Consider the following 230,686-nt stretch of genomic DNA (forward strand, 5'->3'; position numbering starts at 1 on the left):
AAAAAACTCATTTGCAAATGAAAGTTATATCTTTCTTATTCAGGACGTTTAAAATAGTCCTCGAATCGGGTGTGTATTCGAGTACTGACTTAATATAGGGTTTATCATCTACATTCAAGGAGTAATACACCCACTGTCCGCGCTTATCTTCTTTTACAAGGCCCTGGGATTTTAACTTCCGTAAATGCTGACTCACACCAGGCTGAGAAATCTCCAGGATATCAACAAGCTCGCATACGCAAAACTCCCGGTCCTTCAGCAAAGCCAAAATGGTGAGACGTGTACCATCGCTTAACAGTTTCAACTTTTCGACCATTTCGTGGATCTGCTCCAATTCAACACCTCCTTGCCCATTAAATATAAGTGAATACTTATATAATATTCGGATATCCGTTAAAAATCAACTGAGACAGCAGCTGAAGCTTCCATAAATTCAACCAATAAAAGGGAGACAGGATATGAAATTTTATAGCAGAAATTGGTATTATATAGGCGGTATCTTATTTGTGATCATGTCCTTCGTCATGGGCTTTTTTGGAGACGGCGTCAGCCAAATTGAAAAAATCCTGATTTTCAGTTTTATGTCATTGCTGGTTCACATTCGAAGAGTATAGACTGCCTGGCGGCTTTCCTGCTTTTTTTAATGTCATCATGAACGGTGAGAAGGAAGCGCTCGACAGATATCCGCAAAATAAGCCAGCTTGCCATGGTAGTAAACGTCGTGTTAGTTTATCCGTTCTACATGGCTGCGATTATATTTTCAGATGCTATCTGGTTAGGATTAGCAACCATGTACTTTGGATTCTCCCAAATACTCATGCATTGCGGCGAGTATTTTTCTGCATGGTCCGATAGGGGTGTATTATACTTGGTACGTTACAAAACCCATGATCTTGCGGGTACCTGGGATTATATTGCTGGCATTATTGCAATGATTGCAGCAGCGGTCATAATCGTAGCACTTCCGATCAAGCTTTTTTCAAGCAGACAGGCAAAGTATCCATTCTCGCAAGAAGAGATGGAACGATTTGGCATGTCAGAAAAAGCAAAGCGGCTTAGCGAGCCTATGAGGGTTCAAAAAAAGTAATACATTCTGTTTCTGTTTCATCATTATGTATAGATCGGAACAAGGAGGGCATCTCGCAAGATGTAAGATCCTTTGAGATACCCTCTTGCTTGTATTTCACCTTCGGGCATGGACAATAAGGGCGGGAACGGTTATTGCCCCTGTCTTGGCTGATCAGCCTCGAAATGAATCGGCGCAATGCCTGTTGCTTGCCATACTGTTCCTCTACGCTCGTACTCGAATAACTTTTCGATGGCATTCGCAATCTGTGGCCCTACTTCACGCTCAACCAAATACAAGGCCACGTCAAGTCCGGAAGTAACACCTCCGGCAGTCACCAAGCGAGGAGTATCTTCCACGATTCTTGCATCAACCGGAATTGCCCCGAGAGCTCCTAGTGCACCCATGCCTATTTGATTGGTGACAGCATATCTGTCTTTCAACAAACCACCCATAGCCAGCACCAATGAACCTCCACACACGGTAACCACTGTGACTTCCTTATTATTTAAAGCTTGTTTCATCATACTTGTTAAAGCAGTATCCTTAGCCTGCTTCAATATATTAGGAATAGAATCTTCTGATTTTCCGGCTGGCTTACCCGAAGCTCCAGGAACCACAATAATTCCAGAACGAGCGGGGTCAATTACGCCTTGCGCTTCAAGGGAGGGCCCATTCAGACCGCTCGGAACCGAACGCTTGCCTTCTGCGGATACCAATTCTACTGTGACTTTCCCTCCGGAGTACATTCCAGCGGCAGCGAATACTTCATATGGCGCTAACGCGTCCAGCAGATCGAACCCATCGAACAGTACGATTTGAACATGTACACTTTTGTCCTTGGCATCTTGATCCTTTTTTGTATTCGCACTTGCTACGGGGGCAAACAGACTTAACATAAGCGTTAACGACATGAGTAAGCTAATCATTTTTTTCATCCTATACCAATTCCTCTCGTTTTGTTTGAAAGATGATGTTTGGGATAACTAACCCCAGTGCGATAGAGCCGTAAATGTCGATGGTGTAGTCACCCGACGCGCTAGGTACGACAATGATACCCGCAATCTTCCTAGTCTCTATTAGACAGAAAATCTTTCAGCATGCGATATTCCTTCTCATCTATTTCGCCTTTGGCCATTCGCTCCTTCAGAATCATAGCAAAGTCATGTTTTTGATGATCATCTTTTTGTCGATGACGAATCGCGTATACACGAACCGCTAGGAAAGAAAACAGCGTGAGACAAAATAAAGCGCCGAACGGGAAAAATGAGAAAGCTTCATTTTCCAAACCCATATGGAAACCTCCTTCATTGAGTATTCTGTGAGAAGACGATTTTCCGAAATTCAAAGAATCCGTGCTCCCAAATAAAAAGATAACAAACAAATATCTCAAACGAAGATGTAGAAAGGTCTCAAAATTATAAACAAATCATCACAATACAAAAGCTCGTATAAGCACTGGGACAGAGCGATTCGTAATATTGGGAAATTATAAGGAGCAGCCTTTGTTCTTTAACTTCCTCGCCAACCATCATACCCCTATAAAAATGCATGAAATTAATCGATGACTTTAACCAAGTCAAAGGGGGGATACATAATGAGCTATACCATATTGCAAACTCCAACATGAATGAAGTCAACAAGGTTTGGAGAATGATCGTGTAAGATGAAAAAAACAATACAGAATGATTCTAGCTTTGTTACGCAAATACGATCCCGTACAATATCAAGCCTACGTCTAAGATCAAAACACTCGATTTGATGCAAAGGAACCAATGCAAAATTACAAACTGATGATGATCCGAAATGATATTAAAGGTGAGCTTGAATGGTGAAATAAACCTGCACTAGCCACAACATAATTAAAAAAAGCCGCAATCTGGTCATACCCCTGTCAAGTAGACAGGTGAAAAAGACTAAGCAGCCAGCGCGTGTCGGTACTCAATCGGCGCGCGCTGTTTAAGTTTTGCCTGAAAACGCTGGTAGTTGTAAAAGTAGATATAATCTTCAACGGCTTGATGTAACTCTTCTTCTGATTTACACTGAAGGAGGTACAACTTTTCTGTTTTGAGATGCGAAAAAAAGGATTCGATGCATGCATTATCTAGGCAGGTTGCTTTGCGAGAGTGGCTGCCTTTAATGCTGAATTCTTCTAACCGTGTGTTGTACGCCTGAGACGTGTATTGGAAGCCCTGATCCGAATGGAGCACGGCTTCTGAGACGTCTTTTTTTCTTATCCACTGCTCGACGGTATCGAGTACAAGTTCCAAATCGTTACGTCTAGAAATCTGCCAAGCTACAATCTCATTATTAAACAAATCTTGAATCACGGACAAATAATAAAAGTGTGTTCCGTCAGAGATATAGGTAATATCCGTCACCATTTTTTGTCCCGGGGCAGTAGCATGAAATTGCCGTTTGAGTCGGTTAGGGTACACCACGGATGGTGTATAACTAGATAATTTTCGTTTCTTTCGAATCACAGACTGAATCGACAGCTCTTTCATCAAACGCCATACCTTTTTGTGATTCACACGGTAACCAGCTTCCCACAAAGCCGTTACCATTCGAGGATAACCGAAATATGGATGAGCCAAGTGAGTAGCCATCATGTGTTCTTTGATCTCTTGATCCAGGCCTTCTTTTTGGCTACTACGATAAAGGCGCATTGACCGCCACTTGTAGTAACTGGCTCTAGGCACTCCCACAACAGCTAACAACCTTGTAACGCCGTGTTGGTCCCTCAATTCTTCGATGATTTCATAGTTTTGCTGTCGACTAAGGCTGTCTCCTTTAACAGATTGGGATACCGCTTTTTTAAATAATCTACCTGCGCTTTTAGATAATCTCGTTCTTCTTCGATACTTGAGAACGTCGTGCGAGGGCGTCCTTTCATGGGACTACCAGAGCCTTTACGCGTATCGAATACCTCTCCATCTCGATATTTTCTCACCCACGTTTTAAGTTGTGTACAACTTCGTATTCCCAGCTTGTCTGCTACAGCTTGATAGCTCATAGATCCCTCGAGGTAGCATTGAACTGCTCTTAATTTGAACTCCTCCGTATACGATTGAAAAACTTGTCCCTTTTTAGCCATAAAAATACCCCCTCCAAGTTCGCTCGATTCTCATGATAACATGAGGCTTTTTTCGAGTGTCTACTTTGAGGGGATAATACCAAATCGCGGCTTTTTTATTATCTCGTCTTATCCAATCAAAATATGATCTTCCGCGTAGCCAATTTTGGATGAACGCTTTTTCTGAGCCAATGCGTAAGCCAGTGTCAAGGGACCCAGCCGTCCGGCAAACATCGTTATGGTTACAATGAATTTCCCCACGGGAGATAATTCGCTTGTCAATCCCATCGACAATCCAGTAGTGCTGAAAGCGGATGTCGCTTCAAACAGCACTTCCAAAAAATGTTCTTCCAGCATTCCTTCTGAAATGGTCAGCAATAGGGAAACTCCCAGCACAACCACCAGAGAACTCATGACAACGGCCAGTGCGCGCATAACGGTTTCGCCTGCTATTTTGCGCTTGAAGGCATGGATTTGACCACCCCCGCGAAAGGTTTGGATCGTAGCTAATATGAGTACAACAAGTGTATTGATCTTAATACCGCCGCCTGTCCCTCCGGAAGCAGCACCAATGAACATCAGAATAATAATGAAGAACTGAGAAGCTGCCAGCATACTGCCGATATCAATCGTATTAAACCCCGAGCTTCGTGGCGTTATGCCTTGAAAAAAAGCAGCCAGTACTTGTTCGCTCCCACTCAATTGGCCAAAGGTTGACGGATTCCAGCTCTCCATAAAGTATATAAATAGAAAACCGAGCAGGGACAGCGTTCCTGTCCCGACCAGAACAACCTTGGAGTGAAGCGAAAGTTTTTTCCATGAACGTTTTTGGAATACATCCACAATGACGATATAGCCGAGACCTCCAATGATAAATAACAGGACAATCGTAATATTGACGATCGGATCGCCAACGAAGGGTGTCAGGCTGTCAGACCACAGGGCGAAACCGGCATTGTTGAATGCGGAAACGGAATGGAAAAGGGCGTAATAGGCCGCCTGCCCCCATCCAAAATCCGATTGCCAACGAAGTGTTAGAACAATCGTTGCCAGTGCTTCAAATGCGAAAGCGATAAGTACCATGTACATTGACAATTTAACCAAACCTTGTGCCGAAGTTGAATAGGTGGTTTGCTGGATGATGAGCCGTTGTTTCAAGCCAATCCTTTTCCCCAAAACAATGGCGACCATGACACCAAAGGTCATAAAGCCAAGTCCGCCAATTTGGATCAACATCATAATGATGACTTGTCCAAAAGTTGAAAACACGCTGCCGGTATCCAAGACAACGAGTCCGTTTACGCATATTGCTGACGTGGCCGTAAATAATGCATCCAGCAGACCAACTGAACTTCCGGTGGAGGAAGAGTGGGGAAGCGCCAGCAATGCGGCTCCGATTAATATCAATGTGAAAAAAACAAGCATGATGAGTTGAGGAGGGCTCATCTTTTTCTTAAGCTTGTTGATGAACAACTCCATTTTGCCAGGAGCGGAATGTTGTGTATTTCGATCGTTTGAATTTATAGAGGGTCTTCTCACAAATTCCACTCCCATTTCTTATTAATCTTCGTCCTTGGCATACATTTCTCTGTTTTGGAATAAAGACGAGTCTATTACTTTTCCGTGACTTATTTTTAGATATTGGACTTCTTGATCTGTTTTTATTTTTAGCAAACCGGTGTCAAAATCGGTATTCAACTCTTTGAAAAATAGTCCGCTGGCTACAGGGTTGCCCCCGGATTCCTTATTACCGATTATATAATGAGGACCCTCTTTGAAAACGGCGACTCGAATCCCTCGTTCATGGGTGTCAGTAATTTGTTCATCCATCCTCTGAACTGCCACGATGTGCAGATCCGTTTCGCCAATCTGGTTTAGGAGTTCGTTGACAAACGACCCGCGCGTAATTTCTTGCCATCGTGTTTGTCCAGACTGCCCGATGATGAGTTGGGTAATATGAAGGTTCTTGGCAGTTTCTGCTATGATTTCGGAAGCCTTGCGATCTTTGTTTGGTTTGACGATAAAGGTCGCCCCATATTCGTCGCATTTCATTTGCCACTCAGCCATATACCTTTCTTGTGTCTGATCAAGCTCATTCTCACGTAAGGGTATAACGCTCAACACAAACAGGGGACACTGAAGCAGATTGGCTAATTCACCGCCTCGGCGGATGAGGCGTTCGCCGTTCGGACCATAATACACGCATACCAGTATTTTTTCGTTGTTCAACAGATAAATCATTCCTTTCTTATTCTTCAGTAGACGGTAATTACCACATTAGCTTAAATTAAAAAGGCCTGGTTGCAGAGATATATCTGCTTCCAGACCTTGGCTGTACGAATTTTGGACAAGTCAAAGTAGAAGAGTGTTCTCTCCCAAGACGCTGACGAGGTTAGCTGTCGGATTCGGGATTGAGAGTTCCCGTTCCTTCTTCATCAGAAAGAATTCACCCCTAAAGCTTAAGCAGCTTTTGTTGGTTCCCCCGTTCCTCATAGAGGATTAAGCGTAATGCGTATAAAATTTATTGTAATAAATATTATGCTAAAATAAGCTAAAAGTAAACAGTCTGCCATGGGCAATGAATGTCATTCATGGGTTGAGGTAGAATTCAATCTCTGTTTTGTATATACTCGTTTCAAGTTATTATTTGATTACACGAAGGTTACTTACATATCCGTACCGTCTTTTTCCTTCACGGGGTTAGCTAATCCAAACTTCTTAACCAATGGTTTGATGGTTAACCCCTGCACGAGAAGTGAGAAAAGGACAACACTAAACGTGAGCACGAGTATATCGTCGCGGCCGGCGAAGGTTGAAGGCAAACTTAAGGCGAGTGCGATGGATAAGCTGCCCTTTAACCCTCCCCAATTCAAAACCATCTTCCATGATGAAGGGAAGGGTCTCAGGAAGTACAGGCTCGCGTAGACGGCCACAGTCCTACCGATGAGAACGATCAGAATGGCGGCACCGATTAACGCCCATTTGTCTGCGAAGTTAATATGTTTGATTTCGAGACCGATCATCAGGAATATCAATGAATTTGCAATCAACGTGATGACGTCCCAGAACGAATTAATGTTCATCTTGGTCGTCTCCGACATCCCGATGCGCGCTCCGTAACTGCCGAAAATCAAGCCGCCCACGACGACGGCAATCACACCGGATACATGGAAATGCTCGGCGATAAAGAAACTTCCGAAGAAGAGGAGCATTGAGAACGCAATCTCCAACGGATAATCGTCATAGAAGCGAATGAGCTGTGAGAATAGATACCCAAGCAAGCCTCCAACTGCGATACCGCCGACACTGAACTTGAGAAAGAGCAATAGGCCGCTGCCTGCTCCCGCCCAGCCCATTTCCATATATGTAAGTAAATAAACGGAGGAGATCTGAAACAACACAACGGCAATTCCGTCATTAAACAACGATTCCCCTTCAATAATCGTCACGATTTTCTTCGGTACGCCTAAAGACTTGAAGATGGAGATGACACTGATCGGATCTGTGGCGCTCATTAAAGCCGCAAAGGTAAATGCAACGACTAAAGGTAATCCCATAAGCCCGTACATGGCAAGAGCAATAAGAAGGAAAGAGAGCAAGGTGCCGCCAAAAGCAAGGGCAAGCACCGGCTTGCCTTGTTCACGAAGATGCGAGAATGGAAGCTTTAGCGTAGCATCCCCGAGAAGGATTGGCAGGAACAGGGAAATAATGATCGCTTGAAACACATTCGATTGGGTGATGAAAGATTCGGCTTCATCCAGCACCGGCACGTGGATCAATCCAAGCAGCAGACCTACGATAACAAGAGCAATAGAGTAGGGCTGATTCATTTTTTTGGCTAACGCGATAACCCCCATCGAAACCGCTAGTAGAATTAACAATTGAACGAATATCTCATTAAAATGATGCATAGAGCCCCCCTCCTTAAAGAAGATAATCTCCAGTTATTGTAACTTAATGACCTCCAAACAACAAATATATTGACAAATGGGAAAAAGAGGGCGTATTTTATGAATATAAAATAAAATTAATCACAGAATCATTTCTATGCTGATTAAGGATGTGAAATACGATATGCCAAAAAAATTCTCTGACGAAGAACGCAAGTGGATTCGAGAAAAACTGCTGATGGAGGCACGTCAGCATTTCGAAAGGTCTGGTCTCCGTAAAACGAGTGTTGAAGAATTAACGAAGGCGGTCGGCATTGCCCAAGGCTCGTTTTACATGTTCTTCGGATCGAAAGAGGAATTGTATTATGAACTGATTCTGGAAGAGGAGGATCGAATCCGCAGTGCGGTTCTAGACTTATTTCCTCCAGAACAGGTCAGCAGCCAGGATAGCATCAAACGGTTTCTCTTGTATTCATTAAGGATGATGGATGAGAGCCCGCTGCTTCGGCAGATGATGGATCGGGGGGAGATGGAGCTGTTGTTCAGGAAATTACCGAAGGAACTGCTGGATCGTAACTTTACCGAGGATCAGGATGCGCTCCTGCCAGTGATTGCAGCTTGGCAGAAAGCCGGCATTTTGAATGGTACGGCACCCGAATCCATCGTGGGCATGATCAGATCCTTGGCATTTCTTACGCTGCACAGAAAAGAGATTGGAGAAGCACCATTTACAGCTACGATCGAATTGTTGGTAGAGTTATTATCTGCCGGTATGCTCGCAGTGTCCAAAGGGGCACAAGGAGGTGAGGGATTGTGATCGAAGTAAGCGGGCTTCATTTCACTTATCCCAATCGTAAAGAGCCGACCCTGCAGGGACTTGATTTTGTCATACGGTCTGGAGAAATCTTTGGATTTCTCGGCCCGTCTGGTGCAGGTAAAAGCACAACGCAGAAGCTGCTGATCGGTGTTCTGAAGGGATATCGTGGGAGCATAAAGGTAATGGGAAACGAAATTAAGGAAATCGGTCCGGAATATTACGAGCGAATCGGTGTAGCCTTTGAATTTCCTAACTTCTACAACAAATTTTCGGTTCTCGAAAATTTAAAACTTTTTCGATCTCTTTACAAGGGGAATACGGAGGATCCATTGAGATTGCTTGAACAAGTTGATTTGTCAGATGCAGCCAATATGATGGTTTCACACCTTTCCAAAGGGATGAAGATGAGGCTGAATTTCTGCAGGGCGTTAATGCATGATCCGGATATCCTCTTTCTGGATGAGCCTACCTCCGGATTGGACCCCGTGAATGCGAAACGAATAAAGGAATTGATCCTCGCGAAAAAAGCGGCAGGAAAGACGGTTCTCATAACAACGCACAATATGCAAGCAGCAGAAGAGTTGTGCGATCGGGTTGCATTTATCGTCGACGGCGAGATCAAGTTGGTTGATTCGCCAAGGGAATTGAAACTCCGGAATGGAAGAAGGCTGGTGCGAGTTGAATACCGGAAGGACAGTGAGTTAGAAGAGGCTACATTTCCTCTAGATGATATGGGTCGGAATGACCGATTTCTGAGGCTTATACAGGAGTTCCCACCTGAGACTATTCATTCGCAAGAAGCATCCCTTGAACAAATTTTTATTGAGGTGACAGGGAGGCAGCTTTCATGAGAGGGCTAACCCTTTTTCTTTTTGATCTACGTTTCCAGTGGCGCCATGGCTTTTATTACGTTTATATATTCGTCTGTATCTGTTACTGGATTCTGCTTCGATTCGTTCCTGAGACATATCAGGAGATAACCGCCATCGTGCTAACCTTCAGCGATCCGGCTGCCCTGGGACTTATCATGGCAGGTGGTATGGTCCTGCTGGAGAGAGATCAAGGCGTTCACGACCCGCTGTTTGTAGCGCCGGTACACTTACGGGATTATTTACTGGCAAAAGCATTCTCGCTGTCGCTGTTATCTCTTGCGGCAGGATGGGTCATTCATATGGCAACCGGTACCATTCCCGATTCACCGTTTGCTTTTTCTACAGGTATTGTCTTAACCTCAACCTTCATGACCTTGTTGTCGATTGGGATTGCGGCACGCCAGCGGACCATTAACGGCTTTATTCTGATGGCACAAGTCTACGCGATACCACTCGTGCTTCCCTTGTTTGGTTTCCTTCAATTGTGGCATACTGACCTGTTTATGTTCCTTCCGACTGAAGGAACACTCCGCTTACTTGTTTCCCCTGGTGACGGCTTATCTGCTGGCAGTGTTCTATTCTCCGTATGTCTTTTATCGCTCTGGAACATTGCTGCTTACTTCTGGGCATACCGTTCCTATACTCGACATGTGCTGATGCGGATAGGCGAGGGAGGGGCCGTACATGGAGAAATATAAATTCCTCATTATGAAGGATCTTCGGCATGCTTGGAAGGATCCTGTTCTGATGGCAGCGTTGATCGGACCGTTAGCGATCCTGTTTCTATCGAGATTCGGCTTTCCTGTTGCCGTTGATTGGCTTGAGGAAAACTATTCCTTTCACTTGGAGCTGTACCGTGGTTTTGCTGCATCGTTATTGGTTGTTACGATCCCAATGCTGACGGGAATGCTTACAGGATTGCTTATGCTCGACGAGCGGGACGAGAATATGATTGCTTATTATGCGGTTACACCTTTAACGAGTAAAGGCTATTTGTTTTATAGATTGGCTCTTCCTTTTCTGTTGTGCACCGTCCTATCTTTTGTGTATTTGTTTTTTTCCAATTTGTCAGAAGTCCGTTCATACAATGTATTTGTGTTGCTGTTGCTGGCGTTGGAAGCACCCATGTTTTCGCTGTTTCTTGCCGCCTTCTCAACAAACAAGGTGGAAGGGTTGGCCTTGTCTAAATTAGGGGGGCTGTTCATAGCTGGCCCAGTGGTGGCCCATTTCGTGCCTGGAGCCTGGCAGGTGGTAGGCGCCTGGCTTCCAACGTATTGGCCTGCTAAGATTCCCTACCTGTTCATGCACAATGAACCTTTTCTGGCATCTGTATTTTTTGCCGGTGGTTTGCTCTTACACGTCGTGTTCTTGTACCTGATGGTAACTGTATTCATAAACAGGCGATCTTAACTGGTGCTCCGGCGTTTAATGCAGCCTGCTTGAATGATAGAATTCAAGCACTTGAAGGGAATGGAAGGTGCGTTGTTGAACGGGCCGAGTACTGCATACCCGGAAGTAAGTTTTATCGGAAATGATGAGACAAGAACATGGACCGATTGCTGGTCAGATAAGTGTGATAGAACCGGTCCATGTTTATATGGCATTAGGCACGAGCATCTGCTAGAATAATTGTTTATTTAATATTAATCCATACCTAAAAGGTCTTTAACGACTATGTTAGATTCGTTAACCAGGCAGCAAGTGCTTCGCCAATTTCATGAGGCGAATCTTCCTGAGGATAATGAAGTCCACGGACGGTGATCTCCGTTTGCATTGACCAGGTACGGCAGAACTCAACATGAGATACCGGCATAGTGCCTGGATCACAGTTGATGAAGAGTTTCGGGACCGAGCTCTGTACCAACCACTCTCCGTACGTGGTTACAATCTCCGTCACATCAGCGGGATCTCCATCAAACGGAAGTTGTCGCGGCCAGGTTAACGTCGGGCGGCGGCCTTCACCAGGCAGCGAGAATGGCCGACGATATTCATTCATCTCTTCCTCGGTCAACTTACGAAGAATGCCGATTGGGAGGTTAGTCTCGATGAAAGAATTGTGTTCCAACACCATCTGTTCACCTTCCTCCGATCGTAAGGCCTGAAAAATTTTCCGTCCCCGTTCCGGAAGATCGCTCCAACTACGAGGTTGTATGATTCCCTCCATGTAGGCGATTCCTTTAACGGCCTCCGGATGGCGGTAAGCCCAATCAAATCCCAGGGCCGACCCCCAATCGTGCACCACAAAAGTAACCCGTTCGTGAACACCAATCTGATCCAACAGGGCATCGAGATAGCGACGATTCTCTACAAAGGTGTAAGAGTCGGTACCACTATGGGGAATTTTCTCGGAATCCCCCATACCTATGAGATCAGGAGCAATGCAACGACCAAAATCTTGGGCATAAGGAAGAATTTCACGCCAGAGATAAGAGGAGGTAGGGTTGCCGTGCAGGAAGACAATCGGATCTCCACTTCCTTCGTCAACGTAAGCCATTTCTAGACCCAGTACGCGTTGACGCTTTTTTTCGTAGGGAAAAGACGGTGTAATCATTCAGAATCTCACCTTTCTATTGTTAAATTTAATATATATAAATGCTTTCATATATGAAAGCAAGCACATACTTTCATTTATGTTATAAGAAAAGCTCCTTCGGAGCTGTTCTTAGTGAAATAATAGCTAAGGGCTAAGTGCCTTAGTAAATACACTTACACTTTCTTCAATAAATTCCTCAAGCGTATCTTCCGAGACCGCTTCTTTAGCATGTAGTCTACTGATGAAAGCCCCGTAATTCATCCACATGAACGATAAAGCTTGAATTTCAGGATTTGTGGAGACCACTTTGCCTTCTGATGACATTGTAGTTAGATAATCAGCGAGCAAATTTTTTAAGTGCTTCGGATTGCGCGAAGCCTCTTGTAGAACAGAATCGGGTAGAGTACTACTCCCTTTTAGCGCGATTGATATTAGCTTTCTGTTTCGGTTCATGATGTTATGATACGTTCGACTCACTGTAAGCAGATCCTCATGCAGATTTCCTGTAAGACCCTCGTTAAAAAGCCTGGTCATCTCATTGCCATAGTGGAACCGGCTGAAGGCGGCCTCAAGCAGTTTTTCTTTCGTCCCAAAATGCCGAAATAAAGTGACCTCGTTCACTCCAGCAGCTAGCGCGATTTCTTTGGTTGTTGTGCTGTCATAGCCTTTTTCTGCCATGAGGTCCATGGTTGCCAGCAATATCTTTTCGCTTGTAGTCGGATTAGCACTCATGAGACACCCCCCCCCTTAATGCAAGTGCTTGCTTACATTTTTTATTGTAGGTTATGTGTAAACAATTGTCAATACAGAATTTTTCAGGATTTTCATCGAATCATCATGAGAGGCAACTTCTATTAAGAGGACAGTGAATCGGAAGAGATGGCTAGGTTACATCAGTTTGTTGAAATGGAGGATAAAAGGAGCAATTCATAAGAAAGCATAACGTTTGTTACATGCTAGGATAGACGCAGTTCTCATGAAAGGAGAAATCAAGATGGCAACAAACAATATTCGTGAACCAGAGAATGATAATGCCCTTACTTCACACAAACCGTCTAAACCCGATCCTGCAATGGAACGCTTGAATGTCTTCGTAGGGAAATGGAATACAGAGGGTGTGATTAAAGCCAGTCCGTCCGGGGCAGCTGATGTGTTGAAAGCAGTAGATACCTACGAATGGCTGCCCGGGGGTTATTTTCTCATTCATCATGTCGATGGCTATATGGGAAAAGATAAGGTCAAGGCTATTGAGATCATTGGCTATGATGCTTCCAGTCAGAACTACACGACACACTCATATGACAACCAAGGTAATTTCAATGCATACCAAGCGAACCTACTCGACCGTGATTGGAAAATTTGGGGGGAGTCGGAGCGATTCACAGGAATGTTTAGCGAAGATAGCAACACCTTAACAGGTAGTTGGGAGCTATCAAGCGACGGTACGAATTGGGTGCCATGGATGGACATCAAGTTGACTAAAGTGATCTAGTAAAGAAATTCTCTACTATCCATGAAGTGCATTTGAATGAAAGCAGCCTCTATCGCAACGTTATATCTGTTAAAACCACTGATCAAAATGATTCAGTGGTTTTTTAGTTATGAAAGAGGAGGGAGGGAACCAACAGAAAGACGACAAGAACATATAGGGTTAACCGTTATTGTTATGCGTTATCACTAATCAGAATTATTACGATTTTCAGAAAAGCTCTTGACAAAGACAGGTTGTCGGGATAAAGTTGTACCAGTTAATCGTAATATTTACGAATAATAAACATTTCATTTTCAGGAGGGCCAAACAAACCTATGTACCTAAAGATCAAGCAGTGCGAAAAGAGTACCTTGCATTACGGTTATTGTCGATTCCACAATTGAAGGGTTACTTCTTAAATAAAACACTTTAGAATTATCTACTTGATAGGAAAAGGAAGGAAATCATGCATACATCACGCAAGCATTACACACTTACTCTGTTACTATCGCTTTCAATAGTGCTTCTACTATCAGCTTGTTCATCCGGCACAGAAGCAGGAAATGCGCAACAAACCGCCAAAGCTTCCAACGCGGAATTAGTCTTTGCCAGCACCAAGGATATCCGGGATATCAATCCCCATCTATACGCTGGAGAGATGCCGGCTCAGAATATGGTGTTTGAATCCCTTGTGATCAATACGCCGGAAGGCATCAAGCCTGCACTCGCGGAGAAGTGGGATATCTCAGAAGATGGCACAACGTATACCTTCTATTTACATAAAGGTGTTCAGTTTTCGGACGGAGAGCCGTTTAATGCCGAAGCCGTGAAGCTGAATATCGATGCAGTTCTGGAAAATGTCGAGAAGAACTCATGGCTGAATCTGGTTGCCGAGATCAAGGAGACGAAAGTGATCGATGACGCCACGTTCCAGATTGTACTGAAACACCCGTATTACCCGACATTGGAGGAATTGGGGTTAACTCGTCCGTTTCGCTTCATCTCACCAAAAAGCTTTATTGACGGTACAACTGCGAATGGAGTCAGCAGCTATGCCGGAACAGGGCCATACATTTTAACAGAGCACAAGCAGGACCAGTACGCGACATTTACGGTCAATGAAAATTACTGGGGAGACAAACCGCAGATCCAAACGATTAAGTGGAAAGTCATGCCTGACCATCAAACGATTCTGCTTGCCCTGGAAAAGGGAGAAGTAGACCTGTTATTCGGTTCGGACGGTGACATGGTGGACAATGAATCGTTCAAAGTGTTGACGGATCAAGGGAAGTACAGCACGGTCATCAGTCATCCGGTTGGCTCACGTGCGATCGTTCTTAATACCAACCGCTCAGCAACTCAGGAGCCTCAAGTGCGTGAAGCGCTGATGTATGCCATTAATAAACAGATCATCGCGGAAGGCATATTGAACGGGACGGAACAAGTGGCAGATACGCTGCTCTCCACTTCGGTTCCGTACGCAGATGTGGGCCTTGAAGGTGTGCAGTATGACATGAACAAAGCAAGCGATCTGCTTACGGCGGCTGGCTGGGCTGCGGGCTCGGATGGCTATCGGTACAAGGATGGGAACAAGCTTGAACTGACGATCTATTACAACTCGGATAATGCACAGGAGCGAACCATTAGTGAATCCATGCAAAACGATCTGAAGCAGGTCGGCGTAGCGTTGAACATTATTGGAGAAGAAAAGCAGGCCTATCTGGATCGTCAGAAAACGGGTGAATTTGATCTGATGTATTCCCTCTCCTGGGGATTGCCATATGATCCGCAAACGTATGTCTCTTCCTGGAGGGTGCCATCCCACGCCGATTATCAAGCCCAATTGGGGCTGGAGAAAAAAGAGTGGCTGGATCACACGATTACGGACCTGATGGTCGAGCAGAATGAGGAACAGCGCCAAAACATGTACAAAGAGGTTCTAACGTATATTCATGATGAAAATGTATATATTCCACTGACCTATTCGGTTACCAAAGCCGTTCATATCAAGGCGCTTCAGGGTGTGGGCTTTAACGTTTCCCAATACGAAATTCCGTTTGAGAAGATGTACTTCGAAGAGTAATCAGGAATTTTGAAAATTCATTAGGAAAGTCAGGAAGCCTCGCTCACCATCTTCCATTCGCGGAGTTGTGCAGCGGGGTTTCCTTGTGAATCCATGAAATATAAAGGAGGATCACCTTGGGCAGGTACGTCATAAAACGAATATTAGCCATTATTCCGGTGCTGATCGGTATTTCATTTTTAGCATTTATTCTGATCCATTTGCGAACCAGTGATCCGGCTGAAGTGGCGCTGCGGGTGAATCAAGTTACGCCGACACCGGAAATGGTGGATGCCATGAGGGAAACACTAGGTTTGGATAAACCGTTTCTGACCCGTTACGTGGACTGGATTAGCAGCAGCATTCAGGGGGATTTCGGCATTAGTTATGTCAACCAACAATCGGTTGGAGAGCAGATTGCACGAGCCCTTCCAGCCACATTAAAGCTATCGGCTGTTGCCCTCGTTATCATTCTGACGATAAGTATTCTGATTGGTGTGTTATGTGCGATATATGAGAACAGTATCCTGGATCGATTCATGCGTGCATGGGTCTTTATTGGCACAGCCATGCCGAGTTTCTGGATTGGCATTCTGCTGATGTGGTTATTTGCCGTCAAGCTGAATTGGTTCCCCACGAGTGGCATGGAGCAGGCGAGTTCAGTTATCCTGCCGGCAGTAACGCTGTCCCTGGTATTCATCTCTACCTATGTCAGGCTGATTCGCAACAATATGGTGCAAAACAAAACCGAAAACTACGTGTTATACGCTCGTGTCAGAGGATTGAAGGAACGGACAATTATCTGGAAAGTGTTCCGTAATTCTCTTCAATTATCGATTACGGCGCTGGGCATGTCGATCCCGAAGTTAATCGCGGGTACGGTCATTGTGGAAAATATTTATGCATGGCCAGGCATTGGGCGTTTGTGCGTCACCGCGATTTTTAATTCGGATTTTCCGATTATTCAAGCCTATATTCTGATTATGGGTGTGATGTTTGTCGTCTGTAATCTACTCGTGGATCTTCTGAATTCAGCTCTGGATCCCCGGATAAGAAGGGAGGGGTAACATGATGTTCTGGAAGCGCCTGGTGTCCGATAAAATGGCAGTGTTATGCATGATTACAATCGCACTTGTGGTTGTCGCTGGTGTTGGTGCACCCTGGTTTGCACCGCATGATCCCACGAGTCTAAACATTATGAACAAATATGCAGGCATCAGTCTGGAGTATCCATTGGGTACAGATCAACTCGGCCGCTGTAATCTGTCACGTCTTCTTTATGGCATTCGTACAACGATCCTGTTTGCTGTAATTACAACCGCGATTACAATTACGATCGGAACCCTGCTGGGCATCATATCGGGTTATTTTCGCGGCAAGGTGGATGAAGTCATTATGCGAATCTGTGATATGATGCTCTCCTTTCCGGCAGAAGTCATGATTCTGGCAATTGTCGGCATTCTCGGTCCAGGCCTGCTAAATGTCGTCGTCGCCAATATTATCGCCAAATGGGCCTGGTATACCCGGATGATTCGTACAACAGTTATTCAATACACGGACAAGAACTATATTCGTTTTGCCAAAGTCTCGGGATGCGGGACGGGTCATATTATGAGAAAACATGTGCTGCCTGGCGTTTCGGGCGAAGTCGCTGTCTTTGCGACGCTGGATACGGGCTGGGTCATCCTCAATATATCGGCGTTGTCCTTCCTTGGTCTGGGTGTTCAGGCACCTACGCCGGAGTGGGGCATGATGCTGAATGATGCAAAAAATGTAATGATTACACATCCAACGCAAATGCTTGCGCCTGGATTGGCGATTTTGCTGGTCGTGGCTGCTTTCAACTTTTTGGGAGACAGCCTGCACGCGGCGATGAATCCGAAAAGTTATATGCATAAGAAAGGAGGCCGGTTGAATGTCTTTGTTAGAAGTAAAAAATCTGTCCATCACTGATTCCAGAATCGGTCTGCCCATTGTGCAAAATCTAAGCTTTGCGTTGCAGTCCAACACCTGCCTTGGCATTGTGGGCGAGAGTGGGAGCGGCAAGTCCTTATCCACTAAAGCCATTCTGGGATTGGCCTCTCCCTGGCTTGAAATTAGTGGAACAGCCCTTTATCAGGGGAAGGATCTATTACAGCAAACCGGGGAAGAGCTTCGAAAGATCCGCGGTCAGCGTATTTGCATGATTTTACAGGATGCAATGACGGCGTTTAACCCGCTTGAACCGATTGGGAAACAAATGATGGAGACCTTTCGAGAGAACCTTCGGATCCCTAAAAAAGAAGCCAGACAACTGGCGGCGGATGCCTTGCATCGTGTTCATATTCTTCAACCTGAGCAGGTGCTGCAAAAGTATCCGCATCAACTATCAGGGGGCATGCTGCAAAGAGTAATGATCTCCATTGCCATGATGCTGGAGCCTGACATTATCATCGCCGATGAGCCGACAACCGCACTGGATTCGATTAACCAGCGTGCGATTGTTGAGCAATTCAAGCAACTTCGCGAAACGATGGGTATGTCCATCATTTTCATATCGCATGATTTGGGTGTCGTGCAGTATTTGGCGGATGATCTTATCGTTATGCGGGATGGGGAATGCGTCGAGCAAGGAAAGGCGAATGACGTATTTTCCAATCCTCAGCATGAATTTACACAATTTCTGATCCAGACCCGAATCAAGTTGTCTGATCCTTTTCAGACTTCCATGGAAGCAGGTGTGCAGTAATGCTGGTCGAAGTGAATCATCTGTCCAAAAGCTATCCCAAATCGGGTGGCTTCTTTCGGAAAGAGAGAACAGAAATTCTGAAAGATATTCATTTTGAGATCCGTGAAGGTGAATGCCTGGGTCTGATTGGTGAGAGTGGAAGTGGGAAAAGCACGTTAAGCCGCCTCATTCTTGGATTGGAGAAACCAACACAAGGTGAAGTCCGGATTGAGGGGATGCTTGTTTCCCAATGGATGAAGAAGAATAAAGGGAAAATAAGCGTTGTTTTTCAGGATTATACGTCTTCAGTCAATGGCAAATTCATCGTGCGGGATATCATAGCTGAACCCTTGGTTGCACTGGGTAATATTGCGGATCTGGATGACCGGGTCAATGACTTGCTTGCGAAGGTGGGGCTTCCTCATGCGGTGATGCACAAGTATGCTCATGAACTGAGTGGCGGGCAATTACAGCGGGTGTGTATCGCCCGCGCAATCTCAACCCGCCCGAAATTTCTGGTTTTGGACGAAGCACTTAGTTCTTTGGATGTCTCCGTCCAGGCGCAAATCCTGGAGTTGCTGCGCACTTTGCAGCATGAAATGAACATGACCTATCTATTTGTAGCGCATGATCTTCAGGCTGTGGCGAATCTCTGTGACCGGGTACTCTTCCTGTACCGCGGAACAATTGTGGAGGAGCTAGAACGGAATCATCTCTCGGATGCAACGAATGAATATGCGAAAGCATTGCTTGCATCGGTTATGCCCTTTCGAGCAAACGGTACCTGATTTGTATAATGGCCAGTCACTTCTGTGATTAACTGCCAAATGAAGAAGGAGGGGGACGATATTTTGGATTCTTCAGAAGCGGCCAATGGAAAATTAAACCCCATGTCCTTTTCGTTTATCCGGTTTTATATGCTGGCCTTTTTATTTTTTGCAGCCAATTCGGCCTTGACGATTATTCTTCCCTTGCGGAGTGAAGCAGCCGGCTTGAATCAGGCTGAGATCGGGCTAATAATGGGGGCATACATGTTTACGTGTATGCTTCTAAGGCCTTTTGCGGCCCAACTACTTGGTAAGTATGGACCGCTGCGTGTGATGAAGTGGCTGCTGGTTCTGCATGCGGCTACTCTGCTGCTGTTTGTTGTTTTTGATGTGAAATCGTATCTGTGGCTGCGGGCACTGCAAGGTGCGGCTACCGCATTTTTTTCTATGACGATGCAGGTTGGCATTGTCGAGAAACTGGAGGATAAAGACCGGGGGCAGGGGTTATCCATGTATACCCTTTTTACAATGGTTCCTTCTCTGGTTATCCCTATACTCGCCATACAAATTTGGGAGCACGCAAGCGAAATCTGGTTTACCGTACTGATGATCGGTTTAGCGGTGTTCCCAATCCTGATCGGATACAACGTGGACATGCCACGAAGCACGGTGCAGAATAAATCGTATTCACTCAGAGATATAGCAGGGTCATTCAGAGGAATGTTGAACAGCACACCACTGCTGATTAGTAGTTTGGTTATGCTGTTTGCTTCATGTGTATATGGAGCAACCGCAACTTTCCTACCACTGTATATGGTATCGGCAAGGGTGGCGAGTCCAGGAATATTTTTGACGATTCAGGGGTTTATGGTTATTTTGTGCAGATTCAGCTTGCGCAAAAAAATCCCTTCTGACGGAAGCTGGAATACTTGGCTGATAGCGGGCTTACTTATTTCTGCCTCACTGGGAACCCAATTGCTCGCTCTGTTAGAGATGATTGGGCCGCTTGTGTACCTTTCTGCAGTGTTCAGTGGTTTTGCCGTAGCACTGCTGTACCCGATGTTAACCACATATTTGTCATTTGTATTACCTGCTGATTCCAGATATGTTCTTATGGGCATTTTCATGTCAGCCTATGATCTGGGTTTCTCCCTGGGCGGACTCCTAATGGGTATAATTGTACAAACAAGTTCGTACTCTACCATGTTTACAATCTGCACGTTTCTTACTATCACAGCCATGATTATGGTCATGGTTTTCAGGAAACAGATGGAAGCAGGCAATGAGATCAGATCTGCAATGAATGCTAAATCGTAAAGCCGCGAAAGTGCGGCTTGTTTTTTTTGGAAATTTCTGTTGACTATCTCATAGTGACATGCTATATTACACTTGTCCTTAATCGTAATGATTACGATTAATAAACAAACCAACTGATCACATATTGTAACCAAGGGAGCCCGGTATGAAGCATAAGATCGATTTTGTGAAATGCAACCCTACACAGAATATGACGGTACTGATTAAGAGCAAGCTTCCGCCCGATGACTATAAAGTCATTGCTGCTAAAATCATGTCCTACGACAATGTTTATGCTGAACAGGTTGGATTTATTGAACCGTTCCGGAAGGAGAATGCGGATGCGCGGCTACATATGGCTGGAGGTGAATTCTGCGGTAATGCCTGCATGGCTCTAGCTGCTTATTTAGCAAATGAACAGGGGTTAAATCAAAATGAAACAACCGAACTCCACTTACAAGTATCCGGTGTTGAGCGATTGGTGACTTGTCGGATAACAAAAAACAGTGGGGATTATCAGTGTCAAGTGGATATGCCGCTTCCGTTAACAATTGAACAAACTGTGCTAAAGGACGGGAGTGACTCTTACGACATGTTCGTTGTCAGATACAGCGACTTTGTCCATTTCGTAATTGAGGTCGAGGACATTGATACTGAAATGAAGAGGAAAATGTTAAATCTGGTTAAACTTATCGGTCCCTTGCTCGATACAAAGATGCTGGGCATTCTGTTATACAACATACGCACCAGTGAATTGGCTCCGCTGATCTATGTGTCGGATCTGGATAGCGCAGTATGGGAAAGAGGCTGCGGCTCCGGAACGGCTTCCATAGGGGCTTACTTAGCCTGGAAGAATCAAAAAAGTATGGAGGCTGCCATCCAGCAGCCGGGTGGAACGATTCAAGTAAGAGCCTTCTACGATCAAGAGCGGTTGACTCAACTGGAAATCGAAGGAAACGTCGGCATTGTAGCACAAGGCATAGCATTCATCGAACAGGATGCAGACCATGTGGAGGGAGTGAGGAATCGTGAAATTAGCATGGTTTGAGCAGTCCGTGGCCGATTATCTCTCAAGTTTTAAGTATTTCGCGGACCAGTTTGATTATTCGGCTGGGCATTGTACGGAATTGGAGCGGCTCATTGACGATTATTCTGCGTTTATCATTGATGAGTCCAACCTCAGTAACTGGGAATTGCTGAAGGAACAAGGAATGGGTGGAATAAACGATCTTGTGGACGAGGTGAGAAAGCACTCTGCGAGATGCGTAGCCATTCTGGAGAAATATCGTGCGATGAAATTATTACAGGGAGATGCTGAGATCACCGATTATTTCAGAAATATTGAAGAATGCATCGAGAAGGAGTTCGGCAGCTTCCAGGTAACTTCCGCATCGAGTGTATTGCTGGTTGGCTCTGGCTCGTTCCCGATGACGGCATTGTTAATCGCTCAGCGTACGGGAGCTCAAGTGGTCGGTATTGACATTGACAACGAGGCCATTGAACTCGGATTGAAGGTTACTGAGAAATTGGGCCCCGGATTGAAGATTACTTTAAAAAATACACCGGTGGATCTCCTCGATGATATGAATGCGATTACCCATGTTATCTTCAGTTCTACGATTTCTAATAAATACGAAATACTGGATCAGCTGCACCCATTGACGAATGAACACGTCGTAGTAGCCATGAGATACGGAGACCAATTAAAGTCATTATTCAATTATCCCATGCAAGATACGGATGTAAGCAAATGGAGACTAGTTGGTAACGTATTGCGCAGGAACGATATCTTTGACATTGCGTTGTACAAGAAAAGCTAGGTTCGCCACAAGGTAATCAATGTGAGGTGTTTTTATGGAAAATATGAAGCGAGTCTTATTATTGGGGACGGGACCTGCTGCCTTGCAACTGGCGGTTACTCTTAAAAGGGAATTTCGCTGCCGGCTCGGAATTGCCGGAAGGGAATCGGTCCGTTCCGCTGATTTCTTCGAATCACTTGCAGTAAATGATCAGAAGGTTTGCGTGAGTATTCAAAACAAAAAGCATCATGCTATGGAAGGCGAAGCTTGTATTGACGATGTATTTCGAGGCTTCGAAACCATTGAAGGGGCATGGGATAGTCTCTTTCTTGCAGTGACCACGGATGCTTATATAGATGTGATCCGGCAAATTCATCCTGACGTTCTGTGCAAGGTCAAAAGCTTAGTGCTGATTTCACCGACTCTCGGCTCCAATCAGCTGGTCTCCGGCTACATCCGGCGCTTGAATCCGGATGCGGAAATCATAAGTTTCTCTACGTATATCGGGGACACGAGGTGGATGGATAACAGGGTATCCAACCATGTCATCACAACGGCGGTTAAGAAAAAAGTCTTTATCGGATCTACGAGGGGGCGTTCTCCTCTTATCGATGCGTTATGCCGTCTGCACAAGGGCCTCGATATAGATTTAGAAGTCATGCGGACGCCTCTGGAAGCAGAGGCGAGGAACATCTCGCTCTACGTTCACCCTGCTTTGTTCATGAATGATTTTTCACTAAGCGCCATTTTTGACGAATCGAATGACATTCCCAAATATGTCTACAAGCTCTTCCCGGAAGGGCCCATTACACAGAATCTGATCCGTAATATGAGATCGCAATGGAGCGAGATGATGAGTATTTTAGACAAGTTAGGGATACCAAGCATCAATTTGCTGAAATTCATGACCGATGATAACTATCCCGTACGGAACGAAAGCTTGTCGCGTGAGGATATCGAAGGTTTTAACCATTTACAGGCCGTTCATCAAGAGTATTTGTTGTTCATACGTTACGCTTCCTTGTTAATCGATCCCTTCTCGCAGCCAGATCAAGACGGGAAATACTTCGATTTCTCGGCGGTTCCGATTCGGAAGATATTTGTCAATAAGGAAGGAAGCCTGGATATCCCGAGGATGCCCAAGGAGGATTATTACCGGGTAAAGATCATCCAAGGCATTGCCAGAAATCTCAAGGTGAATTGCCCCACTATCGATCGCTTCATTGATACGTATGAGAACAAAATTACAAGTGTGTCGCTAGCTAATCAAGGCCGAGTATTGTCAGACGCCTTCCAGATCCAAAGTTTCGAGGAGGATCTGAAATGGATAGGCGAGGAGATGTCTAACGTATAGCCTTTTGCGTTTACATATAACAACCAGATAAATAGGAGGAAGACTGTGAGAAGAACAACTTTATGGCTATGGATGCTTATGGTTATGACCGCGCTTTTGGCTGCGTGTGGAGCTGAGAATCAGGGAAGCAAGGACACAACCAAGCTCCAAGACGAAATCATTTATGCAACAGCGAAAGATATTCATGATATGAATCCACATTTATACACAGGATCGATGCCGGCTCAAGGAATGGTTTACGAATCACTGGTAGAGAACACAAAAGAAGGAATAAAGCCGCTTCTGGCGGAATCCTGGGACCTATCCGAGGATGGGAAGACGTACACCTTCCATTTAAGGAAAGATGTAAAGTTTCATGACGGGGAACCCTTTAATGCGGAAGCCGTCAGAATGAACATCGAAGCTGTGCAGCACAACGCGGATAAACATGCCTGGATCAAACTGTCGACCAAGATCAAGAGCATCAAGGTAGTGGATGAATATACCTTTCAATTGAATTTAAGCGAACCCTACTATCCTGCACTTGTTGAATTGTCTATGACGCGGCCTTATGTGTTCCTCTCTCCCAATGACTTCATTCAGGGAGAAACCAAGGATGGGGTGCAAGGACATAACGGAACCGGCCCCTACAAGTTTACAGAACATAAAATCGATGAGTATGCCACATTTACTGCCAATGAGGAGTATTGGGGAGGTCAGCCAAAAATCAAAAAAATAACGGCAAAGGTGCTTCCCGCCGGGGAAACGACCTTCCTGGCTATGCAAAAAGGAGAGGTGAACTTCGTATTCACCGATGATCGGGGCGCAGACAGCATCGACGTCCAGGCCATGAATCACCTGGTTGACGCCGGAACCTTTCAATTGGTTCGAAGCGAAGCCATGAATACAAAAATGATCGTGGCTAACAGCAGCAAAGCGGACAGTCCGGTAAGTGAAAAGGCAGTGCGCGAGGCCATTTGGCATGCGATAGATCGCGAAACGATCAGCAAGGATATCTTCGAAGGCACCGAATCGGTGGCGAATCGACTCTTCTCATCCAACGTCAACTATGCCGATGTTCAGCTGAAGGAGCGTGGTTATGACCTCCAAGCTGCAGAGCGAATTCTGGAGCAAGCCGGTTGGACAAAGGACGGTGAGGGCGATGCCAGAATGAAGGACGGGAAACGCTTGACCATCAAATTATACTATGACAGTAACTCAGCTTCGCAAAAAACGCAGGCGGAATATATTCAGAATACGGTGGGCGGGATTGGAATCAAGCTGGATCTCATCGGCGAGGAGTCGAGTTCCATTGCGAATCGACGCTCTACAGGGGATTACGAATTATTATTCAATCAGACCTGGGGATTGGCCTATGACCCTCAGAGCACGATTTTTGCATTCACTTCGGAAGCGTCATATCTGCATACAACCAAGGGAATCGCAGAAGCGGATCACCTCTATGACCTGATTCAGCAGGTTATGGTTTCTACCGACGAGGAAGTCAGAAAGTCGTTGTATGCTGAAATCCTGCAAATTGTTCACGATGAAGCGGTATTCATTCCGATTTCCAACGGGAGTGTCACGGTGCTGGCGCCCAAGAGCCTGCAAGGTATTGCATTCAAGCAAACTCAGTTCGAACTGCCCTTTGAGCAAATGTATTTTGAATAGTTCGGTCTGACCGCTGAATCCTAATTCGACAAGGAGTCCTTATGGGAAGTTATGTTGTAAAAAGATTACTGATCTCTGTTCCGATCCTGTTCATCATTTCGTTTCTGACCTTTCTGCTGATTAACCTGTCGCCCATGGATCCTGCAGAAGTCGTACTCCGGGCGCAAGAAGTTCCCGAGATAACGGAAGAACTGTTGGCACAGACACGCGAAGAGTTGGGAATGAATCAGCCGTTCCTGAAACAGTATGCCGACTGGATGCTGGCCTGCCTTCGGTTAGACTTCGGGGAGTCTTATGTAACGGGACAGTCTGTGTGGTCCTTGATCAGCCCGGCCTTTGTCAATACATTCAAGCTGACGATGGTTTCATCCGTCATCATTATCTTCATGTCTATTCTTCTGGGGGTTGTATGCGCATTAAATGAAGGGAAAATACTGGATCGTTCCGTAAGAGGCGTCTCTTTTATTCTAACGTCGATGCCTTCGTACTGGCTTGCCTCGATATTGATCTGGTATCTATCGGTCCGCTTGGACTTGCTGCCCACCAGCGGTATGGACTCCTATCAGAGCTATATTCTCCCCGTCACCGTGATATCGGTAAGTTATGTGGGCATTTATTTTCGAAACGTCCGAAGTTCAATGCTTACCCAATTGGATGAAGGCTATGTGGTATATGGGAGAGCTTGCGGCTTGTCAGAGAGAAAGATTACCCAACATATTCTGAGGAATTCCCTGCAGGTGGCCGTGTCCATATTCTGCATGGCGATCCCTATTATTTTGGGGAGTACTGTCGTGATTGAGAACGTATTTGCCTGGCCGGGCCTTGGACGACTGAGCGTAAAATCCATCCTGAGCAGGGATTTTCCGGTGATACAGGCGTATGTTCTTATTTTAGCGGTAACCTTCGTGCTGTTTAACACGTTGTCGGACGTAATCAACGCTGCGCTGAATCCGAAATTAAGAAAGGAATTGTGATGAGCACACTCAAAAATTTGACTAGAGACAAACTGGCCAGCCTGTCACTAGTCGTTATCGCCACAATCGTTGTTGTCGGCCTGTTTGCTCCCTTCTTTGCGCCGCACGATCCTAACCAAGTCGATATGAAACTTCGCTTCGCTCATTCATCCTGGTCGTATTGGCTTGGCAATGATCATTTGGGAAGATGCATTTTATCCAGACTGATCTATGGGATACGTCCCAGCGTTCTATGGGTTCTGGCCACCATGTTGGCATCGGTAGGTGTTGGCGCCATCGTTGGTTTCATAGCAGGTTATTTCAGAGGAAAAACGGATGCGTTCCTGATGAGAGTATGCGATGTGATGCTCTCATTTCCAGGGTATGTGATGACATTGGCCGTAGTCGGCATTCTGGGCGCCGGACTTGAGAACATCCTGATTGCTTTCGTAGCCATGAAATGGGCATGGTTTGCTCGCGTCATCCGTACATCGGTTCTCCAGTACACGGAAAAGGATTACGTTAAGTTCTCAAAAGCAATCGGCATCAGCAATCGAAGAATTATCCTCAGACACATCGTTCCCGTGACCTTCTCCGATATTGCCGTCATTGCCAGCGGTTCGATGTGTTCCATGATTTTACAAATCTCCGGGTTGTCATTCCTGGGGCTGGGTATCAAGGCTCCCAACGCCGAATGGGGAATGATGCTTAATGAAGCAAGAGAGGTTATGTTCTCTCGGCCCGAGCTGATGTTAGCGCCCGGCCTGGCTATTGTGATTGCTGTATCAGCATTTAATTTTCTGGCGGATGGACTTCAAGTCGCGCTTGATCCCAAACGCATGAAGTCCGGCAAGCAGCCGCAAATGACAGAGGTGGAGAAACCGGCTTATGAATATGCTAGAGGTTAATCATCTGAAGGTATGGGATGCCAGCGAGGGAAGAGAAATTATTCGTAACATTTCGTTTCAATTGAAGCAGGGAACCTGTCTTGCAATTGTAGGCGAAAGCGGGAGCGGGAAATCATTGACGTGCAGATCGATCATACGATTACATAGGCCTTGGATTCGTCAATCCGGGAAGATCCTGTACAAGGGTGAGCATCTGGAACATCTTTCAGATAAAGCAATGCGAAAAATAAGGGGCAAACACATCGGCATGATCATGCAGCACGGTATGGGAGCGTTTGATCCGTCCTCCGTGGTAGGCGTTCATGTCCAGGAGACACTGAGAACGCATTATGACTGGAGCAAGAGTATCGCTGAGGCCAATATGAAGAAGGCGATGGAAAGCGTCATGCTGGAGCAGCCTATGGAGATTTTGAACAAATACCCACACCAGTTATCAGGCGGCATGCTCCAACGATTGATGATTGCACTCACACTTGTACTGGAACCCGATATCATCATTGCCGATGAACCGACCACGGCGCTGGATACGATTTCGCAATTCGAGGTCGTTGAGCAGTTCATCCGTCTTCGGGAAAGAATGGGGGCTTCCATGATCTTTGTGTCGCATGATTTGGGGGTCGTAAAGAAGATTGCAGATGAGGTTGCGGTCATGAAAAACGGTATCATCGTGGAGACAGGGAGCGTTGAAGAGGTGTTTACCGCACCTCGGCATCCCTACACGCAATACCTGGTCTCTACCCGGCTTGAGCTCAGCCATCATTTCAATGTGCTCATGAACGGAGGGATGTAATGTGTTAACCGTGGTGAACGTCGAGAAATCCTACCGGACAGGCGGCATGTTTACTAGAAACAAACAACAGGTTCTGCATGGTGTAAGCTTTGAATGCGGCAATGGCGAAAGCCTTGGCATCATCGGTGAAAGCGGCAGCGGAAAATCAACGCTCGGACGCTTAGTTTTGGGTATTGAACAACCTGACCGCGGCAGTGTTCTGTATGAAGGAAAGCCTGTAAGACACCGGCATGTGCGATCCGGCAACATGAGTGCCGTGTTCCAGGATTATTCGTCGTCCATTAATCCATTCTTTACCGTGGAGGAAGCAATCCTGGAGGCACTGGCAATGCAAAAACCACTTCAGTCTGACAAGAGGAGCAAAATCGATCTGCTGCTGAAGCAGGTTGGATTGGACCCTTCATATAAAATGAAATACGCCCATGAGTTATCCGGAGGAGAGGCACAGCGAGTCTGCATTGCCAGAGCCGTTGCCACAGAACCAAAATGCATTGTGCTGGACGAGGCGATCAGTTCCCTGGACGTATCGGTGCAGATTCAAGTGCTTCGGTTGCTAAAGGAGCTTAAAGAAATATATCACATGAGTTACATTTTTATCACGCACGACATTCAAGCTGCCGCTTATCTGTGCGACCGAATCCTTATATTCAAAAGCGGCAAAGTTGTGGAAACGGTTCGTGTTGAGCAATTAAAAGAGGTCGAGTCCGACTACGCCAAAAAATTAATGAAGCATTTGATTACGTTCTGACGTTTATTCGCAAGCAGGAGGAGAGTCATTGTGAGTGGAGCCATGTCTTGGCCATTTTTACGTCTATATATGCTGGCACTTCTATATTTCAGCGCCAACGCCTTGCTCAATGTTATAATTCCGCTCCAGGGGGCCGCTTGGGGAGCGAGTAGTACAACCATCGGCCTTGTCATGGGAGCGTACATGCTTACAACCATGTTCTTTCGGCCCTGGGCCGGGCAATTGATCCAAAAGCATGGACCAGTCAAGGTGCTGCGACTGATTCTTTTGGTTAATGGCGCTGCCCTGATTTTATATACGTTTACAGGAATAGGCGGATATGTCCTGGCTCGAATCCTGCAAGGCGTTGCAACCGCATTTTTCTCGATGGCGCTCCAGATCGGAATCATCGATGCGCTGCCCGAGAAGGAACGATCCCAAGGAATATCATTCTATTCGTTATTCTCCTATATACCCGGGATCATCGGGCCGGTGTTCGCTTTAAGTCTCTGGCAGGCCAACGGCATGGATGCCTTTACCGTCATCCTGATCAGCATCGCCGTCTGTACCGGAGTATTCGGTTACACGGTCAAGATGGAGAAGGAGCCGAATACTGGCGAGAAATCGTCCGATAGTTTTGGAGTGATGGCCTCATTCGGGCAAATTGTAAAGAATCCGCATCTGTTCAAATGCAGCGTGCTGATGCTGTCCGCATCGATCATATTCGGAGCGGTAACGACGTTCATGCCATTATATGGTGCACAGCTGAATAGCGGCAGCGCCGGCATTTATTTGATGCTTCAGGCCGCGGTTGTTGTTGCCTCGCGGGTTCTCCTGAGAAAGCGAATCCCTTCCGATGGCAGATGGCATTCGTCATTTATTATGGGTACTATGCTGCTTATCACCTTGGCTTCGGCATGCATCAGTTTGTCTTCAGCGAAGGGGGCCATTCTACTGTATGCCGGGGCCATTCTTATGGGCGCTGCGCAAGCACTGCTGTATCCCACATTAACAACGTATTTGTCCTTTGTACTGCCTTCTGCGAATCGCAACGTGTTAATCGGGTTGTTTATTGCCACGGCTGACCTTGGTGTATCGATGGGGGGAGCCCTGATGGGGCCCATTTCAGATTATTATTCGTACTCCACGATGTATTTCATTTGCGCTATTTTAGGCATAGTGATGATTGTGTTTTCGTACGAGAGAAGAAAGAGTTCCGATGAATCAGTGATCCGTGTGGATTCTAATGATGGTCCGAGTACCAAGGGCTGATAAACGTTCAATTTATTTAAAAGCCATGAAGAGATTGCAAGAAGCTGACAGTTTAGAACTGTCAGCTTCTTGTGATTGTTCGCAAGGATTTGGTAAACAGCGGAGAAGTAAAGTAAAGAGTTGAAGGTTGTTGCAACAAGAGGGGTGTTTGATAATGAAAGCGTAGCCAATTCCCATTTATTTGCCCTTCATCCCGGTAGTCAAATAACCCTAAAACTTTCTGGACAATCACCCGCCGTTCCAGATTGACGGCAATTTCGGAGGAACCGCCGCTAGGGGAACGATTCGGTTTCAAGCAGAAACAGGGGCAGTATATCAAATCTCTTTAATATAAAAGTTAAGCAAAGAAGTGCTGGCGCACCGCTTGCAAGACCGCGTGCTTCTTTTTTTTGTTTTAATTACGGTACTCTTTTGCTTGACAATACGAGAAACTGATGGATAGCCCAGAATTCCTTGAAGGCTGAGCAAGTCCTTTCACAATTAACCAACACTCAGAGATCTGGTTGTGACAGAGTTATTTGTGTAAACGCCGCAAATGGAGCTTGGGCAAGTTTTTACTAAAATCATCATTTGAATTATTTTTCGACAAATACTTTAACACTAAGATGTAATCATGAGTGAAGGAAAACAAACATTCATGTAGCTTATGAAGGAAATCCTACAAGAAAGAGCGGGTGCATCTATGATTAGGTTTATATGGTTGGATCTTGGTTATACCCTGGTCAAGACCTACCGGGAAGAAGTGTATTTTAAAACCCTGCAGGTCTTTGACGTCTCCAAAACGCTTGATGAAATCACAATTGCGTATCATTTAGCAGACAAGCTGTTCATGAGAGAATTCCGGGGCGTTCTGGGTAAGGACAGTCGATCGTTCATGCCTTGGTACGTGGGCGTGCTCAACTATTATCTTCAATTGAGTTTGCCTATTGAAGAGATAATTCAGGTGCAACAGCGGATATTAAAAGATTCAGTAACGGGTTGGCGTGCATTTGATTTTAGCAAGCCTACATTGAGGTATCTAAGAGAGTTAGGATACAAGGTGGGCTTAATTTCGAATTGGGACAACACGGCAAGGGAGGTACTCCGACGCAACCAGCTAGATGAAGAGATGGCTGAAATCGTAATTTCTTCCGAGGTGAAACTGGAAAAGCCAGATCCAGCTATATTTACTTATGCTTTACAGAAAGCCGGAGTAACTGCGCAGCAGTCCCTTTACGTGGGAGACAACTACTATGATGATGTACTGGGTTCGCGCCAAGTTGGCATGGAATCTCTGCTAATCAATCCTTACGGCAAACAAGGAATTGAGGAGCTTGATTATGAACGGGTTATTTCCAGTTTGGAGGAGCTGCCCGCCTATTTGGGTCACCCGCCTAAGCTCAATTTGTCAGCGTGCTCCGTCGTTGGAGGAACTTGTCATGTCGAGAATTGAAGACAAGATTGCTGAGCAGTTTGAAAATTTGAGCCTTGGGAAAAAGAAAGTCGCTCACTACATCCAGAGTAATCTGCGTGAAGCTGCATTACAATCGGCACAACGAATTGCCGAGAAGTCGGATGTTAGCGAAGCTACCGTTCATCGGCTGGCTCAAGCACTTTCTTATTCAAGCTTCTCCGAGATGCAACAAGATTTACGGCGCATTGTAATTCAGGACCAGCGGGCGGTCCACAATTTTATTCAATCCACGAACCGGCAGGAACATTCGTGGCTGGAAAAGCACTTTACGCAAGAAGCTGAAAATATTCGCCAAACGATGATGCAGGTGGATCGGGCACAAATTCATGAGGCTGCGTCCTTGTTGTTGCAGGCAGATCGCGTTTGGGTTGCAGGCTGGAGAATGGGGTTGTCCGTCACATCTTTTTTCAGTTTTGTCATGAAATACATGCTGGGTAACTGCGAGTTAATTCCTCAAGGGGGAGTTGCGGAGTATGTTTCGTATATTAAACCGGGGGACGTAGTGTTTGCTTGCGGCTACCCGAGGTATTGTTCCAGAACGCTGAAATTATCCAGGCTCGCCAAGGAGCAACAGGCTAAACTGATCGTTCTCACAGATTCGGGTCTGTCCCCTTTTGCCAAGCTTGCTGATTTGGTATTGCTGGCAGAATGCAAATCCAACGGTTTTCTTGATTCATATACAGCCCCCTTAGCTGTAGTCAATGCTATCATCAATGAAATTTCTTATTTGGAGAAAGAACGGGTTCAAGGCAATCTTGAACGGATGGAATTGATGCTTAATGAGTTCCAAGACAGCTTTGAGTGGGTGCACAAACTCAAATGACCTCTAAAGAAGAGTAGAAAGGAAGCATCATGGAGCTTACAGTAATCGGCTATTGGGGAGCCTATCCCGCCAAAAATGAAGCAACCTCTGGCTATCTGCTTAGGCATGCGGACAGTGCGGTATTACTCGATTGCGGGAGTGGCGTCTTGTCACGGTTGCAAAATGAAATCAATTTGGAACAACTGGATGCGGTATTTATTACCCACACACATGCTGACCATTTTGCAGATGTTTATGCACTGGAGTTTTCCGCATTGGTGTTAACTCAGCTTGGTAAACGCACTCGCCCGTTAGATGTGTATATTTATGGGGAGAATCTAGCCAGTTTGAATTTTGCTTATCCTGATTATGTCCATGTGCATCCGATTGAACCGGCAAGAACGGTGAATGTTGGAGAACTGATGTTTTCATTTTCAGAGACTGTTCATGAAGTTCCCTGTTGTGCCATCAAAGCGACAACCCGGGAAGGAGCAAATCTAATCTATTCAGGAGATACAGGATATTGCAGCAGTTTTATTGAATTTGCGGAAAACGCTGACCTGCTTGTTCTGGAGTGCAGCCTCTATGATGTGCAGAAGGGAGTGCTGGATGGTCATCTTACTGCAGGGGAAGCAGGGGAGATTGCTCGCTTAGCCAACGCCGGATATTTGATCCTGACGCATTTTCCGCATTATGGCGACCAGCGGCAACTTGCCATGGAGGCAGCACGTAACTATAGCGGTCCTATCGAATTAGCTTATTCGGGATTGAAATGGAGCTTCTAGTATTCTATTAGAATAAAAATTCATATGCAGGGAGAGGAGTTTTACCATGATGAACTTGAAGAAGACATTAGTGGCGGGTTTGTCTACACTTACTTTATTTGCGGTAATCATTTCGGGATGCGGTGGAAATGCCCAACCAGCGGCAACGGGCAATAAGCCCGAAACCTCTACAGAAACAGCGGCAGAATCGGATCAGGATAAGATTATAGAAGGGGGTACAGTAAGAGTAGCTATCGCTACCGAACCGGATAATCTGGACCCCTATCTTTCTGCAGCAACGGATACGAACTCTATGATGGATAACGTATTTGACGGCTTATTTGAAGCGGGTGAGAAGGGTGATCTCATTCCGGCAATCGCGGAGTCGTATGAAGTATCTGAGGATGGGCTTATCTATACTTTTAATATAAAAAAGAATGTGGTGTTCCACGACGGCTCTCCTCTTACGTCGGATGATGTTTCTTATTCTTATGCGAAATTGGCTGGATTGGATGGACAAGAGCCCCTTTCCTCCAAGTTCTCCGGCATTAAGAGCATCGAGAACCCGGATGACTACACCGTTGTAGTCAAGCTTAAAGAACGTGATGCTGCTTTTATGGCAGCTAATATCGTGGGTATTGTGCCCAAAAATTATGAGCAACAAAGCCAGAAGCCTATAGGAGCGGGTCCTTTCAAATTCGTGGAATATCAGCCCGGACAGCAACTGGTACTGGAAAAAAATGCAGATTTCTACGACAACGAGCGGATGCCCAAGCTGGATCGCATTGAATTTAAAATAATGCCTGACGCCAATTCATCGATCCTGGCATTGCAATCAGGAGATATTGATATGGTGCCAGGCGTTAGCGAACAAGGGGCTATGCAGTTAGGGGATGGCTATTCCATCGTATCTGGTCCGCAGAACATGGTTCAATTGATGGCTTTAAACAATTCGGTCAAGCCGCTGGACGATGTAAGAGTACGCCAGGCAATCAATTTTGCGATTGACAAGAATGTCATCATTCAAACGGTAGCAGACGGAAACGGTACTCCATTAGGTTCGAATATGAGTCCTGCGATGAAAATGTACTATCAGGAAGGGTTAGAAAGTCGCTATGAACCGAATATCGAGCAAGCAAAATCATTGTTAAAAGAGGCAGGCTATGAGAATGGTTTTGATTTGACGATTACCGTGCCTTCCAACTATCAATTCCATGTGGATACCGCTCAGGTCATTAGCGAACAGCTCAAGCAGGTTGGCATTCGAGCGGCACTCAAGCAAATTGAATGGAGCAGTTGGCTGGAGGATGTCTATAATAACGCCAAGTATGAGGCCACCATTATAGGTTTGACCGGAAAACTGGATCCAAACGAGGTACTGGGGCGTTATGAATCAAGCTATGCAAAAAACTTCTATAAATTCAGTAATAGCGAATTTGACGATTTGGTGGGTCAAGCTCGAACCGAGCTGGATGAGAAGGCGCGAGCTGACCTTTACAAGCAAGCGCAAGAGCTGTTGACCGATCAAGCTGTAGCGGTATTTATTATGGATCCCGGCCGGAATGTAGCGATGAAGAAAAGCCTCAAAGGCTTTAAAATGTATCCCGTGCAAAAGTATGACTTCGCTCCAATGTACTTTACGGAAGAATAATTTAGGGGACATGCATCTTGAGATTTTATATTCGAAAGCTGATTATGCTGGCTGCTACTGTGTTACTGGTTTCGGTTATCACCTTTCTTGTGTTTCAGGTGTTGCCCGGTGATCCTGCTCAGATTATTTTGGGAGTGGACGCAGATCCGCATCAGTTGGCGGCGCTACGGGATACGATGGGTCTTGATCGACCTGTGGGAGAACGGTATGTAGCTTGGATTAAAAATGCGGCTGTGGGCGATTTGGGCGAATCACTACGCTACCATCGTCCGGTAACGGAGATTTTGGCAGAGCGGGTGCCTGTAACGGTTTCACTTGCGCTATTCTCCTTGGCGCTGAAGCTGCTGATTGGTATTCCCTTGGGAATTCTTATCGCCAGATACGACGGTAAATGGCCGGCCGTATGGCTGTCCGCTTTCACTCAGCTAGGAGTAGCAATGCCATCCTTTTGGCTTGCATTTATTCTCATCCTGGTCTTCTCGGTTACGTTCCGTCTATTTCCAACGTATGGATATGTTCCTTGGGGAGAGAATCCGATTGCCGCTATACGTTCTTTATTTCTGCCGTCGCTGGCTCTATCCATTCCCGGTATTGCTGTTGTGATGAGATATTTACGCAATACTTTATTGGACCAGACTCGCATGGATTATGTACGAACAGCCAGGAGTAAGGGGGTGCGAGAGAGGGCCATTATGTACCGACATATTTTGCGCAATGCCCTAATCCCGGTGGTGACGATAGTGGGTCTCATCATTACCGATACCCTCGGGGGCAGTATTGTGGTAGAGAATGTATTTGCCCTTCCGGGCCTCGGGAACCTGCTGATTACTTCCATTGGCACTCGCGATTTGCCATTGGTGCAAACCCTTGTTTTGTACATTGCTATATTGGTAGCGGGGATCAATTTTATCATTGATTTGCTGTATAAAGTGATTGATCCCCGTATTCGAATAAAAAGGTGAGGAACGATGAACGTAAAATCATGGCTCCACAGCAAGCCGCTTGTCTTCGGCGGGGTGCTGGTTATTATGCTAATGCTGTTCATGCTGACAGGATTATTCTATACCCCTTACGAGCCCAATGAAATGAATACCTCGATGAGGCTGGCTCCGCCACAGACCAGCCATATCTGGGGAACTGACAATTTTGGCCGGGATATCTTCAGCCGAATTATGGAGGGAGCACAGACTGCATTTTTGATTGGTTTCTCCTCTGTTTTTATTGGTTTGTCCTGCGGTCTGCTGTTAGGGGCAATTGCTGGATATTTCGGAGGATGGCTAGATGAGTTGATTATGCGGTTCATAGATGCTATGCAGGCCTTTCCGGGCATCCTGCTTGCTATTATGCTGGTTTCGGTGTTTGGCCCGGGTTTGAACAATACGATATTGGCTTTAGGACTGATGAGTATTCCTTCTTTTTCTCGGATAGCCCGGAGTGGATTTATTCAATACAAGGAGTTTGACTTTGTTAAGGCTTCTGTAGCCAAGGGAGCAGGACCATGGCGTATTATTGTTCGGCATATCTTGCCCAATATGGTATCCCCTTTGATTGTTGCGGCGTCGTTAGGGTTCTCTGGTTCAGTGTTGGCGGAAGCCGGACTTAGTTATCTGGGACTTGGCGTACAGCCGCCGGACCCAAGTTGGGGACGGATGTTGAGTGAAGCCCAACCGTTCATTATGAATGCGCCGTGGTATGTCATCATAACCGGTGTGATCATGACGGCCATGGTATTAGGATTCAATCTGCTCGGTGATGGTATTCGGGATATTTACAATAAGAAGAGTTAGGGGGGAAAGCATGTGAAATCGGAACTTTTGGAAGTACGGGATCTGAAGGTGGCGTTTACCAGTAGGAAAGCTTCCCTTCCGGCGCTTCAGAACATATCCTTTGCATTGAGGGAGGGTGAAGTGCTCGGTATCGTTGGCGAATCAGGCTGTGGTAAGAGCCTGACTTCACTTTCGGTAATGGGATTATTACCCAAGGGGGCTGAGGTTACCGGCGGGGAAATTGTACTAGCGGGGAAAAATTTGTGTGAATTCAGTGCAGAAGAATGGTGCAAGGTTCGGGGCAAGCAAGCTGCCATGATTTTTCAAGATCCCATGACGGCCTTAAATCCCCTGGTTCCAATCGGCTGGCAGATTGCGGAAACGGCTATGGTCCATATGCCGGTTTCCCGCAAGGAAGCCCATAGGCTTGCTCTCGATATGATGGAGCGGGTGGGGCTCCCTCGTGCGGAGCAGTTATTCCGTGAATACCCACATCAATTATCGGGTGGTATGCGTCAGCGGGTGATGATTGCAATGGCGCTGATTTGCAAACCACAATTGTTGATTGCTGATGAGCCAACAACTGCACTGGATGTAACCATTCAAGCACAGATCTTAAGTTTGCTGCAGGTTATGAAGGAGGAGACCGGAGCAGCCATGCTTTTTATTTCACATGACCTGGGTGTCATTCGTGAGATTAGCGACAGGGTTATGGTCATGTATGCCGGTTATGTTGTAGAAGAGGCCCCGGTGAAGGAGTTGCTGAATGATCCGAAGCATCCTTACACGGTGGGACTGATGAAATCCATCCCCGATATTGAGCGTAAAGACAAACCGCTGTATACTATTCCAGGCCGTGTGCCTTCCCTTGCAGAACGTGGAGAAGGATGTCCGTTTACAAGCCGATGTCCTCATGCGGAGAGTCTCTGCTTAACTCATGTGCCTCCGCTCACAGAACAAACGGCTAATCATTTCGTTCGTTGTCACCTGTATACGAATCCGGGGAGGGATTGGGAGGGGGACGAATGAATACGGCGTTGATTGAGATTGAGGGATTGGTCAAATATTATGCCGTTCCAAGGCAAGGTCTATGGGAAAGCCAGCAGTATGTGAAAGCGGTGGATAACGTGTCGTTTACAATCCGTGAAGGCGAAACCTTTGGGCTGGTTGGGGAGAGCGGCTGCGGCAAATCTACAACGGGTCAATTGCTGGTGCGGCTGCTGCAGCAGACCGGGGGCAGCATACGTTACCGGGGTAGAGACGTTACGGGACTGGACCGCCGAGAAATGAGGATATTGCGGCAGGAAATACAAATCGTATTTCAGGACCCCTATGCCTCCCTAAACCCCAAAAAGCAGATTGGCTGGATCCTGGAGGAGCCGCTAATTATACATCGTATTGGCGATAAGCAGGAAAGACGGAAGATTGTCGCCTCTGTGCTGGAGCAAGTGGGGCTGGATAACAGTTTTCTGAAGAGGTATCCACATGAATTAAGTGGAGGTCAAAGGCAACGCGTCGGAATTGCTGCGGCGCTTGTCTTGAACCCTAAATTTATCGTTATTGATGAAGCGGTGTCAGCCCTGGACGTTTCCATTCAATCTCAAATACTTAATCTGCTTAAAGAATTACAACATCGGCATGGCTTGACGTATCTGTTCATTTCCCACGATTTGAATGTAATTCAGTATATGAGCGATCGAATCGGGGTGATGTATCTGGGGCGATTGGCAGAAATCATTGATGTTGCTCAAGCAGGAAGAGAACCGGTTCACCCCTATACACAGGCCTTATTTTCATCCATCCCCCAAGTGAAGGCAACACAGAGGGAGAGGATTTTACTCCAGGGGGATTTACCAAGTCCACTTACTCCCCCAACGGGATGCACATTTCATCCTCGCTGTCCCTATGCCATGGACAGATGCCATCAGGAGATGCCGGAGCTGAAGCCCTATTCGACGGGAAATATGGTAAGTTGTCATCTATATGAAGGGGAGGAAATCAAATGAATCTGGGAATCATCTCGGATCTCCATGTCGATTTGAACAAGCAGCCTCAAGATCTTCCTGTTCAGGAAGCACTGCTTGAGGTTGTGAAAGAGCGGGAATTGACTCATCTAATCGTTGCTGGAGATATATCTAATGATTCGCACCTCAGTTTGAGCGTGCTTCATGAACTGCGTGAGAGAAGTGGTATCCCGGTATTGTTTGTCCCTGGAAACCACGATTACTGGAGCAAAGAGAATGGGATTACCGATACTTGGGAAATTTATAAAGCCTATCAATCCTTCCCGGGCTGCTTAAGTGAGCAGCCATATATTCTGAACGATGAGTGGGTCGTAATCGGCAATACGGGATGGTATGATTACACATTGGGAGAGCCCACGTATGGGTCTGCCGATTTCGAGAAAATGAAATTTGCGGATCGCACATGGCAAGACAGCATCTATGTTCATTGGGGAAGAAGCAACTCCGACATGCATCGTTATTTCTACGAGGCAATGGAACGGGAGCTTGCCGAGTATCAAGGCAAACAGATCATCCTGGTAACCCATATGCTGGGGCACCCGTTCTTCAAAGTGCCGATGCCGCATCCAAGGTGGGAATACTTCAATGCCTTCCTGGGAAGTGCAGAATATGCGGATTTGTACGTCAAATATAATGTTCATTACGCCGTGATGGGACATGTGCATTATCGAAAAAAGCATGTCCACCAAAATACGGAGATGGTTTGTGCTTGCTTGGGGTATCGCCAAGAATGGACACAAGAAGTCGCATTAGATGAAATACGCAGCTGCCTGCAAGTCATCTCTCTTTAAAATCTATCATAAACTATCGTCCATATAAAAAAGAAGCGTCGCGACTGGATTAACCGGATGTGGCGCTTTATTTTAACTAAGATGGGGTATTTCCAGCATCATCTTAATAGGACCGAAAGAAAGGTACCTTAACTCGAAATTCGATGAGCTTGTTTGAGGTCGATGAGACTAATAATCTTTTCAGCAACCTGATGTTCGGATAAGGGAGTTTGTTCAGCAGCGGCTAATCAATTTTTGAAGGTGTTCCCTTTTGTAGACTACATGGTTTATTACAACGGTGCTTTAGCTACTTGCAAATCTAAGCAAAATGAGCGGCACATTAGTATCCCTATGGAGATTAGCCAACAGATTCATAAATTCATCGAGTTACGAGTACCTCATTCGATAATCTCATACGAGGTTCATGATTCATGGTATACGTGTAGACCAGTTCCCGATTCACAATGTGCTCAATTAGGTATCCGCTCGAATGACCCGAAACCCCAGGTTGTTGATAAAGATTATATAAGTTTGCTTTCCCCGACCAAAATATTGGTTCTAGGTTGCAGCACATGGGGGGATATATGCGAGCAATTCGGTGACCATGTGAACGTAATCGCAACCGATGGAGGAGTATTGGTCCAAATCATGCATAAATCAGCCTCAAAGGAAAAAGCCGTGCAATGTGTGTTAAGCGATATCGGAGTAAGATCAGAAAATGTAATGGTATTCGGGGATGACTTTAACGATTTAGGCCTGTTTCATATGTCGGGATTTCCAGTTGCAATGGAAAATGCGATAATCGAACTGAAGAATTGTGCAGCCCACGTAACCGATTCAAATGATCATGATGGTGTTGCTGTTGCAATTGAGAGATTTGTAGTGTAATGCAGACCATCCATGACACTATACCGCAATAACTAGTAGAAAACAGGCAGCCCGATACTATCGGCTGCCTGTTTCCTCGTTTTTTTTCGGAAAAAATGAACTGCGCTTTTCTCTACTTCTCTACACGCCAATCTACCTTTTTCAAGATCAATATGATGGACAACAGCGAGAAAAACAAGAGTATAAGCGTGTTCCAGGCGACAGAGCCGGACCAGCCCGATATCAGTACCTCCCGCATGGCTTCAGCGGCGTAAGTGGTTGGAAAGATATAAGAGAACCATTGCAGGATCCCAGGCAATTGATTCATATCCACCATGACTGGCGTCAAAAACGAGATGAACATCATCAAAGCTTGGACGAGCATATTTGTCAGTTGATGGCTAGGAGACCAGAAGCCGATCAGTACACCCGCGCCAACCACGCTAAAAACGGTGAGCAGCAATACAGGGACAAGTCCCCAACTGTAGTGGAATTGAATGCCGTAAGCAAGCTGACCAATCAGGGCCAGGATAATAAAAGACGGTACGCTCATGATCAAGCCGCGTAGCAAATTGGCGAAGATGAAGTTTACCTTGGCAATCGGCAGGGACGAATAGTACGTGAAGTGGCCTTGATGCTTCTGCCAAGATATCTCCTGGGCCATGGAATTAAGTCCCATAACGATTAAGCCGAAGAGCATATTCCCTGTAATAATACGTGTCATGACGGCTGGCGTTGGGTCAACCGTGAAAAATTTGAGAAACAACAGCGTTGTTAACGGAAACATGCATGCCATGATGAATATCCAAACCCACGCCTCGCGGATAATCGTGAATTGAATACGGGCCAGGATCAGCCATTCCGTAATTCTGCGTTGGATGATACTCTGCTCCTGGTGCCCTTGGAGAAAGACCGCTTCTTGCAGCTGCAAGTCATGGCTTTGCATGGATGGTTTTGCCTTTTCCATGTTTAGACCACCTCCGCTGTGACAGGTTTATCCTGTTCGTCATCGATATGAAAATAAACATCTTCAAGATTCGGAGGGACCAGCGAATATTCTTCAATCGGCAAATGCTGGTTGGTCAGGCAGTCAATCGCGTAGCTGGCGTATTGCTTCTCAATCAGTGCCCGGATTCGGTTTTCTCCTATCTTGGTCCACTGTCCCAGCGCGCTTAAGCTTTCGCAAACATAATCGCTTTCGCCTAAGGAAGTCGTAATTTCCAGTTTCATCCGCTGATCGACCCTTTGTTTTAAGACAGTGACATGATCGATGGCCAATAGCTTGCCGTGATTTATAACTGCTACTCTGTCCACGACCTGTTCGGCCTCCAGCACGTTATGTGTCACCAAGATTACGGTTACTCCTTGGCGATTGCGTTCCTGAATCAGGTCCCATACGAGCCTTCTCTTTTTAGGATCCAGTTCATTGGTCGGTTCATCCAGGATCATGACGGGGGAAAAGCCGATCAAACATGTACCAATCCCGATTAAACGCTTCTGTCCGCCGGAAACGTTTTTGAGCAGCTTATGACGGAGGTCCTGCATTCCAAAGCGTTCCAACAATTCCTCTGATTGCTCTATGGAGGACTGCTTTGTCAATCCCCGCAATCTTCCTGTAAAATACAAGGCTTCCCAGGTTTTTAAACTGGTTAGGGCGTGAGGCTCTTGTGAGTAGTAGGCCACCTCTTGGGCAACTCGCTTGGTTTGTGTCTGTACGCTGGTTCCTTTGTAGCGTACCGTACCTGAGGTGGGAGCAAGATGACCTACCATTTGCTTGATTAGCGTGGATTTGCCTGCTCCATTCGGACCAAGCAAACCGAGAATTTCCCCTTGCTGAACGTCGAAACTTATGTTTTGATTGGCGACAACCTTTCCTTTTTTGTATGTTTTATCCACATGCTCTAATTGATAAATCAGCTTCATCATTTTTCCCCTTTCAGTTCGAACTATGTTTTTGCTGCTGCGTGTCTAAATCAAGAGAGAGTATGTATTCTTTGACTGGTAAATGAGGATGCCTGAGTATACTTAACGGTATATCAACCGGCGCAATATAAAGATAACTTATTGCTATGACTAGAAGTGAGGGACGGCAGAACGGTTTTCGTCTCCGTCTCAGGACAGAGGCAGCATGCTGAAAATGTCTCTGGGGAGTATAGACGGATTAACGAAAAAAAAGATATTCGTCCAAATCTGAAGTATGAGATAGATAGGCAGGTACATTCAATTATTACAGCAGGCCAGTATTGTGCCTAGGGGAACTAATATTGTGTGAGTTCTAGTTCGTAAAACTTTGATCCTAGCATAGCAGATACGCAGTCGATTTTTGCGAATTTTTTTGTAACTTACTTGCAACGGACTTCCAATAGAATGTGAGCAATCAAACAAACTTCTATTTTCGGGAGGAAATAACAGCAAAAAAAACTTATCGGCGAATATCTTAAAATGCTGCTGCGTGAGCATGGACTCAGCCCGGACGCCACTTTGTTGCTGGATGACTCCGAGTTGCGATAGATTCCAATTCAACTCACAAGCGGCTCATGCATAAACCACCGTATGCTGTTTGGACTTGACGGCTTCCCCATTCCCCATTTACACTGACGATGTTTTAAGGGCATATATTTTGTAACGATGGGAGTGAAACGAATGGAGCCGTTGATAAGTATTGTGATGCCTACGTATAATCGGGCGCACATCATTTCCGGCGCGATCGAGTCCATCTTGAGCCAGTCTTACGGCAACTGGGAGCTGATCGTCGTTGATGACCGAAGCACGGATCATACGAAAGAGGCAATCCGCGAGTGGGCGAGTAGGGATGCGCGAATTCGCTATGTGTGCAACGAACGGGAAAAAGGGCCGGGCGGCGCGCGAAACACGGGGATGCTGGCGGCGCGAGGCGAATATTTGGCGTTTCTTGATTCCGATGACGAATGGTATCCTTGCCATTTGACCGACAGCATGAGCACACTTGCGCTGACAAAAGCAGCTATCAGCTTTGCGCTGTGGGTGGAACAGCACGGCGATATGACTTCCTACAATTTCGACAACAAGGTGGAGCGACATTTGCTGCATTCGATGCGAACAACGTTCGAAACATGGAATGACGGAGAAACGATCATATTCGAAAAAGGATTGTTCGAGGCGTTTTTGTCTCATACACGCAATTTTTTTCAACTGAATACGATGGTATTCCGGCGGGAGCTGTTGGATGAAGTCGGCTTGATCAATGAGCATTTTTATCTGGGTGAAGATACAACCTATCTGCTCCGCTTTTTCGACAAATACAGAATTGCACTGCAAACCAAGCCTCATGCCGTCTACCGGGAATCTCCCGATAGCCTCTACTTATTCTGCGACCGCTGGCAGCTTGATCCAGATACGATTCATCTCAACAAGGAAATATATATAAGAATCGAGGAGCTTAGCTTCAAATCTATCCAGGTCCGCGAGCACATACGGGAATTAGTCTCTCAGTCCGATTCCGTCAGCAAAAAAGCGAAACAACTCTATTATATCGACATCGGCATCGCAAGCAAATATTATACACTCAGCTATTTAAACCGTCACGATCGCAAAAAAGCGCTCCATTATTGCCGCCAATCCATCCGCTGTAAAGTTACGATTTTTAATATGTTTTTGTATGTTAAGCTGCTGTTTTCAAGCAAGAACGGAAGTGTTTTTTTGCGCAGAGCTCTCAATCTCTGGTAGTACTGATCAAAAAAGTAAATAAAATTTCCCCCTGTATTGTAAGTTTATCTCCCTATCGCAGGCAAAAGTTTAGCACTACTATAAGGGTAGGTTACAAGAAATTCCCTAATTTATGAGAATTATATTTTTTTACTGTAACACTTTAATTCATTACCGCTACACCTTAATACACACCAATTTCCCTCTTTGCAGCAATGAACTGCCTAGAATGATGAGCTGCTGCTATGTACAAGCCACGTTTTTAGTTTCTACTGCCAGGATTTTCGATCTACTGGAACTCGCACGATAGCCTACACCTGCCTGATCAGCATGAGCTCGTTCAACAGCATGAGCTTACTGCCAGCAAGTTTCCACACAAAAAAGTATGAGCTTGCCAGTCAACAAGCCCCCTCACAATCACATGAAATTGCCTATTCACCTTGATCCCACGTATAAGCATGAACTTGCTTGTTTTGTACAAACAGCTACAGTGGCAAGAGTTTGCCGCACAGATTCTTTTAGAACGTCTTGTTGCACCAGCCTGGTCTTTTCGTTAAGTCAGAGAAACAACGCAGGTTTGTTTCTGGGTGTTCCTTAAAAAGAATATTTGGAAAATAACGTTCGTTTTTAAGAAGTTAGCTAAGTCTTATTTTTCCAAACACCACCCCACAAGGAGAGTGTATTCATGTTTAGAGAGATGCATAAGTCCAAAATTCACCATGCTGTCGTGACGGAGGCCAATTTGAATTATGTAGGAAGCATAACCATCGATCAGGATATTTTGGATGCATCCAACATCCTGGAGAACGAAAAAGTGCAGGTTGTCAATATAAATAACGGAGCCAGGCTGGAGACCTATGTCATAACCGGCCCAAGAGGCTCGGGTATGGTGTGCTTGAACGGTGCCGCTGCGAGACTGGTGCAGCCGGGCGACCGCGTCATTATTATTTCTTACGCGATGATGGAGGAATCGGTAGCCCGAACGTATCGTCCGCATGTTGTCATTTTGGACGAGCTTAATCGCATCGTAACGGAGGATTATCAAGAACTGCATTCCACAACGTTGTGATCAAACACAGAACGGGGGGCTGGCGACGATGAGAACCATCCGTAATTTATCCGGCGTATTGCTGGAGCGCAAGGAAAACGATACTGGAATTTTATTTTGCGAAAGCGGTCAGGAACGCCACTTGTCGTACGGCCAATTACTAACATTGGCCGGAAGAGCGCTCCATCTGCTGCGCGAGCAGGGCCTTGAGCCAGGCGACTTTGCCGTCTTGCAGACGGAAGATAATGAACGGTTTATCCTCCTGTTCTGGGCTTGTGTGCTCGGCGGCATTGTCCCCGTACCTGTGACCGCGGCGCGTACGGACGAAGGACGCAAAAAGCTGATCGAGGTATGCAAGCAGTTGGAAGCGCTTAGATTTCTATGCGATGAGGAGCTTTGGCCGGGAATTCAAGGCTACGCTTTGAAGCACGGAGAAGCGGAGGCGCTGGCCGGGCTCGAGTCTGGCAGCGTGCCGATTGCGGAGGTGCTTGCGGCGGCTGTGGATACTAACAGGCCCGAGGCGGAGCCTTATGACGCAGCCGAGACGGACACCGCATTCATCCAGTTTACATCGGGCTCTACCGGAGACCCGAAGGGGGTCGTGCTGACGCACGGCAATCTTCTGTCGAACATGCGAGCCATTATCCATGGAGCACAGTCGACGGAGCAGGATTCTTCCCTAAGCTGGCTGCCGCTGACGCATGATATGGGGCTCATCGGCTTTCATCTTTCTCCGCTATTTTGCGGCATGAATCAGCTGCACTTGCCGACCTCGACGTTTGTGCTTCATCCGATGAAATGGCTGGAGCTTACGCATAAGCATCGGGTGACATGCCTCTCTTCGCCGAATTTCGGTTATGTGCATTTTCTGCAGCATTGGAAGCCGGAAGGAGCGGCCGCATGGGATTTGTCTTGCGTCAGGCTGATATTTAACGGGGCCGAACCGATATCGGCTGCCCATTGCCGCGATTTTCTGGAGGCGATGAAGCCGTACGGGTTAAAGGGGAATTGCATTTTTCCGGTATACGGGCTTGCGGAAGCGAGTTTGGCCGTGACGTTCCCTGGGACGAAAGACTACCTGAATACCGCTCTGCTTGAGCGACAATCACTCGCTGTCGGACAGCCTGTACGAATGGCTGCACACGGGGACCATACTGCGATCGAGATCGTCGAACTTGGTTTCCCCGTACAAGAGTGCGAGGTGCGCATTTGCGACGAAGCGGGAAAACCAACGGCTGCAGGCAGTATAGGCTTGCTTCATATTAGAGGCCGCAACGTTACAAGTGGCTACTATAAGCGACCTGATGTAAACAAGCAAACGATTACTCCGGAAGGCTGGCTGAATACGGGAGATTTGGGTTTCTTGCTGGAAGGACGTTTTTATGTGACCGGTCGCATGAAGGACGTCATATTCGTCAATGGGCAAAATGTGTATCCGCATGACCTGGAGGCATTGATCAGCAGCCTGAAAGGGGCCGAAATCGGGAAAACGGCGATTGCCGCCGTTCAGGATGACATGACCAAACGGGATGCGATGGCTGTTTTTATTCAACATCGTGGCAAGATCAGCGGATTTGTACCGCTGATGACCGAGGTGAAAAAACGGCTGAACGGATCGGCCGGTCTGGACGTTGCTTTTGTTGTCCCTGTTCGGCGCATTCCGAAAACGACCTCCGGCAAAATTCAACGCTACGTATTGGCGGAAGCGCTGCGCGCAGGAGAGTTTGCAGAAGCGCTTGCCGAGTTGAAAGAGCTGGAAGCGGCGACCACGCTCGAGCTCTATGATGTTGAAGGCGGCGATGTCATACGTGGGGATGCCAGCTTGGAGCCGGCCACGGAAACGGAAGAGCGGATCGTGTCCGTCTGGCGTGAGGTGTTGAAAAAGGATGCCATAGGCCGAAATGACAGCTTTCTCGAGCAAGGTGGCAACTCGCTCAAGGCGGCTGATGCAGCCGCCAGGCTGCAAGAGGCGTTTGGCGCCCGACTTACGCTTACCGAGCTGTTTTTGCATGATACGGTGAGCTCGCTGGCCGTTTTACTGGAGCAAAGGACACAGGAGAGCATGGGTACTGCCACAGACGCTCCTCCACCGGTGGTTAAAGCAGAAGAGCGGACGGTTTATCCTGCGACCTCGGCGCAAAAGCGGCTGTTCATTTTGGAGCAGCTGAATCCGGGGCTGCTCAATTACCATCTGCCGTTTGCGGTTCAGGTGAAGGGCTCGCTCGATATCGAACGATTCCGCGCAGCATGGCGGACACTAATAGAGCGTCATCCGGCGCTGAGGACGTCCTTTTATATGGAAGAAGGCCATGTGATGCAGCGCATCGAGCAGGCGATCGAGTTGCCGCTTGCGGTCGTTGACGGAAGCAGCTGGTCGGCGCATGACCTGGCGCTGCGTCAGCGCAGCTTCCTGCAGCCGTTTCCTCTGGAGAAAGGGCCGCTGCTGCGCATGGAGCTTGTGCGCCTGGAGCACGAGTCAAGCGTACTGCTGCTGGATATGCATCATATCATGACGGACGGAACGTCGATGGGCATTTTGATGTCCGATCTTACGAGGTTTTACGAAGGGAACCTACCTGAGCCGTTGTCCATACATAGTGGGGATATCGCGCTGTGGGAGGAAGCGGACCGAAATGGCCGCTGGCTTGTGGGCCAGAAGGTTTATTGGCGCGAAATCTTTCGGGATGGTGTGCCGTCTCCGGCGCTTCCGTCCCCCCGTTCAAGACCGCAGACGCCGAGCTATCGCGGGGCAATGGAGCGCTTTGAGCTGGAGCCGGAGCTTGCCGGATCGCTGCGGGCGTTGGCAAGACGCGAGGGCGTAACGTTATACACCGTCCTGCTATCCATTTATTATGCTCTGCTTGCGAAATATACGGGCGAATCCGACATCGTTATCGGCACGGCAGCCGCGAGACGGATGCGGCCGGAGCTGCAAGGCGTAGTCGGGATGTTCGTTAACATGGTTCCGATCCGCCTGCGCGGGCAAAGCGGCTTGCGCTTCGATCAATGGCTGAAGCAGGTCCACGGGGAGGCGCTGACCGCCATAGGCAACGGGGATGTGCCTTATGAAGAAATAGCCGAGCTGGCGAATGTTGAGCGGGCATATGGGCGGAATCCGCTGTTCGATTCGGTGTTTACGCTGCAAAATATGGAGCTGCCCGAATGGAAGAGCAAAGATGTTGTTTATACGCCCCAAGCGATGGACAGCGGCTCGGCCAAGTTCGACCTGACTTGGGAGTGCGTGGATAACGGCGTTAGTATCACATTTACGCTGGAGTATGCGCTGGATTTGTACGATGAGCGGGCCGCTGCGCAATGGGCCCGGCATTATGTAGCGTTGGCCCGGGCCGTCGCCGAGCAGCCGCATGCAGCGCTTGGCGAGCTTGATCCCGTCAATGCGCAGGAACGGGATCGTCTGCTCCGGCTTGGCCGTTCATTCGCCGAGCAGCCGCAGGAGCTGTCGCTGCACAGGCTGTTTGAGCGGCAAGCGGCGGAAACTCCGCAGCAGATTGCCGTTGAAATGGGCGGGCGGACGTATACCTACAGCGAGCTGAACGAACGTGCCAACCGGTTCGCGCGCGTGCTTGCGCGGTGCGGCGTTGCGCCGGGGGCGAAGGTGGCGTTATTGTTGCGTCGCTCGCCCGATATGATTGCGGCGATATTGGCTGTGCTGAAATCGGGAGCCGTTTATGTCCCGATTGACCCGCAATATCCCGAAGAGCGGATTTTGTTTATGCTCCGGGATACGGAAGCGCAGGTCATCGTGGCTGCAGCCGCGACGATGGAGATGGGTGCCCGGCTTGCCGGTGACAGCATCGATGTCGTCGACATGGAAGAACTGGATACGAAATGGGCTGGCGGGTCCGGGCATGATCTGGACATCGATGGCGCTGGGGATGATCTCGCATATATCATGTATACCTCCGGCTCGACGGGCAAGCCGAAAGGGATTCTGACCACGCATCGCAATGTGTCCCGGATTGCCTACCATACCGATTATATAAGCATTTCGGAAAACGATGCGCTGTTGCAGCTTTCCAACTACGCCTTTGACGGTTCATCCTTCGATTTGTACGGTGCGCTGTTGAACGGCGCGAAGCTGACGCTGGTTGGCGAGGAAGAGGTTGCCGACGTTATGCGGCTGACGGAGCTGATCAAGGACAGCGGCATTACCGTGTTCTTTGTGACAACAGCGCTGTTCAATACGCTGGTCGATCATGGGCTGGAGTCGCTGCGCGGCCTGCGTCATATTTTATTTGGCGGAGAGCGGGCTTCCGTGCCGCATATCCGCAAAGCGCTGCGCCCGCTTGGACCGGGTGTGCTGCTGCATGTCTATGGCCCTACGGAAACAACGGTGTTTGCTACCTGTTATCCGATTACTGAAACATGGGATGGACAAGGGACGGCCACCGTGCCGATCGGTGCGCCAATCGCACGTTCAGAAACGCTGGTGCTGAATGAGCAGGGCCGATTGCAGCCGGATTGGGTGCCAGGCGAGCTGTGGATTGCGGGCGACGGTGTCGCATCCGGTTATGTGAATTTGCCGGAGCAGACCGCTTCAAAATTTCGGCCGCATCCATTCCGGGAAGGTGAAACCGTGTACGGCACCGGGGATCTGGTTCGCCGCTTGCCTGACGGAAATTTGGAGTTTCTGGACCGAATCGACAGCCAGGTCAAGCTGAGGGGTTACCGGATTGAATTGAGTGAGATCGAAAGCAGGCTGCTGGATTGTGCGGGCGTCAAGGAAGTGTTTGTGGCGCTGATCGAGAATGACGGCGCGCCTTATTTATGCGCTTATATCGTTGCGGAGCAAACAGAAGAGCAGGCAAGCGTTCGGAGCCAACTGACTGGAAAGCTGCCGGCATTTATGATTCCCGCCGCGTTTGTGCCGTTGGATAAGCTTCCGCTGAACGCGAACGGCAAGGTGGACATAAAACGTCTTCCTGTGCCGGAGCGCACGGCCCCCTATGAAGCGCCCGCCACGGACACGGAGGTCCTTGTTGCCGGATTGTGGCAAGAAGTGCTTCATGCAGGAAAGGTTGGCGCGGTTGACCACTTCTTTGAGCATGGTGGTCATTCCTTGAAAGCGGCCGCATTGACCTCGGCCATCTACAAGCATTGCCGGGTGCGCATGCCGCTTCAGGAAATTTTCAAGCTGCCGACGGTCAGAGAGCAGGCGGCCTGGATCGACGGGGCAGCCAAGGAAGCGTACGAACCTGTTACGGCCGCGCCACAAGCCGCATCCTATCCGCTGAGTCCGCCGCAGCGGCGCATGTTTTTGGCGGAAAACATAGCTGATATCGGACTATCCTACCATATTCCGCTTGCGCTTAAATTGACGGGTACGGTTAATGAAACCGGATTTGGACAAGCGCTTCGGAAGTTGATCGAACGGCATGAGCCGCTGCGGACCTCCTATCACTGGATCGACGGTGCTGCGGCCCAGATCGTGCACGATTCGGCCGACTTTGTTCTGCAAACGGCGGAGCTCGCAGAGACGCCGCTGCCGGAATGCTTGAGACCGTTTTTCCGGTCGCTCAATCTTGGCTCCGTGCCGCAGCTCGCTGCATGTTATTGCCGGCCCGAATCGGAAGGAGCTGAGGCTTATCTGCTGCTCAACATCCATCACATCGCGGCGGACGGCATATCCGTTAAGCTGCTGCTGGAGGAGCTGGCCGATTTGGTCGACGGGGCAGAACTTGCGCCTCTGGCTCTGCATTACAAGGATTATGCTGTTTGGCAAGAGCGACAGTCCGGCTCAGAGCGGGTGAGGGCAAGTCAGGCGTTTTGGACGGAGCAGCTTGCTGAATCTTCGGCGCCGCTCGATATGCCACTGGATCGGGCGCGCGGCGACCGTCAGACATTTGCAGGCGATACGTATACCTTCAATATTCCGTCGGCACTCGTCGCACGGATGAAAGAAACAGCAGCAAGCGCCGGAGCTAGCTTGAACAGCCTGCTTTTTGCGGCTTACGCGCTGCTGCTCAAGGGAACAACGCATCAGTCGGAATTTGCAATCGGTGCTTTGGCGGCAGGCCGGTCGCATCCGGACACGGCCCGGATGATCGGCATGTTCAACCAGTTTCTGCCGATTCGGATGCAGGTGGCGGACGAGCTGCCGATCTTGGCGTTTGTGGATGAGACCCATCGGCGTCTGCTTGCCGCATACGAGCATGGCGATGTCAGCTTCGAGCACATGATGGAAGCGACCCCGTATCCGCATGACCCTTCGCGCAATCCGCTGTTCGATACGATGCTGATTCTTCACAACCAGTTTGATGACGAGAAACTGGCGGTGCGCGGCAACGGCTGGAGCATGGAGCCTCTGCCTGTCAGCCACGGAACCTCCAAGCTGGACTTCAAGCTCGATCTGTACAGCGATGGCGAAGGCGATCTGCGGGCGGTGCTGGAGTATAATACGGGATTGTTCGATAAAGGTACGATGGAGCGCTTGGCGGCGCGGCTGCTTTACATTTTAGAGCAAACGGCTGCCAGCCCCGACCTGATCTGTGGCGACGTTGAAATGACGACACCTGCCGAAGAAGCTGCCATTGCGGCATGGAATAATACGGGATCTCCGTACCCGATGGAGAAGACGATTCACGAATGGTTCGCCGAGTCCGCGCGGCGGTGGCCGGACCTCCCGGCGGTGCGATCGGCAGAAGGCTCGCTGACGTATGGGGAGCTTAATGAACGCGCTGAACGCATGGCTGCCGTGCTAAGAAGCAAGGGGGTTGCGGTCGAGACGATTGTGCCGATTGCCGCCCAGCGCTCGCTGTCCATGATGATTGCGATCATGGCGGTGCTCAAGGCGGGAGGGGCCTACTTGCCACTCGACCCGGAGCATCCGCCCGAGCGGATCCGCGGCATTCTGGAGGACAGCGGGGCCAGTCTGCTTCTGGCGGGGACCAAGTGGATTCATACGCTCCCGGCCTTTCAGGGGGAAACGCTAGATCTGGACGCGCTTGCGACTACCGCCGCATCGGAGCTGCCGCTTGGCGAAGAAGAAACGGTTTTGCCGCCTCAAGCAGGCCCCGAGCATTTGGCGTATGTCATTTATACATCAGGCTCCACCGGCCAACCCAAAGGCGTTATGGTGGAGCACCGCGCTGCGATCAACCGGCTGCACTGGATGCAGACGGCTTATCCGTTGAATGAGCGAGACGTTATTTTGCAGAAAACGCCGATCACGTTTGACGTTTCCGTATGGGAGCTGTTCTGGTGGAGCTTTGCCGGTGCATCGCTTTATTTGCTGGAGCCCGGTGGGGAGAAGGAGCCAGCGGTCATGCTGCGCACGATTGAGGAGCAGGCGGTTACGGTTATGCATTTTGTGCCGTCTATGCTGGGCGTCTTCCTGCCCTACGCGGCGGACAGCGGCAGAGGCGGCGAGCTAAGATCCCTGCGGTACGTATTTGCGAGCGGCGAAGCGCTCAAGCCCGCGCATGTCGCAGGTTTTTACCGCCTGATGGAGCGTGGCGGCAGCCAAGGACGGCTCATCAATCTGTACGGCCCGACGGAAGCGACCGTCGATGTCAGCTATTACGATTGCCCGGACGCTGGGGCGGGTGCGATTCCGATCGGCAAGCCCATCCAGAACATCCGGCTCCACATTGTGGACGAGCGGATGAGACCGCAGCCAATCGGTGTGTTCGGCGAGCTGTGTATCGCAGGTGCCAGTCTTGCGCGCGGATATCGCAACAGGCCGGATTTGACAGAGCAAAGCTTTGTTCCGAATCCGTTTGCCGCAGGAGAGAAGCTGTACCGTACCGGGGACCTTGCAAGGTGGCTGCCGGACGGCAATATTGAATATTTGGGACGCTTTGACCATCAGGTCAAGCTGCGTGGTCTCCGCATCGAATGCGGCGAGATTGAGCACGCGCTGCTCCGCCAGGCAGAAGTTCGCGATGCCGTGGTGACGGCGGTGATGGACCATGCGGGAGAGCCGGCGCTATGCGCATATCTCGTGACAGTGGACGGGGAGAAGCCGGAGGAAGTGAGTCTTCGGGATGCACTTAAGGAACTGCTGCCGGAGTATATGATTCCTACATATTTTGTAGCTATGGAAGCGTTACCTCTGAATCCGAGCGGCAAAACAGATCGCAGCCGCCTGCCGGAGCCCCGGTTCGCTGAACCGGTGGCTCACGGCGAAGCGCCTGCTACGCCAACGGAGCAGCGGCTGTCCGAGCTGTGGCAGGAGGTGCTCGGTCTGGCTGCAAGCGGGCCGGACGACCCGTCGGTGATCGGGAGAGAAGCCCATTTCTTTCAATTAGGCGGCCATTCCTTGCGCGCCGCACGGCTTGCGGGCTTGATCGAGCAGCGTTATGGAGCTGCATATGCATTGAAGGATGTGTTCGAGACTCCGCTGCTGCGGGAAATGGCGGCCCGCATCGACACCGCAGTCTCCAAGCCGGCCGTGGTTATTGCCCAGGCGGAAAGTCGGCCTTACTACCCGTTGTCACTCGCGCAGAACAGGTTGTTTGTGCTGCAGCAGTTTTATCCGGGCAGCACGGCCTACAATCTGCCGCTCGCGCTGAACCTGACGGGAAAACTTGATCAGAACAGGCTTCGCGAGGCGATTCAGGGCTTGATTGACCGCCATGAACCGCTGCGCACCAGCTTTGACTGGGCAGACGGCAAGCCTGTACAGCGTGTCCATGAGTGGGTTTCGTTTGAACTCGCCGTGTTTGCCTTGATGGATGCAGCGGACTTGAATACATTTACGCGTGCGGTCGTCCGCCCGTTCGATTTGCGGAAGGCTCCGTTAATTCGGGCGTTTCTTGCGACAGACGGCGAAAGTCGGCATACGCTGCTGCTGGACATTCACCACATCGTCGCCGACGGCTTGTCCATGAATGTGATGGCGCGCGATTTCGAGCAGTTGTATCGCGGCGGCTCCTTGCAGCCGCTGCCCATTCACTATAAGGATGCCGCCGTTTGGCAGCAGGAGTGGATGGCTTCAGTGGCAAGAGAGGAGCAAGAGCAATATTGGGCACTCCGGCTAGCGGGTACACTTCCTGTGCTGCAGCTGCCAACCGATTATCCGCGTCCGCCCGAACAAACCTTCGAAGGCGCCAAGCTTGAGCTGCGAATACCGGCGGGGCTTGTCGAGGGCATCGGAGCGGCGGCTGAGCAATGGGGCGTTACGCCATTCCATATCTGGCTCGCTGCTTACCATACGTTATTCCATCTGATGACAGGGCAAGACGATCTGATTGTCGGCACGCCGATCGCCGGCCGCTTCCATCCCGCTACCGAGTCTCTGGTCGGCATGTTTGTCAATACACTGCCGATTCGAAGCCAGCCATCTGGCGAGCTGTCGTTCAGAGCGTTAGCCGAGCAGCTCAAAGAAACAGTGCTTGCGGCACTGGATAACAGCTTGCTCCCGTTTGAGCACATGGTGACGATGCTGGATGTGCCGCGCGATCTGAGCCGCAATCCGCTGTTTGACACGATGTTTGTCATGCAGTATAGGGAGGCCGGACAGGTGGCGGTGGACGGCTTGCAATTTGAGGCGCAAGTGCCGGACCATCGCGTTTCGAAGCTGGACTTGACGTTTGAGATTGCGGATCAGGGCCCAAAAGGCGCAGCCTTGATGATCGAATATGCAACGTCGCTGTTTAAAGAAGACAGCATATGCAGAATGGCGGAATGGTATTTCCGTATTGTCGGTCTTGCACTGTTCGAGCCGGAGCAGCCGCTCGGAGGGATCGGATTGCAGGGCGCCGCTGAGGCAGAGAAGCAGAGCAAAGAGTTCAATCGTACGACAGCGCCGTATGCAGGCGGCGATACGGTGGAGGTTTACCTCGAAAGACAAGCGGTGGAAACGCCGCAGGCCGTTGCGGTTGCGGCGGAGGACGGAGTTTTGACGTATGCGGAATTGAACCGGAAGTCAAACCGGCTGGCGCAGGCACTCAGACGGCAAGGTGTCAAGCGCGAGGATCGCGTGGCCGTCGTAATGGATCGCAGCCTGGAGATGATGATTGCAATCTTTGGCGTGCTAAAGGCGGGCGGAGCTTATGTGCCTGTTGCGCCGGGCTTGCCGCCGGAACGAATACGCTACATGCTGGACAATTCCGGAGCCGAGCTTGTCCTGACGCTGGGCAAAGCCTCGGAAGAGCTGGAGACGTTCGCGTCATTGATGGACGTTCATGAGGCGCTGGCGCAGGAACGGGACGACTCCCCTGTGGAGAAGCTGCATGATTCACGTTCGCTTGCCTATGTGCTGTATACCTCGGGATCGACCGGACAGCCGAAAGGCGTCATGATCGAGCATCATTCCGTTGTTAACCGGATCGGCTGGATGCAGAAGCAATATGGACTGGACGCAAGCGGAGTCATTATGCAGAAAACGCCGATTACCTTCGACGTATCGGTCTGGGAGCTGTTCTGGTGGAGCTTTGCGGGAGCCAAGCTGGTCCTGCTGCCTCCAGGCGGCGAAAAAGACCCCGCGCTTATGATGGATACGATAGGGCGGCATGGCGTAACAACGATGCATTTTGTGCCGTCCATGCTGCACCTGTTCCTGGAGCATCCGAGCTTGCTGCGCGGCGAGGCCAGGCTGGAGAGCCTGCGTCATGTGTTCGCCAGCGGCGAAGCGCTGACTGCGGATCAGGTGCGGCGGTTCCGCGAGCGGATCGGAGTTCCATTCGATGCCAGACTTGTGAACCTGTACGGCCCGACCGAGGCGACGGTGGACGTTTCCTTTTACGATTGCTCTGATGGCGATATTCCGATCAACGATATTTCGATCAATGTACCGATTGGCAAGCCGATCGACAATATTTCGCTCTATATCATGAGCGGAGCGATGAAGCTCCAGCCTGTCGGCATTGCGGGGGAACTATGCATATCCGGCGTGGGCCTGGCGCGAGGTTATATCGGCCGGCCCGATTTGACGGAAGAAAAGTTCGTCGATAATCCATTTGCGGCGGGCAGTCTGATGTATCGAACAGGAGATCTTGCCAGATGGCTGCCTGACGGAAGAATCGAATATTTGGGCCGAATCGACCATCAGGTGAAAATAAGGGGCCAGCGTATCGAATGCGGGGAAATCGAGCATGTGCTGCGCGGTCATCCAGCGGTTTCGGAAGCGGTGGTCATGAAGCGGGATGCCGCGAGCGGAAGCGAGTATTTATGCGCGTACATCGTTTGCACCGAACCTGTGGACCTTGAGGAGTTGCGGGATTTTGCAGCATTGCGCCTGCCGGATTATATGGTTCCGCTGGCCGTGATGGAACTGCCCGTTATGCCCCTGTCTCCAAACGGCAAAATCGACCGAAAGGCGCTGCCGGAGCCGGAGCTTAAGACGGGTAGCGGCACTCCGTTTGTTGAAGCGACAAGCGATAACGAATTGGCAATTGCCGCCGTATGGCGCGAAATTCTGCAAAGGGACGACTTCGGCATCCATCATCGCTTCTTCGATGCCGGGGGAGACTCGCTGCTGCTGGTACGGGCGCATCAACGGCTGGAGACGTTATATCCCGGCGCTCTCGGCGTAACGGATCTGTTCACCTATCCAACAATCTCATCGCTTGCGGCGTATTTGGAGTCGAGAAATCGGGAGCTCGCGAGCTGGAGCTGGACCGGTCTGCTGGTGGCAGACGACTGCGTCAGCAGCGGCTATGCCGCGGAGCGTATCGGCAGCGTTCAGTTCCAACTGGACCAGGTGGTTGCGAAAGGACTTGCGGAACTTGCAGCATCCCGCTCGGTGACGGTTGAAGCCGCGGCGTATGCCGCATATCTGTACTTCTGGCGAGGAGAGTCCGGCAGCAGTCGGCTTGTGCTTCCAGCCATGACGGATAACGGTCTGATTGCTCCGAAGGAAATCGACTTTGCAGAGGTGCGCGATTTCGATACGCTGCTGCGGCATGCCGCCAAGCGGGCGAGCGCAGGAGAATGTTACTCCGTGCGACAAATCAGAAAGCACCCGCAAGCCGAAGCCGGATTTGTCTTGTTCCCGTTATTTGCAGGAGCAGCGCAGCACGGGTTCAAGGAACGGGAGACGTTATTGGAACGATTCGATGTTGTGCTGTATATGGATGGCGCTGCATCGCCAAGCGGGGCGGAAGGGCCAGAGCTTGGCGGGGTGTGGACTTACAACGCCCGACGCCTCGGCAAGGAGTCGGTGCTGGATTGGGCTTCCGCTTATCTGGAGCTGCTGTCGAGCGTGGTCGAGCAATATCGCACCACAGCAGACAGTGCCGTCTCGAGGGCGTAGCATGGGTCAAACCTTTGGACAAGCTGGACTGCGCCCGAGACTTGAGCATACATCTGACAGAAGAAAGAAAGGAGCTTTCCTGTGAAAAAAGTGTTGTCCGTGATAGGGAATATCGCGCTTTATATTGGGGTCTTTTATGCGCTGCTCTATCTGCTTCGCTCGACTTACCATTACGAAGCGACGCTGACTTTTGCTGAGTTTCTGGATCGCAACCCGGCTATGTTTATGGTCGTTCTGTTCACGCTGATTACGCTTGTGTACATGCTGATCTTTCGCATCAAAGGATGGATCTGGCCTCATGCGGAAAAAAATCTGTTCCGCGCGTCGGGCTTCAAGCGGCTGAGCGCCTCGCGCGTCTTGCTCATGATCGGCCTGGGTCTTGCGGGAAGTTTGTTCAGCATCGGCCTGATCGTCATTGATGATATTGCACGGCAATTTCCGTCCATTCCCGCGCTGGTTGACGATCTGATCAGGGGGGATTCAATCTGGTACGTCATTCTTGGCGCCGGTTTGATTGGGCCGGCATTTGAAGAAATATTGTTCAGGGGCCTCATTTTCAGGGAGCTTCGCCGGGTTATGCCGGTATATGTGGCCTTGGTGCTGCAAGCCGCAGCTTACGCCTACTTCCAGCCGAGCGCGGCCCTTTCAATCATCAGCATCGGTTCGGGCCTGATTTACGGGGTGCTGTATTTGCGCACCGGGTCGCTGTGGGCACCGATCCTGGTACAGAATACGGCCATGGGCACCATCTTTCTATTTAAATACATCGGGTTCTACGAATGGTTTGACAAACTCGGCGATGTTTCGCTGTATATCATTACAGCGCTCTGTCTGGCGGCGTTGATTGGAGGTTCCGTCTATGTCTGGCGGTCCTCCGGCAACGGCGGCATCGGCACACGTGCCGGTCAAGCACTGACGGCTGACGTGCCGCCGACAGCACAAAAGGGGGGCTAACCGCATGAAGGCGTGGGGAATGATGCTGGCCCGCGTGGCCGTTGTTATCGGGCTGTATTTTGCATGGTTTTTTACCGTGACGACATTATTTTTCGATTATCTTTACCCCAGAAGCACGTGGTTTGAACAGAACACGGTAACCGTCATTATTTTGAACGATATGGTGGGTTTGCCACTCATGCTGCTGGCCTGGAGGTTTATATTCAAGGAAAACCTGTTTAAGGCGGCTAAGTTTCGCGTGATGAGCGGCAAATCGGTGGCCATCGCTTTATGGATCGGGCTTGGAGCCGGCCTGTTTACAGTCGCATTCTCCCGACTTCCTGCCATTGCAACGGACAAGTATCAGTTCCGCGAATTGTTTGATTACCTGAACCGCGCGGAATGGTATGTATTTCTGGTTTTCCTGATTCTCGGAAATATTTACAAGGAGACGTTGTTCAGAGGCATTCTGATGAATGAGTTCAGACGCGTGCTCCCGGTCTGGATCGCCATTGTGATTCAGGGCGTGTTATACGGGGCGCTGTTCTTTTTCGGAGACATTCCGCTGTCGCTGTATGGTTTTCTAGGCGCGGTTATTTTTGCGCTCTTGTATGTCTGGTTTAAATCCATCTGGGCGCCGATCGCAGCGCAAGTTGCCTGTCAGGGCAGTCAGTACCTGCTGTGGCATTACGGGCCGGAGACGACGGATGTTACTATGATGTCCGCTTGGATGGCTGTGGCGGCCGTCATGATTGCTGTTGGCATATTTCTTGCGGTCAAGCATCGCTCTTCGATCTCCGCGCCGTTGTCTTCTGAGGCGGTGACACCTCTGTGAAGGGATTACGAATAGCGGGAAATACCGTATTATATTTGGTCATTTATGCGGCGATTGTGATGCTTGTGAATCAATTGCTTTACAACGGGATTAGCAATTCCGTGCTGAAAGAATGGATCAAAGGCAATTCCGGCATTGTACTGATTGTATCCAATATCATTGTACTTGCCGTCTATCTTCCGCTGCTGCGCTGGCAAAAAATTTCACTGAAGGATCTGGGGTTTGTTCCTCCGCGCAGGGGATCGCTGCTGCTGTCCGCAGGGACGGGCATCTGGCTCGGCTTGTTTATTGCCGCGTTTGCCCGTCTTCCGTGGATAAAAGCGACGTTTCCGGCCATTTCGGATCTGGTCGCTTTTGTTGCCGGCGGCAGCCTGATTATTTTTATGCTCGGCAGCTTGCTGCTGGGATCTTTGCTGGAGGAATGGCTGTTCAGAGGCATGCTGTTTCATACACTCAATCAATCTCTTTCGATTCTGTGGACGGTTCTGCTCCAGGCCGTATTGTTCGGTGCGGTATTTATGAATGTGACGGTTGGCGCATTTGCGGCGCTGGGCGCGATGCTTTACGGTGCCGTTCGCGCGGGCTCGCATTCGCTTTGGGGGTCGCTTGCGGCCCATGTGTGCAGCACAGCCACCTTGTATATCGTGCTGCAATGGGCGGGCGATTGGCAGTCCGGTACGCTTGGATTATTAGCCCTGATCAGCGGATTTGGCATTGCGGCGCATGTGTTGCTGCTGCTGCGCGGGAGCGGTGGAAGGGCAGAAAAAGAACAGGCCGTCAGTGTTTCCATTACTAGCTAGGGGGGAATAGTGTCATGTTTCAACTGGATTTGCTGGATACCAAAAAGGACACATCCGGGCGGAAGGGGCGGAGCGGGGGCTCCGTCTCCAATGTTTCCCTCAAGGATATTGCAATTGTCGGGATATCCGCCAAGCTGCCGCGCGCGGAATCGCACGATGCCTTCTGGGAGCTTCTGCAGAACGGCAAGGATCTGGTAGGCGGGTTTCCGGAGTCCCGCAAGGAGGAATTGAAGCCGTATTTGCGCCGCATGGAGACGCAAACTGGCCCCGTTTCCTTTTTTGACGGGGCGTATATCGAAGATATTTCAGGTTTTGACTATTCTTTTTTCGGACTTTCGCCCAAGGAAGCCTCGCTGATGAGCCCGGCGCAGCGCCTGTTCCTGCAGACGGCCTGGGGCGCGGTTGAGAATGCGGGGTACGGCGGAGATGCGCTGCACGGTTCGCGCACAGGCGTCTTTATCGGCTATAACGGGGACATGCTGCATGATTACAAGCGAATCATCGAAGCGCTGGACCCGGAGGCCTTGTCCATGGCGGCGCCCGGCAATCTGAGCTCCATGATACCGAGCCGGATTTCGTATTTGCTTAATTTGCGCGGACCGGCGATCAGTGTGGATACCGCCTGCTCCTCCTCGCTGGTAGCGGTCCATCTGGCATGCCAATCGATCCGCAGCGGCGAATGCGAGGCAGCGATTGCGGGCAGTGTCAAAATTAACGTGCTCCCGCTGGATACCGGCATACGCCTTGGCATCGAGTCAAGCGACAGCCGGGCCAGAACGTTCGACGACTCGGCGGACGGAACGGGTATCGGCGACGGCGTGATTGCGCTGCTGCTGAAGCCGCTCTCCCGCGCGCAGGAGGATGGCGACCACATTTATGCCGTCATCAAAGGCAGCGCGATGAATCAGGACGGCAGTTCGGTCGGCATTACTGCTCCGAACGCTCTCGCGCAGGAGGACGTCATTGCGCGTGCCTGGCAGGATGCGGACATTGATCCCGAAACGGTGACATACATGGAGGCGCACGGCACGGGCACCCCGCTTGGCGACCCGATCGAAATCGACGGGCTGACGCGCGCCTTCCGGCGATATACCGACAAACGCCAATTTTGCGCGATCAGCTCGCTGAAAACCAATATCGGCCATCTCGACCATGCCGCCGGTATTGCAGGGCTGCTCAAGGCGATCCTGTCGCTTGTCCACAAGCAGCTTCCGCCAACGCTTCATTACCGCTCGCCGAACCGCAACATTCCGTTTGTGGATTCGCCCGTTTATGTCAATGACGAATTGACGCCATGGGAGACGGACGGCGAAGCAAGAAGATGCGGAGTAAGCGCGTTTGGCATGAGCGGGACCAACTGCCATGTTGTGCTGGAGGAGGCCCCAGCCGGAATACCTTCGGGCCGCTCGGACAGAGCGGAGCTCTTCTGCTTGTCCGCGCACAGTTTGACGGCACTGGAGCGGCTCGTGCTGCTCATGCGGGACTGGGCTGCGCAGCATCGCAGCGATGAGAGCGGCAGCCTGGCCGATCTTTGCTACACCTTGGCCGTCGGCCGGGGAGCCCATCGGTATCGGCTGGCGATTGTGGCAAGCCATTGGGAAGAGCTTGCCGAGACCTTGCATGCCGCAGCCAAAAGCGGCTTGGCCGGCCTTGCGCTGCCGAACGTTCGTTTTGGGACGGTCAATACGGCAGCAGCCGGGAATATGCGGCAGCAACCCGTTCCAGACGAACGGGAAATAGAAGCGCTGGAGATGGGCCAACGTTACGTGGGCGGATACGAGATCGACTGGAAGGCGTTCTACCTAGGACAGCGCCGCCATCGGCTGCCGCTTCCGACGTATCCTTTCGATTCTCCCCGTTGTTGGGTGCAGGAGGCGCGCGCCGGAGCGACGCTTCACAAACCATTTGCGCACTGGAGCGGATATTCGATCGGTGGAGATATTCCCGAGGAGCTTGGGCAAGAAATGAACGAGACGTTTGACAGATGGCAAGCCACGCTTCGGCGGAGCGGCGGGATGAAGAGTCAGCGCCGCCGCGGCGTTGCGTTAACCGGGGAGCGTTCCGGTCTGGAATGGGAGCAGCATGTCGCAGATGTCTGGGGTGCGCTGCTCGGTTATGACGAGCTGCCTACGAATGCCGATTTTTATGAACTTGGCGGAGATTCCATTATTGCGCTCAAAATTGTAAATCAGCTCAGCGAGCTTGCGGGTATTCACATTCAGGTGGCGGATTTGTTAGGGCATGCGGATCTGCCTTCGTTAACGGTCCTGATCGAGCAGCGGCTCAGGGAGAACGGCGTTACGACAGCGCAAAGAACGAACAATCGAAACAACGTTGAGCAAACGAAAGCCGCTCAAAACAGCAGACACGAGGCGAACGGCGAGCATGGCGGACAAGCAGTGTCCATTAGCTTTGGCCTGGCAGGAGCAGACGGGCATGGCAGGCTGTTGACCGGCCAAGCCTCCTACTCTTTGTCCGGACATAGATTGGAGCCGATTCCAAAGGCGGCACCGCAAGAGCATTATCCGGTGTCATCCCCGCAGAAACGCATGTATTTGCAGCAGCAGGCGTTGCCCGAAGATCGCAGCTACAATTTGCCGGAACTATTGCACTTGGACGGGGACATTGATGCAGATCGACTGGAGGCCGCCTTGCAAGCTATCGTGGAGCGTCACGAGACGCTTCGCACCAGCTTCCACGTCATCGACGGCGAAATCAGGCAGCGTGTTCATGCCGCCATACCTTTTCACCTGGTCCGCAAGGAGGCCGATGAAGCGGAAGCAGACGGCCTGCTGCAAAGCATGTTCTTGCCATTCAGGCTCGATAAGGCTCCACTGCTTCGTGCAGCCTTGCTGACGCTGGGACCGGAGCGCCATGTGCTTTTTATTGATATGCATCATATTGCATCCGACGGCATGTCGGCGGGTATTCTTTTGTCCGACCTGATGACTCTATATCAGGGCGGTTCGTTGCCGCCACTGCCGCTGCAATACAAGGATTATGCGGTATGGCGGGAGAGCAGACCGCTCTCCGGAAGCGCCGAACGGTATTGGCGCGAGCAATGCCGGGGAGACTGGCCGACGCTTGCGCTTCCGACCGTTGCCCCGCGACCGCCTGTCAAAGGCAATCGTGGCGAAACGTTTGACGTTTACGTCGAGGCCGAATTGATGGCGGCTGTGCGCAGCCTCGCGGCCGAATCGGGCACGACTCCGTTCATGGTGCTGCTATCTGCGTATTACACTTTCCTCGCCCACTATACGGGGGCCGAGGACATTGTCGTCGGCACGCCGATTGCGGGACGGACAAGGCGCGAACTGGAAGCGGTCGCGGGCATGTTCACAGGCACGCTGCCGCTGCGCGCCTATCCGCGCGCGGACAAGCCGTTCAGTGCCTTTTTGTCTGAAGTGAAAGAGATGGCAACCGGGGCTTACGCCCACGCTGATTATCCCTTCGAGGAAATTGCGCAATGGATGGACAGAAGGGACGCTAGCCGGAGTCCACTGTTTGACACGATGTTTATCATGCAAAATCTGGGTATTCCAAATTCTTCATCAGCGGGATTGTCGTATCGCCACCAGCGCTTTGAGCATGGCACGGCCAAATATGATTTGATGATTCAGGCTGTGGAGCATGGAGCGGAATTGCGGCTTGTCGTGGAATATAATACTGATTTGTTTCACCGCGCGACAGCCGAGCGGTTCATGCGGCATTATGTGCAGCTGCTGCGCAGCGTGACGCTCCGTCCGGGCGCCGCGCTCGGCGAAGCGGAGATGCTGACGGAGTCGGAGCGTCTGCATATGCTGGCAATGGGGAGACGCGAAGCTGACTTTCCGCCGCCGCGCTGTCTGCATGATTGCTTCAAGGAGCAGGCGTTGGCCGTTCCTGATTTGCCAGCCGTATCTTGCGGCGGTGAATCCATGACTTATCAGGAGCTGGATCGCCGTACCGATGCGCTGGCGCAAACCTTGCGCGCCAAAGGTGTAGGACGCGGCAGCGTAGTCGGCGTCATGGCGGAGCGCTCCATCCCCATGCTGACCGCTATGCTCGCGGTTATGAAAGTCGGAGGCGCATATATGCCTGTGGATCCGCATTATCCCGGAGAACGCATCCGCTATATGCTGGAGGACAGCGGTGCGGAGCTGGTCTTCGCGGACAGCGCGCATTCCGTAGCCGCGAGCAGTGTGCCAGCCTCCTTGCAGGTGCTGGACATGGCGGATGAGGCGCTGTTCTCCGGCGGAGACGAAGCTGCCACCGCATGGCCGCGAGACGCCGCCGATCTGATGTATGTCATTTATACTTCCGGTTCTACGGGTCAGCCGAAGGGCGTCATGGTGCCGCACCGTAGCTTTTACAATTTCGGACATTCGCTCAGGAGGTTTTTCGACGGACAATACGGTGAGAGTGACAGATGTCTCAGCCTGACCAATATTTCGTTTGACGTCAGCGTGGCGGAGCTGTTTATGCCGCTGATGTTCGGGGCTTGCACGGTGCTCTACCCGGAGCCGACACTGCTTGACCCGCGGCGAATTGCCGAGGTGATTGTGGGTGAGCGCATTACATTCGCTTATTTGCCTCCGTCTTTGCTGAAGGAGGTTGCGCGGCTGCTGGAGCAATCGGCTGCCGCGATTACGCTGGACAAAATGCTCGTTGGGGTTGAGCCGATTCAAGACGAAACGCTGGAGCTGTATACGAAGCTGAATCCAAAGATTCGGATTATGAACGGCTACGGACCGACGGAGGCGACGGTTTGCTCTAATATGTACGCGTACAAGCCGGGCGCTTATCGCGGCGGCTATGTACCGATTGGCGGCCCGATGCACAATGTGGAAATTTATATATTCGGTTATGGCGGCCAGCTTGCTCCGATTAATGCAGCCGGGGAGCTGTATATTGCCGGCAGCGGTCTTTCCGACGGTTATGTGAACAAGCCGGACATGACAGCAGAGCGCTTTTTGCCCCATCCGTACCGTGAGAGCCGCTACATGTATCGCACCGGCGATATCGCGAAGTGGCTGCCGGACGGCAACGTGATGTATGTGGACCGGGCCGACCAACAGGTGAAAATCAGAGGTGTGCGGATTGAAATGAATGAGGTTCGTTCGCAATTGATTTCCTTTCCCGAGGTGGAGGATGCGGTTGTGATCGTCCGCGAGCAGGCAAGCGGCAACAAGGAGCTGTGCGCGTATGTGGTCGCTTCGGACAAACTCCCTTCGCGGGAATGGCGAAGACGGCTGAAAGACAAGCTGCCGGAGGCGATGATTCCGGCCTATATCGCGGCAATTGATGCAATACCGCTGACGCCGAATGGGAAAGTGGACCGGCGCGCCTTGCCGGAGCCGGAATTCGGGCCTTGGGAACGGAGAGAGGCAGAGCTGCCGCGAGACGGGATGGAAGAGCGCGTTGCCGCCATTTGGAAGGAAGTGCTGGGCGATACGGCTGGGCCAATCGGTATTCACGACGACTTTTTCGAGCTTGGCGGCCACTCCTTGAGGGCTGCGGTACTGGCGGGCAAGCTGGAGCAGGCGACGGGAGCCCATGTTCCACTCAGCCTGATATTCGAACTTACCTCCATTGCGGAAATGGCCACCTGGCTGAAGGAGCGGGTCGATGCCGCTGCGGTGGTCGAGCCGATCCCGAAGGCGGAGCGGCGGGAGTGGTATCCGATGTCGCGCGCTCAGCGCCGCCAATATATGATGCAGATGCTGGGCGGTGACGCCACCATGTATCATGTGCCGTTCGCGCTCCGCTTGCAGGGCAGGCTGGATGCGGCGCGGCTGGAAGACGCGTTTACGGCGCTGATCGGTCGCCACGAAAGTTTGCGGACAACCTTTCATATGACAAAGGACGAGTTCAGGCAAATGGTTCATCCGCCGTATGACTTTAAGCTGGAGACGCTTGACCCCGCAGCGATCACCAGGGACGAGTTCCTTCGGGGAGCGCCGTCAGACTTTGCTGAGGTGACGCGTCTGATAGAAGTCTTCCAGCGCCCGTTTCATCTGGACAAGCTGCCGCTGCTGCGGGCAGGGCTGCTCCGGTTGAACGAGGAAGAGCATCTGCTGCTGCTGGATATTCATCACATGATTACGGATGGTGTATCCTCCGGTTTGCTGGTGAATGAGCTGTCGCGGCTGTATGCCGGACAAGCGCTGCCAGAGCAGCGCGTACAATACAGCGATTATGCGGTGTGGCAGGAGGCCGGATTTGCCGATACCGCTTATGCGGAGCATGAGAGGTACTGGATGGAAATCTTCGAAGGCAAGCTTCCTGTGCTGGAGCTGCCAACGGATCGACCGCGGCCGTCTCTGCCGAGCTATAAAGGCCGCCGCCATTCGTTCCGGCTGGACGCAGTGACAACCGCGGCGGCGCGAAAGCTCGCGCGGGAAGAAAAGACGACGCTGTATACGGTGCTGCTGGGTGCTTTTGCCGCGATGCTGGCCAAATACAGCGGTCAGACCGAAGTGATTGTGGGCACCCCCTCCGCCGGCAGGGAGCATGCCGATACGCATGGCATGATCGGCATGTTCGTCAACACGCTGGCGCTGCGGACAAGGCCGGAAAGACTCAAGACGGTAAGAGCTTATATAGCAGAGCTGCATAACCATGTCGTTGAGGCGCTTTCGCGCCAAATGTATCCTTTCGAGGAGCTGGTCGAAGGGTTGAAGATTGATGCGGACAGAAGCCGCAATCCTTTGTTTGACGCCATGTTTGTCTTGCAAAATATGAACCGGCCAGTGATGGAAGCAGGCGGGCTCGTCTTTGACGAAATACCGTTCGAGTCGGGGACAAGCAAGTTTGACCTGACGCTGGAAGCGGTGGAGCGGGAAGCGGAAATCGAGCTGCAGCTGGAATATGCAACGGATTTATTTCATGAGGAAACGGCGCGACGCATGGCGGAAAGCTATGCCGTACTCGTGCAGGAGATGTGCAGATCGCAGGGTCGCACGGTTGGCGAGCTTGAGCTGATGAGTGAGAGCGAGCGGAAGCAATTGTTGGCTATATTGGGTGGAGGAAGCATACCGGTACAGGCCGCAAGTAAAGAGGGGGGCAATGGCAGGATGGAAACTCGAGCAGACAAGGACATGACAGAGCGGCAAGTAGGCCCAGGTGCGGTTTCCGCGCAAGCAACGGCGGAATGGACGGGGTTCGTGCAGGAAGTGGAGTGCCAGGCGGCGCGCACGCCGGATGCGGCGGCGATTCAATTCGGCGCGGAGATGGTGACGTACGCCGAACTGAACGAACGCGCGAATCGGCTTGCCCATTCCTTGCGGGCGAAGGGTGTGGGGCCTGAAAGCATGGTCGCTCTAATGGCGTCCCGCAGCCCGCTGCTGCTTGTCGGTATTCTGGGTGTTCTGAAAGCCGGAGGCGCCTATGTCGCCATTGATCCCGCATACCCGAAAGAAAGGATTGACTGGATGCTTGAGGATTGCGGCGAAGCGCTTCTGCTGACGGAAAAAACATATGCGGGATTCGCAACGAGAGCCGCTGCCGAGATGTATCTGGACGATCCGGAGCTGTATGCGGCGGACAGAGGCAATCCGGAATGTATCCATAAGCCGGACCATTTGGCGTATGTGCTGTATACGTCGGGCTCGACCGGGCGCCCCAAAGGTGTGATGATCGAGCATCGCGGGCTGGCTCATTTCATCAGCGGCTTCCGAGAGCGGATTCCGTTTGAGAAGAGCCAGCGCATCCTGGCGATGGCATCGGTCTCCTTTGATATTTTTGTCGTTGAAAATCTGCTGCCGCTTACGCTGGGTATGCGGATTGTATTGGCAAACGAAGAGGAACGGAGCGACGCCGCTTTACTGCAAGGCCTGATCGACAAGCACGGCGTCGATGTGCTGCAAATTACGCCTTCGCGCTTCAAGTGGTGGATGGATCAGCGAGGCGAAACGGACGGCTTGCACAAGCTGCGCATATTGATGATCGGGGCGGAGCCGCTGAGGCTTGATGTGCTCGGCAGGCTGCGCGCAGCTACCGGAGCCAGATTGTTTAATTTGTACGGTCCGACGGAGACGACGGTGTGGACCTCCATCCGTGAAGTGACTGAAGGCGAGGACATATCGATCGGGACACCGATTGAAGGTTCTCTCATGATGGTGCTTGACGAAGGAATGAAGCTGCGGCCGACCGGTGTGACGGGCGAAATTTGCATTGGCGGACCGGGCGTCGGGCGTGGGTATCTCAGCCATCCCGAATGGGATGTCGCTTTTGTGCCGAATCCGTATGTGCCGGGCGAACGCATGTATCGCACGGGTGATCTTGGAGGCAGACTTGAAAATGGGGAGTTTGTCTATGGGGGGCGCCGCGATTTCCAGGTGAAAATCAGGGGTCACCGGATTGAAATCGGTGAAATCGAGCAGCAACTGCTTCGCCATGAGCAGGTGAAGGAAACGGTTGTCACCGCTTTTCAGGAAGAGGATGGGGAATATGCGCTTTGTGCGTATGTTGTCCTGCAGAACGCCGTAGCAACGGATACGGAGCAAGGCGGCGAGGCGCCATCCGGTAGGTTGCCCGCGCAGCTGCGTGAATATCTCCGTGATAAGCTGCCCTCCTATATGCTTCCGCCCTTCATGGTCGTTCTGGATGACATTCCGCTTACGCCAACGGGCAAAATCGACAGAAGGGCGCTCCCGAAGCCGGAACCGTCCGATGCGAACACACGAGAGCTCGTTCCGCTTTCAACGGATACCGAGCGCAAGCTGGCGGAGATTTGGAAGGATCTGCTTGGTACGGATGTCATCAGCGCCAAGGACAGCTTTTTTGAGCTTGGCGGTCATTCCCTGAAGGCCGCAGGCATGGTCAGCCGCATTGCGGAACGCTTTAGCATTCAAATGCCGCTGCGCGAGATTTTTATGAATCCTACGCTTGAAGGTTTAGCGGCCCATCTGGATACTAGTGAAACCGCGGCTACCGCGCGCATTCCGAAGCAGCCGGAGCTCGAGCACTATCCGATGTCAAGAGCGCAGCGCCGCCAATTTATGATGGGGCTGATCTCGGGCGAGGCAATGATGTACCATGTGCCGTTCGCCGTGCATATGCAGGGCAAGCTCGATGTGGAGCGGCTGGAGGAAGCTTTCCTTGCGATGATAAGCCGCCATGAATCGCTCAGAACGACATTTCATCACGAGGAGGACGAGTTCCGTCAACGTATACATGCAGAGCCGGTATTTACGCTGGAGCGGGGCGCCAGGCTGAGAATGGCTGCGGTCAAGCTGCTAGGGGAAGGCGGAGAGGAAGGATTGTTCGGCGGCATCAGCACACTGATGGAGCGCTTTATCCGTCCGTTTGATCTCGGCAGTCTTCCGCTGTTCCGGGCAGGATTAATCCCGCTTGGCGAGGAACGCCATCTGCTGCTGCTGGACTTTCATCATATTATTACTGACGGCGTCTCCGTCAGCGTCCTGCTGCAGGAACTGACCACGTTGTACGGCGGCGGCGAGCTTCCGGAGCTGGATATCCAGTACCGGGATTACACGGTATGGCAAGAAGAACAGATCGGCAGCGAAGCCTATATGGGGCATGAGCGCTACTGGCTGGAGGCGTTCGATGGGGAGCTGCCGACGCTTGAGCTCAAGTCGGCCTTGCCAAGGCCGCAACTGCAAAGCTTCGAGGGCGGTCTGATCAACTTCAGACTGGATGAAGAGCTGACACTTCAGATCAAGGCATTTGCACGTGAGCGGGGCACGACGTTGTATACCGTGCTGCTCGGAGCTTATGCGATGCTGCTTAGCAAATGGAGCGGTGAGGAGGATATCATTATCGGCACGCCGGTAGCGGGCCGCAATCATGCGGGACTGGAAGGGTTGATCGGGATGTTTGTCAATACGGTCGCGATTCGCAGCTTTCCGGAATCGTACCGGACCGTGGGCGACTATTTGTCTGAGCTGCACGAGGATGTGCTGCGGGCGCTGGAGCACCAGAATTATCCGTTCGAGGATTTGGTGCAAAAGCTGGGAATCGATCAGGATCGCAGCCGCAATCCACTGTTTGATACGATGTTTATTCTGCAAAATATCGATCGCGTCGCTTACCGTTCGGGCGGCATTGAATTCGACCCTAAGGAGTTCGATCCGGGCGTAAGTAAATTTGATCTAACGCTTGAGGCGCTGGAGCAGGACGGCAGGATCGATTTTGCGCTGGAATATGCGACAAGTCTTTTCCGGGAGGAGACCGTCCGGGCGCTGTCGCATGATTATGCGGTGATCCTACGCGCGTTGGTAGAAGACGGAGCACAGAATAGAATCAATGCCGTGCTTGCAGCAAGCAAGCTTGTATGAACCAACATTCTAAGCCTAAGGAGGCGGCGAACGATGAAGCTGTCCATGAAAAGGAAACCGTTTAACGAGTTTTGGATGAACTGCATGCTGAACCAGGCGTTCTCTATTGCGGTGTCGGTGGAGCCCAGCTATAGGGATGCGGCGTATTTGAATATTTACCGTTACTATCCTTGGGAGGCCGCAACGGACAAGGATTTCCGCTACCCCACCATTGACACACTGTATTATATGGACGATCCGGTCAGATTTCCGCTATCGCAGGTGTTTCGCTATATCGAGCCTGGTCATTTCCGCAGCAAGGAAACGGTGCTGGAAGAAATCAGGGCGATGCTTGCGGGCGGACGCAACTTGAGCGTAAACGTGGATCTGTATGACTGGCTGCCGGGCAGCATGGCCTGGAAAACATTCCATTGGTATCATTATTCGCTGTTTAACGGATACGACAAGGAGCGCGGCATCTTCTACGTCATTGACGATACGCTTGCGGGCTACGAGGAGCACGAGGTGCCGGAGGAAAGGCTGCTCAAGGCGTACGGCAACTCGGAATACAACGTGAATCCGAACTATTTGGGGCCTGCCTTCTACGTATACAACCTGCATGAAAAGGTTCAGCCCTACGAGTTGAGGCTGGCTGAAGTGGTGGAAAATGCGGAGCGGCTGGCGAGAGAGCTTGGCAAGTTCTCCATAGAGGGCATGTGGAATGTAGATTCCGAACCGGAGAAGAAGCAAGCTCATTTGACCTATGGCCTTGTCGGCGTCAACATCATTTGCAACCGGCATATCGCCAACGTGTCGCTGCTCCGCTCCATGCGGGAGAAGAACCTCATCGGCGAAGCTCTGTTTGAGTCGCTGTCCGGTCAGCTTGGCGCAGTGAGGGACGGATGGGATCTGGTGAAGGACCGTTTTGTGACAGGAGACTTTGAACGGGGCAGAGAGCTGGCGCTCGCGGATGAATTGTTCGTGAAGGAAAAAGCGTTCTGGACAGCGCTTGTCGCCGGGGCGTAGAGCCCGATTGCGTCAATATGTTACCCGGGAGGCGGGCGTTATTGCGATATCATTAATTTGTTTGCCATATGCTGGTGGCTCCGCACAAGTGTACAAGCGCTGGACGAACCAGCTGCATCCTGACGTGCGTCTGGTACCGGCCGAACTGGCGGGCAGAGGAAGCCGCATGGGCGAGCCGTTCTATGCGGACACGGCGGAGGCCGTGCAGGATTTGCTGCCGCTGGTGCAGAAGACGGCGCTTGGCTCCGATTCATATGCTCTATTCGGCCACAGCATGGGTTGCCTGCTCGGATATGAGCTGCTGCATGCGCTGCGGGAGGAAGGATTTCCGCTGCCTGTGGCAGTCTTCCTCTCCGGCAGAGGGGCGCCGCATTGTGAGCAGGTGGAGACTCGCCGGATTCATATGCTTCCGGAAGAAGAGTTTCTTGATGAATTGAAACGACTCGGCGGCATGCCGGACGAGCTGTTCCGGCATCGGGAGCTGCTGGATCTGTTTATGCCGATCTTAAGAGCCGACTTCAGGCTTGTCGGTGAATACGAGCATCGAATGCGGGCGCAGCTGCCGCTCCGGCTCACCATCTTGAGCGGCAAGGATGACGGCTGCGTCAAAGGCCCGCTCGGTGAATGGGGGCGTTATGCGACGGGAGGGTGCGAGCTGATGCTGTTTGATGGCGGACATTTTTTCCTGCATGAGCAGGAACAAGATGTTGTAGCGGTGATAAACAAAATTCTGACCGAGGCGCTTGCCCCGATCTGACATTGAGGAGCGTGATGAAGATGCTGAACAAACATGCGATATGGTTTCCAGGTCAGGGATCGCAGCGCGTCGGAATGGGAAGAGCGCTGAGCGAGCGGTATGCGGTTGTCAAGGCAACGATACAGGAAGCGAATGAGGCGCTGGGCATGCGTCTTGATCGCCTGATGTATGAGGGACCGTTGACGGAGCTGACGCGGACGGACAATGCCCAGCCCGCCATTCTCGCGCTTGGCGTGGCGATGTACCGCGTCTACAGCCGGGAATGGGGATACCTGCCTGCGATGGCTGCCGGCCACAGCCTGGGCGAGATTACCGCTTTAACCTGTGCGGGAGCCATAACGTTCCCGGATGCGCTCCGGCTCGTGCGCAGCCGCGGCGAGTTGATGCAAAGGGCCGCCGCGGCAGATGTCGGCGCGATGGCCGCCGTGAATGGGCCGAGTTCCGATGTTGTAGCCAATGTATGTCTGGAAACCAGCGTACGCTGCACGGATGGAAGCCGTATGGTTGTGGTATCGAATATGAATTCAGAATCACAAACGGTGATTTCGGGACACAAAGAGGCCGTCCATGAAGCCTCCGAAAGACTCTTGACCCATGGAGCCGAAGTCATTCCGTTGCAGGTAAGCGCGCCTTTCCATAGCCCGTTAATGGCGCCGGCGGCGGCACAATTTGCCGAAGTGCTGAGCTGCGTCTCGTTTGGAAAAATGGCTTTTCCCGTCGTTTCCTCCTTGACGGGTCTGCCTTACGGGAATACAGCGGAGATTGGGGGTATGCTGGCAAGGGGATTGACAGACCCCGTCAATTGGCCGTCCGTCCTTGCATTTCAGAAGAGCATTGGCATTGCCGCTGCCGTGGAGCTGGGTCCGGGCCATGTATTGAAACGGCTGGCTCCAACAGACGGACAACGCGTATTCGCTTTTGACGACAAAGAGGATGAAGCATACCTGGCTGAAGCAAGTTTGCAAGCGGACGCTTATTCCCTTGAATTGCTTAATCGTTGTCTGGCTATCGCCACTTGCGTCCGCAACCGCAACTGGAACGCAGCCGAATATGAACAAGGCGTCGCTTCTCCTTACCGCGGTGTGCAGCAGTTGGTCGATCGGCTGCGGGAGACAGGAGAGCAAGTGGCGGAGGCACATGTACGACAAGCACTGGTGATGCTGGAATCGGTGTTTCGTACCAAAGGTGCGTCCGCCGAAGAACAGCGGAGGCGGCTTGCAAGGCTGCAAGGTGAGTTCGGCCTGCGCAGCTTGCCAGGGATTTCTCCTGCCGACCGCCCCTACGCGGGCAGTTTATTATAGGAAGGAGTGGGGTCATGGGTGCCCGGCTGGTTAATGATGAGTTGAAACAGAATGGAGCTCGGCGTGGCTCGGAGCTGCCGTCTCCTGTAGAGATTTTGCAGGCATTGATCCGCTTCAATACAACCAATCCGCCGGGCGAGGAAGCCGCATGTATCATGTATATCCGGCAACTGCTTGAGGATGCGGGTATTGAGACGCAGATAGAGGCGCTTGATCCAGCCCGGCCCAATCTGCTGGCGAGGATGAAAGGGAGCGGGGAAGCACCGCCGCTGCTGCTGTACGGGCATGTCGATGTCGTTGGCGTCGATAAGCAGGTCTGGAGCTGCGAGCCCTTCGGTGGCGAGATCGAGGGCGGCTTCATCTGGGGGCGTGGCGCTCTTGATATGAAAGGCGGCGTGGCGATGCTCGTATCGGCTTTCCTCCGCGCGCATGTCCACAAGCTGCCGCTGCGCGGTGATCTCATTCTGGCGATTGTCAGCGATGAGGAAGCAGGGGGCGACTACGGGGCTTCTTTTCTGGTAGAGCGGCATGCCGATTATTTTGCTGGCGTTAAGTATGCGCTTGGCGAATTTGGCGGCTTCACGTTCCATGCGCTGGGGAAAACCTTTTATCCGATTATGGTGGCGGAGAAGCAGCTATGTTGGCTCAAAGCGACAATCCGTGGAGAAGGAGGCCACGGCTCCATGGACAAGTCGGGAGCCGATTGTATGGCGCAACTGGGAAATATGCTTCAGTCGCTCAGCAGGAATAAGCTGCCGATACGTGTGACACCGGCGGCCCGGTTGATGATTGAAGGAATGGCCGCTTCGCTGCCGTTACTGCCAGCGCTGCTGTTGAGAGGAATGCTGCGTCCCCGCTTAAGTGGTCTCATCTTGAAAGTGTTGGGGGAAAAGGGCGGGATGTTCGCCCCGCTTCTGCGTAATACGGTCAGCGCAACCGTCGTTCGAGGCGGGGAGAAAATTAACGTTCATCCAAGCGAAATTACGGTTGAGCTGGACGGCCGAACGCTGCCGGGCGTCACTCCGCAGCAATTCATGGACGAGCTTCGCCGATTCACGATTCCTGATTGCATCGGGCTGGAAGTGCTCCGCCATGATCCATGCGCAGCAGCTCCCGACATGGGGATGTTCGGTTTACTGTCCGATGTGCTGATTGAAGCGGATAAGGAGGCCGTTCCGGTGCCAATGCTGCTGCCCGGAGGAACGGATGGAAGATGGTTTGGTAGACTCGGCATCCAAACCTACGGCTTCCTGCCAATGCCGCTGCCCAAGGACATGCCGTTTACCAAACTGATTCATGCAGCGGACGAACGTATCCCCATAGAAGCGATTCGGTTCGGTACGGATGCGATTTACCGGGTTCTGGAGCGGTACGGCGTGCAGCCGTGATGCCCTCGAAAACGTATTGAATATTAGCACATTACGTTTTTATTAGCGCTTGAAATGCAAATGAGCATTTCAAGCGCTTTTTGCATATTTCAAGTGTGACGTCGGGGAACAATGCAGCCCGCCTCCAAGTCGGCCCTGTACTTTGAGAAGATTAACGGAATTTCAAGATGTAAAAAAGCGGGGACCCATTCGATGCGGAGTGCTCCCTCGGGTATGTTATACCGAGCAACGTTATTGACAAACCAACTACTGCGTGATACTTTATAGAGGTAGTAAGTATGAATTAATACCTGCCATACTAAGTAGCGCTGATTGATTGTTCTGGTTAACCTGACGGTAATGCTCAATCGCCTGCTTGAGGGCCGTTGTTTTTGAAATTATAAACCGCAATAAGTCCTGCGATTTTCAAAAAACGGGAGTTCGTACCATCAAAAATCGACGAGTCAAAGGAGAGAAATTAATGAATTTCTGGGAAAAAATCACCGGCAGCGACATGACAAAAGAAATGAAAGATTTTGAATCGCGAGTCAAAAAGCTGCCAGACGATTATCAAGCGGCATGGGAACAAATTAATGCCAATCTTTGGCTGCACTCCGATTTCACTGGTCGCAACCTCATGCCCATTCTTGATGGTGTGCTTGGCCTGCTTGAAGAAACGGCGACGGACGGGCAGCGTGTCCAGGAGGTTTTAGGTGACGATATTCCAGGCTTCTGTTCAGCACTGGCTGGCGGAGAAGGGGCAAAGTCTTTTCGCGACAAGTGGCGCGAGCAACTGAACCATAATATCGCTAAAAAACTAGGCAAATAGGAGGGATAACATGGGAATAAAAGATATGATTGAAGGCAAAAAAGAGTGGCGAGCGCATGTAGCGCGTGTCAAAGCGCTCCCGCGAGAGTATCAGATTGTTTATAAAGAGATCCAAAAATATTTCTTTAAGGTCGGTCCTGTTGAGCTAAGCGAGGGAACGGGTTTGCTCTCGGGGATACTCGATCTTTTTGAAGAGGGCGCGTCCCTGGGGAAAGGCGTGCTCGAAGTGACGGGCACTGACGTAGCGGCTTTCTGCGACGATCTGATTAAAGATTCAAAAACGTACGCAGATATCTATCAAGAAGCTACCAAGGCCACAAAAAAGGCTACGGATTAAAGAAAACTACAAGGGGACACAAGAAGTCTTCAAAACGAGGTTAGACGGAAGCAGCGGGTGTGGAAGAGAATCGAGCTGAAACTGTTCATTGAACGAGAAAGTAATACCGTCTGTAATAATATATGACATCCTGCTTAAGAACGCCGAGCTCTGATCGACGTTCTTTTTCTATTGTACATAATCCGGTCACGGGCATATGGCTCCGGTCCACTACTCCAGAAGATTGTTAAAATTGTCCACGTAAGGGTACACATAAGGCGTTTCCGGAGCATCAACCGTTTGAATAAGTTCCCCATCCACCTTCACGACATCAAGATCATTGTAGCTGGTTTTTCCGATGGTTCCCGTTACTCGAACCCAAGTGTCTTTCTGCAAAGTCGCAGCGGCAGCACCCTCAACGATGATCCCGTAGGGGGTGGCGTCCGCAGAACAGCATTGAACAGCCAGTCTGGAGAGGATGAACTGATTGGCGGCCATATCGGGTTCTCGATAGACAAACCCTGTAAGCTCAACCTTTTTTCCTGTCAGAACATCGGCGTAGAGACTGAACGTTGTCAGATATTCCATAAAACCGGTATCACTTACGGTGACAGAAGAAAGTTCGTTGATTTTCTTGCCAAACTCCGCAAATTCCTCTAAATGCTCATGCTCCGGAAACGCTTCACGCTCCATCGGAATGTCTTGTTCAGAATCGGATGAATCCATTTCTTCCGGTGCAACTGACGGAACGTCTTTTGGCAATTCCGCATCCAGTCGAACCGGGGTTAAATTCATTCCTTTTATCGAAGCAACATTGCTGGCCATGATGGTGTTGGGCAGGAGAAAGCCCAGCAGTAACGGAAAGATGAACAATGAATAAATCCCGACATTCGATTTAATTGATTTGGGCGGGCCGCATTGGCAGTCACACATGGCGCTGCGTTTTCGGGCAGTTTGCATGGCCAGGTATGCCTGAGTGCCACTGAGAAGAAATAGCCCGACTGCAGCTAACTGGATATAGATTTTCATTCTGGGTGCAATATAATACATTAACGTCCCCGTCTTGACGAGATAGACAATAAAACATAAAAAGCAGAGCAGGATGATCGCCCGTATCCAGTAATGGACGGCTTCATTTCGCTGGTGTTCCACTTGATGCACTCCTCCTTTAGAACATGATTTGTCCAAGCGCAATCGAGAGAATAAAGACCGTAACGCTAGTAAGAACGATCAGGAATAAGACAAAGCGCTTGTTGAAGACAGACAGCATCATCAAGGTGCTCTTGAAATCGACCATAGGCCCGAATACCAGGAAACTGATGATAGAGGATGCGGAGAATGTCTGCAGAAAAGAAGAAGCAACAAAAGCATCCGAAGTAGAGCAAATCGACAATATAAAGGCAAATGCCATCATGAACAGATGGGAGCCGAGCTCACCCTGTCCAAGTTGAACGAGAAGTTCTCTAGGGATGAATGACTGAATGGCTGCCGTTATGATGGAACCGATAATCAGATATTTTCCCATGTCAAAAAATTCGTGAGCGGCATGATCCATCATGGAAAAAAATTTGTTCCGAGACGATCCGTGTGAAGAATCATTTGCATGGGAGTGGCTGGCGGTTTGCAGATTCTTCAATGGATTGCCTGAGACAAATTTATAGACGATAAGCCCGATGATCAGACCAACCACCAGAGCTAAGCCCATTCGGGAATAAACAATCTCTGGCTGTAAACGAAAGGCTTGATATGTTGAGGCATAAACGATAGGGTTAACGATCGGTCCAACCAGTATAAAAATAACCCCGATATAAAGAGGCATCCCCATCATCATAAGTCTCCGCACAATTGGGATCATGCCGCACTCACAGACCGGAAAGATAATGCCCAGCGTACAGGCAAATATGAAACCGAGGACCGGATTTTTGGGGCAGAACCGAGCGATCCACCGTTCTGATAGAAACAGCTGCATGAATGATGAGACAAATACACCGATCAGGATATAGGGCAATGCCTCCAATACAATGCTGATGAGCATCGTTTTGAATGTTTGGATTTTGTCCATATCGGGTACAGGCATATTTAAGTTTGAGATGACGTCCGGAAAAAGGGCCACATAGATTATGGCAAGGATGATTACGAGAAATGCCAGATTGAGTCCGGACTTTGATAACCACGTGCGCAAAACAGTACCTCCTATATGTAGACAGCTGCAGGGCAGCTGAGACGGGCAAATAATAAACCGGAGTTCATGCATGCTTCTCCTAATCCGTAATAATTACTATTAAACCATGAATGGCGATCCATTGACAATATCTTTGAGAACACTTGTGAAGATTGTCAGAATGGACTAAAGGCTCTTTGTATGAATTAAGCGCAAGATGAACCGCGTACCCTGTTTCTTGGTGTGCGGTTTTTCTTTATGCTCCGAATTAATGATGAGTAATACCATAAACCGGGAAGTTGACAGATATGAAATTATATCTTAATATGCGTCTAAGGCGTTATTCGTAATAATTACGATTAATGATCACAAAGAGTCAAATGGCTCGGAAAGAAGAGGACATCACCATGCAAAAAGGGATACATCCAACCTTCCAGAAAGTCATATTTCTGGATGCGAGCGTCGGTTATTCATTTCTTAGCGCCTCCACGAAAACTTCCTCAGAAACTATGGAATGGGAAGACGGTCATACCTATCCTGTGATTCGGGTAGATTCGAGTTCTGCGTCACACCCTTTCTTCACAGGCAAACAGAAAAATACTGAAATTGGTGGACGCGTCGATAAGTTCAAGAAACGATTCAGTTATAAAAAGCAGTCGTAAAGCGCTTCCCGATATAACAGTTTGAAGCGTATTTTGCACGCTGTCTTTTTATATTGAGAACGTTTCTTGGGGCATTGGACGAACAAGGGAAGCTTTGATCCAAGTATGGGACTCAAGGGAAGGCACTGTTGTGATAAAGACTGCACTTGCTGATGGGAGGTTACTTCGTGGACAGCTTTACTCTGAAAAGAATCCGTACCCTTCTGGAAGGTTATATCGGTCTGAAGGTTCCCGCCGAATTAAGGGGAGAAGTACGTTTAACATACCAAATCAGGGAAACAACGATCACATTGTCAGAGGAAAGGCCGGATTGGACGCAGCGTGCCTGGAACGCGACGGAATTTGTTCAATTTCGGCTTGAGGATCATGAATGGCGTGTGTATGGCAAACCCGACGGTGACGAATGGGCTTCATTATCCACAATCGCACCCAGCAGAAATTTTGAAGAGGTGCTGGAACAGGTTGAGATGGATACCCATGAAGTCATTTGGGTCACATAACCCTGTAAATTTCGATATATGCAGTGAAGGAGCAGCAGTTGACCATGAGCAAAAGCAATGCAAGCCAGCGTATTCCTCGTGCCAAAGGAATCGATATGGCAGCCGTGTATTCACCTAAAGAGTGCGGAAGAAAGGCCAGGCATCTCATATTGCCTGAATTCAATCAGAGAATTGTGGATGAATTTATAGCCATTTTGGGAATGAGGGAGGAATTTGAGGAGCATCACGTGCCGATCCCTAACCGGGTTGTCATGTACGGTCCCCCCGGAACCGGAAAAACCTTAACGGCCTTTTATATGGCCAACATACTGGAGCTTCCTCTTGTCCTGGTTCGTATGGATGCCATCATTCATAGTCACCTGGGCGAAACGGGCAGCAACATTCGCAAAATTTTCGATTATGCCAACACATTTCCCTGTGTTCTTTTTCTTGATGAGTTTGATGCCATTGCCAGAACGAGGGACAGCAACGATGAAGTGAAGGAGATGGCTCGTGCCGTAAATACTTTGCTGCAATGTCTGGATGACTTCGGGGACAAGAGCATCATTATGGCTGCTACCAATTTGGAAAAGGATTTGGATCCGGCCATATGGCGCAGGTTCGACACAAAGATGACGTATTCGTTGCCGGACTATAACAGAAGGCAGCATTATATGGAACTCCTGCTCGGAGATTTTCAGTGCGATGAGGCAGCATGGACTGAAGCCTGTGACCAGCTTGAAGGGTGCAGCTTTGCCGATATTGAGCAAATTGTGTTGAAAGCGAAACGAAAAGCTATTATAGAACGTCAACCGCTGCAGGGAAAACATATACAAGATGCTTGCGACGAATATAAGCCTGATGTGGCGACAACTTAACTGGCATGACCCTAATAGAGAACAGAAACAAATCGAAAAAGTGATTGGAAATAAGAAATAGCGGGTTCTTAAATCGTAATCTTTAGACTGAGAAAAACGGTTTTTCTGTCACAAGGAAGGAAGAGAAGGAGATATGATATTGTCTTCCATGCGCGACGTCTTTTTTGGATACGGGGACCAGGCTGTGATTGAACACTTGTCGCTGGATATCCATAGCGGAGAATTTATCGGCATATCCGGTCCCAATGGTGCCGCAAAATCAACCCTGCTGAAATTGATGCTTGGTTTGGCAAAGCCTTGGAGCGGGTCCGTGGTATTCAAGCGAGTGCTGGAGGACGGATCCAAGATATCGGTTGGATATGTGCCGCAGCAAGTAGCCTCATTCAACGCAGGATTTCCCAGTAAAGTGATTGAGCTTGTGCGATCGGGCCGCTACGCGCGCCTCGGTTTGTTCAAACGCTTCACATCCAGAGATCATGAGGTCATTGAGCGCAGTCTGAAGGAAGTGGGAATGTGGGAATATCGCAGCCGAAAGATCGGCGAATTGTCGGGAGGTCAGAAGCAGCGGATATGCATCGCGAGAGCCCTGGCCCATGAGCCGCAGGTATTGATCCTTGATGAGCCTACAACAGGGATGGATGTTACGAGTCGTTCGGATCTGTACCGATTATTAAACAATTATGTCAAACAGAAAGGTTATACGGTCATTATGGTTACCCATTCGCTCGAAGAAATCGGTCCATATCTGGACCGTGTTGTCCAATTGGAGCGAGAGGAGAATGAGGGATGGCGATGCTCAGTTACGAATTCATGCAGCGAGCTTTTTGGGCCGGAGGTTTGATCGGCATTATCGGTCCTGTTCTGGGTGTGTTTTTAATGCTGAGGCGACAGGTGCTTATGGCGGACACACTCTCTCATGTTTCCTTGGCAGGGGTGGCGTTAGGTTCTTTCTTGAAACTGAATCCCGCGCTCAGCGGTTTTGCTATCGCTATCATGGGGGCGCTTGTGATAGAACAGCTTCGTAGAGTTTATCGCACCTACAGCGAGGTTCCGGTCGCCATTATTATGACTTCCGGTCTTGCTCTGGCAGTTGTTCTCATGAGCTTGAATCAAAATCTGAGCAAGAGTTTCAGCTCTTATTTGTTTGGATCGATTGTCGCTGTTAGCGATATGCAACTTCGTCTGATTGCCGTGGTAGCGGCAGTGGGGGTATTGTTTTTTGTCGGTCTGCGCCGGCCGCTCTACACCTTTGCTTTTGATGAGGAAACCGCTGCGGTATCCGGTACGCGAGTCTCGCTCCTTTCCTTTTTGTTTGCGGTGTTTACGGGGATGACGGTTGCGGCTGCAATGCCGGTTGTCGGTGTGCTGCTGGTTTCAGCGTTGATTGTGCTGCCTGCCTCGATCGCGCTCCGGATTGCGCCGGGCTTTATTGCAGCCATGGGGATTGCCGTCGCTGTTGGCTTGAGCGGTGTTTTTTCGGGGCTTACCGCTTCTTACTATCTGAATACGCCCCCAGGAGGAACGATTGCCCTCATTCTATTAGGCTTCTTAATGATTGCTGTAATCTTTCAGAAATTAATGCAAATACAGAACCGAAGACGGATACAAAAAATAAATAGAAATAGGAGTTATAAAAATTATGAAGAGATTTAAACGCATGTTAACCCTACTATCCCTATCTGCTGTATTGGCTATTGCAGGATGCGGTTCGGGAAATTCGACGGTGGCTAATGAGGGAAGCGCATCTCCCGAAGGCAACCAAGCGGCGGACACTTCCGCCACGGAAACGGCAAAACTTCAAGTTAAAACCAGTTTTTATCCCATGTATGAGTTCACTAGACAGGTAGCGGGCGATCTAGCGGAAGTGGAGAACCTGATTCCTCCGGGTGTGGAAGCGCATGATTGGGAACCGACACCACAGGACATGGCAGGGATTACTGAGGCCGATGTGCTGGTGTATAACGGTGCCGGCATGGAAGGCTGGGTCGATCAGGTTCTGGAAAGCGTTCAGGGCACGGAGTTAACGGTAATTGAGGCAAGCAAGGGAATCGAGATCATGGAAGGATCGGGCCATTCTCATGAGCATGAAGAGGATGCTGATCACAGCCATGACGAGCATGCTCATGAACATGAAGAGGAGGCTGATCACAGCCATGACGAACATGCCCATGAACATGAAGAAGACGGGCATCAGCATGACCATGGTGGACTTGATCCGCATGTGTGGCTCTCCCCTGCCATGGCTGTCCAGCAGGTTCGCAGCATTGAAGCGGGTTTGGCTGAAGCGGCTCCGGAACATAAAGAGGCATTCAAGGCAAACGCGGATGCTTATGTAAGCAAACTGGAGGCATTGGACCAGGAGTTTAGAGATGGGCTGAAGGCCGCCAAACGAAAAGATTTCATCACACAGCATGCAGCGTTCGGGTATTTGGCCAGAGAGTATGGATTGACTCAGGTGCCGATTGCAGGTTTATCCCCGGATCAGGAGCCGTCGGCAGCACAAATGGCCGAGGTTATTGAATTTGCCAAGGAGCACGATGTGAAAACCATATTCTTCGAAACCCTGGTGTCATCAAACGTTGCGGAAACTATTGCTTCCGAAATCGGAGCTTCCACGTCGGTCCTTAATCCAATCGAAGGGCTAACCGATGAGGATACCGCTGCCAACCTTGATTACATTGCCATCATGCGTCAGAATCTTGAAGCTTTGCAAAAGGCTTTGAATGAATAGTTAACAACAGAAGGGAGGTGTGTTGGCAAATGGCCAAAAAATCAAAAGTAGTGAAAGAAATGAAAAGACAACAGACGGTAGCTAAATATGCGCAGAAACGCAAGGAATTAAAAGAAAAGGGCGACTATGATGCCCTCCAAAAACTGCCCCGGGACTCTTCCGCGACTCGACTCCATAATCGCTGTGCGATTAGCGGCAGACCAAGAGGTTATATCAGTAAATTTGGTGTATCGCGGATCGTGTTTCGGGAGTTGGCCCATAAGGGGCAAATTCCGGGCATAACGAAGTCCAGCTGGTAATCGTTCCCTGTGAACCGCTATGGACAGAAGAGAGATGACTCCTTATAGATTAAGGGGTCATTTCTTATCATGTGCGAGATTACCGCCTAGCAGAGCAGGTGAAGATACGATTGTTGACAAGTGATAAAACCGGAAGTAATATTAATCGTAATGATTACGAATAAGAAGTATAGGTTTGAAAGTTTACCGATCAGCGGCTGTTATTGAACGACTTCATGTTTCCAGCAGGGCAGGTGTTTAGTGTGGAGGATAGCAGACAGCTTGATAAATTGATCGATTATCTGGTCGATCAGAGAGTTCGGATAACCACGCAGCGGAGATTTATGCTGGATCTGGTGGTAAGCCTGAACCGCCCATTCTCTGCGATGGAGTTATATCAAGCGATGGAGCAGACCTTTCAAGGTTTGAGTTACGGCACGGTGTATCGGAATCTTGAGCTGTATAAAAACCTGCGCATCATCGAAACGTTTGCGCTGGACAATGAACTTCGTTATCGCTTGATTGATCATGTGCAGCCTCAGCTTCATTTCATTTGTATGGATTGCAAGCAAACGATTCCCATGAGTTTTGATCCTGAGCAAATGCTGCTGCCCGAGCCGCAGCGTTTCCAATCATTGAATTACAAAATCGATGTGTTTGGCTACTGCATGGATTGCCGAGCTTCATCGGAAGAAGGCTTAGAGCAGCCTTAATCAAAAAAGAAGCGGTTTCGCTCTATGGTCTGCTTGATCAAAGATTGACAACCTAAAGCATAAAGGAGTTGTGGAGAATGAGTCATCTGATATTCGAAGATAAGAAAATACCGGTAACGGTATTGAGTGGATATCTGGGGGCAGGAAAAACGACGGTTTTGAATCATGTGCTGAACAATCGAGACGGACTCAGGGTGGCCGTTATCGTGAATGACTTGAGCGAGGTTAACATTGACGCTGGTCTGATCAGGGAAGGCGGTGGACTAAGCAGGACGGAAGAAAAGTTGGTTGAGATGTCCAATGGCTGTATATGCTGCACACTCCGTGATGATCTGCTGTTGGAAGTTGAGAGATTGGCCAGAGAGGGCAGATTCGATTACATACTTATTGAATCCACCGGGATCGGGGAGCCTGTACCGGTTGCTCAAACGTTTACGTACGTTGATGAAGAACAGCAAATCGATCTGTCGAAACTGACTCGTCTGGATTGCATGGTTACCGTAGTGGATGCGTATCATTTCTGGCAGGATTACAACACAAAGGATACATTGCAGGATCGCAATCAGGAAGCGGGAGAAGGTGATACAAGAGGTGTCGTTCATCTGTTGACTGACCAGGTGGAGTTCTGCGACGTGTTGATCATCAACAAGTGCGATATGGTCAGTGAGGAAGAGCTGGCTAACTTGGAAGCTGTTCTTAAAGGATTGCAGCCGCGAGCGAAGATGATTCGCACCACGCACGGCAGAATCGATCCCAAGGAAATTTTGAACACCCGTTTATTTGATTTTGAAGCAGCAAGCCAATCCGCCGGATGGATTCAAGAGCTCCAGAACGAACACCATACGCCTGAAACCGAGGAATATGGAATCTCATCCTTTGTGTATTCACGGAAGGTACCGTTTCATCCGGAACGTCTGCTGCAGTGGATGGGAAAATGGCCCAAGGAAGTGGTTCGCTCCAAGGGGATTTTATGGTTAGCCACGCGAAACCATATGGCAATGACCTTCAGTCAGGCGGGGGTATCACGCCAATTGTCACCGGCAGGCCTATGGGTTGCCGCGTTGTCGGAAGAAGAGAGATTCGCGTATTTTGGCAGCGAATTCGTGAAAACTCCGGACTGGGATGACATCTGGGGAGATCGCGTGAACAAACTGGTGTTTATCGGGGTCAACTCTGACAAGGAAGCCATCACTCGGTCACTGGATCAGGCGCTGCTAACAGACGCAGAGATGGAAAGCGATTGGTCTTTGTTAACAGATCCACTGCCAGCATTGTAGCGCGTGAATAAGCGAATGCATCTTAATCTGCATGTCCTGAAGGTTAGTCGTTTTTTGATAAAGAGAGAAGAATCATAACCATGATCCGGCAACGGATAACATGATAAAAAGGAGAGTACATCCATGTATTTAACATTCAAGCAACGCAAGAGATTCCCTCGGTTTGTGGCATTAAGCTCAGCTATCATCCTATGTGCATTCATATTGTCAGCTTGTGGGGGGCATGAATCTACAAGCACAGAAGCCGCTCCTCCAAGCAGTGAAACATCTCAAACGGGACAATCGGATTCAAACCTTACACCCATTGAAGAGGATTACATAACGTTTCAGGATTCAACGGGACGAACCATAACTCTTAAGGAACAACCTAAGCGTGTAGTGGTGTTATCGCCTGAATTCCTCGATCTTCTCTATGCCGTGGGGGGGAAGGCGGCAGGGCGAATGGAAGCCTCGGGAGTTTCCATCCCTGAAGAGGCGGAGAGCGTATCATCCGTTGGTACGGTTAGCCAGATTAACCTGGAGCAGGTTGTCGCTCTAAGCCCCGATTTGGTGATCGGACAGCCTCGTTTCCACAAGGAACTTGTCCAGTCTCTTGAGAGCAGCGGAATTCCTGTAGCCTTGATGAGCCTATCCGATTACGAGGACATGAAATCCAAAGCCGAGTGGATGTCCAGGATTGCTGGCACGGTAGAGCAACTGCCGGCGAAGCTGCAGGCATTGGATGACCGCGTAAATGACATTTTGGCTAAGCTGCCCGGTGAATCGCCTACTTTTATCAACCTGAATGTAACTCCTGGCGGGATTTCGATTCAGAAGGATGGCACATCGGGGCTTGAGATCGCTAAAATGCTGGGGCTTACCAATGCAGCCGGGGAGCTGGAAGCCTCACCTAACAGTCCGACGACCTCGCCCTACAGCATGGAGACACTTGTGAAGCAAAACCCGGATTATGTTTTTATGATTATCCACGGGCAAAAGGCGGTTGGAGACAAGAAGATTCAAGAGGAATTGGAAAGCAATCCGGCATGGTCTTCTCTGGGGGCTGTCAAGAATCAAAAGGTGATTGTAGTGCCGTCAAATCTGTTTCTTACGAATCCCGGACTGCATTATGATGAAGCATTAGTGTATTTAGCGAAGCTAATTTATCCGGAGATCTTCGGTGATGTTCAATAAAACAACCCGCCCTGTGTGGATCATATTGATCTTTCTGACAGCTGCGATCGCAGCGTGTCTGTTTAGCATTGCCACAGGAGCGGTGATGATCTCTCTGCGAGATATCGTAGACGTTATTCTGCATCATGATCTTCCAGGCATGAACCGGGACATTATCTGGAACATTCGGCTCCCGAGAACGCTTGTTGCCATGCTGGTAGGCGCCAATCTTGCAGTTTCCGGCGCGCTGCTGCAGGGGGTCATGCGGAATCCGCTCGCAGACCCACATCTTATAGGGGTTTCCAGTGGAGCCGGTTTATTTGGCATTTTCCTGCTGGTCGTTGTTCCACAATATGATCATTTCCTGACACCTGCCGCTTTTATCGGAGCAACCCTGGCTGCCTTCATCATCTACCTGTTGTCCTGGAAAGACGGGGTTAGTCCGCTGAGGATTGTTCTTGCTGGAGTCGCAGTTTCGGCATTTTTGGGATCAGGTATATCCGCGATGCTGACCTTTTACAGTGACCGAGTGCACGGCGCTTTAATCTTCATGGTTGGCGGGCTGGCTGCCAAGAGTTGGCCTGACCTGTCAACGATACTGCCTTATTCGATCATCGGTCTTCTTCTCGCAGTTGCCGGTTCCAAGCAGATGAACATTATGATGCTGGGAGATTCCAACGCACGAAATTTGGGTACTCGAGTGGAGCTTTCTCGGCTCCTGATAACGGCTACGGCTACGCTGCTGGCGGCAAGTGCCGTAAGTATTGCAGGATTACTGGGGTTTGTGGGCCTTATTATTCCCCATATCGCCAGATTGCTTATCGGGGGAGATTATCGAATTCTGATACCGGCATCTGCCCTGTTGGGAGCAGCCGTGCTGACGATTTGCGATACGCTCGCCAGAATCATGTTCTCACCGATTGAGCTTCCGGTAGGAATCATAATGGGTGTATTAGGCGCTCCCTTTTTTCTGTATCTCCTAAGGAGGAAACAAGTTTGAACAGTATCGAGACGGAACAGCTTTCACTCAGGTATCATGACAAGTTCATTATTGAGCAGCTGAATATTTCCTTTGTTGCAGGAGCCGTTCACAGCATTATAGGCCCGAATGGCTGCGGAAAAAGCACGCTCTTGAAATCGCTGGCCCGACAACTGAAACCGGCTGCAGGTCAAGTTCTGCTGGACAGCAAAGCGCTATCCAACTTGAAAAGTCGGGATGTGGCAAGGAAATTATCCTACATGGCACAATCCCAGGATCCGGTGGAGGTAACGGTAAAAGAATTGGTCGGGTATGGCAGGACGCCTCATCAGCCTTATTGGCATCATACCAGCGAGAGAGACCGTGAAATTACGGAGTGGGCTATCAACGCCGCGGGACTCGCTTCATATCAGGATCGGATGCTCCATACGCTATCAGGCGGTGAACGACAGAGAGCCTGGATAGCCATGGCACTGGCCCAACAGCCCGGGGTGCTGCTGCTGGATGAGCCGACAACCTATTTGGATATCGCCCATCAGTTGGAAATATTGGAGATGATTAGAGATCTTAATCAAACATTAAAAATGACCATCATTATGGTCATGCATGACATCAACCACGCTGCGTCGTATTCCGACTTTATTCTGGCCATGAAGTCCGGGACGATCGAAGGATTCGGTTCCCCCACGGAGGTATTGACACCGGAACTGCTTAGCCGAGTATTCGGTGTGGTGGCTTCCGTGGAATCCGACACGGTATATAACAAGCCATTTTGCCGGATTACCGGATTAATAGAGAAATAAAGGAGCTGAAGGTCTTGGATGCATTAAATACGCTGTATCCCTTTACTGCTATCGTTGGTCAATCCCAGTTAAAGCTTGCGCTAATCCTGAACGTCATAAATCCAAAGCTTGGCGGTGTATTGATCCGCGGAGAGAAGGGGACAGCCAAATCAACAGCCGTTCGTTCATTGTCCGGACTTGTTCCCGAACTGAACGTAGTCAATCTTCCGGTAAGTGCAACTGAAGATCGGGTAGTTGGCGCACTGGACATCGAACATGCAATCAAAACAGGCGAGAAGAAATTTGAGCCGGGATTGCTAGCGGCGGCACACGGTCACATTCTATATGTTGATGAAATCAATTTGCTGGATGACCACATTGTGGATGTGCTGCTGGATGCAGCAGCCATGGGGGTTAACACGGTGGAGAGGGAAGGCATATCTCATTCCCATCCTGCCCGGTTCCTTCTGGTGGGGACGATGAATCCCGAAGAGGGCGACCTGCGCCCTCAGCTTTTAGACCGTTTTGCATTATCGGTGGAGGTAGGCGGAGAGCGGGATGTGCGGGAGCGTGCGGCTGTCATTCGCAGACGGCTGGAATACGAACAGGACCCAGCGACCTTTGTTAAGCAGTATCAGTCGGAACAGGAGAACATGCTGCGGCAAATTCTGCAAGCTCGCAAACGGCTTGACGGTATACGAATCACGGATGACATGCTGGAACTGGCGGCAAGAATCGGCATAGGCCTTGAGGTCGACGGACACCGCTCTGACATAACTCTGATCAAAACAGCAGTAACTTTGGCGGCATGGCATGAGCATGAGGCCGTTTGCCTGGAACATATAAAACATGCGGCTCGCTTTGTATTGCCTCATCGCATGAGGCGCCAACCGTTTGAAGAAACGGGCGGCATGGAGGAGCGCTTGCAGGCCGTGCTGGAACCTGCGCTGACGGTATGACGTGATGAACATACACCAGCATGAGCTTTTGAACATATCGTATCCCTTTAGTGCAATATGGAGACAGGAGAGGGCCAAGCGAGCGCTTCTGCTGTATCTTGTTAATCCCGCCATCGGCGGAGTCCTTGTCAGCGGTCCTTCCGGATCAGGCAAGAGTCTATTATTGCATGCGGCTTCGTCTCTGGCTCGGGGACGCCGGAAGTTATCCGTACCGGCCAATCTTACTACGGATCGGCTGTTGGGTTCATTGGACATCCAATCGACCCTGGAAACCGGGAAAATAGTCCATGCGCCAGGGTTGCTTGAAGAAGCTGACGGACAATTGCTGCTTGTGGACCATATGAACCTAATGCCTCAGACCATGATGAAGGAGATCGTCAGTGTCCTGTCAACGGGCAGAATTCACGTACAGAGGGAGGGGTTATCCGCCGAACGAAACAGCAGGTTTATGCTGCTTGCCGCTATGGACCCGGAAGAAGGGATTCCTTCGCCTCCACTGCTGGACCACTTTGGATTTTATGTGGCGATGGATCATATCGGCGAACTCGAAACCAGAGGTGAGATTATTCGAAGAGCGCTTCAGTTTGAAGGAGATCGGCCAGCGTTTAGGGACCGTTATTTGTCTGCTGAGGATGCGCTACACCTTCGATTGGAAGCTGCCGCAAGATCGCTTTCCGGGGTGGCGGTGAGTGAAGAGATGATTCAGCTATCAGCCTCCATCGCACACCAATCGGGAAGCGGCAGTTCTCGGGCTGAGCTTTGTTTGATCGAAGGCGCGAAGGCAGTCGCTGCATGGGAGGGACGGGAGGAAGTGACTTCCGATGATGTTCGGGAAGCCGCGGAATATGCGCTGCCCCACAGAATGAGAAGTGCGGCGGAGAACCAAGGCACTTCCCGGAGCACCGCTGAGGAACACGAGGGGGAGAAGCACTCCGTTTCTTCGAAGGAAGAGGAGGTCATCAGATCACAAGCACCTGTACGGCCGCATGATGGTCATGAACTAAATCGGCAGCATGATTTGAGTGGGGACTCATCATTTGATTCGGATCTGAAGACAGGCAGCGACAAGGCTGACGGGCAAAGCGATGGCCGGGACGAACAAGTGCTGCCGCCGGACGAAACGTTCTCTATCAAGCCTTTAGATCTGGACATGAAGCAGCGGAAGTTCCATCACGAAGGGCCCGGCAAGCGCAATCAAACCCGTGCGCTTCAACAGCAGGGACGATCGATCGGTTTCATGAATCCAAGAAACAGGCATAAAACGGATGTCGCTTTTGATGCAACCATTCGAGCGGCAGCCCCTTTTCAGCGCTTCAGGCCCAAAAGAAAGGGATTGGCGTTTGTCATTGAACCCGACGATTTACGCCAGAAGAAAAAGGAAAGCCGGGTAGGTGCCACGCTGCTGTTTGTGGTGGACGCCAGCGGCTCCATGGCAGCTCGAAAGCGCATGAAAGCTGTAAAAGGCGCAATTCTGTCTCTTCTGCAGGATGCATACGTGAAGCGAGATCAGATCGGCATGATTGCTTTCAGAAAGGGACAGGCGGAGCTTATTCTGCCAGTTACACGCAGTGTGGATGCCGCCTCGAAACATCTCAAGGGAATCCCCACAGGCGGGAAAACCCCGTTGGCAGCTGGCCTTGTCAAAGGCTATGAGACCATTCTTTCCGAAAAACGAAAAAACAAGGGAACATGGCCTGTGATGATTGTGGTGTCGGACGGCAGAGCCAACGAAAGTTTCACTGGACTATCCGCCAATCCTGATATTTGGAACGAATGTCTGGCAATCGCAAGGCGGATAGGTGCTGAAGGAATTCCAAGTCTGGTACTTGATACGGAACAGGGGTATGTCAGATTGGGACGCGCACAACAGCTGGCGGAAGCGCTTGGAGCGGAATATAGAATGCTGGACCACACGGATGATCAGAGATTGCTGAGTACCCTTCGCTCTACTTTGAGCTGAGCCAGCCGGTTTGTAAATAAGTTGAGAGGGGGAGATTCGATGAATATCGTTGTTTTAACAACATCGCACACAGCGATGAAAGATCTGTCACAAGTCTATAAGAATTTGGGACCTGCTCTGCGCAGCCGTTTATCGTTATCCGTATTTAATATTGAAGGAACTCTATCGGAAGAGGCGTGGAAATCGCTTGAAGTCAGCGTGGCAAGGGCAGGGTTTATCATACATGATCCTCATGGGACACCGGCTCCGACAATTGCCCGTATCCATGAATGGTGTGCTGAGGTGGAGGCCGAGCAAGTGATACTGGGCGGAAGTGCCGAAGGGATTCAAGATCTGTTTCGATTGGGTGCTTTGAGATACGAAGATACTGTGGGTGTTCGAGTGCAGGGAGGCTCTCCTGTTTCCCAGGGGGAACCGGGTATATCCAACGATTTGCGGCATTATCGTACGCTGCTTGAATATTGGAGGAATGCAGGAGATCGCAATCTGCACCACATGCTGGGCTATATTGTAACGCACTATGGAAAAGAAGCCAGCTGGCCGTCGGTCGAGCCGCCATTCGTCCTGGAATCATTGAGTATTTATGACCCGTATAAGAAACAGACATATGAATCGCTGGAAACCTATCAGACAATGACCAATATCCAGCAAGAACTGCCAACGGTAGCCGTTTTGTTTATGGGACACAGTTATCCGCTCCATACGGGGGACATAATCGGCGAAATCATTCAGGAGATTCGGAAATTCGCCCATGTGCTGCCCATCGCCATGACTTCTTTGGTTCACGTGGATTCGAAAAAGTTGAGAAATTTCCTGATGTTTGGCGGAACCCGTGGAGGGAAAGTAAACCTGATTGTCAATTTTATCCCGTTTCGGTTAGGAGCCGGTCCGACCGGCGGCAGAAGCGAAGAGATTTTAGCCCTGCTGAGGGAAGTGGAGGCGCCGATGTTTCATCCGTTTTTCCTGACCAGAAGAGAAAAAGAGGAATGGGAAAACTCGCGGCAGGGATTGTCCCCTTCGGAATTTCTTGTACAAATGATGCTGCCCGAGCTTGATGGCAGTATTGAAATGCTCCCGGTCGCTGCATTATCCGCTCGGGACTATGATGAAGAGATGCAGCTTCACATCAAGGAGCTGCAGTTAATCGAAGATCGTGCGCAGCGGCTTGTGAGCCGGGTCCAGCGGTATTTGGAACTTCAAACCAAGCCGCTGGCCAAGAAGAGGATTGCCATCGTTGGGTACAATTATCCTCCAGGAGAGGGGCATCTGTTCCAGGCATCCTTCCTGGATACCTTCGAGTCGATCTCCCGAATCTTGAATGCGATGAAACAACATGGCTACCTTACGGAAACGTATTCCGGAACGGAGCTGCGAGAGCGATTTATCCACGAAGGAATTGTGAATTCCGGCATATGGACAGACGAACGCGGGTCTGCATCTTTACTGAGGTACGACAGCGATCACTACGTTCAGAACAATGAGGTGTTTGCCAAACGACGAGAGGATTATGTTCATCAGTGGGGAGAAGCCCCAGGCGATGTCATGACGACTGAGTCCGGCGCATTCCAAATTCCGGGGCTGATGAGCGGCAATCTGTTTATCGGAGTGCAGCCCAGTCGCGGGATTCATGAGAATCCTGAAGCGGTCTATCATGATAAAGGCCTGCTTCCGCATCATCAGTATTTGGCTTTTTATCAATATATTCGGGACGAGTTCAAGGCCGATGCCATCCTGCATGTAGGAACTCACGGAACCCTTGAGTTTCTGGAGGGCAAAGAGAGCGGAATGTCCGGCGACTGTCTGCCGGATGCCCTGATTCAGGATCTTCCGCATGTGTATGCCTACTATGTCGGCAATCCATCCGAAGCTATGATTGCCAAGCGAAGAACGCATGCAACCCTGATTGGATATCAATCACCGCCCTTCACGGCAAGTGGACTATACGGCGAATATGCGAAGCTTGAAGCACTGCTGCATCATTACCGGGCTGAGGAACAGCTGAATCCGGCACGCGTGGCCGAAGCGTGGAAATTGCTGCAGGAGCAAGCAGCCTCCTTGTTTCTTGAAGCCGAGGGACCGGAAGAGATTGAGAAGGAGCTGTACCGCATCGGAAGATCCTTTATCCCTGACGGTTTGCATATTTTGGGGGAAGGCTATGATCATGAACAGGCTGCCAGGCATATGAACATGATTCTCTGTCATGATCGCGGTTCGCACGCCTCACTCCAGAGACTGTATGCCGCCTCGTTGTCTTGGGATTATGACGACCTGCTGGAGAGCCAGAACATTGATAGGCTCCAGCATCTGGACAAGTGTGTAGAGGACGCTGTCCTGTTATATACCCGCAGCGGTGAAATTCCCGAGCCTCCGCATCTGCCGGAGGAACTGCAGAGCAACTGGGAGGAAACGTGGAATCATGGATTGACGGCATACCGTTCAACCCAAGCCGATGCGGAGCTTAGCCATCTTCTCAAGGCATTGGATGGAAAATATATTCCTGTTTCTTTGGCAGGCGACTGTATTCGTAATCCGGAGGTGCTGCCCTCAGGCAATAATTTGGTACAGTTCGATCCCAGAGCTATTCCCAGCCGTACTGCCGTGATAAGCGGCTTACAAATCGCGGAGAATACGCTGAAGCTGTATCACGATGCACATCAGAAATACCCGGAAACTACCGCACTCGTAATGTGGGGACTGGAGACTTCCCGAACCCAAGGAGAAACGCTGGGACAGATTCTGGCTTATCTCGGTGTCAGAGTGAAGGAACGGGAACGCTCCATGCACAGGGAATTTGAAATTATTCCGGCGCAAGAACTTGCCAGACCCCGCTTGAATGTGGTTGTGCATATCTGTGGATTCTTCCGGGATATGTTTCCGGATCTGCTGGTGGAACTCCATCAACTATTTAAAGCTGTTTCGGAGCTGGATGAACCGGCAGAACAGAATATATTCAAACAGCGTTCCGAGCAGCTGTATGAACAATTACGCAAGGCCGGAGCCGAGCATGACGAGGCTTGGGATTTGGCATGCGCGCGCATTTTTGGCCCTGCGGAAGGAGAATACGGGACGTCTGTAGCCAAACTGGTGGAGACCAAACAGTGGGAAGATGAAAGCCATCTGGGAGAAGCCTTTATCCACAGTCTGAAACATGTATACAGCTCGAATTACCGAGGCAGGGAAATGTACGAGCTGTACAAGGCCAATCTGGCCGCAGTAGATATCGTTTCGCAAATCCGGAGCAACCATGAGCATGAAATTATCGATCTGGACCATTATTACGAATTTTTTGGCGGTTTGGCCAAATCGGTTGAGATCTCCAAAGGGGAGCCGGTCGACATATTCATTTCTGATACGACGCGAGAACATGTGCTGACCGAAGAACTCCAATATGCAGTCCAGCGAGGTGTTCGGACGCGTATGCTTAATCCCAAGTGGATCGAGGGGATGCTGAAGCATGATTATCATGGGGCACAGAAGGTGGCTGACCGAATGGAGAATCTGCTGGGTCTCGCCGCGACAACTAACCAGGTGGATTCTTGGATCTTTTCTGCAGTCCATCAGGAATATGTAGCAGATGAGCATCGCAGCAAGCAAATGAAGGACAATAACCGCTGGGCTTATCACGGCATGCTGGAGACCTTGCTTGAGAGCCATCAGCGGAATTATTGGAACGCTTCCGAGGAGGAGTTGGAGATGCTTCGGAATCGTTATCTGGAGATTGAGGGAGATTTGGAAGGCTAGCGATTCCCATAGGCTTCTTAAAAGAACAGCGTAAAAAAGCTCTTTCGCCGAGGGTCATTGCTAATGCTATGGCATATGCGATTGAGCAGCCGGATTATGTGGATGTAAGTGATTACAATAAGGAAGAAAACCAGCAATCTTCTGATCTGAAGGTTGCTGGTTTTTTTGTGTATCCTTCAACTGGCATATTTTAGAATACGGCAATGGGGAAACTACCCGAATCAAGCCTCAAACAAAAGGATAACCTATCCTTACATCTATGTTAATTAAAGGAGGTACAAGTCAAACGTGAAAGATAATTCACTCGCCCCCCACGAATCGCTCGATCTCCATGAGGTGCTGAATTTCAAGACGCTCTGTGCGGCAAAGTCCAAGCTGATGCAGGGAATCGTTTTTGACCAGGAATTAAAGATGCTTATGCAAAAAGACGTTGAACAATCTACGGTGGCTATCCATGAGCTGAAAGCGATTTATCAAAGAGCGCCATTCCAGGCTCCGGTTCCCGAAAGCAAGCCTACTCCCATTCTAAATTAAAGGTGATGACCTGATGAACAGCGATTATTTAGATCCGATCAATTCGCTTAACATGCCTGAAATGGCCGACATGACATTCGCCATGGATTTTCTGCTTCGAGCCAAGGAAGGGGTACGAAACACCGCCGTTGCCCTGACCGAAACCGTATCGTCCGATGCCAGAGAACTGCTCAAAAAGCAGTTAAAACAGGGCATTGCCCTTCACCAGGAAATTACCGAGCTTATGATCCGCAAAAAATGGTTTCATCCATATGAACTGAACGAACAATATCAGCTGGACCAGCTTTCCGCCAAAAATACAGCCATGATTGCCGGAATGAACCTGTTTCCGGGAGATACGTCGCGCAAAGGGATGTTTGACAGGACGCCGGATGAGCATAAGGGGGAAAGCCAAGCATGATGAAAGCAGTGACGTACCAAGGAGTTAAGAATGTCGTTGTCAAAGACGTTCCCGATCCGAAAATCCAAAAGCCGGACGACATGATTGTCAAGCTGACCAGCACCGCCATTTGCGGCTCCGATTTGCATCTGATTCACGGCATGATTCCCAACCTTCAGGAGGATTACGTCATAGGGCATGAGCCGATGGGGATCGTAGAAGAAGTGGGGCCCGAAGTCACCAAGCTGAAAAAGGGCGACCGCGTTATTATCCCGTTCAATATTGCTTGTGGCGAATGCTTTTACTGTAAAAATCATCTGGAGAGCCAGTGCGACAATTCCAATGATAACGGAGATATGGGAGCGTATTTCGGTTACTCGGGAACGACCGGTGGGTTTCCTGGCGGGCAGGCCGAATACTTGCGGGTTCCGTTTGCCAATTTCACGCATTTTAAAATTCCGGAAAGCAATGAGCAGCCGGATGAAAGCCTTGCTTTGATCGCCGATGCGATGACAACCGCTTTTTGGAGCGTTGATAATGCGGGCGTGAAACAGGGCGATACGGTGATCGTGCTTGGCTGCGGTCCGGTCGGACTGCTTGCTCAAAAGTTCTGCTGGTTTAAAGGCGCGAAGCGGGTTATCGCGGTCGACTATGTGGATTACCGGCTGCAGCATGCCAAAAAGAACAATAACGTTGAAACCGTTAATTTCGAGCATCATGAAAATGTCGGCAGCTACCTGAAGGAAATCACCAAGGGCGGAGCGGACGTAGTCATCGATGCGGTGGGCATGGACGGAAAGATGAGCGACCTCGAGTACCTGGCGAGTGGTCTGAAGCTGCAAGGAGGGACCATGAGCGCTCTGATTATTGCTTCCCAAGCGGTTCGCAAGGGTGGGACCATTCAAATTACCGGCGTATACGGCGGACGCTACAACGGATTTCCGCTGGGAGATATCATGCAGCGCAATATAGCCATTCGCTCCGGACAAGCACCGGTCATTCATTATATGCCTTACATGTATGAACTGGTGACGACAGGGAAGGTCAACGTGGCCGATATCATTACGCATGTGATTCCGCTTAGCGAGGCCAAGCGCGGCTACGAATTGTTTGATACGAAGACGGATAACTGCATCAAAGTTATTTTAAAGCCGTGAAGAGCTGACTAAACGAGGGAGTGAACTTCTAGATGAATCCAACGTATGCAATGCATGAAGTCTTGGAGGTGCATGAGATTGCTGCCTTCAAGACGGTCTGCATGACGAAGTCCAAGACGATGCAGGCGCTGGTCACGGACCCCGAACTGAAGCTTATTCTTCAGCAGGATGCCGCCATGTCATCCGATCAGCTGTCCGAGCTCGCTGCGATCCTGACCAAAGGAAAGGAGGCATTGCAATGAATCCTGTACTGGAGTACATGACGGGCATGAACAAAATGACGGATGATGTAATCGCCATGGACTTTTTGGCCACGGCCAAGAGCGGCGTCCGGAATTTGGCGATGGCCGTAACGGAATGCGTCACACCGGAAATCAAGGGTGTTCTGGAACGCCAATTGGAACAGGCAATCGATACGCATGAGAAGATCACCCATTATGCGATTGCCAAGGGATTGTATCATCCCTTCAACGTGCAGGAACAGTTCCGCGTCGATATACAGCAGATCGAAACGGCGCAGAGCATACCCTTACCATCACCAGCACCCTCACCAGCACAATAGTATCGAGCACACTTATAAATAACCGCACCTGATTTAGCAGAGAGCCGGCTGTAGCCATACAGCCGGTTTTGTTATGGCGATAGGCCACGAGCCTGGTTTATCATAAATAATATTATTGCAAATGCAACAATATTGAAGTAGAATGAATTCTAGCTATTTTATTGAATTTGCAACAAAAATATAGAACAAGGAGTTAATTATGAAGGAGATTCTTCGTGAGATTGGAATCATAGCCAGGGCATTAGACTCCATAAGTAATATAGAATTTAAAGAGTATGATCTTACCAAAGGGCAGTATTTGTATCTTGTGCGCATATGTGAAAACCCAGGAATCATTCAAGAAAAGTTAGCAGAGATGATAAAGGTTGATAGAACAACGGCTGCCCGTGCTATTCAGAAGCTTGAAATTAAAGGATTTGTTGAAAAAAAAGACGATACCCTTAACAAAAAAATTAAGAACCTCTATCCAACAGACAAAGGGGAACGAGTCTACCCTTTTTTAAAAAGAGAAAATGATTATTCCAATCGTGTTGCATTGGAGGGGCTTTCCGCACAGGAAGTAGAAACCATTTTTAATCTTCTTCAAAGAATAAGAAAAAATGTAGAAAGAGACTGGGAATTTGTAAAAAAGGGAAACGAACGAAGTTATTGATTCCATAAAAAGGAGCTACATGATCAAATGACAATAATTATAAAAAAGTGCACGCTTGAGGATTCGCGTCAACTTCAAGAAATTGGTTATGAAACGTTTAATGAAACATTTAAGGATCAGAACTCACCAGGAAATATAAATGCCTATCTGGAAAGAGCTTTTAACCTAGAACAAATAGAAAAAGAATTATCCAATAAGTTTTCGCAATTCTTTTTTGTATATTTTAATAATGAAGTTGCAGGATATTTAAAGGTCAACACCAATGATGAGCAGTCCGAAGAAATGGGAGATGAATCACTTGAAATTGAAAGGATTTATATAAAGAGTAAATTTCAAAAACATGGGCTTGGCAAATATTTGCTGAATCAAGCTAAGGATATTGCAGTAGAAAGTAATAAAAAGAAACTTTGGCTAGGCGTATGGGAAAAAAATAAAAATGCGATTGCTTTTTACGAGAAAATGGGTTTTGTTCAAACAGGAACTCATACTTTTCACATGGGTGATGAAAGACAAATCGATTTTATAATGAGCAAAATAATGATATAGCCTTTGTTTTGATAGCTGATATCGGGGACCTGGTTCGGATATGACATATAAAGATGAACTGTATGCTGCTGCTCCACTAGTTTAATGTCTGGCGAAGCCAGGCGCGAGCAAAGAGTGGATAAATTACTCCCTTGACAATAAAAGGTTATTGTTCAATAATTAACACATCCAATTACTGGTAATATATCTTTCAATTTTTTCTGACCGATACATCAACTTCACTTGGTTCATGACACTCCGCTAACACGATCCATTGTGACGAAACTCTTCTATTATGCCAGTCTATATAGATTCCTCCATATTTAGACATGACTCCATACCCCTCCATGCTTTTGCCAACAGGTGTGCTTGCTCGGTGTTGATCTCTCATAAATGCGTACTATGAATATCAGCATTCATCAGCAGTTTACATAGCTGATTCTATATAGCAGAGCAGAGCTGCTCACGCTTGATTTCTCCTACTCACGAAGATTGCGAACCCGCTTATTACGCTTCACACAATTGCGATGAGGTATTGTTTTCATGACTTTTTACGAGTATATAAGCTCTAAGGAGTTTATATAAATCGGCTTAAAAAGGAGCGGATGCCCACAAATAAACGGTTGTGCACAGCTTTGGCAGGATTATATTCAAGAGAGGAGGCACTCTCACACGCTTCGCGGCAAAGATAGTGTCGAAAAACGAAAGGCACATCATGACCAAACCAAATCATGGGAGGTAATGTGATGATGTTTCAAACCCGATTGGATTCCCGTTTCATCCTGCGATTCATGCTGATTGGCGGCGGATTGCTGCTCGTATTCGCTTGTATGTTCGCGTTCTCGAAGACCGTGTCAGCCCACGGATATATTAATGATCCGGCCAGCCGCGCGATTCAGTGTAAAAATGGATTGAATACCAACTGCGGCTCGATCGTCTATGAGCCGCAGAGCCTGGAGGGGCCGAAAGGTTTTCCTGCTGCCGGACCGCCTGATGGCAAAATCGCCAGCGCTGGCCTTGCCGGCTTCGCTCCGCTTGACCAGCAATCAGCTACGCGCTGGAACAAGGTAAACATGACGAGCGGCACGAAGAACTTTACTTGGATTTTTACCGCTCGCCATGCCACGACAAGCTACCGTTATTTCATCACCAAGCCGGATTGGAATCCCAATGCTCCGTTGACCCGCGCCCAGTTTGATCTGACTCCGTTCTGCACGATTAACGGGAATGGCCAGCAGCCGCCAGCCACGTTAACCCATACCTGCAACGTACCGCAAAGAGATGGTTACCATGTCATCCTCGGCGTGTGGGATATCGCGGATACCCAAAATGCCTGGTATATCGTCATCGATGCCCAATTCGGTGCTGGCGACAGCATTGCACCAACGGTGCCAACCAATTTGGCCGTCAGCAACGTTGGCACAACGACGGCCACGCTGACTTGGGGGGCCTCGACGGACAACAATGGCGTCACGGGTTATGAGGTGTACAACGGCGCTAATGTCATTGCCACTCTGCCTGGCAATCAGACAACCGCCAATCTTACCAACCTATTGGCAGGCACGAATTATAACCTCACTGTGAAGGCGTTTGATGCTTCCGGCAATCGGTCGCCTTCCAGCAATGGGGTCCAGTTTACGACCACGCAGCTCCCGGTTGACGTGACACCGCCGACCAATCCGACCGGCCTGCATGTGATGGGCACCCCGACGTCAACGTCAGTCACGTTGATGTGGAATGCATCCACTGATGCTTCGGGCATTGCTGGTTACCGAATTTACAACGGCAGCACAGTAATAGCTACCGTCACAGGAACAGCAACCGAGAAGGTCGTTACCGGTTTGTCGCCGAACACGCAATATACGTTCACGGTCCGCGCTTACGACCCGTCGAACAACGAATCTGGCAACAGCAATGCCGTAACAGTTACAACGCCTAACGGTCCGAGTGCAACGCCATGGGCAGCAAATACAGCTTATGCAGCCAATACACTCGTATCCTATGACGGCAAGGTGTACAAATGCCTCCAGGCCCATACCTCCTTGCCGGGATGGGAGCCGAGCAACGTGCCCGCGCTCTGGCAGCTGCAACCTTAAACTCAGGTCTTAGAAGAGCAGGAAGCCCGTCGCTTGCAAAGAGCGGCGGGCTTTTTTTCATGGCGATTTGGCTATCTATTCTGAACGAAGTTAAGAATATAGTTTGGATACCTCGGAGAACGATCATCCCTTTTTCCAAATGGCACCCACAGAAACTGCACATTCAGGTGCATTTTCGGGTAACCAGACCAAAGGACGTCTTTGAAGGCTAATGGTTTTTGGGTTCATCCATGGATGATGTTGCCATGAGGAAAGGATTCACCCCGCATTGCAGACCCAGTGAGACAGATCTATTCAGTTTCTGATGCAAAACGGCTCCATTTACGATATTCTGAATGTAACTCCAGAATTTTGATGGACAAATCCGAAGATATGGCCCAGAGAGGCCTTTTGAAAAGAGGGAATATGGTATACGAGAACAATGAAATCCCATTTCTGCTGGCATCTAAATTAAATCGACCCCAATCCCTCTACCAATCTGTCCCGCGTCCACGGCTATTGGCGCAATTGCATGAAGGATTAAAGCACAAGGCTGCTTTCGTGACGGCTCCGGCCGGTTACGGTAAAACCACACTGCTCAGTGATTGGACCAGGCATTTAGAGGTACCAGTCGGATGGTTATCGCTTGATAGCAAGGATAATGATCTCATCCGTTTCTGGAACTACGTTACGAAGGCGATCGAGCAGGCGAGGGGGGTGACCGATTCCCTTCATACCACATCGGCAGCGCTAAGTCCGGGTCAATACGAACCATTTATCGTCGCTTTGTTAAATGAATTGAACGAGTTGAATGAGACACTTGTCCTGATACTGGATGATTGGCATGTCATTCATAATGCGGATATCTTGGAGTCCGTCTCTTATTTTCTGGAATACTTACCTTCCTCCGTTCATCTATGCTTTGCAAGCCGAAGTATCCATGGATTCCTGAAATCGAGATGGATCAGCCGGAACTGGATCCATGAAATCACAACTCAACAGTTATGCTTCGATTTGCAGGAGACGCTGAAATTGTTCCAAGACGTTGAGAAGAAAGAGCTGCAGAGGGAGCAGATCGAAGGCATACTATACCAAACCGAAGGCTGGGTAACGGGCATTAAGCTGATCTCGTTGTCTTTGCGTGCCGATGAGTGGGCCGGTTCTTCCAAACATATACAATCCAGCCATGAACGCGTCGAGTCGTTTTTATTGGAGGAAGTGTTTGAGTCGCTGGGTGAGCCGCTGCGGCAATTTCTGCTGAACGTCTCCATTTTGCAGCGGATGAATGGGCCATTATGTCAAGCTGTTGCCGGAGAGGATGGTGCAGTGAAACTGGCGGAATTGGCCAAACTCAACTTATTCCTCATACCGCTAGATGAGGAGAAGAATTGGTTCCGGCTTCACCATCTGTTCGGCGAGTTTCTCCTGAAGCACCAGCAGCGCCTTGACCCCGCAAAGACAGCTGCGCTATTCCGGGCAGCTGCCGCATGGTGCGAATCGCAGGAAATGCACGAAGAAGCGGTAGATTACTATTTAGCCGGAGCGTGTTATACAGACGTTATCCGATTATTGGAACAGATGAGAAGCTTGATGATTCGCAGAGAATTCTCTACCATGAGGGACTGGTTGTCGGCCATCCCCGAGGAGCTGCTTATGCGGCATCCGTACCTTTATTTTTCGTATATTTTTTCATTGTTGTGGGCTCAAGAACTTGAACTGGCGGAGCGGTATCTGCAGCTGGCTGAGCAGCATTATGATGCTTCCTCGGCAAGCTGGACTAAGGAAGAGAATCATCGTTATTTGGGATATCTGTATTATGTAAGAAACTTTAAAGCGACCCAATATGATATGGACATGATTAAAGGACTGGAGTACATCCGACTTTCTCTTCAATATAGTCCTACGGGAACGGATCTGATCTTTGCATCCCCTCATATGCCACTGGCTCCGTCCATTTACAGGTCATATAATGGTAAACGTGGTCAGCATTTGCCTCGAGGCCTCTCCGATACTTTCTTTTTGAGTATGATCGAATTCATGAAGCCGATGGGTCTGCAGGATTCGGTTGTGGTCTGTTACGGAGAGTTGCTTTACGAACGCAATGAACTGAAGCAGGCGGAGGATTACTTTAGGTTGGGATTGCAAGGCCGAAGCCAGGCGCATTATCAACCAGAGAAGGTATACGTTCCGGCAAGTCTGTTCCTTTCCCGTATCAGCCAATCCAGGCAGGATATCTCCCAGGCTGAAAAATGGTTGGAAGAAGCTTATCGGAGAGCGCTCGAGGACGAGGCCAAGGCTGCTCTTATCCTGCTCGATTTGGAGATGGCACGTATGCGGCTGAATGCAGGGGATCTGTCAGCTGCTGATGAATGGAAGAATCGCTACAGACTAGCGGCAGATGATCCGGTATCCGTATATCAGTTATTCGTCTATATCTTCCTCGTTAGCGTGTTGATGGAGAGTGGAAACGCAAGGGAAGCCTGGGCTTTATCTGAGAGGTTGCTGCCCATCGCGGTAAAAGGCCATCGCCCGATGGATGCCTTGGACATACAAGTACTCCAGGCAATGATGCTGCGACTTGAGGGTAAATCGCAGCAAGCACTGCTTAAATTGGAAGAAGCATTGAAATTCGCGGAACCCGATGATTATATCCGTGTGTTCGTCGATAAAGGCAGTCGGGTTGCAGAGCTGCTTACGGATTATGTTCAGCATCGCCAGAGAGGGAGCATTAGAGATAAAAATGCACCTTCACTATCGTATGTGCGAAGGATTCTCTCTGGTTTCGGAGGAACTGCCGAATCGCCGGAACAAGGCAAAGTCACATTGGAGAACCTTCTGACACCACGAGAATATGCGGTTTTTCGTTACATGGAAGAAGGGATGGACAATCAGGCGATTGTTGCCGCGCTCGGCTTCGGCATGGGGACCTTGAAAGCGCACATCAATCGCATTTACAGCAAGCTGCAGGCGAAGAACCGAGTAGAGGCCATTAAACGAGGCAAAGAAATTCAAGGCTAGCCTAGAGGATTTAGCAGAAGACCCGCCAACCGGCGGGTTATTTCATTGGTTCGACTATAACCAAGACTATAACCGGGGTTAGATTCGCATGACCGGGAAATCGAATATACTACGGATCGTGGCTATCGAAAATAATGAAAGGAAGAAAAGATGAAATGAGACGCATCTTCTGTATTTTAATGGTTTTTGTGCTATGGTTAGGAACTTTCCCGTTTCAGGCATTTGGCTACTTGCAGGTCGGCATGTCAGGAGACGGGTCTGCGGGTAATCCATACATCATCACCACATTAGATCAATTGAACGCCGTGCGTAATGACCTAGACGCTCATTACAGATTAGGGGCAGATATCGATGCTTCGGATACGGCAAGCTGGAACAATGGGGAAGGATTTATACCTATCGGCACCGTTGGAATTATCCATAGCGAGTTTAACGGCTCACTCGACGGAGCGGGATATGTGATTCGCAATCTAACCATACATCGTCCACATGCTGATGTTGCCGGTCTGTTCGGGGTTATGGGTTCCAGCGGGGTGTTGCAGGATGTCGCTCTCGAAGGAGGTTCAATCACAGGAAAACTCGATGTAGGCGGGCTGACGGGGCGCAACTATGGCAGGGTGGACCGGTCCTTTGTTACAGGAACGGTTAGCAGCAATGAGGGCATCGTCGGAGGGGTGGCAGGCTACAATGGCATTGACGGTGAAATCACCTTTTCTTACAGCACCGGTGATGTAAGTGGCGTCACTTATGTTGGCGGTTTGGTAGGACGCAATGACGGGAAGGTGAGTAATTCCTACGCTACCGGTACCATCTCCGGTACGTCTATCATCGGGGGATTAGTAGGAGACAATGAAGGTGGAGAGATCATCCGCTCATACGCCGCTGGGGCCGTTAGCGGCAGCGCAGAACATGTGGGCGGACTAGTCGGGTTTAATATTTCCGCATCCATTCGCAACTCCTATGCCACTGGCGCCGTCAGTGGGCGGAGTGGCATAGGAGGATTGGTGGGCAGCACGAGCCACGGCTTGATAAGTCATTCTTATGCCACGGGTTATGTCAACGGGAGCAACCATATTGTCGGTGGATTGGTTGGGGACAATAGCGGAGAAATAAGCAGCAGCTTCTGGGATACCGAAACGGTCGGTTTAAACAGCGCCTGCGGAAACGATACATATAATAAATGCGCAGCTACCCCTCTCACTACAGAACAGGCGCTTATCCAAACCAGCTATCCGGACTGGGATTTCACGAATGATTGGTTTATGGTCGAAGACTCCACACGGCCGTTTCTGCGGACGGAATGGTCGACCGTCATCCAGAATTCCCATCAGCTGCAATTGATGGAACTGGATTTGTCAGCACAGTATACCTTGTCGAAGAATATTGATTTCGAAGCGACATTCGAGGACGACTCTCGCTCTGATATGTGGGCGACGGGTGCAGGTCATGGGTATGGTTTTGAACCGATTGGCAGCAGGAGCACCTCTTTCACGGGCACACTCGACGGCCAAGGTCATGCTATTACGGGTCTTTATATCCATCGAAACGGTTTATCGAATGTTGGGTTGTTCGGCCATATTTCCGGTGGTGAGGTTCGGGATCTGGATTTGAAGAGCGGATTCATCTCCGGAGACAGTTATACAGGCATGCTGGCAGGAGAGACCGATTCTGGCAGTCAAATCACGCAGGTTCATGCAACAGGGAGTGTTACCGGAACCAGCATGACTGGGGGATTGGTTGGAAATCACTATGGCAAGCTTACAGGTTCCAGTTCAAGTGCAACAATTAATGGTCAATTCAATGTTGGCGGATTGGTAGGACATCTGGATACGGGGGGAGAGATTAACCGGTCATTCGCCGCAAGTCATGTTACCGGTATGGATTTTGTTGGCGGACTGGTGGGGCGCAATGAGCGTGGTCAGGTACATAATGCGTACGCTACAGGTTCCGTTAGTGGTCGCGCCGAAGTCGGCGGACTGGTGGGACGGAATGTCGGTAAGATCGGTACGACTTACGCTGCTGGTCAGGTTAAAGGCAGTAACGAAGTCGGTGGTCTGGTGGGACGGAAATTCGACACGATTACCGCCAGCCTCTATAATCTGGAAACGTCAGGTCAGTCCGATACAGGCAAAGGGGAACCGCAAAAGACGTCGAACATGAAGCAGTACTCCGCCTATGGTAGCGAATGGGATTTCGGGGCAACTTGGTTGCTGCAAGAAGGGAAGATGTACCCCGTCCTGCAAGGGATCACAAGCAATCTCGAATGGGATGCTGCCCCACCAACGATCGTCAGCGCGAAGATCGAAAGTGATCATCCGAACCGGGTCATCGTAACCTTCGATGAAGATGTCCGACTAACGGATGCTGCGGGGATCGCGATTACGGCTAACGGCAACTCCACAACCATCACTGGTGTTGATGGAATGGGCACGAAGGAGCTTGTCTTTAGCGTGGATCAAGTGTTCGAAGAAAACGAGCGCGTGCAACTCTCCTACGATATGGCAGCCGGAAATATAACCGACGCTGCTAACCATGCGTTGCTTGGTGTTACGGATGTCGAGATCGTCTGGATGGTTCCGGCTGATCATACGCCGCCATCTATCGTCATTACGATGACCACTGCGGATGGAAGGGAGTATGTCGATGGTTCATGGAGCGACCAAGCAGTGAGCGTAAGCGCCGAAGCATCGGATGAGCGCGGCGTGACTTCGTTTACCTATTCTCTGGATGACGAAGTGACATGGAGTCCTTATGTATCGGATATCGTCTTACAAGATGACGGCGTTCATCGGATAACTTTCAAAGCCGTTGATACAGCAGATAATGAAGCGGTCGAACAACGGACGGTCAACATAAGCACGACAGGAATCACGCTAACGCCAACACTTGTAAAAACAGATGGAAGCGAATATGTAAGCGGCGAATGGAGCACGGCAAATGTCATCGTGAGCGTATATGCCGAATCGGGAGTCAGCGGAATTAATGGTCTTACCTATTCACTGAATGGAGGCGCCTTACAACCGTATGACAATAAAGGAAATCTTGAAATATCGAACGAAGGTGAGCATACCATCCTGTTTCAGGTATCCAACGCTGCGGGGGATACGCTCTCCCTGACGATCCTGGTGAAGATCGATCGAACACCACCGACAATCACCATCCATCCAAATGGCAGTGAAATACAGACGGCAGCGGTAACACCGACCGTCACGGTGACTGACACAGGAAGCAGGCCAGATGCATCCTCATTGGAATATGTCTGGACGACCGATATGTCTGCGCCAACCGCTGGCTGGATGTCGTTTGTGGACGGGGCCGTGCTTGGTAAGAACGGGGTGGAGGGTGATTGGTACTTGCATGTCAGAGCCCGTGATCAAGCGGGCAATGCAAGTAATCTGACTTCCAGCCGGTATCGTTTGATCACCAAGAGGATTGATGAAGCAAACGAAACCAATCCAACGCACGAAACCAATGTACCATCGCTCCCGAGCAACAGCTTTCTGGTAGGCGCGGAGGGCAGAACGATTGTTTTTGATGGTGGGCAAGTCCGAATCCCTGCCAAAGCTCTGAAACGACCGTTTTATGTATCCATACATCAACTAACCCTTCAGGCTGTCCCTCCTCTAAGAGAGGGTGAACGATGGGTAAGTAAAGTTATTGAGTTGAAGAAAGATGTATCAGGGAAATTTGATGAAGACGTAACGATCAGTTTGAAATTTGACGTGGACTCCAGTCGTAAAGACAGCGATGAACTCCGACTCTATCAGTTCAACGAAGATCTGAAAGAGTGGGTAGAACTAGATAACGTCGTCGTTGATTGGCTGGCAGGAACGGTAAGCGGTACGACCGACCATTTTAGCACATTTGCAGTCGTCGAGAGAAAGATCGTCCAGGAGCCTGGAATCGGGGCTGCGTTTACAGATATCCAAGGTCACTGGGCGGAGAAGAACATCGAGAAACTTGCAGGAACAGGCATTGTGAACGGTTATATCGACGGCAGCTTCAAGCCTGATCGTACGATTAGCCGTGCTGAATTCACTGCGATGCTGGTGCGAGCGCTGGGTCTCACAAGTGATGGAAGCAACACATTTGATGATATGGCGGATCATTGGGCGAAGCAAGCCGTTTCTGCTGCGTATTCAAACGGGATTATTCAGGGATACGATCAGCGTACCTTCGCTCCCGATGACTTCATTACCCGCGAGCAAATGGCCGTGATGGTGGTTAATGCTTTGCGTATTAATCAAACGATTACGAATAGAAGCTTTGCCGATCAGGACAAGATTTCCACATGGGCACATGATGCGGTCATGATGGCGACAGCGTATGGAATCATAACCGGCTACCCTAACAACATGTTGAAACCGAAATCCCAGGCTACCCGGGCAGAGGCGATTACTGTGATCTTGAGAGCCACTGAGGAGCAGGAATGATCGGGCAAGCGACAACAGAAATAAAGACGCAGATGACATAAATGGTCTCATTAAAAGTCGCTATTCAAGCGGCTTTTTTTGTTTTACTGGGTACAAATTCTGTCTTCGACCGGACAAGAACTTGTGTGGCTCAACGAATAATGAACTTTCTTATAGAGCATATGTATCCTGCCAAGATCGATTAGACATATGGTCAACCAGTCATCCAAGCATGCCCTGAACCAAGCAGCGTGCACACAGGGAGGAGTGCGCACACTGCATCCGAGTTGTATAACTTAAACCAGCATGAAACGTTGTGAATAAAAGAAATTCACGTATAACGAAACATAACTACCTCTTTTTTCGTATATCCTTTCAGTTTCATATTTTAACAGAGAACACGATAGAGAAGTCTATAGACTATCGTAGAGGTCACGTCTATGCCGGTGTTGAAAAAACGAAAGTGGATGTTATGGGTATCAACTTTAGTTCTTATCGTTGCAGTTTCAATAACCATTTTCATGCAAATCATCATTCATTCCAATGTACCCGAACTGGCAGAAGGAAGCATTGAGCAGCGATATGCACAGCAAGGAAGCCATTCTGTAAAGTTGGAAGAAGTGAAGAGTTCGAGCGGGGAGGCTTTATTTAGAGTATACTACCCCGCATTTCAAGGAGACGAAACCTATCCTATTATTTCATGGGGAAATGGAACAGATGCTACGCCAGATCGTTATGATGAGCTCTTCACTCATCTAGCAAGCTGGGGATTCATTGTAATCGATTCCTATAGCAAGACAACAGGAACAGGCAAAGAAATTGTGGGGGCAATTGATTATTTGAAACATGAAAACGAACGAGCAAACAGCTTGTTTTATCAAAAAGTACAAATAGAACATATTGGTGCGGCTGGACATTCTCAAGGGTCTACGGGGGTCATTAATGCTCATACCAACTATAAAAGCGGATCGTTGATTAAGACGGTTGTATCCATCGCTCTCCCGGATTTGAAGCATTGTGATCCGGAAGATGTGTACGATACATCGCGTATTACCGTTCCTTTCTTCATTATGGGCGGTACACGAGATTTTCTAATCTCGCCGGTATCAACGAATCAATTAGCCTTGCACAGTACGAACGCAAGCACGCCAGTGATGATGGGGATGGCCAAAGGTGCAGCTCATACAGCGATTGAAGGCAATGGTGGCAATCATAGGGGGTACTTGACGGCTTGGATGAGATATCAGCTGCTTGATGATCAGGAAGCCATGAAGGCATTTCATGGGGATTCTTCCGAGATGATGCTTAATACCAATTGGGAGGACGTGATACAAGCAAATATGGGTGAGTCAGACTGGTAACCATTCAAGAAACAAACTCTCGAAATGACCGTGAACCCAGTGGATATCTAATAGATCAGGGATGAATATCACGAATGATAGGTTTCCTTTATAAATTGAATAAAGTGTGCAGTAGCTGGGCTGAAAATCTTATTCTTGTTCCAAGCGATGACATGGGTAGTAATTCGTTCAGGTTCAAAAGGAACAAAACAAGTGCTGCTGCTTTCCCGGATTGTATAGGCTCCACCCACACATATTGCATATCCAAGTTTCCTTTCCACCAACAGCATAGCATTCGTCAATAAATTATGTGATGCAATAATACAAAGGTTATCCTCCTCAACACCAAGCCAGCTTGTAATTTCATTCTGTACAATGGTACGTCGGGGTACAATCAAGGGTAAGGAAAGGATATCTTGGATACTAACAGACTTTTTTTCGGCTAGAGGATCATCACGTCTCATCAGAATCCCCCACTTTTCCTGATGAGGCAATCGAATATAGTCATATTTAGCGGTTTCAATCGGTTCCAATAGAATTCCGATATCTACATTTCCTCGGTCAAGTTTCTCCCGAATGTCATCTCCATCTGCACTATACAATTCATATTGCACCCTAGGGTGCTGATTCGAAAATTTCTCTAACCATTCTGGCAAAGTTCTTGATACCGTGGACTCTACACAACCAACAGAAACCACTCCACCAATCAAATCTTTTTGTTCTGCCAGATCTCTTTCTGTCTTATCTAAGAGAGAAACCATTTCTTTGACTCTTTGTTGAAACAAAAGACCGCTATTGGTTAGTGTGATCTGTCTTTTGCCGCGTATAAATAAACGAGTCCCCAATTCTTCTTCAAGGTCCATCAGCTGCCTGCTTAGGGTAGGCTGTGTAACATGAAGGATTTCTGCTGCTTTTGTTATGTTTCCAACTTTAGCCACCGTCAAAAAATACTTAAACACACGAATATCCATTTTTCATATCATCCTTTCATATTTCATCTGATGGAGGGTTTCCTGATGATTATACGATACATAATAGGCATGATAAAACATTCATCATAGGCATTTGAAATTTTTCGCGCAGAAAATTACTATGGGTATATAACATACACAAAATTGTGGACTTGAAAAAAACGGTTAAGAAAGGAAATGATTATGAAGAAAAGGAATCTGGGCAAAAACGGTTTGGAGACCTCGGAAGTTGGATTTGGATGTATGGGATTAAACCATCATCGGGGACCGGCAAAAGACCGTCGCGAGATGATTTCCGTTATACACTCAGCTATTGATTCGGGCATTACGATGTTGGATACAGCGGAAGTTTATGGTCCTTACACAAATGAGGAGCTTGTTGGGGAGGCGCTCGCAGGGCAACGGAGTAAGGTACAGATTGCAACGAAAGGAGGCTTTAAGATCACTGGCTTAACCAATGAGCTGGACAGCCGGCCAGAATCCATTGTCCATTCGGTGGAAGGGTCCTTAAAAAGATTACAAACGGATTATATCGATTTGTACTACATTCATCGCGTAGATCCAAAGGTTCCCATTGAAGAAGTGGCGTTGACCATGCAGCAGTTGAAAAAAGACGGGAAGATCCTCCATTGGGGGTTGTCGGAGGCGGGCGCTGAAACGATTCGTCGGGCGCATTGCGTTGAACCGCTGACGGCAGTGGAGAGTGAATACTCGATTTGGTGGCGGGAAACAGAAAGGGACATATTCCCCGTACTCGAAGAATTGGGAATCGGTTTGGTAGCCTATAGTCCTCTTGGTCGTGGATTTCTTACCGGAAAAATAGATAAGAACGCTTCTTTCACCGAGAACGACAACCGGGGGGAGCTCCCGCGGTTTACTAAAGAAGCGATGGAAGCAAATCAGGTGATTGTTGATTATTTGAATAAAGTGGCTGAGATGAAAAATGTAACCACAGCGCAAGTAGCACTCGCATGGATTCTTGCCCAAAAGCCATATATCGTACCTATTCCAGGGACAACCAACGTTAATAGAATCTCCGAAAATATTGCAGCAAGCGATATCGTCTTCACTGAACAGGAGGTGAGGGTAATCAATGATGAGATTGGCAAGATCCAAATTGTTGGCGACCGTTATCCAGAAGCCGAGAAGAGAAGGACAGGTAAGTAAATGAGGTTGTGCCTTCTTGCATCCTGAGATTTTCCTGAAAAATACTGATGCACAAGCTGTGAATCCAGGGTATGGATGTGTTCATCATTGGGATAACGGGCAAGATCAGCGGACTGCTGGCGCAGAAGCTGCCGTTTACGAGATCAGCTGCCTCTGTTCAACTAACTTAAAAGTTACCTTGTAAAAATTCGTGTTCATAAACCGCTTGAATTCTTTCCAAAACGTTTGATGCCTGGTCTTTGAATTTTAATTCCGCAACCTGGCCTTTCAGCAAATACACGCCAGTTTTATTGTGGTGTTCCCCTAAAGCTCCTTCATACAGCTTGTTCGCGCCGTGAGTAGGAGGGGAGAAAAATAGCTTCATTAATATTTCAATCAAAAAGGGCAATCCGGATTGTTTTCCTTTTCTTAGCGTATTATTGCTACCTGGGTCAACGCTGCGAATCTTGATGTCATCCTTGGCAAGCTGCGCCGCGATGCCCTGAGTCCAGAGTGAAAGAGCCAGCTTTGATGTCGCGTAAGGACCAAGCAGCTTGCGGAAGGTTTTGGGACGTTCCATGATATCGATAGTGAACTCTTTAGTAAATTTTAGCGCTGAAGATGAGGTGTTGATCACCGTTTTTAAGCGACCCGCTTTTAGGAGTTCCTTCAACTCCATCAGAATAATATACGGAACGACCGTCAACAGCTCATAATGCTTCTCGCGTCCTTGTTTCGAATAACTCAGCTCGGGAAAGGACCCTCCGGCGTTATTGAACAAAATATCAATTCGCTGCTCCTTGCGATTAATCTCTTCCAAAGTACCTCTCAAGCTGGCATAATCGGCAAGATCATCTGTTTTATAAAGTCGAAGTGATCCACTCTTTATTGCATGTTGGATGCTCACATCCTCCGCCGGAAAGTCGGAACGGTTCAAAGCAATCACCTGCCAGTCCTCTGACAGCAACTTTCGTGTTAATTCCAACCCGATCCCGGCGCTTGCACCTGTAATTAATGCGATATGTTCACGTGGATTCTTGTTCATTGTGCATCTCCTCCTGATCTCCAGGGTATTTGCCCTGATAGCTCACACTCTACAAGTTGAAGTCGACTCCAAGTCAAGGCGCGAAACCAAGTTTTTTTCTAAAGAATTAGAAACTTGACTTGGAGCCAGCACCAGGATGTATAATGCACAGAAACACAAGCCTCAGGAGGGAACAGGATGAAGGAAGAGCGATTCTACACAATAAAGCAAACCGCCGAGTTAACCGGAATTACGGAGGATACGATCCGTTATTACGAAAAGATTGCGCTGCTGCCTCGTGCAGAGCGGAAGGACAACGGGCATCGCATCTACCGGGAGGAGGATATCCATACGATCCGGCTGATACCATGCCTGAAAAAAACGGGGATGCCGCTAGAGCAAATGCGCCCTTTTCTGGCAATCTCCGCCGATACCGATCCCGCGGAATATCCCGAGCTGGTGGAACTTTTAAGGAGCCATCGGGATAATATGGTCAGCCAGATCAACTCGCTGCAGCAGGTCGTCGATTTTATCGACATGAAGTTGGAGGAGGGCAGGTATCGACGGGACTGCTCAGGTGAAACTCAAGATGACTTATTAGAGCAAAAGGTGAGGCAAGTGAGACCAAAGCCCATCTCACCTGTTGAGATGATTTATTTCTCCGAGTCGGCCAAAACGGGCAAATTACCTTCCTCAGCAAAATAAGTCGTAATAAGCGGCTTCTGCAGTTTCCTCTTACGCATATCCATCCTATGGCTGCTGCAGCCATCGATGTACTTCAGGAAACAGCACGCTCCACGTGGATTCGTGATGTGTTCCGCCAGGAATTATATCGAATCGAATCTGCTTCTCGGGAACCCCTGATGCTATCAAGGTCTGGTGTACCAATGCGACGTGCTCGCAGGCAAGCCGATTGAAGTCGGGATTGTCGGTTTCCAGTTCTCCAATGCTTAGATAGACGCGAAGCACAGGGGAGAGGTCCGACTCTTGAATCAATTGGATGATCCCGCCACTGTCGTGCCACATAACAAAGGAAATCCCGCCCACACGGCCAAACTGATCCGGATAGCGAATAGCCGTATACAACGAGACGTAAGCACCAAACGAACTTCCAGCAATGGTCGTAAATTCCGCTTCAGGAAGCGTCCTGTAGTGGCTGTCGATATAGGGTTTAAGTGTCTCCGCCAGGAAATCCGCATACGCCGCACCCTTGCCCCCGAAGTTGTACTCCGCATTGATCGTAAAGTTATATTCATGGTTGCGGTCGTCACCCCCATGATCGATAGCGACCACGATCACCTCCAGTGCCGGGTCCTCCAGTGCTTTTTTACGAAAAAAAATAATATCATTGTGTACAGGGACAAAAACATGCTCCTTTTGAGAGCTGATACTAGTAGTTAAACATGACGAAATTAGGTTTCAATGGCTTGTCTAGGCCAATATTTATTTATGATATAATTATGAGAAATGGTTTGCGCGTTTCAAAGAGAACGTTAGACCGGGAGCGTGACAAAATGCTGAAGGGAAACAAGAAAACAGTGATTAGACCGGACCGTTCGCAATCTTGCCCACCCTATTAAAGCCACAAATTCATTCGAGTTTCAGGATTATAGCCCATGCGATACGATCTTAATAGTGCAAGGGAATTCGCTATTCGCGTATGTGTTGCTGCTGGAGCAAGCATGGCGGTGGCGATTTCTCTTGCTGAAGCAACTATCGATGCAGAATGTTCAGGTCGGACTTCGGTTGGATTTGCTCATCTTCCCGACTATCTGGAAGGATTTTTATGCGGACGCATTTCTGGTACAGAAGAGCCGGCGCTTTTCTATCCAACACCTACTATCATTCAGGCCGACGCCAAGGGTGGTATCGCCCAACTTGCTTTTGATAACGCTTTCGAGGAACTGCAAACACGGGCAAGCACTTATGGAGTAACCGTACTCTCGTTAAAGAACAGCTATACTGCTGGAGAGCTGGGCTATTATGTCAGGCGGCTTGCCCATAAAGGATTGGTAGCTATAGCTACCAGCAATGGACCTGCTTTAATGACCGCGGGACAAAGTAAGGAGGCTGTTTATGGCACCAATCCTCTCGCATTTGCCGCGCCTGTCGATAACAGGGCTCCCTTGGTTTTGGATCAGGCATCTAGCGCTACAGCGTTTGTAAATATACGGAAAGCGGCAGAACGGGGAGAGATGATTCCCGAAGGCTGGGCCATCGATGGAAGGGGGCAAAGAACTAATGATTCACGTGAAGCTCTCAAGGGCGCGTTGCTTGCTTTTGGGGGGTCACGAGGTGCCAATATAGCGCTCATGGTTGAAATGCTCGCCGCAGGTATGACGGGCGCCAATTGGTCACTTGATGCTCCATCCTTTGATGAAGGGAGAACCTCGCCTGGTGTTGGCCTATTTATAGTGGCGCTGGACCCCCAACTACTCTCTCCCGGTTTTTCCACACGATTAGCGTCTCAAGTCGAACGATTGTCCTCCAAAGGAATTTATATTCCAGGAGGAAGCTATATTAAGGATGAAATAGACGTTCCGTCTTCTCTTGTTGCGACCCTGGAGGGGTATTGTTTCAAGTGAACAAGTCCACCCCTCATCGCTTTAGTGAAACGAAAGACAAAGCGGCAGCTCGAATCAGATTAAGGTTATATTATTTTATGCAGGAGGTCATCACTTCTTGAAATTTGAACTAGGACGTTGCTTACTGAATGAACGATTGATGGAATCCGGAAAGTCAGCGGAATGGCTGGCAAAAGACTTGCTTTTTAAACCGGAACGAATTTATGACTTTCTTGAAAACAAAAGAGTGATGCCGCTCAAAACTGCCATATCGATTGCCGATTCCATCGGTTGTGATGTTCGTGCCTTGTATGAATTAATTCCGCACGATAATGAAGTAAAGCGAAATTAATGAAATAAGCGGTTGATTGCATTAAGACTAGTTCCAGTGAAAGTCGCTAAATTAGCGGCTTTTTTGTTTTATCGGAACAAGTTCTTGTCTCGAGCTGAGGACGAGAATGAGACAAGAACCTATCCAAACGGAAGTTTTGAATGGGGCATTGTGGAAACCAAGGTTAACTAACCAATGTTCGTAACGGAGAAGAATATAATCATTGCATTTGGTAAAACATAACTTGGTAAACCGACATCGTATGAGGAGGAGAATTGAAGATGGGCATTTTGAGTGACAATCCCAAAAATGAACCACTGCATTATGGAGAGATTTTTAGTGTATGGCAATGCTCCATGGCAGCCAAAGGATTCGTTTCCTGTTATCAAGCATACTTGAATCATGCAGGTGACAAGGATCTTAAGAAAGTGCTGGATGATCTGCTGGATCAAGCCAAACTTGAGATTAAAGAATGTGATACCCTATTAACCGAAAATGGCATTGCCCCTGCACCAATGCTGCCGGAGCGGCCTCCTGTGAAGCTGGAAGATATTCCGGCTGGCGCTAGATTCACGGATCCTGAAATTGCAGCCAAAATAGCAGCCGATACTTCGTTAGGGTTAGTTGCAGCTAGCCAGGTCATGGGGCAGTCTATCAGAGAAGATGTCGGTGCATTATTTGCCAAATATCATCTAACCAAGACGGCTTTAGGAGTCAGAATTCTTCAGATGAACAAAGAGAAAGGGTGGCTAGTGCCTCCACCTCTTCAAATCAAAAGACCCGATTCTGACGAAGCCTAAGTAACCGTATGTTTTGCTAAACGATTAGACTGTATTATCCGAGACAAAGATGGAGAGACTGCCTCTCCGTTCTTTGTCTTTTTGCTATGCTCTTTTGTTTAAAATCATCCGAGCAGGTTATATACATTTTGAATTGATCAACTACCCATAATGGAGGGATTCATATGTTTCGACACCAGAAAGAGTTACAATTCGAGGTAAAAGTAGATCGCCCGGATCCCGTATTTGCACGCCAAGTCCAAGAGGTACTAGGTGGACAATTCGGGGAAATGACCGTTATGATGCAGTATCTATTTCAAGGATTTAATTGTCGGGGCGAAGAAAAATACAAAGATATGCTCATGGATATTGGTACTGAAGAGATCGGCCATGTTGAAATGCTCTGCGCATTGATTAGCCAGCTGCTGGATGGGGCAACACCTGCTGAGCAACAAAAAGCAGCTGAAGATCCGGTTACAGCAGCCATAATGGGTGGCATCAATCCCCAACACTTACTTGTAAGCGGTTTGGGAGGGTTACCTACTAACTCTAACGGAGTACCCTGGAACGGTTCATACATCGTGGCGAGTGGTAACCTTCTGGCAGACATGCGATCCAATCTGCATGCCGAAAGTCAGGGTCGACTTCAAGTGGCAAGACTCTATCATATGACTACCGACGAAGGTGTTCGTGCGACTCTCCGTAAAATGTTGGCACGTGACCGTTACCACCAATATCAATGGATGGCCGCGATCCAAGAACTGGAGGAAAAAAACGGAGTCGTTGTACCGGCTTCATTCCCACCGGAGGCAGAACAGGAATCCCAGCCAGAAGCTTATGAATTCTGGAATCTCTCGGAGGGAACTGAATCAGGTGAGGGTTTGTGGGCCAAAGGGAGTGCACCCGATGGTACCGGAAACTTCGTGTATATTTCCAATCCTGTTCCAAAAGGACAAATATACGAGCCCCTCATCCCGGCCACAGAACTACACCATGACCTGAATGGTGAAACTACTGAAAAATAATAGATTTAATAGATTGCGCAATAAAAGCACCACAAAAAGAGAAAAACCTTAGAGATATGTACATTGCAGCATTCTCTAAGGTTTTTTTGCTAACAAAATAACTACATTTTACATGAGGTGTGTCTAAGTGCCAGTGATTTGTGAAATTTCCGTATATGACTTCGTATATAAAGGATGGGAGATCACTCCAATGTAGTGTTTTGTTTTATCTATACAAGTTTAGTCGTGAATCAAGGACAAAGACTTGTACAATTTATGCATAATGAAAACCCTTATACTAGTGTACTAATGGTAATCAATTTCTTTAGTGCATTGTTTAGAACTCATCAAAAGAATACGGACATTACCGTGATCCGACAGGGAAACGGGCATCTTATTCTACACATAGGACACTTGGGTTTACAGTAATTAGGCGCCTTTGCCACCTTTGGTTATAACCCAGAATATAAGAGCAAAAGCGCTGACGGAAGCGCCAAGCACGCAAACTCCATGCCAACCATACTGTCCATAAATATGGGTCGAAGCAATGGAACCAGCAGCACTTCCGATGGAATAAAAAATCATATACCCGGCAACCATGCGACTGCGCGCCTGCGGGCGCAATGCAAAAATCATACTCTGATTCGTAACATGCACGGCCTGCACCGCCAAGTCCAGCAGAACAATACCAATGACTAAGGCAAACAGGGATTGCTCCGTGTAGCTGATTGGCAGCCAAGATAGTAATAACAGAAACAATGCAATTCCTGTCGTTCTCTGTCCATAACCACGATCGGCTAGCTTACCAGCCTTTGCTGCAGCCAATGCACCCACGACACCCACGAGACCAAACGCCCCGATGGCAGAGTGCGAAAGGGATAGTGGCGGCGAGCTAAGAGGCAGTACTAATGGCGTCCACAAAATGCTGAAAGCGGTAAAAATCAACATAGCCAAAACAGCGCGGATACGTAATAGCCGTTCTTGCAGGAACAGCATCAGTACCGACTTAAGCAGTTGAGAATAGGGAACAGTCTTTACCTTACGCTCACCATCTGGCATCACCTTATATAATGCGTAAACCATGAGCAGCATCAACGCGGCAGAAACCAGATAAACCGAACGCCATCCTGCTAGATCCTTCAAAATTCCTGAAATGGTTCGCGCGAGAAGGATCCCAATCACAACTCCGCTGGTTACCATACCAACGACACGCCCTCGTTCAGCAGGTGCAGCTGTGGTCGCCGCGAACGCTACAATCGTCTGCGTTACAACGGCAAGCAATCCGACCAATGCCAAACCCGCAAAGAGCATCGTTCCGGAGGAAGCAGTACCAACGATAACCAGAGCCATTATGGAGATTGCCATCTGAGCGATAATCAATCGGCGCTGGTTCAGCAAATCGCCCAGAGGCACTAGCAGCAGCAATCCCAATGCATAGAAGACCTGAGTGACGGTAATAAGAATTCCGATGATGGAATAGTCCATGTTGAACTCGTTAGACAGCTCATCGAGCAGCGGCTGTGCGAAGTAGATATTGGCAACTGACATTCCGCAAGCAACCGCAAACAACAATGTCACGTATCGAGTTAGAGGCGTACGATCAACGGACCCAGATTCAGTCGAGGTTACCGTCACCTGCGGGACATGGACCGCTTTTTCTTCTGTCATATCTTCCATTTTGGTTCATTCAACCCTTTCGATTATTATGTACTGTTCGGTATGTTAAACGGTCAAATAAATATACATCACAATTACAATTCAAGTCAACACGTATATTTTGAACGATAAGAGTATACGTAATGAATTGATATTCAACCGGATTATATAAGGGAATCTGTATTTGACAACCACAGCCGTTCATCATAAAATTAATTATACTGATTGGTAATGAAATGAAGTTGTATTCATACAAATGTGATCATAGCGTATCCACAAAAATCAAACGTAACGAGGGGTAAACCATTATGGGACGAGTCCGCGAATTTGATGAAGAGAAAGTATTAGATTCCGCGATGCAGTTATTTTGGGAAAAGGGATATGAGGCTACCTCATTAAGCGATTTGACTTCCAGAATGGGCATTCAGCGGCCTAGTATATACTCAGCCTTTGGAGACAAGAAAGAACTGTTCGAGACCGCTCTGCGCAAATACACGATGTCGCATGCTTCCGAGGCGCGAAGCAAACTTCAAAACCAGCCATCCGTCAGGGAGGCGTTTCGAGCTTTTTTTGAGAACCTGGTTGATGAGGAATATTCCGTAAGCCGCAGCCGCGGATGCTTTTGCATCAATACGATGGTCGAGCTTGCGCCACATGATGAGAAATTTGAAATTCTGACAAGGGAACATCAGATGTACCTGGCGGTCATATTTCAAGAAACCATTGAGCGAGGCATCCAATCTGGGGAGCTTGCAAGTCGCACAGACGCGAAAGCTTTATCGCAAGCTCTCATCGTTTCGTTAATTGGGCTGACCGTTATGTTAAAATCCCGTCCGGAGCGCTCATTTATAAATAATACGATTGAAGTGACTCTTACATTGCTTAAATAAGCGGGATACACTGTGATGGAACGTTTGAAGGTACTATCTCACCAAAGTGAATCTATCAATCGAATAGAGGTCCTTCAAGAAATCAAGAACATGGTCCCATTGAAAGTCGCTAATTTAGCGGCTTTTTGTTTTGTAGGTATAGGTTCTTGTCCCGAGTCGAGGATAAGACCGAAGATAACCGAACCGAAGCGAAGCGGAATCAATGCTCGTAACATCGCCAACTCATTTTGTTGCCCATTTTTTAGTTTGTGTTAATCTGTCTAATAGTGAACTCCATATAGAGAGAGGGATGTTACTTGAAAAGAAACGTATTATATATTGAAGATAATGAGAAAATAGGCAGCTGGGTAAAAGAAGAATTGGAACAGCGAGGATTCTCAGTTCAGTGGCTGCTTTCTGGTGAAGGAGCCGAAAAAGAAGTAAATCAGCATGAAGTCGTTATTTTGGATATCATGTTACCTGGTTTAGACGGATTTACAGTGGGAAAACGATTAAAAAAGGCAGCTCCTGCTGTTCCTATTTTGCTGTTATCTGCTCGAACATCGATAAATGATAAGGTAGATGGTTTACAATTTGCTGATGACTATGTAACGAAACCATTCCATACGGATGAATTAGTAGCAAGATTAGAAGTGTTAATTCGTCGAAGTGGTGGAACACATTCCGAACGCATTTTATTAGGAAATCAGATTGAAGTAGATCCAGAAGTCCAAATGGTATATGACAAGCGCACAGGAGAAGAAATTATACTGACAGGGAAACAACATCAAATTTTAATGTACTTCATACGCCACCCTAATCAAGTTTTACCAAAAGAACAAATTTATGAAGCCATTTGGGAAGAAACTTATATAACCGGTGATAAAACATTAATGGTGCATATCCATCGACTGCGTCAGAAGTTGGAACGTCATCCAGATTCCCCAGAGATTATTGAAACGTTGAAAGGAATAGGTTATCGGGTGAAGCTATGAAACAAAGAAGATCATTATTTCATCGTTTTTTAAAAGGACATTTTCTATTTATCTTTTTTCCTCCCCTTGTGCTTATTTTCTTCTCTGCGTTCGTTGGGTCTTCTATCAATGGAGAAGTTCTGAGTACGTTAAATCTATTTTACGTTGTACTACTATTGTTTGGTTTTATTATTGTCGCATTTGTTGTATTATCTTGGATTTTCTTCTTGAGACTTCGTAAACGTCTTAGCGGTTTACAGGAAATTATGTCATTTTCAGCTAATCATCATTCATTTCCTAAACCAATTTCTGTTCAAAGTGATCGTATGGATGAAATAGACCAGTTGGGAAGTTCTTTTAATTGGATGATTCAGCAACTTGAAGACAGTCGCAAGCGGGAATATGAAGAGGAATTGTTAAGACATCGACTCATTGCGAATTTGTCTCACGACTTGCGAACGCCACTTACCATTTTGCGAGGACACATTACCAGATTAAATAAAGAATCCATGAGTTTAGAAGGACAAAATTCATTAACAGAGATGAACCATACGATTACAAGAGTCGGAGATCTAATGGATGATTTGCTTTCCTATACATTGCTTACATCAGGGAAACATCCTTTTGGGCCAACTTCAACAGATATTGGACGTTTAGTAAGAGCATCTGTTGCTGCGTGGTATCCTGTATTTGAAGAGAAAGAAATGCAGATCGATGTTGACTTACCGGCAGAGGAGACTTTTTATTGGGAAGCAGATCCTAAGTGGATGACACGGGTTTTGGATAATTTATTTCAGAATATTCTTCGCCATGCAGCAGAGGGGAAATATGTAAACATTGTGGTGGATGTAGAAAAAGAACGGATCATTGTTGCAGACCGAGGTCCAGGTATGGATAACTCTTCCTATGAGCGTGGAGCAGGGATTGGCTTGTCGACTTCAAATTATATGCTGCAAAAAATGAAGCTGAAAGCTGATTTTACATCCAATGAAAAGGGCACAAAAGTAGCTATTGGTAGAGCTTAAACTAAAGTTAAACCAGAAGTAAACAGCATGATAACCGAGATGTAACTTTGAATCTTTATAATGAGTACCATAACAGAAAGGAAGTGTTATGGTTGCTTACCATTCATAACTTAGTCAAACATCGCGGAAGTCAAGAAATCTTATCAGGTATCAGTTTTAAAGCTAGACCCGGTAGAGTAACTGGTTTTTTAGGTCCGAATGGGGCAGGTAAAAGTTCTACACTTCGCATCCTGCTTGGATTAGATCGTGCCACCTCAGGAAGTGCACTAATTAATGGAAAGCCATTCGCAGAATTACATAATCCTCTAGAAACCGTAGGTGCCGCACTTGATGGATTTGGAGCTCATCGTATGCGGACAGGACGGGCACATTTGCGTTGGATTGCTCGTGCCGCAGGATTGCCTCGCTCACGTGTCGAGGAAGTTCTGGAAATCGTAGGTCTTACGAATGCAGCTGGAAAAAGAGTTGGGAAGTACTCCCTTGGTATGGGGAGAAGGCTTGGCATGGCAGCTGCACTACTTGGTGATCCCAAAATATTGATTTTAGATGAACCCGTAAACGGGCTCGACCCGGAAGGAATTCGGTGGATTCGGACATTCTTACGTGAACGTGCTGAGTCTGGAAACACGGTGTTACTATCCAGTCATCTAATGGGGGAGCTTGCAGAGACGGTTGATGATGTGGTGATTATTAAGCATGGAACAATCGTTGCAGATGGAACATTGGAAGAAGTAATAGGTAACCATTCCACGCTGGAGCAAGCCTTTTTTGCCCTGACATCTGAAAATGCAGGTGATGTTGTATGAGAGCATTCAACGCGGAACTATCTAAATTGTTCTCCCTGCCGGGTATTTGGCTTGCCTTTCTTATTGGAGCAATTGCCCCAGCGGTCATTGCTGCCTTGGACAGTACAGCACAAAAAGAGGAGATTATAGCTGGAGTTAGCACACGGCTATCGGAAGTTGGCTATATTGGATTAGCTCTTGGTGTACAAGGTGTCATCATTCTTGGTGTGCTTTCTGTCAGCAGTGAGTATCTGACTGAGAGCAGTGAATCTGGCGGAGGACAACAGATTACAACCAGTTTAACGGTTGTTTCATCAAGGCTTCATTTTTTGTTGGCAAAAGCAGGCGCTGTGACAGCAGGCAGCATACTGCTTAGTGTTGTTGCTATGATGACCACTTTGTCAGCCACGCATCTTGTTCTTGGTGAATACACCCCTGCATTTGAAGGGTCCAAACTGCTCGGTGCAATTTGTTACTGGACATTTACTGCTCTTCTGGCATTTGGGATTACTGTTCTTACGAAGAATGGAACTATTCCGCTTGCTGTGCTCATCATAAATACATCCGTTGTATCATTCAGTTTCCTGCTTTCTAAGGTTACAAAGTTAGCATTATACTTACCAGATAGGGCTGGCATTGATATGTTTATGCTTATGAGCGACAGCTTTCTCACCCCGTTCACAGGTGGTTTAGTCATGTTTGCCTGGGTGGTCGTTATTTTTATTGCTGCAGCTATTGTTTTCCATAGGAGGGATATTGCATCATGAGTGTCTCATCGAGTAGAAAGATAACACCAATCCTTGGAGCTGAACTGGATAAATTAGTTACATTACCATTGATATGGCTCACTCTTATGGGTACATTCATTGTTAATTTAGTTTTAGCCGCAGCTTTTACTTCGGTTGGTCTGCAAGGTGCAGCAGGGACACAAAGTATACTGAATATAGGGCTTGCTTCTATGGGATATCTTCATGCAGGGTTCATTATTCTTGGGATCTTAGCTGCTTGTTCGGAGTATACTGGTGGACAGATTCGAACCACTTTAACTACGATACCTTGGCGTGGGTTTCAATTATCCACGAAGTATTTGGCATTGGCAATTATCACCATTCCTGTGGCGTTTATTATTGCTGCATCAGGTGTACTATATGCTTTTATTATGTTGAGAGACACGGCAGCAGTGATTAGAGTAGATACAATGATCGTAACACTAGTAGGTGCAACAGGCTATCTAACATTAACCACACTTCTCAGTGCAGCTATAGGTGCTTTATTAAGACGAACGACTCCTGCTTTAGTAGTACTGCTTGGTTATTATTACGTTGTCAGTCCATTGTCGAGAGATTTTCTACCTAGTATTAAAAATTATTTTCCGGATACGGCAGGATATTATATGTATATGCCGCCTTCCTCTGATGAATTAAATGTCCTTACACCCATGCAAGGGACAGGTATTTCAATGTTATGGACCCTGATCTTTGTTACAGCAGCTATTGTATTTTACCGTAAACGAGATGCCTAACTTTAGGGTTCCTTATTTTAACAACATAATGAAGTACTCAACCGCGTTATTATGTATGCATTTGAGGGGAAGGGAGCGGTTAAACTTTTGGCTGAAACACAGACAGACAATGTTAGCTCATGTAAACTCTTAGAGCGATTTGGAATGAAAATAGAAAGGAAAGTCCAGAGATTTGGCTCCAAACAAGAGATATTTTCTATTGAAAAATATTTCCCATAATATCTCGCCTTTCTTTCTATTTCAGAAGCCACTCTTCGGCTGCTTCTTTACTTTCATACAATCTAAAATGATTGCCTTTGTTCGTTTCCATAGCCATTTCTTTAAATCTGCCTTTTTGAATGGTCTCCTGAGGAATAATAGCAGCAGCTTTAATACCATAGTTTGTAAATTTCTGAATCATATTGCCGGCTAATTTGGTCCTGAGTTTGAAGAAGTCTTCTGATAAGGCTGCATAGTATATCATAATCGCATTTGTATCATGTTCCCAGCACAAAGAAATTAGATCAAGGGCATCATTCTCTGTACTTAATGGTTCAATAGAAGAAATCAGTTCAATATATTTTTTACTCTCTATTTCTCTAATGTGATAGTTCATTTTCTCCTCTTTCTCCACAACTTCATTCCCAAACAACTTCTGGCGGGTTTCACGGACCCAATGAAGTTCATTATTATAGGTTGATATAATGTTCTTTGAAATCATCTGCCATATTAAACTTTCCCTGGTGCTTCTGTTGGGTGTATGAAGAGCCCGTCTGTATTTCTCATTCTGCATAATCAATTGCAGTCTGATTTCATTTTCATATTTTGAGAGCACCTCATTTAATTCTTGGTTACTTAACATATCGGACCATGCAAGCTGCACCAAAAATGCTTTTTTTATCTCGGGAGCTTCTGGTGATGACACAAGCCATTTTTTTAGCTCTTTAAGTCCTTCTTCTGTGATGGAATATATTTTTTTTGAAGGAGAGTTATCCTGATGGACCACTTCACTGGTGACAAGATCTTCATTTTCCATATTCATTAGAGCTTTGTAAATTTGATTATTATTACCGGACCAATACATGAAGGAGGAATCCTCAAAAATCTTTTTTAATTCATATCCTGTTGAGGACTTCCAACTCAATATGCCTAATATGGCTAATTGGATTGACATCATTACACCTCATTATTAGTAACATAGGTTAACAGTAACATATGTTACTGTAGTTATCAATCTAATTATCTTTAATTGTCATGCTGATAGCTAATATGCTGGCCACTGGGTAGAAGCCAAGATTAAATAAACAGCACTACAAGGCATTGTCAGGGGTTATCCAGTTGGTACATTCAAACAGTAAGTTGTGCTGAATTCACGATCATGCTGACGAATGAGCTGAAGCTTAAAGGTGAAATGTACGGAGCTAAGCCATAGCGATGCAGGGAGGATCTCCATATGGGCGAAGAAAGTGGGGACTGGATGCTGGTACCATTGTTTAGTGGAATATTTTATCCATTTATGGTTGATGAATTTCATGCTAAAGTAAAGCTCCTAATGTGTACGATAGCAGGACAGTATAACTGACATATTAAAATTGGCGACTTCATTTCGGAGTTATTAGAACAAGAGTGTTAATAACTAAATTTTCAGAAGAGGAAGAACACTTTGCCCAAGCACATAAAGATCTACGCACTAATACTTATGATTATCATATTAATAAATGCTGCGATGTACAGACATTTAGAAAACCAATCATCTGAAAAATACAATGACCTCTATTCATTGTATCAGCAGAAGAACGATTCGGCATTTGTCTATTTAGTCAAACACGCTTCTGAAACGGTGCCGCTTGCTGACACTTTAATGGCAATCAGCGAGTCGAAGGAAAATGAAGATCCTGCTAAGATACGGCAATTGATCGATAAGGCGAAGATACAAGCGGAAGAAATCGATGATCAACTATCAACATTCATTGAATTTAGCGATACCTACCTTAATAATGCTGTTCCTAAGCATTTTGTTAATAACACAGCAATGACAACGGATGAGCAGCTGGACATGTTTATTCTAGCGCGTGAGGCGAGAATACGGGGGTCGTTATATGACATAAGCTATGCATATTGGAAGTCTAATCCTAAAACGATAGACATCAAGACTCGAGAAACCTTGCGCTCGCTGGCGTTGGAGCTCTATGAGTTAAATAAGACGATTACGTCGTTTAAGGATAACGACGCGGCTCACATGTTTTATCTAACGGAGAAATATAAAGCTTTGATGCTAGGGAACTTGAAACCACACCTTGAAAGATTGAAAAAGATCCAGGATCATTTTCAGGACATTAATAAGTCAAAAAAAGAAATAGACACGTAATATGAAGCGTATGGTGCTGGTACATTCAGATAAATTATCATTATCTTCATCAAAGATAGAGTTTGCATTTGAAGAGGTTAACATGGATTCAAGCAATTCTTGTTTATAACTTAAGATGCTATCAATTTTTTCTTCTAATGTATTCATATTAATGAGTTTATGGACTTGTACCATGTTTTCTTGACCTCTATGCGGTGTACACGGTCGGTGGCTTGATTCTCATCTGCGGGGTTCCACCAACGATCAAAATGTATAACATGGTTAGCTACTGTTAGGTTTCAAACCTGTTCCTCCAGCTTTCAAGGGAAGAATAAAAATCGGTGTTTGTTTGCTTTGAAAATCATCCACCATCTTGGCCCGTTCCTTCTGTAAAGTACTACCGTTCAAGAACAGAACATGGACATCAAATCTTTCAGTTAAATGTTGTTGTAATAACTCTCCCATTTTTACATACTGAGTAAAAAGAAGTACACTTTCATCTGCCTCAAGAAGTGCAGTATTGCTTTTGCTCTATTTCCTCAGGTAGATCACCTTCCAATAATCAAATAATTCACATTCACTTAACTGTCCAGGCTTTTGCATACGTTCTGTATAAAAAAGGTTGCCGTAATATGTTCACAAAACGAAGCTATAGAACATGTACAACTGTATTTTAACTCTTGATTGTTCACCTCGTTTTCCACTACTTAGGGCCCATTTTCAGCTTTGAATGGAAGAGGGATGGCACAGCTTATGCTGAATAATTCTTCGGGAGGGGGTATATCAGGGATCAGCAAAATTGCAGAAATGGTCATGCCGCTCTATAAGCTAAAGGGCAGGATAGCTCCATACAAGCATAGAATACCTAATATTGGATTTGATGTTAGGGGGGCGGAAAATGGAACTCATATTTATTCGGCACGGTCATGGAGAACATCTCAACGATTATCCCAATCGGTTGAATACTCTGCATCCAAGTCTTACAGAGTACGGCAAATTTCAAGTAACGCAGCTGCGAAACGAAATTAAAATGGATCCTGATGATTTAGTTCTGGTAAGTCCAACTAAACGTACAATTGAGACGGCAACTATTATAAAAAGTGGTATGGATTTCATTATTTCTCCACTTGTTGGTCCGAGAATGTATCCTCAGAACCCCGAACTCCCTTTATTAGCATGTGATCTTATCCTTTCTAAAACTGAAATTACAAATCTGTATGCAGATGCTGGAATTCTTGATTTTAATTTGGATTGCTGGAAAGAAGGGATTAATAGGATCGAACAAGAAATTTTTGAAGGATATGCTAAGCAGTTATTCGATTGGATCGGGGAAAGATATAAAAAAATATTCATTATTTCACATGATGGTACGATAACGAATTATCGAATATTGCTTGGAGAAACAGGGTTGACCCGAAAAGATTTTCTCGGTGAGACGGGGGTATATCGAATGAAGTTGTACTAGAAGGGACACGTGTTGAAACTCAAGGAGCTGGATATTTATTTCGGTGTTAATCGTTTGGAAGGAGCTAGTGATTATTGGTAGAATTAATATGAAGATGATCTGGTAATAAATTTGTACACATAAGGAGATAAACTATGGAAAAAAACAAATTACTGAGAATGGACAATGTTGGCATCGTTGTAGAATCCCTTGATGACGCAGTCTCTTTCTTTGAGGAGATCGGTTTAAAGCTCGAAGGGCGAGCTACTGTCGAAGGGGAATGGGCTGGTCGCGTAACCGGGCTGGGTTCACAGTGTGTAGAGATTGCTATGATGGTTACCCCAGATGGCCACAGCCGACTTGAACTTTCGCGATTCCTTACCCCACCTACTATATCAGATCACCGAACGGCTCCCGTAAATGCCCTCGGTTATCTGCGCGTCATGTTCACCGTGGAAGACATTGACGAAATGTTACCCAGACTCACTAAGCATGGTGCTCAGCTCGTTGGCGAAGTGGTTCAGTACGAGGACTCGTATCGGCTCTGCTACATTCGTGGACATGAAGGACTTTTAATCGGTTTGGCGGAACAACTCGGTAATAAATAAGACATTTTAACTGTCGAGGGACAAGAACAATGGATCCATAGAAAGTCGCTAATTTGAACTGCACCCCATTTGTTAGACATATCTAACAGTTGGAGGTGCAGTTTTTTATGACTAAATTTACGAAGGATAGCAAATTGGCATTAATTCAAGGGTATGACTCTGATCTTCTATCTCAAACAGAATACGCAAATCAAATGCGTGTAACCAAGTCTCAATTCCAATATTGGTTGAAGCTTTATGAGATACATGGTGAGACTGCCTTTACTAACGGCTATACAAATTATCCGGCAAGCTTTAAACTGGACGTACTCAATCATATGGCTCAATCAGACGCTTCTCTCATGGATACCGCTGCTTTGTTTAAGCTTCCGGACTTCTCCATGTTGTATTCCTGGCAGAGAAAGATGGAGACAGGCGGTTTAGAAGCCCTTGAGCCAAAAAAGAAGGGGCGTCCATCCATGAAAAAAAACCCCAATTCGTCTACCAAACGATCCGTAGTTGAAGGGTCTGTCGAAGCACTTGAAGAACGTATCAAACAGCTTGAAATGGAAAATGAGTATCTAAAAAAGTTGAATGCCTTAGTTCGAAACAAGGAAAAATCACCAAACAAGACAAAGCACAAGCCGTCTGGCAACTAAGGCATAAATATCCGGTGAAGGCACTCGTACAGGTGGCTGGTGTCCCGCGAAGCACCTATTACAACCTTATAAAGTGTATGAACCAACCAGATCCGAATACCGAGTTGAGAGCTGAAATTCAATCCATTTACGTGGAACATGACGGACGGTACGGATATCGCCGTATTCGTGATGAACTGACAGTCCGTGGGTGGAAAGTTAACCACAAAAAGGTTCAGAGACTCATGAAGAAAATGGGTCTTACATGCCTGGTTCGCGTGAAAAAGTATAAGTCATATAAAGGGAGCGTCGGCAAGATTGCACCGAATCATCTGGACCGCCAGTTCACGGCTGGGGCGCCAAATGAGAAATGGGTGACGGACATTACGGAATTTAAGTTATTTGGAGAAAAGCTGTATCTATCGCCCATTTTGGACTTATTCAACGGGGAAATTATCACCTATACCCTGGATTCACGACCAACCTATTCTCTGGTATCTCAGATGCTGGATGCAGGACTGAAACGTCTGCCGGAAGAACACCATCTTCTCCTTCATTCTGATCAAGGATGGCATTACCAAATGAAGTCGTATCGGCATGCACTTAAGTCGAGAGGCATTCTCCAAAGCATGTCACGAAAAGGGAATTGTTACGACAATGCCGTCATAGAGAATTTCTTCGGCATTCTCAAGTCGGAGTTTCTGTACTACAAAGAGTTTGAATGTGTGGAACATTTTAAGGAAGAACTAAAAAAATATATGGAATACTACAATACCAAACGGTTAAAGGCAAAATTAAAAATGAGTCCGGTACAGTACCGAACTCATTTTGAGAAAGCTGCCTAATGAAATAACCGTGTCTAACTTTTGGGGGTCACTTCAATTTAGCGGCTTTTTTTGTTATATCGGTACAAGTTCTTGTCCCGAATCGAGGGCAAGAACTTGTTCCAATTACCGAGTAGATAAATATTTAACTACTTTTCACTGTTCTAATTCATTATGCTAACGGGCAGTGTAGTTCCAATAACATTTACCTTAAACTGGGTATATGTTAGGCTGGATGCATGGTTGGTGGCTGGGACTTTTTTGGAGTCAAAAGGTAAATTCACTATATTCGAGTGGAAGGATAGTGATCTATTTATGAAATCATTCCAAACAGAGCTTCATGTGTCTTACGAAACTCGACTTGCCCGTTATGCCAACGTATCTACTGCCTTAGCGTTGCTCAGTGATGAACGGCTTCGAGAGCGAGTGGAAGATGCTACGGTTCTTGCTACTGGCATCGGTGGTACAACGGCGTTATTGCAACTTGAAGACACGTCCATCTTCGTGAAAATAGTACCGCTTACGGAACTAGAAAGACGCACTCAGAATGTTATGTCCACTGGAAACCTATTCGAACTCCCCCCGTTTTGCCACTATGGCATAGGTTCGCCAGGTAGTGGCGTTTGGCGTGAGGTCGCCGCCCATACCATGACCACCAACTGGGTGCTGGCGAAACAGTGTGAGAGCTTTCCGTTAATGTATCACTGGCGGGTGTTACACAGTCCGAAACGACGTATGCCAATTTCTGAGGAACTGAGCGATGTTTCCCGTATGGTTGAGTTTTGGGGTTCCCAGGCAGTGCGGGATCGTATCGAGGCAATTGAGCAATCCGTGGATAGTGTTGTACTGTTCTGCGAGTACGTTCCCCATAATCTGCATGACTGGCTTACCGAACAGGTTGCTATTGGAGAGGCTGCATCCACCTCAGCGTTTGCCATGGTGGATTCCAACCTGCGGTCTGCTGTCTCGTTTATGAATGCGAATGGGTTACTACATTTCGATGTTCACTTTAGGAACGTTTTAACTGATGGACACCGTGTTTATATTTCGGACTTCGGACTTGCAACATCTTCACGCTTTGAGTTGTCCGATTGCGAATTTGAGTTTCTCGAATTGAACAAAGCCCATGATGGGTGTTATGTGGTGACAGAGTTCGTTAACTGGCTTGTAACGGTCTTAGGCAGTACAATGAATCGGACAGAACGTATAGACCTCATACGCCGATATGCTGAGGGTGACGAGTCGCCAGAGATGATGGAATCGGCAGCGGGGATTATTAAGGGGTACGCTCCAATAGCCATAGTGATGAATGATTTTTACACGAATCTCGTTGTGGAGAGCAGAGCTACTCCATTTCCAGTCGAGGAGATTCAACGAATCTGTGCAACAACTGGGTTCGAGCCGTAAGCTCATAGAGCTGTAATTGTGTAGATTACGCTCACGGGAAACGATAGTTCAACCAAGACGGCAGCCGGCCAGAAGGGGAGTTTTATTGAAATTGACTTCAAATTTTTACTAAAGAGGGAATGATCTATTTGGCAAAAACAATGTTCAACTTACAAGGCAGAAAAACGCAACGAACAGAGTTTTCCTGCGCCTATTAGTTGATTGGAGAAATATGAAAGGAGTTGAATGAGAAAGATGACAGCATCGTTTTCACATAAGCCCGAGGGATACGAATGTCCATTTTGTCGTGTGTGGGGTATCGAGCAACCGAATCAGGGAACAAAACAATGGGATATCATCTATCAGAATGAAAAGGCAACCGCATTTATAGCGAGCAAATGGTGGCCAAACAACAAAGGACATGTTCTTATTGTTCCTAATCAACATTTCGAGAACATCTTTGAGCTCCCGGCGGATTACGCTGTTGAAATTCACCGCGCGGCTCAGCTTACAGCGTTTGCCATGAAAAGTACATATGGATGTGATGGGATTTCTACGAGGCAACACAATGAGCCTGCTGGCAATCAAGACGTGTGGCATTATCATCTCCACGTTTACCCTAGATATGTGAATGATCAACTTTATCTGACTAAGGGTTCTCAGTCGGATCCAGATGAACGCGCTTTCTATGCTAATAAGTTACGTTCTTGGATAAAGGAAAACATATAAGGTCTAGTCATTCTTTTCTTTTTTCTATTTCTTTTTTTTGAAGAAATCGAACAAATCGAATTTGATCACATAATCAAAGAGAGAGGTAATTACAACAACTCCAAGTGGAATTATTGCGTATGCCCAAGGCGGATTATTTGGAGCTTCACCAGGGGGGGCATCAATTAAAATCTCAAAAAGGACAATACAATAAATTACGGCCAATACAATACCTGTTACATTCCTATTTTTTTTCGGCATAGCTATTTCTAACCTCCCTTAAGATAACAGAACCTGAAAAATAAATCCTCTCATGAAAATTCAAAACTCACTATATTGTTTTGAATAAAAACCATAGATGTACGAACAAAGATCGCTATATAAATTAAGGACTTGGTCTACTTTAACATATTATAATACAGATCATTCATTTGATTTTGTAGCAGCAAGACGAATCTTTCTCCACCTTAAACAATCCACTTGAAGCGGCTCTAGAATTTTATCGAGGGACAAAAAAATATTCCATTGGAAGTCGCTAAATTGACGGCTTTTTCGAATTATCAGGCTAGCCAGAATCTTCTGGTTGGCCTTTTTTGTGGTCGTTTTATATTTCGCATTCCTTAACATCGTTTGACATGGGAAGAGGCTTTTCTGAAGCTCGCCGCACTGAAACTTCAAGCGAGCACATGGTGGGGTTTGAACGAAGCAGCTTGACTTCTTACCGGCGCATTTTGCAGGATCAGGAGATAAAATCCGGGATTTAATGTGATCCAAGTATGCGCAATCGTCGTCCATGAGACGATTGTATAAAGAGAGGTTATTGGATTGATGTGGGGAAATGCGAGGTGGATACACATATATCAACTGTGAAACTGCTCTACGAACATAGGATTAAGTGAATCTTGTGGCGAATTCTCCGGGAGCATCCCGCCACAATTGAACAATGGGTAGAATAGTAAAGAAATTTGCAGCTTAGCTTGCCATTTTTACGAAATTGCGCTAATTCCTTAAGAAGTGAAAGTTCAATTCATAAATTCATAAATATATATTGACGTGTATATACATATTGATATATATTAAGTTCATGAGAACAACAACTATGCAGTTAACGTTACTTACTCTTGCCGAACCCAATCGATTCAACATCGTTGAGTTGCTAAGAAATGGGCCCAAATCGGTAGGCGAAATCGTCCAAGCACTAGGCATCAGCCAGCCGCACGTATCCCGTCATTTGCGCATCTTGAGCGAGGCTGGAATGGTACGCTCACGGAGCAAAGCACAATTGCGAATATACAGCCTCGAAGCTGGACCGTTCCAGGAGCTGGATGAATGGTTTGATTCCTTCAGCATTCTATGGGAAGAGCGTCTCGATAATTTTGAGGAGTATATGCTGGATTACAAGAAGAAGGAGGACCAATGACAGGTATCAACAGTTTCATCGCGAGCTACATGCTGAATTACCGCGAAGTCTGGAACCAAAGGCTGGATTCCCTTGAAAACTACCTGAAAAGGATGACTGCAAATGAAAAGAAAAACTACCATTCGTAAAAACCGCGAGCGTAGAGAACTCACAGTCGAACGTAACGTTGCGATGCCTGTCCATCTGGCATGGGAAGGCTGGACGGAGCCCAAACATATTACAAAATGGTGGGGGCCAAAGGGCTGGACGACAATCGTTTACGAAATGGATGTGCGGCCAGGTGGCGTGTGGCGGTATAGTCTTCAGGCGGAAGACAATAGCGGCGAGGCGGCCTATTGCAGAGCCACCTATGACGTAGTAGAGGCACCGGGCAAACTGGTGTACATAGACACTTTTGCCGACAGCGATTGGAATATGGTTCTGGATAGCGAAATGTACACGACCGTGTTGTTCGAGGAGAAAAGCGGGGGAACACGGATAAGCATCGTAACACGATTCGCTACCAACGAACAATTGGACAACGCGGAAGCGATGGGCATGATTGAAGGATTCACCGATGCTTATGATCGACTGGAAGAATACTTAGAAACGTTAATAGGAGGCAACGACACAATGGAAACCGTTATTTCAAAAGATGGGACACACATCGCTTATACCAAACAAGGGACTGGTCCTGCAATAATCCTTATATCATCGGCTGCGGCTGACCATCAGGATGCTTCACCTTTAGCCGAGCACTTGTCTGTCAGCTTCACCGTATACAATTACGATCGTCGGGGACGAGGCCGCAGTACGGATACCTCACCCTACGAAACCGCACGTGAAGTGGAAGATATCGAGGCTTTAATTGCACTCGCCGGAGGACAGGCTTATTTGTTCGGAAGCTCATCCGGAGCCGTGTTGGCGCTTGAGGCCGCGAACTTGTTAGGAGATTCGGTTGCGAAGCTCTTCTTGTATGAACCGCCATTCATTATTAACGACAGCCGTAAACCTGTACCTAGTGACTACGTCGAACATTTGAATGCGCTAATCAAAGCCGAGAAAAGGTCTGAAGCAGTCGAATATTTCGCATCCGAGGCTCTAGGCATCCCCGGAGAATACATCGGCTATATGAAAGCCGATCCTTCTTGGAACAAGATGGAGTCCCTGGCACACACGCTTGCTTATGATGGCATCATTATGGGAACGACGCAATCCGGGAACCCGCTGCCAGCCGGCAGATGGAACGTTACGGTTCCTACTTTGATTATGACGGGGGAAAACAGCGAACCGCTTTTCCATGACGCGGCACGCGCGCTTGTCGAGCTTCTACCAAAGGCTGCAGCTCATTCGCTCGCCGGTCAAGATCATTCCGCGGTTATCATGGCTCCTGATGTAGTAGCAAAAGCTGTAGCTGATTCCGAACAATAAGGAGGATGGGAGCATGACGAATCTTCAGACGCTTGATCGATTAGTCGGTTCTTGGCAAATCAGCGGCGGAGCAGAAGGAACAGTAACCTACGAGTGGATGGAAGGCGGACACTTTTTGATACAACGCGTCCATCTTTCCCAGAATGGACAAGAAGTGAAAGGGATCGAGATGATTGGGCATTTAAAACCCTTCGGCGAAAGCAAGAGTCCGGATATTCGGTCCCGATATTACGATACGTTAGGCAATACCTTCGATTATGTTTATGAGTTGGAAGGGGATTCACTCGTCATTTGGGCTGGAGACAAAGGATCACTTAACTATTATAAAGGGACATTCCGCTCTGACGGAAACGCCCATTCGGGAGCATGGCATTATTCCGGCGAGGGAGGCTATGAATCGACGATGACGAGGGTCTCGCCAGCAGGAGGGATAGGCATTGGCTAAGCAGTTGGTCATGGTAAAATCTTTAACGATGACGGGCTCCAGGTTCGCCCTTGCGTCGATCATCGCTGGAGGATTGTTCGTTCTTCTCCTAAGCAGCCTTCATTTGCTGGAGCCCGAATTTGACCCGACATGGCGTTTTATCAGCGAATATGCTCTTGGCGACTTTGGTTGGATGATGCACCTGGCTTTTGGGCTGCTGGCTCTTGCTCAAATCAGTGTAGCAATTACGATTTTCCCGCATATTCGCACGGTTACGGGATACATAGGACTTGTTATTCTTGGGATCAGTGCAATAGGCATTATAATCGCAGGCATCTTCGTGACCGATCCTATCACGGTTAGTCCTGATGATGCTACATTTAGCGGCAGCATGCACTCAATCGGAGCGATGCTGGACTACACGCCGGTAGCCGCATTATTGATTAGTCTTTCGTTAAGCCGACTTGATGTTTGGCGTCCTATGAAGAGAGTGCTGCTCACTAGCGCGATTATTGCAATCGTTGCGATGCTCCTATTTGTGCTTCAAATTCCGCAAGACGGGCAATTTGGACCGGGGGTTTTGGCCGGTATGTTCGGACGATTCTTAATCTTGGCGGACATTGCGTGGCTGACTATTGTAGGGATTCATGCAACCAAGCTCGGAGCTTCTAAAATAATGTAATCGAGGTAAATAGCGTTTCTATGCGTATACAAGTTCACCTCACCGCTTTCGTAGTGAATGTAAAGCAGATGGTCAAATTAACGAACAAAAGCAGCCCGCCCCCAGTTGAGGATGGACTGCTTTTTTTTGCAGCAATACCGTAGATTTTTCAATTCGGAACACTTGTTTAACAAAAAACGAGACTTTTGCGGGGCTCTCCTTTGGGAGTCTTTTTTTTTGACTGCAAGCTACGAGTTAGATTTTGTCCCATCCCCCAGAGATTTGTTTTCATAAGGTTAACTCTATGTAAATGAGTGTTTCAAATTTTTTACAGGTAGATAATCATTCGATAACAATAGGCTTGTATGATGAATTTGGGTTTGCAAAAGGAGAGGCTAGACACTCGGTGAATCCGAATTATAAAAAGTGGGGGTATTTGATAGTGAAAAACAGATGGATGTTAACTGCAGTATTTGCATTAGGCGTAGGCCTTCTTGCAGGATGCGGTTCTAACGGAAACACGGCAAACAACGGAGCAGCAGCGGATAATACGACGCCTGCACCTCAGACGAATACGGCGCAAGAATCAACACCTTCTGCAACAGAGATCAAGGAGCTTAAGGTCAGCTTCGTTCCATCCAAGGACCCAGACCAAATCATTACGGCAACAGATCCATTGAAGGATCTTCTCAAAGAGCAATTGGCTACGGAAGGCTACAATGTGGAAAAGGTTACGATCGATGTAGGTACGACTTATGAGGCGGTTGGTGAGGCTTTGACGGCAGGGACGACGGACATCGGGTTCATCCCGGGCGGAACGTATGCCCTGTATGATGACGGTGCAGATGTGATTCTGACTGCTACTCGTGCGGGTCTGTCCAACGATTCCGACAATCCGAAGGATTGGAACGACAATAAACCGACGGCACCTACAGACGAGCAAGCAACCTACTACCGTTCGATTGCCATTGCTGGCCCAACGGATAAAGGTAAAGAGCTGGCAGCTAAGGTAAATGCAGGCGAATCCTTGACTTGGGAAGACCTGGACAGTGCAAACTGGGCAGTAATGTCCACCTCTTCTTCCGCGGGTTACATTTACCCAACACTGTGGCTTCAAAATAACTACAACAAGAGCATCACCGATCTGAAACATGTGGTGACTTCGGACTCTTACGGAAGCTCGTTCGCCCGTCTGGCGGCTGGTCAAGTGGATATCATTGTAGCTTTTGCTGATGCAAGAAGAGATTATGAAGAAAAATGGACAACCGAGTTCAGCCGTTCCGCTTCGATCTGGGATGAGACGAATGTGATCGGAGTTACGCAAGGAATCTATAACGATACAATCAGCGTAAGCAAAAACTCTTCGCTGATGGATGATCAATTCAAGTCTGCATTGCAAAAGGCCTTTATCGCCATTGCTCAAACAGACAAAGGAAAAGAAGTTATCGCCGTGTACAGTCATGAAGGCTACCAAGAAGCAAAATCCTCGGATTACGACAACGAGCGCAAGGCTCAAGAGCTGATCAAGAGTCAAAAGCAGTAATCCACGATCAAGGCGAGGAAGTTAGACGGAAGCTTTGGAATGAAATGAGTGCATCATGGCAACGTGATGCCCTCATTTTTTCACGTTTTTACGCAGACTAAAGGATCGGAGCTTATATGCCATGATTGAATTCAAACAGGTGGAGAAAAAATACGCAAACGGAACTACAGCCTTGAAAAATATTAATCTGTCCATCGAGCAGGGCGAATTCGTCGCCATCATCGGTCTCTCCGGTGCGGGGAAGTCTACACTGATCCGTTGCATTAATCGAATGCATGAGATTACCGGAGGCCAGCTCAATGTGGATGGCATAGATGTAGGGAAGCTGAAGGGCAGCCAGGTTCGCCGGTTCCGCCGGAGAATCGGCATGATTTTTCAATCCTTTAATCTGGTGACAAGAACTTCTGTGATCAAGAATGTATTGGTCTCCTTTGTCCCAGATCTGCCGTTGTGGCGCAAGCTGACTGGAATCTTCACTAAGGATCATAAGATCAAGGCGCTGGAGGCATTAGATAAAGTAGGCATCCTTGATAAGGCATATATGCGTGTGGATCAGTTGTCCGGCGGTCAGCAGCAGCGGGTAGCACTGGCGCGGACGCTTGCTCAGAATCCGGATATTATTCTGGCGGATGAGCCGATTGCCTCGCTTGATCCGGTGACATCCCGGATGGTCATGGATGATTTCAAACGTATTAATCAGGAGATGAACATCTCGGTGATTATGAATATTCACCATGTCGAGGTAGCACTGGAATATGCCGACCGCATTATTGGCATTCGCCAGGGCGAGGTTGTTTTTGACGGGGAGGCTTCCGGGGTCACAACGGCAGTACTTGGCGAAATTTACGGCGGCCGTTTCGAGGAGGAAATGTCAGTCCAAGCGGAGGCCGAGATTGCTTATGTATGACAAACTATTTCCACCTAAAAAGGTTGCTCTTCCGAACGGCAAGATCGTTCTGGAGAAACGCTCCCGCACACCACTGATTCTATTGCTCCTCCTTGTGGCAGTTGCTCTGTCCGTGGAATTTACGAATTTTAATCTAAGCGTGTTGTTTGTGCGAATAGGCAAGCTGTTCGGGATGATTGGCGAAATGTTTCCGCCGGATTGGGCGTACTTTCCTAAATTGTGGGGGGCGCTTGTAGACACCCTGCAGATGTCGCTTATCGGCTCCATGATCGGCGCGCTGCTTGCGCTGCCTATAGCGATTTTGGCCTCCTCCAATGTCGTTCCAAACCGGTTGGTAACAGCCTTTTTTAAGATTATTCTGAGTCTGCTGCGTACCTTGCCAACCCTGGTCACCGCCTTGATTGCTACCTTTATCTTTGGCTTGGGGCCAACCGCGGGCGTGGTAGCCATTCTGCTGTTTACGCTGTCTTATGTAGGCAAGCTGCTGTATGAGCAGATCGAAAATGTGGATATGGGTCCATTTGAAGCGATGGAATCCATCGGTATGACAAGAATTCAGGCATTTCGCTATGCCATGTTTCCACAGGTGCTGCCAAGCTATTTGTCCAATTCGCTGTTCTGCTTTGAGGGGAATGTACGTTATGCGGCGATCCTGGGATACGTGGGTGCAGGCGGAGTTGGTCTGTTGATTAAAGAAGATTTGGGCTGGCGTGATTATCAGAATGTAGGGATGATCATTTTGGCACTGGTCATCACGGTCTATCTGATCGAGACGACTAGTGAGCATTTCCGTAAAAAGCTGATTTGATGAAAGAGAGGAGGTTAGTTTAGTGACGACGATTGAGAAGCAACTTCAGGCCCAACCTCGTAATATGCGGTATGTGCTGACGCTTACGGTGATTATTATTGCACTGTTTGCTTGGTCGCTTGCTGCTGTTAATTTGAAGGATATCAATCAGAGCGGTCTCAAAATCGCTCAGAATATAATAACGGGAATTTTGAATCCTGACTTGAACTTGCTCTTGAGCGTTTCAAAACAGAGCGTACTGTATTTGCTGCTTGAGACGGTAGCCATTGCATTTTTGGGGACCATTGTAGGGGCGATCTTATCCGTTCCGCTTGCTTTTCTGGCTGCTTCGAATATCGTACCCAAGCCGGTGGCTTGGCTTACCCGCCTGCTGCTGATCTTCATCCGGACGATTCCTGCCCTCGTGTATGGCTTGATGTTCATCCGCGTCTCCGGTCCTGGACCGTTCTCAGGTGTGATGACGATAGGGATTACGTCGGTCGGAATGCTGTCCAAGCTGTATGTGGATGCTATTGAGGAGCTCGATACCAAGGTGCTTGAGTCCATGACCTCGATTGGCTGCACGACCTTTGAAAAAGTACGCTACGGCATCTTGCCGCAATTGATGTCGTTGTTCCTCTCGGTAATGATTTACCGGTTCGATATGAATATGCGCGAAGCATCTATCCTGGGCTTGGTTGGAGCAGGAGGGATCGGTGCCCCGCTGATCTTTGCCATGAACGGGTATAAGTGGAATCAGGTCGGGGCGATTCTGATCGGATTGGTTATACTGATTCTGATCATCGAGTGGATATCCAACAAGCTTCGGACTAAGCTGGTAAAAGGATAAGCGGGAGACAGGCTGCTGGTGCTGCCTAGTTGCCCTAAAAGCAACTAATTCGGCGTTTCCGATGAGGAAATTCGCCGCCAACTTTAACTGAAAAAGGGCGACGTCAGAGTTAATGTGTCTCTGGCGCCGCCTTTTTCATTGTGGATTTAGGGGAAGAGACTGCCTAACAATCTCAGTAAACAACCTCCCAATTATGATTGCAAGTCGCCTGGATCACGCCCACCCGGGAAATGTAATCTGCAAGAATCTCTGTCATATCGGTCGGAATTTCACGAACCACAGGCGCGTCCTTCAGCATGTCGAAGTTACCGCCACCGCCAGCCCGGTAGCTGTTCATGACAACTTCGAAGCTTTCATCCGGATCCACAGGCGTTCCGTGGCGTTCCAATCTGACCACCCGCTGCCCGGCGGGCCTTGAGATATCGAGCGTATAGTCGATACCTTCCCACATATCATAATTGAAATGCTGCGGCTTTGGCTCCAGATAAGACGGCGCAATGCACAGTCCATCACCGGTCTCATTCACCTCAAAGTACTCAGCAGTCTGCTCCAGCATGGCTCGGATGTCGCTTCCCCTCATGCGGATAACCTTTAACGTATTAGGATAAATGTAGTTGGACACCACATCCCGCATGGTAATGATTTCTCCGAAGCCTCTGGCTTCATTGGTAAAGATGGCAGCCAGAGAGAGCTCAGCCCCGGTCACCTCCATCTGAATCCGATTTATCATTTCCGTAAAGGCATGATCTGCCTGGCGAGCTGTGAACGGATCGGGAATCGAGAGATCTCCCTCGGTGCGGCCTATGGGTTGATCGAGCCAATGCTGCGTTTGCCGTTCATCCTCAGCAAATAGAGCCAGAAAATCCTCATCCGCCTGATCCGCTTCATCTACAAGAAGCAATGAGGAAGATTTGCCCGATAGCCGCCATCCCTTCTCTGGAAGCGCCTGAAATTCAAGCTCTACCTTTGCAATCGCTTGTCCGGCACTGCCAGGCTGCGTAATGACTACCCCGTTAATCTCCCCGTTTAACAGGCGGTGCTGGTGGCCGGTGAGCAGTATGTCGACACCCTGGATCGTTTCACATATAGCATAGCCTTGATTTTCACCGGTTAAGGGTTCGGTCGCTTCACCAGTCATGGGATCGCGTTCGAAGCCCCCGTGATAGCTCAAAATCACCGCATCCGGCTGTTCCGTCGAACGAATCTTGTCTACCCAGTACTTGGCAGCATCCAGCGCATCCATAAAGGACAAACCTTCGATGTGATTCGGCTCCTCCCAATTCGGAATAAAGTGGGTGGTAAGTCCGAGCAGGGCGATGCGAATGCCTTGCGGAAGCTCAAAGATCCGATATGGCTTGCCGAATGCAGGCTTTCCGTCGGTCTTGTTTACAATGTTAGCAGATAACCAGGGACAATCGGAATCACGGATCGCCTGTCGAAGCAGCTCCTGTCCGTAATTGAACTCGTGATTCCCAAGCACAGCTGCATCATATCCAAGTGCATGAAGCGCTCGGGCTGCAGGATGCAGACCGTGGCGGTTTAACTTGGCATAGTGATACATCAGCGGCGTTCCTTGAAGCAAGTCTCCGTTGTCAATCAGGAGCAGATTGGTGCTTCGGCTTCTCTCTTTCTGAATCAGACGTGACAGCTTGGCAAGGCCAAGCGGCTTGTCGCCAGGGCCACGGTAATCGGTCGGATACAGGTGACCGTGAATATCGCTCGTATGCAGAATCGTCAGATTTATAGAATTCATAGATGTCATCAATGGCTGCCTCCCATGCTGATCAGATAAATGTGGAACTTAAATGGAATACAGCTATTATAAACAACTACTTACGTGTCATGGTAAACGCAGTGTTATTTTTGAATAACACAGATAAAAAGAAAACGGTATCGGAAGCCTAATGCTACTTAGCGTTCACCTTTGTGAGCGGATGATTACTCGATGATGGGATTAGTGCAATCAGAGAAATCCGGGAACAACAGCGATCGTAAGAACAACACTTCACACACGTTGGTTGCCCCTAGCGTACACTCATGAGTTCAACTGATATAGGTATATAAATTTCTTTTGATTTTACGTAACCTGGCTTTTAAGCTAATAATCACATGTCAAAATAAGGGTGTAAAACTACTCTAAATCTCATGGGAGGGAAATTATGAGCAGAAAGCTGGTTGGACTTGGAAAGAAGATCGGGACGAAGTGGTTGGGGATCGGACTTGCTGTATCCTTGGCATTTACGATTCAACTGGAACTGGGCGCGATTCTCGCACCCGTGCATGCCGAGGGTCCGAACGATCCCGCACCCTTTATTGCTGCCAAAGTGGTAAATGAGAATGCCGGCAAGAAAATTCTTTTTGACAACGCTCATGCCCAGACCGCAGGTGCCGCAGACTGGGTTATTGACGGCGGATTTTCCGATTTTGGACAAGCACTGGCTGCTGACGGATTTGATGTCGCCGAGCTGCGCAAGTCAACACCGATTTCTTACAGCGATCTACGCGGCTATTCCGTATTTGTTATTGCTGAGCCGAACATTCCCTTCAAGCAGAGCGAGCAGGCTGCGATGGAGCAATATGTACAAAATGGAGGAAGTATTTTCTTCATTGGCGACCACTATAATGCTGACCGTAACAAGAACCGCTGGGATGGCTCCGAGGCGATCAACGGGTATCGCAGAGGGGCTTGGGAGGATCCGGCTAAGGGCATGAGTTCGGAAGAGAGAAACTCAGAGGCGATGCAAGACGTCGTCAGCTCGGATTGGCTCGCAGACCATTTCGGAGTTCGCTTCCGGTATAACGCATTGGGTGATATCACAGCTAATCATATTGTAGAACCGGATCAGGCCTTTGGAATCACCGAGGGAGTTGACGGAATTGCGATGCATGCCGGTTCTACACTAGCGATTACCGATCCGGCCAAGGCCAAGGGCATTGTGTATCTTCCGCAGACGAATGAGTCATGGGGAAATGCGGTCGATCAGGGCGTATATAACGGCGGCGGCATGGAGGAGGGACCTTATGTTGCCGTAGCCAAGGTTGGGTTGGGTAAAGCGGCCTTTATCGGTGATTCCTCTCCGGTAGAAGATGCCACACCAAAGTATTTGCGCGAAGAAACAGGAGCTAAAAAGACAACCTATGATGGCTTTAAGGAGCAGGATGATGCCGTTTTGTTAGTCAATATGATCAATTGGCTGGCTGATCAGGAGAGTTATACAAGTCTGGCACAAGTCGGTGACCTTCAATTGGATGAGGTAACAGAGCTGCATTCCTTCGAAGCGCCACAGGCTTCAACGGAGCCTCAGTCTGAACCTTGGTCTACGCCGGCCGCGGGTTATAAATGGTGGGACAGATCGACCTTCAAGCCGGGTTCTTACGGCGGTGCTACAGTGAGCGCATCGCCAGTCTATAGCTTTGTTCACCAATCCGTTTTACCGAATGCAGCAGAGTTTCAAATCCGTGTTCTTATCGAGAACCTGCCTGCCAATTCAACGGTGACCGGATTTAGCGCAGGGATCTATTTGACGGGTGGAACCCAGGTAGCTATGACGCAAAGAGCGGACGGAACCTGGCCAACCGCGTATGGATATGGGGACACCTTCAGCTTGACCGCCGATAGTCAAGGGCGAGCTTATAAGGATCTGACGATACGCGTCAAGCCAGGCACTTCCGGGGGAGCCAATCTTCGATTGCGCCAGAACGGCAATAATCTGTTGACCCAATCCGTGACTTTAGGTAACGTGCCTGCCGAGCCATTGCCGGATGCAGGCAGCTCGATTCCGGAATTGATTACGATAGCGGAAGGAAGAAGCAAGCCAGAAGGAAGTCTGATCACGGTTCAAGGTACTGTAACGACTGAACCAGGGATCTATGGAGGACAAACCTTCTATTTGCAGGATGCTACCGGCGGAGTCTATGTGTATCAGAGCAGCACGGGGTTTCATCAAGGCGATGTGGTAAAGCTTACAGCCTCAACCACCCTTTATAACACAGAGCTGGAATTAGCGAGCCCGGTCTTAATCGAAAAGGTGGGTACGGAGGAACTGCCGGAGGCGGTTAAGGTCGACTCTGTAAATGCTGCCAATCAAGGCCAACTGATTGCACTTCAGCAGGTGAAAATCACGAATATCATTACGGCATCCCCATCGGGCTCCTTCGAATTTGATGCGATCAGCGCGAGTGGGGTCAGCAACCACGTCCGCGTGGATGTTAGAACTGGGCTGAGCTTGGGCGATTTTCCTTATGAAGAAGGACAAATTGTCAATCTTCAAGGTGTATCCTCGATCTTTAAAGACGTATATCAATTGAAGGTTCGGGGAATAAGCGATATTTCACTTTCTCAGGCGAACGTTCCTCCGGAAACCTCTGCCGCTCTATCGGAGCAGCCGAACTCGAACGGTTGGATTAACCGGAATGTGACCCTTACTTTGACGGCTACAGGTCCGGAGCCGGCATCGACCATCTATTGGTTGAATGACGGAGCTGAGTCCGAATACTCGGGTCCTGTGGTTGTCGACAGAGAGGGAATCAACATCATTCAATACTACTCTTCTGCCGGTGATGTGACTGAAGAGGTGAAGACGATGGAAATCAAATTGGATAAGACAGCCCCTGCCGTGACGTTGACTCAATCGGGGAGCCGAATCGGAGACGTATGGGAGCAGGATAACCTGAAGTTTGAGCTTCACAGCACGGACGAGATCTCCGGCGTCATTACCCAGAAGGTCCTACTGGACGGACAACTGATTGAAGAGGGTCAGACGATCAGCGCCAAGGAGCTGGGAGCAGGAGAGCATGTCATTGAATACCGCGTAGAGGACGCCGCAGGCAACGTGGCCTCAGACCGGGCTGTATTCCAGGTGAAGCAGCCGAATGCCGCCGCAGCGCCGGGCATACCTGTACTGTCAGACAATAATGGTTATAATACAGGCCTTCGAGACGGAAATTATAAGGTGACGATGAATTTGTGGTGGGGAAATAACGGCTCGGAGTTCAAACTGTATGAAGACGGCGTCCTGATTCAAACCATCCCATTGAAAGAGGCTTCTCCCTCGATGCAGACGGCTTCTGTCGATATTAAGGGAAAGGCCAATGGCGTATATACGTATGTCGGCGAATTGGTCAATGCATGGGGCGTATCGCAGTCGGAGCCGCTTCGTGTAACGGTGACGGATGCTTCGCCGGGCAAGCCCGTATTGTCGCACGATAATTGGGACGGAGATGGCAGCTATCTGATTAGCGCCAACCTGTGGTGGGGGACGAATGCTGCCGAATACCGTCTCTATGAGAACGGTGTACTGATCGACACCCAGGATTTGACCAACACTTCGCCTGGTATGCAGGCGGCTGTCACGGAAATCCATGATCGGGCGCCAGGTACTTACGAATATTATGCCGAATGGATCAATGCTGCAGGCGTAACGCAAAGCGACCGTATTCAGGTCCGCGTCGGAGCATCGGGTTTCAAGCCGCAGCAGGCCGCTTAATTCATTTTATAGGATGACTCGTGAAAGGCCGATCGGACCGGGGGAGCTCGGAGCCGATTGGCCTTTCTTGTCCTGTGAGGGAATAGAACATAATCTCATAGAAAGTCGCTAATTTAGCGGCTTTTTGTTTTATTCGTACAAGTTCTTGTCCGATTGCCGAATAGGACAAAAACACGATCCGATTACCGCTTAGATAAGTATCTAACTGAATTATACAGCTATTTCATTAAGCGAAAGGCAGGATAGTTTAATCGCTTCTCGAATATTTTATCAGTTGGATAATTGAATGAACTGTGTGAATATATTTTTGTCCGAATGATACGCAAATCTTATATGCGAGGGTGATTTGTTTGAAGCAAGGACTCATTGTGTTTATGAACGGAACTTCAAGTTCAGGAAAGACTAGTATTTCTATGGAACTGAAAAATCAGAAAGAGATTCCTTTTCATCATTTATCCATAGACGATTTTTTTGGTAATTACGATGATTTTATTGATACTAAATTTCCAGATATTGAACCTACAAGAGAAGTGGATGATGTCGGACAAATACTTTTTGATCCCATAATGTCAGTGTACTATGCAACAATTAAATTGTTTTCAGAAATGGGTTTGAATGTCATCGTCGATACCGTAATCGACAATGACAAGCGGTTTAATGACTATCTTGATGTACTTTTTGATCATCCTACATTATTCGTAGGTGTCCTATGCTCGAAAGAAGAACTCACAAGAAGAGAGCAAATACGAGGAGATCGACAGATTGGACTAGCAAGTTCCCAGTTCGACAAAGTATATTGTTTTAATGAATATGACCTTGAGGTAAATACGGAAGAGCTGAATCCAACAGAATGTGCCGAAAAGATATTAAGTTTTATTAAGTCCGATAAGGATTACTCGGCATTTAAGAAATTAAGTAAAAGATATTAGGGTTTCATAGAAGGCGAATTCATCAGATAACAACGTATTCAAGCATCGAGGATATCGCCATCCCTCGGTCTGCCCGTGGGATTTGCTTCTTGGAGTGAGAATTGTTTATGTCACCAGGTATCCATCTTATTAAATTGAGGTAACTGAAGGACATCAGGAAGAAGGCTCTTTCGCGAGAGAATAGTTCAATCACGACTCAATTACCCAAGGAGAACTCATGGACCACAAATTAAACCACTGTTTCTGGATGAACACACCATAGAAGGTGCCGCGCGATTTGGTTTGAGCTTGAAGGAGCTGTCCTTCATTGGAGGATTTCAAAATTTCATCTATTCCTACACTTGCGAAGGATCCAAATACATTCCCCGTTTCACACCTAGCACTCTGCGTACTCAGAAAGGACTTGAAGCCGAATTAGAGTGGATCCGTTATCTCGCAGAGAATGGAATGTCAGTCTCAGAACCGATACCTTCGGATCAAGGAATAGACGTCGAATGTGTCTCTGGGAAGATAGTCGATTTCTACGCGACCTCCTTCAAACACGCTCCCGGCCGTAAAATCGGATACCCGGAATGTCTAAATAATCCCATGCTCTATGAGCAATGCGGATGCATGACCGGACATCTACATGATCTGGCCAAACGTTATGAACCTTTGGCCAGAAGACACTCGTGGGAGCGCAACGATTACCTTTTACACGCTCGGGAGTATTTACCACCCGAGCATGCACCAATCCTTCGTGTCCTTGATGAACTTAAAGAGCGTTTGGCTAGTCAGCCTGTTACTCCAGATAATTTCGGTCTGATTCACGGGGATATCAATGCAGGGAATTTTATGGTCGACGAAACAGGTGAAATCACACTCTTCGATTTTGACGAATGCCAATACAGTTGGTATGCCGAGGACATTGCCATTCAACTTTATTATTTGCTTTATGTATTCGGGGAAGATTCGAAGTCTGAACGGAAAATGCAGTACGAACTCTTCATCGAACATTTTGCACTAGGCTATACTAAAAATGGCCGACGGCTGCCAGAAGGCTGGAAGGAACAGTTGTCACTCTTCCTTAAACTTCGCGAAATAATTGTATTCGTTGGTATATACCGGAGCTGGGATTTACGTCAGCCGGACAATTGGACTCGCGATTTTCTGAAAGATAGTCGGATGAGGATCATCAATGGATTTTCGTTGATCGACGAATTCCTATAGTGTTCAAATGATGAATAGCGCTGAACTACAGGAAACGATAACACCATGAACAAAAGGCTGCCGAGATCATCGGCAGCCTTTTCAGCTAACAGGATAATCCAACTGGTCACCGAATAATTAACTCTGGTTTTAGAACTTAAAATAAAGAATAAGGGTGAATTATGTGCCAAATGATTACGTTTGGGGGATTTTCGTTGTTGATGTTTCAACTTGCTTTCCAAATTTCTTTCCAATAGGTATTTACACCACCCGTGATTTAGCACTTAAGGACGTCAAATCTTTGCCAAGAGATCACAATTATCAATTACTTCGAATGCCGCTAAATAATAACTTCGCATATTACCATAATAAGAGTAGTAAGTTGGTTGGGATGGATGCGATCCATCATGAACATTTTAATTTCAAAGATGAAATCAAAACTGATTAGTTGCTACACGAGCAAAAGACAGTTAAATGTTAGTATCGAGGGGCAAAAACATAATCCCATAGAAAGTCGCCTTACATAATGAGTTAATTACCAATCATCGTTAAGTTAACAGACACGATAGGTTAATAAGAATAAGTAAGCTATGAAGGACAAGATTCAAATTAAGTTGGTATGCAATAAGAAAAAGTTTTAACAACTATCGGAGGACGATTGACAAAGGACGAATCAATTATTGATGGTCTCAACAGAGAGGTTATGGAAGAAGCAGGATTAGTTTTGTCAGAGGAAAAATCACTCTTTGCAAGTTGGTATTGGAAGGAGCTCGATGCATATAGGCTTTATTATTTAGTTAAGGTAAAAGAATTTGTAGAAATTCCTAATGGTTTTGAGACAACGGGATATGTAATTACGAATTTTAAAACTGCTATCGACATGATAAAAAAACAGAAGGAAGAGAGGAAAGAATAGAGGTCATCAGAAGAGCAGGAATATTGTCGGGGCAACTTATAGAAAAGGAACAGTAAAAAAACAAAGTACTATTTTCTCTCTTGGTACGTACAGCTTCAGCCAACCTAATTAATATTCGTCACTAACTCTGTTCCAACATCACACACTTCGAATAAAAAGAACGTCTTCTGTTCATAACTCGTGGAGATGACCGACATGAGTAGCTACCGCAGTGGCAAACTACCAGCTTTAAATATATCCCGATAAGAAACCAAACTTTATTTGATACAATGTGTTTTATATATGTGTAGATACTTAAAAAAGTCTTAGTAGGAGGAGAAGCAATGCAGGAAAAAATCAATACAAAGATTTTGATTGGAATCTTAATTTGTCTTATACTTATTGCTCTTAAGCCATTCCCCCAAAATAATGAACCTGTTTTTCCACCGTCCGTTAGCGAGTCAGTTGTACAGCTAGCTGAGAACAGAATAGCCATAGTTGAAACAGAAACTAATTCTGGACTGAGTGGAGATATCATTGTTTTAGAGTTCAATGAGGATAGGAAGACCTTTGAACCTATTGGAAGGTATAATTATCTTGATTTTTTTAGAAATCCTGAAAAATACAATTTCTAGATTAAAAAATTAAATTTTTAAAAACTCATTGATGATTTAGATCCAACGGTTTTTTTATTTTTGGTTTTATTTTGCTAAACGAAGATGGATAAAAATTCATAAGGTGAAAAGAACGCAAGTTACAGCAAAGGGTACAAGTTCTTGTCCTAACTCAACGACAAGAACTAATACAATCCCGTTGGATCAAGAAGCCCACGTCAGGGCTCAGAATCAAATCATCGAGTTAGCGAACCTTTTAATTGAGAATTATTATCACTTGTTGTATATTAAAAACAATACATATAATGGAGTAGGGAGGATATATCATGCAAATATATTGGACTAAAATAAATAAGATTATTGAAGAAACACCGGAGGTTAAAACGTACCTCCTCGATTGTCCGAAAGACTTTACATGGGAAGAAGGTTCCCACACCCACTTCGCACTGGAAGGGTTTAATGCCGGAGATAAACCAAACCGCAGCCTGATTCGCCACATGTCAATCTCTACTTTACCGCACGAAAAATCAATCGGTATCACAACACGAATCAGAGAGCAGTGTTCTGAGTTTAAAACGATTTTAAGAAATCTTAAAGTCGGCGATGAAGTTGCCATATTTAAAACTCATTCGAATGTACCGCTTAAAAGAGAAGACAAAAATGTTTACCTGCTGTCATCAGGTGTCGGACTGGCAACTTTCAGACCGCTTGTTCTTGATTATTTCGAACGCGCTGACCATGTCAATCAAATTCATTCCCTGAACATAGATTCATCAAAAGATTTCTTATTTACTAATATTTTCGAATCCGTTCCTGACAAGAAGTTCACATCACAGTTCGTCGATAATCGTACAGACTACTATGAAGAAGTGAAAAATCTTGCTACAGACAAGGATGGACTGTTCTATGTTGTCGGCAGCGACGAATTCCTCCTTCAGAACATTGAAGTACTGCGTGAGCAGGGCATTAAGCCGGAACAGATTATGCTCGACAAGCGTGAACAACAACTACCTGAGTTTTTATCATTTTGATATGTCAATTTAAGTTATTGTTTCGATCAGATGACTATGAATATAGCAGTAGAGTGGATTTATTGATATATAACCGTTTGATATAAAACTGTTGAGGGATATGGCTTTGGGGTGTATACATACGCCATAGTCCCATTAAAAGTCGCTATTATAGCGGCTTTTTTGTTTTATTGGAACAAGTTCTTGTCCCGATAGGCGTAAAAGACAAGAACATGATGCGTTTATTGATTAGATAAGTATCTAACTAAGCTTCCATGCAAACTCGCATTCAATTCCAGCGGTGCTCCCAGGTGAAAGCACGGGGGAGAGAAGAGACTTATGTAGAAAGCTAACCCCTCTAATCTGGATCTGTTATCAGATGAGAAAGAAAACAATTAGTGATTAGATTCGGATGACAAGTACTTGATAACATTCCCGACTTATTACATTCCCTTTATGATTTCATCGAAGGACGTCACACAAAGCAAGGTTCGTCACCGCTTAGATCTCCAAGTGTCGCGAAACCCTGACGTTTTAATGTCAAGAACTCGGTTCCATTACAGACGGCATAAACAAGCACCGAATTCATCCAAATCCGCATACATATGGTAAAATAAAGGGGCGATCTGGATGCCGCTAGAGAAAGAGTAACGATTATGCTAAAGAAGAACGATAGAACAAAGCTGCCGCAAGGGCGGCGTCTTTTGTTAATCCTTGAAGTAACGGGCAGATTAGCTTAATACCACAACGAGTAACAGGGTGAGAAAGTGATAAAAACGGCGTGTTGGAATTTAAGAACTGAGACAAAAGACACCCGGATGACTATATAAAGGACTACCTGTGTGAGACACATGTCGATGTCCGGAGAGAGGTGATTCGACTTCCGGAAATAGCAATCGATAAGAAGCCACATCACCTGTCTCATGATAGATTAAAAGTAAATTATCATTTCATAATGATGAAGGAGGAACTTAATTAATGTCAGAAAAGGGTGCTTCCCTTGCCCCACACAATCCGCCCAACCCGGATCCTACGCTTACTCGCTTGAGTGTATTCGTAGGTAAATGGAATACGGAAGGACTGATTAAGGCGAGCCCGTCGGGGCCGGCTGCAGTGGAAATCGGCACAACGGGTCTGCACGTACCAGCAAAAGCTGTGAAATGGAGGAAAGTTAATGATTCGAAGTTCTCTCTTCATATTAATAGCGTTCATCGTATTTCTAGCGGGTTGCAGTCATGAACAGGATAAGAATGTTTTAACAAATCAAGACGCATCAGAATCCATTCAAAAGGACGAACCGGAGAACAACAATTCAAACAATCACAACTCGCCGGATTCCGATCTCAATGAACCCCATTCCGAAATTCAGAACCCACCGGACTCAAACCACAACGAAACTCAGACTTCCTTGACAGACGAAGAAATATTATTGAAGCCTCCAGGGCGATTTGCCGGTTCCAACTATGATGAACAGAAAGTTCAGGCAGCGTTGGATCAATTGCCAAGCAACTTGACTACGGATCAATATAAGGATGAATTGCTTCTCCTACTTGCTGAAGATTATCGTCCGTACGTCACGACTTTTATGAACTTTGATACCGAAATCAGCGTGAACAATGAACGACCCGAAGGCAAGATTACATTGCCCGTAAACAGGAATCTGCATATCTCCATCCTGCTTGACGCCAGTGGCAGTATGAAAGCACAGATCAACGGAAAATCAAAGATGGATTCGGCAAAAGAAGCGATTCAGACTTTCGCAGATAAACTGCCCAACAATGCAGAAGTTTCACTACGGGTATATGGACATAAAGGGACAGGAGATCAGAAAGATAAGCGAGTATCCTGCGACAGTACAGAAGAGATTTTTCATGGCCAGGGCGATCAGACGAATCAAATAAAAACAGCACTCCAAAAAGTTGAGCCGGCAGGCTGGACCCCCATCGCGAATGCTCTTCAATCTGTCAAAAAGGATATCAATCCGGAGACCACCGATTCTGTTGTTTACGTCGTAAGTGATGGCATTGAAACCTGCGGCGGAAAACCTGCTCAAGTTGCAAAAGAACTACATCAGTCCAAAGTGAAGACGATCGTGAATATTGTTGGTTTTGATGTGGATAACGAAGGACAAAAACTGCTTCGACAGATTGCTGCCTCTGGTGGCGGCGAATTTATGTCCGTGAATAATGACGAGGCTTTAAAAAATGTACTGAATAAAGCTTATGAACAATTACGAGGCGAGTGGACGAGGTGGAAAGAGAAAGGGGAAGGGGATGCCAATAAACAGAAAGAACAAAAACAAGGGGAAATCAATCGTGCACGAGAAACCATGCAAGGTCTAGCGAACAAAGAGAATTCACATCTGCTGGCAGCCCTTAATTATTTGAAATCGAAAGACAACCAGGAGTTCCCCAATACCGAACTTTTGAAAAAGGTCAATGAACGCAAGAGTTTCGCGTGGGGTTATGCCCGGGATACGGGGAAGCGCTTATATAACGCCGTTTCCGAGAACGGGATACGGGTTTATGGTGATATCAAAGAAGAGGGAAACAAGAATATTGATGATTTGACCAATAAGACAAATCGTTAATGGAGATCATGTGTCTGATCGCTTAATATAGAACCCGCAGCAATACGCTGCGGGTGTCAGAACGTATTGAAATGAGCTGATTGCGTTGTTTATTGACCCGCTGGTGTGTAATTCTCGTCTAGAAAAGATTGAACAGCTTGGAACGCCTGAACTCTATTTTTCTCGAGCAGTACCATGTGAGTTCCTTCTCCGATTTCCACCCAACGGCGATATGAGGCTCCGGTTAAGGAAGTAAAGAAATTTTGAGCCAAATCTAACGGTACATCAATATCCCACTCCGCATGAATGAGGAGGACAGGTACGGTGATATCTTTAGGTTCGTAGTAGGCTTTGCCAACCGTCCAATATTCACGTATGTCTAGAATTGGCCCGTTGGTAGCACGGATATGCTCAGGATGTACAGTCTTGCTATTAGGATCCGAGGCCAGAGTTGCTTCAACCCATTTCTCAAACCAACCGTCAGGGAGCAAGCTGTCACGTTTCCCTTCAGGAGCAGCACTTAACCAGCGTTCTTTAGTAGTACCTGCTGGCACAAGGCGGTAAGAGCCAAGCAAGCCGCCAGTATCAATAGGGATGGGTTTGTTGCTCAGCCATTGAGGGGCAATAAGAGTTAACTTGTTCACTTTGTTGTTATTAAGGCTTGTATATGCTCCAGCCACTGTGCCGCCCCAAGACATCCCAAGTACATTGACCTTCGATAGATTGCGGTGCTTCAGGACGAAGTCTACAGCCGAGCCAAAGTCACGGACTCCGGTTTCTGTACGGACAAGCGGGGGATTCTGATCGGCAGGTTGATCCATTTCTGGCGGTCTTGTGGATCCACCATAGCCACGAACATCTACACCATAGACGTCATAGCCGTGACTAGCGAGGTAATCAAGGAAGGTAAAACCGTCTAGCTCCACATCGTATAAGCTACCAATTGGATAAGTAGCACCATGGACCATGACGATCGTCTTCTCATTAGAGAAGACAGTCATAGATGTTGGACGTTTATTAAGGACCGATAGCTCAATCCCCGGCGTATCGCTGGCAATGTTAAATTTCTCAGATACGATGGAGATAGATTTGTTGAATGTATGGTTGGACATCATATTTTACCCTCTCTTTGATGTATTAGATAAAGTGCCAGTTGAAGCTATCTTCGCTTCTAGTGACGTATCCGGCTGAGCTCTCTGGGAAATGCGTACTGAAATAAATAATTGGACGATCGGCGATGTATTCCAAAGCCCAGCGGCGCGAGATTCGAGCCTGCTCACCAAATTCACAGTACATAGAATTCCAATCTGGCCTCATGACTTGGAAGGGATGATGCATGATATCGGCCCCGAACAAAGCTTCTTCATCACCTGATGAAAGACGAATGGACATTTGTCCAATACTGTGACCTGGAGTCGGAATGAATGTAAATATATCTAGAAATTTTCCGCCTTCTGGACCGATTGTTTCCGTCATGCCTGCCTCAATGACAGGAAGTACACTCTCTTCGTAAACGTTGAAGTTCGCTTCATTTTCTTTGTTATGGCTCGCTTCGCTGGAGTAATACTCTTGTTCTTTAATGGGAAATACGTACTTTGCATTCGGGAATGTCGGTACCCATTTTCCGTCAACCAGCTTTGTATTCCAACCGACGTGATCCACATGCAAATGAGTTAGTAACACGTAATCGACTTCTTCTGGAGTAACACCTGCCTCTTGAAGTCGCTCGAGATAAGGTAGATGCAGATTAGCAAGATCCGGATTCAGTGGCAGGTTTTTATCATTGCCTGTCGCTGTATCAATAAGAATCGTATGCTGGGGTGTCTTCACGACCCAGGTGCCAATACTGACGATAAGTTGAGAGTTTTCATCAATCAAACCCTCTGAGAAGGACTCTTTGTTCGCTTCCAAAAAAGAGGAATCCCATGTACCTGGGAAATAAATTTCAGGTGGAACGCCACTGATTACCATTTCCGTGACTCGGGTAACCGTAGTTTCGCCTACGGTGTAAATCTTAGGAAGCTTAGTCATATGGTTCATCGCCTTCCTTTAAAATTTCGCTGAAAATGAAATGTTATATGGAAAAGAATGATGTGTAAATGTCCCGGGATCATATTTTCACATCTGCCTTGTTAAAATCTTAGTCCAATAATGCTGGTAAATCAACGTTTTTGCACCGAAATTGAACCTTTGTAAGAAAGCTTGCTATTACTCAATATTTTGATTATTATCAAATGTAAATTTCGCTGACAGCGAAAAAATGAATGTGTAGGAGAAATGAAAGATGAATTCTATAGGCGAGGTCATTAGAAATACCCGAAAAAAACAGAAATTAACACTTAAAGAAGTGGCAAAGGCGGGATCCATTTCATTATCTTTTCTCAGCGAAATTGAACGGGACAAAGCGAATCCTTCGATCAGTGTTCTAAAAAGGATTGCCAATGCGTTGAATGTTAATTTTACTGATCTATTTGGAGAGAAAGAGCAAAGCATCGTTGTGAGAAAAAACGAACGTAAACCATTGCTACATTCTGAAGGCTCACGTATTACGTGGTATTCCCTTAGCGAGGGAAGTAGAAATAAGATGGGACCCATATGGGGGGTTCTTGAAGAGGGTGCGACTTCTGGTGATGTGGGTGTAGGACACAGCGAAGGAGAGGAATTTCTGTATGTCCAGTCGGGGTGCTTGGAGTTTATGCTAGGGAATGATAGATATACGCTAGAAGAGGGAGATAGTATTTATTTTGATGCCAGGACGCCGCATAGCTATAAGAATGTATGGAGAGGAGAGACCCTGGTCATTGCCGTATCGACGCCTCCAACTTTTTAAGTTCAAATGAAAAAAATCATATGGGGAATAAATTATTCTTCATATAAAGTGAGTGAGGAGATTGAACCTGTTGTCGCTAAAGGTTTAAGTGTGGTACAGGCGTTTCGGAAAACGAAACGAGTCCTATGGAAAAGCTGTAGAAAACATGGAACGAGTGGATTCGAACAATTCGGGGAAATGTTGGGTAGGCTTCAAGGTGGCTACACCTATTACATGGTGAATCGGTTGCAACCCGAACGAGCAAAAGGGACACAGTAGGCGCAAAGTCAAAACAGATGTCCTGGATGCCTGGCACTTAGCTGACATGTACTACCGTGGCGACGTAAAGCTGCAGCGAACATGGAATATTTTAAATATTATAACCCAAAATTAGGTTTCCATTTTTTGATATTTTATGGTATATATTTGGAGTGTTAAATTTCGAAACTAAATCTAATTGAATAATATATCTCTTCGCTATACTTGACATGAAGACTTTGAGGCGTGTTGATAACCAATTTTATATTCGTTCCCATGTAAAATCGCAGTCTATCTAACCATTTCAAATAGCGAGAGAGTCAAGAACCCTACCAGGTAATAATCGAAATGTGACTTCATCTATTCAACAAAAGGCTGCTACGGGTGGTTCTGCTGATTTAAGTATGCATGCTACTGCAGCACAGAATGTTGATGTTCGTCAACAGGATGCCTACTGAAGAGAAGGGAAGTTGTTAACATAGAAAATTACTCTGTCATGAAAGAGATACAAAATTCTCTTTCTATCAAACGAATCGTGATTTGGTTTCTTCTTATGTTAGGGCCTTTTTTTTATTTTATAGTGCAGCGTAATAGTGTTTCTTTCCGAGATCGTCTGGATGTCTTCACTTTCATGCTTGAGGGTATATTGCCTCTTATTTTTGTGCTTTTGGCTACATTGGTTTATGTAGGTTCCTTTTCTCAGGAAATAAAAAATCGATTTTTAGTATATACCCGTATGAGAATTCCACTTCGAAAGATGTTATTGATAAAATTTATAGCTAACAGCCTAACCACATTTGGTGTTTTTTTTGTGTTCACGTTCGGGTATTTTTTATTTTCTTTCTATATTGTTCAGCCGTTAGGGTTAATTCACTTTGAACCTGAAGCCTACAAACTTACTGAAACTACAGTCATTCAGGATTCCTATACGCGACATACCTTCACACAACTCCTACAATATGGTTCGCTAACATACGGTTTTCTATATTCTTGTTGGGTGGGTTTTAATGCTGCTGTTTATGCTATGATTGGATTTTTTTTGGTAATCATTATACGTAACCAGTTTTGGGCCTTATCCATCCCTTTTCTTATGTATATTTTGGGTAGTTTCGTGATGGGATTAGACAATAGTTTAATGCGTTTTAGGTTTCCTGATGCAATATTTCCGTATAGCTACATGCAATTGCCGATTTGGACAGCTTTTATACCCTTGTTATTTCTTCTCATCATATGTACCATCCTTGCTTTCTTTGTAAATAAGAATTTGGAACGGATTGATACCTTGTTATGAGTTATATTAAAAAGATCTTTGATGAATTTACCACATGGAAGTGGAGTATTTTCATTATCATTATTCTCCTCTATGGCTGGAGTATTCGTGTGACTTTTGCTGCAAATAATCTTGAACAGCTTCCGTTGAATCAATGGGACATAATTTTCACATTTTTGAGCAGTCCTTTCTTGAACATCTATTTTTATTTACCTTTTTGGTTGTTTTTTTCAAGTCAACTTATCATTAAAGAATGGGATTACACTCTACTTATTCGACTTAAGAGTTTTCCAAAATGGATATTCCATACAATAAGCCGGTTAAGCCCAATGCTGTTCATATTCCAGACTTTTTCCGTAATGGTTAGTTTCTTAGTTGCTATGGGTACTCCAGTTGAAAATGAGTGGAGTGTCTGGGGAATGACATATTCACCTTTAAATAATGTTGTTTTTGTTTTACAGGGAACTGGTTTGTCTCCTTGGATCATTTTACTCTTACAAACTGCACTGCTCAGTCTTTTTTTAGTTACGCTACATGTTGTTACAGCATCTATTTATGCACGTTTCCCGAGGATGAATGTAATTGCCGGTACTAGTTTGTTTCTTTTTATAGGAGCGATCATCTCATATAAAATTTTCCCTGCTGTATTCGTTTTGGGAAATGTAACAAATTACAGCATTCTTTCTTCTGCATATTCTACATTTGATTCTTTTCTTCCATCATTTATTCTATTAATCTTGATCATTACAATCTCTCTTTCCCTTATCGTCCTTTGGAGTAAGGGCTTTTTACAGAGTTTAGCCATCTTTTTATCTGACCATTATCGTTTTATTATATATAGCTCTATATGTTTAATAGGAATTTTTACGCAATTCACACATTCAGGATTAAAGGTTCTATATGTCTGGGAGAACTTATATTTCAATTTTTACGGTGTATCTAAAGATGGGTTTTCGCTTTATATTTACCTTTACTTCTGCATTGTGTTTTTAGGATTTGTGTACTTATTTCAACTTCACTTGAGTAATCTATTAAACGGACATATCTATTACCTGATGATTCGATATAAGTCTTTTTACCGTTGGTTCTTCCAGTTAATGAAAAGGACTATTTTGAGTGTGATTAGCCTACTACTTTTTTTAGCTTTTGCCACTATTCTAGTTGGTCTCATACAAGGACGAACACTAGCGTTTGATACTACTGAGAGTATGACAGAGCTCTTTCCTTATATTTTTTATCATTTTTTTATGAATGGATTCTTACAGATGCTTAACTACATACTTATCGTATTTATTGTAAGTTGGGTTTGGCAGGAAGCAATGTACAGTTTGATTGCACTCGGTGTTCTGGCGGTGGCGGGCTTACCAATACTAAATACAAATCAATGGCTACCATCTGGGTTAAATAGTATGGGTTATGTTACGGATGACGGTACTGGCGTATTTAGTACATCTATCGTGCTGTTGATCTATCTTTTAATAGAGATTGGTATAATTGCTTACTTGTTTAGAAAACGAAAAATTTCATTTTAGTAAAGGAGTCTCTTATGACGCTAATTCATATTAAAAACGTGAGTAAATCCTTTAAAGGCATTCAACTTTTTGAGAATACAACCGTCCAGTTTGAAAAAGGGAAAATTTACGGAATTATCGGTCATAATGGATCTGGCAAATCCGTTTTGTTCAAAATGATTTGTGGGTTCATACGTCCCGATGCAGGAGAAATTATAATTAATCCCGCCTATCGGGATAAACAATCCATGTTCCCCAAAAACTTTGGCATTGTGATTGATCGTCCTGGATACATTAGTGGAATAACAGGTTTTGATAATTTAAAGAGACTGGCTAGAATTCAGCAATTGATCAGTGATCAGGAGATCAGGCAGGCAATGACTCTTGTAGGTCTCGACCCTGAGACTAAACAAAAGGTGAAAAACTACTCACTAGGGATGAAGCAGAAGCTTGCGCTGGCTCAGGCGATTATGGAAAATCAAGACGTTTTGATCTTGGATGAACCATTTAATGCCTTAGACATCGATAGTGTCCATTCGATACGGCAATTGCTTTTAAGATTCAAGGAGGAGGGTAGAACTATAATTTTAACGAGCCATAACCAGGAAGATATCAATATTTTGTGTGATCACGTTTTTCAGATTCGTCAACATGCAGTGGAAGAAGTAAAAGCATAACGTGGTTATAGAGGGGAGGGTTCTATTGGGAGCGGAATTAAATCATCCGTGATATTTGAACACAAGGAAAAATCCTTTTACAATCATTGTCAGTACGTTATAATACAATCACCAGGTGGATTACCCCACAAAAAAGTGAAATATTGTTATTAATTAGTGAAGTCTAAGTAATAACTGATATTGATTAACGGAACATAGTGTTGGGTGATGGACACTATCTAAATTTAGGTTGGATTATCTCTTTTTCACAGTCATGTAGTCTTGCTCGGCTCGTGAGCCGCTTATTACATAATAGATATCGGAGGTATGGTTATTATGGTCCAGAAGAAAATTCTCACAGCCCTGAGCGCAGCTTTAATCGTCTCTATGCTGGCTACTGGCGTGGTAGTCGCTACCCAAGGTAAAACAACGTTAGAGGTAGCGAAGACAGCAGGGGATAAAAAGGTTGAAGTTATTAAAGCATAACCTACTATGAGTTAGAATAGAAAAATAATAGTAGGGTGACAAAAACATTGTAACATTTGAAGTCGCTGATTAAGCGGCTTTTTATATTTATGTTATCAAGTTCTTGTCAAAAGACCATGACAAGAACTTGTACCGAATGCCATAATTACCGATTAGCTATTTTATCATGCAATTACATGAAGATAACGGGCAAGTTTTTGAATATTTTGTATGACTTTTCTATTGTTCAAGTGTTTCTATTGTTAGAACCACAATTAATACAAGGGAGGATTTATTTTGTTAAAGAAAATCATAAGGCTAGCTTTGACAGCAATACTTGTGGGGCTTATTTTTAGTGGATTTGGTATGGAATTTACAGCGCCTGAAGTAGAATTATCTGATCTTCAAATTCGAGAAAAAATGGATGAAATTAGTTCTCGTTATGAGGTCGGAGAGGAGTTAAGTGAGGAGGATGCGAATTTTGTGAAGGAGCATGGGGTTTCACTATCTGAGAATAGGTGTTCAGATTAAGGTTCATGTAACGTTGAAGATTCCACTAAAAATTAAAAAGATTGTTGTACAAGTTCTTTCGAGGGATTGTTCTTTGGAAAGTCGCTATAAACACAATGACAAGAACATGGTTAGATTCCCGATATGATTTCATCGACGGCGGTAACGCCCTTTCCTTAAGCTAACGGGCAGGATAGCTTTAAGAACATGTAAATTAATTTTGATCCAAAGTTCTTGACTCTGACGTTAGGTCATAGTGCATAATTCTCCCTATAAACGACTAGGAGTGAGAATTATGAACATAACAACATTGCGTTCAGACCACATTTATCAAAAAGTTGCCCAAGCTTCGCCCGAGGAAAAACTTGAATTATTCAGAAACGAAATGATGGCTCCCTTTATGAAACAATGGCAAGTTCAACAGATCCCTTTTAGAGCTGAAGAGGCAAATGGTTTTGACGTTGTCACGTTTAATAGTATGATGCATCGATCCCCTGATCAGATTACCCCGCAGATTTCACCTGAGGTAGAGTTGATTTCGTCAGATTCTTTTTGGTTAGAGTGTGAGCATGCTGTGAAGGAAAGCCTACATCTATTTATAGAGCATGAAATAAATCTCCCCGTTTCTGAATATTTGTTTACCATTCAACTAGGGAATCCGGAAAACCGTGCCTTAACGATAAACGAAGGATATAGCGGCTTTGGGGGCATTCCCGGGTTTATCTGGGGTACACTCTTGCCAAATGAGTACACGATTCCTCGAATGAAGGTTGCGCTGGCGCACGAGTGCAACCATAATGTGCGATATCAATTTATTCAGTGGGATCATACCGTTAATTTGGGCGAGCTTATCGTAAGTGAAGGATTAGCTGAAAACTTTGCTACGTCCATGTTTGGAGGAGAATGGCTCGGTCCTTGGGTAACGAAAACAAACGCAGAAACACTTAACTGGCACATTAAGCCCGTGCTCCGAGAGCAGTTGCAATTAACGGGGTTTGATCAATTGGCCCCGTATCTTTACGGTGACGAGCTCGCAGAACTTCAGAACTTTAAACCGGTCAATATGCCGTACAGCGCCGGCTACGCTTGCGGATATTATTTAATCCAGTATTACTTAAGGAAAACAGGAAGAACGATCTATGAGGCAACTATAACGCCTGCTGCTCAAATACTAGACGAAGTAAAAGGATTTTGGGATGAAGAAACCATTATTAGCGGTTAAAGATATTGTTCAGATAACAGGCATCACAGCTCGCACCTTGCATTATTACGATAGAATCGATTTATTTAAACCGACACATCTGACGGAAAAAGGGTATCGCCTATACGATCGAAGCAGTTTGGAAAAACTTCAAACCATTTTATTCTTAAAGGAAATGGATTTTTCCTTGAAAGAAATTGCGGACATTTTAAAGCTGACCAGGCAAGAACAGAAACAAATATTAAAGAAGCAAAGTCAAAACTTATTATCGAAAAAACAAAGACTAGAAACCATCATGGTAGCTCTAGATGAATACGTTTCGGGGAATGACATTAGTCATTTGCAAATCTTCAACAGTTCTACCGTTTTGCCATTGAAAGAACAGTATGCCAATGAGGCAAGATTCATTTATGGAGAAACAAAGGCGTACAATGTGTATAATGAAACGTTGGAAAATTTATCAGTAGATGAAAAAGAGAAACGTTTTTCCGATATGGAAGAAATATATAAAAAAATTGCGTCTTGTGTCGATCAAGATCCTTCCACAGATGAAGTGCAGCGATTAATCGAAGAGTGGAAAGAAAATCTAATGCATTTCATGACATGCGATGCAGAGTTATTGGCTTGCATTGCCCATACCTACAAATTCGATGCACGATTCAAAAGCTACTTTAATCAATATGGCAATGAGGATTTAGCAGATTTTCTTTACAGCGCAATTATGCATAATATCAATCGGTAAACATATCAATGAATGGGAAATGCTCAAGGTAGCTTGGCCCATGACGATCGTCCATGTGGCCTACAAATGCATGACTCCGATAGTTATTGTAAGCTCGTAGATCAGTGGGGGCTTGCTACACTGAAAGAAATGAGCCCTCTTGTTATGAAAATTAATCATTAAACTACTGGGAAACTAACTATAGCTCAATAAAAACAAGAAGGCAGCCGATCTATATGATTGGCTGCTTTTACTCAACTGAAGTGCAGAGTGGTGGTTCTGTACAGGCGAAGCTCAACAGCCGAGCTTTACTGGTACAAGCATTTCCAGCTTATGAATATGCTTCATAGGGGGATCTTTTTATGAAGATCGGATACTTTTCTATGCACTAACTATAGGAATTCGCCTACTGGAAGATCTAGATCGATCGTTGTATGGCGCAGCATCGGATCATAGTTTCGGGCTTTTGTTGAAAACAGACGAATCAATACGACAACCTGTAAGGAATCGCTGGATAAGGCGCCTTCATCGCAACTACCGATAAGCTTTACTTCCGGAGCGACCTGCCAAGCACCAGCACGTTCATAAAAATAGGCCAAAGACGGTTTGCACGTAAATATTCCAATACCCGTATTGCCATGCTCTTCGATCCATCGAGTAGCTGCAGCGACTGTACGCAAACCAAATCCTTGGCCATGATATTCGGGGTCAGTCGCCACACAGCTAAGTCCAGCTATGTAGAATAGCTGCCCGCCATGCTTAATAGTTTTGTGCACCACACCTACATAACTAACCAACCTTCCATCTACATAGTAAAGAAATGAACGTGCATTCAGTGATTCATCGTGAGTTGTATTTAAAAATGAAGCCATTGATTTTATTAAGTGATCTTTGACTTTAGGCCATATATGATCTAAATTTTTTTGTTAATGGATATTACAGTAGAGCATAACATCAGAAAAGAGTCGCTTAAATTGCGGTTTTTTTGTTTACTTTCTGAAATTGCACTGAACTGATAGAGATTCCCTTTAGGCTAACGGGCAGGTTTGTGAATAAAAAGAAGGATTGAGACCGTGACTGACGAATTCCCATTGATGATTACAATTACCAAAGTGGGTGGGTGAGTATATTGGATGATTCTGTTTTAGATTTTTATAATGACCTAACAGAAGATTACCATCTTATTTTCGTTGATTGGCATCATGCCATTTCTTGGCAAGGAGAGGTTCTAAGCAAATTCATTCATTCAAAACTAGCGAGTCTTAGCAAAGATGGTGCCTCGCTTTTAGACTGTTCCTGTGGTATCGGTACACAAGCAATAGGGTTGGCTAATCACGGATTTAAAGTAACGGGTACTGATTTAAGCCCAGCTTCTATTGAAAGAGCAACAAAAGAGGCAGAATCTTTCGGGGTTAAAATAAACTTTGGGGTAGCTGATTTTCGTTCATTAGAGAAAGATGTTTCCGGAGTTTATGATGTTGTTCTTTCCGCAGATAATGCAGTCCCACACCTTCTGACAGATAAAGATTTATATCTGGCTGTGAGCAACATGTATTCAAAAGTCAAAAATAATGGCATTCTCCTCATAACCATAAGGGATTATAATGAGCTGGTAAAAGAAAAGCCTAGAGTTACTGAGCCACGCGTTTTCGAGAAGGGCAAACGAATTGTTTTTCAGGTTTGGGATTGGTCAGATGACGCGAAAACCTATCAGACAAACCATTTTTTAATACAAGAAATTAATGGGCAATGGATAACAAAGCATCACAAAACGAGATACAGAGCTATATTAAGAGAAGATTTTAATCATATTTTGAGTACGGCTGGGTTTGTGGATATCGAATGGTCTATGCCATCAGAATCAGGTTATTACCAGCCCATTGTAACTGCTCGAAAAAAGGTGTAGTTTAAGCGGGAAACGATAGTTAAATAAAGAAAAGAAGGTTTGCCGTAAAGGACAAGAACATGAGCCGATTACCGATTAGATAAGTATCTAACTATGTTTCCATGCAATCTCATTCAGCTAACGGGCAGGATAGTTTAAGATCCATTCAATGTTCAATTAAATTCCATTAAATAACATAATAATGTTATAATTATAGGGTCTTGGATATCTAATTAAAATTTTTTATCTAGGGGGGTAAATAATGAATAAAGATCATGAAACTCCTGAAAGAACAAGAGAAAGACTAAGGCAAGAAGAATTGGAAAATAATCCATTTGGTCATATGAATAACGGAATGGGAAGGGCTCAGTATAGTTTAGTCGATTTAGTAGGTAGTTTAGGTTGGAAAGGCACTTTAGTATTAATCATTGTTATTATTGTTGGTCTTATAGTTGCCCAATATTTTTAAGTAAGGGAATTATTATTAATGGTTTTAATTTTTTGAGAAAGCCTGTCTAAGAATAATCAGACTTCTCTTTCTTTATGGAATCGAGTCATCATCTTATGTTTGTACTTCTTTTGTGGAGTAAACCAATAAGTTTTAACCGTAGTAACTGAATACTTAGGAGACTAGAAGCTGGCTTATTCGCCAGCTTTTTTGGTTTGCAATTGGCAGGTAAATGAACCCTTAACAAAAGAACAATTCTTTATACAAAATAATTTAAGGGGAGAACACATGGTTTGGAACAGATCGAGATATCGTGGTTGAAATACCGTCTATCCCAGCAGGCAACTGAACACCGCAAAAAGCAATGTAAGCTTCCGGAATAACTGCTAAATCACAATTCCCTCTTGGATGGGATCACATCAATTTTCTAGGCGAATACACATTCAACTTCAAGCAGAATACGTCTTTCGAACTCATTGCAACCGCTGAAACAACAGGAAGTTGAATGACCAGTGGTCCGGGCGGTATAGCCCGAATACAAGTGATTACATAACCTGGGCGATGACTTTATTTGGATATAAAACCAGCCTAGAATCATGGACACCTTGATGACCCTACCATTATTCGCTTAAATACCCGCCGCTTTAATGCAGTTCGCGAAAGCAGCAAACGATTTGCTGCTGAACTGGTCTTTACGCGTAACGAGCCTTGTCGTCATAAACCGATATTGTTCGGGAACCGGATGCACGGCTAATCGCTCGTCAGCTTCAGTAATGACCGATTCGGACAAAAGCGCGTAACCGATGCCTGCTCGCACACAGTTCAGCATCGTATCCAGCGCACTCACCTCGATCATATTAATGGAGGTTATCCCCATGCCTTGAAGCCAATCCACGCTGGCAGATCGGAAAGGGCAACCTTTTGGGAAAACAATCCATGTTGCATTGGTAACATCAGGAGGTGAATTACTTTCATCAGCATTAGTAAGTAGGATAACCTCATCTCGAATTTCGTAGGAGACCTTTAATGGAGCGAGATCGAATTCACCGGAGAAAAAAGCCCCATCCAATTCGCGGTTCAGCACCTTCTCATAATTAAGCGGCGATGTTCCGGTAACAAGCGATAACGCGACTTCGGGGTATTTGGTTTGAAAGTCGGATAACGCGCGAATAAAGGGAGGGGTGGACGCAACGGTTTCCACGACGCCGATCGCGAGCGGACCGCTCGGATGCTCAGACTCCTGAATGGCTGTAACCGCTTCCTCGTACTTGAACAAAATGTCGGCCGCGTACTGGCTGAAGACGAGCCCTTTTTCTGTCGGCAAGACGCCTTTCGGCGTTCTATGAAAAAGCTGGACGCCCAGCTCCGTCTCCATTTTGCGAACTCGCATCGTCAGATTCGATTGCACATAATCCAGTTTTTTCGCCGCACGGGTAATACTGCCTTCTTGAATAATGGCCATGATTATTTTCAGATCGGATAACTCCATTGGCTCCAACCTCCACCTGACGTAATGAGATCAATATTATTGATGTCCTCATCTTTACTGATCATTTTACTATATGCGGTATTCGGAATACAATCAAATCAAGCAATAAAAGCGGTGTGGCGGGATACAAAATACGAGCCCTCAGTATAAAACAAAAAACAAGATGGAGGTGTTGCCAATATCCGATGGCTGAACGAATGGGGGTTCCGATTACGTTGCCGCATGTATCCCCACAGCCTTATACTCGCTTAGCATTTCAGGGCTGCCAGTATGCAAAGGAAAATGGCAAAGCGATTGGATCAAGTGGCATCCAAGGAAGCCCGCGAAACAGGAAAGTACAAAGAAGCGCATCCACAAGCACTGGAACATGCCAATAGCGAAAATATTATCTCGGTTCCGCACTTTCGTTATTGGTGACACAACAGTAGATAGTAATGACGAAATCGAGAAACAGAAATCAGATCGTTTCCCGGAAGGGCTGTCCTGCCCGAATCGAAGGCTGTAACTGAAATATGAAGTTGGATTAGGATATCGAAAAAAATACAAAAAACGTAACCTGAAGGGATGATAACAATGACAACATTTACTCAAGTACAAACTCAACCGGATCCATACGCTCCTTTTCTTATTTCACAGGCAATCAAAGTCAACGGATTAGTTTTCGTATCAGGCCAAGCCGCAATCGGCGATGATGGCAATCTCGTAGGGGTCGGTGATTTCGACAAGCAGGCGGACCAGGCTTTCCGGAATTTGGATCGCGCACTTAAGGCAGCCGAATCGGGACTCGACCGCGTCGTTAAAGTAACCATCTATTTAACAGCAATGTCAAACTTCGAAAAGCTTGTTGAGCTTCGTCGCAAATGGTGGTCCCAACCTTATCCGGCAGACACGCTCGTCGAGGTATCCTCGCTCTACTCGCCTGATGCGATGATCGAAATCGACGCGATTGCTCTTGCTAACTGATCAAACGTCATCGGGGAACCCGCTACTCATCGATTTACCCGCCCATGTAAAACAAAGCCGTCCGTTAGAGCAGAATATGCTCTTGTGGACGGCTTTGTTTACTGATCACCGAGTTAGTTCCATCGTAGCGGGTGGTGCCAGTTCGCTGGTACTACCCCTTCCTGGATATTTTCTGCTCTATTAGCACAGAACTTATTACATAACCTTAATTCATGTAATCCGTAATTTTTTTAAGCTCAAAAATAGCTGCCTCTGATAACAAGATAAGCCTATCGTTATTAACAACAAAAAAACTTACACTTACAGGTATGCTAAGTTTTGTAGAAGGGTCACTTATATCTATTGCCTTTACTTCATCATTTATATTTAAGTCTGGGATATCTATTTTATAATGTCTATAAAAAGAGTCAGAGTTATAGCATGTCGCTGTAATCTGATATAATGGATTTTTTAGTTCATATTGATATTTCTTATACTTTTTAAGTCCTTTTGATGAAAAAAAGTCTTTTTTGATTATAATTTCATCTCCAATAAATTTTTGCCCTGTTGGATATTCAGAAGCATCATTATATGAATTTGCAAATCCTAAAAGCTTCTCAACTTTCCAAGTTCCATAGAAATATTTTTCAGTTTCACTATCCAAATTTATACGTTCTAAATTAAGACAATCGGATGTGTTTTTTGGAATAATAGACTCATCCATTTCAGGTTTATACTCACTAGAAGTATTTGGATTTGATGTCATTTCAACATTTCCACTAGCCGATGCTACCATCATCATTATCATAATACAAGCCAATATTGTTTGTTTCATATCTCACACTCTTTTTTTATTTTTTTCTTGTGTCACAATCCTCGTAAGAACCAAGAACTTCATAATTATTTTCTTCAGTATAGAACAACCAAGGTTTATAATCCGCGCAAAAGGTCATCTAAGCCCTTGATATCAGAATCAGCATTGGCTGAAAAGGATGGGGGATATCTTTAATGATTTGGATCAATACAAATCAAATCAAAGACCATATCGCTGCTTCTGCAGAAGCAATTTGCGTGATGAAAGACAACACGATTATACATGAATGGTATTCTGGTTTCCATCATTTCCATAAAAGTGCTAGGAAGGTTGATGAATATTCTCAATTTAATGAGAGAAGGCGCTGCTGGACAATTACCTCCGAAAGCGGTCAGCAGGAGTCAGGTGGTCGCCAAAATTTTCGATTGAAAAAATCAAGAAACTACTTAAATTATGAATGAAAGAAAGGAATAGAAGATGATACGACAAATTAAAGAGCAATTCACTGAAGAGATCCTTACTGAAGCAATAAAGCGATATGACATTAATAATGACACCGTTCGTTTATTGGGCGGTTATGAAAGCTTTGTTTATGAATACCAGAAAAACAATGCATTTTTCATATTAAAAATCTCACACACAATTAGAAGATCAAGAAATAATATACGGGGTGAAATTGAATTTTTAAATTTTTTGTCGAATGAAGGACTGGCAGTTTCTAATGCTGTTCCATCGACCAGAGGTAATATGGTTGAAGAAATTGCTGCAGAAAATGGTTCGTTCCTAGCCATTTCATACGAAATGTCTCTTGGAAAAGAAGTGTCGGATGAAGATTGGAATGAATCGCTTTACGAAAAATGGGGCGAATTTCTGGGGAAAATCCATCATGCCACAAAGGGTTATGAATGGAGTAATCCAGCGTTTAAACGACAAGCCTGGGACCAAGAAGTTCAATTAAAGGCGGAGAAATACCTGCGACCTGATGATGTAATGATTTCAATTCTAAAAGAAAGATTAACAAAACTTACTTCTCTGCCAAAGTCCAAAGATACATACGGTTTGACTCATACTGATTTTCATCAAAGTAATTTTTATCTGCATAACGGAGACATTTATTTGTTCGATTTTGATGATTGCGGTTATACGTATTTCGTAAACGATATTGGGATTACATTGTATTATGCACTTTCTTATCCGTTTAAGGAATTTGATAATAAAACGGAATATTATAAATTGTTTTTCCGCCATTTTATGAAAGGATATCTGAAGGAAAATACAATCCAAGAAGAAGAAATAGTATATTTACAAGATTCTATTAAACTTCGTCATGCATTGCTGTATCTTTATTTTCATCAAACAAACGATGTGTCAAATTTGGATGAAGAATCAATGAACTGGTTAAAAGAGCTTCAACGAGTAGCCGCTTCTGATGACCCTATGCTGACGATTGATTTTGTTCAAGAATTTAAAAGCATTTATAATAGTATTCATTAACCTGGAAGCAGCGTATTTTACTAGGGACTATAGGAAATGATGGTGCATACTCGCACAGCAGGGCTGCACAGGTATTTAAAAAATCCCTTCCTGTGTCGGTATCCATGAGACGCATGGGGGATCATGAGTATTATTGTCGAGGACAAGATTATGGTCCCATTGAAAGTCGCTAAAGCGGCTTTTTTATTTTATCGGTACAAGTTCTTGTCCCGAGCCAATGACAACAACTTGTACCGATTGCCGAAATGGACAAGAACATAGTTTGATTGCCGATTAGGCATGTATCTAATTGGTAAATGATATGAAAAAAAAAGTACAGATGATTCTCTAGAAATGGTGCGCTGAATTTACAAGATTAAATAATTATACCCGGGTGATATTGATACTTTTATTTTACCCTGGTATAATTATTGGAAAAGAGCTTTAAAGAAGGAGGTATAAAATGCAGACTGAACTAACTCAAATAAGCTGTACTGCCTTTGTAGGGGGAAAGAGCATTACCAAAGGGACATTGCAGCACGTTGTTGCTTTTGTAAAGGATAGCCTGGATGATAAGGAATTCGCCCAATTGCTTATTTTTAACGATTTGACTGGAAAACCAATCGATATTGATTTTCGTGGAAAAACAGCTGAGGTACTTCAACGGTTGAGTAACCACGCTGACCATGCATCAGCTGAGGAAAGCAAACAACCAACAAGACGGGTTGGTCGCCCCAAGCTGGGGGTGGTATCTGGCGAGGTTACTTTGCTTCCTCGACATTGGGATTGGCTTAAATCTCAACCTGGAGGAGCCTCTGTAACTTTGCGAAAACTGGTCGATGAAGCTCGTCGTACCGGGAAAAATGAGAGTAAGGCTCGCGCGGCACAAGAAGCAAGTTATCATTTTATGACGGCAATGGCGGGCGATTTCCCTCAGCATGAAGAGGCCTTGAGAGCACTATATGCCGGGAATCAGGATCGTTTTTACCAATTGATTGACGATTGGGCACCCGATATCAGAGACCATATCAAAACATTAGCGGAGAATGCATTCATAAAAGAAGAGACCTAGGAACTACGAAAAAATATTGAAAGGAATGTTATGAACGTGACTGAATTGATTCGTTACATTGAACCGACTCAAAACAATGGCATAAAGTTTGTACGCCGAAACATGGAGGGTAGTGTATTCATGTTAAATCTGCTGCGTTTTCGGGATATCGCAGACTACACATCTCACCCTGAACTACCGCCTAACGAACCGATCAGTGGGGCGGAAGCTTTCGATCGATACATTAAACACGCACTCCCGTTTTTACATGAAAGTGAGGGGGAGATCGTTTTTATGGGCAATGACATCGGACTGCGGCCATTGAAGATTCTCGCCTGCTCCCCATAACAGAGCTTCCTAAATTCATTTAAATGAAGGAGAAAACAACAATGAATATTCTGAAAGTAAACGGTATTGATCTCGCCTATGACAGCTATGGCAACGAAACTGACGAAACCATTCTTCTGATTGCCGGGCTTGGAACCCAAATGATTCGTTGGACAGTTCCATTTTGTGAGATGTTGGCGGCTCGAGAATTTAGAGTTATTCGCTTTGACAATCGTGATACTGGTCTATCCACACATTTTAGTCATCACCCTACGTTAGATTTCGAAGCACTCGCAAAAACACTTATGTTCGGACAACGCCCAGATATTCCATATTCACTTAATGATATGTCTGACGATGCAATCGGACTGCTCGACGCGCTTGGGATAAAAAAGGCACATGTCGTTGGACGCTCGATGGGCGGCATGATTGCCCAGCTTGCAGCCGGCAGATACCCGGAGCGGGTCCTGTCCCTTACTTCCATCATGTCGACAACAGGAAATCCCGACCTTCCACCAACATCCCCGGAAGTCATGGCGTTGATGACTCGGCCTGCACCGAATCCGATGGAGGACGAGGCAGGGTATTTGGCTCATAGCCTAGCTTTTGCCAAGCGCATTGCCGGCACCGGCTATCCGTTCGAAGAGAACGAGTATTGTTCGCTCATTCGAGAGGAAGTTCAGCGAGCCTATGACCCGGGCAGTGTTGGGCGACAAATCGCAGCAATTGCCGTTTCTGGTGACCGTCGTCCGCATCTGGCAAAAGTAACCGTTCCAGCATTAATTATTCATGGTATGGACGACCCGATGTTTGTCCCCGCATGTGGCAAAGATACGGCGCAAGCCATCTCTGGTGCAGAGTTCATGTTGCTTGAAGGCATGGGACATGATCTGCCGCCACAACTGTTTGAAACCATTGCTGATGGAATCGAAAGGACAGCCCGGCGCAATGGATAAAAGGTTTGAAAAGGGGAATGGACGGTGTCTGATATAGGGTGTTCTAATGTGATATGGATACAATTAATATGCTTAAACTTTTAGATCTAGCCGAGAAATGTATCGATAGGTTCTTTATTTGTAATAAAGCCTAATAAGATGAAGGGAAAAATAACAAGAAAACGTCAATGGGTACAAGTTCTTGTCCTTTAACGGAACAAGCTCTTGTCCTCAGATACTACCAGACTGGACAAATTACTGATGGGATAGATCAAGTTCCAAATTTGCTCGATATACAAAAAAACAAAAGGGCATAATTTCATGAAAATAGGGAACTTTGTGTCATTTTGGTAGGGAACTTTATGTCAATGTATGTACAATAATGTCGGACGACTAGAACATATATACATTAGAAGTCGCATATTCTGCGGCTTTTTTATTTTATCGGTACAAGTTCGTGTCCCGAGCCAAGGACAAGAACTTGTACCGATTGCCGGAATGGACAAGAACATAGTCCGGTTACTGATTAGATCAGTGTCTAAATGAAGCATACAGCTATTTCATTAAGCTAACGGGCAGGTTAGCACAGCCATAGTAGCTTAAAATATAGATGACCATTAAATTTAAAGTAAAAAATCCGAAATTAATGGATTATCGATAAGTATCTAACTTGATTTGTCTTTAAATTTCCAGCCAAGTAAACACCTGTTAGACTTAAAAACCACTTAAACCAAAAGTTTAGTACTAACAAAGGAACTAGCATTGCTACACACTATCATTGGATGACAAATATATGTAACACTCTTTTCAACAATAGGGCTCCTTACAAAACATTGACAGGAAATAGAAAAGTGTTTAGAATAAAAATTGATTGATCGATCAAAATAAAAAACGAACAATCAATAAAATAAAGGTGGATGAATAAATGGAGAACAAACAATCTTTGATAGCTGATGCACGGAGAGAACAAATCATTAAAGCTGCTATAGAGGCTTTGGCGGAAATTGGATATCACAACACAAGCCTTTCTAAAATAGCGAATAAAGCAAACATAAGTACAGGTCTTATATCTTATCATTTCTCTGGTAAGGAAGATTTGATGAAAAATACTTTGATGTATCTGGTTGAACAAGAGCGAGCCTTCATTAAGGGAAAAGTAGAACAGAAACAAACGTATATGGAGAAATTAATGGTTTTTATAGAAGCAAGCTTAGCTTATCTGGGTACAAACCGTGGATATAACACTGCTTTACTTGAAATTGTTTTTAATGCTCGAACGCCAGACAACGTCCCTTATTATCTGGCAGAAATTGATGATGAAGATCAATTAAATGTTTTGATGAAAGAGATTCTTTACAAAGGACAAGAATCTAAAGAATTTGGTGATTTTGATCCTCAAGTGATTGCAATTGTCATTCGGGGTGCTATATCAGCGTCAATGTCATTGCCTCAAAATGAATTAAGTCTTGAAGACTACAGTGAAAAGATAATAAAGAGCGTTTTAAAAATGATTAAAGAATAAATCGAAAGTAAGTTATAAAACGACGTTGCGAACCCAATGTCAGGAGTGTGTAGAAACTTCGCCATCTGCTTATTCCTACTCCCATATTTGTGGACACTAGTGAATTTAACACTAAGGAAGGAATGGTTAATAAGATGTTAAAATTTACAACACTGATATATTCTCTGTTGATTATGGTAGTGCTAGCTGGTTGTGCCAGTAACGATAGTACCTCATTAAAAAATGAAGAATTAAATGAGCAAACAGATACAGAAGAGAAAGTGAACGAAACAACACTTGATTATGATGGAGATGGAGGGTACTTATGGAAGGTTGTTAACGGAGAGACAACCATGTATTTGCTAGGAAGCATACATTTAGGTCATGAAAATTTTTTTCCGCTTGCAACTGAAATTGAAGAAGCGTTTGAGAATTCTGATGTCATACTTCCAGAAATAAATATGTTTGAAGCTGAAGTTGATAAAGAGAAAATTAATAAAATGGCTTTATTTGATGATAATACAACGCTTGATGACGTTTTATCAGAAGAGTTTTATGCAAAGCTTTCAGACATATTTGAAGCACACGGAATGCCTGTGGAGACTTTTAACCACTATCAGCCATGGTTTGTAGAGGGTTTATTAGCAGATCTTGTTACGAAGCAAAGTGTTTTAACACCAGAGTATGGAGTTGATTTATATTTCCTTAAACGTGCACTAGAAGACGATAAAGAAATTGTTGATCTAGAAACGATAGAAACGCAATATGAAGTTCTAAGTGGCTTTAGTATGGATACACAACTGCAAGTTTTAGAAAGTTATATAGAGACATATGAGGAGCAAGCTGATTGGTTAAACCAATTAGGATATAACTGGGTGCACGGCAATAACAATAGCAATAGAGATGCATTTGTTAAACAGCTGTCGGATAGGTTGGAGAGTGTTGATAAAGAGTATAAACAAGAGTTTAATGACACTCGTAATATTAATATGGCAAACAAACTTGATGAAATTCTACAGAATGACAGTGGACAGACTTATTTTGTTATGGTCGGTTCTGCACATGTTGTGATTGATCCGAGTGTCCCAAGTGAACTCGAGGAAAAAGGATACAAAATCGAACGCATATATTAAGGCACGTGAATGAAAATTATTAACTGATCAATACAAGTAGTCGAAGGCTATTGCACAACGTACTGCGGGAGTCCACGGGCGGTCCCTCGTGCTGGCTAGCCGGTATGTATTTACGGATCTGCTTCGGCTAGGCGCTGCCTATCTGCGCTGGAACATCCGAACCTTTAAAAAGGGAGAATTAATCGTGAACAATAAGAAATGGTATTTTTTGGGAATATCGCTGATCGTCTTGAGCTTCGCCGGAACGGCTTGTCAGCCGCTTGATTTTGTTGACAAGTTGCCCCCGCACGAGCAGAAATGGACGTTTACGCAGGACGAGTTGAATGCGCTCGTCATCGACAGCGAATATGACGTGAACATGGAGTTCATCGCCAGCCCCGACGACACCAACTACGTGGAAATCACCGGCAATATGCAGCAAAATACGATCGATCAGTTGAAAGCGACAGAAATCACAGGGAATGCGCTGGAACTCCAGCTGCAGAAGGATGTGAAATTAGTCGCCCCCAACTACAAGTCCATCAAGACGCGGATTATTGTAGCGCTGGCGGATGATACCCGGCTGCAGCAGATCAGCTATAAATCGGGCTCGGGCAATACCAGTTTTACCGGCCTGAAGGCGGAAAATATCGACTTGTCTGTTTCTGCTGGCAAGCTGCACGCGGAAGCTATCACCGCCGGACGGTTGAGTTTAACTTCAAAATCCGGGGATATTACGGCGGAGCGGATCCAGGGGGATGCGGAAATCCAGCTGCACTCCGGCGATATCAAGGTGGATGGGCTGAAGGGTGCCCTGAAGGTGCAGTCGACTTCCGGCAGCATTACCGCCGTGGATGTCGACGGCTCGGCCGATACCTCGCTGCATTCGGGCAATATTAAGTTTGACCGGTTTACTGGAAATGGCGTGTTTAAATCGACCTCCGGCAACATTACTTTGACGGGGCAGCGTTCGGACAGCCTGGATATCTCCGTCCGTACTGGTGACGTGACTTTGTCGCCCGATCCGGAGTTCAAAGGGTTCTTCGACCTGAAGACCACATCCGGACACATCACGGCGCCCGAATCCCCGCAAGAGACGACGGACGTTATCAAGGTACGGGCAGCTTCGGGCGATATTCGGATCCGGTGATGGGGACCGTCAGTGAAAGCTCATGGTGAAAGAGGTGAGGCAGGCTTACGTCTCTGTTGAAAAATAGCGGTAATTTGTTCATTTAATAAACAAAAGGGAGGTGAGGAAGTGTTCACAGAGAGGAGTCGACGTAAAGCTGCGCGACGGGTCAAGGCCGGGAACGGACGTCCACTAAAGGACTTCCGCTGGTGGCAGCCGCTCTCCCGTGCCCTGTTCTACCTTCCGTTGACAAACGATGATGACCGACAAGTGGTCTTCGCCGTTGACGTCTCGTATTGGCAACAGTTTCTGGCGGATGATGGTAAGGGCAAGGCCCATCTATACCTCGATGGCAAACATCACGCCGAGTCCAAACTCCCTGCGGCCTTCCCCGTGGCTGGAGGAACAATCGAAGTAGCGTCTACAGTTTTCGGCCTCAAACGTTGCCACTACGTCACCGACGAGGGTGCCGTGCACCAGCTCATCCCGGACGAGAGTTCCGCCGAAGGGCGGCGCGCTCGTCTTGATCGCGAGCACCCGTCGTTGAGCCGATGGATCGGATTCATTTCGCTGATCATGCTCATCGTTCCTATGATTCTCGCCATTCCTCAGATCATCGATTCGCTCACTCATGTACCTCTGATAGCTCAGCACCTCGGGACCTTCAACTCGCCCATTGCTCTGCCGTTGTGGCTCAACATCGCGCTCGGTCTCTGCGCCGCAGCAGGCAGTGTGGAGCGCGCAACACGACTGCAATGGAACGCGTTGCTAGACGGTAGCTTTTAGTAGGTAGCTGCCCATGCGATTCAATTTATCTATATACCGTGGCATGCTTCAAGTCTCAACCGGATCGAATTTTACATTAAATATTTTGTAGAAGAGCCTAGAGCTGATTTATATCGTAATGGCAAGCATATTGTTTATTCTAAGCTTCCAGCTACTTTCCTAATCGAATTTTTAAAATAACTTAAACGAAATAAAAGGGCTATCTAATGGATCATTCATGCGCAGCATTGTAACTTGAAGTTGCTAATTAAAGCAGCTCCAGAAGAAACATGTGATTATGATGAAATTGATCCTATTAATCAGCATCGATACCTTTCTAGTCGTTTCCAAAATGATTTGTTGCGTGTCTGTTCCGCTGCTTTCCAAAAAGTAGAAGATGGATTACTCAAATGTATATTGCTTGATTATAGACATTGTATTTCTCAGCTGAAAGAGCTCAAAAAAGCGGATAAGTTTGCTGATCTCCCCATCATATGTCCCTATGCATATGCTTAAGTTTACTGGAGAAAGTCTCTGCTAAAGGAAGAATATTTCAACAGTGATAATCTGTGCAGAACGATGGAGCATAGCTATTTTTATAGATCACCATTAATTATAAGGGATCTTTTGAAGTACTTTGCAGACCAAATTGTCAGACATCAAATGAGTGTATCGGGAGGTACTAAGCAAGGAAGCACTCCAATCTATGTTTTCATTTACACCTCAGAAAATTGCAATGTTAGTCATGAGTAAACCAGATGATGAGAATATACAACTCCAAAAATCGGTTGATCTATATGTTAAAAGATTGAATTTTTAAAACCCGTTGATGATTAATTCCAACGTTTTTTTATTTTTATTAAAACGATGATGGAAGAAATCTAAGAAGGGAAAAGGGCAAATTACGCAAAGGGTACAAGTTCTTGTCCTTTAACGTAACGGTACACGTTCTTGTCCTTCGACAGATTTGTCGGGGGACAAGGACATTTTCCTATTAAGTGTCGCTATTCTAGCGGCTACTTTTTATCGGTAGAAGTTCTTGTCCCGATTTGAGGACAAGAACTTCTACCGATTGCCGAAAAGGACAAGAACATGCCCGATTACCGATTACATAAATATCTGATTAAAAAATAGAGCTATTTCATTAAGCTAGGGGCAGATAGTTGAATCAAACAAGAGTAAAATTTCCCAACCGGTTTACTTTTGTTTGGGGAAAGGCCGCAACTGTCCGCAATGCGAATAATCGAGCCTGAGCCTGTATTTAGTGATATGAAGAACAACCGAAGAGGTTCATTCTTCGAAGCTTCTTAAAGTAAGTTTGGGGTTCGGGTGGCTTTCTCTTGCCCACAATCTAATTAAGAAAGACGCTGTCGACGCCAAAAACCAAGGAGCTAAGCGAGAATAAATCGCTTGGCTCTTTTGAATACCATGCTATTTTATTGCTGAGAGTATCCGAAACTTTGCTTTTGGGACACTCCTTTTTTAAACAGAGAGGTCAGGAAAGGGGGGGAATTCTACATAATTTCCTTAGGAAAGGCTTCAAGCGCAATAAGAAAATTAGAGCACAAAAATTCAAAGCTAGACAGGTATGCATATTCTATCTTACTAGATAAAAAAGAATCATCTTAGATTGAGGCAGAAAGAAATATAGAACATAACCTCAAGATAAAAACTAACGATTCTCCGATCTTTCTTACTTAAGTAATTGTTAATTATCAAATATATGAAGCGAGACAAAAAGGTTACGATGAATGAATCCGATGAATCGGGCCAACCGGGGCGGACCATTCGTGCCGCTTTAATTCAGGAGGGACGGGATGTCCTTTAAGCACAACTGGTATCATTCGAGCACCCAATTTGAGTTCATAAGGATTGACTAACTTAATCCAGGCAGAAGACTTGAACCTCTTCTTATCCGTTGCGACATGTTCGATATGACTCACCTTGTAAGTAATTCCTCCGCCGTAATCTCAATGTCTGTTCTAGAATCCAGCCAATTTCTAACATCTTCAAGTGTGTTTTACAACGGTGAAAACACCGCTTATCATCTCAAATAGAAAACAATGTCTGAAATATGAGAGAGCCGCTAACCGCGTAATAGGGTTATCGGCTCTGTGTCTGTACGGCTAGCTCTTTGACATGCGTTGTCAGCAGCCTCTCGATTATGTCACTTGTTGCTGGTCTTCTTGATCAAGTCTACGCCATCGTATGCCAGACTTTCCACACTTGCCGCCTTCTGCAGGATGTAATGATTAAAAAAGTTCTTCGTGTAGTCTGTAACAAGATTTCGCATCTCCATAGCATCCCGTTCGCCTCTGATTTCCTCATTAACACTGGTAAACACGATGTCGCAGTAATCTAAATGCGCAGCACGATCAACAGAGAAATAATAGGTTTCCATGCTATTGTTAGCGCCAATTATCGCATTCATGTTATAGTTAGGTTCACAAAACAGTAGCAAGAAGGGTTTCTTAAGGTCGCTGTCGAGAAGGCCGAACGCACCGCTATCGAGGCCAATCCCACAGGCGAACCGGTCGTCGTCCCGGCAAACAATCGCCGTCGTAAGCCCTCCATAAGAATGTCCGACGATGCCCATGCCGATGTCAAGCAACAATCTGCCCTTAAAGATGGAATTCAGCTCTCCAGAGTCCAGTTTGTAAAGATAATCGGCTAAATACCTTACATCTTCTGCCTGTAATTCACTATACTCTGTTAACTTGGCAAGTATCGGCAGTGTAAGCACGTTATGGCACATCTCTATGGCAGTTTCATCGTCAGGCCGCATCTCCATCTCACCAGCCAACGCCAGCATCTCCGGATCTTCAGAAAACGCTGTAATGACATCCGAAAAATCCTTTGATACATTAAACAGGCGCCCATCTTTACGCTTATACATCGTGCTATTCTGATGGCCGATACTAACCACGACATATCCCATGCTTGCCAAGTCTGTACAGATCACTGTACCCCATTCTGGAGAACCGCCCCCGCCGCAAACATAGAATAACACCGGATAGCGCTTTTTCTTCCCGGAGAGAGCAAGGTCGTCGTAACACTGGGTCTTGATATCTATAGAGAAGACATCCTTCAACGCTGTGACAAGTGGCTGCTCATTAAGCATCTCGTAGACTTCAGGAAACATGTACATTGATGTAGTCTTACCTTCGCTACTGTCGGACGGATAGTACACAAACGCCGTCAGTTCTCTTTTTGAGTGATCTGATGCCGTGTACTCAAAATCCATCTGGGTTCGACCGACAGTATAGCTGCCAATTGGTTCTGGAAATGCGTCATACGTTTTCATTTTCTTGTTCCCCCTTAATTAATATAAGTGGTGAATGTGAAATACATACATTGCGCTATAAGCGCTTTTCAAAACTGTGAAACGATTACATCCTGTCTTCAGTGAATCATATCTACTCCTTGGCTTTCTTGAGATCGCTAACAATTTCAGCATATTTATGATCTTCTAGCAGCCCATGACTCATAAAGTCAGTAAAGTACTTGCTAATCTTATTTTGCAGCGTAGAGTCCTTAATATTGAACTCCCTATAAAACATGACTAAATTAAACTGCATTGACTCAAACATAAAAGAAATCAGGTCGTCGTCAAGATCAGGTCGGAGATATCCATCAACTCTCATTCGGCGTAAAATGTCCTTGATCAAGGGGAATGACTCGCCCTTTAGCACATTCAGATATACTTTAAGTAAAACATTCTCAGGAATGTATAAAAATGTTTCAGTGAGTTTGATTTCCAGCTCATTCAATGGCTCAGTCACAGTGTCATTAACGTTACCAAATAAGCCAGTAAGGAAAAACCGGTAAAGGGAATCTTCATTACTGTTATTAAAATACGCAGCTCTTTTCTGGGTCACATTACGTATTAAGAGACAATAAAGGTCATCTTTGTCTTCAAAATACCGATAAAATGTTCCGGGGTGCATGGACAAACTATCCAAAACCATCTTCATAGTTATATCCTCGTAAAGATGATCAACAAAAAGATGCATAGCGCTATTAGATATTTCCTCGCGCCTTGCTTCATCTAAACGAAAGAAAGTATTTTTTGGCATAGATTACTCCTTAATGTGAAGTGTGAATTGATTCACACTATACCGATAATCTATTCACATGTCAAGTAGTATTAAAATACTAATATCATTATAAAAGATTAACATCATTGCATAGAACATTATCGGGTACTTGAAAAAAACTCGACATGTGGTCGAATGCGAGGCAAACAGTCGGCGATGGACGATATTATCTTGATCTGTAAATAAAGAAAAGACGACAATGTGGAAGGGGAGTCGTCTTTTTGAACTAACCGTAATCTAACTTTCCATTCTTTATACTAAGGTAGCAGTTGCAAGATAACTCATATTAAACAAGGAGGAACTAAGAATGAGTTTCAAAAAATCTACAGTCGGTTTGTTGGTATTAGCTTTAATGTCAGTGACATCGATAACAGCTTTTGCAGCCAATGAGGTAACCAAGAAATTATATCCTGCTGCTCGTCCGCCGGGTATAACCAGTGACATCGAAGGAGCTCAGCAGGATAGAAGTGTGGATGAGAATGGACCCACTTCAGTTGAAGCTGTTCCACCATTGCCACCCATTGAAGATGGACCCGTTTCAGTCCAAGCCGTTCCACCATTGCCGCCCATCCAATAATTAACTGTAACTGCACATAATCTTGTAACTGTACAGCCAATAGTCGTACAATTCATTTGTGCGGCTATTGCATTGTTTGGTTTGTTGAGGAGGAAACTTCATGAAATTGCTGCTTGTAGAAGATGAAACTGCACTTCGAAATATCATAGCAAAGGGCTTGAGAAGATGTAATTACTCTGTGGATTTAGCTGCTGATGGTGAGGAAGCTTTGGAATTTTATGAGGTTTATGACTATGACTTGATTGTGCTTGACCTGAACCTTCCTAAAATCGATGGTATCGAAGTGTTAAGACGAGTTCGGTCGAACAATAATGAAATTAAGATCCTGATTTTGTCTGCTCGCACTGAAATAGAAGATATAATTAAGGGGCTTGACGATGGAGCCAACGATTACTTGGTGAAACCATTTGATTTTAATGAGCTGGAGGCAAGAATTCGCTCTCTGCTAAGGCGTTCTTTTATTCAAAATGATGTTGTATTGACACTTGGAGATATGAAGGTCAATACAGCGCAAAAATTTGCGGCTATTTATGACATCAAATTCGATTTAACCAAAAAAGAGTATTCTATATTAGAATATCTTATGTTCAATAAAAATAAAGTCATTAGCCCAGAGCAATTGATAGAGCATGTCTGGGATAGCGAAGTGGATTCATTTTCAAACTCATTGAAATACCACATCTATTCATTGAAGAAAAAAATACGTGCTGTCTCAGCTAACGACGAATTCATTAAAAATATCCGTGGTCAAGGATATATAATTTCCGAAAGCAAGGTTGATGGAAATGTTAAATAAGTTATCTTTGCAAATCAAACTAACGCTGCTCACAGGTTGTATTATTATTTTGGTCACCACTTGTTTAACAGGGATTTCAATCGGTAATTTTGGGTACAGTTTTTCTATTGCGCCTATTCCTGCATTAAGTGTAACCCCAGTCGGTGGCAAAGATATCAATGGAAGTCTAAATGAAAAAGCACCATCCCATGATGGCCGCATGGCAGCATTAGAAAAGGCAAAACAAGATTTCGCTGCTCGTAGTATAATTTGGATGATGCTCATAATGATTATAGGTATCGGAATGGTTTATTTTATTTTAGGCAAGGCTCTTAAACCAATGACCACTTTAAATACGATGATTAAGGGAATTAATGAGCATAATCTTTCGACCAAAATTATTATTAGCTCAAAAGACGAGGTAGGAAGCCTTGCCGAATCCTTTAACATTATGCTGGATAGATTAAATCGCTCATTCGAAAATCAAAAGCAATTCGCAGCCAATGCAGCCCATGAGCTTAAGACACCACTAACTACGATAAAGGCTGGAATTCAAGTTTTAAAAATGGATGAAGCGCCATCAGTAAACGATTATAAAGAAAATATCGATATTACAGAACAAAGTACAGAAAGACTTATAAAAGTAGTAGATGATTTATTAAATCTTAACTCAACCAAGAATGAACATTTTGCAGATGAAATAGCTCTACAAGAAGTAATAGAGGATATTTTAAATGAATTGAGCATATTTATTGATGAAAGAAACATAGCAGTGTCTTTTGAAAATTGTGAACATACATTCATTGGAAATAAAAGTCTCATACATAGAGCCCTGTACAACTTAATTGAAAATGCAGTCAAATACAACGGGTCGGGTGGAAGGATACAAATAAATTCAGAAATGATTGAGACGGTGATACTAATCCATATATCCGATACGGGTATGGGCATTGCAGATGATGAATTGCCGAATATATTCGAACCCTTTTATCGTGTAGATAAGTCTCGCTCTCGTGAGATTGCCGGCTCGGGGCTTGGGTTAGCCATTGTCAAATCCATAGTTGAGAAACATAAGGGTCAGGTAAGCGTCCGTAGTGAGCAAGGTGTAGGTACAACTTTTAGTTTACAGTTTTCTAGTAATGATTCGGATTTGGGATAAAACAATCTCTAAATGCGGTCGCTCATTGTTGAGCGAACTTCGTTAGAGGTTTTTCTTTGATGTTGTACAAATATGGAGCAGCCATCATCTACGGGTATTTTGAACTACGTGCTGAAAAGCGTGGGCCTCTTTGGCTTTCGGCGTTATGGTCGTCCAGATCCCGATCGGAATGTATTCCGTCGGGCCCATCGGGGGATTGTATTCAGTTCTTTCGCTCTGGATTTCGTCCGTTATCATTAACCAAAACAAGGAAAAAATTGCGGTAAGCATGAAGGAAACATTAGTTGTGAAACAAAATCTTCTGTGATACGATAAAATATATTGTTTTGCGCGAAACAATAAATATAAACAAAAGGTGGAGTGGAGCATGCAAAAAATCAATCCCGGCACGCTAACGGATGTCGTTACCGGTCTCGCAAATCGTCGTCACATCCCCGGCGAAACTGGCTTTTATCTCCGGCCAGGTGGCCTTGAATGCCGAGGGAGAGCTGATTGGGCCTAATGATTACGGGCAAGTATTTATGAATCTGAAGCTGACCATCGAAGCTGCGGGCGGCAGCGCTGAGCATGTCACCCAAATGAGGATTCATGTGGTGAACCACGGGCCGGAATTGGCAAATATCGTTTTTCAAGCGGGAGCCGAGGTATTCGGTTCCGAATGGCCTTTGACCGCAAGTACGTTTCTGGGGGTTCAGGCAATTGCTTTCCCGGAGTGGCTCATTGAAGTCGACGCGATTGTCGCACTTCCGCAGCAAAACTAAAGACGAGGAGGGGGACGAACATGAATTACGAAGTCATTATTGTCGGAGGCGGACCGGTCGGGATGCTGCTTGCAGCCGAGCTCGCGCTCGCCGAAGTCAACGTATGTGTCCTTGAACGTTTGAAAGAGACGACGCCGTATTCCCGGGCGTTGACGCTTCATCCCCGAAGTCTAGAGATTCTGGATATGCGGGGCTTGAAGCCGAAACTGCTGGAGACGGGGAAGCCGATCTCCACCGGACATTTCGCGGCGCTGGATACTCGCCTGAATTTCTCCAAGTTGGATTCCTCATCCAATTATACGCTCTTCATTCCCCAACATGATACTGAGAAGGTGCTGGAGGATTGGGCGCGAGAACTGGGAGTGGGCATTCATCGAGAAACCGAGGTTAAATCTATTAGTCAGGATGAACATGGTGTAGAAGTGACAGCGGTGGGACCGGAAGGAAAGCTCGTACTGACAGCGGACTATTTGGTCGGTGCCGACGGGGCCGGAAGCATCGTACGGAAGCACGCTGGCATTCCGTTTGTCGGTACAAGCGAGACGATTACGGCCATACTTGGAGATGTGGTTCTGACCGAGCTATCCGAGCCGAGCATTTTTTCGCAGTTCAACGAACAGGGCCAGATCATGGTTGTACCCTTGAAGAACGGCTTGCATCGGATAGTGGCAATCGATCCCGAGCGGGTCCATGTCCCCAAGTCGGAACCGGTTACGCTGGAGGAACTGCGTTCGGCCATGGTGCATATGTTGGGAAGCGATCTGGGGATTTCCGACCCTTACTGGCTGTCCCGCTACGGGAATGCGACGCGTCAGGCGGAGCGTTATCGGGAAGGGCGAATCTTCCTCGCAGGCGATGCGGCGCATATTCATTTTCCCGCTGGCGGACAAGGGCTGAACGTCGGCTTGCAGGAAGCGATGAATTTGGGCTGGAAGCTGGCTGCCGAGCTGAAAGGGCGCGCTCCCGAATGGCTGCTCAACAGTTACCAATCGGAACGGTTTCCGATCAATACGGCGCTGCTGCGTAATACCGAAGTGCAAACCTTCCTGATGGGCTCTGCGTTCACTTCGGACATGCTCAATATGCGCTGCATGCTCTCCGATCTGCTTCTTGTCCCGGAGGCTAATTATAAATTGGCGAGCCAAATTTCCGCCTTCAACATTCAGTATGCATCCGCCGAAGACGATCTGCCGCACGAGCTCAACGGACGCCGGCTACCGGAGCTGAAGCTGTCTTCGGCGGATGGAGCGCTTCGGAATACCAATGCCTATGAGCTGTTTCGCACCGGCTCTTACGTGCTGCTTCATTTCGCCGAAGACGATCGGATAAGAGATGTGGTCGAAGCAGCGGGGGCAAAGTGTATTCGCCTCGTATGCGCTTCGCTAGAATTGGAAGCGCCGGACTGGAGCGATGTCCATACAGTCCTTGTTCGCCCGGATGGATACGTCGCTTGGGCGGTCTCACGATCGGAATCGAACCCGATGAACGTCATCGCGACAGGAATCAGCCGCTGGTGCATTCATCCATCTATCCGATAAAATGGTTTTGCGAAAAACAATTATTGTATAATAGGAGGGATACGATAAAGGAGGCATAATAGCTTATGCAGAACAAAGAACTCTCGAAGCAGTGGGTATACACCCTGTTCCTTCAATTGCTCACTCAGCATGACAGGAGAGATAACCAATTTGCCATACGGTTCGACGAAGAATTAAATAGTGTCGAGGCGGAACTGGGCATGAAGCTTAATTTGAACCTGTCAGAGATTCATCTGATCGCCAATATAGGAAGCGGAGACTCGCTTAACGTCACCGCGCTCTCGGAAAAAACAGGGTTGACAAAGGGCTCCATCACAAGAGTGAGCAAAAAATTGCTGAAGCTGGATTTGATTCGGCGGCAGCAGTTTTCCGATAACAAAAAGGAAGTGTATTTCACCTTAACGGAAAATGGAGAACGGCTCTGTCGCATTCATGACCGGCTTCATCAGGAGATCGAGATGCGCTTCAAAAAGTTTCTTGAGAAGTATACGCCGGAGCAACTGGCCTTCGCACGGGAATTTCTGCAAGACTTGCTGAATTGGGACTACTGATTGCATGGCATGAGCGGGACTCCGGCTATCTTGCAATGAGAGGAGTGTGAACGTCATGAGCGTCGCTAAGACGATTCGTGATAGAAGAAGCATCCGTACATTTAATCGGACGCCAGTGTCGAGGGAATTGGTCTTTCAATTGTTGAATGACGCGGTATGGGCGCCGAATCACGGCCTTCGCGAGCCTTGGCGGTTCGTCTATGTTGAGAATGAGAGCGGCAAGGAGCGTAGGCCGATCTGATCATGTCGGCTTCCGGCAGCCACAAGTGTCTGTGGACAAGAACATAGTTCCATTGAAAGTCGCTATTTTAGCGGCTTTTTTGTTTTATCGGTACAAGTTCTTGTCCCGAGCCAATGACAAGAACTTGTACCGATTGCCGTAATATCTAACGGATTGAAACTCGGAGACAATTTGTTGACAATTTGTTCAATAAATGATGATATCTCTGGACTATATTAAATATATGAAACTAAAAATTGATTTTCGTATTGTTTTGGAGAAGAAAAATGGAAGTACACGGAGGTACAAAAAATGAAGAAAAAAATATTCCAATCGTTTTGGTTTCAGTAGTAACGCTTTTAACAGGGCTCGCTCTAGGAGGATACTCATCAGATCAATCGATTTCTTCGTCAAATGAAAAGATGTTCATTCCCAGACTCTAGAACGTGTAGAGTGACGAAGCTGGAAAACAAGGCAAGTGACAAAGGCAGAGGATTCCAAGAAAAAAAACAATCAAAGCCATACGTTAATTCAAAGTGATAATAGAACACTTTGTTGTAAATTCAGTGAAAGTTGGAGGTATAGAAAATCAATGAACGTACCTTTTAAAGGAATAAAAATGATATTTGTATTGCTCATTTTGTTAGTAACCATTACAGGATGCTCCGCAAAAATGCCTGTATCGTCAAATGAAGATCATTCTTCAACGAATCTACCTCAAAATACATCCCCCACAATCGAGACAAGGAATGAAACACCCGAAGTGACAAACATACCATCAAACCCACCGGTTGAGTATGATCCTGCCTGGCCGGACCGTACGGTGAAGTCTTCTAACGGGCATCTTGTGAATAGTTGTGTTCCTGATGAGCTGCGCGATAAAGCAACTACATTGACAACCAGCGATGGGGTGTATCTGTCGGCACTTGTGCTTGGTAGCGGAGATAAAGGAGTCCTGCTTGCACACGAGCAAGGCTATAACATTTGCTCTTTTCTTGACATGGGAAATGAATTGGCTGAGAGTGGATATCTGGTTGTTATTCCTGAATATCGTAATCACGGTGCCTCACAGGATATTCAAGAGGATATTCAACATATAGATCGTGATGCAGATGCAGCCTTAAGCGAACTCAAACGATTGGGTGCAAAGAAAGTATTTTTGGCAGGAGCATCATGTGGCGGTAGTACAGCAATCATTTCAGGCGTTCGTCAAGAGCTGCCTATTGAGGGGCTAATTATTCTTTCTTCTCCTGCACAATGCGGGCCCCATGATGCAATTCCAAGTGTCAAAAAGATTAAAGCGCCATCCTTGTTTGTTTTTTCACCAGGTGATTATGGAGGCTCAATTGAAAAAGAAGTGCGCAAATTATATCAAGCATCCGGAGCAACTGATAAAGAGCTAATTGTGGATGAGAGTGGTTATCATGGAACAGATATGTATCATAAGGGAGAGCACGGTGATGCATTAAAGTCCAAGCTCATTGACTTTGTTAAAAAGAAATTTAATTAAAGTAAACTCAATATGAGGGTGTTTAATCTGAGGAGTCCGTGTTGGTCGGGCATTTTCTCTTGTATCCTAATTGATTTTTGCATTTTTGATATTCATAGAAAATGTAATCGAAAAAGAAACGAAGCAAGTATTTCAATAGTTCATCAAGTTTTGCTAATATTTCAGTACGTTACACTGGGGAATAATTCTTATGGGAATGTTATTTATTATTTTTGATTTTTTAAATGAGACTAATTATCAAAATTATCATTTAAGTAAGTATGCCGCTGTGAGTGTAGAATGGTATGACTCCAAAAAGTTAGACACAATATTGTTAGGAGCTGCTTTGTCTTATTTTATCTGTTTCAGCGCCTCTGACCGAGCTAAGTCGGTCAGAGGCGCACTACTACAACCAGACTAAAATCATAGATTCCTCTCTAACAATGTTCCCAGTTGTTCAGCAAGTTTATCATGTGTAACTGGTTTATCATTAGTAAACCACCACTCAATAATCCCTACTTGGGCAGAAGCCACGAATCTGACGAGGATTTCTTCCTCAATTCCTTCATTTTTGCCTTTGGTTATATCTACGTCTTTTCTAAATTCTTCGATCAGAAAGTCAAGGAATCGTTTACGGAAAAAGGGTGCCCCTCTACTGGCTAACATCATCGAAAAAAATGAATAGTTTTTTTCGAAATACTCTGTCCAAATCATGGTTCCTTCTACATAATCCATTTCGGCTGCTTCTTTACAGAATTCTCTAAGTTCGTCAATATGCGATTCGATGAGTTTATCCAACAAGTCATATTTATCTAAATAATGTAGATAAATCGTTCCCCGACTTAAATTTGCTGTGTCGGAAATTTCCTGTATCGTAATATCATCGAAATTTTTTTTAGACATCAATTCAATTACAGCTTTTTTAAGCGCTTCTTGTGTTTTAAGTATTCTACGGTCCACTTTAGGCATGGAGAGTCACCAAACTTTCTGAAGATAATATACAATTCGCAGGTAGTTGTTCACTAATTAACAAATCGCGTTAATCTAACAATTGCATGGTTGTTGTATCAGTTTATAATTATAGACACAAGCCCATTAATTTAACAAGTTTCATTATCGTCACTCCGTTCATCTTTGGGCGGATAAAGGAGATGGGATACATTTTAGGGAGCTGGGAACCTAACCGACTTATCGTTGGCGTTTCGGAAGAAGAACTGATCGGAGTCAATACACATCTTGCTTTCTATACAGACAGGATGGCCGAAGGCTTTGTCTGCCATCCAGGTTGCAAAGGAACTGTTTGCAAAAGAAGAATAACATTCATCAGACCGAAAGGATGTATACGTACATGTCGAATATTCAGAATAAAATTGTTATTATTACAGGCGCATCTAGCGGGATAGGGGAAGCGACAGCAAAAGAGCTGGCTTCTAAAGGGGCAAAGCTTGTGCTGGCAGCTCGTCGCGAAGATCGTCTAAAAAGCCTGCAAGAAGAAGTTCAAAAAAACGGCGGTCAAGCGGTCTACAAAGTCACGGACGTGACTTCCCATGAACAAATGGAAGAATTGGCTGCATATGCGCTTAAAGAATTTGGACAAATTGATGTTTTGGTCAATAATGCCGGAATTATGCCGCAAGCCTTTCTGTTCAAGAAAAAAATTGAAGAATGGGATCAGATGATCGACGTTAATATTAGAGGTGTTCTGTACGCTATCGGCGCAGTTCTTCCTTCGATGAGAGAACGCAAATCCGGCCATATCATCAATCTTTCTTCCGTTGCTGGACATAATATTTATCCGGGCGGAACGGTGTACTGCGGTACAAAACATGCGGTAAGAGCCATTTCGGAAGGGCTGCGTCAAGAGGAAGCCATGAGCGGTACGAATATCCGGGTAACCAATATTTCTCCAGGAGCGGTCAGCAGCGAACTGTTGGAAACAACTTCGGATACAGAAATGAAAGCTGGCTTGGATGATTTTTATCAAGTCGCTATCGATGCTCCTAATATTGCGCGTACAATCGCGTTTGCCATCGAACAACCGGCAGATGTAGCAATTAACGAAATGATTGTCCGTCCAACTGCACAAGTGGGATAATATAATTTGGTCATCTGCCCCGGCTATTTATAACTGGGGCAGTATCTATTTATGGAGGTTTTTTATGATGCGTTCTTTTAGAGCAGGTGGGTGTCGAGGGGAAAGAGGTGGCAGCTTTTTGGACGGACAGCGGAAATCCAGGAAACTATGCTACTGATTTTGAGGTGTCGGGGGACAAGAACGTAGTCCCATTGAGAGTCGCTATTTTAGCGGCTTTTTTGTTTTATCGGTACAAGTTTTTGTCCTGAGCCAAAGACAAGAACTTGTACCGATTGCCGATTAGACAAGTATCTAACTATATTTCCATGTTCATTGCAATATTATATTTAGATTTTGTATTACTCGAACGCACTTTTCTTGATACAAACCCAAAAGCTAGTTCCTTGGGAGACCAGGAAAAGGAAAAAAATAATTACAAGTCGAAATATAATCGAATACTACATAAAAAGGACTGACATTCATATGAAATTGATTCGAAGGGGTAATTATGAACTACCCAAAACACTGATTATGCTCAGTGAATTGGAAGAAGAAATTAGAGAAGAAAGAGGTGAAGAATTTGCGGACTTAGTGGGGCTAAGCTTTTCCTATTCTCCCGAAGAAAATGATTTCTTTACATATGCAAATGCGCCTATTGATATGGTGTTATTGACGTTCACAAGAGTAGACAGCTACTGCGGATTTATTACAGAATTTAGCACGATAGAAGATCTTGAATACGCCCCAATTGCAATTTTCGAACGACTGGGATTTTGTGATTCCGATTACAGTGCTAAAATTATTGCCAATAACATACGAGATTTTCTAAGATTGCTGATCACGGTTAAAAACATATTCAGCCTCGATCAGGAAGACGATGAAAAGCATGAAGACCAGACCCCTGAGGAAGAGTACTTCTATAGAAAAATCATGGAGAAATTCGATTTAGAGCCATTCGAAAGTGTTCAACAATATAAGCAAGAAATAATGGAAAGTCGAGCACGAGAAGTTGCGATTATGACTAATAATGGATTCGGCGTTATGCCAATTAGTGATGAAGGTTCCCACAAAATCTTTGAACTTAATGAGGAATGGGACAATCCAATAGATGAAATTAAACGTTTTTTTGAAGATGCAAGTTTGGAAAGCAAACTTGCATGTATTCGTAATCTTCAGGAACATTTCTCACTTGAGCATGGAGTTGACCTACTAGACTTTTTGATTGATGAAATGACAAAACTGGGATTTGCCAATGAAGTTAAGAAGTTAAGTTCATTGACTTTGTAGTGTACCGCAAACTGCTTTGGGGTACGTTGCGAGGGACAAAAACATGGTTTTACGCATGCTAACGCACCGAGACATCAACTCAGATCCGGACATGATATATTAAGGTGAAAGGAAACGTACTGATAATAAAATCACTATATAAAGAACCTCAAACTGTTTGGGACAATGTAAAGGATTTCTTTTCGGCTGATTATTATCCCTAATGGGGTACCATTGCCTAATAATATGCCTCATCTAGGTGAAAAGAATAGTGGAGGTACCTGGTTACCGATCCCTAGGAGAGGAATACCTTTTATGCCATTACGTTAAAAGGAGAAAATGTATGAATATTACTAAGTGTATTGAAGATATTTTATTAGATAGGTTCACCCAGTTTGGGTTTAATTATGAGAAATCAGATACTGGTTGGACTTATATAAGGGAGTTTGGCGGAGTAAAGGAGTTCATCGAAATTGAAAAAAGCAATTGGTATGAAAATGCCATAAGTTGTGAGTATCGAAAGGGTACTTCTACTAGAAATACTATTGCCTTTTTGAGAGATCGTATAGAACAGGTGCATGTTTTTTCAGATGAATCTACTTTAAAAGAAGAATTGAAATTGATAGTAGATATAACAGAAAAGTATGCTTTAAAATGGTTTGAACAAATAAAAGTTAAGAAAAAAGACCTGCCCGATAACTTTCTTAAAGAGGAGTGGGCTCCATTACTTCAGTCATTTATCAGAAAAAATAGTATTAAATTTGATAATATTGAATCCATTTTGATCTTAGACAAGATGCTAAAAAAAGAAGTTTCAAAAGAGGAGATATACTCAATAAGCTATTGTTTCGGGGAGATTATAAAACAAAATTTTGGTGCGGAATGGGATTATAGTCCAGAAGATGGACCATTTATTAATAACATTGCAGGCTCAGAGAAGATAGCTCTCAAACCATTTGTTCTTGTTACTAAAATAGTAATGAATCCCGATGTCCTTAGTTTAGAGTATTTCTTTATAAATATTAAAAGCGCGGTTGATGGTATCAAGAATTAATCCATGTGCACGCAAATATAGGAAGAATAAAACACGTGGTAGGATTCTGAAGATGGAGTATGTGTCTGATATTCTTATGGGAATGAATTAGGGACGTCAAAGCAATCCCTACATCATCCCATGTCGGGGACAAGAACATAGTCGCATTGTAAGTCACTAAAATAGCGGCTTTTTTGTTTTATTGGTACAAGTTATTGTCCCGAGCCATGAGATTGGAACTGTCGGGGGACAAGAACATGGTATTCGGGAATCAAAGTATGATTACATAATATATAAATTAAACTAGATAGCGCTTGCTTCAGATGATTGTTGACTTTCAGTAAGAATATCATGACAAAAATATATATGCTAAGGAGCTACGAAAAGATATCTAATACTGCATCGGTACAGTGTTTGTTGTAAACTGGAAAAAAAGAAGGAACTTTATGTGTCGAGGGACAAGAACTTGTACCGATTGCCGTAATGGACAAGAACATAGTCCGATTACCGATTAGATGAATATCTAAGTAAACCCAATGCTCCTTCATTAAGTTAACGGACAGGATTACGTACTAACCCTATTCTCCGTCGATACGAGAAAAACATCGAGAAACCAATTGTTCTCCATGTACAATGAACACCGTGGAGGTGCACATCTATGGTCAATAAGCAAAGAATTCAATCCGTACTTAATTATAATGAAACGCATGTACAGGAAGACATTCAGTGTGCTTGTAGCGTTTGACCCCGGCTTCTCTAAGTCACATTTTTTGCGCGTGTTTGAAGCGTACACCGGCTTCACCGACATGTCATATGTACGCGGTTGAAAACAAGATCTTGATGCAGAACGATTAAGGAATATCAATGATAAAATAACGGGGATCGCATATAACTACGTCTTCGAATCCCCTGATGAATTCGGAAGAGCTTTCAAAACCCTGTATAGAATAACACCAGAAAACTATCGGAGAGGAAACGGCTTCTTTTGTCTACCTACATTCCACGCTATAATTGAAATTAATTATCCTGAGCAATTTTTGTGAAACGGAGTAGAAAACAAAATGGTAGACATTCATCATAACTTTCATTTGTTTTTCGACGATTTTGGGCTGCAGCAGCAAAGCTCAAATGGTTCAGAACCAATGATTTTGCGAACGCCAATCGGAGACGGAACCTTTCGTCGACTCGTCCCTCGCCCCGATCTCAATATTGTGTTTTCCGATTTGACGTTTCATGGCGATTTCCTGATGCCGCTAAATGCAAGAACTCCAATGGTTGAGCTTCACTATTGTTTGCAAGGAAAGAATGTCATCCATGTCGAACAAAAACAATACGAATTTGTTCCCGGGATGTGCGCGCTTCAGCTAATCGACGAAGGGAAAGCGCAGTTAGAATTTATCGGGAATCAACATTATCAAGTGTTGTCAGTCGGGATCCCCATTTCGACCTTTAATCATTATATGGAGGATATCTCGGGTGCCAAACATCTTAACTTCTCCGGCCTTCTCGGTCGAAAGCCATTTCGCCTATTTCAGGAGTCCATCGATCCGGTAGCTGCCGTGATCATTAGACGGTTGACTCAGTACGTACAAACAAGCAGAATCAAAAATTTGGAGCTGGAGTGTAATGTGCTGGAGCTCCTGTTGTCGGCCTTTCAATCGTTTCTTTTCGAGCCGAAGCCTCCGAAATTATCCAGCATTGAAAGTCAAAAAATACAGCGGGCGCGCGATATCATGTTGGAACGCATGGCGAACCCCCCATCATTGGTCGAACTGTCCCGCATGATTGGCCTTAACGACTATAAACTAAAAATTGGTTTTAAAGAAGTCTACGGATCGACCGTATTTGGTTATTTGAAGGAAAAGCGTCTGGAGAAAGCCTTTCTCCTTTTACAGCAAGGAGACTTGAATGTGTATGAAACGTCGCTAATGGTAGGCTATTCCAACCCCAGTTACTTTTCGGAAGCGTTTCGGGATAAGTACGGTGTGAATCCCGGAAACTTGCGTAGACGTTCATTTTGATTAGCGGCAGTTATAAACTTGAAAATATTTCTTTGAAAGACTGTTCTTCGGAGTAGTCTTTTTTTGTTTGAATCGATTACTCCCTGTGGCCGCGAAAATACTCCGTCTAGTGGTAGATAAGGAATCGATTCGGTTGTATTCTAAAAAATGTGAAGGTCATGGGAGTGTAGCACTGGCTCCTATTGCTGGAATTCGCAAATATTTGTCGAAAAAATGAGCCGAATCAGAGAAAAACGCTGCGATTTGCTTCTGTTATTGGTGCTGTAGGTGACTTAGCTGGGATTCTGATCCAAGTGTAGTGATCTGATAGGGGAAGGAAGAGATATGACAAATTTAAAAAGGGCTGACAAGACTGCTGGAAATCGCCGGAGAAAGCGCGGACTGATATTCGTCTCCTGCCTGTTATCTTCGCTCGGCGCAGTTTGTATGCTGGTGCCTTACGCTTCCATGTATTTCATTTTGAAAGAGTTGCTGGAACACTCAGCGTCACCATTGTTGGCTGGAGGAGCAGAGATGATCCGTTGGGGCGTAATCGCATTACTCAGCTTCGCAGCCGGCTTGATCATGATGTACGCATATGATTCGCTGGAACGGATGAATGCTTCTGCCGTCCAGTATGTGCGGGGGATGCCGGCCGTCAAGGTGTTCGGGCAAACTGTGCAATCGTTTCGCCAGTTTCACCAGGACATGATCCGGAAAGCACCGATGATGCGCGAGGAAGTGATCGGCCTGATAAAGATGTGGAAAGTGGATTTCTTACGAGGCTGTGCAAGTGAACGATAAAGAATACATTGAGAGGTAAATGCGCATGAATCAAATTTATACATTATTGGTTGGCATCCATATTTTTGCCGCTATCTTAGGTGCGGGTCCTTTACTCTTATCGAACGTGATCCTAAAAAGTGCTAAGGATTTAAGTGAATTAAAATATGCACATCAAGGCGTTGAGAAACTGAATAAAGCTGCCACTATTGGTTGGATCACTTTATTGCCTACTGGATTATTGATGGGATGGATCAACCCATCACTGTTTCGAATGTTGTGGTTCGACACCTCAATAGCTTTGTTCGTAGTTTTCAGCCTTTACTCGGAAGTGGTTATTGGATCTAAAATGAAAACTTTGCATGAACTGATCAAATCCTGTGAAAGTGAAGAGATTCCGCAACAATATAAAACCTTGTCTAGTAAACTAATTCCTTATGATTGGTTTGGTAAACTACTCGTCGTTGCCATTATCCTATTGATGGTGTTTAAACCTTAAAACTGTAACAAAATATATACTCGTTCCATTTGTATGAAAAAAACAATAAGAGAGGTTTTTTAAGATGAAACGAAGCATACGCAGCAAACTGATAGAATCTATTTTATTAATGAGTGGAACAAAACAACGTTATTCAGATAAAGTGAAGTTTGCGAAATTTCTCGAACAAAAGCGAACCGTGAATGCAAAACCATATTTTTTGCCTAAAGGAATCCAACAAAAACTGAATATTGGCTTGGATCAATCGTATGGAAAGGACTGCTATGTATTACATGGGTACAAACAAGTCGATGATAAATATATTATTTATTTGCTAGGTGGAGGTCATATAAATCGGCCTGTAGGTGGTAATTGGAAATTCATACGTAAAGTAGCGGACCTGAGCAATGCTACAGTGGTCGTGCCTATCTATCCAAAAGCCCCTCTTCATCAGTATCATGAATCATATGATCAAGTACTCCCCATTTATGAAAAGCTGTTAATGAAAACCTCTCCGCAAAATATTATTTTGATGGGAGATTCGGCAGGCGGTGGATTTGCGTTAGGATTAGCTCAACTGTTAAAGGAAAAAGATCTACCACAACCAAGTCGAATAATATTAATTTCTCCATGGTTGGATATCACATTGTCGAATCCAGATATTCAACACTTCGAGAAAAATGATGCCACCTTAGGTTCATATGGGCTCACCATCATCGGAAGGCTATATGCTGGCGACACAGACCCGAATCACTATCTTTTAAGCCCAATAAACGGTGATATACATGGCTTAGGGGAAATTTCCTTATTTATCGGAACTCACGATCTGATGGTAGCTGATGCGCGAAAGTTTAGAGACCGAGCTAAAAAGGAGGGTGTCATGATCAATTACTACGAATATCCAAAAATGAACCATGTCTTTCCTGCGATGCCGATTCCAGAAGCCAAAAAAGCAATTAGACAAATCATTGATTTGATCTCTTGAAATAAAAAACTGAAACTGCACCCGTTCCATCGAAACACGGGGAACTACTGACGAAGTGGCTCCCTCCTCCGGAGAAGTGGCTCATTTATTTCGGAGACCTGGCTCTCAACTTACCGAAACAGTGGCTCTAACGCAACGGGATATTCGGGAAAAGGGACTGGGCGTCCCCACGTTCAGACTGCAAAAACTGCTGCTTGCCGATATGCTCTGTTATATGCATCGCATTCCGGTAGGACAACAGGTGTGGCCGGGTCGGGTAAGAGCTCGCTCATCAACCATGTATTCATGCAGAAGTATCCCGACGACGATCGCGATCGACCAGTCCGCGGTCGGTGTATCCAACCGATCCATTTCTGCTACCTACACGGGGATTATGGATGATGTGCGTAAAACTTTCGCAACAGCCAACCTGGTCAATCCTGGGCTGTTCAGCTTCAACTCCAAAGGGGCTTGCGAGCATTGCCAAGGGCTCAGCGTTGTCTACACGGATCTCGCTTACCTGGATGAAGTTAAGTTACCTTGCGATGTATGCGGCGGCAGACGATTCAAGGAGGAAGTGCTCCGGTATAAGTTGAACGGACGCTCCGTCGCCGATGTGCTGTCCATGACTGTAAGTGAAGCGATCGATTACTTCGGCATGGGCAGCGGAGACATTGTGCGTAAACTGCAGGCGATGAGCGACGTCGGGCTGGACTGGACTATCTGTCGCTCGGCCAGCCGCTGAGTAAGCTGTCCGGCGGTGAATGCCAGCGGATCAAGCTGGCCATCGAGCTGCACAAGCAGGACGGCATCTATGTGATGGATGAACCTACGTGTCGGGGGACAAGAACATAGTCCCATTAGAAGTCGCTATTTTAGCGGCTTTTTTGTTTTATCGGTACAAGTTCATGTCCCGGTTCGAGGACACGAACTTGTACCGATTACCGAAAAGGACAAGAACTTGAGCCGATTACCGATTAGATAAGTATCCCAAAGTGGACTTACGGAGGATATGAATTGGCTTGAAAAAGTAAGAGAAACTTGTTCTTTATTTCCAATCTTCCAGTTAACTTTGTCTGAACCAGCAACATTCGGAACAGCGGTTACATTCCTTAGCGTTGAATCGAAAGAAATATATAATCTACACAAGATCTTGTTAGATGCGGTTTCCCCACCGCCCGAACTTATTGATAGGTATATAGAGTTGGATCACTTCATTCCACATTTGGGTCAAACAAAATGGGGCATGAATGAAGCAGAAATTATAGAAATGAAATTGGCTGCGAGAGAAGCATTATCTCCTTTTCCAAGCTTTGATGTATCATTCGTGCGGGTATTTGATATCAAAAAAAACGCACCTTTTGAAGATATCAAACTTGCCAAGTTGTTCTAATTTGATCATTTAACTAACGGGTACGATAGCTCATTAAAACAAGAAGGCAGCAGATCAACGTGATCGGCTGCTTTTGTTCAACTAACGGGCAGCTTAGCGTAACAGCGTGAATGTGTAAGAAAATCAAGAGTGTTGAGAATCCTTACTAAATACATGGACGTCTTAGAATTGGTTATACAATGATGGTTTGTTTGCTTAGAAGCAGCGTCATAAGCTGTAACATATTGTATCGCTGGATATCACATCGTTGTTGAGCGTACATTGCAACATTGGGGAAGTTAATGGCGTTATTTATTATAGAATAAAAATCGATAAAAATGAGAGGGAAAAGGAATGAGATGGCTTGGAGGTTTCATCATTTTAATTGTACTATTGTTAATTATTCTGGTGTCTTGTAAATCTTCATCCAACCAGAATGTGGTTGAATATCGTCAAGAAGTAAGCCAATCAGAAATACCTGCTTTCAGTATATCAGCCAATGAAGTTGTACGTGTGACAACGCACATGTTGAATTCAGATGATATTGCCGGAGAAACACATGAGGAAAATAATATTAATAAATTATTGAATATTTTAAACCACAATCATGCAATGGATCCCGATGATTCTCCACCGGCGGACTTTTACAGAGAAGTACGCATAAAAAAAACAGATGGATCCTATATAGTACTAAATTTCGGAGGAGGGGGGTCCTTTTTTAAAGAAGAAGATTCAGGATTTTTTTATGTTCTTTCACCAAAAGAAAATTATAGATCATTAAATTCATTAATTGATTATATTGAAGGTGAAGACTAAATTAACATCATTTTTCGTAAATAGCTGTTGAAGAGATGTGTCGAGGGACAAGAACATAGTCCCATAGAAAGTCACTAATTTAGCGGCTTTTTTTGTTTTATCGGTACAAGTTCTTGTACCGAGTCAAGGACAAGAACTTGTACCGATTGCCGTAAAGGACAATAACATGAGCCGATTACCGACTAGATAAGTATCTAACTATGTTCCATGCAAATTCAATACGCTAACGGGCAGGATAATTCAGTATGAAGACGGAAGAGAAGAGGTCATGGCATCATCTCCCGCAGAATGCGCTCTGGTTTGGTCAGAGCCTCGTCCTTTTATTGGGGGGGCGGCTCTTTAAGTGTCATCTTTCATTTTATGTAGGATGGCCCAAAGCTTGGTCAGCATTTAATATCGCAAAAGAAATCTATAAAAAATAAAAGAAGGTAGGGATTAAATATGGCAAAAGAAGAATTAAGTAACAGCACAATCTTCCCGTTAGGAGAACAAGTTGAAACAAACTTTGTCGGAAATGCATACTTACACATGGTGTTTACCGATCCGACGCCACTTAATACATCAATCGGGAATGTAACCTTTGCCCCGGGTGCTCGTAATAATTGGCACTCTCATAAAGTAGGACAGGTTTTACTAGTTACAGGTGGAGAGGGTTGGTATCAAAAAGAAGGAGAACCTGCCCGATTACTTAAGACGGGGGATGTAGTTAATATCCCGCCGCATGTAAAACATTGGCATGGTGCAACAAAAGATAGTTGGTTTGTGCACTTAGCAATGACACCTGGAGAAACTGAATGGTTGGAACCTGTAGACGATGAATGGTTCAATAACTTATAAAATATAAAGGAATAAAACATCGGGTCATTTGATTCGATGTTTTATTCAGCCTGCACCTAGGTCTGCGAGAATCTAAAAGGTTGATGTGGCAAGTCCAATCTTTTCTTTTGGAGATGATTTAACGAGCAATCGCTTGAGCACTTGGGATAATTGTTCCATATCCAAGTTATAGAAACAGCGGATAACAAGAGCAAGAATCCATTCGATGCTAGAGTTCTTCGATAAGAACCTGAAGAATTTAGTATCTACTACAGAAAGTCTAAAACAATAATTTTCAGCAAATTAAAAATACGAGGAAAGTTTAATGCGAATGCTCTCCAATTAGAAGGCGTTTTATGCTTACCTGAGAATACTTCAAACAACAAAACACTTGTTCCTATTTATTGAGAAGTAACATCAATAACAATGGATAAGCTAAGACTATTAAATAATACAGGATTTATTTACTCCTTCCCCTTCAAGCCGCAAAAGCGTTACTGTTGAAGAAGAATAGTTCGTTCATACCCGTACGCTTAGTGTCCGAGCTGTTAGGATCCCCTGTAGAATACATGGCGAATCCTAAAACTGTAATCATATTTGAGCAAAAATAGTATCATTACGTACTACCTGATCCCTCCGGCATAATTTGCTGGAGGGATTGTTTTAGACTTTATTCTGCTAAGAGCATGAAGGGGTCTAATTAACACTAGTATAAAGTTAGGGGCAAGAATTTTAGAACCGTGGGAGAAGTCATCCTATGAAAAAAACAATACTCGCACTAACACTCTCTTTAGTGTGTACGTTACTAATCGGTAATCCAGCGATAAGCTTTGCTAATAATTTTTCGAATACGATTGACAATGGAAAAATTGTAAATGGACGAATGCTCATTCCATTACGTGCTGTTTCAGAGAGATTCAATTCAGAAGTAACTTGGAGCCAGGCAAAAAAAAGCATTACGATGATTCGTGGCAAACGAGAGCTATTACTGCGTGTAAATTCTCGCATTGGTTTATTAAATAACGCTGCTTTCCACCTTGATGTGCCAGCAAAAATTGATAATGGAACAACTTATGTACCCGCACGTGTATTTGTTGAAGCCTTTGGCGGAACCGCGCTGTGGTCCGAACAAGAACGAAAAACAACCATTACAATCGGTCTGCAACAGGTCTTTATCCATACAGAGCCGCAGAAGCATTGGAGAATGAGTCAAGAGAGAATAAACGTACTTAATGAGAAGATAAATAAAGCCACCGATCTCTCAAGCTATTCGCAAATCCGAACACATTTCAGACCTTATTTCACGGACTCATTTATAAACAAGATCATTCACAGTCATGGCATTAAAAATAACGCTTTACTATCAAAAAAGGCCGAAATTGAATACAACAGCACCACCGCGGCGAGAATGCACCAATCTGCTTACTTTGAAAGCGGTCCTATCAATCTTGAGCTCGTTGATCGTTATGTATTCTATAAATTTGTTGATAACCAATGGAAGGTAGACGATGTGAATGTAGGCAGACAAATTATTGAGCCATAATACGGACGAGAGCAGGAAGTTGGTTGGCCAGATGAATTTAGATGTCAATGGATGATACCTTCACAGGAGGTTTTGTAACAGCCGATCCACGTGGATCGGCTGTTTTTGTTCAGCTAACGGGTATGAACATTCGGACCTTCAATTAGCAATCGGCATTTCTCCGATATTGATTTGGCGTGTTCCCGGTAAACTTCTTAAACATGCGATGAAAGGAATTCATATTGAGATACCCCGATTGAATAGCAACGTCTTGTACCTTTAAATTGCTATTCTTGAGCAATGCTTTGGCTTTATTGACCCGTACCTCATTAACATAATCAATAAAGCTTCTTCCCGTTTTCTCTTTAAAATAAGTGGAGAGGTACCCTCCGGAAATATATAATTTTTCTGCCACAAGATCTAACGTAATATCCTCAGCGTAATGCGTTTCTAAATAATCATATACAAACTCAATAATATGATCCCGTTTATCCTTGTGATGATCAATGCATTCGATTGCATGTGCCAAAAAGCGCTCGAAAAATGCCTTTAACTCAGCGGGGTTATGGCAATCTCTTAGTTGTTCAAGGGGGTCGCCCAAAGGCTCGGTATTTATTCGAAGCGAATATAGGACACGCAGTACTTTGTTAATGATTTCTTCTGACAGCGTATAAAATTGATTGGCCGATAAGTCTCTTTTTTCCATGTGCATGAGTATTCGGTAGACCCAATCCGTGACGTTTTTTAGATTCCCAGCACGTACGTTATTTTCAAGCTCCATGTCTTGCGACGATAGCTTAGGATAGCTATCTTTATTAGGCTTAGATCGCAGTATAATTTGGGTTTCGTCATTAAAGCTTCTGTGCTTGTTTAATTCCAACACTTGACCGTACGCGGCATTGAGGTCAAGGGTGTCCTGATAAATGGTGCTAACAGAGATCGTGAAAAAGCTATGTTCCCGGTCATGATCAAAGACCTGCTTCATGCTCTCCAGAATTTCCTCCGTTTCATTAAGCCTGTTCGGTTCTGCTGTAACAATGGACAGTACTTGGTTCTCTTCGATTTGAAAAGTCAGTGAATCCTCATAAGCTTGAGAAACTTTGTAATCAATAAATTCTTTAATAAAGTACGTCCATCTTTCCTTCAACTCGGTTTTGTCCAGCATGGTTTTCTTAATGGTGAACTCAAATAGAATGAGAAGATAAGGCTTCTTGGAGAGAACCATATGCTTCAGTTCATGGATATGACTATGAATATTTTTTAGTTTGCTCGTGTAAGCGTAGTACTTGAGCAGTACATTTTTTTTGTTCAAATCCTCATGGATGTCGCGATTTAATTGCATCATTTGTGTTACCCCGCTGCTGATGATGTCAAATTCTTTGATTTTGCTGCGGTATGGGGCATTTTTGTTCAGATGTTGAATGGAGTCAGCGATGTTTTTTATAGGGCTGTTGAGTCGGATACTGAACAGGATGGAAGCAATAATGCTGATAACTACGGATAGGACAAGCAAAGTAACTAAGGTCATATTCATACGTTTATGAACAGAAATATTGCTGTCGGGAATGACGTTGATGTAGGTATAACCTGTAATTTCTCCAGTTTTATGAAAGTAGTAGTTACCTCCATGCTTCGTAAAATTGCTGCTGTTATCCAGGATCGGAATGCTATCCGCACTGCCTTGTCCGGAAGAAAATATCAATTGACCCGAAGGATCAAGAATATGGAAGTGATCATTGATCGAATTATGGAAGTTGTTAAACAACTGATCCGCATTAATCATTGCAATCATATAAAAATTGTTTTGAAAAGAGTTTTTCACCAGGAAGGGAAATGATCTGCCGACTAATCGCGGTGTATTCCTTATATCTTGCTCAAGAAAATAGACTGCGGGCAGCAACTTGCTCGAAAACTTCTCTTCTAATAGATTTTCCCAGTAATCAACCGGGTAATTGTCGCTAGAATAAAACTTGGAAAAGTAAATGTCCGCATTAGAGCTTGTATCTTTATCCAGGACAAAAGAATCCTTCTTGAAATAAAGAATGAGATTGTCCATATATAATAGGTGGTTATTTAGCAGCGCACCAATGTCCCTATAAGTTTGATAGGTGATCCAATAGTTTCTTTTATCCTGGCTTTTTTCAAGAAACTGAACATGATCCGACGAGTGAAAATGAAACATTAAATTTTTGATCATTTCAAAATGCTTCTCATATCTCTCCGTTGTGTTGTTCAGATTGGTTGTGTTGTACTTAATAACTTCATTACGGACATTGCTTTTGGAAAAGGCGATGGAGAAAAAGTTAAAGGAAGCTAAGGTAACAATAATGATAAGAAAGCTCACAAACAAACTTATCAGTAAGGAACTGCTTTTGTTTTTTAACCTTCTTAGTATTTTCCTCAACCCACCCATTCCCTTCTCCTAATCAGCCGATTGATAAATTCCGTTATATCTAGACTAATGAATGTTGTAATGCTTTGTAAAGATTTAACTTTTCACCGTAGATGTCACTTTTCTAGGTTTATCATCTATTTACGAAAAACAGCAGCAGAAAGACAAAAAATAAAAAAGAGACAGTATGTTTCAGCCCATTTTCCCGTTAGTATTCGGGTATAAGTCAGCAGGTCACAAAGAATATAGAGCGTAAGGAGAAGGGATAATGGAAAAAACGGACTTCCTTTCACATTCATTTATGAATCGCGTAATTAAAGGCAGATATCTGTTGTTAATGTTTCTTCCATGCTTGCTTTATTATTTAATTTTTAAATACCTGCCTATGTTTGGAGTTGTCATCTCATTCCAAAACTACAATTTGTTCAAAGGCATATGGGAAAGCGATTGGGTTGGATTTAAAAATTATCTGATGTTTTTTAAAAATCCTGATTTTTTGATCATCATAAGAAACACTTTCTTATTAGGCTTATACAATTTGATATTTGGGTTTCCCGCTCCGATTATATTAGCCATACTGCTCAATGAAGTGACAAAGGGAGTGTTTAAGCGTTTTATCCAAACGGTCAGTTATCTTCCTCACTTCATATCTAATGTCGTTGTAGCCGGGATGGTTGTTATGTTTCTCTCTCCATCCACAGGAATGATTAACAGTTTTATAGAGTGGCTGGGTTTTGAGCCGATTAATTTTCTAATGAAGCCGGACTATTTCCGAAGCATTTATGTCATATCCGATATTTGGCAGCATGTGGGCTGGGAGACCATCATCTATTTGGCTGCGTTAACCGCTATTGACCCGCAGCTATACGAAGCCGCCAAGATCGATGGGGCGAATCGTTGGAAACAAATGCTGAACGTTACCCTGCCTGGAATGGCGCCGACCATTATTATTCTGCTTATTCTTAACGTTGGCAGAGTGCTTGAAGTCGGTTTTGAGAAGGTGTTTCTTCTGTACAATCCTGCTACCTACGAAACAGCAGATGTAATCGGAACTTATGTTTACAGGACTGGGATTATAGGCGGCAACTATAGCTACGCTACAGCCATAGATTTGTTTACCGGTCTAATTAGCCTCATCTTGGTCTATGGCACAAACCTGCTGAGTCGTAAAGTTAGCGAAACGAGTCTATGGTAAGGGGGAGAAGAATGAGAAAAATCAGTATATTTCATATTGTAAACGTTATTGTCCTGCTAGGTGTGGTTATCGTTACGTTATATCCATTCCTTTACATGATTGCCGTATCCCTAAGCAAAGATATTTTTGTGCTCAGAGGCGAGGTTTGGCTATGGCCAAAAGGCTTCAATTTGGATATGTACAAGCTGGTTCTCAATGACCCCCGTATCTTTACAGCATATACGAATACGATCTTGTATACAGTGATAGGTACGTTAGTTGCCCTTGTTGTTACTTCTTTAGGCGCCTACGCGATCTCCAAGAAGGAGATGGTGTTTCAAAAGTTTTTTATGATGCTCATTGTGTTTACGATGTTTTTCTCCGGGGGGATGATTCCCACATTTTTGATTGTGAAAGATATGGGGTTGATGGACACCCTCTGGGCGATGGTTTTGCCGGGTGCAGTAAGCACTTGGAACCTTATTATTATGAGGACATTCTTCAGAGGCATTCCGATTGAACTCGAAGAATCTGGACGAATCGATGGATTAACGGATTTTGGAATATTTTTGAGAATCGTGCTGCCCTTATCTAAAGCGGTTCTGGCAACGATAGGCTTATTTTGCGCAGTTGGCATATGGAATAACTTCTATCAAGCATTGCTCTATTTAAGAGATTCCGACCTATATCCGCTGCAGGTTGTACTAAGAAATATCGTTTTATCCGGTCAGGTGAATAACAGCGATGTAACTAGTGTAGGAGGTGATAATCTAATCGTTGAAGAATCTTTAAAGTTTGCTACTATTATTGTTTCAACACTGCCTATTCTGCTTGTTTACCCGTTTCTTCAGAAGTATTTCGTCAAGGGGGTCATGATTGGCTCAGTTAAAGGCTGATGAAAGGTTTATAAATCGATCGAAACCGAAAGGATGTTGTTATCGATGAGAAAGCCATTATCTTTATTGGTAGTATTCATGTTCATGATGTCGATTGTTGCTGCTTGCTCGAGTTCGAATGAGCCAACTACGGGTAACGTCGTCAGCCCTGCGGATACCGACAGCAAGAACAAGCCAGGAGAAACTGCGCAGCCTGCACAAGGGGGAGTCTTCAAGTTTGATGAAAAGAAAACGTTTACAATGCTTACCGAATCCCATGCAAGCTGGCCGTACGACAAGGAGTGGTTAATTTGGGATTTGATTGAGGAATATACCAATGCCACAGTCGATGTAGAAGTACCGGCAGGTACGATTGGTGAAACGTTAAGCTTAACGATTGCTGGCGGGGATCTTCCCGATCTAATGTATATGCCCAATTATGCTTTGGCTAATCGGTATGGCAGTGAAGGCGCGTTAGCTAATATTCTGGATTATGTCGATCTCATGCCGAACTTCAAGAAATGGATGGAGCAATATCCCGAGCAGACCCAGATGGCATTAGCGGCCGATGGAAGCATGTATATATTCCCCAACGAAGGGTTTGGTCAAACGAATCGGATGGTATGGCTGTATCGTGAGGATATCTTCAGTAAGCACGGCTTGAAATCACCAGCCAACTATGATGAATTGTACGACGTGCTTAAGCAGTTGAAGGAGCTGTATCCAGACAGCTACCCGCTCAGCTTCCGCGGCGGCTTCCAACGACTGCTCAATATGGCGGTTAATTTCGATACCAGCAATAAATTATATTACAATTTCGAATCTAAAGAGTGGAAGTATGGACCAATTGAAGATAACTTCAAATTGCTGGTCGAGTATTTGAATAAATTTTATAAAGAAGGATTTATTCCTCCCGATTTCCTGACGATGGATGCGAAGGCATGGCAGGATATGATGTCAACAAACCGATCATTTATGTCTATGGACTACATTGGACGAATTGATTTCTTCAACGTACCGCTTCGCGCTGATAATCCGGAATTCAACTTGGCGAATATGGCTCCTCCAGCAGGCAAGCTTGGCGGCAAACAACTAAATCCTCATCTGCATTATGTCCAGTCTGGTATGACGGTCGCATCCACCTCAAACCAAATTGAAGATGTCATGAGATACATGGATTTCTTCTACTCCGAGGAAGGCAGAATCGCTGCGAGTTGGGGAAAAGAAGGCGTGACTTTCACAACAGAAAACGGGAAAAAAAAGATGCTTCCAGAGTTTGTGGATGTATCTGATTTGAGAAAGAAAACAGGCTTGGCTACCAATGGCACTTACGCATGGATTGATTATGACGCTCATTTGTCCTTGTCCTCGCAGGAACTTCAAGCTGCTTATGGAGAGGCTGAAAAATACGATAGTCCGATGCAGCCGATGCCTGCTCTTACACATGAAGAGCTTGAGACCAACACAACGATAAGTGATAGCATTACAAAGAGAATGGAGCAAAGCATAGCCAATTTCATTCTGGGCGAACTCAGTTTAGATCAGTGGGATCAATATGTGAAGCAAATTGAAGACTTAGGGCTTCAGCAACTGATCGATATTCATACAACAGCCCATCAACGCATCTTGGACGCTCAATAATACGGAGTCGAAGGGAGAAAAGAAAATGCGAAACAACGGTTGGAAATCAATGCTGCTCATAACGTTAGCAGCATTGATCATTACCATCAGTCTGCCGCATGGTTCTGCTGCTGCTTCAGATGTCTACTCATACGATGATGTGATATTGGAGGATCAGCCCGTCGGCTACTGGGCATTGGATTCAAAAGTCCCTTCAGATCAGACCGGACATGGGCATGACGGAGCTTTCACCGGGGATCCTGTCAACACAGTTTTACCTAATGGCGATACGGCTGTCGTCTTCAATGGAATCGATCAATATTACACGATTCCAGATCATGATGATTTAGAGCTTACGAAGAACGGCATCTTGACCATCGAGGCCTGGATGCGCCCCGATACGCTGGAATTCACGAAACAACAGAGCAGCGGGTATGTCCATTGGATGGGGAAGGGAGAACCGGGTCAACACTCCTGGGCTTCAAGAATGTACAGTTATACGAACACGGAGAATCGGCCAAACCGCATAAGCGGGTATTCGTTCAACTTGGCGGGAGGACTAGGCGCTGGATCTTACTTCCAGGACCCTGTTACGGTTGGAGAATGGATTCATTATGTTCTTGTCATTAATACTGTAGATGTCAGCAATAAATATCCGACAGGCTATACGAAAATTTATAAGAATGGCGTACTGCGGGATCAAGATGTGCTTGCTGGCTACAATATTATTCCAGGCAACGGGACTGCGCCGATCCGTATTGGGACGAGAGATTTCGGGTCTTTCTTCGAAGGTGCGATTGGGAAAGTGGCGATTTATGATTACGAGTTAACGGCGGAGCAGCTGACCCGCCATTATAGCAGCATGATGAACGGGATAACTGTCCAGGAAATGGTTGCGAATATGGAACAAATAAAGGAACGAAGCGGAAGTTCAGACCTCATCGAGGAAGCTTTGGAAGAAATGATTGCCTTGTATGGAACATCCCAAGTGCTTCTGGATCTCCTTCCGCAGGATGATGGATATGTTGAGCAATTGCGAAATCTTTTGGCCGCAGCACAGCGAGACATTATAGACTCGATGAATTCTTTCTTAAGCGCACAGAAACCCGGTAGCGCCTATCGCATAGCTGAGCCATTGCTGGCATTCCTTATCGATTTCGCCATTCAAGAAACCGGAGCGAGGAATATCCGCGATCAGGGGATCGTACAAGACTATGTGATGTCCATTGTGAAAAGTCATGCAACGGGCAATGCGGTAGAGAAAATGATCATACTGCGCTTAAGCCAGAGCGGTCAGTGAAACATGACTGGAGGAGGATTACTGCATGATTTCAAGCAGCAATAAAGTACGGTTTGCGATACTTGGGTGCGGTGCTATATCTCGTATTCATATTGAAGGGATCCTCAATACAGAAGAGGCAAGTTTAGCAGCTGTCTGTGATGTAAGCGAGGAACGCGCTCGCCAAATAGGACAATTCCATGATGTTCCTTATTATACAAGTTATGAAGAGTTATTGAAGCAGGAAGACATTGATGTCATCAACATCTGTACCCCAAGCGGCATGCACCCGGAACAAACCATTATGGCCGCGAAGGCGGGAAAGCATGTTATCGTTGAAAAGCCGATTGCAATCCGAATGGATGATATCAACCGGATGATACAAGCTTGCCAGGATCATCAGGTGCTCATGACCAGCATCTTCCCTAGGAGAATGTCTCCTGCTGCGCAGTATGTAAAGAAATTTATAGAAGAAGGAAATCTAGGTAAATTAAGTCTTTGTACAGCGTTAGTGAAACCGTATCGCCATCAATCCTATTATGACAGCGCCGGTTGGAGAGGAACCTGGAGCATGGATGGCGGAGGTGTCTTAATGAATCAAGGCATTCACAGCATTGATTTGCTTCAATGGCTGGCAGGACCTGTAGTATCCGTTTATGGAAAAGCTGAGCATGTCCTTCGAAATATTGAAGTCGAAGATACCGCAGCTCTATTCCTGCAATTTGCTAATGGTGCCATTGGAACAGTTGAAGCTACAACCACCGCGTATAAGCAGCCTGCACATCAAATCGTGATTCATGGCGAGCTTGGAACGATCATATTGACGGAAGACCAAATCACTGTCTTTGAGCTGATTGATCAAGAATTCGTTGTTCCGCAGTTTGAACCCTTCAAGACGATACCGGATGGACATCGTATGCAGATTCATGACATGGCCCTAGCAGTGCAAGAAGGGCGTCAACCTATTATTACGGGTGAGGATGCCAGGGCATCACTTGCCATTATACTAAGCGCATACGAATCCAGTAACTTAGGCAGGATCGTTAATCTGCAGGAATACCAATAATCCGTATATGAAAATTCTGGGGTCAGCTTTGTCAAATGCTAATGGGGATGTATGAATCCCCATTAGCAGCTAGCTAAAGGAGGCGGACTAGCAGATGAAAGATATCAGTCGAAAGTTTGCCATCATCGGCTGTGAGCACGCACATATTGCTGCATTTATCGAGGAAATGCTTGCGATGGGCTGGGAGTGTGCGGGAATATTCGAACCACGAAACCGGAAGCTGGCGGAATCAATAAGTCACCGATATCATATCCCCATCGTTGAGGACCGTCTCGCATTATTGAACGATGCTGTGGAAATTGTAGGCTGTGCCGCAATAAACAACGAAAAAATCGATATCATTGAACTGTGCGAGCAGCATGGAAAGCATATCATGCTTGATAAGCCTGCAGTCACGAACAGTGAAGATTTAGTAAGGCTGAGAGAGGTAATGGAGCGGGGACGAGTGCATGTCGGCATGCTGTTGACCGAAAGATATCGTCCATCCATCCGAAGGTTAAAGCGGCTTATCGATTCCGGTGAACTTGGCAAGATTGTCAATATTGCGATGAGAAAACCGCATAGATTGCAGCATGAGAACCGACCAGCGTGGCATTTTTCTAAAAAGCAGAACGGAGGCATTATCTTCGATCTGTTTATTCATGATTTCGATTTGCTTCGATGGCTGACTGGCAGTGAAATTAAAGCGATTGACGGATACATGGCCAAGACGATATTTCCGGAATATCCAGACTTTTATGATTTATCCAGCTTGCAGGTGTGTTTACAGAATGGCGTACTCGCTCAATTGTATGCCGATTGGCATAATCCTGAGAGCAGTTGGACCTGGGGAGACTGCAGAATATTCGTTACAGGTACGAAGGGTGTGGCTGAGCTGCGGTTAGAGGGGGATCCGCTAATCAGCGAAGAGGCGTTATTGCTGCAGGTCAGTCATAATCAGAAGTTGACGAGAGTACCCATTGGAGAAGCGGATGAAGTCAGGATAGCCCGTGACTTTCTGAATCGGTTAGAGGGTAATCAAGCAGCGATTACACATGACGATATATACCTGGCTTCACTAGCAACTGTAGAGGCGGATCGTAATGTGAAAATAATATCTTATTGTGGCAGCTAATCATTGCTTCATACAAAATGATTCGCAAAAGGGAAGGGAGCATTATGAGCCAACAATTATTGAAAATCGGATTAATCGGATTGGATACTTCGCATGTTATGGCATTTACAGAACTGCTGAATTCAGCTGATCATCCTTACCATGTTCCAGGAGGCTGGGTAGTAGCGGCATTCCCCGGGGGATCCCCGGATTTTGAACTAAGTGCATCTAGAGTTCAGGGTTACACCGATAAACTATCAGCAGACTACGGTATTTGCATCATGGATTCGATCGAGGAAGTAGCGGAGGCAAGCGATGTCCTAATGCTGGAATCCGTTGATGGCCGGATACATTTGGAGCAATTCTCGAAGCTCGCACCATTTCGTAAGCCTGTTTTTATCGACAAGCCCTTTGCTGTGAATTCCCGCGATGCCAAGAGTATATCTGCGCTGGCAAAGCATCATGGCATACCGATCATGAGCTGCTCCGCACTTCGTTACGCCGAAGGTCTGACCACAAAGCTGCGGGGAGGCGGAGATTCTCCGATTATAGGAATGGATTGCTATGGCCCAATGGCATTGCAATCGACGCAGCCCGGTCTGTTCTGGTACGGTATACACATGGTCGATATGCTTTACTCGGGTATGGGTAAGGGTTGTTTACAAGTCAGCTCTGTCCATAACGGCGATCACGACTTTGTAACAGGGCTCTGGAAAGATGGACGAGTCGGGACGATTCGCGGTAATCGAAGGGGAAATACCCAATTCGGTGCTGTTATTCATCGGGAAAACAGCTCGGAAGCGGTGGATGTCTACGCGCATCAGAAGCCTTACTATGCCAGTTTATTGGAACAAATTATGGAGATGTTCCGATCTAAACTCAGTCCTATTGATGTTGAGGAAACTTTGGAGATCATTCGTTTTATCGAGGCGGCCAACGAAAGTCGCGCAACAGGACGAACCGTTTTTTTATAGGTAATAATGCCAGCAAGTATAGCTAGACTTACAAGCAATATACTTAATCCAGACGATGAAATGACTACAAACATGATAATTCCTCTGTCGCATTTGGAGAAGCGGATGCTTCTTCCGCTTGATGGGTTCTATATAGCAGCGTCATTGGTGTAAAAATTGATAACACAAGGAGGAATTCCATTATGCAGCTGAACATATTTGAATATGCAGATCAGGCAGGCTTAGAGGCGGCCCGCACTTGCGAAGCCATTCTTCGAGATACGATAGCAAAGCAGGGCCATGCACGTATCGTATTGTCCACGGGCGCGTCACAGTTTGAGTTTTTGTCGCATTTTGTGAAGATGAATATAGAATGGGACAAGATCGAGATGTTCCATTTGGACGAATATATCGGGTTGCCCGAGTCGCGTCCTGCCAGCTTCCGCAAATATCTGAAGGAACGCTTCTTGAAGTATGCGCCCGTATCGCGGGCATGGCTGATTGATGGTGAGGGAGATGCAGGCCAAACGGTGGAGCGCCTCAATGATGAGATTGCCAAAGCGCCCGTGGATCTGGCCTTGATCGGCATTGGAGAAAATGCGCATATTGCCTTTAACGACCCTCCGGCCGATTTTGACAATGAGTCGCCATATACGATCGTCAACCTGAGCGATACGTGCAAAACCCAGCAGGTGCGGGAGGGCTGGTTCGACACGAATGCGGATGTCCCGCAACAGGCGATTACGATGACGGTGAAGCAGATCTTGAAGAGCCGCCATATTGTCTCGGTTGTGCCTCATCAGGCGAAAGCTTCGGCTATTCTGAACACGATTCAAGGCGGCGTAGACCACAATGTGCCGGCTACGATCTTGAAGACACACCCTAGCTGGAGGCTGTATCTGGACAAAGAATCGGCAGCGCCGATTTATCAATGGGCTTAACGATTTATGCCGTGAATCAACGGTTAGGAACGTCGAATCAAGGACAGGAGGGGTGCTTATGTTATGGCGCGGCAGGCTTAGCAATACGGGAGATCCCGTTGAAGTGAGGGCAAAAGATGGGCGGATTACGGAGGTTGCACCGCTTCAATTAGATGATCTGACGCGTGAGGCGTCATCGGATTTGCCCTGGATCAGCAGTGGCTGGATCGACTTGCAGGTGAACGGCTTCGCCGGTTACGACTTGAACGGAACGGTAACCTCGCATGGAGATATCGAAGGTGTAACCAAGGCGCTGCATCAACGGGGCGTGGCCCTGTATCTGCCCACCGTCATTACAGGCAGTTATGACCGAATGCGCCAGGCCTTCCATGCACTATCCGAATATCGTCAATCTGGTCGTTATGGAAGCGCCTCGCTGGCCGGAATCCATATGGAAGGCCCTTATCTCTCTGGCGAAGATGGCAGCCGTGGCGCACATCCGCGGGAATATATTCGCAATCCGGATTGGGAGGAGTTCCAGCGCCTGCAGGATGCGGCGAAGGGGATGATTAAGATGGTGACGCTCGCGCCGGAGCGTGAGGGAAGCATCCCTCTTATTCGCAAATTTGTGAAAGCAGGTGTTGTTGTTGCCATCGGACATACGATGGCGACAGCAGCGCAGCTTGATCAGGCGGTGGAGGCCGGGGCGACCGTGTCCACGCATCTGGGCAACGGATCACAGCCGGTCCTGCCAAGGCACCCGAATTATATCTGGCATCAGCTTGCGGAGGATCGGCTCTGGGCCACCTTCATTCCGGACGGCCATCATCTGGCACCGCCAGTGCTGAAGGCCATGCTGCGTGCCAAACGCGACAAGGCCGTGCTGGTCAGCGATGCCGTCATGTTTGCGGGGATGTCCACTGGCCGATACAGCAGCCTCATTGGCAGCGAGGTGGAATTAACCGCCGAGGGACGCCTGCACACGGTGAAGAACCCGGCCATTCTGGCCGGTTCGGCGTCCTCTCTCGACATTGGCATCGCGAATGCGGTTCGCTACACGGACATGTCACTGGCGGAGGCGGTTTCCGCCGTTACGAGCCGTCCGGCTGCAGTGATGAACGAGCCGCAATGGGGCATGATCGAAGCCGGGGGTCCGGCGAACCTTACGTTGTTCGACCACGATGGCCAAGGAGGGGACGTTCTCGTCCGTGAGACCGTTGTCGCCGGGGAGACGGTGTATCGGAGCAAGTAGTATTCACCCGCCCAATCACAGAAATACCATCCACCGAGAGAGGTTGTGGTCCGCGCCCTGGAAACGTACAAACTGCGGCTACTTATTCAGCGTCTTCAGGGCGATAAATAGCTACTCGCCCTGTCGATCGGAGCCCGATTGCCTATTAGGTAAGTATTTAGCTACATTTCATCGCTCTAGATCATTAAGCTAACAGGCAAATTACGCTACACCAGTATGGAATATCAATGGACTGGATAATGGATTAGGGACTAAATTTGATGAGATAAGGAGGAGGAACGTGGGGAGCTACGATAGTTATACTGAGCAATATAATGATATGGTGAACTCGGGGGGCCAGAGGGTTCATACAGATTTACTAATGAATCATAAAATTAAAAGGAATAACTTTTTACAATGGAGGATTTAGAAAATATTGTTTCAGATTACACGAAAGATAAGAAACATTTACATCTTGTTATCGGGATAATTAGGGAGAACGATATTGAATACCATTCATTTAGTAATAATAAAAAGAAGAGTATGATCCCTCCTGAAAATATGTTGTTTGAAATCGGCTGTGTGCTGTCATAATTAATGAGAATGCAGCCGTAAAAAACTTTACTCGCAACTTGTGATGAAAACTCAATAATTCCAGTGCCTGCACAAACAAATTTCAAACTTATTTTCTCTGAGAGATATCTTGAATATTAAAGTATCAAAGAACTGTGACTACTAGATCCTGAACGTCATCAATTTTCAGAAGGGAAATGTCTTTGTTACGTATCACAATCTCTAAATAATCAAATAATTGTGAAGTCGTTCCATTAACATAGGGAACTCCTAATGTCTGAAGTATAGATTGTATAATAGATTTGGGATATTTTAAGTATAAGAATGGTAGATCCATATAAAAAGCTCTTGTAAGAGATGGCGAAGAATTCATTAAAAAAGGAACGTGTCGGAGACCAAAAACATTAACCCATTGAAAGTCGCTATTTTAGCGGCTTTTTTGTTTTATCGGTACAAGTTCTTGTCCCGAGTCAAAGACAAGAACTTGTACCGATTGCCGTAATGGACAAGAACATAGTCCGATTACCGATTAGATGAATATCTAAGATCCCAATGCTACTTCATTAAGCTAACGGGCAGTTTAGTTATAACAAAACTCTCCCAAAATAAGGGGGTACATTTGATATAATCATCTAAGCAGTTGGTAAAACGGCTGTTGTTTACATAGATGGGTATCTATGCCGCTCAACATGATAACGAATATGTCCAGGATCATACGCGCTGCCTCATTATTGAGCAAATCTTCCAGTTAGCAAGCGAGTAAACAGGCGAAAACATAACTTTATAGTGGGAGTGTGAAATATGAAAAAATATTATTGGTTTGTATTATGATAATGTTGATGCTAGTATCGGCTTGTGGAAATGTTGAAATGACATCGCCTAAACCTGAAAAGGATGAGTCTATTATTCCAAAAAACACATCCAAATATTGTACTGTAGAACGTATAAATTTGGATACTAAAACTGAAAAATATTTCTATGGAACTTGGAAAGTTGAGAAGCTTTTAGGATTTGCAAATTCATATAATAATGCTTCTGAATATCCAACAGGGCAAAAATTTATTGGAGATGAAATTATAATCAAAAAAGACTTTTTTTCATCAAAAGGACTTAAAAACTATAGTAATTATCAATATGAACTAAAAAATCCATTATATGAGATTACAGCGACATGCTATAACTTTGACTCTTTTTATAGATTATATAAAATAGATATCCCAGACTTAAATATAAATGATGTAGTAAAAGCAATAGATATAAGTGACCCTTCTACAAAACTTAGAATACCTGTAGGTTTAAGTTTTTTTGTTGTTAATAACAATAGGCTTATCTTGTTATCAGAGGCAGCTATTTTTGAGCTTAAAAAAATTACGGATTAAATGAATTAAGGTTATGTAATAAATTCTGTGCTAATAGAATAGAAAATATCCTTCGTTGAAAGCAAAGATATCCGTAAAAACGGAATCTCATTCATAAAATGCTTATAATAAGTTTATACCAGCTTGTGGAAGTAAGAGCTGAGCAGAATCCCAAGTATCTAGTATATAGATCGTTATTGTATAATGCCCTATTAAGAAATGCTTAATTAAGACAAAGCAGTGAAGGCAAATTGAATTTTCCATTAAACTAACGGGAAACGATAGCACGATCAAAATAAGAAAGCAGGCTATACGGCCTCCCGCAAGTGATGGTTCTGCTAACGGAATGAAAGAGTACAGCGATGGAACAGAACCATCGCTTTTTTCGTTCAACCTTGCCAGAAGAGGGAAAGAAGGTTTTTTGTTATATAGAATGAACAAAAGAGATGAATGTTATAGGCCCTATTGGGCCGTTATAATAGGATGTTCAATGCAAAACTTTAGTTCAATCTATATAGATACTTCTATCGTCATAAAGGTTTTTCTTGGCTTTCAGAAATGTCTCTGATGAAATTGGCTTCGCGAACATGAAAAGTGATTACTTTCATTTTTCGTGCCTTATTGACGCGTCAGATAAGATAGTATATCATTTTTAATAGTAATCATTACGATTAACGGGATTTCATCATCATATTTTCCACGTAAGGGAAAAGTATACATCATTTCAAATCGTAATTATTACTGTTTACAAGAAGGGGGAATATCTATGATCAACTGGAATAAATTCCAGCTTTTATGTTGTGGGTGCGATGGTTAGGGAGCAAAACAAACGAGACATACCCCAAATATGGAGTCATGAATCGCACGATAATAACAAAACGTTAAGCAATAATTTCAATTCAAAAAAGGGGACACCGTAAGATGAAAAAACGTTTAGGCTCCGCAGTGCTTTGCACAATGATCACTTTATGCCTGTTTTTCGTGAGCGCCTGCTCCAGCAGCTCGCCTCAATCGGGAGAAACACTTTCCAAGGACAATCCGGCTGCGTCCGGGAGTGCGGAGGCATCATCGCCTGCCACGTCGCAAGCCGAAAGCAACGGAGAACAAGTCGTCATCCGCCATACGATGCACGATCACGAATTTACTCCCGAGATGATCGCGGAGTTCGAGAAAGAACATCCGAATATTAAAATCGAAACCGTACCGGCCGATTACAACAAGTTGATGTCGATGATAACAGCGGGGAATGTTCCTGACATTATTCGCACCGATTTGTCTGAGCTGCCAGGCTATGTCAACAAAGGGATGGCGCTTGATTTAACCGATTATTTCAACAGCAGTGCGGTGCTTCAACCGGACGATTTTCTGCCCATCGTCAACCAGTATCGCTACGATCCCGTGAAAGGAAAGCAAGGGGAAGGGGAGCTATACGGATTCCCGATGGACGTGTCGCCCGACTTTACGATTTTTTACAACAAAAAGTTGTTTGAAGCTGCGGGAGTGCCGTTTCCCAGCAGCACGGAAGCGATGACGTGGAGCGAACTCGTGGAGTTGGCCAAAAAGCTGACGGTGAAAAGCGGAGACAAGGTGACACAATACGGTCTCACCTATTATAAAGGCAATATCGCGGCTAACCAGGATCTGCTCAACCTGCAGCTTCTGCAGATGGGAAGTAGCGCTTACAGCTCCGACTTCAAATCGGCGGAATATACAAAGCCGGAAGTGAAGAAACTGCTTCAGTTTTGGGCAGACACGACTAAATCTATGATCGGACCGAACCCGCTGCATCCGGCAACAGATTGGGTCGGCCAACTGTTCGTCGAAAACAAAGCAGCAATGATGATGATAGGGTACCGTGGCTCAGGCTTCCTGAAAGCCAATCCGTTGACAAAGGACCGTCTGGCGGACTTTGGCGTGGCTCCGGCGCCTGTGGCGGATGACGGAACCCGTATTTCGCCGACAGCCTTTGGGACTGGAGCGATGATCTACAGCCAAACGAAGCATCCGAAAGAAGCCTGGACGGTGTACGAATGGTTTCTCGGCGGCAAGCCGGAGGAGGAACAAGTCAAGGCGGGCCTCGCCCTGCCCGGGACGCGCAAACTGATGGAACTGCTGCCGAAAGAGACGGATTTTGACAAAATGAACGTTGAATTCATTCAGAACGAATTAAAGTACAACAACGGGACCATGCCATTCAATTCTTATCTGACGTATCAGGCCGTGGACTCGGTGTTTGATAAGTACTTTACGCCGGTATATTACAATAAGGATACGGTTGACGGAGCTGCGAAAAAAATGACGGAAGAACTAAACGTCCTCATACACGAAGGCATTCAGTTGCTTGGCTCCCGCTGATCGAAAATAACCCATGAACAGAAGGACTAAAGAAGCACTGGAGTTCTACCTATTTATCTCTCCCTGGTTTGTCGTGTTCATCCTGCTCGGTCTACTCCCGTTACTTTATGGATTATATTTGAGTTTTACGAATTTTGCAGGTTTTAACATGCATGCCGTCAAATGGATCGGACTTGAGAATTACATCAAAGTGTTCACCGACAACGATGCCATGTACGCGCTCGGGCGGACGATCCTGATTACGGTCCTGATCGTCCCGTTGAGTCTCGTCGTCGGATTTTTGCTGGCCGTGCTGCTGAACCAGAACATGAAGCCTATCGGCATGTATCGCGCTTTGTTTTTCATGCCGTCTATCATTCCGGTCGTGGCGACTGGAACGATGTGGCGTTCTTTGTTCGTGCAGGATGGTCTGGCCAACCAACTGCTGACCGGGTTGGGAATGAAGCCAGTCGACTGGCTCGGCTACGATTATGCGATGCTATCCCTGTTGATTATGTTGCTCTGGGGGAGCGGCGGGGGCATTCTGATCAATTTAGCTGGATTGAAGGGCGTACCCAAGCATTTGTATGAAGCGGCTGCTATCGATGGCGCCTCGGCGACACAGCGTTTTACCAAAATTACGATTCCGCTCATGACGCCCGTTCTGTTTTTTCAATTTGTGATGCACGTCATCGGCTCGCTGCAAATTTTTGTTCAGCCGGTCCTGCTCGCGGCCAATTCGAACAGTCTGCTGTCTTTGCCGATTCGTCCCAATTATGTGTTCTCGGTGCACGCGTTTCAACAAATATTCGCCTTCAACCGATACGGGTACGGACTGGCGCTCCTTTGGGTCATGTTTAGCCTGATATTGCTGCTGACGATGGTTGTATTTGTCACAAGCAAGCTTTGGGTGTTTTACGAAGTTGGACAGGAGGGAAAATAAATTGGTACAAACCGGTTTCCGCTCCAGGGCTGTACGCACGGGACTATACGGCCTGCTCATCCTGCTGTCCATCCTGTTTGTAATGCCTCTTTATTGGCTTCTGACGAATTCGCTACAGTTGGCAGGTTCTTCGATGGTCTTTTGGCCGAAGGGGTTCCATTGGGAAAACTACGTTTTCGCAGTTACGATGATTGACTACTGGAAATATACTAGGAATTCTATCATCATTACGTCGATATCCGTCGTGATTCCCACCTTTACGAGTGCGCTTGTCGGTTTCGGCTTCGCTCGGCTCCGAGGTCCCGGCAAAAACGCACTGTTTATGCTGCTGCTATCAACAATGATGCTGCCGGAAATCGTGACGCAAATTCCAACGTATGTGATCTTCTTTCAAATCGGGTTCCTCAACACGTTTTGGCCCTGGTTGTTCTGGGCGATCGGCGGCAGCGCCGTCAGCATTTTTCTGTATCGCCAGTTTTTCTCCGGCATCCCCAAGGACTTGGAGGAGGCAGCGAGAATCGACGGCTGTTCGACGTTCCGCATCTTCTGGAACATCTTCCTGCCTATCTCTCTGCCCGTCATTGCAACGGTGTCCATCCTCTTGTTCAACAGGAGTTGGGGCAACGACTACGTGACGCCATTTATGTTTTTGCAGATGGATCGATACCCGCTGTCAACGGCGCTTTTCTCGATCGGCTACAAATGGCCTAGCGGACAAAATATCCCGATCATCCAAAGCGCCGGAATCGTTCTGTTCATCTTGCCGATCATCGTTGTGTTTTTTGTAGGTCAGCGATACTTGGTAGAAGGGATCGTATCTCCTAGCGTTAAAGGGTGAGACACAAAGATCAAAAAAGGAAAGGATGAACGGTTATGACTAACGATATCCTCGACGCAAGCATTTGGGAGGAGGCTTGGAGGACGGATCCGACCACATTCGCCAATCGGGTGAAGAAATCCGGCTTAGATCCCGCGCATGCATTCGACGATAAAGCGAAAATTTTTGACAAGCAGGCGTTCAGCGAAGAAGGCATTCGGAGACGAGAGCGGATTATCGGCTGGTTGGAGGATCAGGGGGTAGCATGGAAAGGTGCTTCCGTGCTCGATGTTGGCGCGGCCTCAGGTGGATTCTCCATTCCTTTTGCCGAGCGTGGTGCGGAGGTTACGGCTGTGGAACCTTGCGTTCCGCTCGCCGATTTGCTCCTGGAGAACGCAGGAAAGCTCGAATCCGGCAGCGTCAAACTGGAGCGTGAAAAGTTTGAAACGATCGACCTCGATACAGCGGGGTGGCGGGACGCTTTCGATCTCGTATTCGCCTCCATGTGTCCAACTGTATCGGACTGGCAAAGTGTAGAGAGCCTGATCAGCTGCGCACGACAATACTGTTATATCAGCACGACTGCAGGCGGGCGGGAACACGGCTTATTGGATGAGATTTGGCCACTGATTACGGACCGTCAGCGCGAACCCGATCATTCTGAAATGGTTTACCTGCTTCAGCTGCTTTATCTCAAAGGCTACTCCTATGCTTCGCTGATTACCCGAGAAATGAAAACGACCGAGTTATCGATCGATGCGGCAATCGAAGAAGTGATGGTCTTGCTGCGCCTGCAGCAGATTCCGGCGGATGAGCAGACTCGTCGGACGGTTACTGAATATATGCAGCGCACCTATCCGGACAATAAGGTTGTGTTCCAACAAGGAGGACGCTTCGGTAAGGTTCTCGTTCAAATACGAGATCGTCATATGTACAGTAGGGATATCCGGAAGACCTGACGTCGTGCAGACTAATCTTTAACCAAAAAATAAGAGGAAAAAATCTCCATGATGCATCGTGGAGATTCTTTTTTATTATGGCTTTAGCCAGTTGAGTGCGTGAAACGCGCGAAACAAAAAACCACCCGTGATGCGGGTGGAGGGATCGAGGGTTTCACCACTAAGACCATTCCCATAAAATTGAGATATTCAAGCTCAAAAGAAAGGAAGGGTCTTAGATGGCAAACAAGAGCTACAGTCTAGCTTACACAAAGTGGATGTGCAAATGCCACATTGTATTCAGCCCGAAGTATAGACGGAAAGAAATCTATAATCAAGTGAGAAAAGATTCAATCGAAATCTTCAGATGTTTATGTAAGAGCAAAAACAAATGGCGGCCCTGTGGCCGCCAGACTTCGTTACGCTTATGCTCGCCTTTCCTTAACAGAAGTCACAAATAACTTATCAATCTCACAGAGTGCTTATTAAACTTTTCAAACGCGCAGCCGTATCTGTTGAAGCTGTATAAATCATAATCTTCAAGTCGGGATTTTTTGACGGTTGGAGGATCACATGTTCAAACTCCATCTCTCCGATATGAGGATCGTAACTTCTTTTGTAGCGATCCGTAACGGCCTGAACGTCATGTAACGGCCATAACTCACAAAACAGCTGACTGGTCTTCATTAATTCCTCAATGAGCTCATTAAACCTCGGATCATCGCGTAAATATGCATAATCTGCACGAAACTGTGCGATCACAACTTGTGCTCTGTACTTGTCCGACCCTAGCAAGCCGCCCGTTAAAAGATGTTTCAACCAATTGGTTCTCTGCTGCATATGATTTGAAAATGGCGGTAATAGGAAAACGAATGCAGCCGCCCTGTTCCATATCAACAAATCCCAATATCTATTGAGAATAAAAGCTGGATTAGGTTCAAGAGCTCTTATTGTCTGTTCCAAACCCATATTAATTTGCTCATTATCTGCTCTTTCCTGTTGTGCCGGCTTTGCAAGAAGATGGAGGTGTTCACGTTCATCCTCCGTCAATTGCAACGCGTTTGCTATGTTATTGAGTACATCCTCTGATGGATTGACACATCGACCTTGTTCCAATGAGGTATACCATGAAGTTCCAATATGGGCAAGTTGGGCTACTTCTTCCCTTCGAAGCCCCGACGTCCGTCGTCGTCCATAAGATGCTAACCCTACATCTTCTGGAGAAAGGCGTTCGCGACGAGAACGTAAGAAATCACCTAGTAACTTTTTAGAGGGAACCTCCTTCATCATACTCCTCCTTATCCTGACACTCCCAATCATACGATAAACACAGGAAGGCAGCTAGTCGAGCCTTCTATTAAGCTAAACCTAAGACATTCAAAAGCTGAGGAGGATTTAAAAATGAACATTTTTGTAACAGGAGCTACAGGTAAAGTAGGAAGCCGTTTTGTCCCCCGTATGCTGCAGCGCGGACACCAAGTTAAACTATTAGTAAGGAACGCCGCAAAAGCGGATTGGCTTTATCAGCAAGGGGCCGAGCTTTTAGAAGGCGATCTTTTGCAGCCGGAAAGCTATGTTGACGATCTCCAGGGCACTGATGTTGTGATTCATTTGGCTGCACAGTTCCGGGGGGTAGACGAGAATACTACTAGAACAGCAAACTTCGATGGCAGTATAGCCTTAGCTCATGCGGCGTTGAAGGCGGATGTGCCAAGATTTGTTTTTACCAGTACCAATAACGTCTATGGTTCGGTCAATCGCTTGAGACCAAACCGCGAAGACGACGAGCTTAGACCCGTTCATCCTTATCCTCAAAGTAAAGTTGAGGCCGAAGAGGCGCTGCTGCAGCTTCATCGTGAACAGGGATTGGGAGTGCGCATCGTTCGGCTGCCTTTTGTTTATGGCGAATGCGATCCCCACATTACGGAAAGTCTGCCGTACTTCCGTAGTTGGAATCCAGCCAAAAGAATCCACATGATACACCACGCGGACGTAAGTCAAGCCCTGATGCTCGCAGCCATTATACCGGGTTTTGATGGCCGAATCTATAATGTTGGCGACGATGCACCGATCTCGATTGCGGAGCTTTTTCAACTTCATAACAGCGAGATACCGTCAGAAGCACTGCAAAAGGATTATGATCCGTGGGACATGGTCGTCGATACAACGCGAATAAGAGACGAACTAAACTATCGACCGATTTATCCTTCGTTCTACTCAGCAAGAGATGCAGGTGCGTTGTAATAAATTTATGGTAACCGTAATTAGAACAGCAGCGACATTCCATGACATTTGTCCAAGAATGTCGCTATTTATTTATCCTCATAAACCGCTCGGCATGGAAGGACGACTTGTGAATATGCAATGCCATCGCTCTAATATTTTATTTGGTTCTGACAACCTCAACACCATTTCCTACAGGAGAACCCAACATGAGCTACTTCCATCTTAGCACAATTGATCGAGGACAACTAGAAGCGCTGCATCGATTGGGCTGGTCATGCCGCAAGATCGGGCGTGAGCTAGGTCGACATCCTTCTACCATCGCACGAGAACCGAAACGCGGCGGCAGCAAGCAGGGCGAGGTTTATGCGGCTAGCTTTGCCACAGGCATATCACGAGCGGAGAACTTCGAGCTTGCCTGTCGGCAAGCATACCGCAGCTCTTGCAGAAGAGCTCAATCGGAAGCTACAGGGGATGTGGTCGCCTGAGCAGATCGCCGAGAAGCACCGAGCCGAAGGAAAGCCGTTCGTGTGCTTCAAAACGATCTACAGATGGCTCTACGAAGGCCGTCTCGCAGCCGGAGAGGTCAAGGTGCACGACATAAGGGATCCGTATGTTGATACACTGAAAGTATTCAGAGAAAATAAAGTGTTAGACTATGAAAATAATGTTGTAAACTGACTAAGCTTCGTTAAGCTAAAGTTGTATTCGGTCGGGCTGTGCACATTAGCAATCCAAGAGAAACCGGGCATGCTGTTGGATGATAAAATGTACATAAAGGAGGCTCCATATGGAACGTGTAATCCTGATGATGAATGTGCGAGAAAACTAGGGAGGAGAATCAGTCGCATGGCAAAGATCGTTTTCGCATTGAACCAGTCTCTGGACGGATTCGTCGACCACGACCACCCGGCATTTCAGCCCGACCCCTTACTATTCCGTCATTTCATCGACGATGTGAGCGGCCTGTCGGGCATCCTGTACGGGCGCCGCATGTACGAGAACATGCGGGTTTGGGACGGATTTGAATGGGGAGCGCCGGAACGGGAATTCGCAGCGGCGTGGCAAAGCAAACCGAAGTGGGTGGTGTCGAAGACGTTAAAATCCGTCGGTCCGAACGCTTCTCTGATCGAGGGTGACCTCGCAGCGGCCATAAGTGGGCTGAAGGCTCAGCATGAAGGGGTGATTGAAGTTGCCGGGCCGGAGTTGGCCCACAGTCTAACGGAGCTCGGTCTCGTTGATGAGTATCGACTCTATCTCCATCCAGTCGTGCTGGGTCACGGCAAGCCGTTCTTCGCCGGTCCGCGGCCGCCGCTGCGCCTCGTGGCAAGCGATCGAATTGGCGAGAATGTGATCAGGTTGACCTACGTTCCAGCTTAGTTGTGCGGTTGACCCAGCGACCTAAAGGGGCGATAGTTCAATAAAACGGCGGCGGTCTATGACTTTATTTTTTCATTCTTGGCTGCCGCGGTTTGGGAGAGTGTGACACAAATCTCTCATTATAATCGGCGGAATAATACAAACCTAACCTCGTGAATGTAAATTGGATCAAATAATAAATGATATCAATTCTTACGCACAGAAACGAGGGAAGAAAAAAATTGTTGAGGGACAAGAACATGGTCCCATTGAAGTCGCTATTTCAGCGGCTTTTTTATTTTATCGGTACAAGTTCTTGTCCCGAGCCAAGGACAAGAACTTGTACCGATTGCCGAAAAGGACAAAAACATGAGCCGATTACCGATTAGATAAATATCTAACTATGTTTCCATGCAATATCATTAAGCTAACGGGCAGATTAATTGAAGATCAAAACACGGAGTATCCATAAGTAACGGCAAGTTATTTTCGGGAATCGTCTATGTGCTCATCCATCCGTAGCTTACGAGCAGAGCTCCTGAAGATGGCGGGTGACGATCTGCTCAACGGTCTGCGGTGTGTATAGCTCCGGGCGGAGCAATGCGAGTATCGTCAAGCCTTCGACAATCGAGGCCAATCTTAATGTTTCGAGTTGAATGTCCACCGAAGAGGGGAGAAGCTTCGCCTTAGCTAGAATTTCAAGGACAGCTTTAGTCAGGTAGTGGAGTCCGTCCGTGAGCTCGTCTTTTTTAGCTTGTAATGCCAAACTCGTGAGAGATCGGATGGCGAAGATCCACCAGACGCCGACGGCAGTTCGTTTTTCCGCATCCAAAGGAAGCAGTTGTAACAGAATTTCCCTCGCAGCCTTCATCGGAATAGGGCTTATTTCCAGGCGCTCTTCTGCTCTGGCAACTCCTCTTGTCAAATAATAGTCTACGATAAATAGCAATAGTTCGTCCTGTGTTGAAAAATAATGCCGCAATGCGCCGGGTGACAACCCTGCCGCAGCTGCAACGGCACGGATTGACGCATGTTCAACCCCTTTTTCTTCAATGATATTCCATGCTGATTCGGCGATTAGTTTTCTCTTTTGTTCGTGGTCCACGACTTTCGGCAACGGTAAACGCCCCCTTGTCTTATTTAGCACACTGCATTAAAATAATTAATACAGTGTGTTATTTAGAATTTATTCAGTTATATCGCGTTGCAGTTATCACGTCAATAGTACTGGGCTTTGACTTGATTGACGGGAGGGGATTCCATGCAAGAACAAATCGATGGAGTTTTTCGTTTTCGTTCCACCTGTAATAGTTGCAGAAGAGAGTTTTATGTCATTGAGGGGACTCAAGCTTACGACCGTGTGAAACGAAATTTCAAAGGAATGCACTGCTGCGAAGATTGCAAAAACAGGATCGAACTTGAAGCCCGACTGCTGCTAGGAAGACGACTGTTGACCGGCAGAGATTAGGTTTCAAGACAGAAGGGGCCATCCTGAAAAGCTGAAAAGGGATGGCCTAATGTCGGGGGACAAGATCATGGTCCCATTGAAAGTTGCTATAATAGCGGCTTTTTTGTTTTATCGGTACAAGTTCTTGTCGACGACTCGGGACAAGAACTTGTACCGATTACCGAAAAGGACAAGAAGATGAGCCGATTACCGATTAGATACATATCTAATTACAATTCCATAGCATTTCGGGATTAAACTAACGGGAAACCTTTGTTGAGATCGGATGAAGCAATTTACCGGTTGGCAGTTCCTTATCTATAAGCTAACAGGCAACATAGTGAAAACGCTTTGCCGAAATATAGAAGCAATGATGCAACGCGATCAATTATTGTTCGCTTGTATGTCGTCGGGCAACAAAAACATAGTAACATTGGAAGCCGTTGATTATAAAAGTTCTTGTCAAAACACAATGACAAGAACTTGATAACATTCCCGACTGATGACAAGAACATTGTTACTTTCCCGGTATGATTTCATCGACGGCAGCAGACATCATTTTATTAAGCTAATGGGCAGTTTACGCAAATGAATACTATTTTTTGTATTTGGAAATATTGATGCCGTAGGTAAACATTGTCATGATTTTGTTTGATGTATTTTCATGGGATTGGATAAACGGTCAACAAGCCACCATTCTAAAGAAAGTATTAGAATTTCGAAGTGAGGGTAAGGGCTAAAAATGGATTGAACTTGGTAGTAAAGAGTGTTACTCTAAAAGTCTGTGTTCGACAATACATTTAATAATAGTCACCATCTTAGTTATAAAGAAAGGCACTACTATGATAAAAGTTGATAACTTATACTTCTCATTTCCACAAAAAGAACTATATAAAGACATTTCCTTTACGTTAGAAGAGTCACAGCATTGCGCTTTTATTGGAACAAGTGGCAGTGGTAAAAGTACACTGATCGATATACTGATGGATCCAGAAAGATATTTGTTCGAAGGCAAGTTAGAGATAGATCCAACCTGTAAAATTGGGTATGTAAGTCAGTTCTCCCAACTAGACAGAACTAAAGAATCAACTGTTTTTGAATATATCGGAGAAGATTTTATTAAGCTACAAAATGAAATAACATCTATTTGTAATGAAATGGAAACATCATCGGATATTGAGCCGTTACTCGAAAAGTATCAATTCGCTTTAGACGCATTTGATGCAATGGGCGGAGATTATTTTGAGAGTAACATTAATAAGAAGCTAAATCTTGCAAACCTCTTGAAGCTAAAAGATGTTAGGGTATCCGACCTGAGCGGCGGGGAATTCAAACTTATTCAAGTAATGAAGGAAATGCTTAATAGTCCAGACTTAATGATCATGGACGAACCGGATGTGTTTTTAGATTTTGAGAACCTAAATGCGCTTAAAAAACTTATTAATACTCACAAAGGCATACTGCTAGTTGTTACGCACAATCGATATCTATTGAATCATTGTTTCAACAAAATTATTCACCTTGAAAACACAGAGATCCAAGAGTTTGATGGGCGATATATTGAGTATAATTTCTCATTACTTCAGACAAAAATTGAGTTGCAAGAAATCGCAGTCGCCGAAGCTGAAGAAATTGAGAGATACGATAACATTATTGATAATCTTAGAGCTATCGCAACTATTAATTCAGAAGCATCTAGAGGTAGAGCGTTAAAAGCTAGAGTTAGATTTCAAGAGAGATTGGAAGCGCGTAGAATTAAGGCACCATTTGTTGATATTAAGCAACCGAATATCAGTTTCGGTATTGAGAATGAAATTGAAGACAGCATTGTTGTAAAAGTCAATAATTATAGTGTTGCCTTTGATGAACTGCTTTTAGAGAATGTTAGCTTTGAGATAAAATCTACGGATAAAGTAGCCATTATTGGTCCAAACGGTACAGGGAAAACGACTTTACTCCGAGATATCTTTAACAATAATCATGATTCCATTGAAATAAATGATGATGTTAAAATGGCTTATTTATCTCAGAATCAAGGCGAAATGCTAAAGGATTCTAATACATTACTAGAAGAATTCATCGATGCTGGGTTTAAAACTTATGATGAAGTTAGATCGTATATTTCAAACTATGGATTTGAAGGCGAAATCGTTAATCAAAAGATTGAATCACTATCTGGTGGAGAAAAAAACATACTTCAATTGGCTAAAGTTTCTGCTAGTAATGCAAACGTATTGCTTCTTGATGAACCGACAAGCCATTTAGATACATATACACAAATTGCACTGGAAAAAGCCATTGAAGACTATAAAGGTGCAATTCTCATGATATCTCATGATTTCTATTCTGTTGTAAATGGTATGGATTATGTATTAATCATTGACAATAAGACGATTAGAAAAATGACTATGAAAAAATTTAAACAGATGATTTATGCTAGTCACTTTGATAAAGACTATTTAGAAGCGGAACAAAACAAAAAAGCAGTTGAAATGAAAATAGAATTGGCTTTAAAAGATACTAATTTTGAATTTGCAAAAGTACTGATTGATGAGCTAGAAGAGCTAATTAAGTTGCTTTAAATTACAACTCTCTGATTGAAATGATTACAAGAAAGTGAAGTCAGTTATAGCGAATAGGGCTAAAGTGAATTAGTCTGAGTTCAACGATGAAACATGATGCTGGTGAAAAAAAACCACTAAAAAAGACACTGATGAATAGAATATCAGTGTCTTTTTACTACATTGATTTCTTGTAGCTCTTGCTTAAGGGAGGGAGAGAGATCATACATGAAGGAAGACAACCACAAAAGGTGATGTCCTATTAAAAAATCATAATTAGAAGCCGCGGCAGACACCCTTTTATTCAACTAACGGGCTGTATAATGGAATAAACAGGAAGAGATTCTAAGAGGGCTCTTTTTTTAGTGAGAGAAACGGCAAAGGACTTCCGTCTATAATATATGAAGTTCAGATGATGAGCAGGGAGGATCGTTATGGCAGACCCGTCACAGGACGTTACGCTGGTCAGGCAGGTGCTGGCTGGCGACAAGAGGAGCTTTACACAGCTGGTGGATACGCACAAAAATAAAATATACGGCCTATTACGAGGCCTGGGTGCTAGCCCGCAGGATGCCCAGGACTACACGCAGGAGGCTTTTCTGAAAGCTTACCGTCCCATAAGAACCCGCGCCCAGCGCGGTTTTTTTGTTTTATTGGATCAAGTTCTTGTCCTTTGTTCAAGACAAGAACTTGATCCAATTGCTGATAATGGACAAGAACTGGTTAACACCAAGGGTTCAGTTTATGACAAGAACTTGATAACATTCCCGACTGATGACAAGAACATTGTTACATTCCGGAAAGAATTTCATCAACGGATTATGTGTATCTTTTCAGTAATGATATTGAAAGCACTTCTAACATGATTTCCTCAGATATGCCACGCCTTGTTCAACAAGCTATGACTGTGTTTATTTTGTTATGGCTCATTGCGTCTATTTTGCCTTACTTACTTATTGGAATTATTCCACTAACGATATTGTATTTGTTTTTGGGTAGAAAATTTTCGACACACCAAAAAGAAATATCAAAAAAAATGAATGAAAAACAATCAAGCATGCTTACATTGATTGACGAAGGAATATCTTCAACTCGTGAAGTTATAGCATATCATCGTGAAGAGTGGGAAATGAAACGTTATCAAAGGTTGTTTTATGACTATTATCAGCTTGTTTTGAAGTACATAAGACACATAAATAAACAGTTTCTTTCTACTGATCCGATTAAATGGATTATTAATATCTTGGTTCTTTTATGTGGTGGCCTTTCGGTTATGAATGATCAAATATCTATTGGTATGCTCGTTGTTATCTTTCAATTCACAATTCAGCTTGTGGAGGCTTTTCAAAATGCATTCAATGTGGTTATAAGGCTAAACTCAAATCTTGCCAGTGTAGAAAGACTAAGGGAAACATTTGAGCGACAAGAAGATCTGAAAGATGGTCATTATGTATTAAATATTCCGATTAAAAAGATACAGCTCATTGATATCGGATTCCGATATGATGGAGAGAATATATTTGATCATCTAAGTATGGACATACCTGTACAAGAAATCTCAGCGATTGTTGGAATGAGTGGAAGTGGGAAATCAACGATTTCTCAATTGTTAACACGTTTTTACGAACCTGTTGATGGAGTAATCTTGATTAATGGAATACCTCTTACGAAGTTAAAACGAGAGGATTGGATCAACAAGATTACAATCGTTAGGCAAGATCCTTATTTCTTTCCTGATTCAATACGCAACAATCTTATTATGGGCAATTCGATGATAACAGACGATGAAATTACCCAAGTTTGTAAAGCTGCATGTATTCATGATTTAATTGAACGATTGCCAAACGGATATGAGACAGTTGTTGGTGAGCGAGGAGTGACCTTATCGGGGGGAGAACGCCAGAGACTTGCTCTTGCAAGAGCTATTTTAAGAAACACTGAAATTTTAATCTTAGATGAAGCAACCTCTGCATTAGATATGGAGACGGAACGAATCATTCAAAAGCAATTAGGCATGATTCGAAATGGGAAAACTACCATTTTTATTGCTCACCGCCTATCGACTATTGAGAATGCAAAAAAAATTTTTGTATTGCACGAAGGTCGGCTTGTCGGCCAAGGTTCACATGATTATTTAGTTCAGCATAATGAACTGTACAGCAAAATGGTAAATTCAGCTTAATGATTCGGTGTTTATAATCAAAATACATTAGGAGGAACAATTGAATACGGAAATTACAGTGCATTAAAGTTGTGTTAAATGATTTCAATCAAATAAAGGGAGTAGTAAAATGTCGCCAGATTTTCACTTTAATTACCATCATTCAGAAAAGAATGAAGGTTAAATTTTTTTCTAGTTAAACAAAGGAACATCCAAAATGAACTAGCCAACATTACTGAGTTAATGTCGGGTGACAAAAACATAGTAACATTGGAAGCCGCTGATTATGCGGCTTTTTATATTTATGTTATCAAGTTCTTGTCAAAACACAATGACAAGAACATTGTCACATTCCCGATATGATTTCATCGACGGAGGTAGACGCCCTTTTATTAAACCAACGGGCAGGATTACGTACTAACCGTGTTTCTCCGCCGATACGAGAAAAAACATCGAGAAACCAATTGTTCTCCATGCTACAATGAACGCCATGGAGGTGCACATCCATGGACTATAAGCAAAGAATTCAATCCGTACTTAATTATATTGAAACGCATGTGCAGGAAGACATTCCGTGTGAGTCGCTTGTAGCGTTAGCCGGCTTCTCTAAGTCACATTTTTTGCGCGTGTTTGAGGCGTACACCGGCTCCACCGTCATGTCATATGTACGCGGTCGCAAATTAGATCTTGCTGCCGAACGATTAAGGAATAGCAATGATAAAATAGCGGAGATCGCATATGACTACGGCTTCGAATCCCATGATGTATCGGAAGAGCTTTCAAACGCGTGTATGGAATAACACCAGAAAACTATCGGAGGGGACGGTTTCTTTTGCCTACATTCCATGCTGTTAATCTTGCACTGCAGCAAAAGGGAGCTGAAGCCATGATAAAAACCAAGCCACATACGATGATCGTAACAAAACCAGCGATGAAACTAATTGGGATAGAATGCCGATTTGAAGATGGTGTATCTTCGCCCGATCTGTGGAAACAGTATTTCGAAGAATGGCAACAAACTTTCGGCAATATCGCACATTTGCGGGTTGAGTCAGAAAAAGAAATTGATTATGCACTGACTGTAGATCGAGACGAAAGCGGGTACACCTATTTTATCGGGATCGAAGTGACAAGCGTAGACCATGTACCGTCAGGGACCATAGCACGTCTCATCCCTAAAACGAAATATGCCAGGTTCACAGCGATTGGACCCGTTGAGGAGTCGATAGGACGAACGTATGACCATATTTTCAAGGAATGGTTTCCAAGCTCGTCGTTTCAAACAGCTCCCGGTCCGATCATGGAACACTATGATATGGGTTGTAAGTCGCTATTATTGTAGTGGCTTTTTTTTATTTTTATGGTTACTTGATGATTATCAGGCACATAATTTGGGGGAGAATAACACGTAAATCTAAAGGAAAAGAACATATAGTCCGATTATATTATTATTACTACCACGAACATAAAGATGATGATTGAAATTAGTTTATGATGCATCTGATTTTCTTACATTCATTTATTCTTCAATGATTGAATGATCACGAGTGGTAGGCATTTGGGTTTAAAATTATTGAATGCAATGTCATCATCTGTAAATAGATCTTATTGACTATATGAGCATCTAAATATAAATATATAGACCTATTTTATTATCACTGATAT

196 protein-coding genes, 5 pseudogenes and 1 riboswitch are annotated in these 230,686 nt (G+C 46.0%); of the genes and pseudogenes, 168 read left to right on the forward strand and 33 right to left on the reverse strand.

Annotation, left to right across the window (positions count from 1 at the left end; genetic code table 11):
- Nucleotides 1–7 precede the first annotated feature (7 nt).
- Nucleotides 8–334: a metalloregulator ArsR/SmtB family transcription factor gene (locus tag B9D94_RS13375; protein WP_006210287.1), complete on the reverse strand. Its 327-nt coding sequence runs from the start codon at nt 332–334 to the stop codon at nt 8–10.
- A 534-nt stretch (nt 335–868) separates the two neighbouring features.
- Between B9D94_RS13375 and B9D94_RS30975 the strand changes: the two genes are divergently transcribed.
- On the forward strand, nt 869–1,087 hold the full coding sequence (locus B9D94_RS30975) for a hypothetical protein (protein ID WP_063480745.1): 219 nt from the start codon (nt 869–871) through the stop codon (nt 1,085–1,087).
- A 131-nt stretch (nt 1,088–1,218) separates the two neighbouring features.
- Here the strand turns inward: B9D94_RS30975 and B9D94_RS13385 are convergent, their stop codons facing one another.
- From B9D94_RS13385 to B9D94_RS13415, 7 genes and pseudogenes are all read right to left on the reverse strand, one after another.
- Entirely contained in the window at nt 1,219–2,004 is a 786-nt protein-coding gene (locus B9D94_RS13385) for a DJ-1/PfpI family protein (protein ID WP_063480746.1), read from the reverse strand.
- A 131-nt stretch (nt 2,005–2,135) separates the two neighbouring features.
- Nucleotides 2,136–2,360, reverse strand: coding sequence for an SHOCT domain-containing protein (locus tag B9D94_RS13390; RefSeq protein WP_063480747.1), 225 nt, complete (start codon nt 2,358–2,360; stop codon nt 2,136–2,138).
- A gap of 622 nt (nt 2,361–2,982) precedes the next feature.
- Nucleotides 2,983–3,870, reverse strand: a pseudogene (locus B9D94_RS13400) (IS3 family transposase); the annotation flags it as partial.
- Entirely contained in the window at nt 3,810–4,163 is a 354-nt protein-coding gene (locus tag B9D94_RS31900; protein ID WP_367613778.1) for a transposase, read from the reverse strand. The gene B9D94_RS31900 and the pseudogene B9D94_RS13400, both read right to left, overlap by 61 nt.
- 108 nt (nt 4,164–4,271) lie before the next feature.
- On the reverse strand, nt 4,272–5,681 hold the full coding sequence (locus B9D94_RS13405) for a TrkH family potassium uptake protein (protein WP_322619233.1): 1,410 nt from the start codon (nt 5,679–5,681) through the stop codon (nt 4,272–4,274).
- 21 nt (nt 5,682–5,702) lie between these two features.
- Nucleotides 5,703–6,371, reverse strand: coding sequence for a universal stress protein (locus B9D94_RS13410; protein WP_234972960.1), 669 nt, complete (start codon nt 6,369–6,371; stop codon nt 5,703–5,705).
- Between the two features lie 136 nt (nt 6,372–6,507).
- A riboswitch (cyclic di-AMP (ydaO/yuaA leader) is annotated at nt 6,508–6,658 on the reverse strand.
- Between the two features lie 150 nt (nt 6,659–6,808).
- On the reverse strand, nt 6,809–8,053 hold the full coding sequence (locus B9D94_RS13415) for a cation:proton antiporter (RefSeq protein ID WP_006210281.1): 1,245 nt from the start codon (nt 8,051–8,053) through the stop codon (nt 6,809–6,811).
- Nucleotides 8,054–8,216: 163 nt separating this feature from the next.
- Here B9D94_RS13415 and B9D94_RS13420 point away from each other — a divergent pair, with 163 nt between their 5' ends.
- The 4 genes from B9D94_RS13420 to B9D94_RS13435 are packed head-to-tail and all read left to right on the forward strand — an operon-like array spanning nt 8,217 to nt 11,131.
- Nucleotides 8,217–8,849 carry a TetR/AcrR family transcriptional regulator gene (locus B9D94_RS13420; protein ID WP_148247240.1) on the forward strand — a complete coding sequence of 211 codons (633 nt, stop codon included), beginning with the start codon at nt 8,217–8,219 and terminating at the stop codon, nt 8,847–8,849.
- Nucleotides 8,846–9,700 (forward strand): ABC transporter ATP-binding protein, encoded by an 855-nt coding sequence (locus B9D94_RS13425; protein WP_006210279.1) that lies wholly within the window; start codon nt 8,846–8,848, stop codon nt 9,698–9,700. The genes B9D94_RS13420 and B9D94_RS13425 overlap by 4 nt, the downstream gene beginning before the upstream one ends.
- A complete protein-coding gene (locus B9D94_RS13430) occupies nt 9,697–10,419 on the forward strand; it encodes a fluoroquinolone export ABC transporter permease subunit (RefSeq protein ID WP_006210278.1) in 723 nt (240 codons plus the stop codon). Before B9D94_RS13425 ends, B9D94_RS13430 begins: the two co-directional genes overlap by 4 nt.
- Complete coding sequence (locus tag B9D94_RS13435; RefSeq protein ID WP_148247241.1) at nt 10,406–11,131, forward strand: hypothetical protein; 726 nt, start codon at nt 10,406–10,408, stop codon at nt 11,129–11,131. The genes B9D94_RS13430 and B9D94_RS13435 overlap by 14 nt, the downstream gene beginning before the upstream one ends.
- 262 nt (nt 11,132–11,393) lie before the next feature.
- Here the strand turns inward: B9D94_RS13435 and B9D94_RS13440 are convergent, their stop codons facing one another.
- Both B9D94_RS13440 and B9D94_RS13445 read right to left on the reverse strand, forming a co-directional pair.
- Nucleotides 11,394–12,272 carry a haloalkane dehalogenase gene (locus B9D94_RS13440; protein WP_036638903.1) on the reverse strand — a complete coding sequence of 293 codons (879 nt, stop codon included), beginning with the start codon at nt 12,270–12,272 and terminating at the stop codon, nt 11,394–11,396.
- A 126-nt stretch (nt 12,273–12,398) separates the two neighbouring features.
- Nucleotides 12,399–12,986, reverse strand: a complete 588-nt coding sequence (locus B9D94_RS13445; protein WP_148247242.1) for a TetR/AcrR family transcriptional regulator — start codon at nt 12,984–12,986, stop codon at nt 12,399–12,401.
- Nucleotides 12,987–13,248: 262 nt separating this feature from the next.
- On the opposite strand from B9D94_RS13445, the gene B9D94_RS13450 reads away from it, so the two are divergent.
- The 26 genes from B9D94_RS13450 (at nt 13,249) to B9D94_RS13575 (ending at nt 40,128) form a co-directional block, all read left to right on the forward strand.
- On the forward strand, nt 13,249–13,746 hold the full coding sequence (locus B9D94_RS13450) for a DUF1579 family protein (RefSeq protein ID WP_148247243.1): 498 nt from the start codon (nt 13,249–13,251) through the stop codon (nt 13,744–13,746).
- Between the two features lie 445 nt (nt 13,747–14,191).
- Entirely contained in the window at nt 14,192–15,808 is a 1,617-nt protein-coding gene (gene nikA, locus B9D94_RS13455; RefSeq protein ID WP_148247244.1) for a nickel ABC transporter substrate-binding protein, read from the forward strand.
- A gap of 116 nt (nt 15,809–15,924) precedes the next feature.
- A complete protein-coding gene (opp1B, locus tag B9D94_RS13460; protein WP_006210272.1) occupies nt 15,925–16,854 on the forward strand; it encodes a nickel/cobalt ABC transporter permease in 930 nt (309 codons plus the stop codon).
- A gap of 1 nt (nt 16,855) precedes the next feature.
- A complete protein-coding gene (gene opp1C / locus B9D94_RS13465; RefSeq protein WP_036638912.1) occupies nt 16,856–17,740 on the forward strand; it encodes a nickel/cobalt ABC transporter permease in 885 nt (294 codons plus the stop codon).
- Nucleotides 17,703–18,515, forward strand: coding sequence for an ABC transporter ATP-binding protein (locus tag B9D94_RS13470; RefSeq protein WP_148247245.1), 813 nt, complete (start codon nt 17,703–17,705; stop codon nt 18,513–18,515). The genes opp1C (B9D94_RS13465) and B9D94_RS13470 overlap by 38 nt, the downstream gene beginning before the upstream one ends.
- Entirely contained in the window at nt 18,515–19,282 is a 768-nt protein-coding gene (locus tag B9D94_RS13475; protein WP_148247246.1) for an ABC transporter ATP-binding protein, read from the forward strand. Before B9D94_RS13470 ends, B9D94_RS13475 begins: the two co-directional genes overlap by 1 nt.
- 63 nt (nt 19,283–19,345) lie before the next feature.
- A complete protein-coding gene (locus B9D94_RS13480) occupies nt 19,346–20,578 on the forward strand; it encodes a staphylopine family metallophore export MFS transporter CntE (RefSeq protein WP_253806152.1) in 1,233 nt (410 codons plus the stop codon).
- Nucleotides 20,579–20,723: 145 nt separating this feature from the next.
- On the forward strand, nt 20,724–21,605 hold the full coding sequence (locus tag B9D94_RS13485; RefSeq protein ID WP_076152330.1) for a histidine racemase CntK family protein: 882 nt from the start codon (nt 20,724–20,726) through the stop codon (nt 21,603–21,605).
- Nucleotides 21,586–22,377: an SAM-dependent methyltransferase gene (locus tag B9D94_RS13490; RefSeq protein ID WP_076152329.1), complete on the forward strand. Its 792-nt coding sequence runs from the start codon at nt 21,586–21,588 to the stop codon at nt 22,375–22,377. The genes B9D94_RS13485 and B9D94_RS13490 overlap by 20 nt, the downstream gene beginning before the upstream one ends.
- A 34-nt stretch (nt 22,378–22,411) precedes the next feature.
- Nucleotides 22,412–23,710, forward strand: coding sequence for an opine metallophore biosynthesis dehydrogenase (locus B9D94_RS13495; protein ID WP_006210265.1), 1,299 nt, complete (start codon nt 22,412–22,414; stop codon nt 23,708–23,710).
- A gap of 78 nt (nt 23,711–23,788) precedes the next feature.
- Nucleotides 23,789–25,360, forward strand: a complete 1,572-nt coding sequence (gene nikA, locus B9D94_RS13500; protein WP_172964048.1) for a staphylopine-dependent metal ABC transporter substrate-binding lipoprotein — start codon at nt 23,789–23,791, stop codon at nt 25,358–25,360.
- 41 nt (nt 25,361–25,401) lie between these two features.
- The gene (opp1B, locus tag B9D94_RS13505; RefSeq protein ID WP_148247247.1) at nt 25,402–26,334 is read left to right on the forward strand and encodes a nickel/cobalt ABC transporter permease; all 933 of its coding nucleotides are present in this window, start codon (nt 25,402–25,404) and stop codon (nt 26,332–26,334) included.
- Entirely contained in the window at nt 26,334–27,221 is an 888-nt protein-coding gene (opp1C, locus tag B9D94_RS13510) for a staphylopine uptake ABC transporter permease subunit CntC (protein ID WP_006210263.1), read from the forward strand. The genes opp1B (B9D94_RS13505) and opp1C (B9D94_RS13510) overlap by 1 nt, the downstream gene beginning before the upstream one ends.
- Nucleotides 27,202–28,011 carry a staphylopine uptake ABC transporter ATP-binding protein CntD gene (locus tag B9D94_RS13515; RefSeq protein WP_148247248.1) on the forward strand — a complete coding sequence of 270 codons (810 nt, stop codon included), beginning with the start codon at nt 27,202–27,204 and terminating at the stop codon, nt 28,009–28,011. The genes opp1C (B9D94_RS13510) and B9D94_RS13515 overlap by 20 nt, the downstream gene beginning before the upstream one ends.
- A 1-nt stretch (nt 28,012) precedes the next feature.
- Nucleotides 28,013–28,759 carry an ABC transporter ATP-binding protein gene (locus tag B9D94_RS13520; protein ID WP_006210261.1) on the forward strand — a complete coding sequence of 249 codons (747 nt, stop codon included), beginning with the start codon at nt 28,013–28,015 and terminating at the stop codon, nt 28,757–28,759.
- Between the two features lie 30 nt (nt 28,760–28,789).
- Nucleotides 28,790–30,010 (forward strand): staphylopine family metallophore export MFS transporter CntE, encoded by a 1,221-nt coding sequence (locus tag B9D94_RS13525; protein WP_006210260.1) that lies wholly within the window; start codon nt 28,790–28,792, stop codon nt 30,008–30,010.
- A 682-nt stretch (nt 30,011–30,692) separates the two neighbouring features.
- Nucleotides 30,693–31,442: an HAD family hydrolase gene (locus B9D94_RS13530; RefSeq protein WP_148248783.1), complete on the forward strand. Its 750-nt coding sequence runs from the start codon at nt 30,693–30,695 to the stop codon at nt 31,440–31,442.
- Nucleotides 31,414–32,286 carry a MurR/RpiR family transcriptional regulator gene (locus B9D94_RS13535; RefSeq protein WP_235187336.1) on the forward strand — a complete coding sequence of 291 codons (873 nt, stop codon included), beginning with the start codon at nt 31,414–31,416 and terminating at the stop codon, nt 32,284–32,286. The genes B9D94_RS13530 and B9D94_RS13535 overlap by 29 nt, the downstream gene beginning before the upstream one ends.
- A gap of 29 nt (nt 32,287–32,315) precedes the next feature.
- On the forward strand, nt 32,316–33,050 hold the full coding sequence (locus B9D94_RS13540) for an MBL fold metallo-hydrolase (RefSeq protein WP_006210257.1): 735 nt from the start codon (nt 32,316–32,318) through the stop codon (nt 33,048–33,050).
- A 46-nt stretch (nt 33,051–33,096) separates the two neighbouring features.
- The gene (locus tag B9D94_RS13545; RefSeq protein WP_148247249.1) at nt 33,097–34,680 is read left to right on the forward strand and encodes an ABC transporter substrate-binding protein; all 1,584 of its coding nucleotides are present in this window, start codon (nt 33,097–33,099) and stop codon (nt 34,678–34,680) included.
- A gap of 17 nt (nt 34,681–34,697) precedes the next feature.
- Nucleotides 34,698–35,642: an ABC transporter permease gene (locus tag B9D94_RS13550; protein WP_148247250.1), complete on the forward strand. Its 945-nt coding sequence runs from the start codon at nt 34,698–34,700 to the stop codon at nt 35,640–35,642.
- Between the two features lie 6 nt (nt 35,643–35,648).
- Nucleotides 35,649–36,467 carry an ABC transporter permease gene (locus B9D94_RS13555; protein WP_006210255.1) on the forward strand — a complete coding sequence of 273 codons (819 nt, stop codon included), beginning with the start codon at nt 35,649–35,651 and terminating at the stop codon, nt 36,465–36,467.
- Between the two features lie 12 nt (nt 36,468–36,479).
- Nucleotides 36,480–37,475: an ABC transporter ATP-binding protein gene (locus B9D94_RS13560; protein ID WP_006210254.1), complete on the forward strand. Its 996-nt coding sequence runs from the start codon at nt 36,480–36,482 to the stop codon at nt 37,473–37,475.
- Nucleotides 37,472–38,452, forward strand: a complete 981-nt coding sequence (locus tag B9D94_RS13565) for an ABC transporter ATP-binding protein (protein WP_006210253.1) — start codon at nt 37,472–37,474, stop codon at nt 38,450–38,452. Before B9D94_RS13560 ends, B9D94_RS13565 begins: the two co-directional genes overlap by 4 nt.
- A complete protein-coding gene (locus B9D94_RS13570) occupies nt 38,449–39,261 on the forward strand; it encodes a metallophosphoesterase (RefSeq protein ID WP_006210252.1) in 813 nt (270 codons plus the stop codon). Before B9D94_RS13565 ends, B9D94_RS13570 begins: the two co-directional genes overlap by 4 nt.
- 261 nt (nt 39,262–39,522) lie before the next feature.
- Nucleotides 39,523–40,128 (forward strand): HAD hydrolase family protein, encoded by a 606-nt coding sequence (locus tag B9D94_RS13575; protein ID WP_006210251.1) that lies wholly within the window; start codon nt 39,523–39,525, stop codon nt 40,126–40,128.
- A gap of 112 nt (nt 40,129–40,240) precedes the next feature.
- On the opposite strand, the gene B9D94_RS13580 is transcribed toward B9D94_RS13575, so the two are convergent.
- Together B9D94_RS13580 and B9D94_RS13585 are read right to left on the reverse strand one after the other, a co-directional pair.
- Nucleotides 40,241–41,074 (reverse strand): ABC transporter permease, encoded by an 834-nt coding sequence (locus B9D94_RS13580; protein WP_036638948.1) that lies wholly within the window; start codon nt 41,072–41,074, stop codon nt 40,241–40,243.
- Between the two features lie 2 nt (nt 41,075–41,076).
- Entirely contained in the window at nt 41,077–42,033 is a 957-nt protein-coding gene (locus B9D94_RS13585) for an ABC transporter ATP-binding protein (protein WP_172963942.1), read from the reverse strand.
- Nucleotides 42,034–42,750: 717 nt separating this feature from the next.
- On the opposite strand from B9D94_RS13585, the gene B9D94_RS13590 reads away from it, so the two are divergent.
- From B9D94_RS13590 to B9D94_RS13650, 13 genes are all read left to right on the forward strand, one after another.
- Nucleotides 42,751–43,812, forward strand: coding sequence for a glycosyltransferase family 2 protein (locus B9D94_RS13590; protein WP_006210248.1), 1,062 nt, complete (start codon nt 42,751–42,753; stop codon nt 43,810–43,812).
- Between the two features lie 664 nt (nt 43,813–44,476).
- The gene (gene panD / locus B9D94_RS13595) at nt 44,477–44,860 is read left to right on the forward strand and encodes an aspartate 1-decarboxylase (RefSeq protein WP_036638956.1); all 384 of its coding nucleotides are present in this window, start codon (nt 44,477–44,479) and stop codon (nt 44,858–44,860) included.
- Nucleotides 44,861–44,888: 28 nt separating this feature from the next.
- Complete coding sequence (locus B9D94_RS13600) at nt 44,889–57,056, forward strand: non-ribosomal peptide synthetase (protein ID WP_148247251.1); 12,168 nt, start codon at nt 44,889–44,891, stop codon at nt 57,054–57,056.
- 81 nt (nt 57,057–57,137) lie between these two features.
- A complete protein-coding gene (locus B9D94_RS13605) occupies nt 57,138–58,010 on the forward strand; it encodes a CPBP family intramembrane glutamic endopeptidase (RefSeq protein WP_006210242.1) in 873 nt (290 codons plus the stop codon).
- 4 nt (nt 58,011–58,014) lie between these two features.
- Nucleotides 58,015–58,824, forward strand: coding sequence for a CPBP family intramembrane glutamic endopeptidase (locus B9D94_RS13610; RefSeq protein ID WP_148247252.1), 810 nt, complete (start codon nt 58,015–58,017; stop codon nt 58,822–58,824).
- Complete coding sequence (locus B9D94_RS13615; RefSeq protein ID WP_006210239.1) at nt 58,821–59,624, forward strand: CPBP family intramembrane glutamic endopeptidase; 804 nt, start codon at nt 58,821–58,823, stop codon at nt 59,622–59,624. The genes B9D94_RS13610 and B9D94_RS13615 overlap by 4 nt, the downstream gene beginning before the upstream one ends.
- A 14-nt stretch (nt 59,625–59,638) precedes the next feature.
- Nucleotides 59,639–69,904 (forward strand): non-ribosomal peptide synthetase, encoded by a 10,266-nt coding sequence (locus B9D94_RS13620; protein WP_148247253.1) that lies wholly within the window; start codon nt 59,639–59,641, stop codon nt 69,902–69,904.
- Between the two features lie 33 nt (nt 69,905–69,937).
- Complete coding sequence (locus B9D94_RS13625) at nt 69,938–70,909, forward strand: hypothetical protein (protein WP_006210234.1); 972 nt, start codon at nt 69,938–69,940, stop codon at nt 70,907–70,909.
- Nucleotides 70,910–70,916: 7 nt separating this feature from the next.
- The gene (locus tag B9D94_RS13630) at nt 70,917–71,666 is read left to right on the forward strand and encodes a thioesterase II family protein (RefSeq protein WP_253806153.1); all 750 of its coding nucleotides are present in this window, start codon (nt 70,917–70,919) and stop codon (nt 71,664–71,666) included.
- A gap of 20 nt (nt 71,667–71,686) precedes the next feature.
- Nucleotides 71,687–72,967: an ACP S-malonyltransferase gene (gene fabD / locus B9D94_RS13635; protein WP_148247254.1), complete on the forward strand. Its 1,281-nt coding sequence runs from the start codon at nt 71,687–71,689 to the stop codon at nt 72,965–72,967.
- Nucleotides 72,968–72,981: 14 nt separating this feature from the next.
- Nucleotides 72,982–74,355, forward strand: a complete 1,374-nt coding sequence (locus B9D94_RS13640; protein ID WP_148247255.1) for a M20/M25/M40 family metallo-hydrolase — start codon at nt 72,982–72,984, stop codon at nt 74,353–74,355.
- A 460-nt stretch (nt 74,356–74,815) separates the two neighbouring features.
- Nucleotides 74,816–75,163 (forward strand): DUF1048 domain-containing protein, encoded by a 348-nt coding sequence (locus B9D94_RS13645; protein WP_148247256.1) that lies wholly within the window; start codon nt 74,816–74,818, stop codon nt 75,161–75,163.
- A gap of 10 nt (nt 75,164–75,173) precedes the next feature.
- On the forward strand, nt 75,174–75,500 hold the full coding sequence (locus B9D94_RS13650; protein ID WP_006210227.1) for a DUF1048 domain-containing protein: 327 nt from the start codon (nt 75,174–75,176) through the stop codon (nt 75,498–75,500).
- Between the two features lie 210 nt (nt 75,501–75,710).
- Here the strand turns inward: B9D94_RS13650 and B9D94_RS13655 are convergent, their stop codons facing one another.
- Nucleotides 75,711–76,631 (reverse strand): TIGR03943 family putative permease subunit, encoded by a 921-nt coding sequence (locus B9D94_RS13655; RefSeq protein WP_172963943.1) that lies wholly within the window; start codon nt 76,629–76,631, stop codon nt 75,711–75,713.
- A gap of 16 nt (nt 76,632–76,647) precedes the next feature.
- The gene (locus B9D94_RS13660; protein WP_148247258.1) at nt 76,648–77,661 is read right to left on the reverse strand and encodes a permease; all 1,014 of its coding nucleotides are present in this window, start codon (nt 77,659–77,661) and stop codon (nt 76,648–76,650) included.
- A gap of 386 nt (nt 77,662–78,047) precedes the next feature.
- Here B9D94_RS13660 and B9D94_RS13665 point away from each other — a divergent pair, with 386 nt between their 5' ends.
- The 26 genes from B9D94_RS13665 (at nt 78,048) to B9D94_RS13795 (ending at nt 108,906) form a co-directional block, all read left to right on the forward strand.
- Nucleotides 78,048–78,302 carry a type B 50S ribosomal protein L31 gene (locus B9D94_RS13665; RefSeq protein ID WP_006210223.1) on the forward strand — a complete coding sequence of 85 codons (255 nt, stop codon included), beginning with the start codon at nt 78,048–78,050 and terminating at the stop codon, nt 78,300–78,302.
- A gap of 167 nt (nt 78,303–78,469) precedes the next feature.
- On the forward strand, nt 78,470–78,802 hold the full coding sequence (locus B9D94_RS13670) for a DUF3024 domain-containing protein (RefSeq protein WP_051449157.1): 333 nt from the start codon (nt 78,470–78,472) through the stop codon (nt 78,800–78,802).
- Nucleotides 78,803–78,846: 44 nt separating this feature from the next.
- Nucleotides 78,847–79,659: an AAA family ATPase gene (locus B9D94_RS13675; RefSeq protein WP_148247259.1), complete on the forward strand. Its 813-nt coding sequence runs from the start codon at nt 78,847–78,849 to the stop codon at nt 79,657–79,659.
- Nucleotides 79,660–79,792: 133 nt separating this feature from the next.
- Nucleotides 79,793–80,500, forward strand: coding sequence for a metal ABC transporter ATP-binding protein (locus B9D94_RS13680; RefSeq protein WP_006210218.1), 708 nt, complete (start codon nt 79,793–79,795; stop codon nt 80,498–80,500).
- Entirely contained in the window at nt 80,446–81,312 is an 867-nt protein-coding gene (locus B9D94_RS13685) for a metal ABC transporter permease (protein WP_006210217.1), read from the forward strand. Before B9D94_RS13680 ends, B9D94_RS13685 begins: the two co-directional genes overlap by 55 nt.
- Nucleotides 81,299–82,390, forward strand: coding sequence for a metal ABC transporter substrate-binding protein (locus tag B9D94_RS13690; RefSeq protein ID WP_148247260.1), 1,092 nt, complete (start codon nt 81,299–81,301; stop codon nt 82,388–82,390). The genes B9D94_RS13685 and B9D94_RS13690 overlap by 14 nt, the downstream gene beginning before the upstream one ends.
- Before the next feature lie 29 nt (nt 82,391–82,419).
- Nucleotides 82,420–82,689: a 30S ribosomal protein S14 gene (gene rpsN / locus B9D94_RS13695; protein WP_006210215.1), complete on the forward strand. Its 270-nt coding sequence runs from the start codon at nt 82,420–82,422 to the stop codon at nt 82,687–82,689.
- 242 nt (nt 82,690–82,931) lie between these two features.
- Complete coding sequence (locus tag B9D94_RS13700) at nt 82,932–83,381, forward strand: Fur family transcriptional regulator (RefSeq protein WP_006210214.1); 450 nt, start codon at nt 82,932–82,934, stop codon at nt 83,379–83,381.
- A 77-nt stretch (nt 83,382–83,458) separates the two neighbouring features.
- On the forward strand, nt 83,459–84,658 hold the full coding sequence (locus B9D94_RS13705; RefSeq protein ID WP_006210213.1) for a GTP-binding protein: 1,200 nt from the start codon (nt 83,459–83,461) through the stop codon (nt 84,656–84,658).
- A 123-nt stretch (nt 84,659–84,781) separates the two neighbouring features.
- Nucleotides 84,782–85,831 carry an ABC transporter substrate-binding protein gene (locus tag B9D94_RS13710; RefSeq protein WP_148247261.1) on the forward strand — a complete coding sequence of 350 codons (1,050 nt, stop codon included), beginning with the start codon at nt 84,782–84,784 and terminating at the stop codon, nt 85,829–85,831.
- Nucleotides 85,821–86,810 carry a FecCD family ABC transporter permease gene (locus tag B9D94_RS13715; protein WP_148247262.1) on the forward strand — a complete coding sequence of 330 codons (990 nt, stop codon included), beginning with the start codon at nt 85,821–85,823 and terminating at the stop codon, nt 86,808–86,810. Before B9D94_RS13710 ends, B9D94_RS13715 begins: the two co-directional genes overlap by 11 nt.
- Entirely contained in the window at nt 86,807–87,592 is a 786-nt protein-coding gene (locus tag B9D94_RS13720; protein ID WP_148247263.1) for an ABC transporter ATP-binding protein, read from the forward strand. Before B9D94_RS13715 ends, B9D94_RS13720 begins: the two co-directional genes overlap by 4 nt.
- Nucleotides 87,593–87,606: 14 nt before the next feature.
- Nucleotides 87,607–88,530 carry a magnesium chelatase ATPase subunit I gene (locus tag B9D94_RS13725; RefSeq protein ID WP_148247264.1) on the forward strand — a complete coding sequence of 308 codons (924 nt, stop codon included), beginning with the start codon at nt 87,607–87,609 and terminating at the stop codon, nt 88,528–88,530.
- 4 nt (nt 88,531–88,534) lie between these two features.
- Complete coding sequence (locus B9D94_RS13730; protein WP_253806154.1) at nt 88,535–90,490, forward strand: VWA domain-containing protein; 1,956 nt, start codon at nt 88,535–88,537, stop codon at nt 90,488–90,490.
- 39 nt (nt 90,491–90,529) lie between these two features.
- A complete protein-coding gene (locus tag B9D94_RS13735) occupies nt 90,530–94,231 on the forward strand; it encodes a cobaltochelatase subunit CobN (protein ID WP_148247265.1) in 3,702 nt (1,233 codons plus the stop codon).
- A 288-nt stretch (nt 94,232–94,519) separates the two neighbouring features.
- The gene (locus B9D94_RS13745; protein ID WP_006210207.1) at nt 94,520–94,765 is read left to right on the forward strand and encodes a hypothetical protein; all 246 of its coding nucleotides are present in this window, start codon (nt 94,520–94,522) and stop codon (nt 94,763–94,765) included.
- 13 nt (nt 94,766–94,778) lie between these two features.
- Complete coding sequence (locus B9D94_RS13750; protein ID WP_006210206.1) at nt 94,779–95,165, forward strand: spore coat protein; 387 nt, start codon at nt 94,779–94,781, stop codon at nt 95,163–95,165.
- The gene (locus B9D94_RS13755) at nt 95,165–96,301 is read left to right on the forward strand and encodes a zinc-dependent alcohol dehydrogenase (protein WP_040680683.1); all 1,137 of its coding nucleotides are present in this window, start codon (nt 95,165–95,167) and stop codon (nt 96,299–96,301) included. The genes B9D94_RS13750 and B9D94_RS13755 overlap by 1 nt, the downstream gene beginning before the upstream one ends.
- Before the next feature lie 32 nt (nt 96,302–96,333).
- Nucleotides 96,334–96,543, forward strand: a complete 210-nt coding sequence (locus tag B9D94_RS13760; protein ID WP_148247266.1) for a hypothetical protein — start codon at nt 96,334–96,336, stop codon at nt 96,541–96,543.
- On the forward strand, nt 96,540–96,863 hold the full coding sequence (locus tag B9D94_RS13765) for a spore coat protein (RefSeq protein WP_006210203.1): 324 nt from the start codon (nt 96,540–96,542) through the stop codon (nt 96,861–96,863). The genes B9D94_RS13760 and B9D94_RS13765 overlap by 4 nt, the downstream gene beginning before the upstream one ends.
- 199 nt (nt 96,864–97,062) lie before the next feature.
- Entirely contained in the window at nt 97,063–97,515 is a 453-nt protein-coding gene (locus B9D94_RS13770; protein WP_148247267.1) for a MarR family winged helix-turn-helix transcriptional regulator, read from the forward strand.
- 27 nt (nt 97,516–97,542) lie between these two features.
- Nucleotides 97,543–98,061, forward strand: a complete 519-nt coding sequence (locus B9D94_RS13775; RefSeq protein WP_148247268.1) for a spermidine/spermine N(1)-acetyltransferase — start codon at nt 97,543–97,545, stop codon at nt 98,059–98,061.
- A 728-nt stretch (nt 98,062–98,789) separates the two neighbouring features.
- Nucleotides 98,790–100,136 carry a lytic polysaccharide monooxygenase gene (locus B9D94_RS13780; protein WP_063479839.1) on the forward strand — a complete coding sequence of 449 codons (1,347 nt, stop codon included), beginning with the start codon at nt 98,790–98,792 and terminating at the stop codon, nt 100,134–100,136.
- A gap of 390 nt (nt 100,137–100,526) precedes the next feature.
- Nucleotides 100,527–103,133, forward strand: a complete 2,607-nt coding sequence (locus tag B9D94_RS13785) for a winged helix-turn-helix domain-containing protein (protein ID WP_228030146.1) — start codon at nt 100,527–100,529, stop codon at nt 103,131–103,133.
- 155 nt (nt 103,134–103,288) lie between these two features.
- Complete coding sequence (locus tag B9D94_RS13790; protein ID WP_172963944.1) at nt 103,289–107,566, forward strand: S-layer homology domain-containing protein; 4,278 nt, start codon at nt 103,289–103,291, stop codon at nt 107,564–107,566.
- Between the two features lie 419 nt (nt 107,567–107,985).
- Complete coding sequence (locus B9D94_RS13795) at nt 107,986–108,906, forward strand: poly(ethylene terephthalate) hydrolase family protein (RefSeq protein ID WP_148247270.1); 921 nt, start codon at nt 107,986–107,988, stop codon at nt 108,904–108,906.
- Nucleotides 108,907–108,974: 68 nt separating this feature from the next.
- Here the strand turns inward: B9D94_RS13795 and B9D94_RS13800 are convergent, their stop codons facing one another.
- A complete protein-coding gene (locus B9D94_RS13800) occupies nt 108,975–109,856 on the reverse strand; it encodes a LysR family transcriptional regulator (protein WP_036639054.1) in 882 nt (293 codons plus the stop codon).
- 183 nt (nt 109,857–110,039) lie between these two features.
- Here B9D94_RS13800 and B9D94_RS13805 point away from each other — a divergent pair, with 183 nt between their 5' ends.
- Nucleotides 110,040–111,023: an aldo/keto reductase gene (locus tag B9D94_RS13805; RefSeq protein WP_063479632.1), complete on the forward strand. Its 984-nt coding sequence runs from the start codon at nt 110,040–110,042 to the stop codon at nt 111,021–111,023.
- 166 nt (nt 111,024–111,189) lie between these two features.
- Here the strand turns inward: B9D94_RS13805 and B9D94_RS13810 are convergent, their stop codons facing one another.
- Nucleotides 111,190–112,047 (reverse strand): SDR family NAD(P)-dependent oxidoreductase, encoded by an 858-nt coding sequence (locus B9D94_RS13810; RefSeq protein WP_148247271.1) that lies wholly within the window; start codon nt 112,045–112,047, stop codon nt 111,190–111,192.
- 177 nt (nt 112,048–112,224) lie between these two features.
- On the opposite strand from B9D94_RS13810, the gene B9D94_RS13815 reads away from it, so the two are divergent.
- The gene (locus B9D94_RS13815; protein ID WP_036639061.1) at nt 112,225–112,731 is read left to right on the forward strand and encodes a MerR family transcriptional regulator; all 507 of its coding nucleotides are present in this window, start codon (nt 112,225–112,227) and stop codon (nt 112,729–112,731) included.
- Nucleotides 112,732–112,776: 45 nt separating this feature from the next.
- Here B9D94_RS13815 and B9D94_RS13820 read toward each other — a convergent pair whose 3' ends face one another.
- Nucleotides 112,777–113,319, reverse strand: coding sequence for an alpha/beta hydrolase (locus B9D94_RS13820; protein ID WP_253806155.1), 543 nt, complete (start codon nt 113,317–113,319; stop codon nt 112,777–112,779).
- Between the two features lie 323 nt (nt 113,320–113,642).
- Here B9D94_RS13820 and B9D94_RS13825 point away from each other — a divergent pair, with 323 nt between their 5' ends.
- From B9D94_RS13825 to B9D94_RS13840, 4 genes are all read left to right on the forward strand, one after another.
- The gene (locus tag B9D94_RS13825) at nt 113,643–114,611 is read left to right on the forward strand and encodes an Ldh family oxidoreductase (protein ID WP_148247273.1); all 969 of its coding nucleotides are present in this window, start codon (nt 113,643–113,645) and stop codon (nt 114,609–114,611) included.
- A gap of 97 nt (nt 114,612–114,708) precedes the next feature.
- Nucleotides 114,709–114,942 (forward strand): XRE family transcriptional regulator, encoded by a 234-nt coding sequence (locus B9D94_RS13830; RefSeq protein ID WP_148247274.1) that lies wholly within the window; start codon nt 114,709–114,711, stop codon nt 114,940–114,942.
- Nucleotides 114,943–115,202: 260 nt separating this feature from the next.
- Nucleotides 115,203–115,721: a DUF3231 family protein gene (locus B9D94_RS13835; RefSeq protein WP_036639072.1), complete on the forward strand. Its 519-nt coding sequence runs from the start codon at nt 115,203–115,205 to the stop codon at nt 115,719–115,721.
- 164 nt (nt 115,722–115,885) lie between these two features.
- Entirely contained in the window at nt 115,886–116,725 is an 840-nt protein-coding gene (locus B9D94_RS13840) for a manganese catalase (protein ID WP_148247275.1), read from the forward strand.
- A 408-nt stretch (nt 116,726–117,133) separates the two neighbouring features.
- Here B9D94_RS13840 and B9D94_RS13845 read toward each other — a convergent pair whose 3' ends face one another.
- On the reverse strand, nt 117,134–118,372 hold the full coding sequence (locus B9D94_RS13845; RefSeq protein ID WP_253806185.1) for an MFS transporter: 1,239 nt from the start codon (nt 118,370–118,372) through the stop codon (nt 117,134–117,136).
- Nucleotides 118,373–118,668: 296 nt separating this feature from the next.
- Here B9D94_RS13845 and B9D94_RS13850 point away from each other — a divergent pair, with 296 nt between their 5' ends.
- The 6 genes from B9D94_RS13850 to B9D94_RS13875 all read left to right on the forward strand — a co-directional run bounded on the left by B9D94_RS13850 (nt 118,669) and on the right by B9D94_RS13875 (nt 123,535).
- The gene (locus B9D94_RS13850; RefSeq protein WP_063479624.1) at nt 118,669–119,250 is read left to right on the forward strand and encodes a TetR/AcrR family transcriptional regulator; all 582 of its coding nucleotides are present in this window, start codon (nt 118,669–118,671) and stop codon (nt 119,248–119,250) included.
- A 296-nt stretch (nt 119,251–119,546) separates the two neighbouring features.
- Nucleotides 119,547–120,224 carry a response regulator transcription factor gene (locus tag B9D94_RS13855; protein ID WP_006210175.1) on the forward strand — a complete coding sequence of 226 codons (678 nt, stop codon included), beginning with the start codon at nt 119,547–119,549 and terminating at the stop codon, nt 120,222–120,224.
- Nucleotides 120,221–121,228 carry a sensor histidine kinase gene (locus tag B9D94_RS13860; protein WP_148247276.1) on the forward strand — a complete coding sequence of 336 codons (1,008 nt, stop codon included), beginning with the start codon at nt 120,221–120,223 and terminating at the stop codon, nt 121,226–121,228. Before B9D94_RS13855 ends, B9D94_RS13860 begins: the two co-directional genes overlap by 4 nt.
- A gap of 92 nt (nt 121,229–121,320) precedes the next feature.
- The gene (locus B9D94_RS13865; RefSeq protein ID WP_148247277.1) at nt 121,321–122,034 is read left to right on the forward strand and encodes an ABC transporter ATP-binding protein; all 714 of its coding nucleotides are present in this window, start codon (nt 121,321–121,323) and stop codon (nt 122,032–122,034) included.
- Complete coding sequence (locus B9D94_RS13870; RefSeq protein WP_148247278.1) at nt 122,031–122,780, forward strand: ABC transporter permease; 750 nt, start codon at nt 122,031–122,033, stop codon at nt 122,778–122,780. The genes B9D94_RS13865 and B9D94_RS13870 overlap by 4 nt, the downstream gene beginning before the upstream one ends.
- Nucleotides 122,777–123,535, forward strand: a complete 759-nt coding sequence (locus tag B9D94_RS13875; RefSeq protein ID WP_148247279.1) for an ABC transporter permease — start codon at nt 122,777–122,779, stop codon at nt 123,533–123,535. The genes B9D94_RS13870 and B9D94_RS13875 overlap by 4 nt, the downstream gene beginning before the upstream one ends.
- A gap of 235 nt (nt 123,536–123,770) precedes the next feature.
- Here the strand turns inward: B9D94_RS13875 and B9D94_RS13880 are convergent, their stop codons facing one another.
- Nucleotides 123,771–124,691 (reverse strand): PadR family transcriptional regulator, encoded by a 921-nt coding sequence (locus B9D94_RS13880; RefSeq protein ID WP_340463884.1) that lies wholly within the window; start codon nt 124,689–124,691, stop codon nt 123,771–123,773.
- A gap of 276 nt (nt 124,692–124,967) precedes the next feature.
- Here B9D94_RS13880 and B9D94_RS31775 point away from each other — a divergent pair, with 276 nt between their 5' ends.
- Together B9D94_RS31775 and B9D94_RS13885 are read left to right on the forward strand one after the other, a co-directional pair.
- On the forward strand, nt 124,968–125,096 hold the full coding sequence (locus tag B9D94_RS31775) for a hypothetical protein (protein ID WP_301337251.1): 129 nt from the start codon (nt 124,968–124,970) through the stop codon (nt 125,094–125,096).
- A gap of 81 nt (nt 125,097–125,177) precedes the next feature.
- Nucleotides 125,178–125,882 (forward strand): hypothetical protein, encoded by a 705-nt coding sequence (locus B9D94_RS13885; RefSeq protein ID WP_063479618.1) that lies wholly within the window; start codon nt 125,178–125,180, stop codon nt 125,880–125,882.
- Here the strand turns inward: B9D94_RS13885 and B9D94_RS13890 are convergent.
- Nucleotides 125,859–126,368, reverse strand: a pseudogene (locus B9D94_RS13890) (DEAD/DEAH box helicase); the annotation flags it as partial. The gene B9D94_RS13885 and the pseudogene B9D94_RS13890 sit on opposite strands and share 24 nt — an antisense overlap.
- 391 nt (nt 126,369–126,759) lie before the next feature.
- On the opposite strand from B9D94_RS13890, the gene B9D94_RS13895 reads away from it, so the two are divergent.
- The 5 genes from B9D94_RS13895 to B9D94_RS13915 all read left to right on the forward strand — a co-directional run bounded on the left by B9D94_RS13895 (nt 126,760) and on the right by B9D94_RS13915 (nt 131,469).
- On the forward strand, nt 126,760–127,326 hold the full coding sequence (locus tag B9D94_RS13895; RefSeq protein WP_148247280.1) for a phosphoglycerate mutase family protein: 567 nt from the start codon (nt 126,760–126,762) through the stop codon (nt 127,324–127,326).
- Between the two features lie 134 nt (nt 127,327–127,460).
- Nucleotides 127,461–127,913 (forward strand): VOC family protein, encoded by a 453-nt coding sequence (locus tag B9D94_RS13900; RefSeq protein ID WP_006210168.1) that lies wholly within the window; start codon nt 127,461–127,463, stop codon nt 127,911–127,913.
- Between the two features lie 107 nt (nt 127,914–128,020).
- Nucleotides 128,021–129,375, forward strand: a protein-coding gene (locus tag B9D94_RS13905; RefSeq protein ID WP_107338560.1) for an IS3 family transposase whose coding sequence is annotated in 2 segments (ribosomal slippage) — nt 128,021–128,474 and nt 128,474–129,375 — 1,356 coding nt in all. Because the reading frame shifts where the segments join, the coding sequence is not laid out codon by codon here.
- Between the two features lie 225 nt (nt 129,376–129,600).
- Nucleotides 129,601–130,761, forward strand: coding sequence for a protein kinase domain-containing protein (locus B9D94_RS13910; RefSeq protein WP_148247281.1), 1,161 nt, complete (start codon nt 129,601–129,603; stop codon nt 130,759–130,761).
- A 234-nt stretch (nt 130,762–130,995) separates the two neighbouring features.
- Nucleotides 130,996–131,469, forward strand: coding sequence for an HIT family protein (locus B9D94_RS13915; protein WP_006210166.1), 474 nt, complete (start codon nt 130,996–130,998; stop codon nt 131,467–131,469).
- A 24-nt stretch (nt 131,470–131,493) separates the two neighbouring features.
- On the opposite strand, the gene B9D94_RS13920 is transcribed toward B9D94_RS13915, so the two are convergent.
- Nucleotides 131,494–131,709 (reverse strand): hypothetical protein, encoded by a 216-nt coding sequence (locus B9D94_RS13920; RefSeq protein ID WP_006210165.1) that lies wholly within the window; start codon nt 131,707–131,709, stop codon nt 131,494–131,496.
- Nucleotides 131,710–132,547: 838 nt separating this feature from the next.
- Between B9D94_RS13920 and B9D94_RS13925 the strand changes: the two genes are divergently transcribed.
- From B9D94_RS13925 to phnE (B9D94_RS13965), 8 genes are all read left to right on the forward strand, one after another.
- A complete protein-coding gene (locus B9D94_RS13925; protein ID WP_006210164.1) occupies nt 132,548–132,868 on the forward strand; it encodes an ArsR/SmtB family transcription factor in 321 nt (106 codons plus the stop codon).
- A 102-nt stretch (nt 132,869–132,970) separates the two neighbouring features.
- On the forward strand, nt 132,971–134,278 hold the full coding sequence (locus tag B9D94_RS31490) for an alpha/beta fold hydrolase (RefSeq protein WP_253806156.1): 1,308 nt from the start codon (nt 132,971–132,973) through the stop codon (nt 134,276–134,278).
- Between the two features lie 13 nt (nt 134,279–134,291).
- Nucleotides 134,292–134,723, forward strand: a complete 432-nt coding sequence (locus B9D94_RS13940; RefSeq protein ID WP_148247282.1) for a hypothetical protein — start codon at nt 134,292–134,294, stop codon at nt 134,721–134,723.
- Nucleotides 134,716–135,384 (forward strand): DUF998 domain-containing protein, encoded by a 669-nt coding sequence (locus B9D94_RS13945; protein WP_148247283.1) that lies wholly within the window; start codon nt 134,716–134,718, stop codon nt 135,382–135,384. The genes B9D94_RS13940 and B9D94_RS13945 overlap by 8 nt, the downstream gene beginning before the upstream one ends.
- A 418-nt stretch (nt 135,385–135,802) precedes the next feature.
- The gene (locus tag B9D94_RS13950; protein WP_231888122.1) at nt 135,803–136,906 is read left to right on the forward strand and encodes a phosphate/phosphite/phosphonate ABC transporter substrate-binding protein; all 1,104 of its coding nucleotides are present in this window, start codon (nt 135,803–135,805) and stop codon (nt 136,904–136,906) included.
- 121 nt (nt 136,907–137,027) lie between these two features.
- Nucleotides 137,028–137,813, forward strand: a complete 786-nt coding sequence (gene phnC / locus B9D94_RS13955) for a phosphonate ABC transporter ATP-binding protein (protein ID WP_036639109.1) — start codon at nt 137,028–137,030, stop codon at nt 137,811–137,813.
- Entirely contained in the window at nt 137,806–138,621 is an 816-nt protein-coding gene (gene phnE, locus B9D94_RS13960) for a phosphonate ABC transporter, permease protein PhnE (RefSeq protein ID WP_148247284.1), read from the forward strand. Before phnC ends, phnE (B9D94_RS13960) begins: the two co-directional genes overlap by 8 nt.
- A 22-nt stretch (nt 138,622–138,643) precedes the next feature.
- Nucleotides 138,644–139,450 carry a phosphonate ABC transporter, permease protein PhnE gene (gene phnE, locus B9D94_RS13965; RefSeq protein WP_006210156.1) on the forward strand — a complete coding sequence of 269 codons (807 nt, stop codon included), beginning with the start codon at nt 138,644–138,646 and terminating at the stop codon, nt 139,448–139,450.
- A gap of 172 nt (nt 139,451–139,622) precedes the next feature.
- Here phnE (B9D94_RS13965) and B9D94_RS13970 read toward each other — a convergent pair whose 3' ends face one another.
- The gene (locus B9D94_RS13970) at nt 139,623–141,212 is read right to left on the reverse strand and encodes a bifunctional metallophosphatase/5'-nucleotidase (RefSeq protein ID WP_148247285.1); all 1,590 of its coding nucleotides are present in this window, start codon (nt 141,210–141,212) and stop codon (nt 139,623–139,625) included.
- A 397-nt stretch (nt 141,213–141,609) separates the two neighbouring features.
- Here B9D94_RS13970 and B9D94_RS13975 point away from each other — a divergent pair, with 397 nt between their 5' ends.
- From B9D94_RS13975 to B9D94_RS14010, 7 genes are all read left to right on the forward strand, one after another.
- Nucleotides 141,610–144,936: a chitinase N-terminal domain-containing protein gene (locus B9D94_RS13975; protein ID WP_148247286.1), complete on the forward strand. Its 3,327-nt coding sequence runs from the start codon at nt 141,610–141,612 to the stop codon at nt 144,934–144,936.
- A 350-nt stretch (nt 144,937–145,286) separates the two neighbouring features.
- Complete coding sequence (locus tag B9D94_RS13980; RefSeq protein WP_076152294.1) at nt 145,287–145,865, forward strand: chloramphenicol phosphotransferase CPT family protein; 579 nt, start codon at nt 145,287–145,289, stop codon at nt 145,863–145,865.
- 282 nt (nt 145,866–146,147) lie between these two features.
- Entirely contained in the window at nt 146,148–147,074 is a 927-nt protein-coding gene (locus tag B9D94_RS13985) for a phosphotransferase enzyme family protein (RefSeq protein WP_172963946.1), read from the forward strand.
- Between the two features lie 637 nt (nt 147,075–147,711).
- The gene (locus B9D94_RS13990) at nt 147,712–147,969 is read left to right on the forward strand and encodes an NUDIX hydrolase (RefSeq protein WP_253806157.1); all 258 of its coding nucleotides are present in this window, start codon (nt 147,712–147,714) and stop codon (nt 147,967–147,969) included.
- Nucleotides 147,970–148,292: 323 nt separating this feature from the next.
- Complete coding sequence (locus B9D94_RS13995) at nt 148,293–148,583, forward strand: hypothetical protein (protein WP_036639117.1); 291 nt, start codon at nt 148,293–148,295, stop codon at nt 148,581–148,583.
- 305 nt (nt 148,584–148,888) lie between these two features.
- Nucleotides 148,889–149,593 (forward strand): ferredoxin reductase domain-containing protein, encoded by a 705-nt coding sequence (locus B9D94_RS14000; protein ID WP_006210149.1) that lies wholly within the window; start codon nt 148,889–148,891, stop codon nt 149,591–149,593.
- Nucleotides 149,594–150,746: 1,153 nt separating this feature from the next.
- Entirely contained in the window at nt 150,747–152,162 is a 1,416-nt protein-coding gene (locus B9D94_RS14010) for a vWA domain-containing protein (RefSeq protein WP_006210148.1), read from the forward strand.
- Between the two features lie 89 nt (nt 152,163–152,251).
- Here the strand turns inward: B9D94_RS14010 and B9D94_RS14015 are convergent, their stop codons facing one another.
- On the reverse strand, nt 152,252–153,256 hold the full coding sequence (locus tag B9D94_RS14015) for an alpha/beta hydrolase (RefSeq protein WP_253806158.1): 1,005 nt from the start codon (nt 153,254–153,256) through the stop codon (nt 152,252–152,254).
- Between the two features lie 22 nt (nt 153,257–153,278).
- Nucleotides 153,279–154,172 carry an MBL fold metallo-hydrolase gene (locus B9D94_RS14020; RefSeq protein WP_148247289.1) on the reverse strand — a complete coding sequence of 298 codons (894 nt, stop codon included), beginning with the start codon at nt 154,170–154,172 and terminating at the stop codon, nt 153,279–153,281.
- Between the two features lie 253 nt (nt 154,173–154,425).
- Between B9D94_RS14020 and B9D94_RS14025 the strand changes: the two genes are divergently transcribed.
- The 7 genes from B9D94_RS14025 (at nt 154,426) to B9D94_RS14060 (ending at nt 161,563) form a co-directional block, all read left to right on the forward strand.
- Complete coding sequence (locus tag B9D94_RS14025; protein ID WP_036639127.1) at nt 154,426–154,971, forward strand: helix-turn-helix domain-containing protein; 546 nt, start codon at nt 154,426–154,428, stop codon at nt 154,969–154,971.
- 1,524 nt (nt 154,972–156,495) lie between these two features.
- On the forward strand, nt 156,496–158,010 hold the full coding sequence (locus B9D94_RS14040) for a hypothetical protein (RefSeq protein ID WP_148247291.1): 1,515 nt from the start codon (nt 156,496–156,498) through the stop codon (nt 158,008–158,010).
- Between the two features lie 14 nt (nt 158,011–158,024).
- Complete coding sequence (locus tag B9D94_RS14045) at nt 158,025–158,666, forward strand: ABC transporter ATP-binding protein (protein WP_036639130.1); 642 nt, start codon at nt 158,025–158,027, stop codon at nt 158,664–158,666.
- A gap of 315 nt (nt 158,667–158,981) precedes the next feature.
- The gene (locus B9D94_RS30980; protein WP_006210600.1) at nt 158,982–159,131 is read left to right on the forward strand and encodes a hypothetical protein; all 150 of its coding nucleotides are present in this window, start codon (nt 158,982–158,984) and stop codon (nt 159,129–159,131) included.
- A gap of 276 nt (nt 159,132–159,407) precedes the next feature.
- A complete protein-coding gene (locus tag B9D94_RS14050) occupies nt 159,408–159,641 on the forward strand; it encodes a YidC/Oxa1 family membrane protein insertase (RefSeq protein WP_006210599.1) in 234 nt (77 codons plus the stop codon).
- A 274-nt stretch (nt 159,642–159,915) separates the two neighbouring features.
- Entirely contained in the window at nt 159,916–160,842 is a 927-nt protein-coding gene (locus B9D94_RS14055; RefSeq protein ID WP_148247292.1) for a DUF2268 domain-containing putative Zn-dependent protease, read from the forward strand.
- Nucleotides 160,817–161,563, forward strand: coding sequence for a MerR family transcriptional regulator (locus B9D94_RS14060; protein ID WP_148247293.1), 747 nt, complete (start codon nt 160,817–160,819; stop codon nt 161,561–161,563). Before B9D94_RS14055 ends, B9D94_RS14060 begins: the two co-directional genes overlap by 26 nt.
- Before the next feature lie 371 nt (nt 161,564–161,934).
- Here B9D94_RS14060 and B9D94_RS14065 read toward each other — a convergent pair whose 3' ends face one another.
- The gene (locus B9D94_RS14065; protein ID WP_138917794.1) at nt 161,935–162,414 is read right to left on the reverse strand and encodes a GNAT family N-acetyltransferase; all 480 of its coding nucleotides are present in this window, start codon (nt 162,412–162,414) and stop codon (nt 161,935–161,937) included.
- Nucleotides 162,415–162,671: 257 nt separating this feature from the next.
- Between B9D94_RS14065 and B9D94_RS14070 the strand changes: the two genes are divergently transcribed.
- The gene (locus B9D94_RS14070) at nt 162,672–163,448 is read left to right on the forward strand and encodes a class I SAM-dependent methyltransferase (RefSeq protein WP_148247294.1); all 777 of its coding nucleotides are present in this window, start codon (nt 162,672–162,674) and stop codon (nt 163,446–163,448) included.
- A 241-nt stretch (nt 163,449–163,689) separates the two neighbouring features.
- Nucleotides 163,690–163,896 carry a DUF6366 family protein gene (locus B9D94_RS14075; protein WP_006210667.1) on the forward strand — a complete coding sequence of 69 codons (207 nt, stop codon included), beginning with the start codon at nt 163,690–163,692 and terminating at the stop codon, nt 163,894–163,896.
- A 607-nt stretch (nt 163,897–164,503) separates the two neighbouring features.
- On the opposite strand, the gene B9D94_RS14080 is transcribed toward B9D94_RS14075, so the two are convergent.
- Nucleotides 164,504–165,364, reverse strand: a complete 861-nt coding sequence (locus B9D94_RS14080) for a LysR family transcriptional regulator (RefSeq protein WP_006210668.1) — start codon at nt 165,362–165,364, stop codon at nt 164,504–164,506.
- Nucleotides 165,365–165,937: 573 nt separating this feature from the next.
- Here B9D94_RS14080 and B9D94_RS14090 point away from each other — a divergent pair.
- Nucleotides 165,938–166,327 carry a RidA family protein gene (locus B9D94_RS14090; RefSeq protein WP_063479587.1) on the forward strand — a complete coding sequence of 130 codons (390 nt, stop codon included), beginning with the start codon at nt 165,938–165,940 and terminating at the stop codon, nt 166,325–166,327.
- Nucleotides 166,328–166,532: 205 nt separating this feature from the next.
- Here B9D94_RS14090 and B9D94_RS14095 read toward each other — a convergent pair whose 3' ends face one another.
- Nucleotides 166,533–167,141 (reverse strand): hypothetical protein, encoded by a 609-nt coding sequence (locus tag B9D94_RS14095; protein ID WP_148247295.1) that lies wholly within the window; start codon nt 167,139–167,141, stop codon nt 166,533–166,535.
- Between the two features lie 173 nt (nt 167,142–167,314).
- Between B9D94_RS14095 and B9D94_RS14100 the strand changes: the two genes are divergently transcribed.
- From B9D94_RS14100 to B9D94_RS14145, 10 genes are all read left to right on the forward strand, one after another.
- Nucleotides 167,315–167,581 carry a hypothetical protein gene (locus B9D94_RS14100; RefSeq protein WP_148247296.1) on the forward strand — a complete coding sequence of 89 codons (267 nt, stop codon included), beginning with the start codon at nt 167,315–167,317 and terminating at the stop codon, nt 167,579–167,581.
- Between the two features lie 16 nt (nt 167,582–167,597).
- Nucleotides 167,598–168,614, forward strand: a complete 1,017-nt coding sequence (locus B9D94_RS14105; protein ID WP_148247297.1) for a phosphotransferase enzyme family protein — start codon at nt 167,598–167,600, stop codon at nt 168,612–168,614.
- A gap of 442 nt (nt 168,615–169,056) precedes the next feature.
- Complete coding sequence (locus B9D94_RS14110; protein ID WP_148247298.1) at nt 169,057–169,665, forward strand: DUF2239 family protein; 609 nt, start codon at nt 169,057–169,059, stop codon at nt 169,663–169,665.
- A gap of 120 nt (nt 169,666–169,785) precedes the next feature.
- Entirely contained in the window at nt 169,786–169,992 is a 207-nt protein-coding gene (locus B9D94_RS31495; RefSeq protein ID WP_253806159.1) for a hypothetical protein, read from the forward strand.
- A gap of 41 nt (nt 169,993–170,033) precedes the next feature.
- Entirely contained in the window at nt 170,034–170,927 is an 894-nt protein-coding gene (locus B9D94_RS14120; RefSeq protein ID WP_148247299.1) for an alpha/beta fold hydrolase, read from the forward strand.
- Between the two features lie 904 nt (nt 170,928–171,831).
- The gene (locus B9D94_RS14125; protein WP_063479580.1) at nt 171,832–172,428 is read left to right on the forward strand and encodes a TetR/AcrR family transcriptional regulator; all 597 of its coding nucleotides are present in this window, start codon (nt 171,832–171,834) and stop codon (nt 172,426–172,428) included.
- Between the two features lie 134 nt (nt 172,429–172,562).
- Complete coding sequence (locus tag B9D94_RS14130; protein WP_148247300.1) at nt 172,563–173,540, forward strand: TraB/GumN family protein; 978 nt, start codon at nt 172,563–172,565, stop codon at nt 173,538–173,540.
- A gap of 88 nt (nt 173,541–173,628) precedes the next feature.
- Nucleotides 173,629–174,669, forward strand: coding sequence for a DUF4097 family beta strand repeat-containing protein (locus tag B9D94_RS14135; RefSeq protein ID WP_253806160.1), 1,041 nt, complete (start codon nt 173,629–173,631; stop codon nt 174,667–174,669).
- Nucleotides 174,670–174,777: 108 nt separating this feature from the next.
- Nucleotides 174,778–175,434, forward strand: coding sequence for a hypothetical protein (locus tag B9D94_RS14140; protein WP_040680715.1), 657 nt, complete (start codon nt 174,778–174,780; stop codon nt 175,432–175,434).
- 234 nt (nt 175,435–175,668) lie between these two features.
- Nucleotides 175,669–175,929 (forward strand): hypothetical protein, encoded by a 261-nt coding sequence (locus tag B9D94_RS14145; RefSeq protein ID WP_148247301.1) that lies wholly within the window; start codon nt 175,669–175,671, stop codon nt 175,927–175,929.
- A gap of 1,651 nt (nt 175,930–177,580) precedes the next feature.
- Here B9D94_RS14145 and B9D94_RS14150 read toward each other — a convergent pair.
- Together B9D94_RS14150 and B9D94_RS14155 are read right to left on the reverse strand one after the other, a co-directional pair.
- A complete protein-coding gene (locus tag B9D94_RS14150; RefSeq protein ID WP_148247302.1) occupies nt 177,581–178,717 on the reverse strand; it encodes an alpha/beta hydrolase in 1,137 nt (378 codons plus the stop codon).
- Between the two features lie 112 nt (nt 178,718–178,829).
- The gene (locus tag B9D94_RS14155; protein ID WP_148247303.1) at nt 178,830–179,489 is read right to left on the reverse strand and encodes a TetR/AcrR family transcriptional regulator; all 660 of its coding nucleotides are present in this window, start codon (nt 179,487–179,489) and stop codon (nt 178,830–178,832) included.
- Nucleotides 179,490–179,817: 328 nt separating this feature from the next.
- Between B9D94_RS14155 and B9D94_RS14160 the strand changes: the two genes are divergently transcribed.
- The 8 genes from B9D94_RS14160 (at nt 179,818) to B9D94_RS14195 (ending at nt 186,601) form a co-directional block, all read left to right on the forward strand.
- Nucleotides 179,818–180,087: a hypothetical protein gene (locus B9D94_RS14160; protein WP_006210687.1), complete on the forward strand. Its 270-nt coding sequence runs from the start codon at nt 179,818–179,820 to the stop codon at nt 180,085–180,087.
- A 100-nt stretch (nt 180,088–180,187) separates the two neighbouring features.
- Nucleotides 180,188–180,883 carry a response regulator transcription factor gene (locus B9D94_RS14165; protein WP_006210688.1) on the forward strand — a complete coding sequence of 232 codons (696 nt, stop codon included), beginning with the start codon at nt 180,188–180,190 and terminating at the stop codon, nt 180,881–180,883.
- Nucleotides 180,873–182,021 carry a HAMP domain-containing sensor histidine kinase gene (locus B9D94_RS14170; protein ID WP_006210689.1) on the forward strand — a complete coding sequence of 383 codons (1,149 nt, stop codon included), beginning with the start codon at nt 180,873–180,875 and terminating at the stop codon, nt 182,019–182,021. The genes B9D94_RS14165 and B9D94_RS14170 overlap by 11 nt, the downstream gene beginning before the upstream one ends.
- A 398-nt stretch (nt 182,022–182,419) precedes the next feature.
- Nucleotides 182,420–182,782: a RidA family protein gene (locus B9D94_RS14175; protein WP_006210691.1), complete on the forward strand. Its 363-nt coding sequence runs from the start codon at nt 182,420–182,422 to the stop codon at nt 182,780–182,782.
- Between the two features lie 20 nt (nt 182,783–182,802).
- The gene (locus tag B9D94_RS14180) at nt 182,803–184,320 is read left to right on the forward strand and encodes a monooxygenase (RefSeq protein WP_148247304.1); all 1,518 of its coding nucleotides are present in this window, start codon (nt 182,803–182,805) and stop codon (nt 184,318–184,320) included.
- 65 nt (nt 184,321–184,385) lie between these two features.
- Nucleotides 184,386–184,871, forward strand: a complete 486-nt coding sequence (locus B9D94_RS14185; protein WP_006210693.1) for a MarR family transcriptional regulator — start codon at nt 184,386–184,388, stop codon at nt 184,869–184,871.
- A 55-nt stretch (nt 184,872–184,926) separates the two neighbouring features.
- Nucleotides 184,927–185,112, forward strand: a complete 186-nt coding sequence (locus B9D94_RS14190; protein ID WP_063479573.1) for a nitroreductase family protein — start codon at nt 184,927–184,929, stop codon at nt 185,110–185,112.
- Between the two features lie 571 nt (nt 185,113–185,683).
- On the forward strand, nt 185,684–186,601 hold the full coding sequence (locus tag B9D94_RS14195) for an alpha/beta hydrolase (RefSeq protein ID WP_148248791.1): 918 nt from the start codon (nt 185,684–185,686) through the stop codon (nt 186,599–186,601).
- Between the two features lie 402 nt (nt 186,602–187,003).
- Here B9D94_RS14195 and B9D94_RS14200 read toward each other — a convergent pair whose 3' ends face one another.
- Nucleotides 187,004–187,549 carry a TetR/AcrR family transcriptional regulator gene (locus B9D94_RS14200; protein WP_148247305.1) on the reverse strand — a complete coding sequence of 182 codons (546 nt, stop codon included), beginning with the start codon at nt 187,547–187,549 and terminating at the stop codon, nt 187,004–187,006.
- 379 nt (nt 187,550–187,928) lie between these two features.
- On the opposite strand from B9D94_RS14200, the gene B9D94_RS14210 reads away from it, so the two are divergent.
- The 12 genes and pseudogenes from B9D94_RS14210 to B9D94_RS14270 all read left to right on the forward strand — a co-directional run bounded on the left by B9D94_RS14210 (nt 187,929) and on the right by B9D94_RS14270 (nt 199,725).
- The gene (locus tag B9D94_RS14210) at nt 187,929–188,675 is read left to right on the forward strand and encodes an SDR family oxidoreductase (RefSeq protein WP_063479570.1); all 747 of its coding nucleotides are present in this window, start codon (nt 187,929–187,931) and stop codon (nt 188,673–188,675) included.
- 462 nt (nt 188,676–189,137) lie between these two features.
- Complete coding sequence (locus B9D94_RS14215) at nt 189,138–189,941, forward strand: hypothetical protein (protein ID WP_148247306.1); 804 nt, start codon at nt 189,138–189,140, stop codon at nt 189,939–189,941.
- Nucleotides 189,942–190,263: 322 nt separating this feature from the next.
- Nucleotides 190,264–190,974 (forward strand): hypothetical protein, encoded by a 711-nt coding sequence (locus tag B9D94_RS14220; protein WP_148247307.1) that lies wholly within the window; start codon nt 190,264–190,266, stop codon nt 190,972–190,974.
- 1,040 nt (nt 190,975–192,014) lie between these two features.
- Nucleotides 192,015–192,974: a helix-turn-helix transcriptional regulator gene (locus B9D94_RS14225; RefSeq protein WP_006210659.1), complete on the forward strand. Its 960-nt coding sequence runs from the start codon at nt 192,015–192,017 to the stop codon at nt 192,972–192,974.
- A gap of 343 nt (nt 192,975–193,317) precedes the next feature.
- A pseudogene (locus tag B9D94_RS14230) lies at nt 193,318–193,667 on the forward strand (hypothetical protein); the annotation flags it as partial.
- 115 nt (nt 193,668–193,782) lie between these two features.
- Nucleotides 193,783–194,235, forward strand: coding sequence for a DUF2269 family protein (locus B9D94_RS14235; RefSeq protein WP_063479565.1), 453 nt, complete (start codon nt 193,783–193,785; stop codon nt 194,233–194,235).
- 64 nt (nt 194,236–194,299) lie between these two features.
- On the forward strand, nt 194,300–195,199 hold the full coding sequence (locus B9D94_RS14240) for an alpha/beta hydrolase fold domain-containing protein (RefSeq protein ID WP_148247308.1): 900 nt from the start codon (nt 194,300–194,302) through the stop codon (nt 195,197–195,199).
- Between the two features lie 237 nt (nt 195,200–195,436).
- Nucleotides 195,437–196,012 (forward strand): annotated as a pseudogene (locus tag B9D94_RS14245) (ATP-binding cassette domain-containing protein); the annotation flags it as partial.
- 178 nt (nt 196,013–196,190) lie between these two features.
- On the forward strand, nt 196,191–196,571 hold the full coding sequence (locus B9D94_RS14250; protein WP_063479562.1) for a 2'-5' RNA ligase family protein: 381 nt from the start codon (nt 196,191–196,193) through the stop codon (nt 196,569–196,571).
- 333 nt (nt 196,572–196,904) lie between these two features.
- The gene (locus B9D94_RS14255) at nt 196,905–197,366 is read left to right on the forward strand and encodes a hypothetical protein (protein WP_148247309.1); all 462 of its coding nucleotides are present in this window, start codon (nt 196,905–196,907) and stop codon (nt 197,364–197,366) included.
- Nucleotides 197,367–197,807: 441 nt separating this feature from the next.
- A complete protein-coding gene (locus B9D94_RS14265; RefSeq protein ID WP_148247310.1) occupies nt 197,808–198,203 on the forward strand; it encodes a cupin domain-containing protein in 396 nt (131 codons plus the stop codon).
- A gap of 736 nt (nt 198,204–198,939) precedes the next feature.
- Nucleotides 198,940–199,725, forward strand: coding sequence for a stalk domain-containing protein (locus B9D94_RS14270; protein ID WP_148247311.1), 786 nt, complete (start codon nt 198,940–198,942; stop codon nt 199,723–199,725).
- A gap of 142 nt (nt 199,726–199,867) precedes the next feature.
- Here B9D94_RS14270 and B9D94_RS14275 read toward each other — a convergent pair whose 3' ends face one another.
- Entirely contained in the window at nt 199,868–202,117 is a 2,250-nt protein-coding gene (locus B9D94_RS14275; protein ID WP_148247312.1) for a helix-turn-helix domain-containing protein, read from the reverse strand.
- 247 nt (nt 202,118–202,364) lie between these two features.
- On the opposite strand from B9D94_RS14275, the gene B9D94_RS14280 reads away from it, so the two are divergent.
- From B9D94_RS14280 to B9D94_RS14350, 15 genes and pseudogenes are all read left to right on the forward strand, one after another.
- Nucleotides 202,365–203,291 carry an ABC transporter permease gene (locus B9D94_RS14280; RefSeq protein WP_148247313.1) on the forward strand — a complete coding sequence of 309 codons (927 nt, stop codon included), beginning with the start codon at nt 202,365–202,367 and terminating at the stop codon, nt 203,289–203,291.
- 11 nt (nt 203,292–203,302) lie between these two features.
- The gene (locus B9D94_RS14285; protein WP_148247314.1) at nt 203,303–204,166 is read left to right on the forward strand and encodes a carbohydrate ABC transporter permease; all 864 of its coding nucleotides are present in this window, start codon (nt 203,303–203,305) and stop codon (nt 204,164–204,166) included.
- A gap of 45 nt (nt 204,167–204,211) precedes the next feature.
- Complete coding sequence (locus B9D94_RS14290) at nt 204,212–205,786, forward strand: extracellular solute-binding protein (RefSeq protein WP_148247315.1); 1,575 nt, start codon at nt 204,212–204,214, stop codon at nt 205,784–205,786.
- Between the two features lie 25 nt (nt 205,787–205,811).
- Nucleotides 205,812–207,065 carry a LamG domain-containing protein gene (locus B9D94_RS14295; protein WP_148247316.1) on the forward strand — a complete coding sequence of 418 codons (1,254 nt, stop codon included), beginning with the start codon at nt 205,812–205,814 and terminating at the stop codon, nt 207,063–207,065.
- 25 nt (nt 207,066–207,090) lie between these two features.
- Nucleotides 207,091–208,110, forward strand: a complete 1,020-nt coding sequence (locus B9D94_RS14300; protein WP_148247317.1) for a Gfo/Idh/MocA family protein — start codon at nt 207,091–207,093, stop codon at nt 208,108–208,110.
- Nucleotides 208,111–208,204: 94 nt separating this feature from the next.
- A complete protein-coding gene (locus tag B9D94_RS14305) occupies nt 208,205–209,224 on the forward strand; it encodes a Gfo/Idh/MocA family protein (protein ID WP_148247318.1) in 1,020 nt (339 codons plus the stop codon).
- A gap of 44 nt (nt 209,225–209,268) precedes the next feature.
- Nucleotides 209,269–210,177 carry a Gfo/Idh/MocA family oxidoreductase gene (locus B9D94_RS14310; protein WP_148247319.1) on the forward strand — a complete coding sequence of 303 codons (909 nt, stop codon included), beginning with the start codon at nt 209,269–209,271 and terminating at the stop codon, nt 210,175–210,177.
- 182 nt (nt 210,178–210,359) lie between these two features.
- Entirely contained in the window at nt 210,360–211,097 is a 738-nt protein-coding gene (locus tag B9D94_RS14315) for a glucosamine-6-phosphate deaminase (RefSeq protein ID WP_148247320.1), read from the forward strand.
- A 58-nt stretch (nt 211,098–211,155) separates the two neighbouring features.
- Nucleotides 211,156–212,328, forward strand: coding sequence for an N-acetylglucosamine-6-phosphate deacetylase (nagA, locus tag B9D94_RS14320; RefSeq protein ID WP_148247321.1), 1,173 nt, complete (start codon nt 211,156–211,158; stop codon nt 212,326–212,328).
- Between the two features lie 1,346 nt (nt 212,329–213,674).
- Entirely contained in the window at nt 213,675–214,259 is a 585-nt protein-coding gene (locus B9D94_RS14325; protein WP_253806161.1) for a hypothetical protein, read from the forward strand.
- A 900-nt stretch (nt 214,260–215,159) separates the two neighbouring features.
- Nucleotides 215,160–216,593 (forward strand): ABC transporter substrate-binding protein, encoded by a 1,434-nt coding sequence (locus tag B9D94_RS14330; RefSeq protein ID WP_148247322.1) that lies wholly within the window; start codon nt 215,160–215,162, stop codon nt 216,591–216,593.
- 148 nt (nt 216,594–216,741) lie between these two features.
- Nucleotides 216,742–217,515 (forward strand): carbohydrate ABC transporter permease, encoded by a 774-nt coding sequence (locus tag B9D94_RS14335; RefSeq protein WP_172963947.1) that lies wholly within the window; start codon nt 216,742–216,744, stop codon nt 217,513–217,515.
- A 1-nt stretch (nt 217,516) separates the two neighbouring features.
- Nucleotides 217,517–218,353: a carbohydrate ABC transporter permease gene (locus B9D94_RS14340; protein WP_006210643.1), complete on the forward strand. Its 837-nt coding sequence runs from the start codon at nt 217,517–217,519 to the stop codon at nt 218,351–218,353.
- A 35-nt stretch (nt 218,354–218,388) separates the two neighbouring features.
- Nucleotides 218,389–219,291, forward strand: coding sequence for a class I SAM-dependent methyltransferase (locus B9D94_RS14345; protein WP_006210642.1), 903 nt, complete (start codon nt 218,389–218,391; stop codon nt 219,289–219,291).
- A gap of 218 nt (nt 219,292–219,509) precedes the next feature.
- Nucleotides 219,510–219,620, forward strand: a pseudogene (locus tag B9D94_RS14350) (IS200/IS605 family transposase); the annotation flags it as partial.
- A 121-nt stretch (nt 219,621–219,741) separates the two neighbouring features.
- Here the strand turns inward: B9D94_RS14350 and B9D94_RS14355 are convergent.
- A complete protein-coding gene (locus B9D94_RS14355; RefSeq protein WP_234973001.1) occupies nt 219,742–220,560 on the reverse strand; it encodes a helix-turn-helix transcriptional regulator in 819 nt (272 codons plus the stop codon).
- Nucleotides 220,561–220,671: 111 nt separating this feature from the next.
- On the opposite strand from B9D94_RS14355, the gene B9D94_RS14360 reads away from it, so the two are divergent.
- From B9D94_RS14360 to B9D94_RS14370, 3 genes are all read left to right on the forward strand, one after another.
- Nucleotides 220,672–221,514: an NAD-dependent epimerase/dehydratase family protein gene (locus B9D94_RS14360; protein WP_006210640.1), complete on the forward strand. Its 843-nt coding sequence runs from the start codon at nt 220,672–220,674 to the stop codon at nt 221,512–221,514.
- A 188-nt stretch (nt 221,515–221,702) separates the two neighbouring features.
- Nucleotides 221,703–221,981: a helix-turn-helix domain-containing protein gene (locus B9D94_RS14365; protein WP_148247323.1), complete on the forward strand. Its 279-nt coding sequence runs from the start codon at nt 221,703–221,705 to the stop codon at nt 221,979–221,981.
- Nucleotides 221,982–222,342: 361 nt separating this feature from the next.
- Nucleotides 222,343–222,873, forward strand: coding sequence for a dihydrofolate reductase family protein (locus B9D94_RS14370; RefSeq protein WP_063479553.1), 531 nt, complete (start codon nt 222,343–222,345; stop codon nt 222,871–222,873).
- 502 nt (nt 222,874–223,375) lie between these two features.
- On the opposite strand, the gene B9D94_RS14375 is transcribed toward B9D94_RS14370, so the two are convergent.
- On the reverse strand, nt 223,376–223,969 hold the full coding sequence (locus B9D94_RS14375; RefSeq protein WP_063479552.1) for a TetR/AcrR family transcriptional regulator: 594 nt from the start codon (nt 223,967–223,969) through the stop codon (nt 223,376–223,378).
- 144 nt (nt 223,970–224,113) lie between these two features.
- Here B9D94_RS14375 and B9D94_RS14380 point away from each other — a divergent pair, with 144 nt between their 5' ends.
- From B9D94_RS14380 to B9D94_RS14405, 6 genes are all read left to right on the forward strand, one after another.
- Nucleotides 224,114–224,320: a hypothetical protein gene (locus B9D94_RS14380; protein WP_006210637.1), complete on the forward strand. Its 207-nt coding sequence runs from the start codon at nt 224,114–224,116 to the stop codon at nt 224,318–224,320.
- Nucleotides 224,321–225,141: 821 nt separating this feature from the next.
- On the forward strand, nt 225,142–226,881 hold the full coding sequence (locus B9D94_RS14385) for an ABC-F family ATP-binding cassette domain-containing protein (RefSeq protein ID WP_148247324.1): 1,740 nt from the start codon (nt 225,142–225,144) through the stop codon (nt 226,879–226,881).
- A 413-nt stretch (nt 226,882–227,294) separates the two neighbouring features.
- A complete protein-coding gene (locus tag B9D94_RS14390; RefSeq protein WP_148247325.1) occupies nt 227,295–227,726 on the forward strand; it encodes a sigma factor in 432 nt (143 codons plus the stop codon).
- Nucleotides 227,723–229,042, forward strand: coding sequence for an ABC transporter ATP-binding protein (locus B9D94_RS14395; RefSeq protein ID WP_148247326.1), 1,320 nt, complete (start codon nt 227,723–227,725; stop codon nt 229,040–229,042). Before B9D94_RS14390 ends, B9D94_RS14395 begins: the two co-directional genes overlap by 4 nt.
- A gap of 485 nt (nt 229,043–229,527) precedes the next feature.
- Nucleotides 229,528–229,821, forward strand: coding sequence for a helix-turn-helix domain-containing protein (locus B9D94_RS14400; protein WP_148247327.1), 294 nt, complete (start codon nt 229,528–229,530; stop codon nt 229,819–229,821).
- 86 nt (nt 229,822–229,907) lie between these two features.
- Nucleotides 229,908–230,363, forward strand: coding sequence for a GyrI-like domain-containing protein (locus B9D94_RS14405; protein WP_148247328.1), 456 nt, complete (start codon nt 229,908–229,910; stop codon nt 230,361–230,363).
- Nucleotides 230,364–230,686: the final 323 nt, after the last annotated feature.

It is taken from the genome of Paenibacillus sp. Cedars (assembly GCF_003184205.1).
Classification (GTDB): Bacteria; Bacillota; Bacilli; order Paenibacillales; family Paenibacillaceae; genus Paenibacillus_AQ; species Paenibacillus_AQ glucanolyticus.

Excerpts from the sequence above, each read along its gene's own strand:
- B9D94_RS13385 (WP_063480746.1), bottom strand. The coding sequence starts at position 2,004 with ATGAAAAAAATGATTAGCTTACTCATGTCGTTAACGCTTATGTTAAGT.
- B9D94_RS13390 (WP_063480747.1), bottom strand. The coding sequence starts at position 2,360 with ATGGGTTTGGAAAATGAAGCTTTCTCATTTTTCCCGTTCGGCGCTTTA.
- B9D94_RS31900 (WP_367613778.1), bottom strand. The coding sequence starts at position 4,163 with ATGGCTAAAAAGGGACAAGTTTTTCAATCGTATACGGAGGAGTTCAAA.
- B9D94_RS13415 (WP_006210281.1), bottom strand. The coding sequence starts at position 8,053 with ATGCATCATTTTAATGAGATATTCGTTCAATTGTTAATTCTACTAGCG.
- B9D94_RS13420 (WP_148247240.1), top strand. The coding sequence starts at position 8,217 with ATGCCAAAAAAATTCTCTGACGAAGAACGCAAGTGGATTCGAGAAAAA.
- B9D94_RS13430 (WP_006210278.1), top strand. The coding sequence starts at position 9,697 with ATGAGAGGGCTAACCCTTTTTCTTTTTGATCTACGTTTCCAGTGGCGC.
- B9D94_RS13435 (WP_148247241.1), top strand. The coding sequence starts at position 10,406 with ATGGAGAAATATAAATTCCTCATTATGAAGGATCTTCGGCATGCTTGG.
- B9D94_RS13440 (WP_036638903.1), bottom strand. The coding sequence starts at position 12,272 with ATGATTACACCGTCTTTTCCCTACGAAAAAAAGCGTCAACGCGTACTG.
- B9D94_RS13445 (WP_148247242.1), bottom strand. The coding sequence starts at position 12,986 with ATGAGTGCTAATCCGACTACAAGCGAAAAGATATTGCTGGCAACCATG.
- B9D94_RS13450 (WP_148247243.1), top strand. The coding sequence starts at position 13,249 with ATGGCAACAAACAATATTCGTGAACCAGAGAATGATAATGCCCTTACT.
- nikA (WP_148247244.1), top strand. The coding sequence starts at position 14,192 with ATGCATACATCACGCAAGCATTACACACTTACTCTGTTACTATCGCTT.
- opp1C (WP_036638912.1), top strand. The coding sequence starts at position 16,856 with ATGATGTTCTGGAAGCGCCTGGTGTCCGATAAAATGGCAGTGTTATGC.
- B9D94_RS13470 (WP_148247245.1), top strand. The coding sequence starts at position 17,703 with ATGTCTTTGTTAGAAGTAAAAAATCTGTCCATCACTGATTCCAGAATC.
- B9D94_RS13475 (WP_148247246.1), top strand. The coding sequence starts at position 18,515 with ATGCTGGTCGAAGTGAATCATCTGTCCAAAAGCTATCCCAAATCGGGT.
- B9D94_RS13485 (WP_076152330.1), top strand. The coding sequence starts at position 20,724 with ATGAAGCATAAGATCGATTTTGTGAAATGCAACCCTACACAGAATATG.
- B9D94_RS13495 (WP_006210265.1), top strand. The coding sequence starts at position 22,412 with ATGGAAAATATGAAGCGAGTCTTATTATTGGGGACGGGACCTGCTGCC.
- nikA (WP_172964048.1), top strand. The coding sequence starts at position 23,789 with ATGGTTATGACCGCGCTTTTGGCTGCGTGTGGAGCTGAGAATCAGGGA.
- opp1B (WP_148247247.1), top strand. The coding sequence starts at position 25,402 with ATGGGAAGTTATGTTGTAAAAAGATTACTGATCTCTGTTCCGATCCTG.
- opp1C (WP_006210263.1), top strand. The coding sequence starts at position 26,334 with ATGAGCACACTCAAAAATTTGACTAGAGACAAACTGGCCAGCCTGTCA.
- B9D94_RS13515 (WP_148247248.1), top strand. The coding sequence starts at position 27,202 with ATGAATATGCTAGAGGTTAATCATCTGAAGGTATGGGATGCCAGCGAG.
- B9D94_RS13530 (WP_148248783.1), top strand. The coding sequence starts at position 30,693 with ATGATTAGGTTTATATGGTTGGATCTTGGTTATACCCTGGTCAAGACC.
- B9D94_RS13540 (WP_006210257.1), top strand. The coding sequence starts at position 32,316 with ATGGAGCTTACAGTAATCGGCTATTGGGGAGCCTATCCCGCCAAAAAT.
- B9D94_RS13545 (WP_148247249.1), top strand. The coding sequence starts at position 33,097 with ATGATGAACTTGAAGAAGACATTAGTGGCGGGTTTGTCTACACTTACT.
- B9D94_RS13555 (WP_006210255.1), top strand. The coding sequence starts at position 35,649 with ATGAACGTAAAATCATGGCTCCACAGCAAGCCGCTTGTCTTCGGCGGG.
- B9D94_RS13565 (WP_006210253.1), top strand. The coding sequence starts at position 37,472 with ATGAATACGGCGTTGATTGAGATTGAGGGATTGGTCAAATATTATGCC.
- B9D94_RS13570 (WP_006210252.1), top strand. The coding sequence starts at position 38,449 with ATGAATCTGGGAATCATCTCGGATCTCCATGTCGATTTGAACAAGCAG.
- B9D94_RS13575 (WP_006210251.1), top strand. The coding sequence starts at position 39,523 with ATGGTTTATTACAACGGTGCTTTAGCTACTTGCAAATCTAAGCAAAAT.
- B9D94_RS13580 (WP_036638948.1), bottom strand. The coding sequence starts at position 41,074 with ATGGAAAAGGCAAAACCATCCATGCAAAGCCATGACTTGCAGCTGCAA.
- B9D94_RS13585 (WP_172963942.1), bottom strand. The coding sequence starts at position 42,033 with ATGATGAAGCTGATTTATCAATTAGAGCATGTGGATAAAACATACAAA.
- B9D94_RS13590 (WP_006210248.1), top strand. The coding sequence starts at position 42,751 with ATGGAGCCGTTGATAAGTATTGTGATGCCTACGTATAATCGGGCGCAC.
- panD (WP_036638956.1), top strand. The coding sequence starts at position 44,477 with ATGTTTAGAGAGATGCATAAGTCCAAAATTCACCATGCTGTCGTGACG.
- B9D94_RS13600 (WP_148247251.1), top strand. The coding sequence starts at position 44,889 with ATGAGAACCATCCGTAATTTATCCGGCGTATTGCTGGAGCGCAAGGAA.
- B9D94_RS13610 (WP_148247252.1), top strand. The coding sequence starts at position 58,015 with ATGAAGGCGTGGGGAATGATGCTGGCCCGCGTGGCCGTTGTTATCGGG.
- B9D94_RS13620 (WP_148247253.1), top strand. The coding sequence starts at position 59,639 with ATGTTTCAACTGGATTTGCTGGATACCAAAAAGGACACATCCGGGCGG.
- B9D94_RS13625 (WP_006210234.1), top strand. The coding sequence starts at position 69,938 with ATGAAGCTGTCCATGAAAAGGAAACCGTTTAACGAGTTTTGGATGAAC.
- fabD (WP_148247254.1), top strand. The coding sequence starts at position 71,687 with ATGCTGAACAAACATGCGATATGGTTTCCAGGTCAGGGATCGCAGCGC.
- B9D94_RS13640 (WP_148247255.1), top strand. The coding sequence starts at position 72,982 with ATGGGTGCCCGGCTGGTTAATGATGAGTTGAAACAGAATGGAGCTCGG.
- B9D94_RS13645 (WP_148247256.1), top strand. The coding sequence starts at position 74,816 with ATGAATTTCTGGGAAAAAATCACCGGCAGCGACATGACAAAAGAAATG.
- B9D94_RS13650 (WP_006210227.1), top strand. The coding sequence starts at position 75,174 with ATGGGAATAAAAGATATGATTGAAGGCAAAAAAGAGTGGCGAGCGCAT.
- B9D94_RS13665 (WP_006210223.1), top strand. The coding sequence starts at position 78,048 with ATGCAAAAAGGGATACATCCAACCTTCCAGAAAGTCATATTTCTGGAT.
- B9D94_RS13675 (WP_148247259.1), top strand. The coding sequence starts at position 78,847 with ATGAGCAAAAGCAATGCAAGCCAGCGTATTCCTCGTGCCAAAGGAATC.
- B9D94_RS13680 (WP_006210218.1), top strand. The coding sequence starts at position 79,793 with ATGATATTGTCTTCCATGCGCGACGTCTTTTTTGGATACGGGGACCAG.
- B9D94_RS13685 (WP_006210217.1), top strand. The coding sequence starts at position 80,446 with ATGGCGATGCTCAGTTACGAATTCATGCAGCGAGCTTTTTGGGCCGGA.
- B9D94_RS13690 (WP_148247260.1), top strand. The coding sequence starts at position 81,299 with ATGAAGAGATTTAAACGCATGTTAACCCTACTATCCCTATCTGCTGTA.
- rpsN (WP_006210215.1), top strand. The coding sequence starts at position 82,420 with ATGGCCAAAAAATCAAAAGTAGTGAAAGAAATGAAAAGACAACAGACG.
- B9D94_RS13705 (WP_006210213.1), top strand. The coding sequence starts at position 83,459 with ATGAGTCATCTGATATTCGAAGATAAGAAAATACCGGTAACGGTATTG.
- B9D94_RS13710 (WP_148247261.1), top strand. The coding sequence starts at position 84,782 with ATGTATTTAACATTCAAGCAACGCAAGAGATTCCCTCGGTTTGTGGCA.
- B9D94_RS13715 (WP_148247262.1), top strand. The coding sequence starts at position 85,821 with ATGTTCAATAAAACAACCCGCCCTGTGTGGATCATATTGATCTTTCTG.
- B9D94_RS13730 (WP_253806154.1), top strand. The coding sequence starts at position 88,535 with ATGAACATACACCAGCATGAGCTTTTGAACATATCGTATCCCTTTAGT.
- B9D94_RS13735 (WP_148247265.1), top strand. The coding sequence starts at position 90,530 with ATGAATATCGTTGTTTTAACAACATCGCACACAGCGATGAAAGATCTG.
- B9D94_RS13750 (WP_006210206.1), top strand. The coding sequence starts at position 94,779 with ATGAACAGCGATTATTTAGATCCGATCAATTCGCTTAACATGCCTGAA.
- B9D94_RS13755 (WP_040680683.1), top strand. The coding sequence starts at position 95,165 with ATGAAAGCAGTGACGTACCAAGGAGTTAAGAATGTCGTTGTCAAAGAC.
- B9D94_RS13760 (WP_148247266.1), top strand. The coding sequence starts at position 96,334 with ATGAATCCAACGTATGCAATGCATGAAGTCTTGGAGGTGCATGAGATT.
- B9D94_RS13765 (WP_006210203.1), top strand. The coding sequence starts at position 96,540 with ATGAATCCTGTACTGGAGTACATGACGGGCATGAACAAAATGACGGAT.
- B9D94_RS13770 (WP_148247267.1), top strand. The coding sequence starts at position 97,063 with ATGAAGGAGATTCTTCGTGAGATTGGAATCATAGCCAGGGCATTAGAC.
- B9D94_RS13775 (WP_148247268.1), top strand. The coding sequence starts at position 97,543 with ATGACAATAATTATAAAAAAGTGCACGCTTGAGGATTCGCGTCAACTT.
- B9D94_RS13780 (WP_063479839.1), top strand. The coding sequence starts at position 98,790 with ATGTTTCAAACCCGATTGGATTCCCGTTTCATCCTGCGATTCATGCTG.
- B9D94_RS13790 (WP_172963944.1), top strand. The coding sequence starts at position 103,289 with ATGAGACGCATCTTCTGTATTTTAATGGTTTTTGTGCTATGGTTAGGA.
- B9D94_RS13795 (WP_148247270.1), top strand. The coding sequence starts at position 107,986 with ATGCCGGTGTTGAAAAAACGAAAGTGGATGTTATGGGTATCAACTTTA.
- B9D94_RS13800 (WP_036639054.1), bottom strand. The coding sequence starts at position 109,856 with ATGGATATTCGTGTGTTTAAGTATTTTTTGACGGTGGCTAAAGTTGGA.
- B9D94_RS13805 (WP_063479632.1), top strand. The coding sequence starts at position 110,040 with ATGAAGAAAAGGAATCTGGGCAAAAACGGTTTGGAGACCTCGGAAGTT.
- B9D94_RS13810 (WP_148247271.1), bottom strand. The coding sequence starts at position 112,047 with ATGAACAAGAATCCACGTGAACATATCGCATTAATTACAGGTGCAAGC.
- B9D94_RS13815 (WP_036639061.1), top strand. The coding sequence starts at position 112,225 with ATGAAGGAAGAGCGATTCTACACAATAAAGCAAACCGCCGAGTTAACC.
- B9D94_RS13825 (WP_148247273.1), top strand. The coding sequence starts at position 113,643 with ATGCGATACGATCTTAATAGTGCAAGGGAATTCGCTATTCGCGTATGT.
- B9D94_RS13835 (WP_036639072.1), top strand. The coding sequence starts at position 115,203 with ATGGGCATTTTGAGTGACAATCCCAAAAATGAACCACTGCATTATGGA.
- B9D94_RS13840 (WP_148247275.1), top strand. The coding sequence starts at position 115,886 with ATGTTTCGACACCAGAAAGAGTTACAATTCGAGGTAAAAGTAGATCGC.
- B9D94_RS13845 (WP_253806185.1), bottom strand. The coding sequence starts at position 118,372 with ATGACAGAAGAAAAAGCGGTCCATGTCCCGCAGGTGACGGTAACCTCG.
- B9D94_RS13850 (WP_063479624.1), top strand. The coding sequence starts at position 118,669 with ATGGGACGAGTCCGCGAATTTGATGAAGAGAAAGTATTAGATTCCGCG.
- B9D94_RS13860 (WP_148247276.1), top strand. The coding sequence starts at position 120,221 with ATGAAACAAAGAAGATCATTATTTCATCGTTTTTTAAAAGGACATTTT.
- B9D94_RS13870 (WP_148247278.1), top strand. The coding sequence starts at position 122,031 with ATGAGAGCATTCAACGCGGAACTATCTAAATTGTTCTCCCTGCCGGGT.
- B9D94_RS13875 (WP_148247279.1), top strand. The coding sequence starts at position 122,777 with ATGAGTGTCTCATCGAGTAGAAAGATAACACCAATCCTTGGAGCTGAA.
- B9D94_RS13880 (WP_340463884.1), bottom strand. The coding sequence starts at position 124,691 with ATGATGTCAATCCAATTAGCCATATTAGGCATATTGAGTTGGAAGTCC.
- B9D94_RS31775 (WP_301337251.1), top strand. The coding sequence starts at position 124,968 with ATGGGCGAAGAAAGTGGGGACTGGATGCTGGTACCATTGTTTAGTGGA.
- B9D94_RS13895 (WP_148247280.1), top strand. The coding sequence starts at position 126,760 with ATGGAACTCATATTTATTCGGCACGGTCATGGAGAACATCTCAACGAT.
- B9D94_RS13900 (WP_006210168.1), top strand. The coding sequence starts at position 127,461 with ATGGAAAAAAACAAATTACTGAGAATGGACAATGTTGGCATCGTTGTA.
- B9D94_RS13915 (WP_006210166.1), top strand. The coding sequence starts at position 130,996 with ATGACAGCATCGTTTTCACATAAGCCCGAGGGATACGAATGTCCATTT.
- B9D94_RS13920 (WP_006210165.1), bottom strand. The coding sequence starts at position 131,709 with ATGCCGAAAAAAAATAGGAATGTAACAGGTATTGTATTGGCCGTAATT.
- B9D94_RS13925 (WP_006210164.1), top strand. The coding sequence starts at position 132,548 with ATGCAGTTAACGTTACTTACTCTTGCCGAACCCAATCGATTCAACATC.
- B9D94_RS31490 (WP_253806156.1), top strand. The coding sequence starts at position 132,971 with ATGAAAAGAAAAACTACCATTCGTAAAAACCGCGAGCGTAGAGAACTC.
- B9D94_RS13940 (WP_148247282.1), top strand. The coding sequence starts at position 134,292 with ATGACGAATCTTCAGACGCTTGATCGATTAGTCGGTTCTTGGCAAATC.
- phnC (WP_036639109.1), top strand. The coding sequence starts at position 137,028 with ATGATTGAATTCAAACAGGTGGAGAAAAAATACGCAAACGGAACTACA.
- phnE (WP_148247284.1), top strand. The coding sequence starts at position 137,806 with ATGTATGACAAACTATTTCCACCTAAAAAGGTTGCTCTTCCGAACGGC.
- B9D94_RS13970 (WP_148247285.1), bottom strand. The coding sequence starts at position 141,212 with ATGACATCTATGAATTCTATAAATCTGACGATTCTGCATACGAGCGAT.
- B9D94_RS13975 (WP_148247286.1), top strand. The coding sequence starts at position 141,610 with ATGAGCAGAAAGCTGGTTGGACTTGGAAAGAAGATCGGGACGAAGTGG.
- B9D94_RS13995 (WP_036639117.1), top strand. The coding sequence starts at position 148,293 with ATGCAGGAAAAAATCAATACAAAGATTTTGATTGGAATCTTAATTTGT.
- B9D94_RS14000 (WP_006210149.1), top strand. The coding sequence starts at position 148,889 with ATGCAAATATATTGGACTAAAATAAATAAGATTATTGAAGAAACACCG.
- B9D94_RS14010 (WP_006210148.1), top strand. The coding sequence starts at position 150,747 with ATGATTCGAAGTTCTCTCTTCATATTAATAGCGTTCATCGTATTTCTA.
- B9D94_RS14015 (WP_253806158.1), bottom strand. The coding sequence starts at position 153,256 with ATGATGTCCAACCATACATTCAACAAATCTATCTCCATCGTATCTGAG.
- B9D94_RS14020 (WP_148247289.1), bottom strand. The coding sequence starts at position 154,172 with ATGACTAAGCTTCCTAAGATTTACACCGTAGGCGAAACTACGGTTACC.
- B9D94_RS14025 (WP_036639127.1), top strand. The coding sequence starts at position 154,426 with ATGAATTCTATAGGCGAGGTCATTAGAAATACCCGAAAAAAACAGAAA.
- B9D94_RS14040 (WP_148247291.1), top strand. The coding sequence starts at position 156,496 with ATGAGTTATATTAAAAAGATCTTTGATGAATTTACCACATGGAAGTGG.
- B9D94_RS14045 (WP_036639130.1), top strand. The coding sequence starts at position 158,025 with ATGACGCTAATTCATATTAAAAACGTGAGTAAATCCTTTAAAGGCATT.
- B9D94_RS30980 (WP_006210600.1), top strand. The coding sequence starts at position 158,982 with ATGGTCCAGAAGAAAATTCTCACAGCCCTGAGCGCAGCTTTAATCGTC.
- B9D94_RS14055 (WP_148247292.1), top strand. The coding sequence starts at position 159,916 with ATGAACATAACAACATTGCGTTCAGACCACATTTATCAAAAAGTTGCC.
- B9D94_RS14060 (WP_148247293.1), top strand. The coding sequence starts at position 160,817 with ATGAAGAAACCATTATTAGCGGTTAAAGATATTGTTCAGATAACAGGC.
- B9D94_RS14065 (WP_138917794.1), bottom strand. The coding sequence starts at position 162,414 with ATGGCTTCATTTTTAAATACAACTCACGATGAATCACTGAATGCACGT.
- B9D94_RS14075 (WP_006210667.1), top strand. The coding sequence starts at position 163,690 with ATGAATAAAGATCATGAAACTCCTGAAAGAACAAGAGAAAGACTAAGG.
- B9D94_RS14080 (WP_006210668.1), bottom strand. The coding sequence starts at position 165,364 with ATGGAGTTATCCGATCTGAAAATAATCATGGCCATTATTCAAGAAGGC.
- B9D94_RS14090 (WP_063479587.1), top strand. The coding sequence starts at position 165,938 with ATGACAACATTTACTCAAGTACAAACTCAACCGGATCCATACGCTCCT.
- B9D94_RS14095 (WP_148247295.1), bottom strand. The coding sequence starts at position 167,141 with ATGAAACAAACAATATTGGCTTGTATTATGATAATGATGATGGTAGCA.
- B9D94_RS14100 (WP_148247296.1), top strand. The coding sequence starts at position 167,315 with ATGATTTGGATCAATACAAATCAAATCAAAGACCATATCGCTGCTTCT.
- B9D94_RS14105 (WP_148247297.1), top strand. The coding sequence starts at position 167,598 with ATGATACGACAAATTAAAGAGCAATTCACTGAAGAGATCCTTACTGAA.
- B9D94_RS14110 (WP_148247298.1), top strand. The coding sequence starts at position 169,057 with ATGCAGACTGAACTAACTCAAATAAGCTGTACTGCCTTTGTAGGGGGA.
- B9D94_RS31495 (WP_253806159.1), top strand. The coding sequence starts at position 169,786 with ATGTTAAATCTGCTGCGTTTTCGGGATATCGCAGACTACACATCTCAC.
- B9D94_RS14120 (WP_148247299.1), top strand. The coding sequence starts at position 170,034 with ATGAATATTCTGAAAGTAAACGGTATTGATCTCGCCTATGACAGCTAT.
- B9D94_RS14125 (WP_063479580.1), top strand. The coding sequence starts at position 171,832 with ATGGAGAACAAACAATCTTTGATAGCTGATGCACGGAGAGAACAAATC.
- B9D94_RS14130 (WP_148247300.1), top strand. The coding sequence starts at position 172,563 with ATGTTAAAATTTACAACACTGATATATTCTCTGTTGATTATGGTAGTG.
- B9D94_RS14150 (WP_148247302.1), bottom strand. The coding sequence starts at position 178,717 with ATGAAAACGTATGACGCATTTCCAGAACCAATTGGCAGCTATACTGTC.
- B9D94_RS14155 (WP_148247303.1), bottom strand. The coding sequence starts at position 179,489 with ATGCCAAAAAATACTTTCTTTCGTTTAGATGAAGCAAGGCGCGAGGAA.
- B9D94_RS14160 (WP_006210687.1), top strand. The coding sequence starts at position 179,818 with ATGAGTTTCAAAAAATCTACAGTCGGTTTGTTGGTATTAGCTTTAATG.
- B9D94_RS14165 (WP_006210688.1), top strand. The coding sequence starts at position 180,188 with ATGAAATTGCTGCTTGTAGAAGATGAAACTGCACTTCGAAATATCATA.
- B9D94_RS14170 (WP_006210689.1), top strand. The coding sequence starts at position 180,873 with ATGTTAAATAAGTTATCTTTGCAAATCAAACTAACGCTGCTCACAGGT.
- B9D94_RS14175 (WP_006210691.1), top strand. The coding sequence starts at position 182,420 with ATGTCGTTACCGGTCTCGCAAATCGTCGTCACATCCCCGGCGAAACTG.
- B9D94_RS14180 (WP_148247304.1), top strand. The coding sequence starts at position 182,803 with ATGAATTACGAAGTCATTATTGTCGGAGGCGGACCGGTCGGGATGCTG.
- B9D94_RS14185 (WP_006210693.1), top strand. The coding sequence starts at position 184,386 with ATGCAGAACAAAGAACTCTCGAAGCAGTGGGTATACACCCTGTTCCTT.
- B9D94_RS14190 (WP_063479573.1), top strand. The coding sequence starts at position 184,927 with ATGAGCGTCGCTAAGACGATTCGTGATAGAAGAAGCATCCGTACATTT.
- B9D94_RS14195 (WP_148248791.1), top strand. The coding sequence starts at position 185,684 with ATGAACGTACCTTTTAAAGGAATAAAAATGATATTTGTATTGCTCATT.
- B9D94_RS14200 (WP_148247305.1), bottom strand. The coding sequence starts at position 187,549 with ATGCCTAAAGTGGACCGTAGAATACTTAAAACACAAGAAGCGCTTAAA.
- B9D94_RS14210 (WP_063479570.1), top strand. The coding sequence starts at position 187,929 with ATGTCGAATATTCAGAATAAAATTGTTATTATTACAGGCGCATCTAGC.
- B9D94_RS14215 (WP_148247306.1), top strand. The coding sequence starts at position 189,138 with ATGAAATTGATTCGAAGGGGTAATTATGAACTACCCAAAACACTGATT.
- B9D94_RS14220 (WP_148247307.1), top strand. The coding sequence starts at position 190,264 with ATGAATATTACTAAGTGTATTGAAGATATTTTATTAGATAGGTTCACC.
- B9D94_RS14225 (WP_006210659.1), top strand. The coding sequence starts at position 192,015 with ATGGTAGACATTCATCATAACTTTCATTTGTTTTTCGACGATTTTGGG.
- B9D94_RS14235 (WP_063479565.1), top strand. The coding sequence starts at position 193,783 with ATGAATCAAATTTATACATTATTGGTTGGCATCCATATTTTTGCCGCT.
- B9D94_RS14240 (WP_148247308.1), top strand. The coding sequence starts at position 194,300 with ATGAAACGAAGCATACGCAGCAAACTGATAGAATCTATTTTATTAATG.
- B9D94_RS14250 (WP_063479562.1), top strand. The coding sequence starts at position 196,191 with ATGAATTGGCTTGAAAAAGTAAGAGAAACTTGTTCTTTATTTCCAATC.
- B9D94_RS14255 (WP_148247309.1), top strand. The coding sequence starts at position 196,905 with ATGAGATGGCTTGGAGGTTTCATCATTTTAATTGTACTATTGTTAATT.
- B9D94_RS14265 (WP_148247310.1), top strand. The coding sequence starts at position 197,808 with ATGGCAAAAGAAGAATTAAGTAACAGCACAATCTTCCCGTTAGGAGAA.
- B9D94_RS14270 (WP_148247311.1), top strand. The coding sequence starts at position 198,940 with ATGAAAAAAACAATACTCGCACTAACACTCTCTTTAGTGTGTACGTTA.
- B9D94_RS14275 (WP_148247312.1), bottom strand. The coding sequence starts at position 202,117 with ATGGGTGGGTTGAGGAAAATACTAAGAAGGTTAAAAAACAAAAGCAGT.
- B9D94_RS14280 (WP_148247313.1), top strand. The coding sequence starts at position 202,365 with ATGGAAAAAACGGACTTCCTTTCACATTCATTTATGAATCGCGTAATT.
- B9D94_RS14285 (WP_148247314.1), top strand. The coding sequence starts at position 203,303 with ATGAGAAAAATCAGTATATTTCATATTGTAAACGTTATTGTCCTGCTA.
- B9D94_RS14290 (WP_148247315.1), top strand. The coding sequence starts at position 204,212 with ATGAGAAAGCCATTATCTTTATTGGTAGTATTCATGTTCATGATGTCG.
- B9D94_RS14295 (WP_148247316.1), top strand. The coding sequence starts at position 205,812 with ATGCGAAACAACGGTTGGAAATCAATGCTGCTCATAACGTTAGCAGCA.
- B9D94_RS14300 (WP_148247317.1), top strand. The coding sequence starts at position 207,091 with ATGATTTCAAGCAGCAATAAAGTACGGTTTGCGATACTTGGGTGCGGT.
- B9D94_RS14305 (WP_148247318.1), top strand. The coding sequence starts at position 208,205 with ATGAAAGATATCAGTCGAAAGTTTGCCATCATCGGCTGTGAGCACGCA.
- B9D94_RS14310 (WP_148247319.1), top strand. The coding sequence starts at position 209,269 with ATGAGCCAACAATTATTGAAAATCGGATTAATCGGATTGGATACTTCG.
- B9D94_RS14315 (WP_148247320.1), top strand. The coding sequence starts at position 210,360 with ATGCAGCTGAACATATTTGAATATGCAGATCAGGCAGGCTTAGAGGCG.
- nagA (WP_148247321.1), top strand. The coding sequence starts at position 211,156 with ATGTTATGGCGCGGCAGGCTTAGCAATACGGGAGATCCCGTTGAAGTG.
- B9D94_RS14330 (WP_148247322.1), top strand. The coding sequence starts at position 215,160 with ATGAAAAAACGTTTAGGCTCCGCAGTGCTTTGCACAATGATCACTTTA.
- B9D94_RS14335 (WP_172963947.1), top strand. The coding sequence starts at position 216,742 with ATGCATGCCGTCAAATGGATCGGACTTGAGAATTACATCAAAGTGTTC.
- B9D94_RS14345 (WP_006210642.1), top strand. The coding sequence starts at position 218,389 with ATGACTAACGATATCCTCGACGCAAGCATTTGGGAGGAGGCTTGGAGG.
- B9D94_RS14355 (WP_234973001.1), bottom strand. The coding sequence starts at position 220,560 with ATGATGAAGGAGGTTCCCTCTAAAAAGTTACTAGGTGATTTCTTACGT.
- B9D94_RS14360 (WP_006210640.1), top strand. The coding sequence starts at position 220,672 with ATGAACATTTTTGTAACAGGAGCTACAGGTAAAGTAGGAAGCCGTTTT.
- B9D94_RS14365 (WP_148247323.1), top strand. The coding sequence starts at position 221,703 with ATGAGCTACTTCCATCTTAGCACAATTGATCGAGGACAACTAGAAGCG.
- B9D94_RS14370 (WP_063479553.1), top strand. The coding sequence starts at position 222,343 with ATGGCAAAGATCGTTTTCGCATTGAACCAGTCTCTGGACGGATTCGTC.
- B9D94_RS14380 (WP_006210637.1), top strand. The coding sequence starts at position 224,114 with ATGCAAGAACAAATCGATGGAGTTTTTCGTTTTCGTTCCACCTGTAAT.
- B9D94_RS14385 (WP_148247324.1), top strand. The coding sequence starts at position 225,142 with ATGATAAAAGTTGATAACTTATACTTCTCATTTCCACAAAAAGAACTA.
- B9D94_RS14390 (WP_148247325.1), top strand. The coding sequence starts at position 227,295 with ATGGCAGACCCGTCACAGGACGTTACGCTGGTCAGGCAGGTGCTGGCT.
- B9D94_RS14395 (WP_148247326.1), top strand. The coding sequence starts at position 227,723 with ATGATTTCCTCAGATATGCCACGCCTTGTTCAACAAGCTATGACTGTG.
- B9D94_RS14400 (WP_148247327.1), top strand. The coding sequence starts at position 229,528 with ATGGACTATAAGCAAAGAATTCAATCCGTACTTAATTATATTGAAACG.
- B9D94_RS14405 (WP_148247328.1), top strand. The coding sequence starts at position 229,908 with ATGATAAAAACCAAGCCACATACGATGATCGTAACAAAACCAGCGATG.